This is a genomic window from Mesorhizobium sp. M8A.F.Ca.ET.161.01.1.1 (genome assembly GCF_004792105.1).
In the GTDB taxonomy this organism is placed as follows: domain Bacteria; phylum Pseudomonadota; class Alphaproteobacteria; order Rhizobiales; family Rhizobiaceae; genus Mesorhizobium.
Genome location: NZ_SRTD01000007.1, coordinates 166132 through 346055 on the forward strand (window position 1 = coordinate 166132; position 179924 = coordinate 346055).

A 179924-nucleotide genomic window follows, 5' to 3' on the forward strand; every position below is an offset into this window, starting at 1 on the left:
CCACATATTCGTGCGTGATGCAGTCGGGGAGCCAGGCGATGCCGAGTCCAGCCGCCGCGGCAGCGGCAAGCGCCGTAGCGTTGTCGGCCTTGAACCTGCCCTGCGGCTGAGCCGTGACAATCTTGTCGCCATCCACGAACTGCCAGGCTTCCGTTCCTTGCATGAGGGCCTGATGGTCGACGAGTTGCTCTACCTTCTCAGGTGAACCGTGCGCCTTGATGTAATCCGGGCTTGCGACAAGCTTTCCATAGATCGGCCCGACGCGCTTCGCGATCAGGTTGGAGTCCTGAAGGTAGCCAACCCGGATCGCGCAATCGAAACCTTCGGCGATCAGATCGACGAAGCGGTCGCTGTAGGAGCTATGGATGTGGAGTTGCGGGTGGTGTTGCGCCATTTCCGCAAGCACCGGAGCGAAGTGGGTCGGGCCGAAAGAAAGCGGCATGGCAACCCTCAGGCGGCCGCGCAGTTCTCCGGTTGGGAGGATCGTTTCCCTGGCCGTGTCGATCTCGGCGCTGGCGCGTGCCGCATGATCCCTGAACGTGATCCCCGCTTCCGTAAGCGCCGCACCCCGGGTCGTTCGTGCAAGAAGCTGAACGCCAAGTTCCGCTTCAACCCGAAAGAGCCGCCGACTGACGATTGACTTGGAAACGCCGAGCCGGCGCGCGGCGGCCGATACGCCGCCTGCATCGGCCACTACGACGAATGTCTGCAGATCTTCAATGTCCATTCCGGCGTTCCTCATTTCGCAACACAGTATGCCTGACCATGGCACTACCGCATCACCAAGAGGAACAGCAAATTGCGTCCAGGCAACGCCGCCCGCTGGCGCATGTCTCCCGTGAACCCAGTGCCGTCCATGGCGGCAGAGAAAGGAAGTCTTGATGACCCCTCGCAACGGCCTTGATTCGCTTCTTCGTCCTGAAGACTCGGTCCTCGTTCTGATCGATCACCAACCTTATCAGCTCGCAAACCTGAACAGCCACGATCCGCACATGGTGGTCAACAACACGACCGCGCTGGCGAAGCTGGCAAAAGCCTTCAATGTTCCGGCCATTCTCACCAGCGTGATCGCGGCGCGCGGTGGACTTCTCTTTAAGCAGATCACCGACGTATTTCCGGACCAGGAAGTCGTCGATCGCACCTGGGTGAACACCTGGCAGGACGAGAATGTGGTGAACGTCGTCAAGGCGACCGGCCGCAAGCAGCTGATCATCGCCGGCCTGTGGACCGAGGTCTGCGTCGCAATGCCCGTGATCCAGGCCGCCGGTGAAGGCTGGGACGTGACCGTGATCACCGACGCGTCGGGCGGCATTTCGAAGGAGTCTCACGAAGTTGCCATCCAGCGGATGATCGCGGCCGGCGCGAACGTGATGACCGTGATGGCGCTCGCTGGCGAATGGCAACGCGATTGGGCGCGCACCGAGCATGTCGAGGATCTGACCGAGATACTCATCCAGCACTTCGGCGGCAGCGGCATCGCGTATCTTTGGGAGCAGCAGCTCCTCAATACGCCTGTGCCGAGCGCCAAGGGCTAAGCTGAATAGGGATGACGAGCATCCGGGGCGATGCGTCGCAAGGGAATTGAATACGTATCGGGTCTCGTCATCCCACGCCGCCTCGCCAGCCTCACCGCACTGGCTTTCGGCGGCGGCGCCGGGCACTGATCGCCTTGACTGGTGATCTTGTCGCGGCGGATATGCGCTCGACGCCGGCACCTCGTCCAGCTGGCCCATGGGCCAGTGCTTGCGAGGCGCGGACGGATGCTGGCCGGCATCATTTTCGTGGCCTTTGAGGCGCCGATGATCTGATCTGCCCTGAACCGCGGAAAGCCCACGCGATCCAGGGATCATCCCTCGGCGGATGCCTCAAAGCCTAGCAGCCTGGCATCGCATCGCCCGCCAACAGTGACGTTCCGACGTCTGCGTCGAGCGCGAAGCGCTCGCAGTGCTCACCGTCGGACTCATCGATGAAGCTCTCGACATGGTCGAAGCCGAGCTTCGCCAGGATCCGCAGCGACGCGACATTGCGCGTCGCCGCCTCGGCCGTCACCCGTTCGAGCGCCAGGGTTTCGAAGGCGTAGCGAAGCACTTCGCGCGCGGCCTCGCTGCCCAGCCCCTGCCCCCAATGCGCGCGCCCGAGCACAAATCCCAATGCGGCCGCCTTGGCGTCGGTTGCGAAGGACAGGGTGATCGTCCCGATCGCATCCGACACACCCGCCTGGTCCACGGACCATTTGATCGCCTTGCCGTCGGTGAACCGCTGACGCGAAAGCGCGAGCCATCGCGCGCCCGCGCTCATGTCGTCGGGAACGGGATCGCCGGCAAGGGAGGCGGATTCGACATCGGTGGCACGCGCGAACCATGCCGGGATATCCCGATCGCCCGGCGCCCGAAGCACGAGCCTTGGTGTCGTGAGCCTGGGAACTGCTTTCATGGAGGCATTTTCGACCCGAGGCGGCGCCAATGCAATGGCGCTGGCAGGGCTCGGCTATAGCCAGGCAACGCCGGCCCAATCGCCTCTTCATCAATGCTTCACCATAGCGGCAACGGTGACGGAACCTTCCTGATCGCGGCGGACTTCTGGAGGCATTCTGAGCTCGATTGAAGAGGTCCCCGCATGAGAGTCACCGCAGCAGGCATCGACCGCATCAAGATCGGCAATGCGGACGCGAGCGGCCAAGGCGCGCATTTCGTCGTCTGGCTTTATCTTCAGGTCGACGAAGGGGGGACACAGACCGGTCAGGAACTGGTGGTGTCGGTGCCGTACGATGCGCGGATGACGTTCGACGACCTCGCGACTCAGGCTTTCGAGAAGGCACACGCCATGCTTCGAGCCTGCTGCGAGGTGGATGAGGCGATGTGGTGGAAGCAGTTCAACCGCAGCCTGGCGCCGCTGCCCGAATGGACGCCCGGCGCCCAGTAGTTGGCGAACCCGAACCAGGAATGGATGCTGCCTGGCGTGCGGGCGGCAGTCTCGCACCAGATCCGTCTCAGGTCGAACACCGACATTGTTCGCGGCCGCACGCCACCCGAGCCAGACCCGCGCCGATTTCATCCTTGACGCGTAACCCAGCCCCTCACCCTCGCCGTTCTCGGCCTGCGCCAGCACGCTGAGCAGCTGGCTCGTATTGTCGATCGAGAACTGCATGCGTTCGCTCGCCCAGACCGTTTCGGAATAGGAGATCGGCGTGCCTTTCATGTCGACATCGACTTTTTTCGTCAGCATCACCGGCTCGGTCTCCGGTTGCGCGAGCCGTCGCGCCTCCTCCTTGGTCGGCAGCCGCACGATGATGTCGGTGCGCAGCCTTATGTAGTCGGTGACGCCATATTCGGCGAGGATGACGCTGACGCTGTGGCCCTTGCTTCTCAAGGCCGCGGCAACGTCCGTCTCGTACCGTCACATCTTGCGGATATCTCCGGTGGCAGCACGACGGGCCGGCCTGTTTGTCCTACACAACCCTGTCACCAAGCCAAGTTATCCGGTCATCAGAAATGAAACATTCAAATGCACGCCTTGAAACCACCTGGCCGGAGGGCGATCCGGAAATGCGGAATGTTGTTTTCGGAGACGACCATGCTTGAACGGGCAGACAAGGCCGCACCCCACCGCGGGGACGAACCGATGGAGCGGCGGAACATGTGGCTGAGTGAATTCCAGATTGTCCTGCGCGACCGTGTCATTGCCAATGGCGCCGTCAGGGTCGAAGGCGGCCGGATCGCCGAGATCCGCGACCAACCTGTCGAGAACGCCGACTTCACCGGCGGCGGCCGCCTGCTGCTGCCTGGTTTCATCGACATGCATGGCGACATGGTGGAGCGCGAAGTGGAGCCGCGCAGCGGTGTCCACGTGCCGATGGAAATCGGCATCGCCGAACTCGACAAGCGGCTGGCCTCCTGCGGCGTGACCACAGCCTATGCCGCGCTTTCCTTCATCGGCAACAGCGCCACCGCGGCTTTGCTGCGCTCGGAAGAACACACATCTTCCATCATCCAGACCATCACCGGGCTGAAGGACGACCTTCTGGTCGACCACCGCATCCACGCCCGTTTCGAGGTGACGTTCACCGCGGCTGTCGGCGTGCTGGAACGACTGATGGATGCCGGCAAGCTGCATCTGGTCTCACTGATGGATCACACGCCCGGACAGGGACAGTACCGCGACGTCGAACTGTATATCGCCCGCCTGGCCAAGGAGCGCGGCATGTCCATTGCCGACGTCTCCGAGGTCGTCGGCAAGCGCATGGCCGATCGCAACGGGCATGGCGGTGTGCTCGGCACGCTGCAAAGCCTGTCGGCGTTTGCCCGCGCCCGCGGCATCGTGCTCGCCTCGCACGATGACGACACACTGGAAAAGGTTGAGTTCGTCCACGGCCTGGGAACCGTGCTCAGCGAATTTCCGGTGACCCTGGAGGCGGCGCGGGAAGCCCGCCGGCTGGGCATGTATACGGCCATGGGCGCGCCCAACGCGTTGCGCGGAGAATCCTATTCGGGCAATCTTTCCGCCCGCCAGGCCTATCAGGCCGGGCTGCTCGACATGCTGGCCAGCGACTATCACCCGGCCTCGATCCTGCCCGCCGTGCTCGGCCTGGCGCAGTTGCGCGAGGATGGCCTGGCAGCGGCTGCGGCGCTGACCAGCGCCAACCCGGCCAAGGCATTGGGCCTGGCCGACCGTGGCGCCATCGAGCCTGGACTCCTGGCCGATCTCGTCGTCGCCGATGTCAGCCCCGTGGCCCGCGTGCGGGCCACCTTCCGTGCCGGCCGCATGATTTATGGCGACGGCACGCTGGCGCCGGCGCGCAAGGCGGAACGCTTTCAGGAGGTGGCGACCCACCCGTATCTGCAGGCCTAGAGCAATCGCCAAGAAAGGTGCGGGCTGCTTATCGTTCCCTGAGACGGTGAACCATCCTAAAGATCGAGCGCCACCATCATCCCGCGCACCTCCGCCATTTCCAGCAGCAGATCCTGCAGCCTATCGATGGTCAGCGCCGCGCCGGCTGCCGCCGGCAGTTCCGCGATACTCTCCTTCATCGAAATGACGGCGACCCCGGTTTTCTCGGAAAGCAGCCGTGCAATGGCCGTGCGGACAAGCGCGTTCTGTTCAGGCATGATTCCCCTTTCATGCTGTGATGACGGCACCATTTTCTTTCATGTTATATGCCAGCCGCAACTTATGCGAGCGTTCATTCACGCTTGCAAGTCGTCTTGTCGATCATCCCGGCAGGATCGGCAGCCGCTCAGCAGCGAGAGCGACGGCATCCCGCTGTCATTGGGCTCCATGGCGGCGAGCAGGGCCAGCGGCACTTCGTGCCGGTAAAGACCGATGAAAGCCCTGCCTCCCACGGTTACCGGCAATTCGGTCGATCTGTCGAAAATGGAATACGTGCCTGTCGGCTCGTTCAGTATCTCGAAACGGCACAATGCAAACCTCATCCTCCCCCCGGGAGCCCTGTAACGCGCGCGCCCGTCAGAGGTTGCATAAAAAAATCGATTTTTTCGAGGACCGCGTGCCGCTGACCTGAAAGGCAGGAACAACAGGCTCGGCAAAGACCTCTGATTGGCTCTTGCCGAAGCCGGCGGCCTCGCTCATCCATGGCGTACGGACAACAGCCTGGGACCCGCGATGACCGACGCCAGCCTTCACCTCGTCGAAGCGACGATCGACCAACTGCGCCAGGCGCTCGACGAGGGCACTGTCACCAGCGTCGAACTGGTCGCGGCCTATGTCAGGCGCATCGCCCATTTCGACCGGCACGGCATCAGCCTCAACGCCGTGCCTGTGCTCAACCCTGATATGTTCGAGGAAGCCGCCGCTTCCGACCAGCGGCGCCGGCAAGGTAAGACGCTCGGGCCCCTCGACGGCATCCCCTACACCGCCAAGGACAGCTACAAGGTCAGGGGCCTGACGGTGGCCGCCGGCTCGCCCGCCTTCGAGCATCTCGTCGCCAATGAGGACGCTTTCACCATCGCCCGGCTGCGTGCCGGCGGCGCGGTGCTGATCGGCCTCACCAACATGCCGCCCATGGCCAATGGCGGCATGCAGCGCGGCGTCTATGGCCGCGCCGAAAGCCCGTACAACGCCGACTACCTGACCGCCGCCTTCGCGTCGGGCTCCTCCAATGGCTCGGGCACCGCGACGGCGGCGAGTTTCTGTGCCTTCGGGCTCGGCGAGGAAACATGGTCGTCCGGCCGCGCGCCGGCCACCAACAACGCGCTGGTCGCCTACACGCCCTCGCGCGGGGTGATTTCGGTGCGCGGCAACTGGCCCTTGGTGCCGACCATGGATGTCGTGGTGCCGCACACGCGCAGCGTGCCCGACATGCTGGAACTGCTTGATGTCATCGTCGCCGATGATCCGGAAACCAGAGGCGATTTCTGGCGCGCGCAGCCCTGGATCAAACTGCCGAAAAGTTCCGAGTTGCGCACACCGCGTTACACCGATCTGGCGCTGGAGGGGTCGCTCAAGGGCAAACGGCTCGGCGTGCCCGGAATGTATATCGGCCGCGACAGCGAGGCCGACCGGCCGATCGAAACCCGCGCCTCGGTGCTTGATCTATGGGAGCAGGCGGCAACGGATCTGCGCCGGCTCGGCGCTGAGATGGTCGAGGTCGATTTTCCCGTCGTCTCCAACTACGAGCGCGACCGTCCCGGCGCGCGAACCATGGTCGAGCGCGGACTGGTGCCGGCGGACTTCGCCGACCGCGAAATCTGGGACCTCTGCATCTGGGCCTGGGACGATTTCCTGCGCGCCAATGCCGACCCTGCCTTGCCCGATCTCGCCTCTGTCGACGGCCCGAAAATCTTTCCGCAGCCGCCAGGCACCTTGCCGGACCGCTATGAAGGCGGCTTCGACCTGGCGGACTATGTCGAGCGGGCGAAGTCCGGCGTCACGCCCTTCAAGGACATCCCGACCATGGCAGACGGGTTGACGGGACTTGAGGCGACGCGGCGCATCGATTTCGAGGACTGGCTGGACGCCAACCGCCTCGATGCCGTGGTGTTGCCGGCCGCCGCCGATGTCGGCCCGGCCGACGCCGACATCAACGAGGCGTCCGCCGCGCTCGCCTGGCGCAACGGCACCTGGGTCGCCAACGGCAATCTGGTCTGGCGCCATTTCGGCATCCCGACCGTCACCGTGCCGATGGGCACCATGGCCGACATCGGCATGCCGGTCGGCCTGACCTTCGCCGGCAAGGCTTACGACGACGAAAGGCTGCTGCGCATGGCCGGCGATTACGAACGCTCCACGCAGCGCCGCACGAGCCCGCCGCGCACGCCTGAACTGGCCGATGATGTGTTTTCACGCGGTTCCGCCCAAGCCGGGAATGGCGAAGCGCCCGCGCTCACGATCAAGCTTGCGGCCGAGACGCGGGCTTCGGGCGATCAGGACGAGATCGCCATCACGCTTGATCTGCCCGGCGACGCAGAGGCGCAGAACGCCAGCGTCAAGCTGCATGTCAACGGAGACGCCGTCGCGATGCAACAAAGCGGGACGCGCTTCATCGGGCGTGGGCTCGTTCCGGCCGCCGAGCACCAGCGCCTCCATAGCCCCTGGCGCGGCGCGTATGGCTCGATCGTGACGGCGGTGGTGCGGCTGGAGGATGGACGCACCGCAGGCGCCTATGCGGTTACGGGTGGGATTGGGTAGCGAAGTAGTGAAAAGCGCAACGTCTACCGTCGAGTTCTGTCACGCCCCCCTTTGTCCTGCCGGACAGAGGGGGGCGCCGTAGAGCGCCACCGTTGCCGCTACCCCCGCGCGGCCCACAGCAAGCCGCGCTCGACCATCAGCGCCATTTCCGGCACCGCGAACTCATCCGCGGTGTGACCAAGCGAACTGTAAAAGACCTTGCCCGCGCCATACCGGCGCTTCCAGACGACCGGCATGACGACGCCGCCAATGCCCGGGAAATGCGCGTCGGTGAATGTGGTTGTCGCCAGCACTTCGTTGCCCGGGTCGACATGCATGTAATATTGCTCCGACCTATAGGCGAAATCACTGACGCCTTTCGTGATCGGATCGTCCGGCCGGGTGATGACGACGCGATAGTCGATGATGTCGCCGGGATGCGCGACCCATTGGCCGCCGGTCATGAACTGATAGTCGGGCTCATTGCGAAAGCTGTCGCCCATCGTGCCGTGGAAGCCGCCGAGCCCGCTCCCTTGGCGAACGGCCTGCGTCAAGTTCTTCAGCTCGGCCTTTTCGATCGTCGACATGGTGATGACAGGCACGATGAGATCGAATGAGGCAAGGTCCGGGTCGGCGAACATCGCCGTGCCGTGGCCGATCGTCACCGTGAAACCGTTGCGCTCCAGCATGTCGCGCACGACATTGGCGCTGCGCTCAGGTGTGTGGCCTTCCCAGCCGCCCCAGGCAATCAACGCCTTCTTCGCCATACCGTGAACCTCCGTGAACCGCCCGCCATGGCGGATGGTTACACGGCGCGGCGCTCAGCGCCACCCCAGTCCAGGCGCGACGTGCTTCAGGATCGCCTCGAGGACATGGGCGTTGTAGTCGACGCCGAGTTGGTTGGGCACGGTGAGCAGCAGCGTGTCGGCCTGGGCGATCGCCTCGTCCTGCGCCAATTCCTTGATCAGCACATCCGGCTCGGCGGCATAGCTGCGGCCGAAGATCGCCCGCGTATTCTCCTCGATGAAGCCGATCTGGTCGCGGCTCTCATTGCCGCGGCCGAAATAGGCGCGGTCGCGGTCGTCGACCAGCGCGAAGATGCTGCGGCTGACCGAGACGCGCGGTTCGCGCTTGTGCCCGGCCGTCTTCCAGGCCTCGCGATAGACGCGGATCTGCTCGGCCTGCTGGACATGGAACGGCTTGCCGCTCTCGTCGAATTTCAGCGTCGAGCTCTGCAAATTCATGCCGAGCTTGGCCGCCCATTCCGAGGTGGCGTTGGTGGCCGCGCCCCACCAGATGCGCTCGCGCAGGCCTTCCGAATGCGGCTCGAGCCGGAGCAGGCCGGGCGGGTTGGGGAACATCGGCCGTGGATTGGGCTGGCCAAAGCCTTCGCCGCGCAGCGTGTCGAGGAAGACCTCGGCGTGATGCCGCGCCATGTCGGCGTCGGTCTGGCCTTCCTGCGGCTGGTAGCCGAAATAGCGCCAGCCATCGATGACCTGTTCGGGCGAGCCGCGGCTGATGCCGAGCTGCAGACGTCCGCCGGCGATGATGTCGGCCGCACCCGCGTCCTCGGCCATGTAGAGCGGGTTCTCGTAGCGCATGTCGATCACCGCCGTGCCGATCTCGATACGGCTGGTCTTGGCGCCGACGGCGGCCAGCAGCGGGAATGGCGAGGCGAGCTGGCGGGCGAAGTGATGCACGCGGAAATAGGCGCCGTCCGCGCCAAGCTGCTCGGCGGCGACGGCGAGATCGATGGATTGCAGCAGCGCGTCCGATGCCGAACGCACCTGCGATTGCGACGAGGGCGTCCAATGCCCGAATGACAGGAAACCGATTTTTTTCATGGCCCTGAAGTATATGCCGACGGCACATGCTTCAATGGCGAAAGAGCGGGGTTACACACCGTCGCCCTCTCGATACCAAACGTTCGCGATAACCAAGGTGCCAAAGGGCCGACCGCTGTGGAGGATGGGATGCTCAGGGGAATCCGCATCGTCGAGATCGAGGCGCTGGGACCGGCGCCCTTCGCCGGCATGCTGCTCGCCGATCTCGGCGCCGATGTCATCGTCGCCCACCGCAAGCACGCGTCCATGCCGGGTGCGCCGGAGCGCTCGCTGCTCGATCGCGGCAAGCGCTCCATCGCGCTCGACCTCGAGGACGCCGGGGACGTGGCCGTGCTGATGCGCCTCATCGCCACCGCCGACGGGCTGATCGAGGGGTTCCGGCCCGGCGTGATGGAGCGCCTTGGGCTCGGCCCGGATGCCTGCCTCACGGTCAACCCGCGCCTGGTCTACGGCCGCATGACCGGCTGGGGCCAGGACGGACCGCTGGCCGCCACCGCCGGGCACGACATGAACTATATCGGCCTGTCGGGCGCGCTCTGGTACGCCTCCTTGCCTGGAGAACCGCCCATGGCGCCGCCGACGCTTGTCGGCGACATAGGCGGCGGCGCGCTCTATCTGGTGGTCGGCATGCTGGCCGGCATCATCAACGCGCGTGCCGGCGGCCACGGCACCGTGGTCGACGCCGCGATCGTCGACGGCTCCGCTCATATGATGAACCTGCTGATGTCGCTTGGCCAGTCCGGCGCGCTCGCAACGGAGCGCGGTCAAAGCCTGCTCGATGGGCCGCATTGGTGCCGCGTCTACCGGACGTCGGAGGGTAGCTTCATCAGTGTCCAGTGCATCGAGCCGAAATTCTACGCGCTCTTCCTCGACCGGCTCGGCCTCGCCGCCGATCCAAACTTCGCCCGGCAGTTCGATCGCGAACGCTGGCCGGAGCTCGGCGACCGGCTGGCGGCGATCTTTGCCGCGAAACCCCGTGACGAATGGATCAGCCTGTTCGAAGGGTCCGACGCCTGCGTCGGGCCGGTGCTTGGCCCGCATGAATCCGCCCTGCATCCGCATATGGCCGCGCGCGGTACATGGCAGGCGGTGGACGGCGCGCTTCAAGCGGCTGCGGCACCGCGCTTTTCCAGCGCGCGGTGGACGCCGCCCAAATGCCCGGCGCGCGACGAACACGATGCCGAAATCCGTGCGGACCTGGCGGAGCCGTGATGGCGTCCGTGCTATGCCGGTATTCGCCGGTCGCACGGCCCCACCAGACGAAGATGATTGGCGGATAGGACGAGGTCCATGGCGGTTCGGTCGATCATAAAATTCCCCAATCCCCTCCTCCGTGCCGTGGCCGAGCCCGTAGAGCTGTTCGACGGCGACCTGCACGGTTTGGCCGGCGATCTCATCGACACCATGCACGCGGCGCCAGGGATAGGCATTACCGGCCCGCATGTCGGCATCTTGAAACGCCTGGTCGTGATCCAGCTTCCTTCCGCGGCAAAGCCGGGAATCTATGTAAATCCATCCGTTATCCAGGCCTCGACCGAGATGGTCCGTCATGAGGAAGGCAGCGTTTCCATGCCCGGCGTCACCGAGGACATCGAGCGGCACGCCCGCATACGCGTCCGCTATCAGGATCTGGATGGCAATGAGCGGTTCGAGGATGCCGAGGGTCTGCTGGCGGTTTGCCATCAGCACGAGATCGACCAGCTCGACGGGCTGTTCTGGACGCACAGGCTGACGCGCCTCAAGCGCGACCGGCTGATCAAGCGCTACGGCAAGTTGATGCGAGCGTCGTAGGCGCCAGGCCGTCTACTTCCCGCAGTGGTGATCGTTGATCTTGTTTATCGCAAACCCGTCCGGCCCTGTCCGCTGGTAGGAGCAGGCCCCCGCGGCCGTCGTGACCAACTGCTGGTCATAATAGCGCGGGCCGCCGAACAGGAAATCGATGAGATCGTCCTCGGCCGGAACATAGCGTTCCTGTTCGCCCTGTTGATTGTGGCGGTGCTTGGCCCCGGCGAATGCCGTGGAAGACATGCAGCAGCCCATTGCGAGGGCAAGAACACAAATCTCCAGCCGTTTGGTCGTCATCGCAAAACACCCTTCTGTTCGGTGTTCATCTTATATCCAAATCCTCAGATGACGAAAAGTTCCTGAACACGGGCCTTGCCAGCACCTGAATATCAGCACAGCTAGTCGGTCTGGATCCAGACCGACTTGGTCTCCAGATACTCATGCAGATGCTCGATGCCGCCCTCGCGGCCATAGCCGGACATCTTCATGCCGCCGAATGGCACGGCGGGGTCGATGGCATGGTACATGTTGACCCACACCGAGCCCGCCTTGATGCGGCGGGCGAGCTTGTGCGCGGTGCCGAGATGGCTGGTGAAGATGCCGGCGGCCAGCCCGTAGGGCGTCGCATTGGCGCGCACGACGGCCTCGTCCAGCGTGTCGAACGGCATCGCCGAAATGACCGGCCCGAAGATCTCTTCGCGCGCGATGGTCATGGTGTCCGACACCGCGCCGAAGACGGTCGGCGCGATGAAGTTGCCACCGTCATAGAGCGCGCCCGTCAGCCGCGCGCCGCCGGCGACCAGTTCGGCGCCCTCGTCGCTGCCGGCCTTGATGTAGCCCTCCACCTTGCCGGCCTGCCTGGCATTGATCAGCGGCCCGATTTCGGTTTCCGCCTCGATGCCGTGGCCGACGCGCAGGCTGCCGGCGAACTCGGCGAGCCGCCGCACGAACTCGTCATGGATCTCGCGCGCCACGAACAGGCGCGAGCCGGCAATGCAGATCTGGCCCGAATGCACGAACACCGCCATGGCCGCGATGGGAACAGCCTTGTCGATATCGGCGTCGCGGCAGACGATGATCGGTGACTTGCCGCCAAGCTCGAGCGAGACGCGCTTGAGATTGGTGACGCCCGCCCGCGCGATCGCCTGGCCGGTAAGCGTCGAGCCGGTGAAGACGATCTTGTTGACGTCGGGATGCTCGGCAAGCCGCGCGCCCGCTTCGGCGCCGGTTCCGGTGACGATGTTGACGACGCCGTCGGGCACGCCCGCTTCCTGCATCAGCCGCGCGATCAGCAGCGGCGTCAGCGATGCTTCCTCCGAGGGTTTCAGCACGATGGTGCAGCCCGTGGCGAGCGCCGGCGCGATCTTCCAGATCGAGGCCGCGGTGGGCGCATTCCAGGGGATGATCGCGCCGACGACGCCGACCGGTTCGCGCCGGGTGAAGGTGACGATCTCGCCCGGAATGGAATTGTCTATGGATTCGCCGTGCAGCGCGGTCGCCATGCCGGCATAGAAGCGCAGCATGCCGATGACGCGGCGCCGGTTGGCCAGCGTGCGCGTGATCGGCAGTCCCATGTCGAGCGTGTCGGAAACGCTGAGTTCTTCCCAATGCGTCTCGAACAGATCGGCGATCCTGAGCAACACGCATTGCCGCTCATAGGGCGAGAATGTCGACCATGGCCCTTCGAAGGCCGCGCGCGCTGCCGCCACCGCCGCGTCGACATCGGCGGCTGCGCCGAGCGGCACGGTCGCCAGCACTTCGCCGGTCGCCGGGTTGAGCGCCCGCATCACCTCGCCGGACCGCGCCGCAATCCACTGGCCGCCGATGAACATCGGCCGGAATTCGCCGTGGTAGAGCGTCGCGGCCTTCGCCCTCGGGTCGAAATTCACCGTCATCTCGTCCTCCTCACGAATTCCATGGCGACTATTACTCCCGGTGGGAGCGACCTCAAGCAAGGAAAGCTGAAAGGGCGTTCTCGACCGGGAGCACTCAGCGCATCGCCCGGGCCCGGCGGTCCTGACGAGGCCACGCGCATGTCCGGCAACATGGGCGCCTCAACAGTCATTCACCTCGGTCGTGGCCCATGAAAGCGGGCCGGCGACAACAGGCTGGGATCGGCGCCTTCGCCAAGAAATGGCTTGGGCAGGTCGCTTCCGGTCACCAGGGCCGCGGTCAGTTGACCGAGCGCGGGTCCGGTCTGGATGCCGTAGCCGCCTTGTCCTGCCAGCCAGAAGAAGCCCTCGACATGGGGGTCCCAACCGACCGCCGGCGTCTTGTCCGCAAAGAACGACCGCAGCCCCGCCCAACTGCGCGACACATGCGTTACCGGCAGCGCGGCGGCCTGTTGAACGCGATCGACTGCGATGGCGATATCGATCTCCTCGGGCTGTGCATCACACGGTTCGCTCGGCGTCTCGTCGGCTGGTGAGAGCAACAGCATTCCCGAGGATGGTTTGAAATAGAACATCTCGTCGGCATCGATCACGCCCGGCCAGTCCTTGGCGTTGATGCCGGGTGGCGTTTCGACAAGCATTGCGGTCCGTCGTTTCGGGACCAGGCCAAGCGGCGTGGCTCCTGCCATGGCGGCCACCTGGTCCGCCCATGCACCCGCCGCGTCGACCAGGACGGGCGCCTCGAAGACGCCGGCCGTGGTCGTCACGATCCATGTGCCACCAATCCGCTCGATCGCCTCGACCCGAGCATTGGTGACGACCTGCGCGCCCTGGCGGCGTGCGCCCCGCAGAAAGCCCTGGTGAAGGGTGTCGACATCGATGTCCATCGCCGAACGGTCCAGAAACGCGCTCGCCTCGTATTCAGGTCGCAGGATTGGAATGACCGATCGGGAAGCGTCGGGGTCGAGCCATTCGATGGCTGTTGCCGATTCCGCGACCCTCTCGGCAAACAGCGCCTCCAGCCTGGGCCTCTGCGCGGCCGTGCCGATCGACATTGTGCCACGAGGTGTCAGCAAGGGTACGTCGCAGAAGCCGGACGGCGGCTCGAGGAAGAACCGCCGACTGGCGCGCGTAAACGCGCGGATAGCGACGTTGCCGTAACCCTCGATGAAGAGAGCGGCGGACCGTCCCGTTGTGTGCATGCCGCAATGGGCTTCGGCTTCAAGCACGGTCACCTGTCGACCAGCCGCAAGAAAGAAAGCCGCCGAGGCGCCAGCCATGCCGCCGCCGATGATAAGAACGTCCTGCATGGCTTCCCTCTTGCAAGCGCCGGCAACCAAGCAGAATATTTCCGATCGGTCAAACCTCTTTCCTATGATAAAGGCGGCGCCGCTTGCGAGTCGACTTTGTCCAGTCCCAACCCTAGACTGCCGCCAATGTCGAAAAGGGTCCGCCATGAGCGATTCGAAGCCAAGCCTGGGAGAATGCCTCAAACTGCTGCGCCGGGAGCGGGGCTGGACGCTGACGCAGGTCGCCCAGATGTCGGGGCTCGCCATCTCCACCCTGTCGAAGGTCGAGAACAACCAGATGTCGCTGACCTATGACAAGCTGCTGCAGCTTGCCCAAGGGCTCAAGGTCGACATAACCGAGCTCTTCGGCGTGAGAAAGGCCAGCGCCTCCCCCATCGCGCACGGCGCGCGTGCCGTCAGCCGGCTTGAGGACGGGCGGATCGTCGAGACCCCCAACTATGTCTACCGCTTTCTATGCACGGAACTGTCGCGCAAGGAAATGATCCCCATGCTGGGGTCAATCACCCAGCAAAGCATCGAAACGTTCGGCGAGCTCATCCGTCATCCCGGCCAGGAATTCACTTATGTCCTCGAAGGCGAAGTCGAGCTGCACACCGACGTCTACGAGACGCTGAGGCTGAAAACAGGAGAGTCGGTCTACTTCGAAAGCACGATGGGACACGCCTATGTCAGCGTCGGCGACACGCCGGCCCGGATCCTGTGCGTGTGCACGTCGGCATCCGGCCAGTCGGAGCAGACCATCATCAACGGCGCCAAAAGCGTGCGTCCTCATGACGAGCGCGAGACTGCCGACACGGAAATGACACTTGGCTAATTAGAAAAATATCTTTCCTATCAGAAAAATCGGCTTGCCATCCGAAATGCGGGTGTTAGCGTGGGCGAAAGGCATCCCTCGGTCATCCCGTGAGAGATGCAAAACACAAGCTCGAGGGGAGCGCATCATGTTGTTACGTCGCCTGCCGACTTTTGCGGCATTTGCCGCTTTGACAGCCTTGACCTTTGCGGCGCCGAGCTGGGCCACCGACAAGGATGTCCTGGTCATCGCCAAGGCCGAGGACCCGCCCACGGCCGACCCCGGCGTCGAGGTCAGCAACAACGGCTATACGCTGATCTTTCCGGCCTACGAGCGTCTGGTGAAATATGACGGCGCCAAGACCGAGGTGATTCCGGAGCTTGCCGAGAGCTGGACCACTGCGCCCGACAACCTCAGCTGGACTTTCAAGCTGGCGTCGGGACACATGTTCGACGATGGTTCGCCGGTCGATGCCGCCGCGGTCAAATATTCATTCGACCGCGTAAAGAAGCTGGCGGCTGGCCCGGGCGACATGTTCCCGACCATCAAGGATGTCGTCATTGTCGACCCGAGCACCGTGAAATTCGAATTGTCGGCGCCGTTTGCGCCGTTCCTGTCGGCGCTCGCCACTTCGGCCGGATCGATCGTCAATCCCAAGGCGCAGGAGCACGCGGTCAACGGCGACGACGCGAAGGCCTGGCTCGCCGAGCACAGCGCCGGCAGCGGCGCTTTCAAAATCTCGGGCTGGGAGCGCAACCAGCAGATCACGCTCGATCCCAATCCCCACTATGCCGGCAAGGCGCCGGCTTTCAAGCAGGTCATCTTCAAGATCGTACGCGAGATGTCATCGCGCCGCCTGCAACTGGAGAACGGAGACGCAGACCTGATCGACCAGGTTCCGGTCGACCAGGCCGAGGCCATGAAATCAAGCGCGGGGGTGGTCATCGAGAGCAATCCCAGCCTCTATGTCGTCTATCTCTATTTGAACAACAAGAAAGCGCCCTTCGACAATCCGAAGGTCCGTCAGGCCATATCCTATGCGGCCGACTACAAGGGGCTGGTCGATGGCGTCATGCAGGGCCAGGCCGAACAGATGCGCGGGGCTGTCCCGGACGGCATGTGGGGCCATGACCCGCAGGGCATGCAGTACAGCTACGATCTGGAGAAGGCCAAGCAACTGCTTGCCGACGCCGGTGTTTCCAATCTGCACATCAGCTTCACCTATTCGCAGGCCGACTCCGCCTGGGAGCCGGTGGGGCTTGCGCTGCAGGCCTCGCTCGCCGAAATCGGCGTCACGATGGATATGAAGAATGTCGCCGACACGACCAAGCGCGAACTGGTCGCCAAGGGCGACTACGACATCGCGACGGGCGCGTGGACGCCCGATTTCGCCGATCCGTTCATGTTCATGAACATCTGGTTCGACCCGACCAAGATGGGAGCCCCCGGCAACCGAGCCTTCTATGAAAACACGAAAGTGACAGATTTGATCACCCAGGCGCTCGCGACCGTCGACCAGAAGAAGCGTGAGCAGCTCTATATCGACGCGCAGAAAATCACCAACGAGGATGCACCATACGTCCTTCTGTTCCAGAAGAACGACATCTTCGCCATGCGATCCTCGGTGAAGGGGTACGTCTACAATCCGATGCTGATCCAGGTCTACAACATCGCCGATATGTCTAAGTCCGAATAGAAATCGGCGCCGAAGGCATGTCGCTTATTTCAACAATCCTTCGGCGCCTCGTCTTGCTGGTCTTCGTGGTGGCTGGCGTCGCGGTCATCACCTTCACGATTTCGCATTTGATCCCCGGCGATCCGGCGCAGCTGATCGCCGGCGACAAGGCTTCGGCCGAGACGTTGGCGCATGTGCGCCAGGAGCTTGGTCTGGACAAGCCCGTCACCCAGCAGTTCGTCATATACGTCAAGCAGCTCCTGTCGGGCGATCTCGGCCAGTCCTTGCGGACACGGCGCCCGGTGGCCGGCGATATTGCCCTGTTCCTGCCCGCCACGCTCGAGCTCGGCATCGCCGCGCTGGTGACGGCGATCATGATTGGCGTGCCGCTCGGTGTGCTTTCGGCAATCTACAAGGACGGACCGGTCGACCAGGCGGCGCGTGTCGTGTCGGTTGCCGGCATTTCAATGCCGGTATTCTGGTTCGGGCTGGCGCTCATCCTCCTGTTCTACGTCAAGATACCGATCCTGCCGGGCAGCGGCCGCATCACGCTTGGCATCGCCGCGCCGCCGCGCATCACCGGCTTCTTCCTGGTCGACTCGCTGGTCGCCGGCGACCTGAAAGCCTTCCGGTCGTCGCTCTATCACCTCATCCTGCCGGCCTTTGTCCTCGCCTTCGCCAATCTCGGCATCATCACGCGCCAGATTCGGGCCTCGATGCTGGATGTCCTGCAGGAGGATTATGTGCGCACCGCGCGTGCGAATGGTTTGTCGCGATCGGCGGTCATCCTGCGGCACGCCTTGCCCAATGCCCTGATCCCGTCGGTGACGCTGCTTGGCCTCGCCTTCGGTGATCTGCTCTACGGCGCGGTGCTGACCGAAACGATCTTCGCCTGGCCAGGCATGGGGAGTTATGTGGTGTCATCGATCCAGACGCTGGATTTTCCCGCGATCATGGGCTTCACCATCGTCGCCTCGCTGGGGTACGTGCTGATCAATCTCGCGGTCGATCTGACCTATATGGTGCTCGACCCACAGATCAGGGAACTCGGCTGATGGCGGCGGATGGCATCGTCACATCGCCCCGGCCGGCTGCGCGGCTTCGCGCGGGACGGTTGTGGTATCGCGTGAAGGAAAGTCCTCTCACTCTGGTCGGCGCCGCGATCGCGCTGGCGGTGCTGTTTGTGATCATGGCCGCGCCCCTGCTGGCGCCCTACCCGCCCGACAAGATCTCACTTGCAGCACGGCTTGCCGCGCCCAGCCCGCAGCACCTCTTCGGCACCGATGAGGTCGGGCGCGACCTGTTTTCGCGGGTGCTCTTCGGCGCGCGCGCGTCCTGCGGCATCGCCTTTGCCATCGTCATCATCTCGACCTTTATCGGCTCGATCATCGGCTGCCTGTCCGGCGTTGTCGGCGGCATCGTCGACACCGCGATCATGCGGCTGATGGATGTCTTTCTGGCGCTGCCGGCACTCATCCTCGCCATGGCGCTGGCCGCGGCGTTGGGACCGAGCCTGTTCAACGCCATGCTGGCCGTCGCCGTGGTGCGGGTGCCCGCCTATGTGCGGCTGGCGCGTGGGCAGACGCTGTCGCTGCGCAACCGCACCTATGTGAAGGCATCGCGCAGCTTCGGGGCTTCGCCCGCCTATATGCTGCGCTGGCACATACTGCCTAACGCCCTGTCGCCCATCATCGTTCAGGCGACCCTGGATCTTGGTGGCACCATCCTGACGGCGGCGGCTTTGAGCTTCATCGGCCTCGGCGCCCAGCCGCCGACGTCTGAATGGGGCTCCATGGTGTCGAGCGGGCGCAACTATTTCCTCGACCAGTGGTGGTATGTCACCTTTCCCGGCCTGGCCATTCTGATCAGCGCCATGGGTTTCAACCTGCTGGGTGACGGATTGCGCGACATGCTCGATCCCAGGCTGGGTGGCCGATGACCGAACCGTCCGGCGATGTCCTGCTCGAAATCTCCGACCTTTCGCTCGAGTTCCGCACCTATCGCGGGCCGATCAAGGCGCTGAACGGGGTCAGCCTCAATGTCCGTGCCGGCGAGATCGTCGGCATCGTGGGAGAATCCGGGTGCGGCAAATCGGTGACCATGATGGCGGCGACGCGGCTTTTGCCCAAAGGCAGCGCGCACATTACCGGCGGCGGCATCCGTCTGTTCGGCAACGATCCGATGACGCTCAGCGAGCGTGAACTCCAGCACGTGCGCGGGCGGCTGGTGTCGACCATCTTCCAGGAACCGATGAACGCCCTCAACCCGACCCGACGGATCGGCGAGCAGATCGTCGAAGTCATCCGCCGTCACCAGCGTCTCGACAAAGCGGCCGCGACGAGCAAAGCCTCAGGGCTGCTGCGTGACATGCTGATCAGCGAGCCGGAGCGGATCATGCAGGCCTATCCGTTCGAGCTTTCCGGAGGCATGCGACAGCGCGTGCTGATCGCCATGGCCTTCTCCTGCGAACCCAAGCTCATTATCGCCGACGAGCCGACGACGGCACTCGACGTGACGGTGCAGGCGCTGATCCTGGGCCTCATCAAACACAAGGCGATGAGCACGGGAACGGCCGTTGTTTTCATATCGCATGACATGGCCGTGGTGTCGCAGCTTTGCGACCGGCTCTACGTGCTTTACGCGGGACGGGTCGCGGAAGCCGGAACGACCGCGTCGGTGCTGGCAGCGCCAGCCCATCCCTACACCCGCGCCTTGATACGCTGTCTGCCGGGGCTGGCGCCACCCAAGCAGCCGCTGGAGCAGATCCCCGGTACCTTGCCCGACCTGCTTGACCCGCCTGCCGGCTGCCTGTTTCGAGCGCGCTGCCGCGAGGCGAATGATCGTTGCGTCTCGGTACCGCCGCTGGCTGCCATGGAGCCGGCCCGCCGCGCCGCCTGCTGGCGCCGTATCGAGGAGACGCAAGCCGCGTGACCCAGCCTCCGCTCCTCTCCGTCGAAGACCTGGAAGTCCGCTACCGTGTCACCTCGGGCTGGTTCGGAGGCGCCGACGTCCATGCCGTCAACGGCGTGTCGTTCAGCGTGGCCGAAGGCGAGACGGTCGGCATTGTCGGGGAATCCGGCTGCGGAAAAACCACGCTTGGGCAGGCGATCCTCGGCCTGACCGACATTTCCGCCGGTGCCATCAAACTCAGGGGAACTGAACGGGACCGCGCACGGCGCACCCAATTGCAGATCATCTTCCAGGATCCCCAATCGTCGCTCGATCCGCGTCTTCCGGTCTGGCGCCTGATCACCGAACCTCTGCACATTCGCGGCGGCTACACCCGCAAACAACTGATCGGGCGCGCAACCGAACTGGCCGTCTCGGTCGGCTTGCGGCCGGAGCATGTCGATCGCTATCCGCATGAGTTCTCGGGGGGCCAGCGCCAGCGCATCGCGATTGCCAGGGCACTCGCCGTTGAACCGGCGCTGCTGGTCCTCGATGAGCCGACCTCGGCGTTGGACGTGTCGGTGCAGGCGCAGATCGTCAATCTGCTGCTGTCGCTGCAGGCGGAGCGCAAGCTATCCTACGTGCTCATCTCGCATGACGTGTCGCTGGTGCGCCACGTGGCCGATCGTGTCGCCGTCATGTATCTCGGCCAGATCGTCGAGGAAGGCCCGACGCTCGACGTGCTTGACGCTCCCAGACATCCCTATACCAAGACGCTCCTCGATGCCGTTCCGAGTTTCGATCGTCCACTGACCTCGATCGCACCGCGCGCCGGCGAATTGCCGAGCAACCGAACACTGCCGACCGGCTGCTTCTTCCGCGAGCGCTGCCCTTCCGCGACGACCGGCTGCGAACTGCCGCAGGTTTTGGCACCCGCCGACGGGTTGCGAACAGTCCGCTGTCATCTGGTCACGCGCGCAACCGATACGGCGGTGCCGCGCACGGCGCCGCGACCGGTATTTTCCTCCCCGAATGATGCGATTGCTTAGAGCAATTCCAGGAAAAGTGCGTAGCGGTTTTCCCGGGAGAAGCGCGTAGCGCTTCCCCTTGGGAATTGCGTAAAAACAAGAAGCTAGAGCGGGTCGGGCGATTCTTTCAAACGCTGAACCGCTCTAAGCCGCGTCGGCCGCGAATGGGTCTTCCACTTTCGGCCAATAGGGCGTCTTGAGCTTCGTGTAGGGGATCGCGGCGAAGTTGGGCTGGGTCGCACCGGGCGGCGCGCAGAACAGGATGCGCTTGGCGATCGGTGCGAAACCAGCCTGGAAATGGTAATTGGATTTGACGATGACGATGCGCCGCTCGCTTGGATCGAGACCGAGCGCGGTCATGCAGTCGGGATGGAAGACCTGCGTGCGTACCGTGTTGATGATCAGGTCGATGCCGCCGTCGGTGGTAACCCATGCCGCATCCCCGAGCGGCCACGGCATGGTGCCGAACAGCTGCGTCAGCTCGCGACCGAGGCCTTTTACCGTGACGCGCAGATCGACAGGCATGCCCGAGAACACGCCGCACTTGCCGCCGACCCGCAGGTTTATGGTACCGCCGACCCCGGCCTCGACGCAGAAGCGATAGGCGATCGGGTCCCAGTACATGGCGCTGGCCACGTTCCCGATGCCGCGCTCTATCAGCCGGCGCAGGATGTAGGTGGAGTCCCCCGGCGCGCCGCCGCCGGCATTGTCCGAAACATCCGCGATGACGATCGGCCCTTGCGGCTCGGCGAGCGCGATATCGAGCGCCTCGTCGATGCCGAGGAATTTCGGGATCAGGTCGTTGCGCAATGCGAAAAGCTGCTTGCCGAACCTTTCGGCTGTGCGCTCGGCAAGCGACTTGTCATCGTTGGTGACGACCAGCATGCGGGCTCCGACATCCTCGACGTCGCCATGCGGAAAACCATGTCCGAGCGAGACTGATAGTATGCCAGGTTCGGCCTCGGCGGCGATCATGCCATCGACGAAGCCGCGCATCGGCTGCTCCTGCACGCGGAAGGTGCTGATCATGCGGCAGTCGTAAAGCGCCATCACCGGCCTGACCTTGCCCTCCACCGTGTCGACGACAATGCGGTAGATCTCGCCGGCACGGTCCATGATATCGGTGTGCGGATATTCCTTGTAGGCCACGATAGCTGTGGCGTTGTCGACCATCTTCTGGGTTGTGTGGCAGTGCAGATCGAGCTCTGCCCCGATCGGGATGTCGGGCCCGACGACAGCCCTGACATGCGCGAGAAGGTCACCCTCGGTATCGTCATAGCCTTCCGCGACGAAAGCGCCATGCAGCGCCAGAAGCACGCAGTCGACCGGCATGGCGGCCTTGAGCTCGTCGAGGATCTCGTCGCGGAACTGCTCGTAGACATTGCGGATGGTTATGCCTCCGGGCTCGGCGCAGACGCACAGGCTTTCCACGATCTCGTGGCCGTCGGCCTCGCCGCGCTGACGCCACACGAACAGCTGGCAGGACGGCTCGTTCAATGCCTTCGAGGTGGCGTCGCCCCGCGCAATGCCCATTTCCTCGAAACTGTGGTAGCCGGTCGGGATGGGCGCGAACGTGTTGGTCTCGGTGTCCATGCCCGCTATGAAAATGCGCATTCTTTCGTCCTCAACCCAATTTTCGTTTAAGAAAAATCTTTTCTCATCATCAAACTATTATATGATTTCCGCAAGCACCTGGACCATGTAAAGAGCTGCGCCAGACCGCGTTCACGCGGCATCCGGCGGGTGGCACAGAATCGGAAATTCACATGCATCTTCACCCGCTCGACGATCTGGTGCTGGACGAAACCACCAAGGCCATTCCGCCAGGCGTTGCGGTCCGTCTTCATGATGTCGGTTCGATGGGCTGGAACCTCCTGCGCGGAGATGTGCCGCTGCCGGCAGCGGTCATCAGGGAGTCCGCGCTCGACCACAATTCGCGATGGATGCAACGTTTCCTCGCCAAGCGCAACGCGGTCATCGCGCCGCATGTCAAGACGACGATGTGCCCTCAGATCATGCAGAGGCAATTGCGCGACGGCGCCTGGGGCGTGACCGTCGCCACGCTGCACCAGATGAAGGTTTGCCGTCGGTTCGGCATCGATCGCATCGTGCTCGCCAACCAGCTTGTCGGACGGTTGGAACTGGACGCCCTGGTCGCCGAGTTGAACGCTTCGCCCGGCCTCGACTTCTACATGCTGATCGACAGCCTCGATGCCGTGCGGCTGGCGAGCGAGGCGGTCGACCGCTCCGGAACGGCCTCGCGGCCGATCCAGGTGCTGGTCGAGCGCGGCTATCCGGGCGGCCGCACCGGTTGCCGCGACAACGATGCGGCGCTCGAGGTGGCGCGTGCCGCGCATGCCGCGCCGCAACTGCGGCTCTGCGGCGTCGAGGCTTTCGAGGGATTGATCAAGCCGAAGGACGGTGGCCCGGCACAGGCAGTCGCGGATTTCGTCGACGAGATCGGCGCGCTCTACGAAGCATGCGCCGGCGAAAACCTGTTCGAGCGCGCGCCACCGATCGTGACGGCCGGCGGTTCGTCGTTCTACGACATCGTCCTCGATCGCCTCGCCGGCAGCGGCGCGCAGGTGATGACGCGCAGCGGCTGCTATGTCAGCCATGACAGCGGCATCTACCAGGCAGAGCAGAAGCGCATCCTCGCCGCGACCGGCGAGAACGAAGGTCTGGTCAACGCGCTGGAAGTCTGGACCCATGTCCAGTCCTGCCCTGAACCGGGGCTGGCCATCCTGACCGCCGGCAAACGAGACTTTGGAACCGACTCCGGATTGCCGGTGCCGCTGCTCATGTCGCGCGACGGCGGTTTGCCGGAAACGCTGACGGGCTGCGAGATTTTCGCCAGCAACGACCAGCACGCCTACATGCGCGTCCCGGAGACGGTTTCGGTCAAGGTCGGGGATCGCATCGGGCTCGGCGTATCGCATCCCTGCACAACCTTCGACAAATGGCAGATTCTGTTTCTGGTCAACGACGAGTATGACATCGTCGGCGCGCTGAAGACCTATTTCTGACCAACCCACCGACGCAGAACGGTCGCAGCGCGATTGCGATGGCTCTGTCGGGGGCAAGTATTTGTCGGCGGCGGCCCGCCATGGATCGGACGGGCCGCGCCTGTTTCGCTCAATGGTCAGACGACAAACCGTATCGCGCGCTGAATGTCGAAGAAATTGTCCGCCTCGAAACGAAGCGTGCGCGGGGCGGGATGCTCTATCCCCGGATACCAGCTTCCCCTGTAGGCTTCGATCGGGGTGGTGTATTCGACGATGAGCTCGAACCGGTCGGCCAGCTTCGGCAGGCATTTCGACAGATCGCGCGAAAGCGAGGCTTCCACCGTCTCGCGGATGGCCTTCACGGCGCCTTGAGGCGAGAGCGAAGACGTGGCCGGCCCGAACCCCTCGCTGGTGGCAACGGTTGATATCTCGGGCACCAGCGCCTTCGCCTCGCCGCACATGCCGGCATCGCCAGACAGAAAGACGGACGGCACGCCGTAACGGGCGGCGCAGTGCGCGTTCAGCGTATATTCGGATGCCACTTCCCCGTTGATCAGCATCCTGGAAACGGTGCCGGTCAGCGTGTGCGCCAGCGGGTTCGTGTCGGTGCCGGCCTTGTTGTGGTAGCCGGTATAGAGAGCGGCATCGAAGGTGTCATCGATGCCGAACATCATCGCATCCGGATGGCCGCTCCAGCCGCGCACGATGCGGACATAGGCTGGAAGCTTGGACAGGATCAGGTTGCGCGCCGTCGAATGGGCGTCCTTGACGACGATTTCGGTCGCGCCCGCCGCCTTGGCGCCTTCGCAGGCCGCGACCAGTTCGTCGGTCATATATTCCCGGAACTCGGCATAGTCGGGATTGCCCTTGCGCGCCTCGTCCCAATTGGTGATGCCGGCCGTGCCTTCGATGTCGGCGCTGATAAAGACTTTCATGTGCTTGCCTTTCGATTTCAGAGAAAGTCGCCGCGCACGCGGCTTGAATGGCGTCCGGGCCCGTGCGGTTGACGCGGCCCGCGCGGCGATGGCTGCCCGGGCGTCTTAGGCCGCCATTTCGGCCTGCCGGCGCTCCAGAAACATGGGGCCGACGCGGATGCCGCGGCGTCCATTGTCGTCGATGGCACCCAGCTCGAGAATCTCCTCCTCGTAGAGCAGCCCGTGCATGCGGAACCGGCCCGCATCCACCGGCTCGCAGCTATGGGTGCAGAAATACTCGATCAGGCATTTCAGCTGGCCATGGCTGTAGGTCAGATAGGTGATGTTGAAGTCCGGCCCGTATTCGCCCAGGTGCGGCGCGATCTCCGGCGGCACCTTCTCGACCGGCAGACTATCGACACGTGACCAGGTCGCCCCTTTCCAGTCTAGCTGGTTGGCCTTCGAGAAGGAGAGATTCATGTGCGCATAGTCGGCGCCGCGACCGTAGATGCGTCCGTCGATGACGAAGTCATTGCCCGAGACCGGGCGGATCTGCAGCGGCACGCCCTCCCCCATCAGGTAGAGCTTGCCGTCCTTGTTCTTCACCTCGACGACCTCGCCGCCCGCCTCGTGACGATAGAGGCCGGGCAGGCTTGCGAACTGGTCTTCGGTGATGGGCGGCGGGGCCTGGCCGCGAAGCGGCATGCGTCCCATGCCGCAATCTGCGAGGGCGATGCGCAAGCCATCGCCCGCCAGCCGGGAGGCTATCTGATTGGCGAAATCAAGCGTGGCGAAGATCAGGACGCCGAAGCCGGCCCTCGGCAGGAGCATCATCTGCGACGCATAGCCATAAACCGCGCCGCCATGGCCGACGGAGGTCCACCCGTCCATGTCGCCGACGCCGAAGCACAGCCCATACCCGTTGAGGTCCTTGTTGTGGCCTTCGGGGCGCTTGCCGATCGGGGTCCACATCTTGCGCAGCGATGCGGGGCTGACGATGGCATCGCCGTTGGGCGCGAAGCCGCCCCGCAGCAGGCACCGCGTATAGTTGGCCATATCGGAAGTGGTGGAGAATATGTTGCCTGCGGGCGATCCGCCCAGGTTGAACACCGGCGCGGGGCTATCCCCGTCCAACGTCCACATGTCGGCCGGCGCCAGCCTTTCACGGATGCCGGGGGCCATGCCTGACGACGTGTCGTTCATGCCCAGCGGCTTCAGAATATTCTCGGTGATGTAGTCGGCGTAGCTCTTTCGCGTCACCCGCTCGATCACCATGCCGACCACGGCGATGCCGGCATTGGAATAATGCATGATGCCGGCGCTGGGATCCTGCTTCAGCGTGGATGTGGCAAGCTCGGCGACGGTGTCGGCCAGCGGCGGCTTGAGTGAATCCAGATAGTGTCCGCTCTTGGGTTCGCGCACGATCCCGGCGGTGTGGCTCATGAGCTTGGCCAGGCTGATCTGCGAGCCGTGGGGTCCGCTTTCACGCCCGGCGAACGGATTGACCGGGTGAAAACCGGGCAGATACTCCGAGACATCGACATCAAGGTCGACCAGCCCCTTCTCCACGAGTTGCATGATGGCAACCGACGTGAAGGTCTTTGTGATCGAGCCGATGCGGAAACAGGTGTCGTCCTTCATGTCGAAATGGCGATCGTGCCGCTGTATGTGGCCGTGCGCCATGAGGCCGTCCCGGTCGATCAGGGCATAGGAGATCGACGGGATCGCCTTGTCCTCCACCTCGTGGCGGATAAGGTCTTCAAGAAGCTCGATGGCGTGGGGGGAAAGCGAAGACACGAGGATACTCCCTGATTTCAATTTGTATGGCGGGGATCGAGAATGTCGCGCAAAGCGTCGCCGACGAGGTTCCACGCCAGCACGAACAGGAAGATCGCGGCTCCCGGGAAGGCAAGCGTGTACCAGTACTGGAACGGGTTGCCGGGCTGGCCGACGATCCAGTTGCGCGCATAGGCGATGAACTGCCCCCAGTCGGCGTAGCCTTCCTCCGTGCCCACTCCGAGGAAGCTCAGGGCGGACGCGGTGAGCACCATCGAACCCGTGGCCATGGTAGCCAGAACCAGCACGGGGAAGAACGCGTTGGGCAGGATGTGGAACACGATCAGCCGGAAATCGCCGGCGCCGTAGCTTCTCGCCGCATTGACGAAATCCATCTCGCGGATCCGCAGGATTTCACTGCGCACCACACGCGCGTAACCCATCCATCCGAACGTCGTCAGCGCGACGGTTATCGGCCCGAGCCCCTTGCCGAGCAGGGCAGTCAGCACCATGGCGGCGATGAGGAAGGGAACCGCCATGAAGACGTCGACGATACGCATCAGCACTTCGTCCACGATGCCGCCGTAAAAGGCCGCGAGCGATCCGATGATCGTGCCGATCAGCACCGAGATGGCGACGACGCCGAGGCCGATCTTGAAGGCCGTGCGGGTGCCCCAGATCACGGCGTAGTAGATGTCGTACTGGCCTTCGGTGGTTCCGAAGATGGCCTCGGGCGACGGCGGTTGCGGCGTTGCCAGGAAGCCCGCTCTCGGCGTGTCGTAGACCGACATCTGGAATTCCTGCGGCGGTGCGAGCACAGGCGCGAAAATCGCGATCAGCACGAATGCCAGCAACAGCAGCACACCAACCAGCGAGATCGGGTTACGCTTCAGATAGCCAAGGGCTCTCATCGCCTCTTCACCCTCGGATCGAGCAGCGGATAGATCAGGTCGACGGCCAGGTTCAGCACCACGAGAACGACCGCGAAGTAGAGGCCGAAGCCCAGCACCGCCGGAAAATCCAGATTGGCGGCAGTCTTGGCCGCGAACTGGCCGAGGCCGGCATAGTCGAAGATGGTTTCGGTGATGACGACGCCACCCATCATGGCGGCCAGCTCCATTCCGGCGATCGTCGTGACCGGAAGCAACGCGTTGCGCCTGGCATGATGCAGTTCCACCACGCGCCGGGACATGCCCTTCGCGCGTGCCGTGCGGACATAGTCCTGGCGCAGCGTTTCCAGCATCGACGTGCGCATGACACGCGTCATGTTGGCAAGATTGACGTAGGTCAGGGTGATGACGGGGGCAGCGAGATGCCTGAGCGTATCCCAGAAAATGGCCAGATTGCCGTTGAGCAGCGCGTCGATCGTGTTCGCGCCGGTGTAGCGGGTGAAGCCGGGCGAGGTGACGGCGGCCTGGGCCCACTGGCTGAGGCGCCCGGGCGGGAACCAGTCAAGCGCGGAGTAGAAGATCAGCAGCATCAGCAGTCCGAAGACATAGACCGGGAATGACCAGCCCAGGATGGTGAAGATGCGGATCACATGGTCCGGCCAACGGTTGAGATGGATGCCGGCCCGCGAACCCAGGTAGATGGCGAGCAGAAAGCCAGGAATGAACGCCAGCAGGACCAGTTCCAGCGTCGCGGGCAGCAGGGAAGCCAGCGCGTGGGCAACAGGCTGGCGCGCGGTCTCGGACCAGCCCAGATTGCCCGTCAGGATGTTGCCGATCCAGCGTCCGTATTGAATGTAGAAGGGATCGTTCAGCCCATACTGCTCGATCATCCTGCGAATGCTGTCCTGGCCGCCCTTGAGGAAGTCCGGGGACGGCGCGTACGCCGCCAGGCGCTGGGTCGGCGACAGCGACATCTGCAGCGCGAAAAGCATCAGCGACAGGGCGAAGAGAACGACGGGCAACATCAGGAGCCGCCGCAAAGCGTAGTTCAGCACATCAGCATCCGCACCATGAGGAATAGCCGTTTCACCGGGCGACGATGGCACCCGGTGAAACCCGAAGCTCTTTAATCGGCCTTCTTGGTGACGGGATAGAAATCCCAGGCGCCGTAGAGGATCATGTTGTGCACGTAGCCGTCGATGTTGCTGCGGGTGACGATGTACCCGAAGTCCTCCCAGAGGAACTGCGTGGTGGCATAGTCGTAGGACATGTCCTGCAGCTTGGCATAGATCGGCTCGCGCACGGCGGGATCGCTCGAGGCCCAGGCCTGGTCGAGAAGCGGCTTGAACTTCTCCGCCATCAGGTCGCGGTAGCCTTGGCCGAGCATGCCGCCGACAAGACCGGTCGGGGACAGATAGTAGGTCGCGGCACCCAGCGGACCACCCGGGTCGGAATAGTCCGGTCCCCAGCCCATGTAGGTGAGCGGCGAGGCAGGCTTTTCACGGTTGTTGAGCTTGTCCGAGATCGAGGCCCAGGGCAGCGACTGGATTTTCATCTTGAACTTCGGATTGATCCGCTGCAGTCCCTGCTGGAGCGCGGAAAGTGCCGCCGTGCCTTGCGGCGTTCCTTCCTGCACATAGGCCGTGAAGGTGAATCCGGTATCCCACAGCTTGCCGCCGAAGGCCTTCTTGAAGTGCTCCGCGGCCTTTTTCGGATCGTAACTGTAGATCGGCGAGTCGGCGCGGTAGCCCATGATGCCGCGCACGGTCGGGCCGCGCGCCTGCACGGTCTTGCCGAGCAGGGCCTGCTTTATCAGCGCATCGTAATTTTGCGAGTAGTTGAAGCCCTGGCGGACATCGATGTCGGAGAAGAAGTCCGGCGGGATGCCGTTGCCGTCCAGCTTGCCGCTGCCGATGGCGGGGTTGTCGGCATCATCCAGCGGCCACGCGAAATAGAGGCCACGGCTGAACACCTTGGGCAGGCCGTCGATGACCTTGACACCATCCGTCTTGGCGAGCTCGTCCAGGAACTCGACGGGCGTCGTCACGAAGTCGGCATCGCCGGACAGCAACTGCAGGCGACGCGTGGTCCATTCCGGAACCGTGCGCATGACCACGCGCTCGAGCGAGGCCTTGCCCATGAAGTAATTGTCGAAACGCTTCAGCGTGATGCGGCGATCGGTGCGATCCCATTCGTCGAGCATGAACGGACCGGTCCCGTTCTCCTGGGCGAACAGCGGATCGTCGCCGAGTTCGGGACGGTAGTACTTCTTCCAGTTGTCCCCGTTGCCATCCCACCCGCCGACCGAGGCGACCCATTCCTTGTCGACGATCGAAGCACCGAACGGCAGCGCCAGAACGCCAAGCGTGGCGGGGAAGGATTTTGGCAGCTTCAGCGTGACATTGTCACCCTCGACGGTGATCTGCGACGCGAGTTCGTCATAGACCTTGCGTAGCGCTTCGGGGCTGGCATCCTTGATGTCCGATACCTTGCCTTCGGCTTCGACCCATTTGGCGACGTCGGTGTATTTGCTCGCCGTCACCACCTCGGTGATGGCGTTGGACATCCATGACTGGCCCATCAGGATGGCGCGCAGCAGCGAGTAACGCACGTCTTCGGCCGTGATCTCGCCATAGCCGGGCTCGATCTTGGCCTTCTGCTCGTCAGTCAGCCCGTCATAGTACTGCCAGGTGATCTTGCCGTCGTCGCCCTTGACGCCGACCTTGTGGGCGTGGACGCCCTTCCGGATCGGGAAGGTGTAGCTGACCGAACCGTCCGCGTTCTGCTTGATCAGGCCGTTTTCGAGGCTCGGCACTTGCGAGGACAATGAAGGCACGAATTCGGAAATCTGGGAGCCGTTGTAGTTCAACAGGCGGCTGTAGACGTTGAGCACGCCGTAGGAGCTCGGCGTGTTTGCAATGTAGGCCGGATCGAACGACTGAACATCGTCAGTCCAAAGAAACACAAACGTTCCGGGATTCTTGGTTTCTGCAACGGCGGACGACGCAAAAGCGCCTATGCCCATGCAGAAGGCTAATGCCAAGGCACGTTTCATTTTCATGAATATGTTCCCACAATTGACTCGAGGTCTTTTTATCGTTGCGTGCGAAAGCTAGGAGCAGGCTTGCGCCACTGTCCAATGCGTAGATAGGATCGGTTATGCGAATAATGCATGAGGTCGACTGTGGAGCTGGCGTGGTTTGAAGACTTCCTCGAGATCGCAGCGACGCGGAATTTCTCGACCGCCGCGGCGTCCCGAAATATCTCGCAGCCGGCCTTCAGCCGGCGCATCAAGGCGCTGGAGGCTTGGGTCGGCGCCGAACTTATCGACCGCAGCACATATCCGGTGCACCTCACCAGCGCGGGCGCCATTTTCGTTCCGCGCTGCCAGGAAATGCTTCGCGACATGTACCGCCTGCGCACGGACTGCCGCAACGCCGCCGGCGCCAGCTCACGGCTTCTCACTTTCGCCGCGCTTCATACGCTGGCTATCTATTTTTTTCCCAAGTGGATCAGCCATCCCGAAATGCCAAATGCGCCGGTCCGCAGCAGCATGCACACGGGCGACTTCCTGGAATGCGTTGAGCACCTGTCGTCCGGCAAATGCGACTTCGCCATCACCTACGATCACCCTGACGGTCCGCCGGTCCTCGAGGGCGGACCCTTCGAATCGCTTCAAATCGGCAGGGATCGCCTCGTTCTGGTGTCTGGTGTCGACCAGACGGGAGCGCCGCTCTTCGATGTCGATGTGCCGGAAGGCACCAGGATTCCCTACCTCGCCTATTCCTGGAGCGACGGCTATCTCGGCAAGCTGATCTCGCTCATCCAGTCGCGCTGGCGGCGTCCTCTCAATCTCAGCATCGTCTACCAGTCCTCGCTTGCCGAAGGCCTGAAGCAGATGGCGATCGCCGGGCAAGGCGTGGTCTGGCTGCCGCAGATCTGCGTTCACAAATCGATCGCCCAGGGCGAACTCATCCAGATTGGCGGACAACAGCTGTCCCTGGAGATCGAGATCAGGATTTTCCGCCGTGTGGGCTCGCGCAGCCGGGACGGCGAAGCGCTGTGGAAATATCTCTCGCGAACCGCCGAGCAGGCGCGCGGACGCACCCTGGTTGATCCGACACTGACCATGCGCTGAGCGGATCGAGGGTCCATTGGCGAGTTAATGCGAAATCCGACAGAGCGATGCATAGATTGCATAACTTCGGGTGGAGCGCCGGGAAGCCTGACAATCGCAGGGCCGATGCCGTCTGGCGAGGCATTCCGGGCCATTCCAAGGCATGGCTTCCAGGCGACCGGGTGATGGGCCCTATTGACAGCCCACATGCTCGCTGCGTTCGATACCGAGTGTCGCGACCATTGCGCCTGGAGTGCCTTTTTGACCGTCAAGTCCGCCGCCACAGCGAGCCTTCCCGACGATGTGATCCTCTCGGTCGAGGACCTTGAAGTCTGCTTCGGGGCAAGGGGGACAAAGGTGGTGCCGGCTGTTCAGGGCGTATCGTTCCAGATCAAGCGTGGCGAGACGGTGGCATTGGTGGGCGAGTCAGGTTCGGGCAAATCGGTCACCGCCATGACCGTAATGCGCCTGACCGAATATGATGGCGCCAGGATCACGGGCGGCCGCATCCTGATGAGGCTCAAGGACGGCGGCGTAGCCGACCTGACAAGGCTTTCCGAAAAGCGCATGGAGGGGCTCCGCGGCTTTGAGTTCTCGATCGTGTTCCAGGACCCGATGTCGAGCCTCAATCCGGTGTTCACCGTCGGCGACCAGATTGCGGAGGTGATCACGAGACACCAGGGCAAGTCGCCGCGCGAGGCGCGCGACATCGCGCTGAACGTGCTCAAGCTCGTGCGCGTGCCCGACGCCGCCCTCAGGCTCGACCAATATCCGCACCAGTTGTCCGGCGGCATGCGCCAGCGCGTCATGATCGCCATTGCACTGGCGTGCCGCCCCTCCTTGATGATCCTCGATGAGCCGACCACCGCGCTCGATGTCACCATCCAGGCGCAGATTTTGGATCTTGTCCGCGCACTGCAGCGCGAGATCGGCATGTCTGTTCTTTTCATCACCCATGACATGGGTGTGGTCGCGGAAATCGCCGATCGCGTCTGTGTCATGCTGAAGGGCGAGATCGTCGAATCGGGCTCGGTGAACCAGATTCTCGTGGATCCCCGACACCGCTATACGCGCGCGCTGATCTCGGCGGTGCCGAGGCTGGGCAGCATGGCCGACAAGGATGGGCCCGAGAAATTCCCGCTCGTCATATACAATGCCGAAGTCTCGCAGCCGGAGGTTTCGGCATGAGCGTCGCACCGCTCGCAACGGACAGAAAGCCGCTGGTCGAGGTCCGCGAGCTTGTTACGCGTTTCGACCTGCGGGGCGGTATCTTCGGCGGCATAGCCGGCCGGGTCCATGCGGTGGAGGGCGTTTCCTTCGATATTTTCCCGGGTGAGACCCTGGCGTTGGTGGGCGAATCGGGCTGCGGCAAGTCGACCGTGGCGCGCAGCATCATGCAGTTGGACAAGCCCTTGTCCGGCGCCATTCGTTATGACGGCAAGCAGATGATCGGCGCGGGGCGGGCAACCCTTGCGAGCTTCCGGCGCGAGGTGCAGATGGTCTTCCAGGACCCGTTCTCCTCGCTCAATCCGCGGATGACGATCGGGCAGGCCCTGACCGACCCGATGCGCGTCCACCGCATAGCGCGCGGCGGTGAGCTGCTGAATCGGGCGGCGGCCCTGCTGGCAAAAGTGCATCTGCCGCCGGAACATCTCGAACGCTACCCTCATGCCTTCTCGGGCGGTCAACGGCAGCGCATCTGCATCGCCAGGGCTTTGGCGCTCGATCCCCGCCTCCTCATCGCCGATGAGGCGGTCGCCTCGCTCGACGTCACGATCCAGGCTCAGGTCATCAACCTGTTGATGGACCTGCAGCGCGAGATGGGCATCGCCATCCTGTTCATCAGCCATGACATGGCCGTGGTCGAGCGCATCGCGCATCGCGTTGCCGTCATGTACCTGGGCGAGATCGTCGAGATCGGCGACCGCCGATCGGTCTTCGGCAATCCTCAACACCCTTATACGCGCAAGCTGCTTTCGGCGGTTCCCGTCGCCGATCCGGCGCGACGACCGGTTGGACGCGAACCGATGTCGGATGAGATTCCCAGCGCGGTACGCGGCGTTGATTTTGTTCCGGTCCGTTTACCCATGAATGCCGTTTCGCCGACCCATTTCGTGCGCGAGACGGCCTGATCGGACCGCTGTTGACGGTGCTTGGCGCAAAAAGCCGGCAGCCTTGGGGCCGGTATATGTATCCGGAATGTTGATTTTACTGAGGTTTTCGTGAGCCAAAATCGGAAATCTTTCCGTGCCCGTGTGGTTCCGAGACAGCCTAAAAGTGGCAGGCATAGGCGGACCGCGAAACTGGAATGATGCCCAGCCGATTGTTTCCAGAACATCCAAGCCGTTGATCCAGCTGCATTTTTTGTTTATGGCGCAACGCCAGCCGCCCACCTCGCGCCCAAGTTCGCATAGACGCGCGGATCACGGCCCGGTCATCGAGGGTAGCCAGCGCCGGGTCATCGAACTGCCAGCCCAAGAGAGAATTGGAGGCCAGGGCGATCCACAAGCAACTGGTCTTGCACACGCCCTCCCGCGGGCGCTGCGGTGTGAGCGACGGCATCCACTCGATTCTTGCTGAAATTCCAGCTAGCCTAGGCGACAAATGGCTCAGTTCAGGTCGATGAATCTCAATCAGACCGCCCGTCAAGAGATTGATGGGCAGCACCTTTGGTCCCAAGACCGAGAGCAATGGGGCGAAATGAGTTCTACAACAAAATGGGCCGTGCGACTTCCGGCGACCGATCAATTGGCTATATGGGCAGGATAATTCGCCTTCACCGCTCCGAAATCAATGGAGTTCGGAGACACCGGAACTTTTTGGAATCAAGAGGGATGATTTCTGCCGATCTTTTGGATACCACGTTCCCCTTCGATCCAGACACCAACAGGGCGTCTCGGCCCGCTCCCGCCGAGGCGATATTCGTCATCCAACAAGTTTCGGACTCAGGCAATCAGAAAGCCTGCCTGACAGGCACACCACGGAAGCAATACAGATCGAAAATGGCGGCCTCATTTTTCAGAACCAGGATGCTTTCGAAGCCGGCGCGCCGCTCACGGTCCTCAAGGCGAGAATTCTAAGAGACGTTCAACAATGACCCAGCACGCAGAAAACGCTCGAATTCTCATGTACAGCCACGACACGTTCGGGCTCGGCCACTTGCAGCGCTGCCGGACTATCGCGCATTCGCTGGTCGAGGATTTCCGCGGACTTCAGGTGCTTATCATTTCGGGTGCGACCATCGCTGGCGCCTTCGACTACCGGGCCCGTGTCGACTTCGTGAAGATCCCCAGCGTCATCAAGTTGCGCAACGGCGAATACACCTCGCTGGAAAAGGATATCGATCTGCATGAGACGCTCAGGATGCGCCAGTCGATCATCCGCCATACGGCCGAGACCTTCCGGCCGGATATCTTCATCGTCGACAAGGAACCGCTCGGCCTGCGCGGTGAGATTGAGGATACGCTGTCCTACCTCAAGACGCGGGGCACCACGCTGGTGCTTGGCCTGCGCGAGGTGATGGATGCGCCGCACCTGCTCGAGGCAGAGTGGGCGCGCAGGGATGTGATGCGCAAGATAGGCCTGTTCTACGACAAGGTCTGGGCCTATGGCCCGCCGGATTTCTACGATCCGTTGACCGGCTTGGATGTGCCGCCGGCTGTCAGGGCAAAGATGAGGTTCGTCGGCTTCCTGCAACGGAGCCTGCAGCGGAACGAGTTGCCTGGCCACCGGCCCGAGGGCGACTATATCCTCGTTACCACCGGTGGCGGCGGCGACGGTGCCGAATTGATCCACGACGTCATCGATGCCTATCATCAGGATCCGCAGTTGCAGCACAGGGCGCTGATCGTGCTCGGGCCTTACATGCCGGCGCGCAAGCGCAACAAGCTGCTCAGGAAGGGGTCCAAGATCCCCTACATCAAGATCATCGAGTTCGACAATCGCATGGAAGACCTGATTGCCGGCGCCAAGGCGGTAGTGGCGATGGGTGGTTACAACACCTATTGCGAGATACTGTCTTTCGATAAGCCGGCGCTGATCGTGCCGCGCATAGAGCCCCGCCAGGAACAGCTGATCCGCGCTCGGCGCGCAGCCGAACTCGGCCTCATCGAGATGCTTTTGCCGGAGGAAGCCAAGGACTCCCAGCGGTTTGCCGATGCACTGGTGGCGCTGCCGGACCGGTCCCGCCCCTCACAGAGTAATCCGCATCTGACGCTGGAAGGGCTGCCGCATATTTCCGAGATTGTCGCGGAACTGCTGGACCGGCGGGCCGGCCATCACCTTTCGGTTGTTGAAGGAACCATCTGACTTGCAACATCGCAAGATCGTCGTGGTTCTGAAGGGCTATCCACGGCTGTCGGAAACTTTTATCGCGCAGGAACTGCTCGGCCTCGAACGCGCGGGGTTCGACTTGATACTCGTCGCACTCAGGCGGCCCACCGACGCAAAACGCCACCCCGTGCATGACGAGATCAAAGCGCCCGTCCACTACCTGCCGGAATATCTGCACGACGAGCCGCTGCGCGTGCTTCGCTCGCTGTTTGCTTGTTTGCCGCGGCCGGGTTTCTGGCGCGCGCTCGGATCGCTGGCCGCCGATATCCCCCGCGACTTTACGCGCAATCGCGCACGCCGCTTCGGGCAAGCGCTCGTGCTGGCGGCAGAATGGCCGCAAGACGCGGGGTGGTTGCATGCCCATTTCGTGCACACGCCGGCATCGGTGACACGCTATGCCAGCCAGCTTCGTGGCCAGCCGTGGAGCTGCTCGGCCCATGCCAAGGATATCTGGACTTCGGCGGACTGGGATCTGGCCGGCAAGCTTTCCTCGGCGCGTTGGACAGTCACTTGCACGAAAACCGGCTTCGACCACCTGAAAAAACTCGCCAATGGCAACTCGTCCGTGCATTTGAGCTATCATGGGCTCGACCTTGACCGCTTCGGCAGTTTCAGTGCGGCGCGAAAGCAACATGACGGCTCGGCCCAGGGCGGACCGGTCATCATTCTGAGTGTCGGGCGCGCCGTCGCAAAGAAAGGTTACGACACCTTGCTGGGAGCCCTTGCCCTGTTGCCTGGCGATCTGGACTGGCGTTTCGAGCATATCGGCGGCGGCGAGGAACTGGAACGGCTCAAGGCGCTGGCGAAAAGGCTCGGACTGGATGGTCGCATCTCCTGGAAAGGTGCGCTGGCGCAGAAGGAGGTGCTTGAGCACTACCGCCGCGCCGACATCTTTGCCCTGGCCTGCAGGATCACCGCGGATGGCGACCGGGACGGTCTGCCTAATGTTCTGGTGGAGGCGGCCAGCCAGCGGCTTGCCTGCGTGTCCACCGATATTTCCGGCGTTCCGGAGCTCTTGTCGTCGGATGAAACCGGGCTGCTGGTTCCGACAGAAAACCCGATTGCCCTGGCACAGGCGCTGGAGCGCCTGATCCGTGATCCCGTGCTGCGCGCCCGCCTCGGCGACGCCGCGGAGGCGCGCGTGCGCGGCAATTTCGATCATATGGCGAGCATTGGACAGCTCAAGGAACTGTTCGAGCGCGAGTGGCGGGCCGCCGGTTGAAGCAGCTGCGTGCGTTCCTCTATGTCCAGCACCTGCTCGGTATCGGCCATCTCGCACGCACCAGCCGCGTCGCGGCGGCTCTGGTCGATGACGGGTTTGAGGTAACCGTCGTGACCGGCGGAGCGCCGGTCTCCGGGTTTCCGGGACCGGGGGTAAAGTCCGTAACCCTGCCACCTGCCACCTCCGGTGATGAGGGATTTTCCGGGCTTGTCGACTTGCAGGGCACCCCCATCGACGATGCTTTCAAGAAACGGCGTTCAGAAATGCTGCTGCGGGCATTCCGGGATTGCAGGCCTGATATCGTCATTGTCGAGGCGTTTCCGTTTGGACGCCGGCAGATGCGTTTCGAATTGTTACCGCTGATCGAGGCCATCGCCGCGACGTCGCCCAGACCGCTGCTGGCGACGTCCGTCCGTGATATCCTCCAGGAGCGCGTCAAGCCGGGCCGAAACGAGGAAACAGTCGATCTCATCAACAGGCATTTCGACCTGGTCATGGTCCACGGCGACCCGGCTTTCGCGACCATCGACAAGACATTTCCACTGGCCGGCGCGATCAGGGCTGAGGTCACCTACACAGGGCTCGTCGCGGCGCCGCCATCGCCCGCGGCCTCCGAGCGCTTCGACATTCTGGTGTCGGTTGGCGGCGGGGCTGCCGGAAAGAGCCTTGTTCACTCCACCATCGCAGCGGCGCGGAACGCCAAAAACGGTTGGAAATGGTGTTTGATCACCGGCCCAAACCTGCCGAAAGCCGAGTTTGACACGATCGCACGCGATGCCACGCCTGGCCTGTCCATCTTCCGGTTCCGAGAGGATTTCGCCAGCCTGCTGACCGGCGCCCGTCTGTCGGTCTCGCAGGCGGGTTACAACACGGTCTGCGATGTGCTGCGCGCGGGTTGTCGCTCGCTGCTTGTTCCATTTGCGGCCGGCGGGGAAACCGAACAGACGGTCCGCGCCCTGATGCTCGAAGAACTCGGTCTGGCAACGGTGTTGACCGAAAAGGACCTGACGCCTGAAGGTCTGGCGCAAGCGATTGAACAGGCGTTTGGGGCGCCGACGCCAGCCGCGCACCGTCTCGATCTGGAAGGCGCGCGTCGCTCGGCGCAGATTCTGCGTCAGCGGTATCGAACCTGGCCGCCGAAATCCTGACGCGGGCCGCGCCTGGGTTGGATTCGCGCAAAAGCGCGTCAAACAGTTCCAATCAGCATGAAGCGCGTATATTTTTTGGTCGGCAGTTCACCGGAGAACCGCACCTCCCGTAGCCCCGCCATTGCTTCGAAGGCTGCCAGTGAAGCCACGCAGTTGATATGCGTCGGCTCGCTGAAATAATCGTTGGATTGCAGCAGTACGTTCGTGCCTCGCGGAAGCAGGGCAAGCCAAGCACCCAGATCAGCTATGTGTTCGCAGCTCGTGTTGACCACCAGGTCGGGCCGCCCGGCCGCATAGTCGAGTGCGTACATATCCTCCGTCAGCGCCCGGAAGCGGTCGCCGGCTTCCCGGTTGAGGGTCCGGGCGACCGGCCCGACTTCAGGATCGATGTCGATGCTGTCGATCGCCGCAATGTCGAAACGGGCGTCGTTGAAAAGCATCGCCGGCAACACGCCGTACCATCCACCCAGAACCCATATGCGCCCGAACCGGCCGCCGCAGCTTTCGAACAGCCCGTCGAGCGCCCACATCTTGCAGGCGACCTGCTTGTGGTTGAAGGCGTTGGCGATATCGGCCTTCGGGTGCTTGGCGATGACGCGCGCCAGCCCTGCCACGAGAGGGCGATCGACATAGGCCGCAATTCCTCGGGTGAGGTCGAAGGCTTGCTCGTGCCAGTCCATGCCGGCATTGCGCGGTTGCGTGACATCCATCATATTCGCCTTGTATGTTGGGATTTCGGGCGACACAACGCAATCTTGCTGAGCGCAGCACTGCCTCCGTGCACTGCAGCTTCGAGCTTGTCATTGGCGACGAAGAAATTGCCGATACGCCATTCGCCAGCAGGTGCTTTTACATCCAGCACCCTTCCAACTGAAGGCTCCACGATCGCATATGGAACCCAGCCTAGCCCGCTACATCTGGAAGCACACCAGGAAGCAGCAGATCTGGATATTGTTGATCGTCTTGCTTTCGATGATCCCGTATTTCATGTCCTTCGACCTGCCGAAGCTGATCGTCAACGGCCCGATCCAGGGCAAGGGGTTCGAGCAACCGGGCGCGACCCTGCCCTTCATGAGGCTGCACTATAACCTGCCGTTCATTGGCGAGGTCCTGTTGTTCTCCGGTTTTCAGCTCGGCCGCAAGGCGACGCTGCTTGCCCTGAGCATTGTGTTCCTCTTGCTGGTCGTCATCAACGGCCTGTTCAAACTCTACATCAACACCTACAAGGGCCGCCTCGGCGAACGCATGTTGCGCCGTATCCGCTTCGATCTGGTCGATCGTGTGCTGCGTTTTCCGCCGATTTACTTCAAGCGGGTGAAATCCGCCGAGGTGGCGACCATGGTGAAGGACGAGGTGGAGCCGCTGGGCGGCTTCATCGGCGATGCCTTCCTGCAGCCGGTGCTGCTCGGCGGCCAGGCGCTGACGGCCATGCTGTTCATCATGGTCCAGAACGTCTGGCTCGGAGCGATAGCCATCGTGATCGTGGTGATCCAGATCGTGCTCATCCCGCGCATGCGACGGCGACTGCTCGTGCTCGGGCGCCAACGGCAGTTGACGGCACGCGCGCTTTCGGGCCGGGTTGGCGAAATCGTCGACGGCATCGGCGCTGTTCACGTCCACGATACGTCGAACTACGAGCGCGCCGACATAGCTGCCCGGCTCGGGCTCATCTTCAAGATCCGCTTCGATCTTTACCAATGGAAATTCATGGTAAAGTTCCTCAACAATTTTCTGGCGCAGCTCACGCCCTTCCTGTTCTACATGATCGGCGGCTATCTGGTCATCGCGGGCCGGCTGGACGTCGGCCAACTCGTGGCCGTGATCGGCGCCTACAAGGACCTGCCTGGACCGATGAAGGAACTGATCGACTGGGATCAGGATCGGCAGGATGTCCAGGTCAAATACCAGCAGGTCGTCGAACAGTTCACCGTCGAGGATATCATTGCGCCGACGATCGGAGCACTGACGATCGACAATCCCGGTCCGATGACAAACCCGTTGTCGGCGGTCGGTCTGTCAATGGCGGACGATGGCGGTGCAATGCTCCTCAACCGGATCTCCATGCAGGTCAAGCCGGCCGAGACGGTGGCGCTGGTCAGCACCCCGACAGGTGGAGCGGAGGCGCTGGCAGAAGCCTTCGCGCGGCTGAACTGGCCGGAAAGCGGAAAGGTCGCTTCGGGCGCCGATGACCTGCTTGAGCTCCCCGAAGCAGTGACCGGCCGGCGCATGTCCTACGCCTCGTCGGATGTTTTCCTGTTCCAGGCAAGTCTGCGCGATAACCTGCTCTACGGGTTGAAGCATGCACCGCTGACATCGGTGACTTATGACGGCGCCGCGGCGGACCAGCAGCGCTGGAACATCGACGAGGCGCGCCGGTCGGGCAATCCGGATCTCGATATCCACAGCGACTGGATCGACTATGCTTCCGCCGGTGCTACCGGCCCGCACGACCTCTTCGAAGCGGTGCGCCGGGTGCTCGACGCGGTTCTTCTGTCGCGCGACATTCTGGATCTTGGCTTGCGTTCTTCGGCCGACCTAACGCGTCACACGAAGCTTGCCGGGCGTATCGTCGAACTGCGTGCAGCGCTGCGAACCCGGCTCGAACAGGAAGGGCTGCGCGAACTGGTGGTTCCTTTCGAGCCGGGCGCTTACAACACGGAAGCGACGATCGGCCAGAACCTGCTGTTCGGCGCTGCCGCCGGCCCCGAACTGGCCGACAAGGCTCTGGCGGCCAATCCCTATTTTGCTTCCGTGCTGAAGCAAGCCGGCCTCGACCGCACGCTCTACGAAATGGGCATGGAGATCGCCGAACAGGCGATCGAGCTGTTTGCCGACCTGCCGCCCGATCACCAGTTCTTTCAGCAGCTCGCCTTCATGAGCGCCGAGGAGATCCCCGCCTACGAGACCTTGCTGCAGCGGCTCAAGAACCGGTCCTACGAGGCGGTTTCGGAGGCCGACCGCGCCATGATCATCACTTTGAGCTTTGCCTATATCGAGCCCCGGCACCGCTTCGGCCTGCTGACCGACGAGCTGATGAGCAAGATCGTCGCCGCACGCAACCAGTTCTATGAAAACCTGCCGCCCGAGCTGCAAAACGCGATCGAACGGTATGATCCTGCCAAATATATCGCCGCGGCCACCGTCATGGACAATGTCCTGTTCGGGCGTCTGGGCAACAACCATCCCGACGCGCCGGACCGCATACGCTCCATCGTCTATGAAATTCTTGACGAGCTGGGGCTTTATGCCGAGCTTCTGAATGTCGGCTTGGATTTCAACGTCGGTGCCGGCGGCAGGCGGCTGACCGGTGGACAGCGACAGAAGCTCGATGTTGCCCGCGCCCTGCTCAAGCGTCCCGATTTTCTCATCCTCAACCGGCCGCTGTCGGCGCTCGACCAGCGCATTCAGGAGAAGGTGCTGCGAAACGTGCTCGAGGAAGCCAGACGCGACGGCCATTCGCCGGCAATTGTGTGGGTCGTGACGAGTCCGGCAATGGCCACAGGGTTCGATCGCGTTATCGTCTTTGACTCGGGTCAATTGGTGGAAGACGGTACACACGAGACACTTTTGGCAGGAAACGGTATCTTCAAGGAACTTCTGTCATAGTCTGGCAGACGCGAATTTAGGAAGGTTTGCGACAATGCTGCTCAAGGATGAAGTCGGAATGCTGCAACGCGTTCCCTTGTTCTCTGGCATTGAGCCGGCAAAGCTCAAGCTGCTCGCGTTCACATCCGATCGCGTGAAATACAGCGCCGGCCAGATTCTTTTCCGGCAGGGCGACGAGGCGGACGCCGCCTATGTCATCCTTTCAGGCAGCGCGGACATTCTGGTCGATTCCGATAACGGGCCGATAAAAGTTGCCGAACTGCTGCCAAATTCGATCGTCGGCGAGATCGCCATATTGTGCAACAGCTCCCGCACTGCCGCCGTCAGAGCGGCAACTGATCTGGAGGCCTTGAGAATCCGCAAGGATCATTTCCTGAGGCTTATGAGGGAGTTCCCGGAAATGACGATCGAGATATTGCGGGTTCTTGCCGATCGGCTAAGCCATACGACCGCGGATCTGATCGACGCACGAACCGCCTAGAGCTACGATGGGCGAAAGTAGTATGGACGACGATTTTTTCCTGGTCAGATTTTGGGGCGTGCGCGGCAGCATTGCGGTATCCGGGCCAGAATTCGCTCGCTATGGCGGCAACACAGTCTGCATTGAGATGCGATGCGGCAAGCATACGCTTCTGTTCGACGCGGGCTCTGGCCTGCGGCCTGCCGGCAGGGCGTTTCAGGCGGCGGATATGACCGATTTCGACCTGCTTTTCACCCATTGCCACTACGATCACATCATCGGGCTGCCGGCTTTTGCGCCGATCTTTGACCCGAGCGTCAAGCTTACCATTTGGTCCGGGCATCTTGCCGGGCGCATGACGACCCGGCAGATGATCGATGAGTTCATACGGCCGCCGTGGTTTCCGGTGAAAATGGACGTCTGCAAGGCAAAGCTCGACTGCCGCGATTTCGTGTCCGGAGACGTGCTTCGGCCGCGCGAAGGGGTCGTGGTTCGGACCGGCAGCCTTGCCCATCCGGGCGGCTGCATAGGCTACCGGGTCGAGTGGGGCGGCCGCATCGTGGCGGTGATCACGGACACCGAGCACGAGCCGGGCAAACTCGATCAGTCGGTGCTCGGCCTCATCGACGATGCCGACCTCGTCATTTACGATTGCACCTACACCGAGAAGGAAATGGAACGCCGCCGCGGTAACGGCCACTCGACATGGCAACAGGGCGTCAAGCTCTGTGAGGCGGCCGGTGCGCGGGGGCTCGCGCTATTTCACCACGATCCGGCACGCACCGACGAGCAACTGGACGAGATGGAGAAACTGGCCAAGGACCGGTTTGCCGGCGCGTTTGCCGCGCGGGACGGCCAAACGCTCGAATTTCCAGTGCAGAAAAAGCGCTGAGCTATTTTCCTCCAGAGCCCTGTCCTGATGGATCGCGGCGTTCGATCAATGTGCTGATCGGAAGCCAGGCGCAGGATTCAGCCCGTGCGGTGACTGCGAATAGCCGTTCGAGGAAAAGCCATGCCGATTCATCATGGACGAGATGGTGCGTGAGCAGGCCGACCGGCTCGCCGCCGTCGAATGCCTGCTGCAATTGCGCGATAATGGCCTGAACCAATAGGCCATGGTCGCGGCAGCCGCGAGTGCCATGCCAGTCCATGATATCGACATTGCTGTTGATGACCGCCAGGGGAGCGGGCTTCGGCGGGCCGAAGACCGACAATGCCGCAAATCCTATAGATCCAAGGACGGATACCACGCCGGCGTCGATCCTGTTCCAGGGCGGGACCAGCATCGGAACGGCACGTGCGCCGTGCAGGCCGGTTACGCGCGACAGCCCGCGGGCCAGATCATCGAGCACCGCCTCGGGTGGGCGATGTGCGCCGAGCTCCTGCTTTTTCTGGTCCTCGGGCGCATGATTTCGGTGCGCCCAGCCATGGATGGCGACCGTGGCATGCGGCGCCTCGTCAAGCCGGACGACAAGTTTCCCATCAGTCAGGGCCGGGATGACGGCCAGCGTGACCGGAACCGCGAATTCACCGGTCAGGTCGAGCAGCCGATCAAGCGCCGGCGTCGGATCCACGGCGTCGTCGTCGCGCAGCCAGAACTCCGCCCTGCGGCCCGTCCGTCGCAGGCGCGCCAGCTCTTTCACCAAGGGCTGCCAGATCGGATCAGATGTCATGAGACCGGGATCTTCTCGAGAAGTTCGGCCAGCCGCGCCGCTGCAGTACCGAGGGAACGTTCTTCGAGGATGAAACGTCTGGCTTCTGCGGCCATGAGGGTTCTTTCGTCGTTACGGGCCAGAAGCCTTTCAATGGCGGAAGCGAACGCCGCCACATCGCCCGGCGGGGTGAGAAACCCGGTCTGGCCATCCCGCACGACCTCCGGCACGCCGGCGATGTTCTGGGCCACCACCGGAAGGCCGGCGGCCTGTGCTTCAAGATAGGCCACACCATAGGCCTCGCCGAACCCGGGCCAGACGTAAATTCCCCCTCTGTAAAGGGCATCCGGCACGGCTGCCGGCTCGATCGCGCCGAGCCATTCGATACGCTCTGCGGGCAAGCCGGCGAATTGCGCCTTGACCTCGTCACGGGCAGGCCCCTCCCCGACGACCGACATGGTCCAGGGCAAATGGCCGATCGAACCGAGCGCTTGCGCCAGCATGCGATAACTTTCGACTTTGTCACCCGGGCGCATCATGGCGACTGTAACCAGGCGCGTCGGGCAACCCCGTGCCGGCTTTTCCCGGAATGCCGATGTGTCGATGAAGGGCGACAGTATGCCTAGGGAGGCATCGGGAATGGCATCTGCCAGTCCCTGGCGATCCCTTTGCGTGAAGCAGATGTTCAGCGCTGCCTGTTCGATGGCTCGCACCACCAACGCTTGGCTATCGGCCCACAAACCAGCGTTGCGCCGCCTGGAATAGGAGGCTTCCGCTGTCACATAGGGGACAGCAAAGGCCGACGCCAGCTCGGGTCCGATCAGGTCGGGCGCCTTGTAGTAGGGATGATAGGAGAACCAGAGGTCGGGCTTGCCGTCACGGTGCCAAAGCTTTGTCAGCCGAGTGGCTTCCTCTCGGGCCTCGATCTTGAGCGCATCGAAACTTTTCGACTCCGGTTGGCGTAGATAGAAACGCAATTCGGATGCCAGTTGGACGCTATGCCCTCCATGCTCCAGCGCCTTGACCAGCATCCGCGCCATCTGGCGGTCGCCGGAGACAACGGGATGATTGGGTGACTTCAGCGGCGCATAGAAGGCAATTCGCATCGCGCGACCCTATCATCGCAAAGCCAGGGCAAGTCAATTTCGAAGCACGATCGACTTCACCTTCAAGCAGTGGAATGTGCTATCTGATGCTCATGGAAATAGCTGCCGCTTCCGACCCGTTTGTGGCTTCTTTGCCGGTCTTCGCAAAGTTCGAAAGCGTTGCCGATATCGATAACTATCGACCTCTCCCCGATGGCTGGGCGATCGCCACCGCCGACATCGTCGGCTCGACCAAGGCGATCGAGGCCGGGCGCTATAAAACCGTCAATATGGCCGGCGCCAGCGTCATTTCGGCGCTGCTCAATGCGCTGGGTCGGCAAGACCTTCCCTATGTCTTCGGCGGTGACGGCGCGCTCGTGGCGTTCCCCGGCTCGGCGCTGGAACTCGCCCGCAACGCGCTGGCTGCTGTCCAGAGATGGGTGGCGGACGAACTGGACCTGACCTTGCGTGCGGCAATCGTGCCGATAAAGGATATAAGGGCGCAAGGCCTCGACGTCCGCGTGGCGAGGTTTCAGGCCTCCGAAGCGGCCTTCTATGCCATGTTCGCCGGCGGCGGCGGCAGTTGGGCGGAAGCCGAGATGAAAGCGGGGCGCTACCGCATCGATCCTGCGCCGGCCGGCGCGCGGCCGGATCTGACCGGCCTCTCCTGTCGCTGGAACCCGATCGAAGCCCGGCATGGCGAAATCGTCTCGATCATAGCCGTACCAGGGCCGGCGCGCGACTTGCGCGGTTTTCAGTTTCTGGCTTCCGATATCATCGCCCTCGCCGGCAGGCAGGAACGCGATGGTCACCCGGTGCCGGTGGACGGGCCGGACTACAGTTTGCTGCCCGCCGGCCTCGATGTCGAGGCGCGTGCCGCGGCGCCGCCGGGGCGGCGGTGGTTGGCGAAGCTGTGGGTAATCTTCCTGATGACGCTTACGGCTGTCGCCGACAGGTTTGGCTGGACGATCGGCAAGTTCGATCCGAAGGTCTACAAACGCGACGTGGCCAGTAATTCGGATTTCCGCAAGTTCGACGACGGCTTGAAGATGACCATCGATGTTGACGCGGATGTGTTGCAACGGATCGAGAACCGGCTGAAACAGGCAGAAGAGGCGGGCATCTGCCGCTATGGCCTGCACCGCCAGCAGTCGGCCTTGATGACATGCCTCGTAATCTCGCCGCTACAGCCCGATCACGTTCATTTCATCGATGGCGCCTCCGGTGGCTATGCGATGGCTGCCGCAAGCCTGAAGGCGAAGGTGCCTGTCTGATGGCGGCTTGCCGAAATCGGTTCTCCGCAATATGCCTTTCTGACCGTCGACACACGCAATGTATTTGGCCGCCTCGGGCTGGGTCGAGATACGGTGGTAAAGGCCTGACGGCGTCTGAGCCGGGCAATTTTTGCCCGATGTCAGGATCGTGATTGCACTCCGCCGGCAGCCTCGCCACATATGTGCGCCAGCAGATAGATGCAGTTATGCCTGCTCCTTCCCTGCTTCGAGGTGTGGCGGATCAAAGGAGAAGGCTCGTCTTCGACGGGTTTCGAGGTAGCATGAGCACAGCGCAAACAGAAATTTCGACCATTCTCATGGACAAGGTTGCTGATTGGCTGACCCAATCGGCTTTGGCCGGCAACGACTTGGAAACATTGGTAAAGGGGTTTTGCGAGCGGCTGGCTGCTGCCGGCCTGCCGCTGAAGCGGGTGCATTTGAGCTTTTCGATGCTTCATCCGCTTTATGACGCGCTTGGTTTCACCTGGATTCGCGGCCAAGGCATGGAGGTGGAAGGCTTCCGCAAACAGGACGGCGTTCATTCTGACAGGTTCCTAACCAGCCCATACTACCATCTGCTCAGCAACAAGCTCGACCATCTGCGGCGTCGGCTCGACCCGGCGGTCCCGTCGGAATTTCCTGTTTTCGATGAACTCAGGCTCATGGGCGTGACCGATTACATGGCTTTCGTCCATCCCTTCAACGGCAATACCAGTCAGGGCATGATCGGGTCCTGGTCCACCGACAGTGCTTCAGGTTTCAGCGACAGCATGATTTCGGCGCTGCTGCGTATCCAAAACCATCTCGCCATCGCAACCAAAATGGCGGTGCTCACCAAGTTGGCCGACAACATGATGACCACTTATCTCGGCGGCGACGCCGGGAGACGCGTGCTGGACGGCCAGATCAAACGCGGCGAGGGCGACACGATCCGGGCCGCACTGGTCATGGCCGATATGCGCGGGTCGACAAAGCTTGCCGAAACTTCCGGCCGCGAAATCTACATCGATACGCTGAACCAGTTTTTCGATGCCATTGCAGCACCTTTCAATCGCAAAGGCGGGCAGATCATGAGTTTCATCGGTGATGGCTTCATTGCCGTCTACCCTTGCGAAAGGCATCGCTCGCAGTCCGAGATCGCCTGCCAGTCTGCTCTGGCGGCAGCGCACAAGGCCACTGCGCGCATGATGGATCTCAATCTGCGAAGGAAGGAAAAAGGCTTGTCCGACATAAAATTTGGCATCGGCCTGCATGTCGGCAACGTGATGTTCGGCAATGTCGGGCTTACCGACCGGCTCACATTCTCTGTCTTCGGCTCGGCTGTAAACGAGGTCCAGCGCCTCCAGACCCTGACCAAGAAATATCCGCACCGCGTTCTCGCCAGCAAGGACTTCGCCAGCTATTGCGGCGCCAACAGCTGGCTGACGCTCGGCAGCGAGGAACTGGCCGGGATCAAGCAGAAGCTGACGGTGCTTTCACCCGATCTGTCGGGCGCTCTCGCACTCGATGAAGACGGTGCGCTGGAGCCGATTTACGACCGGAGATCGGAGGCCGAGCAGGTCATGCTGCTTCATCGCGATGCCGCACGGCTGTCGGCGGGCGACCGGAGGAAGCTCCAGTAGCCAGCCCCAATCTGATCCGAACGCCTTGGTAAGCAGTCCGGTCGCTGGTTCCGCCGCTGGCGATCGTTCGAATCCAAGTTGCTCTAGGCTGGCAATGCGGTAGTCTTGCTTCCAGGGCCTGCCGCCTGGCAGGCCCCAGGGTGGGGCTGGTGTGAGAATGAATGCAGGCGTTGATCTGCTGCGGATCGAGGATGTTGGCATCTCTTTTGCCATTATCGGGGGACCGTTGCATGCCGTCAGACGTGCAAATCTCCGCGTCCTGCCCGGCAAGGTTACCGCGCTTGTGGGCGAGTCCGGTTCCGGAAAATCGGTTCTCAGCCAGGCAGTAATGGGCATTTTGCCGAACACAGCCCATGTTCGCGGCCGTATCCTGTTTTCCGATCCTGAAAAGCCCGGCACGACGCAGGATATCCTGCAGATGCCGCGTGACGGGCCCGAAATCCGGGCGTTGAGAGGCAGCCGCATCGGCAAGATCTTTCAGGAGCCTATGACATCGCTGTCGCCGCTGCACACGATCGGCAACCAGGTCAGCGAATCCCTGCAGATTCATACGCCCATGGCGCGGGCGGAGCGAAAGGCGCGGACTGAGGAAATGCTCAGCCTTGTCGGCTTTCCCAATCCCAAGCGCGCCTATGACATGTATCCGTTTGAACTTTCGGGAGGATTGCGTCAGCGCGCCATGATCGCCATGGCGCTGATCTGCCGGCCCGCTTTGTTGATCGCCGACGAGCCGACGACGGCGTTGGACGTCACCATCCAGGCACAAATCCTGCAATTGCTACGCGAGCTTCAGACCAAGCTGAACATGGCGATGCTGCTGATCACGCACGACCTCGGCGTGGTCGCCAATGTTGCCGACGAGGTGGTGGTCATTTACCATGGCGAGATCATGGAAGCGGGACCTGTCGAGGCAATATTCCGCCGGCCAAGTCACCCTTACCTGAAGGGCCTGATGGCAGCCGTTCCGCATTTCGACCTGAAGCCTGGCGAAAGGCTGAAGGCGCTGCGCGAGGTGCCGGTGAATGTCGAGAACCTGCTTGGCAAGCAGACGGCGCCGGCATCGAAGGGGCCGAGCGACATCCTGCTGTCGGTCAGGGACCTGACAAAGACCTTCACCATCCGCAAGTCTGGTTGGTTCGGCGGGGATCATCAAACCTCTGTTCGCGCCGTGGACGGCGTGAGCTTCGATATCAGGCGGGGTGAGTGCCTGGGTCTGGTCGGCGAAAGCGGCTCCGGCAAAACCACCGTCAGCAAGATCCTCATGCGGGCTGTCACGCCTAACGGCGGCTCGGTGATCTTCAATGGCCGCGATGGACCGATCGACGTCTTGGGAGGCGACAGAGACGCCCTGCGCCTGCTGCGCGCGAAAATCCAGATGATCTTTCAAGATCCGGTTTCGTCGCTTTCACCCCGCATGACGGTGGAAAACATCTTGAGCGAGCCGTTGGAAATCCATCAACGGGGCAATGCCGCGTCCCGACTAGCCACGGTCAAGAGCCTTATGCAGGCGATCGGGCTCGATCCGCGCTTCATCAAGCGTTATCCGCACAGTTTCTCCGGCGGGCAGCGTCAGCGTATCGGCATCGCGCGCGCGCTGGCGCTGGGGCCCGAACTCCTGATCTGCGACGAGCCGGTTTCGGCGCTCGATGTCTCTGTCCAGGCGCAGATCCTGAACCTCCTGAAGGACCTGCAGAAGGAACTGGGCCTGACTTACCTATTCATATCCCATAACCTGGCGGTGGTGGACTACATGGCAGACCGCATCGCGGTGATGTGCGGCGGGCGTATCGTCGAGCTTGCCCCGCGCGAAATTCTGCTTAGGAAACCGGTCCACCCCTACACGCGCTCACTGGTCGCCGCTGTACCTTTTCCCGATCTCGATAGGCCGATGGATTTCAAGACGCTGAAGCTCAGCGGCGCTTCCGACAGCAGCGCATGGGGACCGCAATTCCGCGACGAGGGCGACGAGGATGTGCTGTCGCCGCTCGATCTTGGCGGCGGCCACCTCGTGCTGGCCCGACGTTCGGCCGATGTCAGCGAGCTACGCCCTTGATCAGCCGGCGCACCGTCCTTGGACTCATGGCTTCGGCGTTTCTGCCGGGCACGGTACGCGCAGGCGATCTGGAGCCTGAATTTCTTCAGCCGCAGCTGAAGGCCAGGGCGCTGCCGGCACTGGCCGAACGCCTGCCCAAGAGCCCGCGCGTATTGAATCTCGCCGCCATGGGCCGGCAGCCCGGCCAATATGGCGGCACGCTGCGCACGATCATCGGCAGCCAGAAAGATATCCGGATGATGACCATCTATGGGTATGCTCGCCTGGTCGGCTATGACGAAAAGCTTAACATGCAACCCGACATCCTCGAAAGTTTCGATGTAGCGCATGATCGTGTCTTCACTTTCAAGATCCGGGAAGGACATAAATGGTCTGACGGCAGCCTCTTGACGTCGGAGGATTTTCGCTATTGCTGGGAAGATGTCTGGCTGAACGATGAGCTTTCGCAAGGCGGGCTTGCTCCGAGCCTGCTGGCAGATGGCAAGCCGCCACGCTTCGAGATCGTCGACCCGTTGACGGTCCGCTACAGTTGGGAGGCGCCAAATCCCGACTTCCTGCCCAAGCTCGCTGCCGCCTCGCCGCTGTCACTTGTTCTGCCGGCCGCCTATCTCAAGCAGTTCCACAAGAAATACCAAGATCCATTCCGGCTCGCCGGCCTAATGACGGAGAACCGGGCAAAGAAATGGACGCTCCTGCATATCCGCATGTCGCGGCAGTATCGCCCGGAGAACCCGGAGCTGCCGACGCTCGATCCCTGGCAGAACCGGACCAAGCCGCCGGCTGAACAGTTCATCTTCGAGCGAAACCCGTTCTTTCATAGAATAGACGAGAATGGCCGGCAGCTGCCCTATGTTGACCAGATTGTCATGAATGTCAGCTCGTCGGCGATCATTTCCGCCAAGACCGGTGCGGGTGAGAGCGACCTGCAAAGCATGGGAATTGACTTCTCCGACTACTCTTTTCTGAAGGATGCGGAGAAGCGTTACCCCGTGAAGATGCATCTCTGGAAACGCACACAGGGTTCGCGGCTGGCGCTCCTGCCCAACCTGAATTGTGCCGATCAGGTTTGGCGTAACCTTTTTCGTGACGTGCGCGTACGCCGCGCGCTTTCCCTCGCTGTGGACAGGCGCGAGATCAATTTGGCTGTATTCTATGGATTGGCGCAGGAAAGTGCCGATACGGTCCTGCCGGAGAGCCCGCTCTACCGGCCGGAATTCGCGAAGGCCTGGGTCGCCCATGATCCCGACCAGGCCAACGCCCTGCTCGACGAGGTCGGGCTTCAAACGCGCGACGATGACGGCCTGCGGGTACTTCCCGATGGGCGCCCGGCGCAGGTCATAGTGGAAACGGCCGGCGAAAGCACGCTGGAAACCGACGCGCTTGAGCTCATCACCGATCACTGGCGCCAGATCGGCATCGCCCTGTTCGTCCGGACTTCGCAGCGCGACATCTTCCGCAGCCGCGCGCTTGGCGGCGAGATCATGATGTCGATGTGGTCGGGCATAGACAATGGCGTGCCGACCCCCGACATGAATCCGTACCAGTTGGCCCCCACCATCGACGACCAGCTGCAATGGCCACTCTGGGGCGCTCACTACCTGTCCCATGGCAAGATGGGTGAGGCGCCCGATCTTCCTGAAGTGGTCGAGTTGGTGGCTTTGCTCAAGCGCTGGAACGCTTCGTCTGAGGCCGCGGAGCGCGCCGAGATCTGGAATTCAATGCTGTCGATCTACACCGATCAGGTGTTTTCGATCGGCACTGTGAACGGAACGCATCAGCCGGTTCTGGTGTCCTCACGGCTGCGCAATCTGCCTGACAAGGCGCTCTACGGCTATGACCCGACCGCCTATTTCGGTGTCTACATGCCCGATACCTTCTGGCTTGGAGAGTCCTGAGCGTGTTTCGATATATTGTCTGGCGCATCGCTGTGATGGTTCCAACGCTGCTGATCATATCGGCGCTGGTGTTCACGATCATCGAACTTCCCCCAGGCGACTATTTCGACAGCTATGTCTCCGAGCTTCGGGCTCAGGGCGAAGCGGTAGATTCCGATCGCATCAAAATGATGCGGAAGGAATATGGGTTCGACCAGCCGCCGGTCATTCGCTACTTCTACTGGGTTGGCGGGATGCTGCACGGCGATTTCGGCTATTCCTTCGAGTATGAGCTGCCGGTTCGCGACGTCGTCGGGGACCGAATGTGGCTGACCGTCCTGGTTTCCTTCGTCACGATCATCTTCACCTGGCTCATTGCCTTTCCCATCGGCATGTACTCCGCCACGCATCAATACAGTTGGGGCGACTACGGCCTTACTCTCTTCGGCCTTCTCGGCCTTGCCATTCCCAATTTCATGCTGGCGCTGATCCTGATGTATTTCGCCAATATCTGGTTCGGCACCTCCATCGGCCATCTCATGGACCCGCAATATCTCAGTGAGCCGATGAGCTGGGCCAAGGCGAAGTCGATCCTCGCCCATCTCTGGATCCCGGTCTTGATCATCGGCACCGGCGGCACGGCAAGCATGATCCGGCGGCTGCGCGCCAATCTGCTCGATGAGCTTCACAAGCAATATGTCGTGACCGCGCGCGCCAAAGGCCTTCATCCCTTCAAGGCGCTCGTCAAATATCCGCTGCGCATGGCGCTCAATTTCTTCATTTCCGACATCGGCTCCATCCTGCCGGCCATCATCTCCGGTGCCGAAATCACCGCGATCGTGCTGTCTTTGGAGACGACGGGGCCGATGCTGATCAGAGCGCTGCAAAGCCAGGACATGTATCTGGCAGGGTCTTTCCTGATGTTCCTCGCCTTCCTGACGGTGATCGGTGTCCTGATTTCCGACCTGGCGCTGGCGCTGCTTGATCCACGAATTCGTTTGCAGGGCGGCAGCACCAAATGAACAAGCAATCCCCCCTGCCCGCTCCGGGTGCCCCACTGCAGCACTACGTTTCCATCGCGCCCTTTGACCTGCAATCAGTCGAGGCGATGACGGCGGAGCAGTCGAAGGTCTTCCAGGCATCGCAGTTGCGCCTGATGTGGTGGAAATTCCGACGGCACCGGCTTGCCCTTGTATCCGGCATATTTCTGGCAGCGCTCTATTTCGGGATCCTGATCTGCGAGTTCTTGGCGCCCTACAATCTGCACACGCGCAACATGGACTACATCTATTCGCCGCCGCAGCGGGTACACCTGTTCCATGACGGCCAGCTTGTCGGGCCCTTCGTCTATGGTCGCCAGATGACGCTGGATATGGACACACTCAAGCGGAACTACATCGACAACCAGGATGATGTTCAACGGATTCGTTTCTTCTGCAAGGGCGACCGTTACCGGTTCTGGGGCCTGGTCGAAGGTGACAGGCATTTTGTCTGTCCTGCCGAAAACGGCCAGCTCTTTCTGGCCGGCACCGACAGGCTGGGACGCGATGTGCTCTCGCGTATCATCTATGGCGCACGCATTTCACTCACGATCGGCCTTGTCGGCATCAGTTTCAGCTTCCTGCTCGGCATTGTCATAGGTGGGCTGGCTGGCTATCACGGCGGCATCTTCGACCTGATCGTCCAACGGATAATCGAAGTTCTGCAATCGATCCCCAGCATTCCGCTATGGCTGGCTCTGGCGGCGATCATGCCGATAACCTGGAGTCCAATCCTGATCTATTTCGGCATCACCGTCATCCTCGGGCTGATCCACTGGACCGGACTGGCGCGGGCCGTGCGTTCAAAGCTTCTGGCCTTGCGCGAGGAGGATTACGTTCTGGCCGCGCAATTGATGGGCGCCAGCAGCAGCCGCATTATCCGTCGGCACCTCATCCCCGGTTTCATGTCGCATCTGATCGCAACGGCGACGATCTCCATACCCGGCATGATCCTGGGCGAGACGGCGCTGAGCTTCCTTGGGCTGGGCCTGAGGCCACCGACAACCAGCTGGGGCATCCTGCTAACCGAGGCGCGCAGCGTCAGCGTCATCGCGTTCTATCCATGGCTGCTTTTGCCGATGCTCCCCGTCATTCTCGTCATCCTGGCGTTCAACTTCCTCGGCGACGGCTTGCGGGACGCCGCAGACCCCTACAAGTGAGATCGCTATTCCGCCGCGCGCCGGGCCGCCGGCAGCCTGTTCGGTTGTTGCAGTGTCCATTGTTGACCTCTATATGCGACGAGACTCGATCGGGTTGATCGCGGGCATTATCGATCGCTTGAACTGGTTCAGGACGCACAAACGCATATGAGTCGCCTCGAGAGTTTCATCCGCAGGATGACCGCACAGCGCGACATTCTCGATCAGATCTGCGCCGAGGTAGCGAAGATTGAGGGTCCCGTGCTCGAGCTCGGCCTCGGCAATGGCCGGACATTCCACCATCTGCGCGAGCGCCTGCCCGGACGCCGGATCGTGGCGTTCGACCGCGCGCTGGCCGCCCACTCCAGCTCGATTCCCGAAGCTGAAAACCTCGTGCTCGGCGAAATACGCGAGACGGCGAGCAGGTTCATCGGCATCGACGCCGCTCTCGTTCATGCCGATATCGGCACGGGCTATGAAGATTTCGATGCAGTGACCTCTACCTGGCTTCCCGATCTGACCGCGCGCCTGCTTCGTGTCGGCGGCATGGCGGTCAGCGGCACGCCGCTCGATCACCCGCAATTGCAGCGCCTCGCGCCGCCGCCTTCAGTGCCCGCCGATCGCTATTTTATCTGCAGGCGCGTGTGAGGGTCCGGAACAACCATATCTTCAGGCCCGGGTCTTCAGGGGCCAGGTCTTCAGGGGTCAGGTCTTCAGGGGTCAGGTAGTCAGGGGATCGTATACACCGCTACCTCTCGCTCAATGCCGCGCAGCGAGACTTCGTGGGGCACGGGCTTGAGCGCGCTCCTGCGCAACAGATCGGCGGTGAGATTGTCGTCGACCACCGAACGGGTGGCGAAGATCGCCTGTGCGTTGGCCAGATTCTGGACCCGTGAAGCAATGTTGACCGTCTGGCCAAAATAGTCCTGCCGCTCGTTCATGGACACGGCGATGCAAGGGCCGGCATGGACGCCGATCTTGAGCAGCAGGTCCTCGCGCCCGCTCTTGTCGTTGAGCGCACGCATGGCTTCGCGCATCCTGAGGGCCGCGGCAATCGCACGATCAGGCGTCGCGAAGGTCGCCATCACCGCATCACCGATCGTCTTGACCACCGCGCCTGCCTCGGCCGCGACGATCTCGTGCAGAACCTGGAAATGCGCGCGCACGAGATCGAAGGCCGCAAGGTCGCCCACCCGTTCGTAAAGGGCGGTCGAACCGCGCAGGTCGGTGAACAGGAAGGTCAGGCTGGTGATTTTCAGGCGCTGGTTGATGTCGAGCGTATCCGTGCGATAGAGATCGCGGAACGTCTGGTTGGTGAGCAGGCGCTTGGCGGTGAGGAAGGGCCGGCGTTTACCCAGGAAATCGTGCAAGGCCTGGCCGGCGATGAAAACCGTCGGCAGCACGCGGGTGTCGGTCCTGTTTTCCAGGGAAATGCGCAACGGGCCGGGCTGCATCTCCAGCGTCTGGTTCTGCACATGGTCGCGGTCGAAGACCAAAGAGAGGCTTCGGCGCTCCTTTGTTGGTTCGCCCTTCACGTCGATGAACTGCGCTGAATGGGTGACCGGCTCGAAGACGATGACGAATTCGGACGGAAGCTGTATGGGCAGAAGCGCCTTTTCACCGGGCGCAAGCTCGATATCTTCCAGCGAAAACGCTTCCAACTTTTTCGCGAAATCCTCATCCGGCACATCAACACCCGAAGCCCAGTAGATCTGGCGGAAATATTCCACCAGCGGCAGTTCGTGTGGATTGTGGGCGGCAATCCTGCGTATGCGCGGACTGACGGTGAATGTCACCTCGACCATCTCGTCGAGGGTTGGCGAATAGCCCTCGGAGCACAGCGCGCAGGTGTATTCATCTTTCTGCAGGGTTTTCAGCGTGGCGTTGGTGTCGAGCACGCCGCCACAGCCTGGGCATAGAACATTCCAGGAAACATCGAAAATGCCCACCCGCGCCGCATGGAGAAATGCGCTTATGGTGCGCTCCTCGTCGAGGCCGTGCTTGCTGGCGAAGGCTGGCGCATTGATGCGGCAAAGTTCGCGGTCGTTGCCGTCCGCGACGGTTCGCTTGATCGCGTCGATTACCAGTGGATCGACATCGGTCGATTGCCGCAGAAGCGAGAACAGATCCTGAGCTTCATTCATCCTGCCGGCTCCAGAAAATGCGCCTCCCAGACGTGTTGATCGGACTGCCCTTGGTGCGAGTGCTGCATTTTACTTCGAAACGGACCATTCGGATAGACAAGCCTGATGATGGTTCAATTTCCATTCGGCGGATTTTCTCCGGCCGCAAGCGGCACTATGATGGTCGATAGGCGTTCATCTTTGGGGTTTTCTCCTGTGCCGACACCCGACAACCCGCCATTTCCCGCCGCCCTGCGCCTTTTCTCGGCGGGGGTCATCATCGTCCTGATCGTCGGCGCCGGCCTGTTTTTCGCGCCTGAGCTGGTCAAGCCGCGGTGGCCTTGGCCTGTCACGCCGTTCAGTGCCCGCTTCCTCGGCGGCTTCTACACCGCCGAAATGGCGGTGATGGCAGCGCTGCTGGTCTGGAATCGCTGGTCGCCCGGCAGGCTCGTCCTCGTCATGGCCTTCATCTTCACCGTCATCGTGTCGGCGGTTTCGTTGATCAATCTCGGCTATTTCAACTTCGAGCGAAAAGCGGCCTGGCTCTGGTTCCTGGTCTATCTTGCCTCGGCGGCGGTATCCGGGCTGTTCCTTTGGCGGACCAGGGCCTATCCCCCAGCAAAAGGCGTGACCCCTAACCCCGCATGGCGCGGCTACATGTTGGCGGAAGCCGCGATCCTTGGCCTCTATGGCATCGGCATGTTGCTATTCCCTCAAAGGGTCAGCAGCACCTGGCCATGGCCGGTCGATCCCTTCCACGCCCAGGTCTACAGCGCCATCTTCCTCGCCGGCGCTGGCGGCGCCTATCTCGTCTGGAAAAACGCGCCGCGCGAGGAACTGCTGGTGCTCGGCCTGGCGCAGTTTCTGGTCGGCCTGCTTGCCATCCTTGGCCTCGTCATCACCGACGCTGCGGTGCACCGGATCGACTGGAGTGCGACCAAGACATTGTGCTGGCTCGCGCTTTTCGGCTGGATCGGCATCAGCGGCGCCTTCAAACTCTACGCCGCCTCCCGGTATTTTGGCTCGCAATCGGCGTCATAGGCTGCAGAGATAGCTGGATTTTCAGGTGCCGCCCGGCGCATCGTGCCGGGCCGATTGGGTTCGAGCACTTCACCGTTTCAAGGAAACGGCGAATTGCTCTATCCTTGGTTCTGACGCAATTCCGGGCGGAAAACCGCTCACACTTTTCCTGGAATTGCTGTAGCCGGGAACGCCATGACCAGCACGACCTCGCCATCCGAGAAAATCCGGCCGCAGCTTCGAGCCGTGCGGCCAAGCGATGCGGAGGCGCTTTGCGCTATCTTCAACATGCCGGGTTTCCGCTGGGGCACGCTCAGGATGCCTTTCGAGATGGTGGAGCAGGTGGAGCGGCGCATCGCCAAGTCCGGCCAGGAAACCACCTGGATCGTTGCCGAGTTGGACGGCAAGATCGTCGGCCATGGCAACCTGGTTGTCCAGGGTTCGCCGCGCCGTTCACATATAGGCGAGATCAATATCGGCCTTGACGATGCCTTTGTCGGCAAGGGCATCGGCTCTGCCATACTTGGCGCGCTGCTTGACGTTGCCGACAATTGGCGTGCCCTGAAGCGGGTCGAATTGACCGTCTATGCCGACAACGAGCCGGCCATCCGCCTCTACACCAGCCACGGCTTCGAGGTCGAAGGCCGGCATGTGAAGGCCGGCTTTACCGACGGGCAGTATCACGACCTTCTGAGCATGGCCCGGCTGCGGTTCTGATGACCGCCGTCTTCGCCCCAGCCCCTACGCCTCCGGTGGAAATTCTGGCTGTGCTGTCGCTGCTCTGCCCGGAAGTCGTGCGTGACATCGAGCAGAACTGGAATGCATCGGTTTCCGATTACGCCCGCCATCTGTGGCGGCCGGTGGCAAGGCCTGCATCCGGCCCGGCGATCGCTGCCCGCTCGATCCTGCGCGAAGTCCTGCATCAGCGCCTCGGTGCGATCATGCAGCCTGAGGAGATCGGCAAGATTCTCGAAGAGTTCGAGCACAGACCGGTAATTCAGTCCGGCCTGCACTGCCTGCTTCTGATGGACCGGATCACCTTCGATGCCCTTCTGCTTGCCTGGCTCGGCGCGGTCGAAAACGGGCTGTCGGCCTTCTTCGGCTTCATGGGAACGACGATGACCATGGAGACAATTGGCCGGGAGGGGCCGGGCTGGCTCGATGTCGGCGACGACAAGGTCAACCTGTTTGGCATGGGGCGCCACAAACTGTGCCGCAAAAGCGTTTGCGCGGCCGGTCCCGTCACCCTCAACAGGCGCGCCCTCGAAGCGGTGTGCGACGAAACGGATGCCAGCCGCTGGCTGGGCACACTGCTCGCCAGCCACGACAAGGTGTTTGCAACCGCCGCCGATGCGCTGACAGAACTCAACGAGGATCTGGTCGCCGGTTGGGATCGTTCCGGCATGGCCCTGCCGGTTTTGATCGATGACCGGCTCGCCGCTGCTGCCATGGCGCGGCATCTAGACCATGACGGCGGCCTTCTTTCCAGGCTGCTCTTCGAGCCCGCAAGGCGCCGGCGTCTCGAGCATGCCTTGCAAGAGGCCGCATCGAGCCCATTTGGCAGATTCCTGCCCAATGCCACCGCCTATTTCTGGGGCATCCGCGAGGAGCGCGTGCGCAAGCTCGTCCTCGAGAACGGGCAGCTGATCGAGCCTGACAGGCCGCATGGTCTTTCCATCCCGTTCGAGCGGCCGCAACTGAAGCAGGCGCTGCTGGACGGTGTGCTGCTGCCGGACTTGTTCCTGACGTTCCTCGTCCTTGCCATATTGCCGCGCGTGCGGGTCGTGGGCGGCTTGAGACAGATTGGCTATGTAGCGCTTTTCCACTCGATCCTGCTGGCTGCGCTGGATGAAAACGCGCCGGACGAGCGCGATCTGGCCGCGGAGCTGCAGGTTCGGGAAAATGCCTGGGGCACCCGGGTCATCGATGAAAAGATCTCGGTCCGCGAGCAGCTTGCCGGCCTCCCGGAAGGGGCGCCCTTCGCGGACTTGCTCCGGCAATACCGTTCGCGGACATTTGCCGAGACCACCGACGACCTGAAACTGGTGCGCGAAAACGCGCGATGGTGCAAGATCGGCCGGGCCTCCGGCCTCTGATCGGGCCGCTACCCGGTCATTGCACCAAACCGGCCTTGCGGAGCCCGTCGACCATGAGTTCGAAATCGGCAGGGTTCCTGTAAGGCAAGACTTTGCGACGGTATTCCAGCGAAAAGTCGGGATTGACGCGAAGCATGTCCTGCCATGCCGCGCGGGCCTCCTCCAAACGGCCCAGATGGCCGTAGCTGGCGGCCAGGAGCGCGCGAGAGACGTCGGTCACAGCGTTGCGAGCCAGCCGTTGCAGCAGGAGGTCAACGGCCTCGTTGTATCGTCCCAGTTGAAACAACGCCAAAGCCTGGAAGTGCAGAAGCACATCCGCAAAGTACGGGTTCAAGGACTTTCCCCGGGCGAAACTCTCGAGGGCCTCCTCGGATTTGCCTGAATAGTACAGCGTTTCGCCGCGGCAGACGTGCGCTTCGGCGAAGTTCGGATTGAGGACCAGTGCGCGCTCGACCTCGTCGATGGCCTCATCGTGCCGTCGTGTGTACAGCTTGGCTATCGCCAGCGCCCAGTGCGCCCAGGGATCGTTGTCATCCAGCGTTACCGCCCGCGTTGCGGCCTCTTCGGCTTGCGCCATCGATTCCGGCGGCGACGCTCCCCACCTGTTCAGGTAATCGACGCCGTGCGTGAGGGCGAGGAAAGCGTGGGCAGAGGCAAAGTTCGGGTCCAGTTCGGTGGCACGTTGCAAGAGATCGCGGGCTGCGACGTTCGTCTCCTTCGTCAGCCGGTGCCACAGCTCCCGGCCGCGCAGGAAACAGTCATACGCCTCGGTGTTGCGCGGGTGCTCCGGCGCCAGCCGTTGCCGGGCATCGTCTGTCAGGTTGAGCGCCAGCGCACCGACGATCTGCTGCGTCACGTCGTCCTGCACGGCGAATATGTCGGTCAGGTCGCGATCGAACCGCTCCGCCCAAAGATGGCCGCCTGAAATTGCATCGATGAGCTGCGCGGTGATCCGCACCCTGTTGCCCGACTTGCGTACGCTGCCTTCGAGCACATGCCGCACGCCGAGTTTCGCGCCCACCTCCTGCACATGGACGTTCTGGCCCTTGAAGGTGAACGACGAATTGCGTGCGATGACGAAGAGTTGCGACAGTTTTGACAGCGCCGTGATGATGTCTTCGGAGATGCCGTCGGCGAAGTAGTCCTGTTCGGCGTCACCGCTCATGTTGGCGAACGGCAGCACGGCGATCGACAGCTTCGGCGGCACGGCCGCAGCCGGTCGGCTCGTCGCGGTTTCCGGGGTCGCGGCCGCCTTGGCCCCCGCGCCGACTTGCAGCGAATAGACCCGGACCGGCTCGGCGATGTTCTTGAGCTGTGTGCTGCCGAGATCGCTGACCGAAAGGTCGAGCCTCGCCTTGACCTGGCGATAGGCATCCTCGGACAGGCAGATAGCGCCGGGCGCCGCGACACCCTCCAGACGCGAGGCGATGTTGACGCCGTCGCCCATCAGGTCGCCGTCGCTTTCTTCGACCACATCCCCCAGATGGATGCCGATCCTGAACTCGATGCGGCGGTCCTGCGGCACGCCGGCATTGCGCTCAACCATGCCGTTCTGGATCTCAACGGCGCAGCGCACGGCATCCACCACACTGCGGAACTCAACCAGCGCCCCATCGCCGGTGCGCTTGATCACCCGCCCGTTGTGGACTGCGATGGTGGGATCGATCAGGTCGCTGCGCAGCGTCCGCAACCTCGCCAAGGTACGCTCTTCGTCCGCGCTCGCGAGCCGGCTGTATCCGACCACATCTGCAGCCAGGATTGCGGCCAGCTTGCGGTTCTCGCTCATGCGTCGGTCTCCTTATCTCCAAGATAGCAGGAAGACAGCGGGTAGAGGGAACTTTCGCAAACGACGGCCGCGCAACCGCCCGGCTCGGCAGCGCTCTGCCGCAGAAACCATCCGATCTCTCGATGGCTATTTGCGCTGCCGCTTGCCGGTTGAGAGCTATCGGTTCATCCTTGTGATTGCCCTGGCCGTGAAATGCGTGGCGAGATCATGCCGTCACGGCCCCTAGTGAGGTCTTGTTCCATGGACTGCTCAGGCTGCGGTTTCGAGATTGAGGGCGGTTACGCCTTCTGTCCGAAGTGTGGCCGGCGCCAGCCCGTGTCATGTGCCAGTTGCGGCTATGTCTGCGCACCTGATTTCGAGTTCTGTCCGAAATGCGGGGCAAGCGTCGGTGCGTCCGCAAAATCCGTCGAACGGCCTGCTCCGAAACCAAGCCGGACCTTTGTGCCACCTTCTCGAACTGCGGCGCCGAACATCGAAAGCGAAGAAGGGCCGCATTCTGTCTCTGACGCCGATCGCCGGACGGTCACGGTCCTGTTCGCCGACCTCTGCGGCTTCACGACACTCAGCGAGCAGCTCGACCCCGAGGTCATGCAAACGCTGCAGAACGAACTGTTCAAGGAATTGACGGCGGCCGTGCGAAACTTTGGTGGTTTCGTCGACAAATTCATCGGCGATGCACTGCTCGCCTTGTTCGGTGCGCCGGTCGCGCATGAGGACGATCCGGAACGTGCGCTTCGCGCCGCTCTCGACATGATCGCCCGGACGGCGCGGCTCGGCGAAAGCACCCCCTACTCCGGCTCGCCTCTCCTACTCCACATCGGCATAAACACTGGTCCGGTCGTTACTGGAGGATTGGGCATCGGCGCCGCCAAATCCTATTCGGTGACCGGCGACACGGTGAATACGGCGCAACGCCTGCAATCGCTGGCCGCACCCGGTGAGGTGCTGGTGGGCGAGCTCACGCACAGGCTGACCCGACATGCCTTCTCTTACGAGTCGATGGGTGATGTCGTGCTTCGCGGCAAGGCTGGCAGTGTTCTCGTCCATCGACTCGATGCACCGCTTGCGGCGCCGCGTGCGGCGCGTGGGCTCGAGGCGCTCGGCCTCAGTGCGCCGATAATAGGCCGTGATGCGGAACTCAACAGAATGCTGGCGAGCCTCGACCAGGCGTGCGGCGGCTCGGCCCAACTTGTCCGCCTCGTCGGAGAAGCCGGTATCGGGAAATCGCGGCTGGTGAGGGAGTTCGTCACCCGGGTCGGCGACGACGATCGTTTTCGCAACGTCGCCGTGCGACAGGCCACGTGCTCACCGCTGGGCGAACAATCATTTGGCGCCCTGGGCGCAGTGGTGCGCAGCGCTGCCGGGATGATGCAAAACGACAATGGGGACGAAATGCGGGGGAAGCTCGCAGCCTTGCTGACCGATCTCGGCCTGCAGGGCGACGAGGCGAAGCGGCTGATGCCTTTGCTCTATCATGTGCTCGGCCTTGGCGACCCCGATGCCACCTTGCAGCATGTCGAGCCCGAGCAGTTGCGGCGGCAAATTCTCTACGCGGTCCGCACAATCATCGAACGGCGGCTTGCGTTGTCGCCGCTGCTGATCGTCGTCGAAGACCTGCACTGGGCCGACGCCGTATCGCTCGAGGCACTGCGTTTCGTGATGGACAGGCTGGAGCGCACGCGGTTGATGCTGCTGGTCACGCATCGTCCGGCGCCGGACAACGATCAGCTCGACTCAAGCCGGGTCAGTCACACAGCGCTCAGGCTTTCGCCGCTCAGCAGCCATGACGGACGTAGCATGGTGGCAGCACTTTTCGGCGATAGCTGGGTAAACTCCGCGGGCGGGCTTCTCGACCAGATCCTTGAGCGCGCCGGCGGCAACCCGCTTTTTATCGAGGAGATCGTTCGCGGCCTTATCGATCGCGGTGTATTGATGCGCGAAGGCCAGCGATGGCGGACGGTGGCGGGCGAAGTCGCAACCGGCATTCCCGCCACCATCCAGGCAATGTTGCTTGCTCGTGTCGACCGGCTGCCCCAGGAGGTGCGCCGGTTGGCCCAGGAAGCCGCGGTAATCGGCCCGCGCTTCGATGCCATGCTTCTGAAAAGCGTGACGGCCGATCCCGGCCGGCTGGAGGCCGGCTGCGAACTGCTTTGCGATGCGGAGATCATCGAAGAAGTTGCCGGATCAGGCTCGGTCTCGTCGCAAAGCTACCGCTTTACGCAAACATTGCTGCAGGACGTGATCTACCAGAACCTGCTCCTGCAACGCCGGACCGACATCCACGGCCGTGTCGGTGTCGCCCTGGAGCAACTGTGCGGCGACAAGCCGGAACGGCTCGAGGATTTGGCCGTGCTCGGTCATCATTTCGCACAGTGCGCCGAGCGGGAGAAGGGCGCGCATTACCTTCAGGCGGCGGGAGATCGCGCTCGCATGATATACGCCAATGACGACGCCCTTCGTTTCTACGACCGAGCCCTGACCGCGTTGGGCGCGACCGGGCAAACACCGCTCAAACTGGCAATTGCAGAGCGCATTGCCGATTTGAGCGGCCCGGCAGGCCGCCGCGAGATCGCGCACCGCCACTACGAGGCGGTGTTGCAGGCGTACCGCGGGTCAGCAGACCGCGTCGCGTCGGCGCGCGTTTTGCGCAAGATCGGTCGGCTGCTCTGGGACGTCGGCAAGCGGGACAAAGCGGAATCCCGCTATGCTGAAGCGGCGGCGCTCCTTGATGGAGCGGATGCCCCGATCGAGCAGGCGCATCTCTGGCAGGAACGCGGCCGGCAGGCATTCCGGAGCGGAGATCACGCTCTCGCGGCAAGATGGGCGGACGCGGCGCTCGATTGCGTACGCAGTCTGACAACGGAACAGGTCTCCGATGACGCCACCCTCGTGACCGCCGAGGCACTTAACACCAAGGCCGTTGCGCTGGCCCGCCTCGGCCGAAACCGTGAAGCCGTGGGTCAGGTTGAGCGCAGCATTGAATTGGCCGAGGCCGCCGGTCTGCTCGGCGCGGCGTGTCGCGGCTACACCAATCTCGGCGTGCTTTACACGACCATCGATCCGGCAAAGGCGATGGAGGTCTGCCGGCGCGGTCTGGAGGTGGCGCGCCATATTGGCGATCAGGGTTTTCAGGCGCGCCTCCTCGCCAATCTGGCTGTCGCTTGTTGTACTTTCACGGATCGCTGTCCAACGGAGGGCGTGCCTGCTGCCGAGAAGGCCATCGAGATCGACCGGGCGCTCGACCAGCGCGAGCACCTGCCGGTGCCGTTGATCGTGCTTGGGCAGATCCACCAGTGCAACGGCCGTCCGGAACTGGCGGTCGGCTTGTTCCACGAAGCACTGGACGTCGCCCGCGAAACGGGCGAACCCCAATTGCTGTTTCCGTGCTATGATGGTCTCGCAACGCTTAATCTCGACCTCGACAATCTGGCCGAGGCCGAACGCTACTTTTCCCTGGCGCAGGGTATATGCGCCCAGCACGGGCTCGACCCGGAAGCGCTTGTGGTGCTGCCTTTTCTCGACTAGCCGGGGTTGGAGGTTGGAAATGTCCGCGCCTAGTGACTTGGTGCCGCTTCAACCGGGCGACCGCGCGCCGAACGTGGTACTCGATGCCATTACCCAGGAAGGCAAGATCGCGCTCGACGACTTCCGCGGACAAAGACCGGTTCTGGTCGGCCTGTTTCGAGGTCTGCATTGTGCGTTTTGCCGGCGCCATATCGCCGCCCAGGCGCGGCTTGATCCGGAACTGCGCGAAAAGGGCGTGGAGAGCCTGACGGTGGTCAACACGCCGATCGAACGGGCGCGTCTCTATTTCCGCTACCATCCGATGCCGAATCTGCTGGCGGCCTCCGACCCGAAACGCGCTTCACATCGTGCTTTTGGACTGCCCAATCTCGAATTCACCCAAGACGAGACGAACTGGCCGTACAGGGTCTCGATGGCAGCGGCAAAGGATATGCGGGTCGACGTGCCAGGCGAGTTGCCCGGTCCTATGGATCCTTTTTCCGCCAGCGAAATCCTCAACAACAAGGACCATTACGAAGTCACCGAAGCCGACGAGCAGATGATGGCAACCGGACACGGACAACTGATCGGTCAGTTCCTGCTGGACAGGCAGGGGATCGTCCGCTGGAGCTTCACGGAGGTTCCAGAGGGTGGGCGTTACATGTTTGGGGCGCCAAACCCGCAGGAGCTGATGTCAGCCGTGTCCCAAGTCGCCCAATAGACTGTCGGAATATGGGCTTGAGATGCGTGGGCTCCAGGGGTCGGCATTGCTAAGCGGCAATCAGGCCGGGAGCCGCCACATTCGCACGCGGCCTGCACCACGCAATTCCGTTTCCTCGAGTGGGTCGCAAGCAAAATTTGGCCCAAGCATTTGGCGAGTTGCATCCGAAATGCGGATTTCATCGGGCTCCGCGGACGTTTGAATACGCGAGGCGAGATTAACGGTCTCGCCCCACAGGTCATAGGCGAACCGCCTCTTGCCTATGACGCCCGCGACGATTGGGCCTGAGTGAATTCCGATTCTGAGTCTCAGCGGTTCTCCTGCGAAGCGTTCGCGCCTAACCGCCTTGCGCAGCTCGAGTGCATAGCGTGTGAGGGCCTTTGCATGGTCGGATCGCGCGGTGGGCAGGCCGGCGACCACCATCACACAATCGCCGATTGTCTTGATCTTTTCGCAGCCATATCGTTCCGAGAGCCGATCCGCGGCCTTGAAGAAGTAATTTAAAATAGCGAGCGTCGTCACGGCTCCGACGCTCCGCGCTCGTTCCGTAAAACCGACTATGTCGGCAAAAAGCACACTCACTTCCGCGTGGTTGTCAGCAATTTTTTTGTGCGCTTTCAACCGCTCCGCGATCGACGCCGGAAGAATGTTGAGGAGCAGGGCTTCGGCGCGCTGGTATTCACGCGCCAATCCCTCCTGGCTCTTCCTCAATGCCTCGTTCGTCGATTGTAATTTCTCGTTGAGTTGACGCTCCCTCTCTTGCAGGAGTGTCATTTCATAAGCCTTTTGTTGAAGCCGCTGCCTATTGTCGCGTTCGGCAGTGGCGTCAAGAAAGAGCAGCCACACGCAGGCATCGTCAGCAAAAAAATGAAGGTCGGCGACACACCCGCTGGGCAGTTCGATCATGGCAATGTGAAACGGAAGCTCCGGGCAAGGCAGCAATCCTTCCATGAATTCAAGCTGCTCGGCAACAGGCTCGCCGATGCGAAGCGATGAGAGCCCGTAATGCTCAACGTTGCCGCCCTTCGCAGCGACGCAAAGCTGAGTGTCGATTTTCAGATATGCGACAGAATGCCCGTTGTAGAAGAAATTGAAAATCCAGTTTCCAACCTCTTTTGGCAATCCATGCATGATCTATTTGGTGACCATTAAAGCAAGTTGACGAAATGCATCATCAACATGTTCACCCGAAAGCGCACTTGTTAGATAGATTTGCCATCCACGTTGCCTCAGTTCGTCAATCTCGCTATCCGATATTGCCCACCGATCGGCCAGATCGGATTTGTTGAACAGCAATACAAACGGCATGGCGCCGAATTCGGCCTCGACCCGTTCGCGCAGCGTGAGCGCCACGGCAAGAGTGGCGGCGCGCGTACCATCGACGACAAGCACAAGCCCGGTTGCACCTCGCACATAGCTGACACGGAATGAGCCGATATCGTCTTCACCGGCTAAATCCCACAAAATCAGATCCACGGTTTTGTCCGGGAGCACGACATTCTTCTTGTCGATCTTCACGCCCACCGTGGTCAGGTAGGTTTCTGAAAAGATGCTCTGCACATACCTGCGCACCAGACTCGTCTTCCCGACAGAGAACCCGCCCAGCATGCAGATTTTCTTTTGCAACATCTTGGGCTCCACTAGTCCAGATTCACAGTAATCGAAACCCGGCGATTGGTGGAGCTCCCGGCCTGACTATTTTCAGGCACCAGCGGCTCAAAAGTGCCCGCGCCCCGAACCTGCAGCAGTTCCGGAGCGACGCCGCGCTTGTTGAGAAGCGCACGAACTGTCTCGGCGCGGGCGGCGCTGATCGATGCGTTGGCCGTCTCACGGCCCGTGGTGTCCGAATGGCCGGTCAACATGAACCGCGCTGTTACGCCTGACTTGCGGGCATTTTGGGCGAATTCCTTTATCTGATCCGCCAACCTGTCGAGAACCGGCAGCTGCTCCGGTCCCGGCACGACTTTGCCGGAAGAGAAGAAAATATCGGTCGTCTGGATGGCGTCTCTCAAAGAATTAAGTTCTGCAAGGTTCAGCTCACGCAGCTGCGAGACATCCAGAACCACTCCGTCCGCCGAAAGCTGTTCGGAGGCGGCTTGCGCCCGGCTGATCCAGCCGGCAGGAGCCTCACCCACGGCGACGATGCGACCCTGGATGATCGAAAGCTGAACCGATTTCGGCGGGGACAGCGACGCCGTCAGCCGCTTCACCACGAACTTCGGATCAAGGCTCTGATAGAATTGCCACTGTGAATGAACGCGGGCAGGATCAACCTGCGTTCCGGACAGCAGAGCTTGCGGGTCTGCGGCAAGCGGGTCTCTCAGGCCGGAAATGTAGAATTGTCCGCCGCTCGTCCGTTGTTGGGCGACGATGATTCCCGATTGGGCCTCAAGTCGCGCCACATAATACTGCCAATGCTCCGCCTCGCGCGCTTCGGGACTCACATCACGAACCTTGGAGATGTCGAATTCCGGTCCGCCTACCGAAAGCTGTCGGGCCGCTGCGCGCGCTCGATCTATCCAGGTGTCGGGAGCCTCACCCTCGGCAACGATGCGATTCTCGACGATCGAAAACCGAACCGATTTCGGCGGATAGAGCGACGCCGTCAGCCGCTTCAACACGAACTCCGGTTCAAGGCTCTGATAGAATTGCCACTGCGAATGAACCAGTGCGGGATCGACCTCGGTTCCCGACAACAGCGACTGCGGGTCGGCGCCAAGCGGGTCTCTCAGGCCGGAAATGTAGAATTGGCCGTCGCGTATCCTTTGTTCGGCAACGATGATGCCCGGCTGGGTGCCCAGTCGCGACACGTAGGCCTGCCAGTGCTCCGCCGCGCGTTCTTCGGGGTCACGGACCCTGGAAATATCGAATACCGGCCCGCCTGCTGAAAGCTGCCGGGCGGCGGCCTGCGCCCGGTCGATCCAGGCGCCGGGAGCCTCGCCCTCGGCAACGATGCGATTCTCGACGATCGAAAGCTGAACCGATTTCGGCGGATAGAGCGACGCCGTCAGCCGCTTCAACACGAACTCCGGCTCAAGGCTTTGATAGGATTGCCACTGCGAATGAACGCGGGCGGGATCGACCTGCGTTCCGGACAGCAGCGACTGTGGGTCGGCGGCAAGCGGGTCTCTCAGGCCGGAAACGTAGAATTGGCCGTCGCGTATATTTTGCTCGGCAACGATGATGCCCGGCTCGGCCGCCAAGCGCGACACATAGGCTTGCCAGCGCTCCGCCGCGCGTGCTTCGGGGCTCACATCACGAACCTTGGAGATGTCGAATTCCGGTCCGCCTGCCGAAAGCCGTCGAGCCGCTGCGCGCGCCTGGTCGATCCAGGTGCCAGTGGCCTCGCCCTCGGCAACGATGCGATCATTGACCACCGAAAGCCGCACCGACTCTGGCGGCACCAGCGACGCCGTCAGCCGCTTCAACACGAACTGAGGCTCGAGACTCTCATAGAACTGCCACTGCGCATGCACGCGCGCGGGATCGACCTCGGTTCCCGACAACAGCGCCTGCGGGTCGGCGGCAAGCGGATCGCGGAGGCCGGCAATATAGAATTGGCCACCGCTTATATTTTGCTCGGCAACGATGATGCCTGGCTCGGCCACCAAGCGCGACACATAGGCCTGCCAGCGCTGCCCGGTTTGCCAGGAAAGAAAGAACCAGGCACCCCCCAGAATCAAAATCAGCGCAACCAGAGCCACCACCAGCCACGGAAATCCCTGGTTTGTATCCTCCTGCTTCAGCTCAACGCAGGTCTGCAGCTGCGCCTCTACGCCGAACAGCTGCGAGGTGTCGCCGTCAAACTGCTCTAAAGCCTCCGAGCTTTGGTCATGGATGCGAAGCAATACGTCGCGAAATATTTCATGCAGTCCCTCCGGCGGATTTCCCCGGATCACCGCAACCAGCGTCGCGAGCGGTCCGACTTCCGACCAGAGACGAAGCTCGCCAAAGCGGATCGTGTCCAGGCCGCCCTGTTCTTTCTCGTTGAATGAATCCTTCACAAAATCTTGAATTGCGCTGAGCATCGAGGAAATGAGCTGAGGATCCTCGCTGGTTGCGTTATCGGCCGTAACATGCGCTATCAAGAGCCCGGAATTGCGGTTGATGAGAAAAACATGCTCTACGCGATAGACGAGAGAATGCTTCAGAACGACTTCCGAGAAGCTGGCACCGGTTCTCCAAGCTTCCACTCTCCACTTGAGACCATGCCAAGTGAATATATGTCGTAGAGTTTCATTTAGCGACTGAAAGGTCTGGTCGATCTTTTCTCCGATCGACTTGCGAATTGCCGGCAGAAACACCGGATACAATATATCCGTCAGAGTACGCGGGCTCTTCTGGATCGAGCGTTGCACGGCCCGCTCGACGGCCGGTGCGAGGGCCTCGCCGAGTTGCGCATGCGGCGCTTGGGCGGCCGCACTGGGGAGAACGCCGCCCACCGCCGTCGCAAGCTGCGCCGGTTCGTCCAGCAGATCCGTGACGCGTGAGAGCTCCGAAATCTCGCGGCCGACCAGCAACTGGCGCAGCGCTTCCATGCGAGGGTCGGCGGTTGGAACCGACTCGAATTGCGCCCGATAGTCCGGATCGACGTTCCGGGCTATTTCGACCAAAAGCTTAGCGAGAGCCTCGCGATCAATCCCTGTATCGTTCGAAGCTGCTTTTTTTGGAAGGCTGATTGGGTCGACGGTTGACGTCAAGTTCCGATCAACTCACTTTCCAGCCACGCTCCGAGTTGGTCTTGCTGCCGACGGGATCCTGATTGAGACATTTTGCGACCTCGACAAACAGGCCGGCCAAAAGATTGCGGTCGGTCTTGACGTTGCTGAGATCGGAAAACACCTTCTCTATCAGCATCTGAACGCTTTCGATCCTTTGCTTGATTTCCTCACGCAGCAAATGATCGTTTCGATTGATCCGGTCTGCAACATCGCGCTCGAGCTCGCTGACTTGATCCGACAATGCGCGCACCTGCTTTTCAAGTGCCTGATTTTGCTCGCGAAGATTCCGGTCGATCTCCTTGTCGCCCTCGGCTCGCGCATCTTTTTCGTTCCGCAATTGCGTCGCGAGCGAATCGACCTGCTTCTTCGCATTTGATTCGTACATTTCAAGATTGCGCTTGGCCTCGGATTCAACATCCTTGAAGCGCTGCAAGACCCGTTCTTCAAGCTTGGAAAAGCGGCGATCGTAGTCCTGCATCTGGTTGCCGAACAGCAGATCCCGTATCTTGTCGACACCTACAGCGTCGCCCGGGGCTCCGCTCTCGCGAGCTTGGCCCGCCATGAAGCTCAGTCCATTTCCCTCTGCATTACCGATCAGATTTGCGTCCGCTTTATTTGCTGAAGACGCGGTACTCGAAGATTCCTTAGCCATCACTATGCCCCAATTGCCAGTGGAAAACCCGGAAACGGGGATTATGTCAGACAAATACCCGGCCCACAAGCCGAAATCCTCTTTGGCTCGAGCCGATTCGCGCGCCTCTTGTTCGATCTCTGAACTAGCAACAGCTGCGCAATCTTCGATGATTTCGCTCTTGTATTTCTTTGATAGCTGAAGCAGTCGGCAAATCCAATTGATCATTCACTGAAACGTACTATCGAAAGCACGTCTAAAATCTATATATACTTTGAATGGAATAAATTATGATTTTTCATTAGATTAATTGCAATCCGCTGATCTAGATGTGCAGATACTTTCTGGCATCGGCCCGCATACTGTAACCGTCACCTTCCAACGCGGACCCAACGCTAGAAGGAAGGTCTTCTCTAGGACAGAGAATGGCTGTTCGAGAATCCAGGTTGAACGGCTGTTATTGCCGCAAGGCGGCCCGCGGCCATTACATTAGCGATGTCTACTTTTAATGAATCGACAGGACCTTGGAAATGACTGCCTTGCGGCGCCCGCCTCAGGACAACCCGTCTGCAAGCCAGGTCAGGCTTGATTTTCAGCGGAATGCCGCGGGGGCTAGATGACCCTCCCGGAGCGGTGAACGAATGTGCGAGCGGAAATGCGCCGGCGCACCGACCTCAGATCTAAGCCGTCGGGCATGAGCGCTTGCCATTCAAGCATGTCTTCAAGTCTTCCTGCTGCCTCTAATGCCCCCCGATCTTGACAGAGCAGTGCTGCCGTCCGATGCCGTATCTCCCGGCGAAAGAAAGCGAAACTCGATGATCCAGGACAAAGCTACCGTAAGCGTTGTGGTACCGACGTCCAGGCGCGGGTAAGATCGCGTGGCGCATAATCCATTGGTTTCAATCGTAATTCCTGCGCACAACACGGAGGCAACGCTGGCGCGCGCGCTCGATTGCCTTCTCGAGCAGGAGGTCGTGGACTGGGAGGCGATCATCGTCGACGACGCCTCCACGGACCGCACCCCCGCGATCATCGCCGGTTATGTGGAACGAGATGCCCGATTTCGGACGTTGAGTTCTTGCGCGCATAGCCCCGCCGGCGCGCGCAATGACGGGATTTCGACGGCGCGCGGCCAGTGGCTGATGTTCCTGGATGCCGACGACTGGGTGTATGCCAGCTTCCTTGCGAGGTTGCTGGCCGCACTGAAAACCGCTCCCGATGCAGTAGCCGCCTATTGCGGTTCACGGCGTGTGATGCCCGATGGTGCATTCACCCCCTCGAGCATCGCTCCCGAGGTCGCGATCCAGCCCTTCGAAACGTTCGCCCGCCGATGTGCCATCGCCACTCACGCGGTGCTGGTCGACCGGGAAACAATCGTCGAATTGGGCGGTTTCGATGCGTCGCTGCGTACCTGCGAAGACTGGGATCTATGGCAGCGCGTCGCACGCCTCGGCAAAAATTGGGTGATGGTCGACGAGCCGCTCGCTTTCTATCGGGCCAGCCCCAACGCGCTCAGCCGCAATTCGACGCAGATGCTGGCGGATGCGGGAATCGTGATCGCCCGCGGCTTTTCTCCTGATCCCAGGGTCAAACGCCCAGGATTGGCTCACGCCAATGGAGCGACCGAGGCGACCGGGCGAACCGCTTCGGAAGCACTCGCGTGGTTCGCGTTGTGGAACGCTGCATCGGATTGCGGCTGCGGCGGCAGTTCGATCGATCCGCAATCCCTGCGCGCGCTCCCGGCAGGACGTAAATGGGCGCGTGAGATCGCCAAGGTGGCCCTCGATGGCCTGATGGTGGGAAGCCTGTCGGCGCCAGCGCATTTGGCTGCCCGGTGGGACAGGTTTGGCGGCGCCCTCACCGCGTTGATCATCGAACTCGGCAAGGTCTGGGGCGATCCGGCCGCGGCTCGTCGCGTCCAGTATCATCTCGAGCAAATGCTTCTCGATGCCGACGATCTTGCCGCACCTCGCAGGCTGGCGCGGACACTCGGAATTCGCGTCGACGCTCGAAATCCAACCTCAACCGAGCTTCCGGAGGGAATCGATCAAATCTATGCCTACCTGATGATGGATGGCCATATCGAAGCTGTCGTTCAGTTCGGCGTGCTCGGGAACGTGACAAGGCGTCATTGGATTGAACTCATCCTGAATTTGGCACCGCAAAAGGACGACGGTGCCGACACGTCAGAGACGCTTGCAGCCGAGGCACTGTCGACCACGGCGGAACGCCGGCCTGATCCGGACAGTCACTTCGGCAAACTCGCGCGATTGGTCTCGGAAGCGCGGGAACTGGTTCTGTCGAGCGCCGAAGCCACGCAGCCCCTTCCGGCGCCGCGCCGTTCACCGGCCTCGGATGGCCACGACAAGGATCGTACGGCGTTCTGGAACAGCTATTTTGCGACAGAGGATCCCTGGAACTACACCTCGACCTACGAGCAGGAAAAATATGAGCGGCAGCTCGAAATTCTGCCTGCCGGCCCCATTGGACAGGCCCTTGAGCTGGCCTGCGCCGAGGGCCATTTCACGCGGCAGCTGGCGCCGCGAGTGGGTCATTTGACTGCAACTGATATCTCCGCGATAGCGGTCGAGCGGGCGCGCGCGCGATGCAGCGATCAACCGAATGTTGAATTCGGCGTACTGGATTTCATGGCGGACACTCTCCCGGGCGAGATGGATCTGATCTTCTGTTCGGAAGTGCTCTACTATCTCGATGATCTGGCCGAGTTGCAGCGCTTCACCAAAAAAGTCGCCGAGGCGCTGGCGCCTGGCGGCAGTTTCATCAGCGCACACGCATTCGTGCTTCGGGACAATCCCGAAAGGACGGGCTTCGACTGGAACACATTCGGTGGCCAAACGATCTCGGAGACGTTGGCGGCGACAGAAGGCCTCGTCCTCGAGCAATCGATCCAGACCGAACTCTATCGCATAGATCGCTTCCGCCGCCTGTCACCGGACCACATGGCGACGGAGCCGGTGATTGATCATGTGCCGGTCCGCGCATCCATCGGAATCGGGGTCGCGCGAAATATCGTCTGGGGCGGAGCGCGGGCCTTGCGCCGCGACGTCGCGCGTAGCGAGCGGCGGCAGCGTATCCCTGTCCTCATGTATCACGGCGTCGCCGATGAAGGTCCAGCCGCGCTCGCCCGTTTCCGGCTCACGCCCGCCGCATTCGCTGGCCAGATGGCATGGTTGCGGGCCAATGGCTTTCACGCGGTCATGTCCGAGCAACTGGAATGGTCCATCGCCAACCGTCAGCCTTTCGCTGGCCGCCCGGTGCTCATCACCTTCGATGACGGCTTCCAGAACTTTGCCGACCATGCCTGGCCGATCTTGCGCGCGCACGACCTGACCGCCGAAGTGTTCCTGGTGACGGACCTGGTGGGTGAAAGTGCAAAGTGGGACGCCGTCAGCGGTCCGCCGACGCGGCTTATGGATGCCGGAACGGTGCGACGTCTCGCCGCCGAAGGTGCATTCTTCGGAAGCCATCTGGCGACGCATCGCGCCATCGATGGTCTGTCGAGCTCTGACCTGGCGGCCGAGCTCCTGCGCTCTCGGATGTTCGTCGAACGGTGGACCGGCCGGCCAACCTCGGCGTTCGCGGCCCCCTTCTCTATCACCGACCGGCGGCTCGGCAGGCTGGCCAGGGAATGCGGCTATCGGATTGGCTTCGGCGGCAGACACGGGCCGGCGGACCTTGATGGCGATCCCATCGACCTGCCGCGCATCGAGATTCGTGGGGATCGCTCGCTCGACGACTTTGTTGCCACCGTCGAGGCCGTGCTCAATTGAACGGCGAACTTCGTCGGTGTCATTATTTCCGCTCACCATGCGCAAGAGCGACGAGACGCTTCGCACCAGTATCGCACATGCCGCCCTAAGGCCCGAGACAGACGAAGGATTTCCATCCATTCGCATCGGGGCAGGATTTTGGTAAGCTGTCGCATCGCAACCGGGTGGAGCTGTCGTTCCTGTGGTCGACGATCGTCTTCTCGAACGCAAGATGACCGAGATCGAGCAAGCGCGAGCTTGGAGCCCGCGCGTCATGTCAAAATTCGAAATGCTTATCAGGAGCGGCGACGACCGCGCGCTGTATCGGGTCAATCCTCTGGCCTTCGCCCGCGAAGCAGTGTTTCTCTGGGGGACTCGCCGAAGAGCTGGCGATAGTTCGCTGCGAAGCGGCCAAGATGGGTGAGCCCAACCTCCATCGCGATGCTTGTGACACTCGAGCCTCTTGCTCCCCGGGCGGTGAGCAGTCGCCTGGCTTCATTGAGACGGAGCGCCCTGATGAATTCCAGCGGGCTTAGAGCAAAGGTGGTGCGAAAGGCGTACTCCAATTGACGGCGGCTGACGCCGATTTCCTTACACAACCGGATGATGGGGATGTCTTCGCGGATATGGGCGCGAATGAAAGCCTCGGCCGCCCATGCCTGCCTGAGATGACGGCTGGAGGACCGATCCAATCCTGCGTTGCTAGGCGCGCCAGCGAAGGCGTCAGCCATGCCTCGCAAATATTCCATCAACGCGATCGGAGTATGCTCCGGCAGAGCTGCACCGCTTGCGGCTGCTTCGAAGCGATCTGCCATCGCCTCCATTTGGCTTCGAAACATTTTCGCATCGGTGGTGAGCTGAACGGCGTTTGGGTGGTCTGCAGCTCCAGCCAAGATCGTGCCAGCGAAAAGTGCCTGGATCTCTACCCAGATCGACATCGGGACAACGGCGCCTGTATAGCTAAGGCCGGGCTGGACCGTTGCTGTTACGCTCGTGCCGGCGGGGATTGTCACGATCATGTCGTCTTTGAGCGGACAGATCGTTGAGTCCCGGGCCTGCTCTATGGCCACTATCGCCACGGAACCTGGGGCAAAGCCGCCGCTGGCGCGGAAGGCGCAGTTGAATTCGGCCAGATCGAGCGCCCACTTGCCGTGGGACCGGATTTGCCGGAGTCGCGACGGCAGTTGCCCTGGCGAAAGCCTGTCGACCTTCACAGGCAGCCCAGAGGCGGCATCGCCGAGCCCGCCTGGGCCGAGCTGTACGTCCCTGTGCGAAGGCGATGAAGGCCAGGTGCTCAAAAATACGTCCTTTGCGCAAAGTGGATAGCAGGATGATTGTATTAGCTGTAACTTAAATGCAAATTGCGCGAGATCAATCGGCGCAAAGTATCGCCGACTCACGGCCAATGGGGACTGTGGACGAAATAGATCTCTGGGTCAGCCGGATGCGCCGAGAACATCGAGCGCCTTTGCCATGATTATCGTGTGGCGCCGAGACCGGAGGGGCGTATTGCACAGGGTGTTGATGTGTTAATCTGTCACGTTCCGCTGCATCGCGGCCGAATTGATCTAGCGCAAAGCGAGACTTCATCCAGTCTAAGATGCTGCATCGAATATGACTTGGTCGACGAAGCCGTCTCTTCGTCGCGATTGACGGTCTACGAGGAAGAGAAATGGGGGCTATCAAGAACAGGCTTTGTCGGTTATCGGGCCGTGCACGACAACTATAGCCACGATGGCTTCGTGAACAAACTCACTCAGCAGGGGCCGATGTTGGGGTTCACCTATCAATTCGCGGTCGCCCAATAGAGGATTGTTGTGAAGTGGCTGCTTCATGGCGGCCGGGAAGCAGAACGTGGTCCTGAAGCGTCGGCCTTCAGAGTGAGTGACGATGATATCTCAAAAGCATTTACCCCTAAGGGGAGAAGGGTGGGAGAGTATGAGTATCGATCGAGACTTCCCGGCTGAAGCCGGCACAACCAACAGAATAACGCGGCGCGATGCATTGATGGCCGGCACGGCGGCTGCCGTTTCGCGCTTTGCGGTTCCAGCCGGTCTATCAGGCGCGCTTGCCGGCCTTGCCGGTGTTCAGCCCGCGGCGGCTCAAGGGACACCTCCCAACATCGTCTACATCATCTCCGACGACCAGGGCTGGAGGGACGTTGGCTTCCACGGCTCGGACATCAAGACGCCAAACATCGACAAGCTGGCTGCCGAGGGCGCGCGGTTGGAACAGTTCTATGCCCAGCCGATGTGCACGCCCACCCGGGCGGCGCTGATGACGGGACGCTATCCGTTGCGCTATGGGCTGCAGATGGGTGTTATCCCGTCAGGCGGCGGCTACGGCCTAGCCACGGACGAGTACATCTTGCCTCAGATGCTCAAGGACGCCGGCTACAAGACGGCGATGGTGGGCAAGTGGCATCTGGGTCACGCGAAGGCCGAATACTGGCCGCGCCAGCGGGGATTCGATTCGTTCTACGGCGCCCTGGTTGGCGAAATCGATCACTTCAAGCACGCTTCCCATGGCGTGATGGACTGGTATCGCAATAACAAGCCGCTAAAGGAGCCCGGATACGATAACACCCTGTTCGGCACGGAAGCCGCCAAGGTGATCGAAAAGCATGACGGGAAGGCGCCGCTATTCTTGTACCTGGCATTCACCGCGCCGCATTCGCCTTATCAGGCACCCGAAGAACATATCAAAAGATATGCTCATGTTGCCGACGACCAGCGCCGGCTCTACTCCGCCATGGTTTCCGCCATGGACGACGAGATCGGTCGGGTCGTTGCCGAGCTCGAGAAGAAGAAAATGCGCGACAATACGATCATCCTCTTCCAGAGCGACAATGGCGGTGTGCGAGATGCAATGTTTGCGGGTGAATCGAAGGTCGGCAACAGCCTACCGGCCGACAATGGGCCGTACCGCAGCGGCAAGGGCACGCTTTACGAGGGCGGCACCCGCGTCTGCGGCCTGGTGAACTGGCCGGGCAAGGTGAAGGCTGGCGACGTGAACGGCCTGATACATGTCACTGATATCTATCCGACACTTGCCGGACTTGCCGGGGCAAAACCGACCAAGAACAAGCCGCTCGATGGCATGGATGTTTGGGAAACCATTAGCGAAGCCAAGCCCTCGCCCCGCACCGAGATGGTCTACAATGTCGACCCGACCGGCGGCGCAATCCGCCAAGGCGATACGAAGCTCGTATGGGCAGCCGGTGTGTTGGAGCGGGTCGAACTGTTCGATCTTGCAGCCGACAAATCCGAAAAGACCAATCTGGCCGACAAGAATCCTGACAAGGTCAAGGAATTGAAAGGAAAAATCGTGGATATCGCCAAGCAAATGGCGCCGCCGCTGTTGATAGGAGAGGCGATCAAGCTGACCTTCGGCGCACCGCCCATTTCGGCTGATCCAGCCACGGCGTTCAATGAGCTTGGAGACTAAACGCGCAGGATCGAAGTCCGTAGCTGCAAAAACCATGGACGATGTCGCCACGGCTGTGCCACCTGGAGGGGATCTGGAGTCCGTACGCTCCGTTCCCGGGCGCAGCCCGCCATTTCCAAATATGGTGTGGGTGCCAGGCGGCGAATTCCTGATGGGCTCGAACAGCCACTATCCCGAGGAGGCGCCCGCGCACCGCGTCATGGTCGCCGGCTTCTGGATGGATCGCACGACCGTCACGAATGACGAGTTCAGGCGCTTTGTCGAGGCCAGCGGTTACGTTACGCTGGCCGAGCGTCCGGCAAATGCTGCGGACTATCCTGCGGCGGGCGCCGAGTCATTGGCGCCGGCTTCAGCGTTGTTCGTCAGGCCCACGCGCGGCATCGATCGCAGCAATCACTACAACTGGTGGGCCTACGTGCGCGGAGCGAATTGGCGGCATCCGCGCGGCCCGGCCAGCACCCTCAAGGGCCTTGAAACCCATCCAGTCGTCCATATCGCACACGAGGATGCGCAAGCCTATGCGGACTGGGCGGGAAAGGCGCTGCCGACCGAGGCCGAATGGGAGTTTGCCGCGCGCGGCGGACTGAACGGCTCGGAGTTCGTATGGGGCGACGAACTAACCCCGGGTGGCCAGCATATGGCCAACACGTACCAGGGTGAATTTCCATACCGAAATAGCTGCGAGGACGGCTACGAATGGACCGCGCCTGTCGGTTCATTCCCGGCAAACGGCTATGGACTCCACGACATGGCCGGCAACGTTTGGCAGTGGACCACGGACTGGTATCAGGAGCACCGCCGGATCGAGAGCCCATGCTGCACGATGACCAATCCGCGCGGCGGTGACCGCGAGGCGAGCTATGATCCGCTGACGCCCGATATCACGATCCCACGCAAGGTCACCAAGGGCGGGTCTTTCTTGTGCGCTCCGAGCTATTGCCGGCGTTACCGACCGGCCGCTCGCATGGCGCAGCCCGTGGATACATCCACTTGCCACCTTGGGTTTCGCTGCATCGCTCGCCTGGAACGGTGACGTCTTGCACAGCAACATCGGTTTCTTCAAGGTAGGGGCAACGGCGGGCATAGATGTCGTTGCTTGCCGATTCTATCGGAAGGTCACAGCACGATGCCACTCATGATTCGACGATTGGGAGCCTGGTATCTGGCACGCGCGGCGCGACGTCTCGGAGATTTGACTGCGATGTTCGTCCTGATTGCCAGGCCGCTCGTCTTTGGCATCGCCCTCTTGCTGGCTGGTCAGGCAGAGGCGCAGACGCCGGCGACCGTGCCGCCTGAAAGGGTCAAGCAGCTGTTCGAGCTTCTCGACGATCCGTCCGTGAAGGCCTGGGTGGTCGAGCAGCGAAAACAGGACGCCGGGCCAACCGAAGCGCCTGCCAAGGCTGGAGCTTCGCCGGCCGACGCATCGTCCGATGCCGTGGCCGCACCAGGCCAGATGAATACGATGGCATCCTCGACGCTCGATCGGATCAAGCATCATATCGAAAGAATCGTACAAACTTTGCCCTTGCTGCCGGGCCAGTTCGCGCATGTTCGGGCAAAGACCATGGAGGATATGTCCGGCAAGAGGCCTGCAGGCGTATTTCTGCTGATTGCGCTGTTCATCGCAGCCGGCCTGGCGCTCACTTGGGCAACGTACAAGTTGACCCGCCCATTCCGCCTTTGGATTATCGCGCAACCGAAGAATACGCCCATGGGGCGAGCCAAGAAGATTGGTGGCCGCCTGCTTTATTCCAGCATGCTGATCGTCTCGTTCGCACTGGGCAGCGCCGGCGCATTCATGTTGTTCGACTGGCCGATGCTCATCCGCGAGATTGTACTGACATTCCTGATTGCGGCGGTCGTTACATGGGGTGTGCGCATGTACGTCATGGCCACGCTCGTCCCTTCCTTCATGAAGGTCGAGAGCGCCGTCGAGGTTCGTGCTTTGCCGGTCCCCAACGAAGCGGCTGACCATTGGTCCTATTGGCTACCCCGGATCGTCGGCGTCTTCGCCTTCTTCGGCGCCGCGTTCCACCTCTTGCCGGGTCTCGGCATCGATCCGGACGGAATGATGGTCCTGTCGCTGGGCGCCGATTTCGTCCTGCTGTTGCTCTTTCTGTTTGCCGTTTGGCGCCGGCCAAGGAAGCGAGACGGGGCGCCCCAAAGCGGTCACACGGGAGCGACATGGCTATTGACTGCTTATTTCGTCGTTCTGTTCCTGGAGCGCATTGCCGGCTTTAACATAATCTTCTGGTTTACCTTGGCCGCATTCTTCCTGCCTTTGGCAATCGTGCTGACGCAGCGCGGGGTTAATTTCGTGCTGCGGCCGGGTTCGGAAGAGGCCGGCCGGCCGACGATCCCGGCGGTGACGATCGCTGTCATCGATCGCGGTATCAGGATGATTTTCATCCTGGCGGCGGCTTACCTTCTCGCGCGTGTCTGGGGCCTGGACATGCAATCCATGCAGGGCAGCGATACGACGACGATGTTCATATTGCGCGGCTTGATCAATGTCGTGGTCATTGCGCTTGCAGCCGATTTCGGCTGGTCGATCATCAAGGCTTTGATCGAACGAAAGCTGGGCATCGAAGTACCGCACCCCGTGATCAGCGAGGAGGAGGGCCCGATCCTCGATCCGCAGCAGGCGCGACTGCACACGCTGTTGCCGATCCTCCAGAACATTCTGCTCGCATCGATCATCGTGATGGCGGTGCTGATGATGCTCTCCTCGCTGGGTATCCAGATCGGCCCGCTGATCGCCGGCGCTGGCGTTGTCGGCGTTGCGGTGGGTTTTGGGGCGCAGACCGTCGTCAAGGACATCATTTCGGGCGTGTTCTTTCTGCTCGATGATGCGTTTCGTGTCGGCGAATATATTTCCTCGGGCAATTACAAGGGTACCGTGGAAAGCTTTTCGCTGCGCTCGGTGAAGCTGCGCCACCATCGCGGTCCGCTGTTCACGATACCTTTCGGTGAACTCGGGGCAGTCCAGAACCAGAGCCGTGACTGGGTTATCGACAAATTCAACATCACCGTTGGCTATGACACCGATATCGACTTCGCTCGCAAGCTGATCAAGCGGATCGGCCTCGAACTGGCGGAAGATCCCGAGTTCAAAAACTGGGTGCTCGACCCGATCAAGATGCAAGGCGTGCAGGAGTTCGGTGAGTACGGCATCGTATTGAGAGTCAAGGCCATGACCAGACCGGGCGGCGCCTTCGGTATGAAACGCAAATTCTATGTGCGGCTGCGCCAGGTCTTCAAGGAGCAGGGCATCGAACTCCCATTCCCGACCGTTCACGTCGAGGGGCTACAGACACCACATGAGGCACAGAATGCGCCGTTGGAGATCACACCCGCGTTAAAAATGGCCGCCGCGCAATCGCACACTATTCGTCGCAGAAAAAAAGCTGGCGCAACGGAATAGGAAAGAGCGCCATCACCGGGCCGACTGGAACGGAAACCTATTAGGGTCGAGTTCGGAACACTGGGCAAATCCGTGGGCCACGCCGGCGCTCTGCGCATAACGCGGCTGTTGAGGCTGGATTCTCCAGCCCCCTTTTGCTAGCCAGACAGGATGAGCAACCGATTGCCGCCCGCATGGGCAAAGCACCTCAAGATCCAACCCTCGCCGAAGGCGGCATCGCCGAAGGCTGCGCCACTCAAAGCGCAGTCCAACGCAGGCGCCCACCGCAGCCACGCCGACGACCTGCTTTTACGGCAGGCGCTCGAGTTGCAGCAGGCCGAACGTCTGTCCGAAGCCGAGGAAGTGTGCCACAGGGTGCTGGCTCGCACGTCAAACCATCCGCTGGCCCTGTATATCCTGGGAACGCTCGGGCTCGGTTTCGATAACGAAAAGTCACTGCGGTATTTCGCTCGGGCGGTGGCAGAGGATCCGCGGAATCCCTACTACCATCTTAGCCTCGGCGAGACCTATTTGAAGGTCAGCGAATTTACGCCGGCAATCAGGCACATCCAGCACGCCCTCGACCTGAAGCCGGATCTGGTCGAAGCGCTTTGCGCCTTGGGCAATGCCCACAAAGCGTTTGACAAGGGGGAAATGGCGTTGCCGCTCTTTGAGAAGGCGCTCAAGATAAGTCCAGATCATCCTTTGGCCCGGTTGGGGCTGCCCGAGGCACTCGCGAGCCTCGGTCGTATGGGCGAAGCCCGAATTCATCTGAAGTCGGCCATAGAACAGCGCATTTCGGTGCCGGCTGCATACAATGCACTTGTGCACACGCACAAATACACGGAAGAGCCGCCGGAACTCGCGGCAATCCTGGCAGAGCTTCGAGACCCGGACCACGGGTCGAGGGGAATGGCAGCGCTTCATCACGCGGCCGGGAAGGTGCTCAATGACACGCGCCGCTACAAGGAGGCGATTGATCATTTCAAGAAGGGAAATCAAGCCGCCGGTCATAAATTCGATCTGGAAAGCTACCGTCGCTGGGTCGATGCCACGATCGAAACCTTCACGCCCGAGCTGGTGGCGTCGAGGGCCGTCTATGGCAATCCCTCAGAGGTGCCTGTATTCATCGTGGGCATGCCTCGCTCGGGCACGACGCTGACGGAGCAGATCTGTGCCAGCCATCCCGATGTTCATGGTGCGGGCGAGCTCAGCAAGCTTAGACGAATCGCCAGTGGTATCGGTATAGGAAACCGATTCGACGCGAACATCAGCGAGTCGCTAGCGACAATTACTGGCGATCTTGCTGGGGCTTTGGCCGAGGAGCACCTTGCTTATCTGCGTGAGCGGGCTCCAGATGCCCTTCGTATAGTCGACAAGATGCCTCACAATTTCGAATTGATCGGCTTGATCGGAATTCTCTTCCCCAACGCGCGCATCATTCATTGCCGCCGCGATGCCATTGACAATTGCGTCTCCTGTTTCGTTTTGCAATTCAATGAGGCTCACGGCTATAGCGCCGATCTTGAGACACTGGGGCTTTACTACAGGGAGTATGATCGCCTGATGCGGCATTGGGACAAGGTTTTCCCGGGTCGTATTTTCGAAAATCGCTACGAGACGTTGATCGAAAATCAGGAGGAGCAGTCGCGCCGGCTCATAGATTATCTCGGATTGCCGTGGGACGATGCCTGCCTGCGCTTTTTTGACAGGGATGGCTCGGTAAATACCTACAGCCGCTGGCAGGTTCGCCAGCCGATCTACAAGTCGTCCGTCAAGCGCTGGAAGAATTACGAAAGCGAGATTCAGCCGTTGATCGACGCCTTGGGCGATCTTGCCGAGGTTTGAACGCTAGTCTCCAGGGCCGATGTCCCCGGAACCATGTGGTCGGCTCGCGCCGTATCATCATATTTGTTCCTTTCGCTAAGACACCGCGTGCCGGCTCCGAGCCAAGTGGAGAGGCGAGGCGAACTGCGAGCGAGCCTGCCGCCACGCAGTCGTGGAGAACCGGCTTCAATTCGCCCTTGGGCCTAGCGAGACGAAGGGGAGCAAAGACCCGAGGATCCCTTGCCATACAGCACGTCGCCGCGAATAGGACTCACCGACGTGCTGTAAGCTTCTGATTTTATGCATGCCGTTATCCCGGAACCGAGGACACTTCCGGGCGACATGCATTAACTCCCACCGAAAGGTGCAACTGAGCAGAATCCTGCAGAAGTCGCGGCATGGACCCTGGGGTGTTCGGTGCGTGGCTTCGCTCGTTGCGCCGCCCCTGGATGGCGAAGCTGTGAGCCTCTTCAAATCGTGTAATCTTGGCTGACGACATGCCTGCGGCCTGTCGGAATCGGCTCCGCATGCGCGCTGATTCTTTGTAATCGTGCCGAAGACCGCACTGCGCGCATTCAGCACAGCCGGCAAAACAAAAACCCGGCGGTTGCCCGCCGGGTTTTCAATTTCACCGAAGTGAAATCTATCAGAACGAGCGCTGGAAGCGGAGCATACCGCCGACCGCATCCTTCTTCGCGAAGACGGACCTGTCGGTCCAGTTGACGCCTTCTTCGCCCCAGTGGGACCAATCGACTTCGGCCGTGACCGTAAAGCCGGGAACGATGTCGTAAGCGACGTTTGCCGCGACGCTATAGTTCTTTTCGTCGTCACCCGACGCCTGGAGGTTGAACGAGGTCTTCTCGTTGAACTTGTAGGTGCCGCCGCCCCATACTGCCCAGTTGCCGCCCCACTGCTTGTAGAAGCCGCGGCCACCAGCCGGGATAGCCCAGGTCGGATCGCTGAGATTGTCGTCGGTGCCGTAGCCGGCCATGATGAACAGCGACAGCGCATCGGAGACATTGACGTCCAAGCGGACCTTGCCAGCGACTTCTTCGTAGTTGCTGTCGTAAGCCACGACGCCGGAGATGGCGCCCCAACCCTGCGTCCACTTCAAGCCGCCGACGACGTGCGGAACGTAGCTGTCGATGGTGCCGACAACACCGGAGCCTTCTTCGAGCGAGACCACCGCCGAGAAGCCGTTGCCGGCATCGAAGTAGTACTGCACGACGTTGGTGTCGAAGTCACCGTAGGGGACCAGCGTATCGTTGATGACGCTGCCAGCGTAGCCGATGAACGTATTGAAGGCCGATTCGTCCTTACCGACGCGCAGGCCACCGAGCTGGATCCAGGCGAAGTTCAGCGAAACGCTGCCGTTGCCAGCAGGATTGCCGAGCGTAGTGCCATCGGTGCCATAGCGGCCGTAGCCGTTGTTGTTGCCGAAGTTGAAGCGGGTCTCGGTGTAGGTCTTCAAGGTGCCGAGCTCGGTTTCCTGGCCGGTCCAGGTCTTCAGCGTGAAGCGGGCATGTTTGTAATAGGTGCCCTGCTGTTCGCCGTCCTCGTGATCGTTCGACTTCGCGCCGTCGAACGAGCCGACGTCGCCCACGCCGATGTCGTAACGGACATAGCCGCCGATGCGCAGGCAGGTTTCGGTGCCGGGGATGTAGAAGTAGCCAGCGCCGTAGACGTCGCAGATCTTGACGTATTCAGCGGGTTCCGGCTCGGCGACGACGACGGCGTCGGCGGCGCGCGCACCGGAAACTGCGATCAGGGCCGCAGCGGAGCCGAGAAGCAGGCTCTTGATGTTCATTTTCTGACCTCCAGTCAAAAGTTAAAAAACGGGTCTGGGTATTCTTTGCTGAAGGACAGCGTTCCCTGCCCCATCCCCACTACCGAAAAAGATGCGCACCGCGCCGCTCCTTCGAATTCGACATTACCCATGAGCCGGCGGCGTTCAACAACGATCGTACCGGCGAAAGGGCTGTTCGGCTGCTATCCCCCAGCGTTGTTGCACAAATGACACGATTTGGCCTCACTCAGAAAGCTCTCGTTAACCATCGGGTCCGCGGCAACCGCTTATTCCCGGCCGAATCCGGCGATCGGCTGACGGAATCATGGCAAGGCCTTGCGTCAACTGCCAGGAAACTGCCGCGGATCCGCCGCATCCGGGGAAAAGCCGATGTTCGGCGCGTTCACATTTCCTTGCTGGTTGACATCGGATGCCTCCTCGACATCGCCTCAGTTTCCGGACCAGCAAATCCGGCCGCAGCCGCACCATTCCGATGACCGGGCGGAAGGAAGTCATCAAGCTGCCTCCGACCGGGCGCCAGCCGAAAGAACCGCCACCAGGCTTAGCCAGGCATGGTTCCGAGCCATGTGGAACGATGCCAAGGCGGAAGTCGGCCTCGGCGCCGATGATCAGGTCGTCCCCACATCCTGCGCCACCACCTGTGCTTCACATCTTGTCCAGGGCGGCATCGACATCAGGCGCGTGCGGATGTGCCTCGGCCGTCCGCCGTCTGAATGACGCCCCCCCGAGCGCTCGGCGGCTGCGCCTCTGGGAACTTCCACGTTCCGTCCAGAACCTCCGCGCGTGGCCGATAGAGCCGCCCACATAGTTCCAGTCAGCCATTGTCGACAGGGGCAGCCTTGCCATCACGTCCTCCCCTGACGAATAGTGGCACGATCAAGCCATCGGTGCCGCGCCGTGCCGCTCGCGCGCGGTCTTGCGGATGATTTCCGCGATTTCCGGGCTGCTGCTGCACAGCATCTGGAAATCCGCCGCGTGCAGCGACAGGAGTGAGACCGCCGTTGCGGCGCTGACGGTCGCCATGCGCGGTTCGCCGCTCATCAACGCCATCTCGCCGAAGAAGGCGCCAGGGCCAAGCTCCACCGGGTGTGGCGTCGCGACGCTGACACGCCCCTCCACAACGAAGAACATCCGATCCCCGGTCTCGCCCCTGCGGCAGATCACGGCACCCGCCGGCAAATTACGAGGTCTCAACGCGCGCACGATCTCGACCAGCGCGGCCGGGCCGAGCTTCTGAAACAACGGCACGCCGGCGACCAATTGCCAATTGCGGACGAAATCCTCGCGACGGATTTCTTGATAGAAGCCGGAGGCAAGAATGCCGGCCCAGAGCGCGAAGACGCCGATGCCACACATCATGACCGCCCCGGCAAGGACGCGGCCGGCGAAACTTTGCGGAATGGCGTCGCCATAACCGGTGGTGGACAGCGTGACCACCGCCCACCACATTGCCTGGGGGATGCTGCCGAACTTTTCCGGTTGGATGTCGCGCTCGATGACATAGGCGGCGAGCGCGACACCGAACAGAACGACGCCGAAGAGCGTGGTGACGCCGATCAGGTTGCGCGCTTCGTTGGCCAGCACCCTGCCCAGTACCGGGAAGAATGTCGAGTCGCGCAGCGGCTTCAGCAGCCAGACAGCACAGTAGAGGCTGCGGTCGGGGGTGCCGTCGAGCAGAAATGCAGCGAGCGGAACCAAAACCGCGAGCATATCGATGGCGATTGCCGGCGTCCTGTCCAGAAGGTCTCCCGCCCAGCGCTTGAGCAGCGTCTCGGCCATCTGCAGAAGATAGGCGCCCCAAATGACCGCAAGCACGGCAGTCAGAGCCAGCCTGCTTCGTCCCGACATGTTCGGCATCGTGAGCGCAGCCACCGCCAGCAGCCCAGGCGCGGCCAGCACCGCGTTGAGCGGCGCGTAAATTCTCAGGAAAGGCAGTACCGACATTCTATGCCCACGAGCGGATGCTATTCCTCCAGAATAGGATGCCTTCAAGGCAAGCGCAAAGGTGCTTACTTTCGTCTTTCGCGTACTCAAAGATACGGTCCATGAGATCCGATTCGCTTGCGGTCGTCCCGCCAGTCCAGAATGAGGCGCCCTACCTTGACTTTATGGTCCAATGACTCAGTACCCGCGCCTTGAATACAGCATGAATGCCGTTCGCAAGGCAGGCGAGCGGCTGGCAAAACCCATGCTTTTCGGACCAGACATCACTGCCGGCCAGTACGTGGACGCACTCGAAATCTTCTCAATCGCCAACAGCTGGCGCGCCTCGCACTTTCTGCCGATGCGGAGCGTTCAGTTCTCTGTCGGTCACCACATGAGAGCCCTGCGACTGAAGGGCGACATGGCATCGCGTCCGAAACGCATGGCATCGATTCGTCGGAAGCTTCGAGAGTCCACCACCAATTTGGACACCATGAACGACATCGGCGGTTGCCGAGTGGTCATGCCCGACATCAAAAGTGTCCGCTCGCTTCTCGCATCGATGCGAGACAACTTCCCCCATGAGATACACCCTCGGGAATTCAACTATATCGATGAGCCGAAGCCGGACGGCTATCGAAGTCACCACATTGTTTTCCAGTACCGACCCAGAGCTGCCGACACCGAGGCTCTCGAGGGACGACGCATCGAACTGCAAGTTCGGACCACACTTCAGCACTCATGGGCAACCGCGGTTGAGGCTGTCGGGCTATTCCGACGCCAGGATTTGAAGCACGGAAAGGGCGAACAAGATTGGCTACGCCTTTTCCAGCTTATGTCGGCGGAATTCGCGCACATTGAGCAGTGCCCCGTTCATATCGGTGCTCCGGATCACAATGACCGGGTGCGAGAATTGCGGGATATCGACAGACGTATAGGGGCGACGAGCATATTGGAAGACATAAAGAATATTACTCTCTCCTCGAAGAACTTCGCACAGTCGACTGGAAAATATAGATACTACTTTATTCAATACAGCAATGATCATAATGTGACCGTCGAGCCATTCCGAACTCTTATGTCCGGCGCGCGGAAATTGGAAGATATAGAGAAGAAAATCGAACTAAGGGACAGTGATGCAAAAGCGGCCTTGGTCGAGGTAGACAAGGTCGAAAAACTTGTTGAAATGTATCCTAACTACTTTGGGAACGTCTCCTTGTTTGTAAGCAATCTGAAATCCATCTGCACGGGAAAGGCGGCGTCGAATACAGTCTAGGTCAATCGTGCCCGCGTCGTGCGCGGGGTGGCCAGGAGCAGGCTCGTTTCGCTGCCCGTTATGCCGGGAATCAACCGGATACGCCGCAGCACCGCATCGAAATCCGTCAGGGATGCCGTCCCGAGCTCTACCACCAGATCCCAGCGACCATTGGTGGTATGGATGGTCGAGACTTCCGGGAAGCCGCCCAGTGCCCGGACCACGCGGTCGGCGGCATGGCCCTCGATCTCGATGAGCATGATGCCGCGGATGCGCTGATCGACCGCGTCGGCGCGCAACACCACCGTGTAGCCGATAATGTCGCCCGACCGTTCCAGCCGCTCCATGCGTGCCCGAACCGTGGCGCGCGAGACGCCAAGATCGACGGCGAGATCCGATACGCTGCGCCGGGCGTCATGCCGCAGCAAGGTCACGAGCCGTTCGTCCAGTGCATCCATGGGGTACCATTTTGCTCAGTTTCGCTGCCATTATGATAAACTACGCTTTTCGGATTGCCAATTTTACCTGTTCGTATCGCCGGCTCGGCATGGTTCCCTCGCGGCCATCAGAACTTGGAGCGCGGGAGAAACAATGCGTTGCAGAATCGTCGGGGCGCCCGTGCAGGACGGTGCCGGCCGAATGGGATGCGAAATGGGGCCGAGCGCGCTGAGGACCGCCGGGCTTGCTGAGATGCTGTCCGGCCTCGGCCATGCCGTGGAGGATATGGGCGCCGTCCAGCCAATTCCGGTAAGGCGCGTCGTGCATGGCAACCTGGCGCTGAAGGCCCTGCCCGAAATATCGGCCTGGACATCCGCCATTGCCGCCGCGGCCTACGCAGCAAGCGAGGACGCCATGCCGATCTTTCTCGGTGGCGACCATTCGATCTCCGCCGGGACCGTGTCGGGCCTCGCCCGCCGTGCCTCGGAGGCCGGTCGCCCCCTATTCGTCCTGTGGCTCGACGCGCATCCCGATTTTCATACGCTCGACACCACCGCCAGCGGCAATCTGCACGGTGTTCCTCTCGCCTACGCCAGCGGCCAGGCGGGTTTCAGCGGCTATTTTCCCGATCTGCCGGCGGCGGTCGATCCCAAGCGTATCTGCACCATGGGCCTGCGCAGCGTCGACCCGGCCGAGCGCAGCGCGCTCAACCAGGCGGGCGTGATCGTGCACGACATGCGCGCCATCGACGAGCATGGCATCGCGCCGCTGCTGCGCGCCTTCCTGGCGCGCGTGTCCGATGAAGACGGGCTGCTGCATGTCAGTCTCGACGTCGACTTCCTCGACCCCTCTATCGCGCCGGCGGTCGGCACCACGGTTCCCGGCGGCGCGACGTTTCGCGAGGCGCATCTGGTGATGGAGATGCTTTCCGACAGCGGGCTCGTCTCCAGCCTGGACCTGGTCGAGTTGAACCCCTTTCTGGACGATCGTGGCCGAACCGCGACACTGATGGTCGACCTGACGGCGAGCCTGATGGGCCGCCGCATCATGGACCGCCCGACTCGCAGCCATTCAGGGAGCTTTTGACCATGACCGCGGCAAAACTGAACATCGTCCCCTTCGTCAGCGTCGATCGCATGATGAAGCTGGTGATCGCAATCGGCGTCGAGCGCTTCCTGACCGAGCTCGCCAGCTACATCGAGGAAGACTTTCGTCGCTGGGATCTTTTCGACAAGACGCCTCGCATCGCCTCGCACAGCCATGACGGGGTCATCGAGCTGATGCCGACAAGCGATGGGCGCCTCTATGGCTTCAAATACGTCAACGGCCATCCCAAGAACATGCGCCAGGGCCTGCAGACGGTCACCGCCTTCGGCGTGCTCGCCGATGTCGGCAGCGGCTACCCGATGCTGCTCACCGAAATGACCATCCTGACCGCGCTGCGCACCGCCGCGACATCGGCCGTTGCGGCCAAGTATCTGGCGCCGAGCGGTGCTCGCACCATGGCCATTATCGGCAATGGCGCACAGTCGGAGTTCCAGGCGATCGCCTTCAAGGCGCTGACCGGCGTCGATCGGCTCAGGCTCTACGACATCGACAGATCCGCGTCGCTGAAATGCGCGAAGAACCTGGCTGGCATGGGATTCGACATCACGATCTGCGAAACAGGGCAGGAAGCGGTTGAAGGCGCCGGGATCATCACGACCGTTACCGCCGACAAGCAGAACGCCACCATTCTCACCGACAACATGGTCGGCGCCGGCGTCCACATCAACGCCGTCGGTGGCGACTGCCCGGGCAAGACCGAACTGCACAGGGACATCTTGCTGCGTTCCGACATTTTCGTCGAGTTTCCGCCGCAGACACGCATCGAGGGCGAAATCCAGCAGCTGGATCCCGACCACCCGGTGACCGAGCTCTGGCAAGTGATCGCCGCCAAGACCCAAGGCCGCCGCGAAGCCAAGCAGATCACGCTGTTCGATTCAGTCGGCTTCGCCATCGAGGATTTTTCGGCCCTGCGCTATGTGCGCGACCAACTGCAAGCGACCGGCCTCTATGAGGAGCTCGACCTGCTCGCCGATCCCGACGAGCCACGCGACCTCTTCGGAATGCTGCTGAGGGCGGCCGTGCAAACGGCAGCGTGAGGACCTCGACCAAAACGAGCCCGTGGTTTTCTGGATGCCTGCTTTCGGGCGGACGTAAAGCCGACGTCGACGACCGAATGAGGCGCAAAGCTGCCGCGTCCTGGCAAATCTAGCATTCCCAATGCGGGGAACAACATAACGCTTTTGGTCACCCATCTCGCGTGGCCGAGAGGTTGGCCACAAGCCGGGCCACCGAGGTAACTTCGGCAAACACGCCAGTCCCGCCGGCGTGGAAATGCCCATACGGTCTCCTTCGACCAATATGAATCATAAGCCGTCCATCAAGGAATCCTGAATCCATTGAAACGCGACTGGTTTTAGCCCGGTGGCGCGGCAGCCACAGGCTGGACATTTCAGCCCACATGGAAAATGATCATGTTGCCGTGCACAATACTGCAGTGCTCTGATCTCGACGAAAGCCTGAGCGTAGAAGCGGATCAACCGACCCCCCGGGTCTAGCGAGCGAGGACGCAGATGGACACCCCAGGGAACGGGCAATTGCATCGCGACGCGGGCGGGCGACCCCGTCGATCGGCCGGCTGGCTTGCCCGCGCCGCCCTGTCGGCGGCATTCCTGCTCGGCATGGCTTTCAGCGGTACTGCGTTTGCGCAGGAGCAGCAGCTACCCCTGGTGACGGCGGCCAAGCCGGTGGTCCGTGAAATCGTCGAAGACGACGAGTTCGTCGGGCGCTTCGAAGCCGTCGACCAGGTCGCCATCCGTTCGCGCGTCAGCGGCTATCTGGACAAGGTCAGCTTCCAGGACGGCGCACTGGTCAACAAGGGCGACCTGCTCTTCACCATCGACCAGCGTCCGTACCAGGCGGCCTATGATGCCGCCAAATCGCAAGTGGACGTCGCCAAGTCACTGCTCGAATTCTCCAAGATGCAGCTCGATCGCGCCGACGAACTTGCCAAGACCGGCAATATCTCAACCGCGACGGTCGACGACCGCCGGCGGGAATACCTTTCGGCGCAGGCGCAGATGCAGGGCGCGACGGCGGCGCTGACGACGGCCAGCCTGAACATGGAATTCACCGAGATCAAGGCGCCCTTGTCCGGCCGCATCGACCGCCGGCTGGTGTCGGTCGGCAACCTCGTGCAGCCGGATTCCACCTTGCTGACCACCATCGTTACGCGCGATCCGATCGACTTCTATTTCGACGTCGATGAGCGCCTGTATTTCAGCTACGCCCGCGACGCGAAGGCGCGTGGCGGCACCATGCAGGAAGGCGCCGGCGGGCTCGATGTGGAGGTTCGTGTCGCCGACCGCGCGGAGGCGGTATTCAAAGGCAAGCTCGATTTTGCCGAGAACCGGATCGACAATGCGACCGGCACTATGCGGGTGCGTGCGACGTTTCCCAACGCCGACGGCATTCTCCAGCCAGGCATGTTCGGGCGCATCAATGTGCCGGGGTCGCTGCCGCATGGCGGCGTGCTGGTGCCCGACGAGGCGATCAGCGCCGATCAGGATCGCCGCATCGTGCTCCTGGTGGATGAGGCCGGGATGGTGTCTGCGAAACCTGTGCGCACCGGCCCGCTTCTCGACGGCTACCGGGTGATCCGCTCGGGCCTGACCGGCGGCGAGACGATCATCGTCAACGGGCTGATGCACGCCAGGCCCGGCACCAAGGTGAAGGTCGAGATGGTGACGTTGCCGCCCAAGGCCGAGACCGCCGGGTTGCAGCAATGAGGTTCGCACATTTCTTCGTCGACCGCCCAATCTTCGCGTCGGTCGTTTCGATCGTCCTGCTGATCCTCGGCGGAATTGCCTATACCCAGCTGCCGGTCGCGCAGTATCCCGAGATCGCGCCGCCGACCATCGTCGTACGCGCGCAGTATCCGGGCGCCGACGCCGAGACGGTCGCTGCGACCGTGGCAACGCCGATCGAGCAGGAGATCAACGGCGTCGAGGGTATGCTCTACATGTCGTCCTATTCGTCGGGCGACGGGGCGATGGCGCTGACCATCACCTTCAAGCTGGGCACCGATCTCGACAAGGCGCAGGTGCTGGTGCAGAATCGCGTGTCGGTCGCCGAGCCGCGTCTGCCCGAAGAAGTCCGCCGCCTCGGCATCACCACCACCAAGAGTTCGCCCGACCTGATGATGGTCGTGCACATGCTGTCGCCCGACAATACCTACGACCAGCTCTACGTCTCGAACTACGCCCGCTCGCGGGTGCGCGACATACTGCTCAGACTGGATGGCGTCGGCGACCTCATCATCTTCGGCGAACGCGAATATTCGCTGCGCATCTGGCTCGATCCGGAAAAACTGTCCGCCCTGGGGATGACCTCGGGCGATGTAGTGCAGGCGCTGCGCGACCAGAACGTCCAGGTGTCGGGCGGCTCGATCGGCGCGCCGCCGACCAACACCGGCACGGCGTTCCAGTACACGGTCACCACGCAAGGCCGCTTCAACGATGCACGCGATTTCCGGTACGTGATCGTCAAATCGACCGACGACGGCCGCCTGATCTCGCTGCAGGACGTGGCGCGCATCGAGCTCGGCGCCAAGGACTACGTCACCAACTCCTATCTCAACGGCAAACCGGCGGTGGCGCTCGCCATCTTCCAGCGGCCGGGCACCAATGCGCTCGCCGCGGCCGCGGAGATCCAGGACAAGATGAAGGAGCTTTCCCGCGACTTCCCGAAGGGGTTGAGCTACGACATCGTCTACAATCCGACCGAGTTCGTCGCCGAGTCGATCCAGGAGGTCTACAAGACGATCCTCGAGGCGATGCTGCTGGTCATCATCGTCATCATCGTCTTCCTGCAATCGTGGCGCATGGCGATCGTGCCGATCGTGGCGATCCCCGTGTCGCTGATCGGCACGCTGGCGGTGCTTTACGCCGCCGGCTTCTCGCTCAACATGCTGACGCTGTTCGGCCTCGTTCTGGCGATCGGCATCGTCGTCGACGATGCGATCGTCGTGGTCGAGAACGTCGAGCGCAACATCGCCGGTGGGCTGGCGCCCAATCCGGCGTCGCACCTGACCATGAACGAAGTCGGAACGGCCATCATCGCGATCTCGCTGGTGCTGATAGCCGTGTTCGTACCGACAGCCTTCATCCCCGGCATTTCCGGGCAGTTCTACCTGCAGTTTGCGATCACCATCGCGGTGTCGACGGCGATCTCGGCATTCAATTCGCTGACGCTTTCGCCGGCGCTGGCCGCACTGCTGTTCAAGCCGCACCACACCGCAGCGGCGCCGCCGCGCTTTTTCCTGGCGCGGTTCGGACGGGCGCTCGCCGACGGCTTCAACCGCGGCTTCGACAGGGTCGCCCATTGGTATTCGAGCATCATCCGCGTGCTGGTCGGATCGTGGATAGCGATCGCCGCCATGCTGGCTGTTTTCGCGGCTCTCATCTACGCCACGGTCTACATGGTGCAGACGGTGCCGCGCGGTTTCATTCCGTCGCTCGACCAGGGCTATGCGATCGTCGTCGTCCAGTTGCCGGATGGCTCCTCGCTGTCGAGGACCGATGCGGTCATCCAGCAGGCGTCGCAGATCATCCAGAAAACGCCGGGCGTCGACTACGCCGTCGCCTTCGCCGGCTTCTCCGGCGCGACCTTCACCAACGCCAGCAACGCGGGCGTGATCTTCGCCAGGTTCAAGCCATTTGACGAGCGATTGAAAGCCGGCCAGTCGGCGACCCAGGTCATCGGCAATCTGTTCGGCAGCCTGCAAAGCATCAAGGAAGCCTTCATCATCGCACTGCCGCCGCCGCCGATCCGCGGTGTCGGCAATGCCGGCGGCTTCAAGCTGCAGATCCAGGAGCGCAACAGCGCCGACATGCGGCAGATCCTGGCGCTTGCCTACGAAATCGCCGGCAAGGCCAACAAGACGCCGGGGCTGACGGGCGTGTTCACCACCTTCTCGGCGTCGAGCCCGCAATTCTTCCTGGCGATCGATCGCGACAAGGCGCGCATCCTGAACGTGCCGATCCCCAACATCTTCGAGACGCTGTCGATCAATCTGGGGACCGCCTACGTCAACGACTTCAATGCTTTCGGGCGCGTCTACCAGGTGCGGGCGCAGGCCGACCAGGCGTTCCGCCTCGATCGCGCCGACATCTTGAAACTGAAGGTGCGCTCGGCGACTGGCGCGCTGGTTCCGCTCGGCACGTTGATCGAGATCCGCGACGTCACCGGCCCGGCGCTGGTCCAGCGCTACAACATGTACGTCTCGGTGCCGCTGCAGGGCAACGCCGCGCCCGGCGTTTCCACGGGCGACGCGCTGGCATCGATGGAAAAGATCACCGCCGCGACGCTGCCGGCCGGTACCTCCTATGAATGGACCGAGCTCGCCTACCAGGAGCGCAACACCGGCAATGCCGCTGTCTATATCTTCGGACTGTCGGTGCTGTTCGTGTTCCTGGCGCTGGCGGCGCAATATGAAAGCTGGGTGCTGCCGTTCGCCATTGTGCTGGTGGTGCCGCTCGGCGTGCTCGCGGCGTTGCTCGGCGTGTCCTTCCGAGGGCTGGACAACAACATCCTCGTGCAGATCGGCCTCATCGTGCTGATCGGGCTTGCCGCCAAGAACGCGATCCTGATCGTCGAATTCGCGCGGCAGGCGCAGGAACGCGGCCTGTCGGCCGCCGAGGCTGCCGTCGAAGCCTGCCGGCTCAGGTTGCGGCCGATCCTGATGACCGCCTTCGCGTTCATCCTCGGCGTCGTGCCGCTGATGATCGCAACAGGCCCGGGCGCGGAAATGCGCCAGTCGCTCGGCACCGCCGTGTTCTCCGGCATGCTCGGCGTCACCTTCGTCGGCCTGTTCCTGACGCCGGTGTTCTACGTCACGCTCAGGTCGCTGTTTTCACGGCGCAAGCCCCGCGCCGAGGCAGAGCCTTCGGGCCCGGCAGAGGTGCCATCGGAGACGGCCGCCGAGTAGGGTTAGGAATTCGCCGCGTCGGGCGCGGCTTATCCCGCCAGGAAATCGGCGCGATGCGCTGCACACGACCCCACCAAACGGTCAAAAATCAGCCACTTACGCGGTCGTTTTGGTGGGCCCGGCGGGTCATCGTTTTCTACAGGAAGTCAATACGTTAGCGGCTGGTTCGCCAATCCATTTCCTTCGTATTCTCTCGTATGGTCTGGCGAACCTCTCAAACCGCCCGCTGTTGGCAGGACAGCTGGCAGCTGTTCCGGGGACCAGGAATGAGCCGCTCATTGTGCCGCAGCCCCACATTCCTTGACATCGGGTATTTATCCGAAATTATGTAGGAAAGAAGGATCGCAAGCATGACGGGAATCGCGCTGTCGGGCGTATCAAAGCACTTTGGCGCTGTCGAAGTGATCCGCGACGTGAGCCTGGACATTGAGCCAGGAGAGCTGGTCGTGTTTCTCGGTCCGTCCGGTTCCGGCAAGACGACGCTGCTCCGGATGATCGCCGGCCTCGAAAGCATTGACCAGGGGACGCTGACGATCGACGGGGTGCGCTCGGAGAACCTTGCGCCTGGCAGGCGCAACGTTGCCATGGTCTTCCAGAACTATGCGCTTTACCCACATATGACCGTCGCGGAGAACATGGCCTTTGGGCTGAGGAACATTCGGGTCGCGCCGGATGTCATACGCCAGCGGATCGCCGAGGCTGCGCGTATCCTGGAGATCGAAGCGCTGCTTCACCGGCGGCCGTCGCAACTCTCCGGCGGGCAGCGCCAGCGCGTGGCCATCGGGCGTGCGATCGTCAAGGAGCCCAAGGCATTCCTGTTCGACGAGCCACTCTCCAATCTGGACGCAGCGCTTCGGGCTCGTACACGCGTCGAGCTTGCCGAACTGCATCAGCGTTTGAAATCGACGATGATCTACGTCACCCACGACCAGGTGGAAGCGATGACGCTCGCCGACCGCATTGTGATCCTCAACGATTGCCGGATAGAGCAGATGGGAAGACCCGTCGATGTCTATGCACGTCCGGCGTCGCGCTTCGTCGCGACCTTCGTCGGGTCGCCGGCGATGAACATCCTGCCTGTCACGGTTTCGGGCTCGGGCGACAGGCTCAATGCGCGCTTAACCGATGGATCGCTCGTCGAACTTCCCGGCGCGCCAATCGACATGGATTGGCGCGAACTCGGAGTGCGGCCGGAATCGCTGACTGTCGTCGCCGAGGGCAATGAAGCATTCGCCACGGCGACCGTTGTCGAGCGCCTTGGCGAGCGAACGCTCGTCTATGCGCGGCTCGCGGATGGGACGCAGGTGACGGCACAGGATCGCGGGCTTTCGAGCGTCAAACCGGGCGACGCCGTTCGGCTGAAGTTCGACACCACGGCCCTGCATCTCTTCGCCGCGGACGGATCGGCCTGGCACGCACGCGCCGACGGAGCCTGAACCCGCCGAGCGGGTCGTGCCCTCCGGCATTGCGGTGCACCTGCCGGGGCTCTAGCCCTTGATACCTGCCGAGAGCGTTATAGCCTCGGTCACCCGGCGCTGGAAGAAGAGGTAGGCCAGTGCCACCGGCAGGCCGGCCAGTACGGCTGCCGACAGCTGGCGCGCGTAGTAGACACCGAAGGCGTCGTTGACCTGCGTAATGCCGACCGTGATGGTCATCATCTCGGTGCGGGTCACCGAGAGGAACGGCCACAAGAACGCGTTCCACGTCCAGATGAAGCAGACGATCGACAGCGCGGTGGTTACCCCCCAGTTCATAGGCATGTAGATCTTGAAGAGGATCCCGAATTCGGACGCATTGTCCATGACCGCGGCCTCGCGGAAGTCCTTCGGGACCTGATCGAAAAACTGCTTGTACACGATGATGATGACGGGGTGGATAAGCTGCGGCAACATGATTCCGGCCCAGCTGTTGAGCAGGCCGAGGTTGGCGACCAGCACGAAGTGATTGATGATCAGCGCCGAAGTCGGCACCATAAAGGAGGCAAGGATCAGCCACCAAAGCGCGATCCGCCCCGGGAACCGCAACTGCGAGATTGCGTAGCCGCACAGCATCGAGATGAAGATGGTGATGACCGTTACGCCGACCGCGACCGCCACTGAATTGACGTACCAGGCGCCTATCTGCGTGGTGGCCAGGGCGCTGACGTAGTTCTCCAGCGTCGGCGTCTCGGGCCAGAGTTCGATGTAGGGCCGCACGACCTCGTCGTCCGGTTTGAGCGATGAGATCACACCCCAGTAGAGCGGGAACGCCCATAGGATGGCCCAGACGAGCGTCAGTGCGGTGATGATCCCGCCCCAGAAGTTCCAGCGTTGAGCAGCCACGGCGTTCATCGGCGCCGCCTTTCGGCGAACCGGAGCAGTTGGAATTGCAGGACCGAGACGACCACCACAAGCACGAAGAGGGTCACGGCGACGGCTGCCGCCCTGCCTCCCTGGTTCTGCTGGAAGGCCTTCTGGAAGACGTAGTAGACGAGCACCATATTGTCGTTCGGCCGGCCGCCGATCGAGAACAGATAGACTTGGTCGAAGATCTTAAGCTGCAGGATGAGCTGGATGGTGAACACCAGCGAGGTGATCGGCCACAGCAGCGGCCATGTGATGCGCCGGAACGTGGTCCATCGCGTCGAGTTGTCGAGCGCCGCGGCTTCGTAGATTTCCACTGGTATGGACCGCAGTCCGGCGAGGAAGAGGAGGATCGAGAAGCCTGCGGTCCACCAGATCGTCACCCCGGCCACAGCCGGCAAGAACCAGACGCGCGACTTGAAGACCGGCACGCGCGGGATTCCGAGCCAGTCCAGCACATGCATCGCGATCCCGAACTGGAAATTCAGCGTCCAGTCCCAGATCAGATAGACGACGGACACCGGCAGGATGTAGGGCAGGAAGAACAGCGCCAGCACGATCGACTGGAAGCGGCCCTTGAGCCGCGACACGCCTAGCGCGATCAACAGGGCGATGAGTGTCCCTGGGACGACCGTCATCAGCACGAAATAAGCGGTGTTCCAGAGCGCGCGCCGGAACATCGGGTCGTTGTCGAGCCGCAGGTAGTTGTCGAGACCAACCCATCGACCAGCGCCGATCAGCGGCGCATCGGTGAAGGAGATGCGGAACATCTGGACCGTCGGATAGACGAACGCCAGCAGATAGATCGCCAGGAAGGGAGCGACCAGCACCAGCGCGACAAGACGTTCAGTGCGGGAGTTGCGAAGCATGGCTCTTCCTCGAACACGGCTGGGGCCGCCCTGGGCGGGGCGGCCCCAGCCTTGAGCCTTACATGCTGTTCAACTCTTCCTTGATGGATTTCACCGCCTCGCCGGGGTCCATCTCTCCATTGAGGGTCGGCACAAAATAATTTGACATGATGTCGAAGATCGGCCCGGCGACACCAGCCTTGGGCGACTTCGGATCGAAGATCATGTTGGCCGTCAGCGTCGAGTAGGTCGCATTGGGCTCCATTGCCTTGTATTCACCGGTTTCGGTGACTGGCTTGTAGGCCGGGATGTGCCCTGCCGTGGCCCAGAACAGCGAGTGCTTGTCCATCCAGGAGATCACCTCGAGAACGGCAGCACGCTTTTCCGGGCTGATTTCCTTGCCCTTGTTCTTCGGGATTGCGAATGAATGGCTGTCCGCATAGGTGCATGGCTTGTCGAAGATCACCGGGATCTCGACGGCGCCCCAGTCGAACAGCTTGCCTTGCTTGGCGAGGTCGGTCATCGTGGGAACTTCCCAGACGCCGTTGATCATCATCGCGGCCTTGCCCGAGGTGAACAGGGCGACGGTCGCGGGATAGTCCGTATAGGTCGACTGCAGCCCGGCCTTCGTCCACCCTTGCAGGACCGCTAACGCTTTCGCCAGCTTTTGAGGATTGTCGCCGGCGAGGAACTCGTTGCCCGTCAGAAGCTCGCCGCCTTGCTGGCACACCAGCGAATAAATGGTGCGGTACATGAAGTTGCCGTCGGCGGTGACGCTGCCCAGCGGGAACTCGACGCCGGCATCCTTCAACTTCTGCAGTGTCGCGGTGAATTCCTCCTTGTTTCTCATACCCACGGGACGGCCGTCGTCGCCGAGCACGCCTGCCTTCTTCAGGAGGACGCGATTGTAGTACAGGACGATCGGATGGGTATCGAGCGGCACCGCGTATTGCTTGCCGTCGACCGTCACGGCGCCCATCGTCGTCTGGGCGAAGTCCGAGGCCGAGAGGCCCATCTTGCTCATATCGTCGGCGGTGATTTCTTCGAGAATGTCCTGGCTCACCGCCAAGGGGATGCGGCTGGCATGATAGGTCATGACGTCAGGCGCCTCACCGACCGCGGCCGAGGTCTGCACCTTCGCGTAGAAGGGCGTGCCCCACTCCAGCGTCGTGGCGTCGATCTTGATCTTGCCAGCGTGGGCGGCGTTGAAGTCGGAGATCATCTGCTTCATGCGCACGCCGTCACCGCCGCCGAGGAAATCCCACCATGCGACGGTTTCTTCGGCCTGGGCCGCGACGGCCCAAAATCCTCCGGCCGCAACCACCGCTAGGGCCATCATCTTGCGAAAGTTCATCTCAGCTTCCTCCCGAGTACGGCGGTTAGATCCGCCTTGAACGTTTCAATGCTACACCAAACCACTTCGCCTGCAACGGATTTTACGGTATATATCTGATACTCGGATATTAACTCAAAGTGTCACGCGCACCATCGAGTAGGAGTGCGGCGGCAAGTTCAGCGTCATTCCCTTGCCGCTGAGCGCTGCCCCATTGCCTTTGACCGGTGATACGTTGTCCGGCGCGTCCTTCGTGTTGCAGGCCTCGAGATCGTCATGACGGATGATCGTATGCTCGATGGACTTGGCGGCGAACCGCTCTAGGGCGACGTCGGCCTCTATCGTCTCGGACCCATGCCGGTTGATTGCGAAGAAGGTCAGCGTGCCGGCGTTCGAATTATGCACGCCCGCAATGTCGAGCCATGGCACCTTGTCGGCAGCGGCCGCGTCATAGGTAGGCACCTCGACCGCGAGCTGCAGCGCGGTGCCGCGGCCGTGCTTGGAGGCCAGCATAAAAGGCCAGTAGATCGTCTGCCGCCAGGCGCTGCCGCCGGGATCGGTCATGATCGGCGCGATAACGTTCACCAGCTGCGCAATGCAGGCGATGCGAACAATATCCGACCGTCGAATGAAGGTGTTGATGATGCAGCCGACCTGCAGCACGTCCTCGAAATTGTAGATGTCTTCCAGAAGCCTGGGCGCTTCCGGCCAGTCCCAGTCGCGCATACGCTCGGCGTCCCGCTTGCGCTGATGGTACCAGACGTTCCACTCGTCGAAGGAGATCTTCACCTCCCGCTTCGAGCGGGTCTTGGCCTTCACGTAGTCGATGATGCCGGAGACCGTGCCAATGTAGCGGTCGAGTTTCGCAGGAAGAGCGAGATATTCGGCCGTATTCTTCTCGTAGTTTTCGAAATACATGTGGAGAGAGATGTAGTCGACCTGCTCGTAGGTCGCTTCCAACACGGTTGCTTCCCACTGCGGATAGGTCGGCATATTGGAATGCGACGAGCCGCAGACGACCAGTTCCACCGTTGGGTCGAGGCCGCGCAACGCCTTGGCCGTCTCGTTGGCCAGATGGCCGTATTCTTCCGCCGACTTGTGGCCGACCTGCCAGGGACCGTCCATTTCATTGCCGAGACACCAGAGGCGGCAGTTCCAGGGCTGCGCGCGTCCGTTCTTGGCCCTGAGGTCGGACCAGTAGCTGCCGCTCGGGTGGTTGACGTATTCAACGAACGCCCGCGCCTCGTCGAGGCCGCGGGAACCGAGATTGACCGCAAGCATCATCTCGGTGCCGGCCTTTTCGGCCCAGTCGGCGAATTCGTGGATTCCAACCAGGTTCGGCTCCGTGGTGCGCCAGGCAAGATCCAGCCGCCGCGGGCGGTTCTCCTTTGGGCCTATGCCGTCTTCCCAATTGTAGGCGGACACGAAGTTGCCGCCCGGGTAACGGCAGATCGGCGTGTCGAGCGCACGCACCAACTCGATCACGTCCTTGCGCATCCCCTCTGCGTCCGCTTGCGGATGTCCGGGCTCGTAGATGCCCGTGTAGACCGCCCGACCAAGATGCTCGAGGAACGAGCCGTAAAGACGTTTGTCGATATCCGCGACGGCATAGGCCGCGTTCGCCGTGACTCTGGCCTTCATGATCCCTCCCACTGCGGATTATCAATCCGACTTTCCGGTCTATATCCGGGTCGCGGGTCAGTTAAGGGCGGAGTTCGTTCGCCCGTCAAGGGCCTAATACGCTCTCAAGCCTTCAGCAGGCGCAGAACGATGTCGTTGCTGTAATTGCCGAAGCCGCTACCGAAGATGTTTATGCCGCCGGGGTGACGCGCATCTTCCTTCACGCCGATTCGTATCCGGATCGAGCGGTGCCGCTCAAGCTCCAGATCAGCCAGCGAGCATTTGGAAACCTTGTTGTTGTTGCGATAGGTGCCGTTGTTCGTGACGCGCCAGTGTGTGAGGTCGCCATATTGCGATCCGGCCAGCTTCCACCAGCCGGGCGTATGCTTGCCGCGCTTGTCGCCATAGTCGGCTGGGGCCGTCCAGGTATCTATCTCGTGTCCGTTGATCGCTACCGTGATGTCCGATGGCCAATCCTTCGATGTGCCCGGGACCTCAGACGAAAGCTCCATCGCTAGTTCCAATCCGCCGACTTTGGCATTGGCAAGCGTCGCATTGTTGGGAAACTGGTATTCGACGAAGCCGCGCGTGAACCACAGCAGCCCTGCCCGCATACGGTCAGGATCGAGGAAGGTGTCGGGCACATCGAGAAGTCCGATGACGCCGTCTTTTGAACACAGGCCGCAGGGAGCGGAAACTTCGCATCTCGTATAGAGTCCAAGCGGCATCGCCACTTCTATGACGCCGAGATCCTGCGCCGGCGGGCGGTCCTTAAAGACGACAACCAACTCGGAGAAGGTCGAATAGCAAACCTTCTGGCTTCCCTTGCGCGCCTTCTGTGATTTCGTCTCGATCAAACCGACATCGACAAGAACCTGGATGTTTGCGGAAATCGTTGATTGCGGAAGACCCAGTTCTTCGGCCACTTGATTGACGTTTTTCGGCCCCTTGCGGTGCAGCAGATCGAGAATCCGGACCCGGACCTCGCTCGCGAGGCTCTTCAACAAGTCAAGCCGCTCAAGCGGATCGACAACCATGATTTCATTCGACATATGGCCCCGCAGTCGTCACACGGGGTTATGTATCAGCAGATCAGATACAAATAAAGACGGTGGCGTTATGAATTGAACCTCCTGGCCGTCAGCATGCCCATGCACTTGGCAAAAGCGTCGCGGAACTTCTCATGCGCCGTTTGAAGGGTGAAATGCGCGCCCCAGAACGGCCCGTCTTGCCGACAGAGATCATTGAGCGCGGATCCGTCGGTCTGATCAGGATGAGCGCTAGGTCCTCATGCTCAGCGGATCAAGACTTTCCCAGACCCATGTTTGAGCGGGGTTGGATGAAGCGCGCACAGCGCGCACTCGATATGTCAATCCCTTGACGCCCTTAGCCCTCAGCAGCCCACCGTAAGGCAACAAAATCAAAGTGATGCGCGGAGGCTCGCCGCCTCCCACTTGGCCAACACGAGGAAGAAAATGGCCATAAAGCATTGATAAATAACGACGATGGTGGGCCCGGAGGGGCGTCGTTTTCCACGGAAAATCAATATGTTAGAGGATGGTTCGCCAACCCATTCCCTTCGTATTCTCTCGTATGGTCTGGCGAACCCAAGGTCGAGCAGCAGGACTAGTTTTAATGCAAGCGGTAAGTCTGTCTTGTCTCACAAAGTGTCGATGGACGCATGTTGACCAGGGATTTTGCGGACGTCATAGACGACTGAGGGGTCACAAGCCCACACTCGACCTTCTCATGGCGCTTGGTTAAATGCATCAGCGATTGAGCACAATGCAGATAGATAGATATCTGTTTCATTGCCGAGGTTTTCTGTGAGCGAGCAATATCGATTCCCCTGGCGGGAGCGCATGACGATCCTCGGCGATGTGGAGGCGGCATCCTTCCTTCCGTGGATTGAGCGTCATGCCGCCAAGCTCGGGCTCGCGCAGGCCATATGGGTTGCCGGTCCCGATCGCATCGAACTCGACATTGCCGGTCCGGCCGAACTCATCGACATGATGGAGATGGGATGCTCGCTTGGACCAATCGATGTCTGGGTCGAGGCCATCCATCGGGCGCCGATCGAGAGCGAATCGGGCTAGTTTCCGGCCTGCGGCTTCTGCCTGCCAAGGTGCCATGCACCTTTTTTGGGCATTATTGCCCGTGAGGAAATGTTGTGCAAACGTGACCCGCCTATTAGCATATGCTTGACCGCGAAGCTGCGCTCAGGAAGATGCTGGTGTTGTTTGAAAGTTGATGTATGCCGCCTTATCCGACCGGCTCATGGATACCTGTTGCCCTCTCCGCGGACTTGCCGGCGGGAACCGTAATGCCCGCGCAGTCCCCGGCTGGGCCGGTTGCGCTTTGGCGAAGCCGTTCGGGCCGAGCATCGGCGTTTGCGGACAGATGCCCCCATCGCGGCATGCGCCTTTCCCACGGCTTTGTACGCGGTGAGACCCTGTCCTGCATCTATCACGGCTGGGGCTATGCTCAGGAGGGAAATTGCCTGCGCATTCCCGCTCATCCGGCGCTGACTCCGCCGGACACGATTCGCGTTGCAACGCAGCATGTCGAGGATGGCGACGGTGTCATCTGGATTTCCGCCGGCGAAGCCGCTGCCCCTCCGCCGCGGCTCGACGGCGTTGCCCCGCTGCGTTCCATGATGGTGGAAGCGAACGTCGCGGCGCTGGAGGCGGCCGCGGGCGCGAAGGCCGCGGGAGGCCTGCTCGACCATAGCAACCATGGCCTGACGCTTCGGCTGCTGCTTGCGCCCGATGGGGAAGCCCGGACGCTTATGCATGTTCTGGTGGGCGAGGACGCCAATCCGACCGAACGGATCGCCGCGTCGAGGGCCGCCGAAACGCTGCGGCGGGCGGCCGAGAGAATTCGGAGCGGTGGGGCCGTCCAATGACCCGCAACGCGATGATCGACGAATGGTATCCCGTCGGCCTTGCGAGCCAGCTCGACGCGCATGGGCGCGGCACGGCCCTGATGGGCGAGCCCATCGAGGTGAGACGCGGCGAAGACGGAACCGCCAAGGTCACAGGCCGCAACGGACGTGTCCTCCCAACCTGCATCCGCTATGGCCATGTCTGGTCATCGCTCGGCGATCCGAAAAAGCCGCTGTTTGCGATCCCCGAGGCCGATCAGCCTGGCCGCCGGCTCGTCGATGTCGGCGTGGTTCGCGTGCGCTGTTCGCCATTGCGCGCGGTGGAGAACTTCCTGGACATTGCGCATTTTCCATTCGTCCACACCGACATATTGGGCTCCGAACCGCACACGGAGGTCCAGAACTACAAGGTCGAAATCCGCGAGGACGAAGACGAGGTTTGGGCTACCCAGGTGAAGTTCTACCAGCCGCAGGCCGCGAAGTCGGCGGAGGGCGGCATAACGACGGAGTACATGTATCGCGTGCCCGCGCCGACATGCTCGATCCTCTACAAGACCTGCCCGCCGCGTCCCGGCGAATGGGACGTCATTACGCTTTTCGTGCAGCCACTTGCCGAAGACCTGTGTGACGTGTGGCCCTGGATGGCGCTGTTCGACGACGAGACGCCGATGACGGACCTGATCCATTTCCAGCAGACGATCTTCGTGCAGGACCGGTCGATCCTCGAAAACCAGATCCCGAGGTTGCTGCCGCTCGACCCCGGCATGGAGATTCCCACGCGAGCCGACCTGACTTCGGTTGCCTACCGGCGCTGGCTGAAGCGCCATGGTTACACCTACGGCGCGCAACTGGTGGCGCAATGAAGCTCTACGACTACGTGCTGTCGCCGAGCTGTTACAAGGTGCGCCTGATGGCGGCGCTGGCTGGGGTGAAGCTCAGCATTCGGCCCGTCGACTTCCATCCCGGTGCCGAGCATCGCGGTCCGGAACTCATGGCGCTCAACCCGGCGGGTTCGATCCCGATCCTTGAGGACGGCGACCTCGTCCTGACCGAATCCTCGGCCATGCTTGTCTACCTCGCTACAAAGGCGGCACCGCAATGGCTGGGCAACGATACGGCCGTGCAAGCGGCGCGTGTCCAACAATGGCTTTCGTTCTCGCATCGACTGACAGCAAGCCTGGGGGCGGCGCGCCTGCACGAGATGCTGCTGCGCCCGGGCAACATCGATGCCCTTAAGGGACAGGGGACGGCAGCCCTGCGGGAATTGGAAGCTGGTCTCGTAGAACAGAGTATCCGCGGCCAGCGCTTCCTCGCATCGGACCGGCCGACGGTCGCGGACATCGCCTGTTTCCCCTATGTGGCGCTGGCGCCGGACGGCGGGGTCTCGCTCAATCCTTATCCCGCGATCCGTCTATGGTCGCGGGCCATCCGCGGTCTCGACGGCTTCATCGAGATGCCTGGCATCCACCGGCTGCATGAGCTCAAACCCGAGCCCGTCCCAGAAGTAGGCGAGGCCTGAAATGGCGGGTTATCTGTTGAAGAACTGTGCCGCGGTCATCGTGGACGATGGCGACGGTCCGCGCGTCCGCCGCAACGTCGATGTGTTGACCGACGGCCCGGCTGTACGGGCCATCGGCGAAGCCCTGGATAAGGGTGAGTTGCCTGTGGGGACCGTCACGCAGGACGCCGCCGGTTGGTTCGTCTATCCCGGCCTCGTCAACACCCATCACCACTTCTTTCAGTGCTTCGTGCGCAACCGCGCCGATCTGGACTGGACGAAGCTGTCGGTCATCGAATGGCTCGACCGCATCTATCCCATGTTCTCACGGCTGACCGAGGAGTGCTTCTATCACTCATCGGTCACGGCAATGGCGGAATTGATAAAGCACGGCTGCACGACGGCATTCGATCATCAATACTGCTTTCCGCGGCATGCCGGCAAAAGGCTGATCGACCGACAGTTCGAGGCGGCCGAACTGCTCGGCATGCGCTTCCATGCCGGACGTGGCGGCAACACGCTGCCGAAATCGGAAGGCTCGACCATCCCCGACGCCATGCTGGAAACGACGGACGAGTTCATCGCCGACTGCGCCCGGCTAATCGACACCTACCATGATGACGGTAAGTTCAGCATGCGTCAGGTCGTGGTCGCGCCCTGCCAGCCGGTCAACTGCTATCGCGAGACATTCGTGGAATCGGTAGCGCTGGCGCGCGACCGCAAGGTGCGCATGCACACCCATGTCGGCGAAGGCGAAAGTCCGGTCATGCAAGCCCGCCACGGCCTGCGCACGGTGGATTATTGCGCGGAGATCGGTTTCTCCGGGACGGATGCCTTCTATGCCCATTGCTGGGAACTGACCCACGACGAACTGCGCAAGATGGCCGCCACCGGCACCGGCGTGGCGCACTGCCCGGAGCCGGTCTATCTCGTCGGCGCCGAAATCACCGACATACCGGCGATGTCGGCCCTCGGGCTGAGTGTAGGACTGGGTTGCGACGGCGCCGCCTCGAATGACAATTCCAACCTGATGCACTGCATCCATTCAGCCTACATGCTGCAATGCCTTGCGGCGTCGACACGCGACCACCCGGTTCCGCCGCCGGTCGATTTCCTCGGCTATGCGACGACAGGTGGCGCGGCGCTGCTCGGGCGCGGCGACATCGGCAGGCTGTCGCCCGGCATGGCCGCCGACCTGTTCGCCATCGACACGCGGCGCATGGACTATGTCGGCACGCGGCATGATCCGCTGAGCCTGCTGGCCAAGGTGGGCATCGGCACGCCGACCGACATGACGATGATCAACGGCTGCATCGTCTGGGCCAAGGGAGAATTCCCCGGGCTCGACGAGGCAAGGCTGTTCGCGCAAGCCGAGGCGGCGCTCGCCACCGTGGAATTCTAGCAACCAAAACCAAAAGCAAGGGGAACCGACATGCTGACAAATCTTACCCGCAGAACCTTGATGAAGGGCGCCGCCGCTACCGGGCTCGTCGCCGCGGTGGGCAGCCGCGTGCTCGCCGCCGACGGACCGCTGGGCATCGTGCTGGTGGTCCCCTCGCCGGTCGGCGACGTCGGCTGGGGCCGTGCGCTGGCCGACGGGCTCGAGCCGGTCAAGGCCGCCTATGGCGACAAGGTGAAGGTCACCATCCTCGAAAACATTCAGGAAGGCCCCGACGCCGACCGCATCATGAACAAGGCGGTCGCGGACGGGAACAAGGTCCTCATCGCCGGCTCCTTCGGCTATCAGAACGGCGCCCTGCAGATCGCGCGCCGCAATCCCGATGTCACCGTGCTGCACGCGTCCGGTTTCGAGGTGGCGCCAAACTTCTCACCCTTCGCGGCACAATATTCCCAGGGCACCTATCTGATGGGCATGGCGGCGGCCTCGCTTTCGAAGACGGGCAAGCTCGGCTCGGTGTCGGCCTTCGCCATCCCCGAGCTGATAACCTCCATCAACGCGTTCACGCTGGGTGCGCAGGCTGTGAAGCCCGATGTCGAGGTTTCCGTCGTATGGGTGAATTCCTGGTTCGACCCGGCCAAGGAGCAGGAAGCCGCCAAGGCGCTGCTGGCGCAGAAATGCGACGTCATCTTCTCCAACGCGCAGGACACGCCTTCCGTCGTCGCGGCTTGCGAAGAGGCAGGCATCCCCGCCTTCAACCTCAACTCGTCAATGAAGAAATACGCGCCCAAGACCTATCTCGGCTGCGTGGCGACCGATTGGTCGCCCTTCTTCAAAGCCTCGGTCGACGCCCACTTTGCTGGTACCTTCAAGGGCGCCAGCGCCTTCCTGGGGGTCGGCGACAAGGTCGTCGAGGTCGTCGACTGGAACCCGGGCATCCCGGCAGACATCATGACCAAGATCAAGGAAGTCGAAGCCAAGATCGCCGACGGCAGCTTCTCGCCCTTTGCCGGTCCGATCGCCAAGGCCGACGGCAGCGAAGGCGTCCCCGCCGGCAAGACTATGGCCGTAGCCGAGATCGTCGCCATGGACTGGCACGTCAAGGGCGTCACCACGCCGCTGCCCAAGTAACCATGACCGCCCCGCTCCTGTCGCTGCGCGGCATCTCCAAGAGCTACGGCCAGATCCATGCCAATCGCGACATCGATCTGGACGTGGCTCCGCGCTCTATCCACGCGATCCTCGGAGAGAACGGTGCGGGCAAATCGACGCTGATGAAGCTCATATACGGCGTCGAGCAGCCGGACGCCGGAACAGCGACCTGGAAAGGAGACCCCCTGGCGCTCGCGTCCCCGGCGGATGCGCGGCGCAAGGGGATCGGCATGGTCTTCCAGCATTTCTCGTTGTTCGAGACGCTGACGGTGGTGGAGAACGTCCGGCTGGTCGTGCCCGGGAGGAAATCGGACCTTGCGCAAGGCATCTGCAAGCTCGGCCGCGACTTCGGCCTGGAAGTCGATCCGCTCGCCCATGTGCACGCGCTCTCGGTTGGAGAGCGGCAGCGGGTGGAAATCATCCGCTGCCTGATGACCGAACCGCAGCTCCTGATCCTCGACGAACCGACCTCCGTCCTGCCGCCGCAATCGGTGGAGAAGCTTTTCGAGACATTGCGGCGGCTGCGCGACGGCGGCGTGTCCATCCTTTTCATCTCGCACAAGCTGGAGGAAATCCGTGCGGTCTGCGACCGCGCGACCATCCTGCGCGGCGGTCGCATCACCGGCAATGTGGATCCCCGCGACCACGACGCGCACGACCTCGCCCGCATGATGATCGGCCGCGACATGCCGCAGCCCATGCCGGCAGTCGCACATTCCGGCGGGGAAAAGCGCCTTGAAATCGTCGGCCTCGACCATCGACCCGACGATCCCTTCGCCGCGGCGCTTTCCGATGTCAGCCTGACGGTCCGGGCGGGCGAGATCCTCGGCATCGCCGGCATCTCGGGTAACGGGCAGAGCGAACTCGCCGCGCTGATCTCGGGCGAGACGATGCTGCCGCGCGAACAGTCACAGCGTATCTTCATCATGGGAAAGGATGTCGGCGCGCTCGATGCGGCTGCCCGCCGGCGGCTGGGCTTCGCCTTCGTTCCGGAGGAACGGCTGGGCCGTGGCGCGGTGCCCGAAATGTCGCTCGTCCTCAACAGCCTGCTGACCGCACATCCCTCCGGCCTCTTGAAACGCGGCCTCGTCGACACGGCCCGTGCGAAGGCCTTCACAGAAGACTGCGTGCGGCAGTACGACGTGCGTACACCGGGTCCCGAGGCCGAGGCGGGGGCGCTTTCGGGAGGCAATCTCCAGAAATTCATCGTGGGCCGCGAGATTATGCTGTCCCCTAAATTGCTGTTTGTGGCGCAGCCCACCTGGGGAGTGGACGTCGGCGCGGCATCCGCCATCCGCCAGCGCCTTGTCGCCCTGCGCAACGAAGGCATGGCCATTCTGGTCATCTCAGAGGAACTGGAGGAACTGTTCGAGCTTTGCGATGCGATCCAGGTGATCCATCAGGGTCGGCTGAGCGCGCCGCTAGTGACGCGCGACACCAAGCCCGAGGAGATCGGCCGTTACATGATCGGCGCGCATTCGACGGCCGAAAAGATCCCCGCATGAGCGCTTCGTTCCGACCCTCCCTTCCCGTGCTGATTCGACGTGAACACGCCTCGCCAGCAATCAAGCTGGCCGCACCGGCCGCGGCACTCGGCGCGGCGACGCTGCTCAATCTCGGGCTCTACCTCCTGATGGGCCGCGATCCGGTCGCCGTTTTCCAAGCGATGCTTCTTGAGCCCTTCCTGTCCTGGGCCTCGTTTTCGGAAGTCCTGCTCAAGATGGGGCCGCTGTTGCTGATTGCGCAGGGGCTTGCCATCGGCTTTCGCGCAAAGATCTTCAACATCGGCGCCGAGGGCCAGTTCATCCTCGGAGCGATCTTCGCGTCGGCCATTCCCATTTGGCTCCCGCAGGCAACAGGCCAGTGGATCTGGCCCGCCATGCTCGTCCTCGGCGCGCTGGGCGGCGCGCTTTGGGCCTCGCTCACGGCGTTCTGGCGCGTGCGGCTCAACGCAAACGAGATTCTCGTGTCGCTCATGCTGGCGCTCGTTGCGGCGCAACTTCTCAACTATCTGCTTCTTGGCCCCTGGAAGGACCCGGCCGGCTTCAACTTCCCGCAGTCGGTGATGTTCCAGTACGACGCGATGGTACCGATCCTGATCCCCGGCACCCGCGTCAACGTCTCGCTGCTTATCGCCTTCGCGTTCTCCCTCGCGGCCTGGGTCTTCATGCAAAGGAGTTTCGCTGGCTACAAGCTGCAGGTCGGCGGCCTTGCGCCGCGCGCGGCCGGATACGCCGGCTTCAACGAAGGACGCGCGATCTGGCTTTCGCTCCTCATCGGTGGCTTAGCGGCTGGCCTCGCCGGGGCTGCCGAGGTGGCCGGGCCGCTCGGCCAGTTGCAGCGCTCCATCTCGACCGGCTACGGCTACGCCGCCATCATCGTGGCCTATCTCGGTGGCCTTCACCCGATAGGCATCGTTTTTTCCGCGCTGCTCATGGCGGCCCTCTATATCGGCGGCGACAACGCCATGGTCTCGGCAAATCTGCCGATCGCCGCTGTCCGGGTCTTCCAGGGTAGCCTGCTGCTCGCCTATCTCGTCGCCATGGCCTTCGTCCGCTACCGGCTCGAATGGCGCCATGCCGCTCACGGAAGCACTCCATGAATGCCCTCGAGTTCATCGTCGCCGGAATGCTGGCGGCGGCCACGCCGTTCCTTTTGGCCGCGCTGGGCGAAATGGTGGCCGAGCGGGCCGGCGTCCTCAATCTCGGCGTGGAGGGAATGATGGCCATGGGAGCGGTCGTCGCCTTCATCATCGTCTATCACGGCGGCGGTCACCTCCTGGGTTTCCTCGCCGCGGGCCTCGCCAGCGCGGCTCTTTCCCTTGTCTTTGCCATCATCGCGCTGGGGTTCCGCGCCAACCAGGTCGCGGTGGGACTCGCTATAGGCATACTCGGCCAGGGCCTCTCGGCATTGTTCGGCAAGAGCTATGAGAGCCTTACGGTCAAGGGCCTACCGAAGCTTTCATTGCCCTGGCTTTCAGATATCCCGGTCATCGGCGGCCTGTTCGCTCAGGACGTCATCGTGTGGCTCTCGCTGGCCGCGACCGTCGCCATCTGGGCGATATTCGCCTACACCAAGACCGGCCTTGTCGTGCGCGCCGTCGGCGAGAATCCCAAGGCGGCCCATGCGCTGGGCTATCCGGTGATTGCCGTGCGCTTCGCCGCTGTCGCTTTCGGCGGCGCGTTTGCGGGTTTCGCCGGTGCCTACGCGGCCGTGGTTTACACGCCGCTCTGGGCCGACGGCATGATCGCCGGGCGCGGCTGGATCGCGATCGCGCTCGTGGTCTTCGGCACTTGGCTCACCAGCCGTATCTTCCTCGGCGCCTGCCTCTTCGGCGCCGTCTCCCTCGCAAGCCTCGCGGCCCAGGCGACCGGGCTCGACATTTCCTCGCAACTTCTGTCGAGCCTGCCTTATCTCGTGACAATCGTCGTGCTGGGCGTCATTTCCTCGAACCGGCGCCTGCTCAAGCTCAACGGCGTGGCTTCGCTGGGAGAGCCTTTCGAACACTGAGCAATTCCAATGCCGCTTGTGAGCAGGCCTCAGGGGCCAACATACTCGAAAGTGGATGAGCCTCAGAAGCTCAGGTCATTTGCCTGATAAGGTGGCGGCGAATGGCGTTGCTGCTCTTGGGCCACTTGGCTGCTCACCGACGGCAAAAACTGCGCTTGCCACGCTGACGATTGCGACATGGTCCTTTGCGGCCGCCCCCGCAGCGGCACTGTCGCCACGCAGGATCGCGGTGACTATGGCGTCATGCTCCTGCCAGGATTTGGCAAGGCGTCCGGCCAACCTGAACTGGGCACGCCGGAAAGGGGCAAGACGGCTGCGCGTCGTCGCTGTCAGCTCATAGATGTGCGTGCTGTGAGCGCCGCGATAGAGCCGGCTGTGAAACTCGGTGTTGAAATATTCATAGTCTTCCTCGGCGCCCAGCCGCACCAGCCGTGCCGAGGCCTCGTGCTCGGCCTCGAGCGCGCGGCGCTCGCTGACGGTCATGCGCTCGGCGCAGAAGCGCGCACATATGCCTTCAAGTTCAGCCATGCTTTCGAACATCGAGGTGAGATATTCCTGGGTGACGACGGCGACGATGGCGCCTCTGTTCGGTCGCCTTTCAACCAGACCCATGGCGCTTAGCTGTCCGAGCGCCTCGCGCACAGGGGTGCGCGACACCTCGAAGCGGGCGGCAAGCGAGGTTTCGTCGAGCTTTTCACCAGGGCGCAGTACGCCGGTGACGATGCGGTCGCCGATGGCCCTCACCATCTGATCAACGGTCGTTCCCAATCGGACCAAGCTGCGCTTTCCCGACACGCCTCCTCCAAGCCTCCGTTTTCATTTCCAGACCATGAACCGGCCGAACGAAAGTCCGCTTCCGAGTCGTACCCTGTATGCCTATGTTTTAATCTTCCTGTCAAATTGTCTGATTTCAAGGCAAAAAGTGCATGCAATTGCCTTTCGATTGTGCAATGCCAAAAGATATTATTACTGATTTTATTGGGTAAATTTTAATTTCTGGATTGGCATAGCAATTGCATGCACTTTCTTGAGAAGGCGTTAACCGACCCGGAAAAGGTCCTACAGGGGAGCATAAGAAATGACCGACCGATTCTTGCTTAGCCGCCGCCAGCTGCTCAAGACCTCCGCCGCCGGAGCGGCACTCGGGCTTGCGTTCGCGGCCTTTCCCGTCAGCAGGGCCTTTGCCGCCAGCGCCACCGTCGGCTTCATCTATGTCGGGCCGAAGGATGACTATGGTTACAACCAGGCGCATGCCGAAGGTGCGGCGACGCTGAAGGCCATCGAGGGCATTACCGTCGTGGAGGAGGAGAACGTACCGGAGACGGTCGACGTCCAGAAAACGATGGAATCGATGATCAATCTCGACGGCGCCTCGCTGATCTTCCCGACCTCTTTCGGCTACTTCGACCCCCACATGCTGGCCATGTGCGCGAAATTCCCCAACGCGCAGTTCCGCCATTGCGGCGGCATGTGGGACAAGGCGAAGCACCCGATGAATGCCGGCTCCTATTTCGGCTATATCGGCATGGGCCAGTATCTCAACGGCGTTGTCGCCGGCCACACCTCAAAGACCAAGAAGCTCGGCTTCGTCGCGGCCAAGCCCATTCCGCAGGTGCTGCTCAACATCAACTCCTTCCTGCTCGGCGCGCGCTCGGTCGATCCGACCATCACTTGCCAGGTCATCTTCACCGGCGAGTGGTCTCTGGCGGTTAAGGAAGCAGAAGCCACCAATGCGCTGGTCGACCAAGGCGCCGACGTCATCACTTGCCATGTCGACAGCCCGAAAGTGGTGGTCGAAACCGCCGCCGGGCGCGGCGCTTTCGTCTGCGGCTACCATGCCAACCAGAGCCCGCTGGCGCCCGAAAAGTATCTCACCGGCGCCGAGTGGAACTGGGCCAAGGTCTACAAGATGTTCGTCGACGATCTCGTCGCCGGCACGCCGCTGCCCAACTTCACGCGTGGCGGCCTTGCCGACGGCTTCGTCAAGATGAGCCCGCTAGGGCCCGCCGTCGGCGAAGCAGGCCGCAAGCAGTTCGACGCCACCCTGGCTGAAATGATGAAGGGCGGCTTCGCCGTCATCAAGGGACCGCTGAAGAGCAACAAGGGCGCCGTCGTCGCCACTGCGGGGCAGGCTTTCCCGGAGACAGCGATCGAGCTCGAAAGCATGGACTATCTGGTCGAGGGCGTCGTCGGCTCGACCGCCTGATCTGGGGGTGGGACGATGGTGGACACGGTGACAGGGGCCGGCATGCCGGCACTCTTCGGCGCCAGGGGATATCCTCCGGTGCTGGAATGGATCGCGCGGCGGGCGGAAGCCTTCGTCATTCCGCTCGCAGCACTTGTCGTCGGCATGGCGCTGTTCAGCCTGTTCATCGCACTGGTCGGCAAGTCGCCGATCCTGCTCTACGAGACCATGTGGCGGGGCGGCTTCGGCTCCTGGTTCTCGATCCAGAACTCGCTGTCGCGGGCCGCACCGCTGCTTCTGGCGGCGCTCTGCGTGGCACTCCCGGCGCGGCTTGGCCTCGTCGTCATCGGCGGTGAGGGCGCCATCGTGCTGGGCGGCGTTGGTGCTGCTGCCATCGGCGTGGCGCTCAGCGGCTCGCCATCGTCAATCGTCATTCTTGCCATGGGCGTGGCGGGCATGGCCGCCGGCGGCATCTGGATCGGTGCCGTCGGCGCGCTGCGCCACTACCGGGCCGTCAACGAAACCATCTCCAGCCTGCTGATGGCCTACATCGCCATCGCGCTGATGAACCAGTTGGTGGAAGGGCCGCTGCGCGACCCGGCCTCGCTCAACAAACCTTCCACCCAGCCGCTGGCGGACATCTACCGCATCGGCAACATTCCGGGCATGGACGTGCATTGGGGGCTGGTCGTTGGCGTGGTCGCCTGCGTTCTCTCCTGGGTGCTCATCGAAAAGACCCGCTGGGGTTTTGCCGCGCGCATCGCCGGCGGTAATGTGCGCGCGGCGCAGGTGCAGGGGCTGGCCGTCGGACCGCTCATCGTCGGCTTCACGGCACTGGCGGGCGGCTTCGCCGGGCTTGCCGGCATGCTGGAGGTCGCCGCCGTGCAAGGCAGCGCCAATGCCTCGCTCGCCGCCGGCTATGGTTACACCGGCATCCTCGTCGCCTTCCTCGCCCGCCACAACCCGCTGGCCATCATTCCGGTCGCCATCCTGCTTGGCGGCATCGACGCCTCGGGCGGGTTGATCCAGCGCCGCATGGACCTGCCCGACGCCACGGTGCTGGTGCTGCAAGGCATGATCTTCATCGTCATCCTGTTCAGCGAAACCTTTTACGGCCGCTTCAAGGCCTTCAATCCCGACCTCTGGAAAAGGGCCTCCTGATGGACGCGACCGAGATCGGCCTCTGGGGCGTGCCGCTGGCCATTCTGGGCGGCGCCATCCGCGTGTCGACGCCCTTCATCTTCGTCTCGCTGGGCGAGGCGATCACCGAGCGTTCCGGCCGCATCAATCTGGGGCTGGAAGGCACGCTCGTCTTCGGCGCCATGACCGCCTATGCGGTCGCGGTGATGACCAACTCGCCGTGGCTCGGCCTGCTTGCCGCAGCTTTCGCCGGCCTGTTCTTCGGCCTGTTCCATGGCTGGATCTGCAAATTTCGTGGGGTCAACGACATTGCCATCGGCATCGCGCTGATGCTGTTCGGCTCGGGCCTCGCCTTCTTCTTCGGCAAGCCGTTCATCAAGCCGAAGGCGCCCAACCTGCCGGCCATTCCGTTCGGCGGTTGGTCCGATATCCCGCAGGTGCAGGCGGCGCTCGACGTCAACGTGCTGTTCCTGATCGGCGCGGTGCTTTCCGTCATACTGTGGTGGGCGTTCCGCAACACGCGCGCCGGCCTCATAGTGCGTGTCGTCGGTGACAGTTCCGATGCAGCACGCGCCATGGGCCTCAACCCCGACACGGTGCGGCTGCTCGCCACCGGCGTCGGCGGCGCGCTGGCCGGCATCGGCGGCGCCTACCTATCGCTCTACTATCCCGGCAGTTGGACCGAGCGCATCTCGTCAGGCCAGGGTCTGATGGCGGTGGCGCTGGTCATCTTCGCGCGCTGGAACCCGCTCGGCTGCTTTGCCGCGGCCCTTTTGTTCGGCGGAGCCGGCGCGCTCGGCCCGGCGCTGCAATCGGTCGGCGTCACGCAAGGCTACTACCTGTTTTACGCCGCTCCCTACATCCTCACCCTCATCATCATGATCGTCACCTCCTCGCCGACACGAACGCTTGCCGGCGCGCCAGGCGAATTGTCGATCACCAAATGAGACTTGGCACCAAATGACTGGAGTTTTGCCTATGAACGCCAGAGCCGAGATTGCCCAGCACACCATCGATGCCGAGCCCTATCCCTGGCCCTACAATGGTGACCTGCGGCCCGACAACACGGCGCTGATCATCATCGACATGCAAACCGATTTCTGCGGGCCAGGCGGCTATGTCGACCATATGGGTTACGATTTATCGCTGGTGCGCGCACCGATCGAGCCGATCAAGTCGGTGCTGTCAGCCATGCGGGCGAAGGGCTACACCATCATCCACACGCGGGAAGGCCATCGGCCTGATCTCGTCGACCTGCCGGCCAACAAGCGCTGGCGCTCGCGCCGCATCAATGCCGGTATCGGCGATGCCGGCCCGTGCGGGCGCATCCTGGTGCGCGGCGAGCCGGGCTGGGACATCATCCCCGACCTCTACCCGATCGAGGGGGAGCCGATCATCGACAAGCCTGGCAAAGGCTCGTTCTGCGCCACCGACCTGGAGCTGATCCTCAACCAGCGCCGCATCGAGAACATCGTACTGACCGGCATCACCACGGATGTCTGCGTGCACACCACAATGCGCGAGGCCAATGACCGCGGTTATGAATGCATGATGCTGGAGGATTGCTGCGGGGCGACCGACCACGGCAACCATCTGGCGGCGATCAAGATGATCAAGATGCAAGGCGGCGTCTTCGGCACGGTGTCGAATTCGACGGCGCTCGTGGCTCAGTTGCCATGAGGAGGCCGCGATGAGCGACAGCGTCCGAAAAGCCGTCGGCGTCGAAACCATCGGCATGACCATGCGCTTCGGCGGCTTCACCGCGCTGGACGCCGTGTCGGTGAAAGTGCCGGCAGGTTCCTTTCACGCGCTGCTTGGCGAGAATGGCGCCGGCAAGTCGACGCTGGTCAAATGCATGATGGGTTTTTATCACCCGACATCAGGCGACATGCTGGTCGACGGCCGCGAGGTGGCAATCGCCAGTCCGCGCGACGCTTCGGCGCTTGGGCTCGGCATGGTCTACCAGCATTTCACCCTAGTGCCGTCGCTGACAGGGGCGGAAAACCTCGTCATCTCGCGCGAGAAGGTTCCTGGCATCATCGACTGGCGCAAGGAGCGCGGCGACCTTGCCGTGTTCATGGAGCGCATGCCGTTCAAGCTGCCGCTCGACGTCAAGGTGGCGGAGCTTGCTGCTGGCGAAAAGCAGAAGCTCGAAATCATCAAGCAGCTTTATCTTGGCCGCTCCTTCCTGGTGCTGGACGAGCCAACCTCGGTGCTGACGCCCGGCGAGGCGCAAGAGGTGCTGGGGCTTGTGCGCGACATGACGAAAGCCGGCGACCTCACCGTGCTGATGATCTCGCACAAATTCCATGAGGTGACCGCCTTCGCCGACGATGTCAGCGTGCTGCGCAAGGGCAAGCTGACGGGAACCGGCCGCGTCGCCGACCTGGACCATAAGGCGATGGCCGCGATGATGATCGGCGACCAGCCGATCGCCGCCCTTGACAGCCGTGCGGCGCCAAAACCCGATGCCGAGATCGTGCTCAAGGTCAAATCGCTGAAGGCGCCGGATCGAACCGGGCTGAAGTCGATCCGCATCGAGGATCTCGGTGTGCGATCGGGCGAGATCGTCGGCATCGCCGGCATTTCCGGCAACGGCCAGAAGGAGTTTCTGGAAGTGCTGGCCGGTCAGCGCCCGCGCGAGGCCGGCGAGGTGCTTGTGCGCGGCGCCACCTACGCAGCGACGCGGGCCGAGGCGCGCGCGCTCAATGTCCGGCTCATTCCCGAGGAGCCGCTGAAGAATGCTTGCGCGCCGAAAATGACCGTGGCCGAGAACATCTCCTTTCGCACCTTCGACATGGACGGCGATGGCAGACCGGTGAGTTGGATCAATGCCAGTGCGATCCGTGCTTTCAGCGCCAGGCTAGTCGAACAGTTCAAGGTCAAGACCGCATCGCTGTCGTCGCCCATCGCCTCGCTGTCAGGCGGCAATGTGCAGCGCGCGGTGCTGGCGCGCGAACTGACCGGCGGGGTCGATCTGCTCATCGTCTCCAACCCATGCTTCGGCCTCGACTTCTCGGCGGTGGCCGAGATCCGCGCCCGTATCATGAAGGCGCGCAATGCCGGGGCCGCCGTGCTGCTGATGTCGGAGGACCTCGACGAACTGCTGGAACTGTCGGACCGCATCTTCGTCATGTCGGACGGCGCGCTGGTCTACGAAACGCCGATCGCGCAGGCGAGCGTGCAGACCATCGGCGAACATATGGCGGGACATCATTGATGGCTGAAATCGATGCGCAGCCGTTTGCATTTGCATTCAAGTCCGACACGATGGCGCTGGTGGTCATCGACATGCAGCGCGATTTCGCCGAGCCGGGCGGCTTCGGCGCCAGCCTCGGCAACGATGTCAGCCGGGTCACCGCGATCGTGCCGACGGTGAAGAGACTGATCGAGGGGTTCCGCGCCGCCGGCCTGCCGGTGATCCACACCATGGAGTGCCACCGGGCTGACCTCTCCGACCTGCCGCCTGCCAAGCGCGACCGCGGCAATCCGTCGATCCGCATCGGCGATGTCGGGCCGATGGGCCGCGTGCTGATCGTTGGCGAGCCGGGAACGGCGATCCTCGACGAGCTGGCGCCGCTGCCCGGCGAGGTCGTCATCGAGAAGCCGGGCAAAGGCGCCTTCTACGCGACCAGTTTTGATGAGGAACTGAAGCGGCTCGGCGCGCGGCAACTGGTTTTCGCTGGCGTCACCACCGAAGTCTGCGTCCAGACGACGATGCGCGAGGCCAATGATCGCGGCTATGAGTGCCTGCTCGCCGAAGATGCGACGGAAAGCTATTTTCCCGAGTTCAAGGCGGCGGCCATCGCCATGATCCGGGCGCAAGGCGCCATTGTCGGCTGGACGGCGACGACCGACCAGGTGCTGCAAGGACTTGCCGATGGCTAATCTGAGTTTTGCCGGCCTCGTCGGTGGCGGCTGGCGCGAGCTGGCATTCGAGCCTTTTCGCGAAGGCATCACGGTGCACTGGCTGCTCAAGGGCGGACCGGTCGAGCCGTCGGTGGCGATCCTCGACTACCGGCCCGGCGCCGGCGTACCGCGCCACCGCCATGTCGGGCTTGAAACCATCGTCGTGCTCGAGGGTACGCAGAGCGACGAGAATGGCGACTATCCCACGGGAAGCGTCATCCTGAACCCGGTCGGGACCGAGCATTCGGTGTGGACCAAGGACGGCTGCGTCGTGCTGATCCAATGGGACCTGCCGGTGATCATTCTAGGGGAGGCCACATGAGCGAGATCCACTTCGACATTGGCAGCCTGCACGCCGCCTATGCGGCCGGCGTCAGCGTCGCTGACATGGTCGATACAGTTCACGCCCGCATCGAGGCGGCTGACGATCCCGGCATCTTCATTCATCTCGCCGCCAAGGCAGAGATGCTGGCGCAGGCGAAACAGCTCGGGCCGTTCGATCCGGTGGCCAAGCCTCTGTGGGGCGTGCCGTTCGCGGTCAAGGACAACATCGATGTCGCCGGCATGCCGACAACCGCCGCCTGCGCCGAATATGCCTACATACCAGACAAGGACGCAACCGTGGTGGCGCGGCTGAAGGCTGTCGGGGCGCTGGTGGTCGGCAAGACCAATCTCGACCAGTTCGCCACCGGTCTGGTCGGTGTGCGCACGCCCTATCCGATCCCGAGGAACGCTGTCGATGCCAGCCTGGTGCCCGGCGGCTCCTCTTCGGGATCCGCCGTTGCGACGGCGCGCGGCATCGTCTCCTTCGCGCTAGGCACCGACACGGCCGGGTCCGGCCGCATCCCCGCCGGTCTCAACAACATCGTCGGGCTGAAGCCGACGGTCGGCGCGCTTTCGGCCGCCGGCGTTGTGCCAGCCTGCCGTACGCTCGACTGCATCTCGGTATTCGCGCTCACCGTAGACGATGCCTACGCAGTGTACGGCGTGGCGGCGGCCAAGGACCCGGCCGATGCCTATTCGCGCGCCATCAAGGTGCCGGCGCTTTCCGCTCGCCCACCCGTGCTGACGGTCGGCGTGCCGCAGAAGGCGGATTTGAAATTCTTCGGCGACGCATCGATGCAGACGGGCTTTGAGGCGGCGCTTGGCTTGCTGGAAAAGCTTGGTTGCCGGCTGGTCGAAATTCCGTTCGCCGATTTCTACGCCACCGCAAATCTTCTCTATGAAGGAGCCTGGGTTGCCGAACGCTACGCGGCGATCCGCGACTTCATGGACGCCAACGAAGCCGCAATGCATCCGGTAACGCGCAAGATCATTGGCGGCGCGCGCGGCCTGTCAGCGGCCGATGCCTTCAACGGCCTCTATGCGCTTCAGGCCTACAAGGCCAAGCTCGCCCCGATCATCGCCTCTGTCGACCTGTTCTGTGTGCCGACGGCACCAACGCATTACGCTCTCCAGGCGGTGCTTGCCGATCCGATCACCACCAACAGTCGGCTCGGTACCTATACAAATTTCGTCAATCTGCTCGATATGTGCGGCATCGCCGTGCCGACCGGCAAGCGCGACGATGGGCTGCCGATGAGCGTGACCCTGCTGGGTATGGTGGGCAAGGATTGGCTCACGGCGTCGCTCGCGCGCGACGTTCATGCCATGAGCGCTCTTCCGCTCGGCGCGACCGGCTGGGCGCAGCCGGGGAGTGCCTTGCCTGGCAACGTTGCACAGGACCAGACGATTGATCTGGTGGTGGTCGGCGCGCATCTGTCGGGGATGCCGCTCAACGGTCAGCTAAGGGACCTAGGCGCCCAATTCTCGAGAGTAACGAAAACCACACCTGCCTACCGGCTCTACGCGCTTGCCGGCCAATCCGTGCCCAAGCCGGGCCTTGTCCGGGTCTCCAGGGATGGAATGCGAATAGACGTCGAGGTCTGGCGGCTGGGTCCGGAGGCGTTCGGACGATTCGTCGCCGCCATCCCCCCACCGCTGGGCGTAGGAACGATCGAACTCGAGGATGGCAGCGCAGCCAAGGGGTTTTTGGTGGAAACCGCCGGCCTGACTGACGCCGCCGATATCTCCGCCTATGGCGGGTGGCGCAGTTTTGTAAGACGCGACCAAGAAAGGGCCAACATTCTCGCGACCTAGAAACGCAGTCTCCGACGATGTCTGCTTCAGGAAACGGCGAAGGTGAACTTAATGACCAAGCGATTCCGAGATCGCAAGGAAAATCGCCGGGGGTAGTTCTGGTCAGGAAGAGGGGTTCGAGTCCACGTTGTGGCCGCCTCTGAAATATCTATCAAAATCAACTACTTGAGTGAGACTTTTGGTGGGCCCGGAGGGACTCGAACCCCCAACCAAGCGGTTATGAGCCGCCGGCTCTAACCATTGAGCTACAGGCCCCACGCGGGCTGGATTAATGTTTTTCGCATCGCCGCACAAGCCTTTACCGGCGGGCTTTCGCAGATCGCCCAAATCAACCCATAATCGCGCTCTACGCGACCCTTGCGACCTGATCGCAGACCAAGGAGATTTTCATGACGAGACATCTTTTGCCACTCGCGCTCGCCGTTGCAATCGCTTTTCCGGCGATGGCTGGAGCCACCGATCTGCCGACGCCGCCCCGCATCATCGTGTCCGGCGAGGGCGAAGCAACCGTAGCCCCCGATCTGGCGATCCTGACGCTCAGCGTCATGCGCGAAGCCAAGACGGCGCGCGCCGCGCTCGACGCCAACAATGACGCCATGGCCGCCGTGATCGCCGCGATGAAGGCCGCAGGCATCAAGGATCGCGACCTGCAGACCGCGGGCATCCAGATCAACCCCCGCTACAACTACACCAACAAGCCCGACGGCAGCCAGGAGGCCGAACTCGTCGCCTATCAGGTGACCAATACGCTTTCTGTGCGCGTGCGCGACGTCGACAAGACAGGCGAAATCCTCGACAAGGCGGTGTCGCTCGGCGTCAACCAGGGCGGCGGCATCGCCTTCACCAATGACAATCCGGCGGCCACCGTCACCGAGGCGCGCAAGAAGGCTGTCGCCGACGCCACGGCCAAGGCCAGGACGCTGGCCGAGGCGGCCGGCGTCAGCCTCGGCCGGGTGCTCGAGATCACGGATCAGAACATCAGGCCGGCGCCGATGCCGATCAACGCCAAGGCCTTCGACGCCGCGGCCGGGGCAGCGCCGGTGCAGGCCGGCGAGAACGCCTACAATGTCCAGGTCACCGTTACCTTCGAACTGAAGTAACCGGTTGAGTGGATGGCCGCCCTGCCGGCCATCGTCCGCCCCTTGGCCCGCATGAAAAACCCCGCGGGATCGCTCCCGCGGGGTTTTTTCGAGCCGCATCCGCCCAATGGGACAGGGGCTCCGCTAGTCCAGACCGACCTTCATGGAAGGTCGTGTCTCCAGGCTGGTCTTCGCAGAAGATCAGCCTCCAGGCCTAAGCCTCAGCGATAGATGACCGGGCAACCGCGCTCGTTGGCGAACACGATGACGACACGGTCGCCGTCCTGACGGCCCATCACCTTGACCACGCGACGGTTGGCATCGACGATGCGGGCTCGGTAGAGGCCCATGCGCTCGGCCTTGTCGAGGGCGCGATCCGGCGAGCAGCCGCGGCGCCAGCCGTCGCGGCGCCAGTCGTCGCGGCGATGCCGATAGCCGTCGTCGCCGGCATAGACGCCGAAGCGCGGATCCTGGTTGTTGCCGAAGCCGAGATAGAGGCTGTCGGCATGGGCGGGAATGGCCGTCAGCGCGCCGAGGCCGACCAGAGCCGAAAGCGCTGCCGTCTTGATGGTGGTGTACATGGTTCTCTCTCCTTGTTGCGGGCTTGCGCCCGTCCTCGTGAAACCGATGGCGGGAGAATGCACTGGCCTGCCTGAACTGTTTACGAACTGCCCGTTCATCTGCGGTTCATCTGGCGCCGGCGGGGCAAAGCCCCGGTCATTTGCAAATCCCCCGCCGGCCAAATCCCTTGCCGGCATTCAAACAATATCCGCGCCAAACGCCTCCCTCGTCCTTGTTCCCGACAGGCAAACTCCTGCCGATGTCCGCGCGTCAGGGCTCGTCGTCGAGCATATAGTCAAAATAGTCTTCCGCCTCGGCAAGGTCGGTCTCGCTGGCCTTGACCCGGCCGCGCATCGAGATGCCGGCCTCGTGTACGGTCTCGGCACTGCCCGATACCAACCGGTGCCACCAGTAGAGGTCGCGGCCCTCGGCCACCAGCCGGTAGGCGCAGGTGCTGGGCAGCCAGCTGATGGTGCGCACATTCCGCGGCGTCAGCCCGACGCAATCGGGAACGCGCGCCAGTCGGTTGGCATAGTCGGCACAGCGGCAGCTTTCGGCGTCGAACAGCCGGCAGCCGACGCTGGTCCAGTAGATTTCGCCGGTGTCTTCGTCCTCGAGCTTCGACAGGCAGCACTTGCCGCAGCCGTCGCAGAGCGATTCCCACTCCGTGGGGCTCATCTCTTCCAGCGTCTTGGTTTTCCAGAACGGCGTTTCCATTTCCGGCATGTGGCCCCAGCCGCCGCCGAGGTCAAGCGCTGCAAGAGCGGGAAATGGCGCGGTAACTCGTTCGAATGACACGAATTTGCCTTCAAAAGGCCGGCCAATAGCCCCGTACGGCCCCTAACGATGCGCCGCTGGAACCAATTTCGTTAAAAGCGGTTTCGGCAAGGATGGGACCCCACAAGGAGAATTTCGATGAAACGCCAACCACGGATTCTGGCAGGCACAGCCCTTGGCCTGTTGATGGCATCCGCGCCGTTAGGCGCGTCCCCGCTCCAGGGGACAGCCGCGTTCGGCCCCATGCAGCGCGGCGCGACGCCGCTGATGATCCTGGCGCAGGACACGCCCACCGATCAGGGGCAGAGCGACCAGGAACAGCTGCGCAAGAAGAAGCGCGAGCAGCAGCAGCAGACGGAGTCCGCTCCCGCCGCCGAGAAGCCCGCCCCCGCGGCCGAAGAACAGCAGCCGCGCAAGAAGAAGCGCGACCAGCAGCAGCAGGCTGAGCAGGCACCGGCCGGCGAGGCAGCGCCGGCGACGGACGAGCAGCAGCCGCGCAGGAAGAAGCGCGACCAGCAGCAGCAGGCCGAGCAGGCGCCCGCCGGCGAGGCAGCGCCCGCCACCGACGAGCAGCAGCCGCGCAGGAAGAAGCGCGACCAGCAGCAGCAGGCCGAGCAGGCGCCCGCCGGCGAGGCAGCGCCGGCCACCGACGAGCAGCAGCCGCGCAGGAAGAAGCGCGACCAGCAGCAGCAGACCCAACAGGCGCCCGCCGGCGAGGCAGCGCCCGCCACCGACGAGCAGCAGCCGCGCAAGAAGAAGCGCGACCAGCAGCAGCAGACCGAACAGGCGCCCGCCGGCGAGGCAGCGCCCGCCAACGACAACCAGCCGGTCAAGCCCGGCAGGAAACACAAGCAGGATCAGCAGAAAGAGGCGCCGGCCGCCGTGCCGGAGACCGCCCCGACGCCCAAGGAAGCTCCTGCCGGCGAAGCGACGCCGAAGGTTGAACCGGCCCCCGCCGGCGAGCAGCCTGCCGCCCAGGGCGAGCAGTCGCAGGACAAGACGAAGAAACACGGCAGGAAACCGGCTGGCGAACCGCCGGCGACCGGTGAGCAGCCTGCGACCGGCGAACAGCCGCTGACCGGCAAACAGCCCGCCACCGGCGAACAGCCGGCGACGGGAGAGCAGCCCGCCACCGGCGGGAAGGCCGCGCCTGTCCAGGGCGAAAACCCCGTTCAGGGGGAAGCACCCGCCGACAAGAACGCCGCCCCCATCCTCGACAGCCAGAAGGATGCCAAGCGCAAGGGTCGCGGCGAGAATGGCCAGGGCGGCCGCAAGCCCGCCAACCAGAATGGCGAAGAGCAGAATGGTGGGCAGCAAAATGGCGGGCAGAATGCCCAGCAGGGCGGTGACCAGGGCCGCAAGCCGGTAGTGGCGCCGGTGGATCAGGGTCCGCCCCCAACGGACGATAGGACCGCCCAGGAGGCGATCAGGCCCGAAAAGATCGTGCCTGTGACTCAGGAGCAGGGCAAGCGCCTCGAGCGCGCGCCTGACGAGGACATTCGTGATCGCCGCCGGCCCAAGGGCGTCGACGTGCTCAAGGAGATCGGTGACCGGGTCATCATCCAGTTCAACGATCAGACGTTCGTCCAGAGCAATGATCGCCCGCGCCTGACCCGCGGCGCCAAGGACGTCTACTACGAGGACCTGCCGCAGGGCCGCACGCGCGAGACGGTCGAGCGCGACAATGGCTTCCGGATCGTCACCATCCGCAACCGCTACGGCGACATTCTGCAGCGGTCGCGCATCGCGCCCGACGGTCGCGAATATGTGCTGAGCTATGTCGACGAGCGCAGCTACCAGGACGAAAACGACTGGCGCGATCCCGGCGATGACCTGCCGCCGATCCGGCTGACCATCCCGCGCCGGGATTACATTCTCGATTCCGAGGATGTCGAAAGCGACGACGACTACTATACCTTCCTCGAACAGCCGCCGGTGGAGAAGGTGCAGCGCCTCTATTCGATCAACGAGGTCAAGCGTTCGGCCCGCGTGCGTGACATTGCTCGGCGCATTGACCTCGACACGCTGAACTTCGAATTCGGCTCTTCTTCGATCTCCGACACCGAGGTGCAGAAACTGGAGGGCGTCGCCAACGCCATGGAGAAACTGCTGAAGAAGAACCCAGCCGAGACCTTCCTGATCGAGGGCCATACCGACGCCGTCGGAACGCCGGAGGCGAACCTTGCACTGTCGGATCGCCGTGCCGAAGCGGTTGCGGAAGCGCTGACCAATGCCTTCGGCATCCCGCCCGAGAATCTGACGACACAGGGTTATGGCGAGGAGTATCTGAAGGTCGACACCTCGGCGCCCAACCGCGAGAACAGGCGCGTCGCCATCCGTCGCATCACCTCGCTGGTGGCGCCGGTGGCGAGCAACAATTGACCTGCGTTTCCAGCGCCTTGCGGTGATTTCTGGAATCAGGTCGGCAATAGCAGCTCATCCCGGTCACCGGGATGGGCTGGAACTGGCAGCAGCGCTGCCGGGTCAACAAGAATTGTACAGCCCTTGGAGCCGGCTCATTGAATCACCGGGCTTCGCACCCCAGATTCTGCACTGGGCGTTCCCTGCCCCGTCCCGACTCCAGCGGGACGCATCGAGCCCCGCCGGCCCTCTCCGGCGGGGTTTTTTGCATCAAGCCCATCGATGGTCTGGTGGCCGAATACGCTGCCAACGCCGGCTGAGGGGCCTGAGCAAGGCAGGCGTGAATGAGAAACCGCGCTCCAATGCTTGTCAACTTTCCGACGAATTGATACCATCTATTGGTATCGGAGATTGATGATGCCCAAGAACACGTCCATCACATTGGGTGATCAGTACGACGCCTTTATCCAGCGACAGATCGCGAGCGGCCGCTTCGGCTCAGCCAGCGAAGCCGTTCGCGCAGGCCTGCGTCTTTTGGAAGAACAGGAACTGAAGCTTGAGCAGCTTCGGGCTGCTATTGATGAGGGGGACAAGTCTGGCGATCCCGAGCCATTCGACATCGAGGCTTTTCTCAAGTCCAAGAAACACCGGTGAAGCGGACCGTCCGGTTTTCGCCGAAGGCGAAAGCAGACCTGGACGCCATATGGGACCATTCCTTAGGTGAATGGGGCGCGGAGCGAGCGGAGGCGTATATCCGCACCATCCACTCCGTGGTCAAACTTATAGATCAATTCCCAACGATCGCGAGAAGCGCCTCGAATATCCGTCCGGATTTGTTGAAGTATGCCGTCGGGTCACACGTGGTGTTTCTGCGAATGGGCCAGGGATCCATCAACGTCGTACGCATTTTGCATCAGCGCATGGACTATCCCAGGCATTTCTAGAAGGCTGTCCTGATCTTCGTATCGGAATTCGCAAACACCTCGTCCGGCACAAAGAAATCTCCCGCCAGCGGTCCGGTAGCCCCGGGCGCATAGACCGAGAAATCGTTGACGCCCTCGGCGCGCAGTACCTCCTCGTCGATGTAGAAATTGCCTGTTGCCTCGCGCGACGGCCGCATGAAGATCGCATGCGCGGCGTCGGCCATGATATCGGGCGAGCGGCTCATCGCCGCCACGGTCGCCCCGCCCAGGAGATTGCGCACCGCCGCCGTGTCGATGGTCGAGATCGGCCACAGCGAATTGACCGCGATGCCATCCCTGGCGAATTCCGCGCTCATGCCCAACGTGCACATCGACATGCCGAACTTGGCCATGGTGTAGGCGACGTGGTTCTTGAACCATTTCGCCTTCATGTCGAGCGGCGGCGCCAGATTCAGGATGTGAGGGTTTTTAGCCAACTTCAGGTGCGGAATGCACATTTTGGACACGAGGAAGGTGCCGCGCGCGTTGATCTGATGCATCAGATCATAGCGCTTCATGTCGGTTTCCAGCGTGCCTGTGAGCTGGATGGCACTGGCATTGTTGACGCAGATATCGATGCCGCCGAATTTCTCGACGGTTTTGGCGACCGCCTCGGCGACCTGCGCCTCCTCGCGGATGTCGCACAGCACCGGCAGCGCCTTGCCGCCCGCCTGCTCGATCTCTTCAGCGGCGGTGTAGATGGTGCCCGGCAGCTTCGGATGCGGCTCGGCGGTCTTGGCCGCGATGGTCACATTGGCGCCGTCGCGCGCGGCGCGCAGCGCGATCGCCAGCCCGATGCCGCGCGACCCGCCGGAGATAAACAGCGTCTTTCCCTCGATCGACATTTTCTTCGCCTCCCTGCAACTTTTCGTCGGCGCGATCCTTGCCCGCGGCGAAGCCGGATACAAGAGGCTGGAGGGGGGACTGATGATGACGCTACGGAGGGTCCGTCTAGCATGGTGGAGCCGCTCCTCATTGCCCTGCCGGGCATTTCTCCCCGTATAGTGACGGCGACAAAGATGCCGTGGTCGCCGCCTTCGCCAATCATTGACGTTGCAAAGAATAGCGCCGAGGTGGCTGCCAATTCCCTTCTCCCCGTCACTATACGGGGAGAAGGTGCCGGCAGGCGGATGAGGGGCAGCGCTGACCTTGGTGATGATTACCGCTAAACCAGCACCAGCCCCTGACGCATCGCAATGGCGATGGCATCCGTACGATTGGCGGCGCCGAGCTTGATCAGGATCGCGGCGACATGGAACTTCGCCGTGTGCACGGAAATGTTGAGCCGCCGCGCGATCACCTTGTTGGGCGCCCCTTCGGCAAGCAGCGCCAGCACTTCCGCCTCGCGTGGCGACAGCGCTGGCCGGGCGGCGTGCTCGTCCAAAACTTCATCCTCGAACGGCTCGCCTGCGTGGAAATCCTCGCGATGTCCGGGCGCGCGGCCATTGCCCGATATGCTGTAGCCAGCGGCGGCCAACCGCGCCGCCGCGGCGATCAGCAGGTCGTCCGCGCCGGCGGGCATGACGGCAAACACTTCGCCGGCAGGCCGCTCTGCGCTGGCACGCGCCGAGAGCAGCACCCGTGGCACCGAGGCCGGCACGGCATCACCGCTCCTGTCGTCGACGACCGCAACGTCGGCCCTGCCGCCGCCAACGACCATCGGCAACAGGTCGTCGCTGGCAGCAAGCGATGCCGCCAGGCGCTCGGCGCGCCCGGCATCGGCAAGCGCAATCAGCACCACCAGCCGCCGCGAAGCCGCACTGTCGGTCCCGATCCGGTCGCTGGCGAGTGTTTCCATCGATCCTCTCAGCTCAGCGGCTTTTCGCCGATAGTCAGCACGACGTCGCGCTGCTCGCCGCCGCGCACGACACCCAACGTCACCGAAGCGCCCGCGCTGTCGGGCCCGAGCCGGCGGATAAGGTCGCGCGGACCATGCACGGCCTCGCCGTTCCACGCCACGATGATGTCACCGAGCGAGAGGCCGGCGGCCTTGGCCGGGCCATTGTCGTCGAGGCTCATCACCATTGCGCCATGCGCGTCGCGGTCGCGAACCGGATGCAGGCCGGCGCCGAGATAGCCGCGCGCGACATGGCCCTTTTCGCGCAAGGTGGCGACGGCCCGTTTGATCGTCTCGTACGGCATGACCAGCGCGCGCCCGCGCGGCCCGAACAGCAGCATGCCGATCAGCGCGCCCTTGGCGTCGAGCACCGGGCCGCCCTCGAAGCGGCCGCCGGCGCCGACGGCCAGATCGATGCGCCGGTCGATGGCGCCGCCGCGCATCGAGCGCCAGGCCGGACCAACCTCGCCGACCGAGCCGGACACAGCCAGTGCCGAACCCTGGCTGTTGCCGATGGCAATGGCGATATTGCCCGGCCGAACGGCATCGGCCTTGGCAAGGGCAGGCGCGTTGGCCGCACCCGTGGGCTTCATCAGGGCGACGCCCGTCGAAGGATCGCGACCGACCAGCTCGGCCTTCACTGTCTCGCCCGAAGCCAGCGTCAGTTCGATCTCCTCGCCGGCCTCGACGGCTTCCTCGGCGGTGACGAAATAACCATCCCTCCAATGGAAGGCACTGGCCGTGCGGTGATGATGGGTGGTGAAGCTCGCCGTTGCGGGGGCGGCCTTGGCGGCCAGATCGGCGATGGCGTCTGAAAACGCGCTCAGATTGAAGTCGCTCATAAGGGTCTCCTGGGTTTCTTGCATGTCCCAGATATCGCTCGACGGCGCGCCTGCAGGTACTCGCCTGACGGCTAGTTACGGGTTCGACTGGCCATCTGGTCAGGTCGCGGCGGTTCGGGCCGCTCCGCACATATAGTCACGAAAAAGCCTGAAAACACGGAACCCAACCGATGGCCCTCGCCGCCCCCAAAATCCAATCCGATGACACCTTGCTCGACGCCTATTCCGAAACAGTAGCCGACGCCGTCGACCGCATCGGCCCGGCGGTCTGCCGCATCGAGCGCATCGGCGGCCCGGGCGGCCATGGCTCGGGCTTCGTCATCGCGCCGGACGGCTTGGTCGTCACCAATTTCCATGTCGTCGGCGATGCAAAGACGGTGCGCGTTTCGATGCCGGACGGCGCCTCCAGCGAGGGCCGCGTGCTCGGCCGCGATCCCGATACCGACATCGCCCTGGTGCGCGCCGACGGCAGCTTCGCCGATGTGGCGCCGCTCGGCGATTCCAAGCGGCTGCGGCGCGGCCAGATCGCGATTGCCATCGGCAATCCGCTCGGCTTCGAGTGGACGGTCACCTCTGGCGTCGTCTCGGCGCTCGGCCGCTCGATGCGCGCTTCGACCGGCAGGCTGATCGACGACGTCATCCAGACCGATGCGGCGCTCAACCCCGGCAATTCCGGTGGGCCGCTGGTGTCGTCGGCGGGCGAAGTGATCGGCGTCAACACCGCCATGATCCACGGCGCGCAAGGCATCGCCTTCGCCGTCGCTTCCAACACCGCAAGATTCGTCATCTCCGAGATCATCCGCTTCGGCCGGGTGCGCCGCGCCTTCATCGGCATCTCCGCCGACACCGTGAATTTGCCGCGCCGCGCAGCACTCTTGTCGCAGGTGTCGACCAGCACGGCCGTACGGCTGCGCAGCGTCGAGAAGGACGGCCCGGCGGCCAAGGCGGGTCTCAAGGAAGGCGACATCATCGCCGCCATTGACGGGCGCCCGGTCACCGGCGTCGACGACCTCGTGCGCATGCTCGACGCCGAGCGCATCGGCCGCGAGACCCAGTGCACCGTGGTGCGCCGCACCGGCGTCAGCCAGGTGGCGGTGACACCGGTGGCAAGGGCGAGCTGAGGCGGCCGCTCAAGCCCCCGCCGCGCCTTCCGCATACTGCGCCAGGAACTCCTCGCTGGGCGGGATCGGCTTGATGACGTCGATCAGCACGCCGTTGGGGTCTTTGGTGATGAAGTGGCGCTGGCCGAAAGGCTCGTCGCGCAGCGTGCGCAGGATCGGCAGGCCGGCAGCAAGGATCCGCTCATAGACCGCATCGGGATCCCTGACCTCGAAATTGATCAGCAGGCCCGAGGTCCGCCCTCGCCCCTCCTCCGGGATCGTCTCGTGGTTGCCCTGGACGATGCCGAGGTTCACTCTGCTGTTGTCCACCGATCGCAGGTGCACGTACCAGTCGCTCGTAAACAGGGCCCGGAAGTCGAAATGCTCGACATAGAAGGCCGCCGTGCCGGCGACATCGCCGGTCATCAGCACCGGATAGTAGCTCGTCGTCTTCATCTTTCCTTCTCCCGTCAATTAACATACAGTCTGCATGTAAATTCGATTAACATACAGGCTGCATGTATGCAACAGGGATCCGGACGCCGCTCGAACCGCGACCGCACCGAGGCGACACGCGCCGACCTGATCGCGGCGGCGCGCAAACTGTTTACGGAGAAGTCCTATGCCGAGACCGGCACGCCGGAGATCGTCGCCGCCGCCGGCGTGACGCGCGGCGCGCTCTACCACCACTTTGCCGACAAGCAGGCGCTATTCGCCGCCGTGGTCGAACAGGAGGCCGCGGCGGTGGCGAAAGAGATCGACCGCGCCTCCCCGCCTTCGCTCAGCCCCCGCGATGCGCTGATTGCCGGGTCAGAAGCCTATCTCACCGCCATGCGCGCGCCCGGCCGCACGCGGCTCTTGCTGCTCGACGGCCCGGCCGTACTCGGCCGTGCCGCCATGGATGCCATCGATAACCGCCACGGCAACCGCTCGCTGCGCGAAGGCCTTGTCGCGGCCATGCGCGCACGATCGATGACAAAGCTGCCGGCGGAGGCGCTGACAGCCCTGCTCGGCTCGGCTTTCGATCGGGCGGCGCTCGCCATCGAGGCGGGCGCATCAGCCGAGGACTACCGCGCCGTCCTTATGGCGCTGATCGACGGACTGTCGCGCGCCTGAAGTTGGTTCCTGGTCAGCTCGGTGTTCGCGAGTAAAGCCCCCTCTCAGACCGGCAACCCGAGCTGCTTTCGCAGGCTCTTGTCGAATGCGGTCGCGGGGACGAAACGGCGCAGGAGACTGACCTGGCGCGCCATCTTTCCCGCCGTATAGCGCCTCTTCGGAGCGGGATCGGTGGCCGCTTTCAAGACCGTCCCCGCCACCGCTTCGGGCGCATCGCCGTTTTCCATCGATTTCCGCACGGCTAGGGTCATGCCGGCGCGCGCGGAGTCATAGATATCAAGCACCTGATCGGGAGCAGCGAGATTCTCCTCGAACGAGGTGCGTGTATAGGCGGGCTCGACCAATGCAACGCGAATGCCGAACGGGCGCAGTTCGTGGTCGAGTGATTCGGAATAGCCCTCGATGGCATGTTTGGTCGACGCATAAAGCGCGAAATAGGGAGCCGGGATGAACCCTTGTACCGAACTCAAATTGACGATCCTGCCCTTTCCCTGGCGCCGCATTGCCGGCAGCACCGCATTGGTCACGCGCAACACGCCGAAGACGTTCACGTCGAACAGTGCCTGGGCCTGCGCAGTCGAGGACTCCTCCGCGCCGCCAAACAGACCCATCCCGGCATTGTTGACAAGCAGGTCGATGCGTCCGGCCTTGGCCAGAACGTCATCGACCAGTTTCGCCACGGACGCGTCATCGGTCACGTCGCAGGTCAGCATGGTGACGCCGTCGGTCCTCTCGCCCGCCTCGCGACGGCTGGTTCCGAACACGCGAAAGCCCGCCTCGAGCAGGGCCTTGGCCGTTGCGTGCCCGATGCCGGAGGACGCCCCGGTGACCAGGGCGACGCCGAGATTGGTTTTGTTCATGGAAATTCTTTCTTAGGCCAGGGTTGCGTTTCGAAAATGTGGCCCGCTGGTCGTCCAGGGCCGGCGGCTTATCAGCGGCCGCTCCGGCGCTCGTACCGGCTGGCTAGTCCGTCCAGCGCCGGAACAACGCACTGGCGTTAACCCCGCCAAAGCCGAAGCCATTGGAGATCGCGTAGTCCATCTCCATTGGCCGGGCGTGGTTTGCGACGAAGTCGATCCCGTCGCCGGCCGGATCGGGGGCGCTCAGATTGAGCGTCGGCGGTGCGACCTGGTCCCAGAGCGCCAGCACCGTGAAGATGGCCCCCAGCCCGCCGGCGGCTCCGAGCAGATGTCCGGTCGCCGACTTCGTTGCGCTGACCGCTATGCCGAAGTCCGTGCCGAAGACCCTTTTGATCGCCGCGATCTCTCCCGCATCGCCGACCGGCGTGGAGGTCGCGTGCGCGTTGAGATGGCGGACTTCCCGTGCCGAAATGCCGGCTTGGGCGATCGCGATCTCCATGGCTCGGCGCGCACCGTCGCCATCCTCGGGTCCGGACGTGATGTGATAAGCATCCGCCGTCGTGCCGTAGCCGACGAGCTCGGCCAGCGGCTTGGCGCCGCGCGCAAGCGCATGGCTCAAGGACTCGACGACCAGGATTCCGGCTCCTTCGCCCATGACGAAGCCGTCTCGCAGCATGTCGAACGGACGGGACGCCTGATCGGGACGGTGATTGAAGGAGGTCGAAAGGGAGCGTGCCGCGGCAAAGCCGCCGAGGCTGACCGCATTCATGCAGGCTTCCGTTCCGCCGCAGACCGCGATGTCGGCCTCATTGGCGCGGATGAGACGCGCCGCATCGCCGATCGCCTGGATGCCGGCCGCGCAGGCCGTCACCGGAGCGCCGAGCGGACCCTTGAACCCGTGTCGGATCGAAATTTGTCCCGCTGCCATGTTCACCAGGAAAGATGGCACGGTGAACGGCGAGAGACGCCGAACACCGCGCTGGTCGACGGTTCGCACGGCTTCGGTTATCGCGGGAAATCCTCCGACACCCGAAGCGATGATCGTCGCGGTGGGGGCCCTGTCATCGTCCGAGACCGGCTTCCACCCCGCCTGGGCCAGCGCCTCTTCCGCCGCCGCCAGTGCAAAGACAATGAAGCGGTCCGCCCTGCGCTGTTCCTTCGGAGCCAGGACGGTGTCTGGATCGAAGCCGGCTTCGGGGTCTTCCTGCAACGAGGGAACCGTTCCGCCGACCTTCGCCGGCAGGTCTCCCACCATTTCGGCCGGCAGGCTCCTTATGCCCGAGCGGCCAGCCAGGAGCCGGGACCAGGACGTCGCCACGCTGGCCCCAAGAGGGCTGACTGCTCCCATGCCTGTAATAACGATCCGACGCATCTCTACTCCAGCTGTCATTCTGCTTGATCCGTTCGCGTGATGGCGCAGCGCGGGCGCCCGGTCGCGATAACCGCCTCTATTCCTGCGCGGCCGCAATTCGCCTGACTTCGCCGGCGGCGGCATCGAGAAAACCCTGCGACATCTCTTCATCCTTGAGGATACGGGAGATCGTCACGGCACCTACCATCAGAGACAGCATCGCCATGGCCTTGCGATGGGTTTTTGGACCTTTTGCCGCCGGCATCAATTCGTCGAGAACCTCGAGGTGGGCTGCAATGCCATCCTGGAATGGCGCCCTGACCTCCTCGCCTTGGCGCGCCGCGTCCGAACCAAGCGCCACGATCGGACAACCGTCGCTCTTCTCTTCGCGATGCCCTGTTGAAAGGTAGAGCCCGATAAGGGCTTCAAGGGGGTCGGGGCTTCCGGCAGCAACAGCCGACCATCTGCGGGTCGCGTGTTCCATCGCTCGCCGCGATGCCTGCGCTGCCAGATCCTCCTTGGAGTCGAACTGCTTGTAAAAGGCGCCTTGGGTCAGCCCGGCACCCTTCATCAGATCCTTCAGCCCGATACCGTCAAAGCCGTGCTCTCGAAAAAGCCGGCTCGCCGCGTTGATCACCGCGTCGCGATTTGCTTCCGCCTGTGTGCGACTGACTCGCATCTCGACTCCCAATTTAGATTTCGTTCGACATCTATAACAAGGATAGAGTTTGAACGCAATCTAATTTGAATCCCTCCCTCCTCGGCAGAGGATGGAATGGCGAGGCAACCGGAACGCTCGTATCTCGTTATGTCAGGGCTCAACTCATCCCTCGAGGCTTACATTGGGACCGACAGATGAAAAAGACCTATGAAAAACCGACGCTACGCAGACGTGGGAGATTGACGGCCCGCACGGCGCAGATCGTGGTTTCCGGGGTGACGGTGATCCGGTGATGTCCGCGGCGGGACATGGAAGTTCGGCTGCGAGTTGCCAGGTCAGATACCGTAACCAGAAGCGCCATGGGTCTCCGGCTCGTCCTCGGGCACCTCGCCGGGCTCGAATTCGTTGAAGCAGCCGAGCCCGCGCTTGAAGCGGTCGATCAGCCACGCGGCCGCCGGCTTCGGGCTGCGGTCGTTGCGGTGCATGGCAAACAAGGGCGAGCTCGTTTCCTTGTAGGGTTCGAGATCAAGTTCCACCAGGCGGCCACTGGCCAGATCGTCGGCGATCAGCCAGCGCGGCAGCCCGCCCCAACCCAGCCCCTCGCGCATCAATATGTGCTTGGTGCGCATGTCGGTCAGTCGCCAGGTGCGATAGGCGAAGACGCCGTAATCGCGTCCCTTGGTGCGCTCGGACTGGTCAATGACGACGAGCTGCGTGTGCTCGCGCACATCCTCGAGCGTCACCGGCTTCGGCAGCAGCGCCAGTGGATGGTTGGGTGCGGCCGCCGGCACCAGGGACATGAAGCCGATGCGCACGAGGTGCACGTCGACATCGCCCAGCAAGCCGCCAATGCCGAGATCCGCCTGGCCGCTGACGACGAGATCGGGAATGAGGCCGAGCGTGCCGATATGCAGGCGCAGCGTCACGGTCGGGAACTGCTTCTCGAACGCCTTCAGCACCCGCACCAGCACGGGTGAAGGCAATGCCACGTCGACCGCCAGCGCCACCTCGGCCTCCAGCCCATGATGGTGGCCGTCGGCGCGTGAGCGGATGCGCTGCAGCACGCTCACCATGCGCCGCGCGTCTTCCAGCATGGCCCGGCCGATCTCGGTCAGTTGCGGCTCGCGCGTGCCCTCGCGCTCGAACAGCTTCAGCTCAAGCTGCGCCTCGAGATTGGCGATGCCGTAGCTGATGACGGATTGCGCCCGGTTGAGCTTGCGGCCCGCGGCCGAGAAACTGCCGGTGTCGGCAACGGCGACAAGGATCTGGAGCTGGTCGAGGGTCGGGTTCGGCTGCATTTATCCTATCCATTCGATAGATGGATCATATAGAAAATATACCAGTTTATCTGATGGATCGATAGCCCCATATGGAGCGGGACAATTCATTCCACTGGAGAGACCCGCTATGTCCATTCTTCTTGTTACCTCGAGCCCGCGCGGCGCTGCCTCGCACTCGACCCGCATCGCCACCGAATTCGCCCAGAAGCTTCTGGCCGCCGACCCGTCGAACACGCTGGTCGTGCGCGATCTCGTCGCCAACCCGCTGCCGCATATCGATACCGATTATGCGACCGGCATCTACACCCCGGTTGAAGCGCGCACCCCGCGCCAGGCCGAAGTGGTGGGCGTTTCCGACGTCGTGCTCGACGAGTTGTTCGCCGCCGACACGGTGATCCTCGCCACCGGCTTCATCAACTTCAACATCTCCTCGACGCTGAAGTCCTGGGTCGACCACATCGCCCGCTCCGGCCGGAGCTTTGCCTATGGCGAGAACGGCCCCAAGGGCCTCGTCACCGGCAAGAAGGTCTATATCGTGCTGGCTTCGGGCGGCATCTATTCCGAGGGCGCGGCCGTGCAGTTCGATCACGCCATTCCCTATCTGCGCGGCGTGCTCGGCTTCCTCGGCATGACCGATGTCGATGTCATCCGCATCGAAGGCGTCGGCATGGGGCCCGACGCGGTCACCGCGGCGCTCGCCAAGGCGACCGCCAAGGTCGATGCCGTGGTGGCCAGCCAGCAGGCCGCTGCCGCCGCGTAAGGCTCGCGATCATCTGAACTCGAAAGGCAGGCGTTCGCGCCTGCCTTTTTCGTTTTAGCCAATGAAAAGCCTGAGCAGGCCCGCCGAAGCGACGCCGATCAGCACGGTCGGCAGCATCGAAAGCCGCGTCGCGGCGATGAAGGTGATGGCCAGCGCCAGAAGGTCGGCGGGATTGCGCGACACGAAGGCCGGCGCGATGACCGAGATCAGCACGCAACCGGGTGCCGCCTCCATCACCGCGGTCGCCCGCGCGCTCAGCACACGGTTGCGCAGGACGACATAGCCGCCGATCCGTGTGAGATAGGTGACGCCGGCCATCAGCACGATGGTGAAAAGGGTTGTCATGTCGATCATGCATCACCTGCCATCAACCAGGCAGCAAGCAGCCCCGACACCGCACCCGCCGCGACATACCAGGCGCCGGGAATGAAGAGATAGACAAGGGCCGCGACGACTAGGCTGACCAGCCAGGGCCGCGCCGCCGCCACGCTCTTCCACATGCCGCGCATCAGCACCAGGAAGACGGCCGGAAACGCCATGTCGAAACCATAGGTCCCGACATCGCCCAGCATCGGGCCGAGCAAGGCGCCGAGCGAGGTGAAAGCCACCCAGGTGAGATACATCGCCAGCGCGGCGCCCATATAGTAGCGCGGGCTGAAGGCCGGGCCGATGCCCGCGGCGGCGCGCTGCTTGGCGTCGGCCAGGCCCAGCGCCCAGCTTTCGTCGCACATGAGGAACAGCGCCGGGAAAACCTTGCGCCGCGGCAGTTCGCGCAGGAATGGCGCCAGCGCCGCTCCCATCAGCAAATGACGGCTGTTGACCAGGAAGGTGATGGCGACGATGAGGAGGATATGCGGCGGCGACGTCCACAGCTGGATCGCCGCGAATTCCGAGCCGCCGGCGAAGTTCAACCCGGTCATCATCGATAACTCGACCGTGCTCAGCCCCTTCTGCGTGGCCTGGGCGCCAAGCACCAGCGCGTAGGGAATGGTGCCGACCAGCACCGGCGCGCAGGACGTCACACCACGACGGAACTCGGATTGCGAACCATTGCCGGCCGCTTCGACTGCCTGTGAAATGCTCATGGTCTGCCACAGGCCAGCCTCACAGCCGCCCTGCCCTGCGTTTGAAATTTCTTGGGTGTCAGGAGCAAAACATACCCACACTTCTCGGCAATTTGGTTGCGAAGATTGTTGTCTTTGAGCCAATTTTGGCATTCACTGTCACATATTGCCAGGAAAATGGAATTCAACACCATGAAGCTCGACGACATCGACAAGCGCATCCTGCGGGCGCTGCAGCGCGACGGCCGCATGGCCAACAATGATCTGGCAAATGAGGTCGGCCTGTCGCCCTCGCCTTGCCTGCGGCGCGTCAAGCTGCTGGAGGAAGCCGGCATCATCGACCGCTATGTCGCCGTGATCAATCCGGCCAGCATCGGCAAGGGCCTCACCTTCTTCACCCGCATCTGGCTGAAGGCGCAGGACGAGGACACGATCGAACATTTCGCCACCGAGGTGGCCAAGCTGCCGCAAGTGATGGAATGCTATCTCATGCTGGGCGACTGCGACGCCATGGTGCGCGTGGTGGCAGCCGGCATCGACGACTACCGCCGCTTCCAGTCGGAACATCTCAGCCGCATCAAGGGCGTGCAGAACGTCAAGACCGACGTGCCGAGCCAGACGATCAAATACACGTCGGAACTGCCGATCTAGGACAGGCCAGGAATGCAGCAGCTTGCAACTCGAAAGCACGATCGAAAATGGAGGTCAAATTCAGGGAGCCAGTATTTCGGGGCACCGCCGCAATCCGGGCATCCAGACTGGATAAAAAATGCAACCGGATTGTAGGATGAACGCCGATGCCGGCGTCCTACGGACGCAAGGGCACGGCGAAGCTGGACCGTGCCGCCTCAAGACTGCGTTCCGGCATGGGAGAAAACCATGAACCTTTCCTACCGTTGGGTCATCGTCGCGGCTGGCGCGCTGATGTCCTGCGTCGCCATCGGCACCATGTTCTCGCTGGCGATCTTCCTCGAACCCATGGCGCTCGATACCAACTGGTCGCGCGCGGGCATTTCGAGCGCCATGACGCTCAACTTCCTGGTGATGGGCCTCGGCGGATTCGCCTGGGGCGCCCTGTCTGACCGCTTCGGCGCCCGAATCGTCGTGACGATCGGTGCCGTGCTGCTCGGGCTGGCGCTGGTGCTGGCAAGCCGCGCCGGTTCGCTTCTCACCTTCCAGATCACCTATGGCGTGCTCGTCGGGCTTGCGGCCAGCGCCTTCTTCGCGCCCATGATCGCGCTGACCTCAGGCTGGTTCGACACCAATCGCGGGCTGGCGGTATCGCTGGTCTCGGCCGGCATGGGCGTGGCGCCGATGACGATCTCGCCCTTGGCCCGCTGGCTGATTTCGGCCTATGAATGGCGCACCGCCATGTTCGACATCGGCCTCCTGGCCTGGGTGCTCCTATTGCCCGCCGTCCTTCTGGTGCGCCAGCCGCCGAAGCCCGCCGCCTCCGATGCGGCCGCGGCGCCAGTCGCCGAAGGCGCCGGCCTGACGGTCGGGCAGGCGCTGCGCTCGCCGCAATTCATCGTGCTGGGGCTGACCTTCTTCGCCTGCTGCGCGGCCCATTCCGGCCCGATCTTTCACATGGTCAGTTACGCCATGCTGTGCGGCGTCGCCCCGATGGCCGCTGTCTCGATCTACAGTGTCGAGGGTCTGGCTGGGCTCGGCGGCAGGCTGCTCTACGGCGTGCTTGCCGACAGGCTCGGCGTCAAGCCGGTGCTGATCGCCGGGCTGGCGATCCAGGCGATCGTCATTGCCGCCTATCTCTCGATCAGCCAGCTCGACCAGTTCTATATGCTGGCCGTCATCTTCGGCGCCACCTATGGCGGCGTCATGCCGCTCTACGCGGTGCTGGCGCGTGAATATTTCGGCCAGCGCATCCTCGGCACCGTGTTCGGCGCCGCCACCATGCTCTCCAGCCTCGGCATGGCGCTGGGGCCGCTTGCCGGCGGCATGATCTTCGACGCTTATGCCAGCTACCATTGGCTGTTCATCGGCTCGGCTGTCATCGGACTGGGCGCCGCGGGCATAGCCATCGCCTTCCCGCCGCTGCCACGCAGGACGTTCCAGACGGCATAATGCATGCCGCCCGGAAGTGTCCTCGGTTCCGGCATAACGACATGCATAAAATCACCTACAGCAGGTCGGGCGAATCCTATTCGCCGCGACATGCTGTAGGCACGACCGGACGGCAATCGCGGCCAGAAACACGCGGGCTTGACGGGCCAATGGCCGGTCAAGCCACCGCCTGCTTCGGCGTCACGCCGACTTGAGGACCGTGAACGGCCGTTTTTGAACGGCCCGTTTGGCCTGGAAAATCGCGGCCGGAGCCGGGCGGCCGACATGAAAGCCCTGGACCTTGTCTATGCCGAACTGGCGCATGAGGAGCATCTGCTCCTCGGTCTCCACCCCTTCGACCAGGATTTTGTGGCCGCGATTTCTGACCAGCGCGATGATGTCCTGCAGCATCGCCATGCCCTTGGGGGTGCCGCAGTCGTGGAGAAACGAGCGGTCGATCTTGACCGTATCGAAATCGATGAGACGAAGCCACGAAAGGCCGGCGAAGCCCGTCCCGAAATCATCGAGCCAAATCCTGATCCCGAGCAGCTTCAGGTCGCTGATGCAGCGCAGGATGTCGGAGTGCATCTCCATCTCCAGCCCTTCGGTGATCTCGAAGGCCAGCCTGTTGCCGGTCACGCCGGTCTCGCCCAGAATGGTCGCGACCGATGTCGCGAAGCCGGGCGTCTTGAGCTGGATCGGCGAGACGTTGACGCTGACGACGCGCACGTGATCCTGCGCCAGGAGCTCGGCGCACACCGTCCTTATTGCCCAACGCCCGAGCTCGAGGATGGCGCCGGTTCGCTCCGCGACGGGAATGAACAGGCTCGGCGGAACCAGGGTGCCGTCCAGCATCTTGAGGCGCATCAGCGCCTCCACGGCCTCGACCCTGCCCGACGCGACGTCCTGGATGGGCTGATAGACGAGCGAAACGAGATCCTGGCCGATCGCGATCTTCAGCAAAGCCGCCAGGTTCTCGCTCTCGTCGCTGCTCTGGGGATCGGTCGGATCGAACAGCCGGACACAGTTTCGGCCGCTGGCTTTTGCCAGATAGAGCGCTCGATCGGCCTCGTGGATGATCTTTTCCAGCTTGGCGGCGGTCTGCTTCCTGGTGAATGCGGCGCCCACGCTCGCCGTCACGATCGCGATGCCGTCCCGCCGCAACTCGTGCGCGATCGCCAGGTTCTCGACCGTGCGGCAAATGGCTTCCGCGAGATCCGCGACCTGGTCTTTCCTGCCCATGCGGGCCAGGACGATGAATTCCTCACCGCCATAGCGGCCGATGGAGCCGTCATATTGCTTGATCAGCTCGCTGAGCGCATTGGCGACCTGGATCAGGCAACGATCGCCTTCCTGATGGCCATAGCAGTCGTTGAACTTCTTGAAGAAGTCGACGTCGATGAGGATCGCCGCAAAACCATGGCCAAGCTTTTGCCAGTCATTCCAGTAGTCGCGCAGTTTCTCGTCGATCGCGCGCCGGTTCTCCAGACCTGTAAGCGGATCCGTCCGCGACAGCCTGAGCAGGGCCTTGCCGCGCTCGGTGGCCTCATTGTGCTGGATCTTGGCTTCCAGCGCGTTCAGGAAGACGTTGTAGCGCTCTTCGTTCAGCTTCCAGTTCACATAGGACGTGAACGTGAAGCACGAAACGTAGAAAGTGCCAAATACCATCTTGTATGTCAGCGACGCCGGTAGAAAGTAGTTCACCACATACAAGATGCACAAAATTATGGTCGACGTTATGATCGACACTTTGAACCGGAACGTGAAGAAAAGATTGGCACTCATCATGAAAATGGTGCCGAAGACCATGTAATAGGCGACGCTTTCCTTGTTCGCGCCCATGGAGGCAGGGCCAAGCCAGCCGAGATAACCGAAGATGATGGCCCCGGCGCAGGTCACGTCAAGCCAGTCCGTGGCGACTCCCCGGCGAAGCTGTGCTTCCAGAACCAACAGTGCGGTCAGTCCGACAGCGAAGCGGGCCGTGATCGTAAGGGCCGCGACATCCGGTATCAGCAGCAGATCCGATACCGAAAACAAGACATAGATGACGACGGCGATCCAAAGGCCCGGCCTGGCCTCCTTTCTTCGCTTCGCCTGGGCTTCCGTCCGGTAAAGGATGCGAAGTTCAGCCGCCCCCAGTTCCTGGCGCGGGTCGTGCGGTTCCGAATCCACCGCATCTGCCACTCTGGACGACGCGCGTTCGTTCACGACGAATCCCGGCTGAAGGGCATCTCGCGTTCCGAATTCTTTTGCAGCTTCTGCCCCCAACGCAGACCGACTCCTTGGGCACGACACGTCTTGCCGCGCGATCAAATGCAATGATGCAGGACAAGTTTCCGTTAACTCGAACCCGGAATCCCCTCCTTAAAAACCTCAAAGAATTGACATGGTTAGCGGGAAATTAATCATACCGATAAAATGCCCGCGAGCCGACATTGGCAAATCGAGTATTCTAAGCAATAAGTTAACTGACTGTTAACTATGGAGCCTTGGTGTGCAAACTGTCTTTGACGGCCAGAGTCTGATTACCGCGGAGGCGATCGCCGGCGGTCTCCGTCGCGGAAAGCCCGAGCATCACGGCGAAGCGTTCGAAACCGCTCGCGCGGAGCTGGCGCTCATCCTCCAGACGACACAGCAACAGGTCGAGCAGCAAAAATCTCCCGCCGAGATCGTTCGCCGCCTGCTGTCGCTCCTCAACGCGCTGCGTGCCAAGGTCCATCCCGACGTGTGGCAAGCCTTGATACCGCTGGTGCAGAACCACCCGCTCCAGAAGTACTTTCTCGAGGATCCGCTGACGCATTGGTCCTTCACCAAGCCCAGGGGGTATTCCGGCGACGCGCAGTTGCTCGACTACATCTATTGTGACCCGCACGTGGCCGAGAGCGTGGCAAGCGCCTCGGAGATCGGCAAGGCGCTTTACAGCCATACCCAGAACGTTCCGTCATGCGTCGCGGCACGGGAACGCCGCGATCTGCTGACCCGCTATGTCGATGAAACCGCGGCCAAGAATGGACCCGAAACCGAAGTCCTGGCGATCGCGGCCGGCCATCTGCGCGAAGCGAACCGTTCGACCGCATTGGCCGAGGGCCGCCTCAAGCGCTGGGTCGCGCTCGACCAGGATCCCCAGAGCGTCGGACTGATCGCGCGCGACTTCCAGGGCACCGCGGTCGAGGCCATCGACGGCTCGGTACGCACCGTGCTCACCAGGAGCCAAAAGCTCGGCAAGTTCGATCTCATCTATGCGTCGGGCCTTTACGACTACCTCCAGCACAATGTCGCCGTGAAACTCACCAAGACATGCCTGCAGATGCTGAAGCCGAACGGGACATTCCTGTTTGCGAACTACGCCGAGGGCACTCCTGACGCCGGCTACCGGGAAACGTTCATGGACTGGGTGCTGCTGCTGCGGTCGGAGGTCGACATGTGGAACATCATCAATGCCAGCGTCGACCGCAACACCGTCGAGGCGCAGGTGTACTTCGGCGAGAACCGCAACGTGCTCTACGGCGTCATCCAAAAGCGCGGATAATACCAGCCTGAACGCACACCGGCTGATATAAGGACCTCGAGCGCTTCAGACGGAGTGCTCGAGGGTTCTTCTTTTGTTTGTGGGGGTTTCCATCATGGCAACTCGCCTGGGCTTGCGGGCAGTCTTTCGCTTGATTGTCGCAGGTTTCCTTGCGTCGCTGACCTTGGTTGGCACCTCGTCGGGCGCCGCAAAGCAGAAAGCGCCCGAAGAATGGCCTATGAATTTCATTTTGGTTCGGAACGGCGATTGCAATGTAAGCTGCATTCAATGGATATCCGCAGAAGGTATCATTAAACCTGATACAGATAGACAATTTGAGAAGTTTCTGCGGAGTCTGAAGGGCCAGAGACTTCCGATCGTGTTTCAGTCCGGCGGCGGGAACGTGGATGCGGCGCTTGCGATCGGGCACATGATCCGGGACGCCAACCTCGAAACCGCGATAGGCAGGACGCAGTTGAATGGCTGCCCGATGCTGGTTCCGCGCTGTCCGGAAAAGATCGTTAAGGACGGCTGGTCGGAAGGGGAAGTTCATTCTGGCGGGGCGTACTGTTTCTCGGCTTGCCCATGGGCCTTGGCCGGAGGCCGGGTTCGCGCCGCGGCTGCCACTGCCCGTATCGCCGTCCATCAGATAACGAACGGCCGGAACAAACCCCGAATGCACAACGGCAGAAGAAATCTCGATGAAATTTCGACGGTGGCTGATCCGGCGCTGAAGCAGATGATGTCAGATTATTTCGACGAAATGGGCCTCAACAGCGCCGATGTGTTCGCCATGATGGGGCTGGCAACACCGCAGGGCCTATATAACGTCTGGGACGCTGAAGCGCTCAAATCAGGCATCGTAACGAAGGTCTATTCGTACTCGGAAGAGCCGGGCTATGTCATTGGTGGATCTGAGGCCAAGGCCACTCCCCCGGCGACGGCCGCACCGACGCCGACGGTTGCTCCCGCGCCGGCGGTCACTCAATCCCGGACGAACTGATGCATCTGCTTCGGTAAGGCATGGCGCGTCTTGTGCCCTAGCCGAAAATTCGCTCGCCCTGTTCGTCGACCAGCTGGATGCCCTTCTTGATCGAGATGTCGACGGCGTCGTCCAGCCCGGCAAAGCGATCGGCGCGGATGAATTTGTGCTCCTTCACCACGCCATCGACCTCCTTGGAGACGACGCCGCAGGTCTGGTACTGGCCCTCGGTCTTGTAGGGCGTGGCGCTGATCGTGAACCCCTTGTGTTCGACCTGCTTGGCGGGCGCGGCACTTGCAGGCTCGGCCGCTTCGCCGCCACCGCCGCCGAAAAGACGTTTCAGAAAAGACATCGCTCAAATCTCCTTGTCGCCTGCGACCGCCGTCGGTATGCGATTCACGACGTTGTTTTCCCAGCATGCGCGAATGTGCCGCCTCGTTCCAGCCCCCTGATGAAGACAGAGACGAGGAGCGCGATCTGCTGGTCGATCTCGTCCGCCTGCCGGCGCACGGACCTGGCCGCATAACCGCTGGTGACGATGCCGTGCACGCTTGACCAGAGGGTTCGCGCGGCGATCCGGCGCGTGTCCTCGTCGAGATCGAAGCCGCCATCGGCAAGGACACTGGCGATGATCTCGAACAACTGGTCGAGCCGCGCCTCATAGACATCGGGCTCGGTCAGCACCGGACGCCGCCTGTTGAAGGCAAGCAGCGCCGGCCAGCTGCCGGGATGAGCCTCGACGAAGCGCACATAGGCGCCGGCCAGTGCCATCAGCCGTTGGCGCACGTCGGTGATGCCGCGCCTGCCAAGGTCGGCCATCGCCGCCGCCCCCGCGACACCCAGCCGGTCGAGCAGCCGCATGTTGACGGCGCGGTGCACACCGTCGAGATCGGAAAACAGATTGTAGACCGAGCCGACCGAGATGCCCGCCTGTTCGGCGATGGTCCTGGCCTTCAGATTGTCCATGCCGCCTTCGTTGAGCAGCGTCTCGGCAATGGCCAGCACCCGCTCGCCCGCCTCTTCCTTGTCCAGTGCCATGCTTTTCCTTCTGAATGAGCGCGCCTTGCGGATGGCCTGCTGTTCGCGACCCCGATGCCGCTTCGTTTACCATATGCCGCGCATCGTGAACAGCGTTCAAAAAAGCTCTTGAACAGTGTTCATTTCCTGTTACGTTGGCATCGTGAACATTGTTCACAGAAACTTCGAAGGGAGAAGAACCATGCTTAGCCTGATCAGAACATTGCTCGACGGCGCGAGCGCACGGGCCGAGGACGGCCTGAAGGATCGCTTCGCCACCGACCTTCTGGCACAGCGCATTCGCGATGCCGAGACGGGACTTGCCGCCGCCAAGCAGACGCTTGCCTCACTGATCGTGCGCCAACGTGCCGAGCAGGCCGGCCTCGACCATCTCGACCGCCGCCACGCCGACTTGGAGACACGCACGATCAGCGCACTGGCTGCCGGCAACAACGGGCTGGCCAAAAGCGGTGCCGCGGCCATCGCCGAACTGGAAAATGAACGCGAGGTCCGCCGTGCCACGGTTCATAGCCTTGGCGAAAAGACCTTGCGGATGCGCGTTTCGGTGGAGCGGGCGCACCGCCGCATCATCGACCTCAACCAAGGCATGATCTCGGCCCGGGCCATCGATGCCGAGCGCAAGGCGCAGTCGCGCCTCGTCAGGTCGATCGGCCATTCGGCGAGCCTCAACGACGCCGAGGAGCTTTTAGCCCGCATCCAAGGGAGCCAGCGATCCGTTCGAGGAGGCCGGCATTCTCGACGAGATCGACGGCGAGCTGCGTCATGACGCGATCCGCGACCGCCTTGCCGACGCCGGGCACGGCCCGGCGGTGAAAGTGCGCGCCAAGGACGTGCTGGAACGCCTGAAGACCATCAACTGAAGGCCTTGGACCTGACCACATCAAACCCGACTTCGATCCAATCAATCAAAGGAAACACGACAATGAACAGCAACCAGACCTACATCATGTTCAACACCGTCTCGGTCGGCGCCGCCTACTTCATGCTTGGCCTGTCGCTGTGGCTGGCGCCCGTCGACCTGTCGACCAAGGGCTACTGGGGCATGGGCATCCTGCTGCTCACCGGCAGCCTGGTGAACCTGGTCAAGTATCGCACCGACGAGCGTATCTCCGCCGAGACCACCGCCAAGATCGAAAAGGCGCGCAACGAAAAGCTGATCAGCGAATATGTCGGCAAGGAATGATGCCGGCATGGCCCCACGACAAAAGCCCGGGTCTCCCCGGGCTTTTTTGCGGTCTAACTGGCAAGATCCGGTCTTGCTGGCTCAGCGGTGTGTAAGCGCTTCCAGCGCTTCGGCGGCGGCTTCGAGAATGGCGATCGCCTCGGCCTGCTTTTCGGCAGGGGCATCGACGATGTCGCCGAGCGCCGCGCGCAGCCGGTGGCGGATGGCGCGGAATTCGTCACGCGTTTCCGAGCGTTCGCCACGACCGCCACGGCCGCCGCGACGGTCCTCGCCATCATCGTTCCAGCCGAACCAGTCGCGCGCCTTGGCCATCTTGCGGCCGAAGCGTTCGAGGTGTTCGAGCACGCCGTCGATCATCTCGCGGTTGTCGGCCAGATGCGCCTGCCCGGCCTCGGTGATCGAAAACACCTTCTTGTTGCCTTCGATCGACGAGACGGCATAACCGGCCTCTTCCAGGAAGGTCAGCGTCGGGTAGACCACGCCAGGGCTCGGACTGTAGATGCCGCTGGTGCGCTCCTCCAGCGCCTTGATGATGTCGTAGCCATGGCGCGGCGCTTCGGCCAGCAGCGACAGCGTGATCAGCTTGAGGTCGCCATCGGCGAGCATCCGCCCGGCGCGAAAGAAGTCGCCCGGGCCACCGCGCCCGCCGCCCCTGCCCCCGAACGGACCGAAGCCGCCGCCGCCTCTGCCACCGAACTTGCCGGCCATGTGCATGAACATGCGCTCGCCGAAATTACGATGGTCTGAGTGATTGTGCCCGAAATTGTGCTTGTGCATTTGATTGCTCCTTGAGTTCTATCTTACGATATATCTTAATTAGGCACACCAAACTGCTGAGTCAAGATATATCTTACGATGTATCTGGCCATGAGCCAAGCGACATCCATGGCGTCGACGCGTCAGGCCCGGCTGGGTTGGATAGTGTGGAGGGAGGCTACCAGCGGGCCTTGCGCCGATTCCAGGCGTAGAGCAGATCGGCGAAGCGATCATAGGCAAGGCGGGTCAGCGGCAGCACGAGCCGATTGCCGAACAGGCTCGCCAGCCAGCCCTCGCCCGGCGTTGCCAGCCAGACCGCGATCGCGACGTCGGCGCCAACGAGCAATCCACCCTCGGCATCGGTCGCATGCAGCCGGCGGCGGATGTCCTCCAGCGAGGCGCCATGCGACGACAGCGCATCGGGCTCCAGGTTGATATCACGGAACTCGATCCGCCCGGCCTTGACCGCCTCGATCAACCGCCGCTTCTGCCGGCTGATGCCGGCATCGCAGACCGGGCAGCGCGTGTTGTACCAGACGGTCAGCGCTGGCCCTGGCATCGGTCAGCCGTGATCGTGCCGATGGTGCAGGTCGGGATAGTGCGGATGCTTGTGACGCAGCGGCGCATGCCGGTGCCAGTGCGAATGCGGCTCGCTGACCGGCCCGTCATGATGATGCTGGTGATGCTCGTCATGCACATGGCTGTGCTCGTGTTCGAGCGCTTCGTGGTCGTGCTCGTGATCATGACGCTCGGACAGATGCAGCCACAGGCCAACCCCCATCAGGAGGCCCGCAATGCCGAGCTTGAGCGTGACGGCATCGCCCAGCATCAGGATCGCCAGCAACGCGCCGATGAAGGGAGCGAGCGAATAGTAGGCTCCCGTGCGTGCCGTGCCGAGATGCCGCAGCGCGAGGATGAACATGACGAGGCTGACGCCGATGCCGAAGAAACCGACCGCGGCCGTGGCCATCACCGTGGTCGCGGCCGGAAACGCCGCGCCGGAGGCGAGCGCCAGCCCGACATTGGCGGCGCCCGCCACCAACCCCTTCAGCATGGCGATGGCCACCGGATCGGCCGCTGATATCTTGCGGGTGAAATTGTTGTCCAGGCCCCATGCCAGGCAGGCCCCCGCGACAAGCAATGCGCCAAGATTGAAGGCAATGCCTTGCCCCGCCCAGGACAGCAGCAGCGCGCCCGCCAGGATGGCGAAGGCGCCGAAAAGCAGGCGCCGGTCGACATTCTCGCGATAGACGAGCCAGGCAATGGCCATCGTCGCCAGCCCCTCCAGATTGAGCAGCAGGGCGGAACTGGACGCCGTGTTGAGGGTGAGGCCGAACATCAGGAGCACCGGTCCGACGATGCCGCCCATGCCGATCGCCAGCGCCAGCCACGGAATATCCCCGGCGGCCAGGCGCGCTTCGCCGGCGCCGGCTTGCCTGCCGCGCAAGAGCCGGTAGAGCGCCAGGCCAATGCCGGCGCCGAGATACAGCAGACCCGCCAGCATGAACGGGCTGACGCTGCCGAGCAGCAATTTGGACAGCGGCGGCGTCGCGCCGAACAAGGCGGCCGAGCCAAGGGCAAGCGGCACGCCTGGCCACAGATGCGAATGGGACTGTGCTTCGGACATGGCTCACCCTATCACGGCGGCGCGCCATGTCATCGACGGACCGCACGACACGGCTTGCGCCGCTGTCCAACCGATGCGTCAGTTCCGATGCATCGCCGCCTTCGGCCCGACGCATTTGTTGTCGCGAAACAGCGCCCACTCCTCGCACAGGCGACCATTGGGCAAGCGGCAAAACCCGTATTCGTTGCCGGCCTTGTCCTTCCTGACCACGAAGCGGCCGCCGATCGCACCGCAATGGACCGATGCCGGATTGGCCATGGCGACCGTTTTTTGCGCGGCGCCGGCATCGACGAGCATCATGGATATCAAGGCAAGGCCGATGGCCGGTGTCGAAAGAATGTTCATCGCGATCTCTCCTGGCCGCGTCTACCATGGCGAGGCGCCCTGTCCCGAGGCAGATGTCGAATTTGTCGGAACGCCGGATCAGGTGCCGTTGAGGCGGCACCTGATCCGGCCGTCGGAAACCTCATTATCCAAGTGAGGTGATGATCTCGCGATAGGCGAATTCGGGGAAGGCCTTCATCGTCCGCGTCCTGATGTTGCCGGCTGCCGCCAGCATCAGCGAGAAACGCGCCAGGATCGCGTCGTCGGGCGCCTCGACCACCGCCACCATGTCGTACTCGCCCATGGTCAGGTAGAACGCCTTGAACGATCCACCCATCTCACCCAATTGCTTCCTGGCGGCGTCGAGCCGCTTCGGTGACTCGCGCAAATTTTTGGCGCCCTGCTCGGTCCAGTTCATCAGCACGATGTAGCTTGTCATGGCACACCTCCCTCCGGGGCCACGGAGCACGGCAACGAGGCCGTTGGTCTGTCGACACGGTCTCGACCGGGGCGGGCTTCCGGGGTTGTCGCCCGAAAAATGCATCCGACGTCGGATTATCCTCCCGCTGCCGACGTCCTGCAAGCACTACCGCGCCGGCCCCATTGCAGTGAGCGCGGCCAGTTGAAGCCCTGTTTGAAAACCCGCTTGATTGCGGCAATCTCCGTCGTGGCGTCAGCCCGGCAAAACGTCCGAGGCCCGTCCAGCCGCCGGAGAGCTTCATGCGCGAGACAACAGACCTGCCACCGGTACAGATCGACATTCCCGCCGCGTGGACTGGTGAGGACATGGCCAGGCACACCGAGACATGGCTCGTCGAACTGGAGCCGCAGGACGTAGCCGAGTTGGAAGCCGCCGCAACCAGCTTCCTTGCCGGCTCGCATGATATCGGCGGTCTGACCCAGGCTGATTTCCCTTTGCCCCGGCTTGACTGCCATCTTGCCGCGGTTCGCGAAAAACTGATTGCCGGTATTGGCTTCGAGGTGCTGCGCGGTCTCCCGGTCGAAAGATATTCCGCCGAGATGGCGGCAACGATCTTCTGCGGGGTTGGCGCCCATCTGGGTAGCGCGCGGTCCCAGAATGCCCAGGGCCATATCCTCGGCCATGTCCGCGACATCGGCGCCGACGCCAGGGACACCAGGACGCGCATCTACCAGACGGCGGAGCGCCAGACATTTCACACCGATTCCGCCGATGTCGTCGGCCTGCTTTGCCTGCAAGACGCCATGCAAGGCGGCGAGTCCCTGCTGGTCAGCACGGTGACGATCTACAACGAGATGCGAAAAAGACGGCCTGATCTCGTCCGCATGCTGTTTGATCCGATCGCCACCGACCGGCGCGGCGAAATACCGGAAGGGCAAAAGCCCTATTTCGAAATCCCGGTGCTCAACTGGCATGCCGGACTGCTGACCGGCATCTATCAGCGCCAGTACATCGACAGCGCGCAACGCTTTCCCGATGCCATGCGCCTCACCGCCGCCCATGTCGAAGCGCTGGATCTCTTCGACAGCCTCGCCAATGATCCCCTGCTAAACCTGTCGATGCGGCTTCGGCCCGGCGACATGCACTTCGTCTACAATCATTCGCTGCTTCACGACCGCACGGGCTTTCGCGATTGGCCGGATCCGGCCAAGCGGCGTCATATGCTGCGCCTGTGGCTGTCGGTCCCCGGCGACCGTCCGCTGCCGGACTGCTTCAGGCAGCGTTATGGCTCCATCGAGATCGGCGACCGGGGCGGCATTATCATCAAGGGCGCGCGGCTGAACGTGCCGTTGCTTTGACGCCTGAAACGAAAAAGGGCGCCAACCGGCGCCCTTAACTCTTCGCGACAAAAATGAACTCAGCTGTCCAGGAAGCTGCGCAGCTTGCGGCTGCGGCTCGGATGCTTGAGCTTGCGCAGCGCCTTGGCTTCGATCTGGCGGATACGCTCGCGGGTGACCGAGAACTGCTGGCCGACTTCTTCCAGCGTGTGGTCGGTGTTCATGCCGATGCCGAAGCGCATTCTGAGCACGCGCTCCTCGCGCGGCGTCAGCGAGGCCAGAACGCGCGTGGTGGTCTCGCGCAGATTGGCCTGGATCGCCGCGTCGATCGGCAGGATCGCCATCTTGTCCTCGATGAAGTCGCCCAGATGCGAATCCTCCTCGTCGCCGACAGGCGTTTCGAGCGAGATCGGCTCCTTGGCGATCTTCAAGACCTTGCGCACTTTTTCGAGCGGCATGGCGAGCTTTTCGGCCAGTTCTTCCGGCGTCGGCTCGCGGCCGATCTCGTGCAGCATCTGGCGCGAGGTGCGCACGATCTTGTTGATCGTCTCGATCATGTGCACCGGGATGCGGATGGTGCGTGCCTGGTCGGCGATCGAACGCGTGATCGCCTGCCGGATCCACCATGTCGCGTAGGTCGAGAACTTGTAGCCGCGGCGGTATTCGAACTTATCGACCGCCTTCATCAGGCCGATATTGCCTTCCTGGATCAGGTCGAGGAACTGCAGGCCGCGATTGGTGTATTTCTTGGCGATGGAGATGACGAGGCGCAGATTGGCCTCGACCATTTCCTTCTTGGCGATCGCGGCTTCGCGCTCGCCCTTCTGCACCTGGTTGACGATCTTGCGGAATTCCAGGATCGAGATCGCCGTTTCGGTGGCCAGGTGCTGGATCTCGGCGCGCAGGTCCTTGATCGCATCCTTCTCGTTCTTGGTGAATTCCTTCCAGCCGCGCGAGGTCAGATTGGCGATCGAACGCGTCCAGTTCGGATCGAGCTCGGAGCCCTGATATTCCTTCAGGAACTCCTCGCGGCGCACGCCATAACTTTCGGCGAGGCGCAAAAGCTTGCCCTCGTTCTGCACCAGGCGCTTGTTGATGTCGTAGAGCTGCTCGACCAGCGCCTCGATGCGCGCGGTGTTGAGCGACAGCGACTTCACCGCCTTGATCAGCTGGTCCTTCAGTTCCTTCAGCCGGCGGTCCTGGCTGGGCGACAAAGTACCGGCGGCGGCCAGACGGTTCTCGACCTGCTGGTCCTGCAGCTTGCGCAGCTTCTTGTAGGTGTCGGCGATGACGTCGAGCGTCTCCATCACCTGCGGGCGCAGTTCCGCTTCCATCGCCGCCAGGGACAGGCTCGCCTCGTCCTCGTCTTCCTCGTCGTCGTCGCCGATGCCGCGCGTGTCGGCGCCGACATTGGTGACGTCGTCTTCATCGTCGCGTCCGCGGCGCGGCTTTTCCTCGGCCTTGGGCGCTTCCTCGATGCGTTCGACAACGGGGGCCTGCTTGGCTTCGGGGCCGGCATAGGTGGCTTCGAGATCGATGATCTCGCGCAGCAGGATCTTGGATTCGTTGAGCTCGTCGCGCCAGATGATGATGGCCTGGAAGGTCAGCGGGCTTTCGCACAACCCCGCGATCATGGTCTCGCGGCCGGCCTCGATGCGCTTGGCGATGGCGATTTCGCCTTCGCGCGACAGGAGCTCGACCGAACCCATTTCGCGCAGATACATGCGCACCGGATCGTCGGTGCGGTCGGTCGGCTCTTTCTTGGTCGTGGTGGCGGCGACGGCGGTGCCGGTCTGCTCGGCCAGCTCGTTGGCGTCTTCCTCGGCATCGGCGGCCGTGTCGCCCGCCTCGGCCTCTTCGCCCTGCTCGTCATCCTCGACGACGTTGATGCCCATGTCGGACAGCATCGCCATCGTGTCCTCGATTTGCTCGGAGGTCACTTCCTCGGAAGGCAGCACCGAATTCAGCTCGTCCATGGTGACATAGCCGCGCTTCTTGGCGGCCTTGATCATCTTCTTGACAGCATCATCGGAAAGGTCGAGCAAGGGCCCATCGGTGGCGCCTTCGCGTTCGGTCTCGACCTCTTCCTTTTCCTTTGTCGCCATAGTCTTTATCTTCTCCTAGCGGCTGGCCATCGGGGCCGCGTAAGCTGTCGGACCAGTCAAATCGGATACGCCCGTTTTTCTAAACGCGCTTTACCCGGCCCATGAGCTGCATCCACTCTTTTGTTTGGTGCATGCCGTTGCCCCAAAACCGGGTTCCACTCTTGGGCGGCATACATTAAGTCCAGATTAACCCTAATATCTGTGGCAGGCGGGCCGCCTGTCCAGTGATCAAGTACCTTGCATCGCTTGTTTCCCGTCGATGCGGGTGCGGGTTAACGTTTCGAATCGTCCTGATTCCGCCATTCTGTCCGAAGGTCAAGCGCCTCTGGCATGATTCGCATGAAAAAAGCGAATCAATTACCCGACTTAGCGCGCCTCGCCCCCAAGGGAAGCGTGGCCGCGCCTTCATTCCCGCACTCAGCTGCACTTAGGCTCGCCCAGCTCTGCCCGACGAAACGCCGAATCCTTCGATCAGCGCTTCCGTCGCTTGTACATCCTGAAATTGCGCCTGAATTTCGATCAGATGGCGGAAGTTTTCGTCCGAAGGATCCGCTTCGAGGGCCGCTTCCGCCTGTTTCAGCTCCTTATGTAAGGTGCGCGCGCTGCGCTGCAAGTGCAACGCCTGGTTCAGAGCGTCGCGGGCATCCTCGAGGGCCGCCGTCTCCAGCGCCGGCCATTGCCGCGCCCGCTTGATCAGGCCGACGGCGCGCTCCCAGATCTCGGCGCAGCCGGCGCGTTCGATCGTCGCCACCACGGCGTGGCGGTCATTGGCCATGTCATGCGCCATCGCGTCGAGAATGGCGGCGTGCAGCCGCGTCAGGTCGGAATTGGCGAGGTCGAGGAACTCGACATGGGCGAAATTCTCGTCGATCAGTGCCGGGTGGTTGACCAGTGCCACGATGATCGTCGCCTCGCGCACCGACATCCCCTCGCCGCGCCTGACCAGCGCCGACTGGCCGAGGCTTTCGGTGATCGGCATGCGGCCGCCACCGGCCTTGGCGAATTGGCCGCCGGGCGCGGGCTTGCCCTGGCCGCGTTGACCGGGCCGGCCGCCATCCTGACGACCTTGCCGCGCATTGCGCTGGGAGCCGAAGAAGCTCAGCACCCGCTCGCGCATCTCCTGCTGGTAGTGGTAGCGCAGGCTTTCGTCGCGGATGCGGCTGGTCAGTTCGCGCAGCGTCTTCTCGAGTTCGGCACGCCGCTCCGGCGTGTCGAAGACGCCGCCCGCCGTCTCGCGCATCCACAACAGGTCGACCAGAGGCCGCGCATCGGCCAGCACGGCGCGGAAGGCGTCAGGCCCCTCGGCCTTGACCAGATCGTCGGGGTCCTTGCCTTCCGGCAGCAGCGCGAAGCGCGCCGAGCGTCCCGCCTGCACTGACGGCAGCGCCATGTCGGCTGCCCGCCATGCCGCCTTCAGCCCGGCCTTGTCGCCGTCGAAGCACAGCATCGGCTCCGGCGCCATGCGCCACAACAATTCGAGCTGGTTTTCCGTGAGCGCGGTGCCGAGCGGCGCCACGACATTCTCGAACCCCGCCTGCGCCAGCGCGATCACGTCCATATAGCCTTCGACGGCGATAACAGTGCCGCCTTTCGCCAAGGCCTTGCGGGCGCGGGCGAAATTGTAGAGCACATTGCCCTTGTGGAAGAGCTCGGTGTCGGGCGAGTTCATGTATTTGGCGAGCGCATCGGGGGCCAGGGCGCGGCCGCCAAAGGCGATGATCTTGCCGCGCGAATCCGGGATCGGGAACATGATGCGGTCGCGGAACCAGTCATAGGAGACCGGAATGTCGTCGCCATGGCGCACCAGCCCGCAGGCCTCGATATCGGCTTTCGGCACACCCTTGGCCGCCAGATGCTCCTTCAGCGCATTGCGGCTGTCGGGCGCGAAGCCGAGCCGGAACGACTGCTGTGTCGCCGGCGTCAGCCCACGATCCCTGAGATAGGCGCGGGCCTTGGCGCCCTCCGGCCCTTGCAGGCGCTCCTGGAAGAAGGCGGTCGCCATCTCCATGACATCGGTCAGGCTGGCGCGTTCCTTCTCGCGTTGTTCCTCCCGTTCGTCGCGGACCGGCATCGGCACGCCGGCCATGTCGGCGATCTTCTCGACCGCCTCGGGAAAACTCAGTCCTTCGAGTTCGGTCAGGAACTTGAAATGGTCACCCGAGACCGAGCAGCCGAAACAGTGATAGCGCCCCTTCTTGTCCTCGCAGTGGAAGGACGGGCTCTTCTCGCCATGGAACGGACAGCACGCCCAATAGTCGCCGCGCGATGCGTTGGTCTTCTTGCGATCCCACGCCACGCGCTGGCCGATAAGCTGTGAAATCGGCACACGGTCGCGTATCTCGTCGAGGAAGGCGGGCGGAAAGCGCATCGGGGAACTCGTTTCGCCACCATATAATCATGCCCGCGATTTCAGACGACCCCCAATAGAGGCCATACCCGGTTTCCACAGGGCAAAAAGAAGGGCGGCCATTGCAGGCTGCCCTTCCCTGTCAGTCAGGTTTGCGCCGACTTACTGCGCGGCAAGCGCGCCGAAGATGACGCCGGAGAGGATGCCGACCAGCACATAGTCATTGCCGACGCGGATCCATTCCTGGCCGCGGCCGGGACGATGCAGGCCATAGCGGCCATAGTCGCGGATCGGCTGGTGCCGCCTCCAGCCGGAATATTTCTGGCCATTGCGCCAGTTGTTCCGCTTCACGACCACCTTCTTCTGGACGAACCGCTTCTGGATGACGCGCTTCTTGGCGTCCCGGTGGGTAGGCTTCTGCCAGTCGACCTTGGTGTAGTTCGACTGCGGCGCCACTGGCGCGTTCATCGGCGCTGCCTGGCCGGCAAGCGAGGTGGCGGCCAGCATCGAGAAAGCGAGGGCGGAAAGAACAATGCGTTTCATCAGAAGTCTCCTTGGTTGTCGATGCCAGGAGGGATAACGGCCAGGGGATGAACCGAAACTGAACGCCAGCATTACAATTGTGTAATGAATTCCTCTGCTTACAAAAAAGATTTGAACATCATCACAAAGATCGGCCCCAAAACATCGCAGATCCGGCCGATCCCCGCTCAAGCCGGTGCAACCGTTTGCTGACCCGTCCATTTTCCGACACCGGCTGTCGCCTCGCGGCGGCCCCTTGAAATCGACAAATTTTTATTATTCGGCTAAAATATTCCGGCTATATTCCAAGGCTGTCATGACCATGATTCGTACCCTCGCCTTCTCCCCCCGTCGCCATGCCGGCCGCAGCGAGCGCCATGCACGCATGCAGGCGCCGCGATGAGCGGTTCCGTCGTCCTCCTGCATCTGGCCGGCGCCGTCGCGCTGATGCTGTTTGCCACCCGCATGGTCAAGACCGGCGTCGAGCGCGCCTATGGCGACGTGCTGCGTCATCGCCTGCGCGCCACCATGCGCAACCCGATCATGGCGGTGCTGGCCGGCACCGGCCTCGCGATCGCGCTGCAAAGCTCGACCGCGGTCACGCTGCTGGTCGGCTCCTTCGCCGGTTCCGGCATCGTCTCGGGCGCCGCCGGCCAGTTGGCGGTACGGGGCGCCGAGATCGGCTCTGCTCTGGTGGTCAAGCTGCTGACCTTCGACCTCACGCTCTTGGTACCGCTCTGCCTGATATCAGGCACGGTGATGTTCATGGCCACCGAGCGGCGCGACTGGCGACAGACCGGCCGCATCCTGGTCGGCATCGGCCTCTTGATCCTGTCCCTGGAAATGATCGGCCAGGCGTCCGAGCCGCTGCGCAACAGCCAGTTGCTGCCGGTCATCCTCAATTATTTCTCCAGCGATTCCATCACCGCCTACCTGTTGGCGGCAATGATCACCTGGCTGTTCCAGTCGAGCATCGCGGCGGTGCTGTTGATGGCGACGCTGGCCGGCCGCGGCCTGATCAGCCCTGAACTCGGCCTCGTCCTTATCCTCGGGGTCAATCTCGGTTCGTCGCTGATCGCGCCGATGCTGACACGCTCGGCCAGCCCCGAAGTCCGTGTCGTGCCGGTCGGCAACCTCCTGATGCGCGGGCTTGGCTCGCTGGTCATGCTGATCCTGTTCATGATCTTCCGGCCGCATGTCGCCTTCCTCGGCTCGACGGCGGCCGATCAGATCGTCAACGCCCATATCCTGTTCAATGTGATCATCCTGCTCGCCGGCCTGCCGCTGGCCGGTTTGGTCTACCGAGCCTCCGAAAGGATCGTGGCCCTCGGCGCCAAGCCGGCGCCGGCCGCCACGCTCGAGGTTGTCGAACTGTCGGCGCTCAACGAAAGCGCGCTCGATGTGCCGAGCCAGGCTCTGGCCAACGCCACACGCGAGGTGGTGCGGGTCTGCGAGACGGTCGAGATCATGCTCAAGCGCATCATCGAACTCTATGAGGACGCCGACTCGGACAAGATCAAGGCGCTGGCGGCCCTCGACGACCGTGTCGACCGCAGGCACGCGGCCATAAAGCTCTACCTCGCAAAGGTGACCAGGAACCCGATGACCGAAGACGAGGCGCTGCGCTGCCAGGAGCTGATCGGCGCCTGTGTCAAGCTCGAGCAGGTCGGCGACATCATCGTGCGGAACATGCTTGTGCATGTGAAGAAGAAATTCGAGCGCGGCCTGGAATTCACCGACGAAGGCTGGAGCGAGTTGTGCGCCTTCCATGGCTCGGTGCTGGCCAATGCCCGTCTTGCCTTCAACGTGCTGGTGTCGCGAGACCCCGAGACCGCTCGCCAGCTCGTGCTGGAGAAGGACCGGCTGCGTGACCGCGAGAAGGAAACCAGCGCCAGCCATTTCCTGCGCCTGCGCGAAGGCACCGCCAGAAGCGTCGAAACCAGCTCGATCCACCTCGATACCATCCGCGACCTGAAGCAGATCAACTCGCTGCTGGCGTCGATGGCCTATCCCGTGCTGGAAGAGCGCGGCCTGCTTTTTGGATCCAGACTGAAGGCGAGCTGACAAAGTTGCCAATCTCCCCCTCGTGGGGGAGTTTGGCGCTTCATCGCCGCACCCCGCTCAAGAAAACCTAAACCGGCGACAAAAATTTCTGGATTGCCCGCCACGGCCATCCATGGTTTGAGCCTTCCATTTCGAGGGTTTGTTTTTCATGTCGCTGCCGCTCATCGCCCTGTTCATCGCCGCTTTCGCTTTCGGCACCACCGAATTCGTCATCGCCGGCGTGCTGCCGCAGGTGGCGCAAGGGCTTGGCGTTTCAGTTCCTTCCGCCGGCTACCTCGTCTCCGGCTATGCCTGCGGCATCGCCATCGGCGGTCCGCTGCTGGCGCTCGCCACCAAGAGCCTGTCGCGCAAGGCCTTGCTGCTCGGCCTCGCTGTCGCCTTCACGCTCGGCCAGGTGGCCTGTGCGCTGGCGCCCGACTTCACCTCCATGCTGTTGTTGCGCATTGCCGTGGCCGTCGCGCATGGCGCCTATTTCGGCGTTGCCATGGTGGTTGCCGTCGGCCTGGTGCGCGAGGATCAGCGCGGCATGGCGGTGGCCGTCATCCTGTCGGGCCTCACCGTCTCCAACGTCATCGGTGTGCCGGCGGGCACCGCCATCGGCAACATCTGGGGCTGGCGCGCGACATTCTGGGTGATGGGCGCACTGGGCGTGGCGGCAACTCTTGCCATGGCGGCTTTGTTGCCGCGCGCTACCGGATATCAGGCCAAGTCGGCGAGCCTTGCCAGCGAGGTCCGGGTGCTGGCGCGCCAGCAGGTCTGGACCTCGCTGATCCTGATGCTGATGCTGATGCTCGGCCAGTTCTGCCTGTTCACCTACATCACCCCAACGCTGCTGGAGGTCACAGGGCTCGACGAAAACCTGGTGCCCTGGGTGCTGCTGCTCAACGGCGTCGGCGCCACGCTTGGCGTCTTCCTCGGCGGCAAACTGTCCGACTGGAAACTGATGCCGTCGCTGATCTCCATGCTCGCCCTGCAGGCGGTGACGCTGGCCATCATCTATCTCGTCAGCCCCTACCCCCTGCCGATGGTTGTCGCGATCATCGTCTGGGGCGGTCTCAACTTCGCCATCGGCACCCCCATCCAGACCCGCATCCTGGCCTGGACGGCGGATGCCTCCGGTCTCGCCGCTTCGCTCATCCCGTCCGGCTTCAATATCGGCATCGCTTTGGCCGCGTCGCTCGGAGCAGCCATGCTCAATGCCGGCTACGGCTATCGCAGCCTGCCGGTTGTTGGCGCCTTCGCGATGGCGGTTGCCGTCATCGTGGCTGTCATTTCCCACCTCTGGGAACGGCGCAGCGACATCAGCCCGCCGGTACCGGTGGCCGCCGAATAACATGGCAAGGACTGTCGCTGATTTCGGCCTGACCTGCGGCACCTTGCCGACGGGCACGCACAATGCGATCACCGATGTGCCTGGCGTGCGCGTCGGTCACTGCACGCTGCGCGACGGCGACATCAACACCGGCGTGACCGCGGTCCTGCCGCATGGCGGAAATCTGTTCCGCAAAAAGGTGACGGCGGCAAGCCATGTCATCAACGGCTTCGGCAAGACCATCGGGCTGATGCAGGTGCAGGAACTCGGCACCATCGAGACGCCTGTTCTCCTGACCAACACGCTCTCGGTCGGCATCTGCGCCACGGCGCTGATCCGTGACGCCATCCGCCAGAACCCCGATATCGGCCGCACCACCGGAACCGTCAATCCGGTGGTCGGTGAGTGCAATGACGGCCCGCTGAACGACATCCAAGCCCTGGCGATATCGGAGGAGCATGCCCTTGCCGCGCTCGCCGATGCGCGTGAGGGCGCCGTCGAACAGGGCAATGTCGGCGCCGGAACGGGAATGAGCTGCTTCGGCTTCAAGGGCGGCATCGGCTCGGCCTCCAGGAAGATCGCGCTTGGCGGCGGACATCATCTTGGCGTTCTGGTCCTGTCGAATTTCGGCAGGCCCGGCGACCTCGTCCTGCCCGACGGGCGCCGGCCCGATCCCAGGCGGCACGCCGAGCCCGAACGCGGCTCGATCATGATCGTTCTGGCGACGGATGTGCCGCTCGAACACCGCCAGCTCGAGCGCGTGGCGCACCGCACCGGGGCCGGCATCGCCAGGCTTGGCTCCTTCTGGGGCAATGGCAGCGGGGACATCGCCATCGCCTTCAGCACCGGCAGCCTGATCGACCATGATGAAAACCGCGATCTGGTGCCGCTGCTCGCGCTCAACGAAGCGCGCATCGACATTCTTTTCAGGGCGGCGGCGGAAGCGACGCAGGAGGCGGTGCTGAACTCCATGCTTTCCGCCGACGCTTTCACCGGCCGGGCCGGCACGCACCGCGCATCGCTCGCCGACTGGTTCGGCGATCAGGTTGAAAGGCGATAGGCTTACAAATCGATCCGGAACCGCAGGCTCTCTACCCCGCCATAGGCGGCGTCCTCGAAGAAGCGCTCGACGAGTCTGCCGCCATTGGCCAGGATCACCTTGTGCGAGGCCGGATTGCCCGGCTTGGCAGTGAGCTCGACATAGGGCAGGCGGACCGCCCTCGCCTCGTCCAGCATCAGCCTCACCGCCTCGGTGGCGTAGCCGCGCTTTCGCTTCCACGGCACCACGGCATAACCGATATGGCCAAGCACGTGCGGCGGCAGTTCCGCCGTGCCCTTCTGCCAGCGAAAGCCGATCGAGCCCGACGCCTCGCCGTCCCAGATCCAGCGGCGGAAACCCGGCAGGCGTGGCACTTGTGTGCCGTCTGGCAAGGCGATGGGCGGCCCCTTGGCCTCGGGATCGTCGAGGCTGGCGAGGAATGCCATGGGGTCCTCGTCGATCGCCGCAAGCTCCGCGCGTGTTGCCTCCATGAGCCGCACATTGTCCGGCGACCAGCCGCGTTCGAGCGCCGCCTTGTAGGACGGCAGATGTTCGAGCGCGGGTTTGACGATCTCGATCATGGTCGATGCTTCCTGAAAAACGAAGCAGGCATACCCTTGGACAGCAGAGCGCTCAAGCCGCCTGAAAGCGGATCTCGGCGGATCGAAAATCGGGGGGACGTTTTTCAGGCTTCCACAGCCGCCTTGGGCCGGCATGGCTGGTTGCGCGTCTCCCTCGGCTTTTCGCGCATACTTGCCGGCGCGCTAAACAAGATGTGTTTCGCCTGATGGCGCGCGGCGTTTTATGATTGTGCTTGGGTGATTCATCGTGGGGAATCACGAACGGCTTCGACAGGAGAATGGGTCCGGTGCGGTTGAGATCTGTCCCGTTGGGTGTCGTTACGCTCCTCGGCCTCCTCGTCGTCGTCATTGCCCTGACGGCATCGGCCCGATCCTTTGCCGCGCCATCGGCCGTTCCCGCCTGGCTGCAGGCCCACGTCGGCAACGCCGACGGCCAGATTTCACAAGTGGTGCTGGAGCGGGCGCGCTCGCTTTACCTGCAGAAGGTGGCGCAGGGCGCCGTCCGGAACCCCTGCTATTTCGCCATGGACGCCACCCGTCCCGGCGATCTCGGCAATGGCGTGCTGGGACGCCGCTACTATGTCGTGTGCGAAGCCAGCCAGTCGTTTCGCGCGATTTCGGCGGGCCATGGCGGCGGCCGGAACCTGAAAGGCACCGTGAACTTTTCGAACGGCAGGCGCTGCGCCAAGAACTTCGGCAACGCCATGGATTCGGAACTGACCGCCGGCGGCGCCTACATGACCCGCGAAGCGAAAACCTCGTTCAAGGGCTTTTATCGCACCGGCGCGAAACAGGACGTGGCTTTCCAGCGCACTTTCATCCAGTTCGACGGCGAAGGCGAGGCCGCCAACGCCAGGCAGCGCGTGATCGGCGGCCACGCGGCGCAGGTGCTGCGCACCATGTGCATGCGCAAGACCCCGAACAGCGCCTATGCCGACCACGACGGCATGGTGCCGTTCGGCAAGCTGGTGGACTATGCCGGCGGCCGCAGCAATGGCTGCACCAGTTGGTCCCCGGCCGATGCCAGGCAACTCATCTCGATGGTGAAGGACAATCCGACGACGCTCTACATCTACCCGGAATCGCGCGACATCGCCGCCATTGCGAGCGGCCATTCCGCTTCAGGCACCTACTGGAACGCATCCTGCCTGAAGGAGATCGGTACGCCGAAATTCTGGCCGCGAAAAACCCTCGAGCCTGTCATCGCCCAATATAAGCAGGATCATCCCGCGCCACCTGCGCAGCCACTGCCGATCTGCAAGGAGCCGTGAGACGGTACCCACGGCGCCCTGCACCGGCTTAGTGCAGGAAATCGAGCACGGCCTTCATGAACTCAGCGGGGTATTCCACGTTCGACAAGTGGACCGCGGGCAGCACGACGAGCTTCGCGCCGGGCACCGCGGCCGCGATCAGCTCGCTATGGCTCGCCGCCGTCACCGTGTCGTGCTCGCCGGCGATCACCAGCGTCGGCCGGGAGATCAGCGCGATGGTGCGGCGAAGATCGGCATCACGAACCGCCGCGAACAGGCCGGCCAGGCCTTGCCGGTCGATCGCAAGCAGCATAGCGCGGAATTCCTCGATGACGGGTTCGTTGGCCGCCACCATGTCCGCCGGGAACCAGTTGTTGAGAAACACTTCGGCCGTTTCCGACATGTCCGGCGCCTGCCGCACGACGGCAATCCGCTCGTCGAAATAACTTGCTGGCGAAAGGTGAGACGAGGTGTTGCTCAGGATCAGCCGGTCGATCCGCTCGGGCGCATGAACGCCGAGCCACTGCCCGACGAAACCGCCCAGCGACAGGCCGAGAAAATGCACGCGCCCGAGGCCGAGCGCATCGATGAGTTCGATCACGTCGCGGCCAAGCCGGTCGAGGGAATAGGCGCCGACTGGCGCGCTCGACCCGCCATGACCACGAAAGTCGTAGCGCAGAACGCGGAAATGCCTGGACAGTTCGCCGACCTGCCCATCCCACATATGCAGCGTGGTGGCGATGGAGTTGGACAGCACCAGCACCGGCTTTCCGGCGTCGCCGTCGAAGCGATAGGCGATGCGCGTGCCGTCGCCGACAGTCACGAAATTCAGCTCACTCATGATGAAAATCCTTTTGGAACGGTGAATGAGGCAAAGCGTAGCCGTGGCCGGATTTTGGTGATATTACAAAGATACGACAATCTCTGTAATCAAAGCTGACATGGCCGAATTCACCTTGCACGATCTTCAGTGCTTCGACGCCGTGATCCGCACCGGCGGCTTTCAGCCGGCCGCCGCCATGCTGCACCGCTCGCACCCGGCGGTGTTCGCCGCTGTCGCCAAGCTCGAACGGCAGCTCGATCTGGTTCTTCTTGACCGCAGCGGCTATCGCGTTCGTGCGACGGAAGCGGGGCTGTCGTTCCAGCGGCGCGCGCAGCAGCTGCTGCGCGAACTGGACGGCCTGCGCGTCCATGCCGCCCAGCTTTCGATGGGCGAGGAAAGCGAAATCCATGTCGTGATCGGCGACCTCTGCCCGCGCCCGCGGGTGCTGGGCATGCTCGGACGGTTCTTCGCCCAATGCCCCGGCACCCGGCTGCATCTCCATTTCGAAGCCGTCGGCGGCCCGTCGGAGCGTCTTTTCGACGACAAAGTCGATCTGATCCTGCACTGGATCGACAAGGGCGACGCACGGATCGAATGGATCGACCTCAGCAAGGTGCCCTTCATTCCCGTGGTGGCGCCGGGCTTCCTGCCCGAGCGCATCGAACGACCGATCACACTGGAGAAGATGCAGGCATTCACCCAATGCGTGATGCGCGACACTGCCCTGCATTCACCACGACAGGACTACTTCGTGGTCGAAGGCGCGCCGCAATGTCTGGTCCCCGATCAAGCCATGAAGAAGGAAATCATCCTCCAAGGCCTCGGCTGGGGCCACCTGCCGCATTTCCTGATCGCGGAAGAGCTGCGCGACGGGCAGCTCCTGTCCATTGCCGGCAGTCATCTCCCGGGCCGCACCGACGACTTGGTCGTGGCGCGCCGCCGCGACCGGCCGCACGGGCCGGTCGCCAACCGTCTGTGGAACCATATCCAGCAGGAAGCGCCGGCTTTGCGCCGTGCGTTGGAGCCTGGGAAATCAACCCAATAGCAAGCTACGGCTTTGCCGTGAGTGGCCGTGTTGGACGCCTGCCGACGCGCGGGTAAAAGCCCTACTGCAGCAGCCCCTTGACGATGCCGCTTGCCTTGCCGAAATCCATCTGGCCGGCATATTTCTGCTTGAGCGCGGCGATCACCTTGCCCATGTCCTTCTGGCTGGCCGCACCGGTGGCGGCAATCGCCTCGCGCGCCGCCGCCGTGACCGCCGCATCGTCAAGCTGCGTCGGCAGGAAGCCGCGGATGATCTCCATCTCGCCGCGCTCCTGAGCCGCCAGTTCCGGCCGCTTGCCGTCCTCGAAGGCCTTGGCCGATTCCTCGCGCTGCTTCACCATCTTGGCCAGGATCTGCAGGATTTCCTCGTCGCTGGCTGGGTCCTTGCCGGCACCGCGATTGGCGATGTCGCGATCGTGGATGGCGGCCTGGATCAGCCGCAATGTCGGCAGCCGGTGCTTGTCCTGCGCCTTCATCGCGGTCTTCAGGGATTCGGCGATTTTCGCGCGCATTGATCTCTCTCCTTCGGTCGGCGCGGACAATAGCGCCGGGGACAGGCCAACGCAAACCCTCATATGCCAGGGCAAGCCTATGATATTCCTCAATGAAATAAATCGCGGCGGCGTTTCGCATGATCATTGACCGCCCTGCCCCCTTCCCCTATGTACTGGGCCTTGCATGAACTGAAGCTTGACTGCGTGGAGGCTGCGAAATCGCTGCTTCGCGCCGTTTGCCGCGCGAATGCCCGCCAGGGTCGTTGCAGCGCGGCCTGATAGGAGTGCCGCCATGGCCGAGATGACGCCCGCGCTGACCCCACCCTGGGCCACTGAAAAGCCGACCGCCCTTCTGGTGCTTGCAGACGGCACCGTCATCGAGGGTCGCGGCCTCGGCGCCACCGGCTCGGCGGTGGCCGAAGTCTGCTTCAACACGGCACTCACCGGCTACCAGGAAATCCTCACCGACCCTTCCTATGCCGGCCAGATCGTCACCTTCACCTTCCCGCATATCGGCAACATCGGCACCAATGGCGAGGACATCGAAGACCTCAATCCGGCCGCCCGCGCCGGCGCCGTCGGCGCCGTGTTCAAGGCCGATGTCACCAACCCGTCCAATTACCGCGCCGCCGGCGATCTCGATCAATGGCTGAAGAAGCGCGGCATCGTCGCGCTCTCGGGCATCGACACCCGCGCGCTCACCGCGCTGATCCGCGAAAAAGGCATGCCCAACGCCGTCATCGCGCACGCGCCCGACGGCGTCTTCGACCTCGCCGACCTGAAGCGGCGCGCCGCCGCATGGTCGGGCCTGATCGGGCTCGATCTCGCCAAGGAGGTCACGTCGGGCCAGTCCTCGGTCTGGCGCGAGACGCCCTGGGTCTGGAACGAAGGCTTTGGCGAGCAGGACGAGCCTTCGTTGCACGTCGTGGCCATCGACTACGGCGTCAAGCGCAACATATTGCGCCTGCTCGCCGGCCTCGGCGCCAAGGTGACGGTGGTTCCGGCCAGCACCGGTTCGGAGGAAATCCTCGCCATGCAGCCCGACGGCATCTTCCTCTCCAATGGCCCCGGCGATCCGGAAGCCACGGGCGACTATGCCGTGCCGGTCATCCAGGACCTGCTCAAGACCGACATCCCCGTGTTCGGCATCTGCCTCGGCCATCAGATGCTGGCGCTGGCGCTGGGCGGTAAGACCGCCAAGATGCATCAGGGCCATCACGGCGCCAACCACCCGGTCAAGGATCACACAACCGGCAAGGTCGAGATCGTCTCGATGAACCATGGCTTTGCCGTCGATGCCGACTCGCTGCCCGCGGGTGTCGAGGAAACCCATGTCTCGCTGTTCGACGGCTCGAATTGCGGCATCGCGCTCACCGGCCGTCCGGTATTTTCCGTCCAGCACCACCCCGAGGCTTCGCCCGGCCCGCAGGATTCGCACTATCTGTTCCGCCGCTTCGTCAACCTGATCCGCCAGAAGCGCGGTGAGGAATTGCTGGCCGAGCGGGCCTGATCCCGCAAAATCGGCGGCTGCGATAATATCGCTTAACAAAGAGCGATATTTATGCGATATTTGTACTCGTGAAGACGATCATTCTTTCGGCACCGGCGGCTCGCGATCTCGACAACCTGCCGGCTGATGTCCGCGAGCAGGTTTCCGAGGGTTTGATCGCTTACGCGGCCAGCGGCCGTGGAGATGTAAAGCGCCTTTCCGGCAGGGACGGCTATAGGCTCCGGATTGGCCGCTACCGCGTCATATTCGATGAAGATCGCACCACGATCCTTGCGATCTATATCGGCAAGCGTGAAACGACGACCTACAGCAGGCCATGGGACAGGACATCATGAACGCCCCTCAAATCATAAGGACCTCGACCGGCGAAGAACTGGTCGTTATCCCGAAGGCGGATTACGAGGCATTGCTGCATGCGGCCGAAGAAGCCCAGGAAGACGCTGCGGATGTGGCTATCTACGATGAGCGGAAGTCTGAGTTCAAAGCTGAAAAGGCCCTGCCCGCCGAGGTGACCATGGATATTTTGCGAGGTTCCAGCCGCCTCAAGGCGCTGCGCAACTGGCGCAAGCTGACGCAAGCCGACCTGGCGCGGACCATTGGGGTCAGTCAGGGCTTCCTGTCGGACATTGAATCCAATCGCCGCAAACCCTCCGCGCAAACCAGCACGATGCTGGCAAAGGCGTTGGATGTCCCCGGCGAATGGATTGAAGCCTGATCCCCAACCTCACGCCACCGGCCGGCCTTCGCTGGCTTCCAGGATAGTGAACCATTGCTGGCGGTCGAGCACGATATTCAGTGCTTTGGCCATGGAAGCCAGACGTTCCGGCTTCATCGAACCGAGCACCGGCGTCCGGGCGCACGCCACCATCCAGCAGGCGCCACGCGCCAAAGACCAGGCGCGACAGCGACAGCCCGTCACTGGTCAGCGCGATGCGGCCGTCATGGCTCATGCCTGTGCTCCGTCTTCAGCCACATCGGCGGCGGCGTTTCCGATTGTCGCCGGTCTCGTCACCTTGGTGACGAAGACGATGACCGCCAGCACCAGGAAGCACGCGCCGACCAGATAGGGCGCGCCGCCGAAGGTGACGGGCGCGCTGGGTCCGGTGAACCAGGAAAAGATCGCGGTATAGAGCAGCGGCGTGATGATCGAGGTGATCGAGAAGATCGAGGTCATCGCGCCCTGCAGCTCGCCTTGTGCCGAAGGCGGCACCTTGGCGGCGGCGAGGCTTCTCAGCGGCGGATCGGCCAGCGCCTCCAGGCAACCGACGACGATCACCGCATAGACCATCCAGCCTTGCGAGGCGAAGGCATAGCCGAAGGCGCTGGCCGCGGTGAAGGTCAGGCCGATGACCGCCGTTCTCCACTCGCCGAGCCTGGGGATGACGCGCGGGAGCACCGTGCCCATGACGATCGCCCCGCACAGGCCGAAGGCGCCGAGCGAGAAGCCGATCTGCTGCTCGCTCCAGCCATAGCGGTAGTTGGAGACGAACGACCACACCGCCGGATACATCATATGGCCGAGCGTCATCAGGAAGAAGACCAGCCCGATCCAGCCTATGCCCTGGTACTGGCGCATCTGGAGGAGCGTACCGACCGGATTGGCGCGTTTCCACTCGAAGCGGCGGCGGTGCTTTTCATCGAGCGTCTCAGGCAGGAAGAACATCGCGATCAGGAAGTTCACGAAAGCGAGCCCGGCGGCACAGAAGAACGGTACGCGCGGTCCGAACGTGCCGAGCAGGCCGCCCAGCACCGGCCCGATGACGAAGCCGACGCCGAAGGCAATGCCGAGCAGGCCGAAATTCTTCGCCCGGTTCTCGTCGTTCGAAATGTCGGCGATGAAGGCCGACGTCGTCGAATAGCTGGCGCCCGAAATGCCGGCCAGCACACGTCCGATGAACAGCATCGGATAGGACCAGGCGATGGCGCAGATCAGATTGTCGATGGAGAAGGTCAGCACCGAGGCGAGCAGGATCGGCCGCCGTCCGAACCGGTCGCTCAGGCCGCCCATGATGGGCGCGAAGAAGAACTGCATGGCCGCATAGACGAAGAACAGCCAACCGCCCTCGATCGCCGCTTCGCTGATGCCGACGCCGGTCAACTCCCTGAGAAAGGCCGGCAGCACAGGCATGATCATGCCGAAGCCGATAATGTCGAGCAGCAGCGTCGTGAAGACGAGCGCGAGGCCCCGCCTGGCGGTTTTGGGGTCGATCATGATGGGTCAAGCTCCTCTGGCCGCCCTGGGGCGGCGGGCGGACGCACCTTATAGGCGAGCAAGCGAAAAGGAACAATGAGGGAACAGGCAGGAAGCTTTGATCCTGACACTCCCTGACGGCGTCGCGCCGTCAGGTCTTTTTCCGAAAACGACTGCTTAGAGCGGCCCGCTCATCGTATTGCAGTCCGACAGCTTGCCGCTCTTGTAGCCGCGCGCCAGCCAGGTCTGCCGCTGCTGCGAGGTGCCGTGGTTGAAGCTTTCCGGCACGACATAGCCCTGCATCTTCTTCTGCAGCGTGTCGTCGCCGATCTGCTTGGCCGCGTTCAGCGCGCTTTCGAAGTCGCCCTGCTCCAATATGCCCTTCTGCCCGGTGTAGTGCGCCCACACGCCGGCGAAGCAGTCGGCCTGCAGTTCGATGCGCACCGACAGCTGGTTGGCATCGACTTCGCTCATGCCTTGGCGCATCTGGTCGAACTTGCCCATGATGCCGGTGAGGTTCTGTACGTGGTGGCCGACCTCATGCGCGATGACGTAAGCACGGGCGAACTCGCCGGAAGCGCCGAACTGCTGGTCGAGCTGCTGGAAGAAGGTCATGTCGAGATAGACCTTGTGATCTCCAGGACAATAGAACGGTCCGGCCGCGGCGGAAGCAAAACCGCAGGCGGAGCGGACCTGGCCGGAAAACAGCACCAGCTTGGGGTCCTCATAGGTCAGGCCTTGCGACTTGAAGATGCCCGTCCAGGTGTCCTCGGTCTCGGCGAGCACGGTCGCCACGAACTGCTTCATCTCGTCATTGGCCGGGCTACCCGCGCTGCTATCCTGACCACCGCCGCTGTTGTCCGTGATCTGGCCACCGCCGCCCGGCAGCAGGCCGCCGTCGCCACCGCCCAGGATCGCCGAGGGATCGAAGCCGAAATACCAGCCGGCGATGACGACAAGGATGACGAGGATGATACTGCCGCCGCCACCCGTCCGGCCGCCGATGGGCAATTGGAACTGACCGCCGCCGCCACCGATCCCGCCGCCGCCACTGTCGCTGCGGTCGTCCTCGATATTGTCACTCTGACGACGGCCTCTCCAGAGCATGGCAACTCCTCGCTGCAAACTTTCCCGTTGTTCCGGCAGGCCGGCTCAATCCAACAAACAATTATCGTAATGGTTGCGCCAAGTCACAGCATTTTTCGTGAGGGCGGCAGCGCTGGGTGGCCGTTTCACCGCACTGGCCGGGAGCGCGCAAGGCCTGTAGCATCGCCGGGATCGGAGGGGTTCGAGGCTTGAGGACGATCGCAGGTTTCCTGTCGCTGCTGGTGCTGTGCCTTGGGCTTGCAAATGCCGGCGCGGTGACGCTCGATTCCAGCGTCGCGGTCACCGATCCCGCCACCCTGCAAGCGCTGGAGCGTGGCGGCCTGTCGATCAGCCGCCTGCTCGGCCCCGCCCTCGGCCTCACCCGCGACGTCGACAATCGCGGCCTGTTTTCGGTGCCGGCGCTGGCCACGGTGCGCGACACGGTCAAGCGCGAGATATCAGACGAGCCCAAGACCAGCCCCGACCCCTATGTCGCGGCCATGGCGAAATCGAACGACACCAGCCAGAAATTCAATCCCAGATACATCGATGACGACGGCTCGACGCTCGACCTCACCGGCGTCGTCAACCGCATGGACCGAGGCTACCTCGGCCACACCGAATGCGGCGAGATCCGGCTGATCTACCGCTTCCACTATTCGGTCCAGGAAAAACCGGCGAACGGCAAGCCCGGCCAGCGCATTTCATCGCGCCTGCCGCTGACCATGAGCCTGGTCTTCAACGCCAAGCCTGGGAAGGCGCAGGCCCGCGCTTCTAAGGACCTTCCCAGCGCCACCGACGCGTCCTGCGCGGACGTCGCCCGGCGCTGGCTGGCCGCCGGTCGAAAGGACTTGCCACCCGAGCAATTGGCCGCCTGGCTGCGCTCCGACGAAGGCCCGCTGTCCGGCGCCATGCTGAATTCCTCGCAGATCATGCGGCTCGAGCTCAACATGCAGGTGCTCAGGCTGTCGGCGTCGACGCGGCGCGATTTCGGCGGCCATGCCGAGTACCTGTTGAAGATCTTCAAATGGGATCCGGCCATTTCAAGCTTCTATGAAGCCAGGATGGAAAACGAGATCGACCGGGCGACGGTGCTGGCCGACAGGCCAGCCTTCGCCAAATGGCTGCTCACCGACCGCAACATCTACGATCTCGACCATGGCCGGCTGGTCGTCGACGAGAAATTCCTGGCCAAGAGCGCCGTCTCGGTGGCACCCGGCGGCTTGAGCCGCTCGCAGAACAACATCGTCCATGGGCTGGTCGATGACGCCGACATCGACAAGGCGCTGAAGGACTATGTCGCCAGGGGCAACACGCTTGCCACCATCAAGTCGGTCGCCGGCTTCAACCTGCGCCTCAACGAGATGTCCTGCACCGGCTGCCACCAGACGCATGGCATTGCCGGCTTCCACTATACCGGCGCCGACCCGGCCAGCGAGCCGCGCCGCAATGCCGTCTTCGTGCCGGGCTCGGCCGTCTTCTTCGCCGACCTGCCGCGCCGCCGCGCCATCGTCGAGGAATTCGCCGCCGGCGGCCATCCCGATTTCACCAGGGGTTTCGCCGCCCGTCCGGACCGGAAATACGCTGACGCGCTGAAAGGCACCGATCTCTACAATGGCTGGGGCTCGATCTGCTATCGCGGCGAGGATGAAAGCTTCAAGGACTGGGCCTGCGGCACCGGCCTGCGCTGCGCCGGGGTCCACGAAAGCGCCATCCATCCTGGTTTCGGCACCTGCGTCAGCGAGAAAGGCACCGCGGTCGGCGACCCCGTGGAATTCGGCGAAATCAGGATGTCGACCTGGGGCAGCGACCGGTATTGCCGCCTGTCGCCGGCAACCGCCAAGGATTGCGCCATCGATCCGGCACGCGACAGGAAGCCGGCGGTCAAGCTCGCCGGCTATGGCGCCGCGCGCCAGCGCTACGACAATCCCGAACAGAAGACCGGCGGCTTTCCCGGCGGCATGCTGCGCAAGGCGAGCTGCGACAAGCTCCCCGACGAGGCAAATTGCGGTCGCCTCGCCAAGACCGGCTTCAATGATTGCATCGCGTCCGGCAAGGACCATAAATTCTGCACGAAGGAATTCACCAAGACCGCCGGCCTGCGCGCCTGCGACAAGGCGCATCCCTGCCGCGAGGACTATATCTGCACCGCCGGATATGACGATCTGCCCGAGGCCAAGCCTGGCGAAGGCACCTGCATCCCGCCCTATTTCATCTTCCAGTTCCGCGTCGACGGCCACCCGCGCAGCTGGAAGCAGGATGTTAGCGAGTGAGCTGTCCGCTGACTGCGCAACAGCCCGAAGTAAAACTTTCATTAACCATAAGCGGACTAAAAGCGTAAGCGATTCAAAGGGATCCTTCCGCCATGGCTTTTGTGTCCGGGCGCCGTCTGGCGCAGCTGTTTGGCATTGTCGCCTTGGGCGCGTTGGCCACCGGTTGCACGACGGCGAAACCTGCGACCGACGCCAAGGATGGCAAGCTCGCCTATGCGACAGAGCCGAAGGAGACCGGCGCCGGCGGCTTCTTCTCCTCGCATTCCTTCAGCGGTCTTGCCGGCCGCAGCGTCACCGTCAACAGCATCGCCGACCTCAGGCTGCGCAACCACGAGGTGGTGCTGACCTTCGATGACGGCCCGATGCCCGGCCGCACCGAAAACGTCCTGAAAGTGCTCGACAATGCCGACGTCAAGGCGACCTTCATGATGGTCGGCCAGATGGCCCGCTCCTACCCCGCCCTGGTGCGCGAGGTCGCCGCGCACGGCCACACGATCGGCACCCACACCCAGAACCATGCCAACCTGACGCATATGAGTGCCACGGGAGCGCAAGCGCAGATCGACGGCGGCATCAAGAGCGTGTCTGCCGCACTGGTGCCGTCGTTGCACGGCGTCGCGCCCTTCTTCCGCTTCCCCTATCTCGCCTCGACGGCGACGTTGCGCCGCCAGCTCGCGGCGCGCGGCATCGTCGTCATCGACGCCGATATCGATTCCAAGGATTATTTCCCGTCGACGCCGGACCAGCTGCGCAAGCGCACCATGGCGGGTATCGAACAGCGCGGTTCCGGCATCATCCTGATGCACGACATCCATCCGCGCACCGCGCAAATGCTGCCGCACCTGCTGGCCGACCTCAGAGCCAAGGGCTACAAGGTGGTGCGGCTGGTGCCCGGCCACCGCGGCCGCGAACCGCTGGTATCATCGCTGACGACAGGCACCGTGACGACGGTCCAGCAGATGGCCTACGCGGAGACCCGATAGGAGCACGGGAATTACGCCAAAACAAAGGGTTGATCGGTCCCCTAGCCGGATTCCATGCTCCGCCAGAACTGAAGGACCGTAGCGGCGATCGCTTCTGGCGCGTCTTCCGGGACGAGATGCTTCGCATCAGGGACTGTCTGAAACGTCGCGCCGGGAATGCGCCGCGCCAGTTCCCGGCCGTCCTTTACCGGGATCCAATCGTCATTGTCGCCCCAGAGGATGGTGACCGGGCATCGAACCTCGCGATATCGCCACTCCACCTCCTCGCTGTACTTGTCATCCATCTGCGCGACTTGCCTCCAGAATGCCTTCTGGCCTTCGTCGCCAAGCCATGGACGCAGATAGGCCTGCATCTCGTCTTCGCGTAACGGATTGTACGTCGCGCCATTGATGTAGGCGCGTAGGATCGCTTCGTGAACATACGCGGGCAGCTCGGCAAAAACCTTCTCGTTCTGTTTGGCTGCCTGGACCAGCTGCGAACCTTGCGGGCTGATGGCCACTGGATCGATCAACACCAGCGAGCGGAACTCCAAACCATTGAGCAGATGACCGCGCAGAGCGGTCGATCCGCCGAAATCATGCGCGACCACGTCGGGCCGTTCCACCTTCCAGTGGGCGTAGAGCGCCGCGAACAATTCGTTCTGAATGCCGCGAGACACATCGCGGACAGGCTTGTCCGACCAGCCATAGCCAAGCATGTCGAAATAGTGGACGCGCCGCTGCTTGGCGAGCCATGGCGCGATGCGGCGCCACTCCACCGAGGAGAATGGCGTACCATGGAGAACGACAGCGGGAGGTCCTTCCCCCATAACACCCCAGGCGATTGAATGTCCTTGAAAGACAAAGCGTTCGGGCGGGCGCCACTCGATCGTCATCAGCATCGATCCAGAATTGCTGCCGGCCTACTCTTTCTGCTTGGCGCCGGCGCTCTTGCCGTCCGAGCTTTTCGAGCGTTCCTCGAAACGGTCGGCGCCTTTCTTCAGCGGATGACCCATTTCAGCCTCGGTCTTGCGCTCATCCATGGCCGCCGCCTGCTTCAGTCCTGTGGCTGCCTGCTTGCCTTTCGCGGTCGGTGCCTGCTCGACGCCCATTGCTTCCTCCCTGGCGCGCAACAAGCGCGCGATGAGATGCAACGCGCATAAGCGGCGGCGGTTCCAGCGGCTAATGCTGTCCGGCAACCCGGCAATGACACGCCTCAGCGCGCCGTCATCGCCTTGCGGAACGCGTCCAGCGTCTCGGCGCTGACATGATGCTCGATGCCCTCGGCGTCGATGCGCGCCGTCTCGGCACTGACGCCGAGCGAGCGCAGGAAGGCTTCCACCGTCTGGTGGCGGATGCGGCTTTCCTGTGCGACCTTGCGGCCGGCTTCGGTGAGGAACACGCCGCGATAGGGTTTTCGCGACACCAGCCCGTCGGCGCACAGCCGCGTCAGCATCTTGGCCACCGTCGGCTGGGCGACGCCGAGCCGCGCGGCGATGTCGACCTGACGCGCCTCGTTGCCATCCTCGATCAGGTCGGCGATCAGCTCGACATAATCTTCGACCAGCGCGCTGCGGCGCGCTTCGCGCGTCTGCCGGAACCCTTCCGAATGGACATCGGCATCGAGCAGCGGCTCACGCGGGACCGGTCTGTTCTTCAGCGCCAATGCGCGCTCCTCCTCGGAAGTTTAGCCGTCGCTGCTTTTATAGCACAGGCTCTGATTCTTCAGGCCGTTTATTTGCATTCCGCGAGAGGTGCAACCAGCGTCTCCGGCTGCCCGCCCGTCACAACAAGCACCGACAATGAAATATAGCCTATTGCATAATGTTGAGCCATGGCATAGCTTATGGGCATTCTCCGGAACCTGCGGAAAGCCTTTTCATGTCAGAAGCAGACGTCACAGCCCCCCGGTCCGCATGGCGGTTCGCCAAACGGGAGGAGGACGATCAGCCCAGTCTGCGCGAGGTCAATTCCAGCGTCGCGGTGCCGAGTTCGGGCGTCTGGTTCCGCCGGCTGTTCGCCTTCATGGGCCCCGGCTACATGGTCTCGGTCGGCTATATGGACCCGGGCAACTGGGCGACCGACCTCGCCGGCGGCGCCCAGTTCGGCTACACATTGCTGTTCATCATCATGCTGTCCAACCTGATGGCGATCCTGCTGCAGGCGCTGGCGGCGCGGCTTGGCATCGCCACCGGCCGCGACCTCGCCCAGGCCTGCCGCGCTTACTACCCGCGCCCGGTCAACTTCGTGCTGTGGATCGCCTGCGAGCTCGCCATCATCGCCTGTGACCTCGCCGAGGTGATCGGCACCGCGATCGCGCTGCAGCTTTTGTTCGGCATCCCGCTGATCGGCGGCGCCATACTCACCGCGCTCGACGCTTTCCTCGTGCTGCTTTTGATGAACAAGGGGTTCCGCTATCTCGAAGCCTTCGTCGTGGCGCTACTGATCATCATTTTCAGCTGCTTTGCGATCCAGATCTTCGTTGCCGCCCCGCCGGCCGGCACGATCCTGCATTCGATGTTCGTGCCGTCTTCCGACATCGTCACCAACCCGGCGATGCTCTACATCGCCATCGGCATCATCGGCGCCACGGTAATGCCGCATAATCTCTATCTGCACTCCTCGATCGTGCAGACCCGCGCCTATGAACGCACCGACGCGGGCAAGCGCGATGCCATCAAATGGGCGACGGCGGACTCCAGCATCGCCTTGATGCTGGCGCTGTTCGTCAACGCCGCCATCCTGATCGTCGCGGCGGTCGCCTTCCACGATACCGGCCACCAGGATGTCGCCGAGATCGACCAGGCCTTCAAGCTTCTGTCGCCACTGCTTGGCCTGGGCATCGCCTCGATCCTGTTTGCCGTGGCACTGCTCGCCTCGGGCCTCAACTCGACGGTGACGGCAACGCTCGCCGGCCAGATCATCATGGAAGGTTTTCTGCGTCTGCGTATTCCCAACTGGGCACGACGGCTGCTGACGCGCGGCCTCGCCATCATTCCGGTGGTGGCCGTTACCGCGCTCTATGGCGAGAAGGGCACCAGCCAGCTGCTGGTGTTCAGCCAGGTGGTGTTGTCCATGCAACTGCCCTTCGCGGTCATCCCATTGGTGCAGTTCGTCTCCGACAAGAAGAAGATGGGCAACCTCGCCATCCCGCGCGGCGTGGCGGCGTTGGCCTGGGTTGTCGCGGCCGTCATCCTGGTGCTCAATTTCAAGCTGCTCTACGACACCATGTCCGGGGTTGGTTGAAGCTCCGTCTAATCCCGAGACAAACCGCCAGATCGCTCTATCTTTCCCGATGCCATGAGCAACATCGAAGACATCAGGAGATTCTACGCGCGGCTGATGGCGGCCAACGCCGCTTCATCGGATCCGCGCCTGGAAGAGGTGTTCGCCAGCGTGCCGCGCGAGGCCTTTCTCGGTCCGGGGCCATGGACGGTCATTGCCGGCAACGCCAAGATCACGACGCCGAGCGCCGACCCGGCCCATATCTACCAGAATGTGCTGGTGACGCTCGACGCCGAAAAGGGCATCAACAATGGCGAGCCGTTCCTGCACGCCATGTGGATCGGAAAGCTGGCGCCAAGACCCGGCGAGGCCGTCACGCATATCGGCGCCGGCAGCGGTTACTACACGGCTTTGCTGGCCACGCTGGTTTCGCCAGGCGGCACCGTCGCCGCTTTCGAACTCGACGACCAGATGGCCGAACTGGCGCGCAGGAATCTCGAAGCCTATGGCAATGCGACGGTTGTCCATGGCGATGCCGTGACCTCGCCCCTGCCGCCATCCGACATCATCTATGTCAATGCTGGCGTCGTGGCCCCTCTCGCCGGATGGCTGAGGGCGCTGCGCCCCGGTGGCCGCATGATCTTCCCGTGGCGTCCGGCCGAGAGCATTCCGTTCGCGGTGATGGTGACTCACAGAGAAAAAGGCTTTGCCTGCCATCCGTTCATGCGCTCGTGGTTCATCCCTTGCGTCGGCGCCTCGGCGATCCCTCCTGCGGCGAAGATCCCGACACGCGACGAGGCCACGCGCAGCCGTTCTGTCTGGCTGATTGAGGACAGGCAGCCAGACAGCACCGCCACCGCAATCCTCGGCGAAGTCTGGTTCTCCTCCGACCCCGTTCACGCCGGCGACAACGGCTAGAAATTTGTCGTCGCGTGTCGAAAAGGAAGCCTGCCGTTCGTCGTAAGGTTGAATCCGGCCGTGACGGTGCGGATCGCAAAAAGGAGAAGACGGATGAGAAAAATCATCGCCGCGACCTTCGTCAGTCTCGATGGCGTCATGCAGGCGCCGGGCGGCCCGGAAGAAGATCCGGTCGGCGGCTTCAAATTCGGCGGCTGGACGTTCCACTACTTTGACGAGGTGGCGGGCGCGGCAATGGAGGACCTGTTCTCCAAACCGTTCGCCCTGCTGCTCGGCCGCAGAACCTACGACATCTTCGCCGCGTACTGGCCTTATCAGAAAGATCCGATCGCGGATGCCTTCAACCCCGCGACCAAATATGTGGCGACGCATCGGCCGGATACCCTGGCCTGGCAGAACACGCACGCGCTCGGGCCTGATATCATCGCGGCTTTGCGCCGCCTCCGCCAAGAAGATGGACCTGACCTGCTCATCCAGGGATCGGGCAATCTGATCCAGACCTTGCTCGCCAACGGGCTGATCGACGAGATCCGGCTGATGACCTTCCCGCTGTTGCTGGGCAAGGGCAAGCGGCTGTTCGGCGATGCCGCGATGCCGGCCGCCTTCAAGCTGGTCAAATCGCAGGCATCCACCACCGGCGTCATCATGGCGACCTACGAGCGCGCGGGCGAAATCGAGGTCGGCTCGTTTGTTACGGGCGAACCATCCGACGCCGAACTCGAGCGGCGTAGGAACTGGAAGTGAGTGGTTCTTTCTCCCCGTCACTGTACAGGGAGAAAGGGCGCACCATCAAGCCGCCTGCACCCGCCGCCCCAGCCCATCACGGATATGCCGCGCGAACTCCCGCGCAGCCGTACCCACGCCATGCCCCGGCAGATGCAGGTTGATGGCAAAATTCGGCAGCGGCGGCAGGCCGGCGTCGAACGGCAATATGTCGAGATCCGCCGGCACGGTGGAAGCCAGCCATGTGGTGACGGCCAGGTCCGAGCGCACCGTCGCCGTGGTCGCGTCGATATTGCCGTTCTCGAACACGCTGCGCCATTCCAGCCCATGCGCGTTGAGTGCAGACAGCACCACCGGCCGGAAGGCGCAGGTGTCGGCAACGATCGAGACCGGCAATGGCCGCTTGGCGCGGGCCGCCCCGCCCCTCGCCCCGACCCAGACGAGCCGGTCGACGGCCAGGCATTCGCCCGAGGTCGGGCCGACCCGCTCCTCGATCACCGCGAGGTCGATGGTTCCCGCCGCCAGTGCCGCCGCCAGTTCCGGCGAGGAGGCGCAGAGCAGCGATATCTCGACCTGCGGATAGGCTTCAGCGTAGGCTTTCAGGACGGGCGCCAGCAAGGTGCCGACAAGGTCGTAGGGCACGCCGAGCCGCACCTGGCCGGCGACAGCGCTCCCCGCCATCTCGGACCAGATCTCGTCATTGAGGCTGAGCAGGCGCCTGGCCTTGTCGAACAGCCGCTCGCCGGAATGGGTCAGGCGCAGACCGCGCCGGTCGCGCTCGAACAGGCTGCAGCCGAGCGTCTCCTCCAGGCGCTTGACCTGCTGGCTGACCGCGCCCTGGGTCAGGTGCAGCGCGTTCGCCGCCGCCGTCATGCTGGCCTTGTCGGCGACGGTGACGAAGGTTCGCACGAGGCTGGTGTCGAGATTGCGGATCATGTTGCATTATAGACGCTAATGCGGACCATCGCAAACATTGCATTTACTGATGCAAGCCCGCGTCTACCATGGATCTCCCGACGAGGATGCCCCATGCTCCAGCCTATTCTGCCGCTGATACTGTTTGCCTTCGTAGCCACCGCCACGCCGGGCATCGCCACCACCCTGTCGACCGCTTCAGGCGCGCGGTTCGGCTTCCGCCGCTCCGTTCCGCTGCTGGTCGGAAGTGCGACCGGCCTCGCAACGGTGACGGGCGCGGCCGGCGCTGGACTGGCCGGCCTGCTGCTGGCCATGCCGTCGCTACAGGTGGCGATGAAAATCATCGGCTCGCTCTATCTTGTCTGGCTGGCGATCAAGATCGGCCGTGCCGGCCCACCCAATCTCGATGTGGCGATGGCCAGGCCCAACAGTTTCCTGGGCGGCGCCGGCATCCAGTGGATGAACCCGAAGGGCTGGGCGATGGGGCTGGGCGCAGCGGCCTCCTTCGCCGCGCTTGCCGACGGGCCAGGACAACTGGCGCTGCTGCTCGGCTCGACCTTCGGCCTTGCCGCGGCCATCTCGCTGTCTGCCTGGTGCGCGGCCGGCATGGTGCTGGCACGGCTGTTGAAGACCGAATGGCAATGGCGCGCGCTCAACATCGTGCTGGCGCTGGTGCTGGCCGCCTCGATCATTCCGATGTGGCAGACGCATTAGAAGCGTCGGCCTTCCAGGAGTTGGGTTTCTTGCCCCGCCATAGCGCTACGGGACGCGCGCATTTCCGGGCGGCTGGTAGCGGCGATCGCGTGGCATGACGGCTTAGCGCGTGAATTGTCTTGTGCCGCGCTGGTCGACCCCCACTCCGTCTCGGCTTCGCCGAGCCACCTCTCCCCCGATCGACGGGGGAGAGGAAAAGCGCCAGGCTTTTTGCCGTCAATGCTCGCCCAGTAGCGCTCCCTTCCTTTCCCTCCGGAGGGGGGAAAGGTGGCGCGGCGAAGCCGCGACGGATTGGGGGAACCACGTGGCAATCAAGCCACGGGGGCCCGATCGGCCACGCTAGAGCGTTTCATGTTTTGACGGAAGCGTATCCGGCGTTTTCGAAGTAGTTCTTGCATTCGGCTGCCTCGATGGTTTCGACGAGGTGGCCGATGTGGCGCCAAGTTTCCTCGACGGTGCGTTTCTG

The 179924-nt window shown here is 62.7% G+C and carries 158 protein-coding genes, 1 tRNA gene and 2 pseudogenes (1 of these 161 running past the window's edge); 92 read left to right on the plus strand and 69 right to left on the minus strand.

All coding sequences use genetic code 11. The features are described from left to right. A protein-coding gene (locus EN804_RS19035; RefSeq protein WP_127277014.1) for a LysR family transcriptional regulator crosses the window boundary here: on the minus strand, nt 1-727 show its 5' portion. The gene continues 167 nt to the left of window position 1, outside the view; the window shows 727 of its 894 coding nt (coding positions 1-727); its start codon is at nt 725-727; its stop codon lies off the left edge, out of view. 154 nt (nt 728-881) lie between these two features. Here EN804_RS19035 and EN804_RS19040 point away from each other — a divergent pair, with 154 nt between their 5' ends. Further along, a complete protein-coding gene (locus EN804_RS19040) occupies nt 882-1535 on the plus strand; it encodes a hydrolase (RefSeq protein WP_135916412.1) in 654 nt (217 codons plus the stop codon). Between the two features lie 337 nt (nt 1536-1872). On the opposite strand, the gene EN804_RS19045 is transcribed toward EN804_RS19040, so the two are convergent. Both EN804_RS19045 and EN804_RS19050 read right to left on the minus strand, forming a co-directional pair. Beyond that, nucleotides 1873-2397 carry a GNAT family N-acetyltransferase gene (locus EN804_RS19045; RefSeq protein WP_246693451.1) on the minus strand — a complete coding sequence of 175 codons (525 nt, stop codon included), beginning with the start codon at nt 2395-2397 and terminating at the stop codon, nt 1873-1875. A gap of 126 nt (nt 2398-2523) precedes the next feature. Further along, nucleotides 2524-3369 (minus strand): UTRA domain-containing protein, encoded by an 846-nt coding sequence (locus EN804_RS19050; RefSeq protein ID WP_135920758.1) that lies wholly within the window; start codon nt 3367-3369, stop codon nt 2524-2526. A gap of 267 nt (nt 3370-3636) precedes the next feature. Between EN804_RS19050 and EN804_RS19055 the strand changes: the two genes are divergently transcribed. Further along, nucleotides 3637-4848 (plus strand): alpha-D-ribose 1-methylphosphonate 5-triphosphate diphosphatase, encoded by a 1212-nt coding sequence (locus EN804_RS19055; protein WP_135920959.1) that lies wholly within the window; start codon nt 3637-3639, stop codon nt 4846-4848. A 56-nt stretch (nt 4849-4904) separates the two neighbouring features. Here EN804_RS19055 and EN804_RS19060 read toward each other — a convergent pair whose 3' ends face one another. Both EN804_RS19060 and EN804_RS19065 read right to left on the minus strand, forming a co-directional pair. Further along, nucleotides 4905-5105, minus strand: coding sequence for a hypothetical protein (locus EN804_RS19060; RefSeq protein WP_135920760.1), 201 nt, complete (start codon nt 5103-5105; stop codon nt 4905-4907). Nucleotides 5106-5183: 78 nt separating this feature from the next. Continuing rightward, nucleotides 5184-5417: a hypothetical protein gene (locus EN804_RS19065; protein ID WP_135920762.1), complete on the minus strand. Its 234-nt coding sequence runs from the start codon at nt 5415-5417 to the stop codon at nt 5184-5186. Nucleotides 5418-5619: 202 nt separating this feature from the next. Between EN804_RS19065 and EN804_RS19070 the strand changes: the two genes are divergently transcribed. Further along, entirely contained in the window at nt 5620-7644 is a 2025-nt protein-coding gene (locus tag EN804_RS19070) for an amidase (RefSeq protein WP_135920765.1), read from the plus strand. Between the two features lie 98 nt (nt 7645-7742). Here EN804_RS19070 and EN804_RS19075 read toward each other — a convergent pair whose 3' ends face one another. Together EN804_RS19075 and EN804_RS19080 are read right to left on the minus strand one after the other, a co-directional pair. Beyond that, nucleotides 7743-8390, minus strand: a complete 648-nt coding sequence (locus EN804_RS19075) for a ThuA domain-containing protein (RefSeq protein ID WP_135920767.1) — start codon at nt 8388-8390, stop codon at nt 7743-7745. Between the two features lie 54 nt (nt 8391-8444). After that, the gene (locus EN804_RS19080; RefSeq protein WP_135920769.1) at nt 8445-9467 is read right to left on the minus strand and encodes an LLM class flavin-dependent oxidoreductase; all 1023 of its coding nucleotides are present in this window, start codon (nt 9465-9467) and stop codon (nt 8445-8447) included. A 129-nt stretch (nt 9468-9596) separates the two neighbouring features. On the opposite strand from EN804_RS19080, the gene EN804_RS19085 reads away from it, so the two are divergent. Next, nucleotides 9597-10679 (plus strand): CaiB/BaiF CoA-transferase family protein, encoded by a 1083-nt coding sequence (locus EN804_RS19085; RefSeq protein WP_135920771.1) that lies wholly within the window; start codon nt 9597-9599, stop codon nt 10677-10679. 78 nt (nt 10680-10757) lie between these two features. Beyond that, a complete protein-coding gene (locus EN804_RS19090) occupies nt 10758-11258 on the plus strand; it encodes a peptide deformylase (RefSeq protein WP_127277245.1) in 501 nt (166 codons plus the stop codon). 12 nt (nt 11259-11270) lie between these two features. Here EN804_RS19090 and EN804_RS19095 read toward each other — a convergent pair whose 3' ends face one another. From EN804_RS19095 to EN804_RS19105, 3 genes are all read right to left on the minus strand, one after another. Further along, the gene (locus EN804_RS19095; protein WP_135920773.1) at nt 11271-11549 is read right to left on the minus strand and encodes a hypothetical protein; all 279 of its coding nucleotides are present in this window, start codon (nt 11547-11549) and stop codon (nt 11271-11273) included. A 101-nt stretch (nt 11550-11650) separates the two neighbouring features. After that, nucleotides 11651-13147 (minus strand): aldehyde dehydrogenase family protein, encoded by a 1497-nt coding sequence (locus EN804_RS19100; protein ID WP_135920775.1) that lies wholly within the window; start codon nt 13145-13147, stop codon nt 11651-11653. A 170-nt stretch (nt 13148-13317) separates the two neighbouring features. Beyond that, the gene (locus EN804_RS19105) at nt 13318-14454 is read right to left on the minus strand and encodes an FAD-binding oxidoreductase (RefSeq protein WP_135920778.1); all 1137 of its coding nucleotides are present in this window, start codon (nt 14452-14454) and stop codon (nt 13318-13320) included. Between the two features lie 145 nt (nt 14455-14599). Between EN804_RS19105 and EN804_RS19110 the strand changes: the two genes are divergently transcribed. The 6 genes from EN804_RS19110 (at nt 14600) to EN804_RS19135 (ending at nt 20860) form a co-directional block, all read left to right on the plus strand. Next, nucleotides 14600-15268 carry an XRE family transcriptional regulator gene (locus tag EN804_RS19110; protein WP_135882454.1) on the plus strand — a complete coding sequence of 223 codons (669 nt, stop codon included), beginning with the start codon at nt 14600-14602 and terminating at the stop codon, nt 15266-15268. Between the two features lie 127 nt (nt 15269-15395). Beyond that, nucleotides 15396-16943, plus strand: a complete 1548-nt coding sequence (locus EN804_RS19115; RefSeq protein ID WP_135920780.1) for an ABC transporter substrate-binding protein — start codon at nt 15396-15398, stop codon at nt 16941-16943. 17 nt (nt 16944-16960) lie between these two features. Beyond that, a complete protein-coding gene (locus EN804_RS19120) occupies nt 16961-17977 on the plus strand; it encodes an ABC transporter permease (protein ID WP_135882450.1) in 1017 nt (338 codons plus the stop codon). Next, the gene (gene ddpC / locus EN804_RS19125; protein ID WP_127277259.1) at nt 17977-18861 is read left to right on the plus strand and encodes a D,D-dipeptide ABC transporter permease; all 885 of its coding nucleotides are present in this window, start codon (nt 17977-17979) and stop codon (nt 18859-18861) included. The genes EN804_RS19120 and ddpC overlap by 1 nt, the downstream gene beginning before the upstream one ends. Beyond that, nucleotides 18858-19853 (plus strand): ABC transporter ATP-binding protein, encoded by a 996-nt coding sequence (locus EN804_RS19130; protein WP_135920782.1) that lies wholly within the window; start codon nt 18858-18860, stop codon nt 19851-19853. Before ddpC ends, EN804_RS19130 begins: the two co-directional genes overlap by 4 nt. After that, on the plus strand, nt 19850-20860 hold the full coding sequence (locus EN804_RS19135; protein WP_135920784.1) for an ABC transporter ATP-binding protein: 1011 nt from the start codon (nt 19850-19852) through the stop codon (nt 20858-20860). The genes EN804_RS19130 and EN804_RS19135 overlap by 4 nt, the downstream gene beginning before the upstream one ends. Before the next feature lie 123 nt (nt 20861-20983). Here EN804_RS19135 and EN804_RS19140 read toward each other — a convergent pair whose 3' ends face one another. Then, entirely contained in the window at nt 20984-22453 is a 1470-nt protein-coding gene (locus EN804_RS19140; RefSeq protein ID WP_135920786.1) for a M81 family metallopeptidase, read from the minus strand. A 152-nt stretch (nt 22454-22605) separates the two neighbouring features. On the opposite strand from EN804_RS19140, the gene EN804_RS19145 reads away from it, so the two are divergent. Further along, complete coding sequence (locus EN804_RS19145) at nt 22606-23865, plus strand: amino acid deaminase (RefSeq protein WP_135920788.1); 1260 nt, start codon at nt 22606-22608, stop codon at nt 23863-23865. Between the two features lie 116 nt (nt 23866-23981). Here EN804_RS19145 and EN804_RS19150 read toward each other — a convergent pair whose 3' ends face one another. From EN804_RS19150 to EN804_RS19170, 5 genes are all read right to left on the minus strand, one after another. Then, entirely contained in the window at nt 23982-24779 is a 798-nt protein-coding gene (locus EN804_RS19150; protein ID WP_135867331.1) for a M55 family metallopeptidase, read from the minus strand. A gap of 105 nt (nt 24780-24884) precedes the next feature. Further along, the gene (locus tag EN804_RS19155) at nt 24885-26555 is read right to left on the minus strand and encodes a serine hydrolase domain-containing protein (RefSeq protein WP_135920790.1); all 1671 of its coding nucleotides are present in this window, start codon (nt 26553-26555) and stop codon (nt 24885-24887) included. Between the two features lie 17 nt (nt 26556-26572). After that, nucleotides 26573-27445: an ABC transporter permease gene (locus EN804_RS19160; protein ID WP_056570727.1), complete on the minus strand. Its 873-nt coding sequence runs from the start codon at nt 27443-27445 to the stop codon at nt 26573-26575. Next, nucleotides 27442-28479, minus strand: a complete 1038-nt coding sequence (locus EN804_RS19165) for an ABC transporter permease (RefSeq protein WP_246693452.1) — start codon at nt 28477-28479, stop codon at nt 27442-27444. The genes EN804_RS19160 and EN804_RS19165 overlap by 4 nt, the downstream gene beginning before the upstream one ends. Nucleotides 28480-28550: 71 nt before the next feature. After that, nucleotides 28551-30389, minus strand: coding sequence for an ABC transporter substrate-binding protein (locus tag EN804_RS19170; RefSeq protein WP_246693453.1), 1839 nt, complete (start codon nt 30387-30389; stop codon nt 28551-28553). A 207-nt stretch (nt 30390-30596) separates the two neighbouring features. Here EN804_RS19170 and EN804_RS19175 point away from each other — a divergent pair, with 207 nt between their 5' ends. The 6 genes from EN804_RS19175 to EN804_RS19200 all read left to right on the plus strand — a co-directional run bounded on the left by EN804_RS19175 (nt 30597) and on the right by EN804_RS19200 (nt 38243). Then, the gene (locus tag EN804_RS19175) at nt 30597-31562 is read left to right on the plus strand and encodes a LysR substrate-binding domain-containing protein (RefSeq protein WP_245464375.1); all 966 of its coding nucleotides are present in this window, start codon (nt 30597-30599) and stop codon (nt 31560-31562) included. A 240-nt stretch (nt 31563-31802) separates the two neighbouring features. Continuing rightward, nucleotides 31803-32729: an ABC transporter ATP-binding protein gene (locus EN804_RS19180; protein WP_245464376.1), complete on the plus strand. Its 927-nt coding sequence runs from the start codon at nt 31803-31805 to the stop codon at nt 32727-32729. Continuing rightward, entirely contained in the window at nt 32726-33673 is a 948-nt protein-coding gene (locus tag EN804_RS19185) for an ATP-binding cassette domain-containing protein (protein WP_135920793.1), read from the plus strand. Before EN804_RS19180 ends, EN804_RS19185 begins: the two co-directional genes overlap by 4 nt. 961 nt (nt 33674-34634) lie before the next feature. Beyond that, the gene (locus tag EN804_RS19190) at nt 34635-35849 is read left to right on the plus strand and encodes a glycosyltransferase family protein (protein ID WP_127870132.1); all 1215 of its coding nucleotides are present in this window, start codon (nt 34635-34637) and stop codon (nt 35847-35849) included. A 1-nt stretch (nt 35850) separates the two neighbouring features. Further along, nucleotides 35851-37095, plus strand: a complete 1245-nt coding sequence (locus tag EN804_RS19195) for a glycosyltransferase family 4 protein (protein WP_135920795.1) — start codon at nt 35851-35853, stop codon at nt 37093-37095. Then, entirely contained in the window at nt 37092-38243 is a 1152-nt protein-coding gene (locus EN804_RS19200; RefSeq protein WP_135920804.1) for a glycosyltransferase family protein, read from the plus strand. The genes EN804_RS19195 and EN804_RS19200 overlap by 4 nt, the downstream gene beginning before the upstream one ends. Nucleotides 38244-38281: 38 nt before the next feature. Here EN804_RS19200 and EN804_RS19205 read toward each other — a convergent pair whose 3' ends face one another. Beyond that, nucleotides 38282-38953 carry a class I SAM-dependent methyltransferase gene (locus EN804_RS19205; RefSeq protein WP_135920806.1) on the minus strand — a complete coding sequence of 224 codons (672 nt, stop codon included), beginning with the start codon at nt 38951-38953 and terminating at the stop codon, nt 38282-38284. Nucleotides 38954-39134: 181 nt separating this feature from the next. On the opposite strand from EN804_RS19205, the gene EN804_RS19210 reads away from it, so the two are divergent. From EN804_RS19210 to EN804_RS19220, 3 genes are read left to right on the plus strand one after another with little or no spacing between them, the layout of a single operon-like run. Continuing rightward, complete coding sequence (locus EN804_RS19210) at nt 39135-41849, plus strand: ABC transporter ATP-binding protein (RefSeq protein WP_135920808.1); 2715 nt, start codon at nt 39135-39137, stop codon at nt 41847-41849. Nucleotides 41850-41883: 34 nt separating this feature from the next. Further along, complete coding sequence (locus EN804_RS19215; protein ID WP_127275928.1) at nt 41884-42330, plus strand: cyclic nucleotide-binding domain-containing protein; 447 nt, start codon at nt 41884-41886, stop codon at nt 42328-42330. 22 nt (nt 42331-42352) lie between these two features. Then, entirely contained in the window at nt 42353-43201 is an 849-nt protein-coding gene (locus EN804_RS19220) for an MBL fold metallo-hydrolase (protein WP_127870126.1), read from the plus strand. A gap of 1 nt (nt 43202) precedes the next feature. Here the strand turns inward: EN804_RS19220 and EN804_RS19225 are convergent, their stop codons facing one another. Together EN804_RS19225 and EN804_RS19230 are read right to left on the minus strand one after the other, a co-directional pair. Further along, nucleotides 43203-43982: a polysaccharide deacetylase family protein gene (locus tag EN804_RS19225; protein WP_127870125.1), complete on the minus strand. Its 780-nt coding sequence runs from the start codon at nt 43980-43982 to the stop codon at nt 43203-43205. After that, complete coding sequence (locus EN804_RS19230; RefSeq protein ID WP_135920810.1) at nt 43979-45067, minus strand: glycosyltransferase family 4 protein; 1089 nt, start codon at nt 45065-45067, stop codon at nt 43979-43981. Before EN804_RS19230 ends, EN804_RS19225 begins: the two co-directional genes overlap by 4 nt. A gap of 74 nt (nt 45068-45141) precedes the next feature. On the opposite strand from EN804_RS19230, the gene EN804_RS19235 reads away from it, so the two are divergent. The 7 genes from EN804_RS19235 (at nt 45142) to EN804_RS19265 (ending at nt 54696) form a co-directional block, all read left to right on the plus strand. Next, a complete protein-coding gene (locus tag EN804_RS19235; protein WP_127275924.1) occupies nt 45142-46320 on the plus strand; it encodes a DUF3095 domain-containing protein in 1179 nt (392 codons plus the stop codon). A 281-nt stretch (nt 46321-46601) separates the two neighbouring features. Beyond that, nucleotides 46602-47942: an adenylate/guanylate cyclase domain-containing protein gene (locus EN804_RS19240; protein ID WP_127275931.1), complete on the plus strand. Its 1341-nt coding sequence runs from the start codon at nt 46602-46604 to the stop codon at nt 47940-47942. Between the two features lie 157 nt (nt 47943-48099). Next, on the plus strand, nt 48100-49995 hold the full coding sequence (locus EN804_RS19245) for an ABC transporter ATP-binding protein (protein WP_127870122.1): 1896 nt from the start codon (nt 48100-48102) through the stop codon (nt 49993-49995). Continuing rightward, nucleotides 49992-51890, plus strand: a complete 1899-nt coding sequence (locus EN804_RS19250) for an ABC transporter substrate-binding protein (RefSeq protein ID WP_135920812.1) — start codon at nt 49992-49994, stop codon at nt 51888-51890. The genes EN804_RS19245 and EN804_RS19250 overlap by 4 nt, the downstream gene beginning before the upstream one ends. Before the next feature lie 2 nt (nt 51891-51892). After that, the gene (locus EN804_RS19255; protein ID WP_127870121.1) at nt 51893-52891 is read left to right on the plus strand and encodes an ABC transporter permease; all 999 of its coding nucleotides are present in this window, start codon (nt 51893-51895) and stop codon (nt 52889-52891) included. Further along, a complete protein-coding gene (locus tag EN804_RS19260; RefSeq protein ID WP_127870120.1) occupies nt 52888-54069 on the plus strand; it encodes an ABC transporter permease in 1182 nt (393 codons plus the stop codon). Before EN804_RS19255 ends, EN804_RS19260 begins: the two co-directional genes overlap by 4 nt. 147 nt (nt 54070-54216) lie before the next feature. Then, a complete protein-coding gene (locus EN804_RS19265) occupies nt 54217-54696 on the plus strand; it encodes a class I SAM-dependent methyltransferase (RefSeq protein ID WP_135920814.1) in 480 nt (159 codons plus the stop codon). 80 nt (nt 54697-54776) lie between these two features. Here EN804_RS19265 and EN804_RS19270 read toward each other — a convergent pair whose 3' ends face one another. Next, complete coding sequence (locus tag EN804_RS19270) at nt 54777-56192, minus strand: adenylate/guanylate cyclase domain-containing protein (protein WP_135920816.1); 1416 nt, start codon at nt 56190-56192, stop codon at nt 54777-54779. 195 nt (nt 56193-56387) lie between these two features. Between EN804_RS19270 and EN804_RS19275 the strand changes: the two genes are divergently transcribed. The 3 genes from EN804_RS19275 (at nt 56388) to EN804_RS19285 (ending at nt 59287) form a co-directional block, all read left to right on the plus strand. Continuing rightward, a complete protein-coding gene (locus EN804_RS19275; RefSeq protein WP_135920818.1) occupies nt 56388-57212 on the plus strand; it encodes a hypothetical protein in 825 nt (274 codons plus the stop codon). 174 nt (nt 57213-57386) lie between these two features. Next, nucleotides 57387-57908 (plus strand): GNAT family N-acetyltransferase, encoded by a 522-nt coding sequence (locus EN804_RS19280; RefSeq protein WP_135920820.1) that lies wholly within the window; start codon nt 57387-57389, stop codon nt 57906-57908. Beyond that, nucleotides 57908-59287 (plus strand): hypothetical protein, encoded by a 1380-nt coding sequence (locus tag EN804_RS19285; RefSeq protein WP_135920822.1) that lies wholly within the window; start codon nt 57908-57910, stop codon nt 59285-59287. Before EN804_RS19280 ends, EN804_RS19285 begins: the two co-directional genes overlap by 1 nt. A 16-nt stretch (nt 59288-59303) precedes the next feature. Here the strand turns inward: EN804_RS19285 and EN804_RS19290 are convergent, their stop codons facing one another. Then, nucleotides 59304-61073 (minus strand): adenylate/guanylate cyclase domain-containing protein, encoded by a 1770-nt coding sequence (locus EN804_RS19290; RefSeq protein ID WP_135920825.1) that lies wholly within the window; start codon nt 61071-61073, stop codon nt 59304-59306. 240 nt (nt 61074-61313) lie between these two features. On the opposite strand from EN804_RS19290, the gene EN804_RS19295 reads away from it, so the two are divergent. Both EN804_RS19295 and EN804_RS19300 read left to right on the plus strand, forming a co-directional pair. Continuing rightward, the gene (locus EN804_RS19295) at nt 61314-64598 is read left to right on the plus strand and encodes an adenylate/guanylate cyclase domain-containing protein (RefSeq protein WP_135920827.1); all 3285 of its coding nucleotides are present in this window, start codon (nt 61314-61316) and stop codon (nt 64596-64598) included. Nucleotides 64599-64617: 19 nt separating this feature from the next. After that, the gene (locus EN804_RS19300) at nt 64618-65298 is read left to right on the plus strand and encodes a peroxiredoxin-like family protein (RefSeq protein WP_127280547.1); all 681 of its coding nucleotides are present in this window, start codon (nt 64618-64620) and stop codon (nt 65296-65298) included. Nucleotides 65299-65358: 60 nt separating this feature from the next. Here EN804_RS19300 and EN804_RS19305 read toward each other — a convergent pair whose 3' ends face one another. Genes EN804_RS19305 through EN804_RS19320 form a run of 4 tightly spaced genes read right to left on the minus strand, consistent with a single transcriptional unit; the run spans nt 65359 to nt 70878 of the window. Then, nucleotides 65359-66429, minus strand: a complete 1071-nt coding sequence (locus EN804_RS19305; protein WP_135920829.1) for an adenylate/guanylate cyclase domain-containing protein — start codon at nt 66427-66429, stop codon at nt 65359-65361. Between the two features lie 3 nt (nt 66430-66432). Then, on the minus strand, nt 66433-66927 hold the full coding sequence (locus EN804_RS19310) for a Rab family GTPase (RefSeq protein ID WP_127279821.1): 495 nt from the start codon (nt 66925-66927) through the stop codon (nt 66433-66435). 11 nt (nt 66928-66938) lie between these two features. Beyond that, nucleotides 66939-69998 carry an OmpA family protein gene (locus tag EN804_RS19315; protein ID WP_127870111.1) on the minus strand — a complete coding sequence of 1020 codons (3060 nt, stop codon included), beginning with the start codon at nt 69996-69998 and terminating at the stop codon, nt 66939-66941. A 7-nt stretch (nt 69999-70005) separates the two neighbouring features. Beyond that, nucleotides 70006-70878, minus strand: coding sequence for a hypothetical protein (locus EN804_RS19320; protein WP_245464459.1), 873 nt, complete (start codon nt 70876-70878; stop codon nt 70006-70008). A gap of 650 nt (nt 70879-71528) precedes the next feature. On the opposite strand from EN804_RS19320, the gene EN804_RS19325 reads away from it, so the two are divergent. After that, entirely contained in the window at nt 71529-74441 is a 2913-nt protein-coding gene (locus tag EN804_RS19325; RefSeq protein ID WP_135920831.1) for a trifunctional glycosyltransferase/class I SAM-dependent methyltransferase/polysaccharide deacetylase, read from the plus strand. Nucleotides 74442-74749: 308 nt separating this feature from the next. Here EN804_RS19325 and EN804_RS38835 read toward each other — a convergent pair whose 3' ends face one another. Next, complete coding sequence (locus tag EN804_RS38835) at nt 74750-75439, minus strand: AraC family transcriptional regulator (protein ID WP_348642050.1); 690 nt, start codon at nt 75437-75439, stop codon at nt 74750-74752. A 600-nt stretch (nt 75440-76039) separates the two neighbouring features. On the opposite strand from EN804_RS38835, the gene EN804_RS19340 reads away from it, so the two are divergent. The 5 genes from EN804_RS19340 to EN804_RS19360 all read left to right on the plus strand — a co-directional run bounded on the left by EN804_RS19340 (nt 76040) and on the right by EN804_RS19360 (nt 83118). Next, nucleotides 76040-76228 carry a hypothetical protein gene (locus EN804_RS19340; protein WP_135867312.1) on the plus strand — a complete coding sequence of 63 codons (189 nt, stop codon included), beginning with the start codon at nt 76040-76042 and terminating at the stop codon, nt 76226-76228. A gap of 199 nt (nt 76229-76427) precedes the next feature. Continuing rightward, nucleotides 76428-77867 (plus strand): arylsulfatase, encoded by a 1440-nt coding sequence (locus tag EN804_RS19345; RefSeq protein ID WP_246693454.1) that lies wholly within the window; start codon nt 76428-76430, stop codon nt 77865-77867. A gap of 121 nt (nt 77868-77988) precedes the next feature. Next, nucleotides 77989-78900 carry a formylglycine-generating enzyme family protein gene (locus EN804_RS19350; protein WP_135920966.1) on the plus strand — a complete coding sequence of 304 codons (912 nt, stop codon included), beginning with the start codon at nt 77989-77991 and terminating at the stop codon, nt 78898-78900. A gap of 168 nt (nt 78901-79068) precedes the next feature. Further along, nucleotides 79069-81291 (plus strand): mechanosensitive ion channel family protein, encoded by a 2223-nt coding sequence (locus tag EN804_RS19355; protein ID WP_135920838.1) that lies wholly within the window; start codon nt 79069-79071, stop codon nt 81289-81291. 150 nt (nt 81292-81441) lie between these two features. Then, on the plus strand, nt 81442-83118 hold the full coding sequence (locus EN804_RS19360; protein ID WP_135882400.1) for a tetratricopeptide repeat-containing sulfotransferase family protein: 1677 nt from the start codon (nt 81442-81444) through the stop codon (nt 83116-83118). 625 nt (nt 83119-83743) lie between these two features. Here EN804_RS19360 and EN804_RS19365 read toward each other — a convergent pair. Next, nucleotides 83744-84904 carry a porin gene (locus EN804_RS19365; RefSeq protein WP_135882398.1) on the minus strand — a complete coding sequence of 387 codons (1161 nt, stop codon included), beginning with the start codon at nt 84902-84904 and terminating at the stop codon, nt 83744-83746. Between the two features lie 377 nt (nt 84905-85281). On the opposite strand from EN804_RS19365, the pseudogene EN804_RS38050 reads away from it, so the two are divergent. After that, a pseudogene (locus EN804_RS38050) lies at nt 85282-85603 on the plus strand (site-specific integrase); the annotation flags it as partial. A gap of 177 nt (nt 85604-85780) precedes the next feature. On the opposite strand, the gene EN804_RS19375 reads toward EN804_RS38050, so the two are convergent. Continuing rightward, complete coding sequence (locus EN804_RS19375) at nt 85781-86848, minus strand: cyclic nucleotide-gated potassium channel (protein WP_127870105.1); 1068 nt, start codon at nt 86846-86848, stop codon at nt 85781-85783. A gap of 202 nt (nt 86849-87050) precedes the next feature. On the opposite strand from EN804_RS19375, the gene EN804_RS19380 reads away from it, so the two are divergent. Beyond that, nucleotides 87051-88103 (plus strand): RelA/SpoT domain-containing protein, encoded by a 1053-nt coding sequence (locus EN804_RS19380; protein WP_189524538.1) that lies wholly within the window; start codon nt 87051-87053, stop codon nt 88101-88103. Here the strand turns inward: EN804_RS19380 and EN804_RS19385 are convergent. Then, nucleotides 88100-88540, minus strand: a complete 441-nt coding sequence (locus EN804_RS19385) for an Lrp/AsnC family transcriptional regulator (RefSeq protein ID WP_095771477.1) — start codon at nt 88538-88540, stop codon at nt 88100-88102. The two genes, EN804_RS19380 and EN804_RS19385, sit on opposite strands and share 4 nt — an antisense overlap. 133 nt (nt 88541-88673) lie before the next feature. Here EN804_RS19385 and rocF point away from each other — a divergent pair, with 133 nt between their 5' ends. The 5 genes from rocF to EN804_RS19410 all read left to right on the plus strand — a co-directional run bounded on the left by rocF (nt 88674) and on the right by EN804_RS19410 (nt 96989). Continuing rightward, nucleotides 88674-89606, plus strand: coding sequence for an arginase (gene rocF, locus EN804_RS19390; RefSeq protein WP_135867308.1), 933 nt, complete (start codon nt 88674-88676; stop codon nt 89604-89606). A 2-nt stretch (nt 89607-89608) separates the two neighbouring features. Then, nucleotides 89609-90664 carry an ornithine cyclodeaminase gene (locus tag EN804_RS19395; protein WP_135920842.1) on the plus strand — a complete coding sequence of 352 codons (1056 nt, stop codon included), beginning with the start codon at nt 89609-89611 and terminating at the stop codon, nt 90662-90664. 582 nt (nt 90665-91246) lie between these two features. Beyond that, entirely contained in the window at nt 91247-92353 is a 1107-nt protein-coding gene (locus EN804_RS19400; protein WP_246689222.1) for an efflux RND transporter periplasmic adaptor subunit, read from the plus strand. Then, nucleotides 92350-95553, plus strand: a complete 3204-nt coding sequence (locus EN804_RS19405) for a multidrug efflux RND transporter permease subunit (RefSeq protein ID WP_135916375.1) — start codon at nt 92350-92352, stop codon at nt 95551-95553. The genes EN804_RS19400 and EN804_RS19405 overlap by 4 nt, the downstream gene beginning before the upstream one ends. 350 nt (nt 95554-95903) lie before the next feature. Next, nucleotides 95904-96989 (plus strand): ABC transporter ATP-binding protein, encoded by a 1086-nt coding sequence (locus EN804_RS19410; RefSeq protein WP_135882383.1) that lies wholly within the window; start codon nt 95904-95906, stop codon nt 96987-96989. 51 nt (nt 96990-97040) lie between these two features. On the opposite strand, the gene EN804_RS19415 is transcribed toward EN804_RS19410, so the two are convergent. The 5 genes from EN804_RS19415 to EN804_RS19435 all read right to left on the minus strand — a co-directional run bounded on the left by EN804_RS19415 (nt 97041) and on the right by EN804_RS19435 (nt 102748). Beyond that, nucleotides 97041-97883 (minus strand): carbohydrate ABC transporter permease, encoded by an 843-nt coding sequence (locus tag EN804_RS19415; RefSeq protein ID WP_135920847.1) that lies wholly within the window; start codon nt 97881-97883, stop codon nt 97041-97043. After that, a complete protein-coding gene (locus EN804_RS19420) occupies nt 97880-98764 on the minus strand; it encodes a sugar ABC transporter permease (RefSeq protein WP_135920849.1) in 885 nt (294 codons plus the stop codon). Before EN804_RS19420 ends, EN804_RS19415 begins: the two co-directional genes overlap by 4 nt. Before the next feature lie 58 nt (nt 98765-98822). After that, complete coding sequence (locus EN804_RS19425; RefSeq protein WP_135867304.1) at nt 98823-100097, minus strand: extracellular solute-binding protein; 1275 nt, start codon at nt 100095-100097, stop codon at nt 98823-98825. A 114-nt stretch (nt 100098-100211) separates the two neighbouring features. After that, on the minus strand, nt 100212-101717 hold the full coding sequence (locus tag EN804_RS19430; RefSeq protein WP_135920851.1) for an alpha-N-arabinofuranosidase: 1506 nt from the start codon (nt 101715-101717) through the stop codon (nt 100212-100214). A gap of 104 nt (nt 101718-101821) precedes the next feature. Next, complete coding sequence (locus tag EN804_RS19435; protein ID WP_127276601.1) at nt 101822-102748, minus strand: transcriptional regulator; 927 nt, start codon at nt 102746-102748, stop codon at nt 101822-101824. An 810-nt stretch (nt 102749-103558) separates the two neighbouring features. On the opposite strand from EN804_RS19435, the gene EN804_RS19445 reads away from it, so the two are divergent. The 9 genes from EN804_RS19445 to EN804_RS19485 all read left to right on the plus strand — a co-directional run bounded on the left by EN804_RS19445 (nt 103559) and on the right by EN804_RS19485 (nt 112139). Continuing rightward, the gene (locus tag EN804_RS19445) at nt 103559-103792 is read left to right on the plus strand and encodes an acylphosphatase (protein ID WP_135920853.1); all 234 of its coding nucleotides are present in this window, start codon (nt 103559-103561) and stop codon (nt 103790-103792) included. 158 nt (nt 103793-103950) lie between these two features. Continuing rightward, nucleotides 103951-104601 (plus strand): Rieske (2Fe-2S) protein, encoded by a 651-nt coding sequence (locus EN804_RS19450; RefSeq protein ID WP_135882369.1) that lies wholly within the window; start codon nt 103951-103953, stop codon nt 104599-104601. Further along, nucleotides 104598-105443, plus strand: coding sequence for an aromatic ring-hydroxylating dioxygenase subunit alpha (locus EN804_RS19455; protein WP_135920855.1), 846 nt, complete (start codon nt 104598-104600; stop codon nt 105441-105443). The genes EN804_RS19450 and EN804_RS19455 overlap by 4 nt, the downstream gene beginning before the upstream one ends. Further along, on the plus strand, nt 105440-106099 hold the full coding sequence (locus EN804_RS19460) for a glutathione S-transferase family protein (protein ID WP_135920857.1): 660 nt from the start codon (nt 105440-105442) through the stop codon (nt 106097-106099). The genes EN804_RS19455 and EN804_RS19460 overlap by 4 nt, the downstream gene beginning before the upstream one ends. A 1-nt stretch (nt 106100) precedes the next feature. Then, on the plus strand, nt 106101-107480 hold the full coding sequence (locus EN804_RS19465; protein WP_135920859.1) for an amidohydrolase: 1380 nt from the start codon (nt 106101-106103) through the stop codon (nt 107478-107480). Between the two features lie 33 nt (nt 107481-107513). Next, nucleotides 107514-108608, plus strand: coding sequence for a BMP family ABC transporter substrate-binding protein (locus EN804_RS19470; protein ID WP_189343778.1), 1095 nt, complete (start codon nt 107514-107516; stop codon nt 108606-108608). A gap of 2 nt (nt 108609-108610) precedes the next feature. Beyond that, nucleotides 108611-110134, plus strand: coding sequence for an ABC transporter ATP-binding protein (locus EN804_RS19475; protein ID WP_135920861.1), 1524 nt, complete (start codon nt 108611-108613; stop codon nt 110132-110134). Then, a complete protein-coding gene (locus tag EN804_RS19480) occupies nt 110131-111231 on the plus strand; it encodes an ABC transporter permease (RefSeq protein WP_127870088.1) in 1101 nt (366 codons plus the stop codon). The genes EN804_RS19475 and EN804_RS19480 overlap by 4 nt, the downstream gene beginning before the upstream one ends. Further along, nucleotides 111228-112139, plus strand: coding sequence for an ABC transporter permease (locus EN804_RS19485; RefSeq protein WP_135920863.1), 912 nt, complete (start codon nt 111228-111230; stop codon nt 112137-112139). The genes EN804_RS19480 and EN804_RS19485 overlap by 4 nt, the downstream gene beginning before the upstream one ends. A gap of 75 nt (nt 112140-112214) precedes the next feature. Here EN804_RS19485 and EN804_RS19490 read toward each other — a convergent pair whose 3' ends face one another. Next, entirely contained in the window at nt 112215-112886 is a 672-nt protein-coding gene (locus EN804_RS19490; RefSeq protein ID WP_127278478.1) for a GntR family transcriptional regulator, read from the minus strand. 331 nt (nt 112887-113217) lie between these two features. Here EN804_RS19490 and EN804_RS19495 point away from each other — a divergent pair, with 331 nt between their 5' ends. Genes EN804_RS19495 through atzF form a run of 8 tightly spaced genes read left to right on the plus strand, consistent with a single transcriptional unit; the run spans nt 113218 to nt 121512 of the window. Beyond that, nucleotides 113218-114345 carry a BMP family ABC transporter substrate-binding protein gene (locus EN804_RS19495; RefSeq protein ID WP_135920865.1) on the plus strand — a complete coding sequence of 376 codons (1128 nt, stop codon included), beginning with the start codon at nt 113218-113220 and terminating at the stop codon, nt 114343-114345. 15 nt (nt 114346-114360) lie between these two features. Then, entirely contained in the window at nt 114361-115485 is a 1125-nt protein-coding gene (locus EN804_RS19500) for an ABC transporter permease (protein WP_135882352.1), read from the plus strand. After that, a complete protein-coding gene (locus EN804_RS19505; protein WP_127278475.1) occupies nt 115485-116411 on the plus strand; it encodes an ABC transporter permease in 927 nt (308 codons plus the stop codon). Before EN804_RS19500 ends, EN804_RS19505 begins: the two co-directional genes overlap by 1 nt. A 31-nt stretch (nt 116412-116442) precedes the next feature. Continuing rightward, nucleotides 116443-117144 (plus strand): isochorismatase family cysteine hydrolase, encoded by a 702-nt coding sequence (locus tag EN804_RS19510; RefSeq protein ID WP_135920867.1) that lies wholly within the window; start codon nt 116443-116445, stop codon nt 117142-117144. A 10-nt stretch (nt 117145-117154) separates the two neighbouring features. Continuing rightward, complete coding sequence (locus EN804_RS19515) at nt 117155-118684, plus strand: ABC transporter ATP-binding protein (protein WP_135920869.1); 1530 nt, start codon at nt 117155-117157, stop codon at nt 118682-118684. Further along, nucleotides 118684-119352, plus strand: coding sequence for a cysteine hydrolase (locus EN804_RS19520; protein WP_127870082.1), 669 nt, complete (start codon nt 118684-118686; stop codon nt 119350-119352). The genes EN804_RS19515 and EN804_RS19520 overlap by 1 nt, the downstream gene beginning before the upstream one ends. Next, the gene (locus EN804_RS19525) at nt 119345-119695 is read left to right on the plus strand and encodes a cupin domain-containing protein (RefSeq protein WP_127870081.1); all 351 of its coding nucleotides are present in this window, start codon (nt 119345-119347) and stop codon (nt 119693-119695) included. The genes EN804_RS19520 and EN804_RS19525 overlap by 8 nt, the downstream gene beginning before the upstream one ends. Then, complete coding sequence (gene atzF, locus EN804_RS19530; RefSeq protein WP_135920872.1) at nt 119692-121512, plus strand: allophanate hydrolase; 1821 nt, start codon at nt 119692-119694, stop codon at nt 121510-121512. Before EN804_RS19525 ends, atzF begins: the two co-directional genes overlap by 4 nt. Nucleotides 121513-121691: 179 nt before the next feature. Here atzF and EN804_RS19535 read toward each other — a convergent pair. Further along, nucleotides 121692-121767: transfer RNA gene (locus tag EN804_RS19535), tRNA-Ile, on the minus strand. 134 nt (nt 121768-121901) lie between these two features. On the opposite strand from EN804_RS19535, the gene EN804_RS19540 reads away from it, so the two are divergent. Further along, a complete protein-coding gene (locus EN804_RS19540) occupies nt 121902-122612 on the plus strand; it encodes an SIMPL domain-containing protein (protein ID WP_135920874.1) in 711 nt (236 codons plus the stop codon). Nucleotides 122613-122812: 200 nt separating this feature from the next. Here the strand turns inward: EN804_RS19540 and EN804_RS19545 are convergent, their stop codons facing one another. Together EN804_RS19545 and EN804_RS19550 are read right to left on the minus strand one after the other, a co-directional pair. Further along, on the minus strand, nt 122813-123172 hold the full coding sequence (locus EN804_RS19545; RefSeq protein WP_127276908.1) for a hypothetical protein: 360 nt from the start codon (nt 123170-123172) through the stop codon (nt 122813-122815). Nucleotides 123173-123422: 250 nt separating this feature from the next. Next, nucleotides 123423-123869, minus strand: a complete 447-nt coding sequence (locus EN804_RS19550) for a YcgN family cysteine cluster protein (protein ID WP_135916532.1) — start codon at nt 123867-123869, stop codon at nt 123423-123425. A gap of 198 nt (nt 123870-124067) precedes the next feature. Here EN804_RS19550 and EN804_RS19555 point away from each other — a divergent pair, with 198 nt between their 5' ends. From EN804_RS19555 to EN804_RS19565, 3 genes are all read left to right on the plus strand, one after another. Beyond that, complete coding sequence (locus EN804_RS19555; protein WP_135920876.1) at nt 124068-126311, plus strand: OmpA family protein; 2244 nt, start codon at nt 124068-124070, stop codon at nt 126309-126311. Between the two features lie 393 nt (nt 126312-126704). After that, nucleotides 126705-126944, plus strand: a complete 240-nt coding sequence (locus EN804_RS19560; protein WP_245511728.1) for a type II toxin-antitoxin system ParD family antitoxin — start codon at nt 126705-126707, stop codon at nt 126942-126944. Then, nucleotides 126941-127234: a type II toxin-antitoxin system RelE/ParE family toxin gene (locus EN804_RS19565; RefSeq protein ID WP_127276902.1), complete on the plus strand. Its 294-nt coding sequence runs from the start codon at nt 126941-126943 to the stop codon at nt 127232-127234. The genes EN804_RS19560 and EN804_RS19565 overlap by 4 nt, the downstream gene beginning before the upstream one ends. On the opposite strand, the gene EN804_RS19570 is transcribed toward EN804_RS19565, so the two are convergent. From EN804_RS19570 to EN804_RS19585, 3 genes are all read right to left on the minus strand, one after another. Next, nucleotides 127231-128097, minus strand: a complete 867-nt coding sequence (locus EN804_RS19570; protein WP_135920878.1) for an NAD(P)-dependent oxidoreductase — start codon at nt 128095-128097, stop codon at nt 127231-127233. The two genes, EN804_RS19565 and EN804_RS19570, sit on opposite strands and share 4 nt — an antisense overlap. A gap of 320 nt (nt 128098-128417) precedes the next feature. After that, nucleotides 128418-129050, minus strand: coding sequence for a helix-turn-helix transcriptional regulator (locus EN804_RS19580; RefSeq protein ID WP_135867290.1), 633 nt, complete (start codon nt 129048-129050; stop codon nt 128418-128420). An 8-nt stretch (nt 129051-129058) separates the two neighbouring features. Further along, nucleotides 129059-129931, minus strand: coding sequence for a S1C family serine protease (locus tag EN804_RS19585; protein ID WP_135920880.1), 873 nt, complete (start codon nt 129929-129931; stop codon nt 129059-129061). A 170-nt stretch (nt 129932-130101) separates the two neighbouring features. On the opposite strand from EN804_RS19585, the gene EN804_RS19590 reads away from it, so the two are divergent. Next, entirely contained in the window at nt 130102-131052 is a 951-nt protein-coding gene (locus EN804_RS19590; RefSeq protein WP_135920882.1) for a trypsin-like peptidase domain-containing protein, read from the plus strand. Nucleotides 131053-131061: 9 nt separating this feature from the next. Here EN804_RS19590 and EN804_RS19595 read toward each other — a convergent pair whose 3' ends face one another. Beyond that, nucleotides 131062-131487 carry a VOC family protein gene (locus EN804_RS19595; RefSeq protein ID WP_135867287.1) on the minus strand — a complete coding sequence of 142 codons (426 nt, stop codon included), beginning with the start codon at nt 131485-131487 and terminating at the stop codon, nt 131062-131064. A 66-nt stretch (nt 131488-131553) separates the two neighbouring features. On the opposite strand from EN804_RS19595, the gene EN804_RS19600 reads away from it, so the two are divergent. Next, complete coding sequence (locus EN804_RS19600) at nt 131554-132147, plus strand: TetR/AcrR family transcriptional regulator (protein ID WP_135920884.1); 594 nt, start codon at nt 131554-131556, stop codon at nt 132145-132147. A 44-nt stretch (nt 132148-132191) separates the two neighbouring features. Here EN804_RS19600 and EN804_RS19605 read toward each other — a convergent pair whose 3' ends face one another. From EN804_RS19605 to EN804_RS19615, 3 genes are all read right to left on the minus strand, one after another. Next, on the minus strand, nt 132192-133007 hold the full coding sequence (locus EN804_RS19605) for an oxidoreductase (protein WP_135920887.1): 816 nt from the start codon (nt 133005-133007) through the stop codon (nt 132192-132194). Between the two features lie 103 nt (nt 133008-133110). Beyond that, nucleotides 133111-134379 carry a beta-ketoacyl-ACP synthase II gene (gene fabF, locus EN804_RS19610; protein ID WP_135920889.1) on the minus strand — a complete coding sequence of 423 codons (1269 nt, stop codon included), beginning with the start codon at nt 134377-134379 and terminating at the stop codon, nt 133111-133113. 76 nt (nt 134380-134455) lie between these two features. Further along, nucleotides 134456-135037 carry a TetR/AcrR family transcriptional regulator gene (locus EN804_RS19615; protein WP_127870067.1) on the minus strand — a complete coding sequence of 194 codons (582 nt, stop codon included), beginning with the start codon at nt 135035-135037 and terminating at the stop codon, nt 134456-134458. A gap of 176 nt (nt 135038-135213) precedes the next feature. On the opposite strand from EN804_RS19615, the gene EN804_RS37275 reads away from it, so the two are divergent. After that, a complete protein-coding gene (locus tag EN804_RS37275) occupies nt 135214-135312 on the plus strand; it encodes a putative RiPP precursor (protein WP_189343773.1) in 99 nt (32 codons plus the stop codon). 42 nt (nt 135313-135354) lie between these two features. On the opposite strand, the gene EN804_RS19620 is transcribed toward EN804_RS37275, so the two are convergent. After that, entirely contained in the window at nt 135355-136317 is a 963-nt protein-coding gene (locus tag EN804_RS19620) for a LysR family transcriptional regulator (protein WP_135920891.1), read from the minus strand. 109 nt (nt 136318-136426) lie between these two features. Here EN804_RS19620 and EN804_RS19625 point away from each other — a divergent pair, with 109 nt between their 5' ends. Further along, the gene (locus EN804_RS19625) at nt 136427-137059 is read left to right on the plus strand and encodes an FMN-dependent NADH-azoreductase (RefSeq protein ID WP_135867284.1); all 633 of its coding nucleotides are present in this window, start codon (nt 136427-136429) and stop codon (nt 137057-137059) included. A 54-nt stretch (nt 137060-137113) separates the two neighbouring features. On the opposite strand, the gene EN804_RS19630 is transcribed toward EN804_RS19625, so the two are convergent. Together EN804_RS19630 and EN804_RS19635 are read right to left on the minus strand one after the other, a co-directional pair. After that, on the minus strand, nt 137114-137413 hold the full coding sequence (locus tag EN804_RS19630; RefSeq protein ID WP_135882326.1) for an AzlD family protein: 300 nt from the start codon (nt 137411-137413) through the stop codon (nt 137114-137116). Next, entirely contained in the window at nt 137410-138144 is a 735-nt protein-coding gene (locus tag EN804_RS19635) for an AzlC family ABC transporter permease (protein WP_127870064.1), read from the minus strand. The genes EN804_RS19630 and EN804_RS19635 overlap by 4 nt, the downstream gene beginning before the upstream one ends. Nucleotides 138145-138315: 171 nt before the next feature. On the opposite strand from EN804_RS19635, the gene EN804_RS19640 reads away from it, so the two are divergent. Both EN804_RS19640 and EN804_RS19645 read left to right on the plus strand, forming a co-directional pair. Then, nucleotides 138316-138774: an Lrp/AsnC family transcriptional regulator gene (locus EN804_RS19640; RefSeq protein WP_015316228.1), complete on the plus strand. Its 459-nt coding sequence runs from the start codon at nt 138316-138318 to the stop codon at nt 138772-138774. A gap of 228 nt (nt 138775-139002) precedes the next feature. Next, a complete protein-coding gene (locus EN804_RS19645) occupies nt 139003-140205 on the plus strand; it encodes an MFS transporter (protein WP_135920893.1) in 1203 nt (400 codons plus the stop codon). Between the two features lie 180 nt (nt 140206-140385). On the opposite strand, the gene EN804_RS19650 is transcribed toward EN804_RS19645, so the two are convergent. Beyond that, nucleotides 140386-142392: an EAL domain-containing protein gene (locus tag EN804_RS19650; protein WP_135916354.1), complete on the minus strand. Its 2007-nt coding sequence runs from the start codon at nt 142390-142392 to the stop codon at nt 140386-140388. A 286-nt stretch (nt 142393-142678) separates the two neighbouring features. Between EN804_RS19650 and EN804_RS19655 the strand changes: the two genes are divergently transcribed. Both EN804_RS19655 and EN804_RS19660 read left to right on the plus strand, forming a co-directional pair. After that, nucleotides 142679-143713: a class I SAM-dependent methyltransferase gene (locus tag EN804_RS19655; protein ID WP_127278825.1), complete on the plus strand. Its 1035-nt coding sequence runs from the start codon at nt 142679-142681 to the stop codon at nt 143711-143713. Between the two features lie 94 nt (nt 143714-143807). Further along, on the plus strand, nt 143808-144695 hold the full coding sequence (locus EN804_RS19660) for a hypothetical protein (RefSeq protein ID WP_135920895.1): 888 nt from the start codon (nt 143808-143810) through the stop codon (nt 144693-144695). A 37-nt stretch (nt 144696-144732) separates the two neighbouring features. On the opposite strand, the gene EN804_RS19665 is transcribed toward EN804_RS19660, so the two are convergent. Together EN804_RS19665 and EN804_RS19670 are read right to left on the minus strand one after the other, a co-directional pair. Beyond that, nucleotides 144733-145026 carry an HlyU family transcriptional regulator gene (locus EN804_RS19665; RefSeq protein WP_127278827.1) on the minus strand — a complete coding sequence of 98 codons (294 nt, stop codon included), beginning with the start codon at nt 145024-145026 and terminating at the stop codon, nt 144733-144735. Between the two features lie 44 nt (nt 145027-145070). Beyond that, nucleotides 145071-145712, minus strand: coding sequence for a TetR/AcrR family transcriptional regulator (locus tag EN804_RS19670; protein WP_135920897.1), 642 nt, complete (start codon nt 145710-145712; stop codon nt 145071-145073). Between the two features lie 181 nt (nt 145713-145893). On the opposite strand from EN804_RS19670, the gene EN804_RS19675 reads away from it, so the two are divergent. Further along, entirely contained in the window at nt 145894-146478 is a 585-nt protein-coding gene (locus EN804_RS19675) for a PspA/IM30 family protein (protein ID WP_246693455.1), read from the plus strand. Nucleotides 146479-146634: 156 nt separating this feature from the next. Then, nucleotides 146635-146895, plus strand: a complete 261-nt coding sequence (locus EN804_RS19680) for a YiaA/YiaB family inner membrane protein (protein ID WP_127280449.1) — start codon at nt 146635-146637, stop codon at nt 146893-146895. Nucleotides 146896-146976: 81 nt separating this feature from the next. Here EN804_RS19680 and EN804_RS19685 read toward each other — a convergent pair whose 3' ends face one another. From EN804_RS19685 to EN804_RS19705, 5 genes are all read right to left on the minus strand, one after another. Next, the gene (locus EN804_RS19685) at nt 146977-147672 is read right to left on the minus strand and encodes a PadR family transcriptional regulator (protein WP_135920899.1); all 696 of its coding nucleotides are present in this window, start codon (nt 147670-147672) and stop codon (nt 146977-146979) included. A 157-nt stretch (nt 147673-147829) separates the two neighbouring features. Further along, entirely contained in the window at nt 147830-148210 is a 381-nt protein-coding gene (locus EN804_RS19690; protein WP_135920901.1) for a DCC1-like thiol-disulfide oxidoreductase family protein, read from the minus strand. A 3-nt stretch (nt 148211-148213) separates the two neighbouring features. Continuing rightward, entirely contained in the window at nt 148214-149278 is a 1065-nt protein-coding gene (locus tag EN804_RS19695; RefSeq protein WP_135916348.1) for a DMT family transporter, read from the minus strand. 78 nt (nt 149279-149356) lie between these two features. Then, nucleotides 149357-149623: a DUF333 domain-containing protein gene (locus EN804_RS19700; RefSeq protein WP_135920903.1), complete on the minus strand. Its 267-nt coding sequence runs from the start codon at nt 149621-149623 to the stop codon at nt 149357-149359. A 124-nt stretch (nt 149624-149747) separates the two neighbouring features. Beyond that, nucleotides 149748-150041 carry a GYD domain-containing protein gene (locus tag EN804_RS19705; RefSeq protein ID WP_127280454.1) on the minus strand — a complete coding sequence of 98 codons (294 nt, stop codon included), beginning with the start codon at nt 150039-150041 and terminating at the stop codon, nt 149748-149750. Between the two features lie 281 nt (nt 150042-150322). On the opposite strand from EN804_RS19705, the gene EN804_RS19710 reads away from it, so the two are divergent. Beyond that, nucleotides 150323-151381, plus strand: coding sequence for a TauD/TfdA family dioxygenase (locus tag EN804_RS19710; protein ID WP_135920905.1), 1059 nt, complete (start codon nt 150323-150325; stop codon nt 151379-151381). A gap of 59 nt (nt 151382-151440) precedes the next feature. On the opposite strand, the gene rpoD is transcribed toward EN804_RS19710, so the two are convergent. The 3 genes from rpoD to EN804_RS19725 all read right to left on the minus strand — a co-directional run bounded on the left by rpoD (nt 151441) and on the right by EN804_RS19725 (nt 156355). Beyond that, complete coding sequence (rpoD, locus tag EN804_RS19715) at nt 151441-153465, minus strand: RNA polymerase sigma factor RpoD (protein ID WP_127278332.1); 2025 nt, start codon at nt 153463-153465, stop codon at nt 151441-151443. A 427-nt stretch (nt 153466-153892) separates the two neighbouring features. After that, the gene (gene dnaG, locus EN804_RS19720; RefSeq protein ID WP_127870053.1) at nt 153893-155833 is read right to left on the minus strand and encodes a DNA primase; all 1941 of its coding nucleotides are present in this window, start codon (nt 155831-155833) and stop codon (nt 153893-153895) included. Nucleotides 155834-155974: 141 nt separating this feature from the next. Then, entirely contained in the window at nt 155975-156355 is a 381-nt protein-coding gene (locus tag EN804_RS19725) for an RcnB family protein (RefSeq protein ID WP_135916345.1), read from the minus strand. Between the two features lie 378 nt (nt 156356-156733). Between EN804_RS19725 and EN804_RS19730 the strand changes: the two genes are divergently transcribed. The 3 genes from EN804_RS19730 (at nt 156734) to EN804_RS19740 (ending at nt 160770) form a co-directional block, all read left to right on the plus strand. Continuing rightward, nucleotides 156734-158398, plus strand: a complete 1665-nt coding sequence (locus tag EN804_RS19730; protein WP_127278337.1) for a Na/Pi cotransporter family protein — start codon at nt 156734-156736, stop codon at nt 158396-158398. Between the two features lie 148 nt (nt 158399-158546). Continuing rightward, complete coding sequence (locus EN804_RS19735) at nt 158547-159731, plus strand: MFS transporter (protein WP_135920907.1); 1185 nt, start codon at nt 158547-158549, stop codon at nt 159729-159731. Nucleotide 159732: 1 nt separating this feature from the next. Beyond that, entirely contained in the window at nt 159733-160770 is a 1038-nt protein-coding gene (locus tag EN804_RS19740) for a P1 family peptidase (RefSeq protein WP_135920909.1), read from the plus strand. Nucleotides 160771-160772: 2 nt separating this feature from the next. Here the strand turns inward: EN804_RS19740 and EN804_RS19745 are convergent, their stop codons facing one another. Further along, nucleotides 160773-161330 carry a GNAT family N-acetyltransferase gene (locus EN804_RS19745; RefSeq protein WP_127870048.1) on the minus strand — a complete coding sequence of 186 codons (558 nt, stop codon included), beginning with the start codon at nt 161328-161330 and terminating at the stop codon, nt 160773-160775. Between the two features lie 287 nt (nt 161331-161617). Between EN804_RS19745 and EN804_RS19750 the strand changes: the two genes are divergently transcribed. Then, entirely contained in the window at nt 161618-162601 is a 984-nt protein-coding gene (locus EN804_RS19750) for a hypothetical protein (protein ID WP_127279696.1), read from the plus strand. A gap of 28 nt (nt 162602-162629) precedes the next feature. Here the strand turns inward: EN804_RS19750 and EN804_RS19755 are convergent, their stop codons facing one another. Then, nucleotides 162630-163421, minus strand: coding sequence for an alpha/beta fold hydrolase (locus EN804_RS19755; RefSeq protein WP_127279695.1), 792 nt, complete (start codon nt 163419-163421; stop codon nt 162630-162632). A 100-nt stretch (nt 163422-163521) separates the two neighbouring features. On the opposite strand from EN804_RS19755, the gene EN804_RS19760 reads away from it, so the two are divergent. After that, on the plus strand, nt 163522-164448 hold the full coding sequence (locus EN804_RS19760; protein WP_135920911.1) for a LysR family transcriptional regulator: 927 nt from the start codon (nt 163522-163524) through the stop codon (nt 164446-164448). A 61-nt stretch (nt 164449-164509) separates the two neighbouring features. Here the strand turns inward: EN804_RS19760 and EN804_RS19765 are convergent, their stop codons facing one another. Further along, nucleotides 164510-164959 carry a GatB/YqeY domain-containing protein gene (locus EN804_RS19765; protein WP_127279693.1) on the minus strand — a complete coding sequence of 150 codons (450 nt, stop codon included), beginning with the start codon at nt 164957-164959 and terminating at the stop codon, nt 164510-164512. 274 nt (nt 164960-165233) lie between these two features. Between EN804_RS19765 and carA the strand changes: the two genes are divergently transcribed. The 3 genes from carA to EN804_RS19780 all read left to right on the plus strand — a co-directional run bounded on the left by carA (nt 165234) and on the right by EN804_RS19780 (nt 167166). After that, nucleotides 165234-166451, plus strand: coding sequence for a glutamine-hydrolyzing carbamoyl-phosphate synthase small subunit (carA, locus tag EN804_RS19770; RefSeq protein WP_127870044.1), 1218 nt, complete (start codon nt 165234-165236; stop codon nt 166449-166451). A gap of 68 nt (nt 166452-166519) precedes the next feature. Further along, nucleotides 166520-166786, plus strand: coding sequence for a type II toxin-antitoxin system RelE/ParE family toxin (locus EN804_RS19775; protein ID WP_135920913.1), 267 nt, complete (start codon nt 166520-166522; stop codon nt 166784-166786). Beyond that, nucleotides 166783-167166, plus strand: a complete 384-nt coding sequence (locus EN804_RS19780) for a helix-turn-helix transcriptional regulator (protein WP_127279690.1) — start codon at nt 166783-166785, stop codon at nt 167164-167166. The genes EN804_RS19775 and EN804_RS19780 overlap by 4 nt, the downstream gene beginning before the upstream one ends. Before the next feature lie 231 nt (nt 167167-167397). On the opposite strand, the gene EN804_RS19790 is transcribed toward EN804_RS19780, so the two are convergent. Together EN804_RS19790 and EN804_RS19795 are read right to left on the minus strand one after the other, a co-directional pair. Then, on the minus strand, nt 167398-168663 hold the full coding sequence (locus EN804_RS19790) for a TCR/Tet family MFS transporter (RefSeq protein WP_135920915.1): 1266 nt from the start codon (nt 168661-168663) through the stop codon (nt 167398-167400). Nucleotides 168664-168819: 156 nt separating this feature from the next. Further along, entirely contained in the window at nt 168820-169749 is a 930-nt protein-coding gene (locus EN804_RS19795; protein ID WP_135920918.1) for a neutral zinc metallopeptidase, read from the minus strand. Between the two features lie 188 nt (nt 169750-169937). Between EN804_RS19795 and EN804_RS19800 the strand changes: the two genes are divergently transcribed. Beyond that, entirely contained in the window at nt 169938-172001 is a 2064-nt protein-coding gene (locus tag EN804_RS19800) for a hypothetical protein (RefSeq protein WP_135920920.1), read from the plus strand. A gap of 92 nt (nt 172002-172093) precedes the next feature. Next, nucleotides 172094-172984, plus strand: coding sequence for a polysaccharide deacetylase family protein (locus tag EN804_RS19805; protein WP_135920922.1), 891 nt, complete (start codon nt 172094-172096; stop codon nt 172982-172984). Nucleotides 172985-173025: 41 nt separating this feature from the next. Here the strand turns inward: EN804_RS19805 and EN804_RS19810 are convergent, their stop codons facing one another. From EN804_RS19810 to mntR, 3 genes are all read right to left on the minus strand, one after another. Then, entirely contained in the window at nt 173026-173859 is an 834-nt protein-coding gene (locus EN804_RS19810; protein ID WP_135920924.1) for an alpha/beta hydrolase, read from the minus strand. 27 nt (nt 173860-173886) lie between these two features. Further along, nucleotides 173887-174075, minus strand: a complete 189-nt coding sequence (locus EN804_RS19815) for a hypothetical protein (RefSeq protein WP_135920925.1) — start codon at nt 174073-174075, stop codon at nt 173887-173889. Between the two features lie 104 nt (nt 174076-174179). Beyond that, complete coding sequence (gene mntR, locus EN804_RS19820; protein ID WP_127279594.1) at nt 174180-174629, minus strand: manganese-binding transcriptional regulator MntR; 450 nt, start codon at nt 174627-174629, stop codon at nt 174180-174182. Between the two features lie 215 nt (nt 174630-174844). Between mntR and EN804_RS19825 the strand changes: the two genes are divergently transcribed. The 3 genes from EN804_RS19825 to EN804_RS19835 all read left to right on the plus strand — a co-directional run bounded on the left by EN804_RS19825 (nt 174845) and on the right by EN804_RS19835 (nt 177850). Beyond that, nucleotides 174845-176209 (plus strand): Nramp family divalent metal transporter, encoded by a 1365-nt coding sequence (locus EN804_RS19825; RefSeq protein WP_135920928.1) that lies wholly within the window; start codon nt 174845-174847, stop codon nt 176207-176209. 54 nt (nt 176210-176263) lie between these two features. Beyond that, nucleotides 176264-177106, plus strand: a complete 843-nt coding sequence (locus EN804_RS19830) for a protein-L-isoaspartate O-methyltransferase (protein WP_189524539.1) — start codon at nt 176264-176266, stop codon at nt 177104-177106. A 93-nt stretch (nt 177107-177199) separates the two neighbouring features. Further along, a complete protein-coding gene (locus EN804_RS19835) occupies nt 177200-177850 on the plus strand; it encodes a dihydrofolate reductase family protein (RefSeq protein WP_135920933.1) in 651 nt (216 codons plus the stop codon). Between the two features lie 45 nt (nt 177851-177895). Here the strand turns inward: EN804_RS19835 and EN804_RS19840 are convergent, their stop codons facing one another. Then, nucleotides 177896-178765, minus strand: coding sequence for a LysR family transcriptional regulator (locus EN804_RS19840; RefSeq protein WP_135920935.1), 870 nt, complete (start codon nt 178763-178765; stop codon nt 177896-177898). A 93-nt stretch (nt 178766-178858) separates the two neighbouring features. Between EN804_RS19840 and EN804_RS19845 the strand changes: the two genes are divergently transcribed. Then, nucleotides 178859-179458 (plus strand): LysE family translocator, encoded by a 600-nt coding sequence (locus EN804_RS19845; protein ID WP_135920937.1) that lies wholly within the window; start codon nt 178859-178861, stop codon nt 179456-179458. Nucleotides 179459-179807: 349 nt separating this feature from the next. On the opposite strand, the pseudogene EN804_RS19850 reads toward EN804_RS19845, so the two are convergent. Then, nucleotides 179808-179924, minus strand: a pseudogene (locus EN804_RS19850) (IS630 family transposase); the annotation flags it as partial.

What these genes read in the sequence shown, in the direction of transcription:
- EN804_RS19645 (WP_135920893.1), top strand. Translation starts at nt 139,003, where the DNA reads ATGAACCTTTCCTACCGTTGGGTCATCGTCGCGGCTGGCGCGCTGATG.
- EN804_RS19355 (WP_135920838.1), top strand. Translation starts at nt 79,069, where the DNA reads ATGTTCGTCCTGATTGCCAGGCCGCTCGTCTTTGGCATCGCCCTCTTG.
- EN804_RS19435 (WP_127276601.1), bottom strand. Translation starts at nt 102,748, where the DNA reads ATGTCGAATGAAATCATGGTTGTCGATCCGCTTGAGCGGCTTGACTTG.
- EN804_RS19605 (WP_135920887.1), bottom strand. Translation starts at nt 133,007, where the DNA reads ATGAACAAAACCAATCTCGGCGTCGCCCTGGTCACCGGGGCGTCCTCC.
- EN804_RS19515 (WP_135920869.1), top strand. Translation starts at nt 117,155, where the DNA reads ATGAGCGACAGCGTCCGAAAAGCCGTCGGCGTCGAAACCATCGGCATG.
- EN804_RS19040 (WP_135916412.1), top strand. Translation starts at nt 882, where the DNA reads ATGACCCCTCGCAACGGCCTTGATTCGCTTCTTCGTCCTGAAGACTCG.
- EN804_RS19120 (WP_135882450.1), top strand. Translation starts at nt 16,961, where the DNA reads ATGTCGCTTATTTCAACAATCCTTCGGCGCCTCGTCTTGCTGGTCTTC.
- EN804_RS19290 (WP_135920825.1), bottom strand. Translation starts at nt 61,073, where the DNA reads ATGAGCGAGAACCGCAAGCTGGCCGCAATCCTGGCTGCAGATGTGGTC.
- EN804_RS19080 (WP_135920769.1), bottom strand. Translation starts at nt 9,467, where the DNA reads ATGAAAAAAATCGGTTTCCTGTCATTCGGGCATTGGACGCCCTCGTCG.
- EN804_RS37275 (WP_189343773.1), top strand. Translation starts at nt 135,214, where the DNA reads ATGAAAAAGACCTATGAAAAACCGACGCTACGCAGACGTGGGAGATTG.
- EN804_RS19360 (WP_135882400.1), top strand. Translation starts at nt 81,442, where the DNA reads ATGAGCAACCGATTGCCGCCCGCATGGGCAAAGCACCTCAAGATCCAA.
- EN804_RS19735 (WP_135920907.1), top strand. Translation starts at nt 158,547, where the DNA reads ATGTCGCTGCCGCTCATCGCCCTGTTCATCGCCGCTTTCGCTTTCGGC.
- EN804_RS19425 (WP_135867304.1), bottom strand. Translation starts at nt 100,097, where the DNA reads ATGAACTTTCGCAAGATGATGGCCCTAGCGGTGGTTGCGGCCGGAGGA.
- EN804_RS19265 (WP_135920814.1), top strand. Translation starts at nt 54,217, where the DNA reads ATGAGTCGCCTCGAGAGTTTCATCCGCAGGATGACCGCACAGCGCGAC.
- carA (WP_127870044.1), top strand. Translation starts at nt 165,234, where the DNA reads ATGGCCGAGATGACGCCCGCGCTGACCCCACCCTGGGCCACTGAAAAG.
- EN804_RS19235 (WP_127275924.1), top strand. Translation starts at nt 45,142, where the DNA reads ATGTGCTATCTGATGCTCATGGAAATAGCTGCCGCTTCCGACCCGTTT.
- EN804_RS19145 (WP_135920788.1), top strand. Translation starts at nt 22,606, where the DNA reads ATGCATCTTCACCCGCTCGACGATCTGGTGCTGGACGAAACCACCAAG.
- EN804_RS19730 (WP_127278337.1), top strand. Translation starts at nt 156,734, where the DNA reads ATGAGCGGTTCCGTCGTCCTCCTGCATCTGGCCGGCGCCGTCGCGCTG.
- EN804_RS19085 (WP_135920771.1), top strand. Translation starts at nt 9,597, where the DNA reads ATGCTCAGGGGAATCCGCATCGTCGAGATCGAGGCGCTGGGACCGGCG.
- EN804_RS19690 (WP_135920901.1), bottom strand. Translation starts at nt 148,210, where the DNA reads ATGCCAGGGCCAGCGCTGACCGTCTGGTACAACACGCGCTGCCCGGTC.
- EN804_RS19245 (WP_127870122.1), top strand. Translation starts at nt 48,100, where the DNA reads ATGAATGCAGGCGTTGATCTGCTGCGGATCGAGGATGTTGGCATCTCT.
- EN804_RS19300 (WP_127280547.1), top strand. Translation starts at nt 64,618, where the DNA reads ATGTCCGCGCCTAGTGACTTGGTGCCGCTTCAACCGGGCGACCGCGCG.
- EN804_RS19600 (WP_135920884.1), top strand. Translation starts at nt 131,554, where the DNA reads ATGCAACAGGGATCCGGACGCCGCTCGAACCGCGACCGCACCGAGGCG.
- EN804_RS19805 (WP_135920922.1), top strand. Translation starts at nt 172,094, where the DNA reads ATGGCTTTTGTGTCCGGGCGCCGTCTGGCGCAGCTGTTTGGCATTGTC.
- EN804_RS19160 (WP_056570727.1), bottom strand. Translation starts at nt 27,445, where the DNA reads ATGAGAGCCCTTGGCTATCTGAAGCGTAACCCGATCTCGCTGGTTGGT.
- EN804_RS19725 (WP_135916345.1), bottom strand. Translation starts at nt 156,355, where the DNA reads ATGAAACGCATTGTTCTTTCCGCCCTCGCTTTCTCGATGCTGGCCGCC.
- EN804_RS19490 (WP_127278478.1), bottom strand. Translation starts at nt 112,886, where the DNA reads ATGGTGAGGGCCATCGGCGACCGCATCGTCACCGGCGTACTGCGCCCT.
- EN804_RS19450 (WP_135882369.1), top strand. Translation starts at nt 103,951, where the DNA reads ATGCCGCCTTATCCGACCGGCTCATGGATACCTGTTGCCCTCTCCGCG.
- EN804_RS19220 (WP_127870126.1), top strand. Translation starts at nt 42,353, where the DNA reads ATGGACGACGATTTTTTCCTGGTCAGATTTTGGGGCGTGCGCGGCAGC.
- EN804_RS19520 (WP_127870082.1), top strand. Translation starts at nt 118,684, where the DNA reads ATGGCTGAAATCGATGCGCAGCCGTTTGCATTTGCATTCAAGTCCGAC.
- ddpC (WP_127277259.1), top strand. Translation starts at nt 17,977, where the DNA reads ATGGCGGCGGATGGCATCGTCACATCGCCCCGGCCGGCTGCGCGGCTT.
- EN804_RS19555 (WP_135920876.1), top strand. Translation starts at nt 124,068, where the DNA reads ATGAAACGCCAACCACGGATTCTGGCAGGCACAGCCCTTGGCCTGTTG.
- EN804_RS19810 (WP_135920924.1), bottom strand. Translation starts at nt 173,859, where the DNA reads ATGACGATCGAGTGGCGCCCGCCCGAACGCTTTGTCTTTCAAGGACAT.
- EN804_RS19740 (WP_135920909.1), top strand. Translation starts at nt 159,733, where the DNA reads ATGGCAAGGACTGTCGCTGATTTCGGCCTGACCTGCGGCACCTTGCCG.
- EN804_RS19140 (WP_135920786.1), bottom strand. Translation starts at nt 22,453, where the DNA reads ATGCGCATTTTCATAGCGGGCATGGACACCGAGACCAACACGTTCGCG.
- dnaG (WP_127870053.1), bottom strand. Translation starts at nt 155,833, where the DNA reads ATGCGCTTTCCGCCCGCCTTCCTCGACGAGATACGCGACCGTGTGCCG.
- EN804_RS19745 (WP_127870048.1), bottom strand. Translation starts at nt 161,330, where the DNA reads ATGATCGAGATCGTCAAACCCGCGCTCGAACATCTGCCGTCCTACAAG.
- EN804_RS19060 (WP_135920760.1), bottom strand. Translation starts at nt 5,105, where the DNA reads ATGCCTGAACAGAACGCGCTTGTCCGCACGGCCATTGCACGGCTGCTT.
- EN804_RS19665 (WP_127278827.1), bottom strand. Translation starts at nt 145,026, where the DNA reads ATGTCTTTTCTGAAACGTCTTTTCGGCGGCGGTGGCGGCGAAGCGGCC.
- EN804_RS19780 (WP_127279690.1), top strand. Translation starts at nt 166,783, where the DNA reads ATGAACGCCCCTCAAATCATAAGGACCTCGACCGGCGAAGAACTGGTC.
- EN804_RS19485 (WP_135920863.1), top strand. Translation starts at nt 111,228, where the DNA reads ATGAATGCCCTCGAGTTCATCGTCGCCGGAATGCTGGCGGCGGCCACG.
- EN804_RS19595 (WP_135867287.1), bottom strand. Translation starts at nt 131,487, where the DNA reads ATGAAGACGACGAGCTACTATCCGGTGCTGATGACCGGCGATGTCGCC.
- EN804_RS19790 (WP_135920915.1), bottom strand. Translation starts at nt 168,663, where the DNA reads ATGATCGACCCCAAAACCGCCAGGCGGGGCCTCGCGCTCGTCTTCACG.
- EN804_RS19130 (WP_135920782.1), top strand. Translation starts at nt 18,858, where the DNA reads ATGACCGAACCGTCCGGCGATGTCCTGCTCGAAATCTCCGACCTTTCG.
- EN804_RS19455 (WP_135920855.1), top strand. Translation starts at nt 104,598, where the DNA reads ATGACCCGCAACGCGATGATCGACGAATGGTATCCCGTCGGCCTTGCG.
- EN804_RS19295 (WP_135920827.1), top strand. Translation starts at nt 61,314, where the DNA reads ATGGACTGCTCAGGCTGCGGTTTCGAGATTGAGGGCGGTTACGCCTTC.
- EN804_RS19175 (WP_245464375.1), top strand. Translation starts at nt 30,597, where the DNA reads ATGAGGTCGACTGTGGAGCTGGCGTGGTTTGAAGACTTCCTCGAGATC.
- EN804_RS19190 (WP_127870132.1), top strand. Translation starts at nt 34,635, where the DNA reads ATGACCCAGCACGCAGAAAACGCTCGAATTCTCATGTACAGCCACGAC.
- EN804_RS19680 (WP_127280449.1), top strand. Translation starts at nt 146,635, where the DNA reads ATGAACAGCAACCAGACCTACATCATGTTCAACACCGTCTCGGTCGGC.
- EN804_RS19230 (WP_135920810.1), bottom strand. Translation starts at nt 45,067, where the DNA reads ATGCGAATTGCCTTCTATGCGCCGCTGAAGTCACCCAATCATCCCGTT.
- EN804_RS19225 (WP_127870125.1), bottom strand. Translation starts at nt 43,982, where the DNA reads ATGACATCTGATCCGATCTGGCAGCCCTTGGTGAAAGAGCTGGCGCGC.
- rocF (WP_135867308.1), top strand. Translation starts at nt 88,674, where the DNA reads ATGCGTTGCAGAATCGTCGGGGCGCCCGTGCAGGACGGTGCCGGCCGA.
- EN804_RS19460 (WP_135920857.1), top strand. Translation starts at nt 105,440, where the DNA reads ATGAAGCTCTACGACTACGTGCTGTCGCCGAGCTGTTACAAGGTGCGC.
- EN804_RS19115 (WP_135920780.1), top strand. Translation starts at nt 15,396, where the DNA reads ATGTTGTTACGTCGCCTGCCGACTTTTGCGGCATTTGCCGCTTTGACA.
- EN804_RS19540 (WP_135920874.1), top strand. Translation starts at nt 121,902, where the DNA reads ATGACGAGACATCTTTTGCCACTCGCGCTCGCCGTTGCAATCGCTTTT.
- EN804_RS19395 (WP_135920842.1), top strand. Translation starts at nt 89,609, where the DNA reads ATGACCGCGGCAAAACTGAACATCGTCCCCTTCGTCAGCGTCGATCGC.
- EN804_RS19550 (WP_135916532.1), bottom strand. Translation starts at nt 123,869, where the DNA reads ATGGAAACGCCGTTCTGGAAAACCAAGACGCTGGAAGAGATGAGCCCC.
- EN804_RS19635 (WP_127870064.1), bottom strand. Translation starts at nt 138,144, where the DNA reads ATGAGCATTTCACAGGCAGTCGAAGCGGCCGGCAATGGTTCGCAATCC.
- EN804_RS19525 (WP_127870081.1), top strand. Translation starts at nt 119,345, where the DNA reads ATGGCTAATCTGAGTTTTGCCGGCCTCGTCGGTGGCGGCTGGCGCGAG.
- EN804_RS19625 (WP_135867284.1), top strand. Translation starts at nt 136,427, where the DNA reads ATGTCCATTCTTCTTGTTACCTCGAGCCCGCGCGGCGCTGCCTCGCAC.
- EN804_RS19320 (WP_245464459.1), bottom strand. Translation starts at nt 70,878, where the DNA reads ATGATCAATTGGATTTGCCGACTGCTTCAGCTATCAAAGAAATACAAG.
- EN804_RS19240 (WP_127275931.1), top strand. Translation starts at nt 46,602, where the DNA reads ATGAGCACAGCGCAAACAGAAATTTCGACCATTCTCATGGACAAGGTT.
- EN804_RS19310 (WP_127279821.1), bottom strand. Translation starts at nt 66,927, where the DNA reads ATGTTGCAAAAGAAAATCTGCATGCTGGGCGGGTTCTCTGTCGGGAAG.
- EN804_RS38835 (WP_348642050.1), bottom strand. Translation starts at nt 75,439, where the DNA reads ATGATCGTGACAATCCCCGCCGGCACGAGCGTAACAGCAACGGTCCAG.
- EN804_RS19380 (WP_189524538.1), top strand. Translation starts at nt 87,051, where the DNA reads ATGAATGCCGTTCGCAAGGCAGGCGAGCGGCTGGCAAAACCCATGCTT.
- fabF (WP_135920889.1), bottom strand. Translation starts at nt 134,379, where the DNA reads ATGCGTCGGATCGTTATTACAGGCATGGGAGCAGTCAGCCCTCTTGGG.
- EN804_RS19070 (WP_135920765.1), top strand. Translation starts at nt 5,620, where the DNA reads ATGACCGACGCCAGCCTTCACCTCGTCGAAGCGACGATCGACCAACTG.
- EN804_RS19280 (WP_135920820.1), top strand. Translation starts at nt 57,387, where the DNA reads ATGACCAGCACGACCTCGCCATCCGAGAAAATCCGGCCGCAGCTTCGA.
- EN804_RS19510 (WP_135920867.1), top strand. Translation starts at nt 116,443, where the DNA reads ATGAACGCCAGAGCCGAGATTGCCCAGCACACCATCGATGCCGAGCCC.
- EN804_RS19215 (WP_127275928.1), top strand. Translation starts at nt 41,884, where the DNA reads ATGCTGCTCAAGGATGAAGTCGGAATGCTGCAACGCGTTCCCTTGTTC.
- EN804_RS19660 (WP_135920895.1), top strand. Translation starts at nt 143,808, where the DNA reads ATGGCAACTCGCCTGGGCTTGCGGGCAGTCTTTCGCTTGATTGTCGCA.
- EN804_RS19420 (WP_135920849.1), bottom strand. Translation starts at nt 98,764, where the DNA reads ATGCTTCGCAACTCCCGCACTGAACGTCTTGTCGCGCTGGTGCTGGTC.
- EN804_RS19090 (WP_127277245.1), top strand. Translation starts at nt 10,758, where the DNA reads ATGGCGGTTCGGTCGATCATAAAATTCCCCAATCCCCTCCTCCGTGCC.
- EN804_RS19640 (WP_015316228.1), top strand. Translation starts at nt 138,316, where the DNA reads ATGAAGCTCGACGACATCGACAAGCGCATCCTGCGGGCGCTGCAGCGC.
- EN804_RS19400 (WP_246689222.1), top strand. Translation starts at nt 91,247, where the DNA reads ATGGCTTTCAGCGGTACTGCGTTTGCGCAGGAGCAGCAGCTACCCCTG.
- EN804_RS19590 (WP_135920882.1), top strand. Translation starts at nt 130,102, where the DNA reads ATGGCCCTCGCCGCCCCCAAAATCCAATCCGATGACACCTTGCTCGAC.
- EN804_RS19385 (WP_095771477.1), bottom strand. Translation starts at nt 88,540, where the DNA reads ATGGATGCACTGGACGAACGGCTCGTGACCTTGCTGCGGCATGACGCC.
- EN804_RS19260 (WP_127870120.1), top strand. Translation starts at nt 52,888, where the DNA reads ATGAACAAGCAATCCCCCCTGCCCGCTCCGGGTGCCCCACTGCAGCAC.
- EN804_RS19695 (WP_135916348.1), bottom strand. Translation starts at nt 149,278, where the DNA reads ATGTCCGAAGCACAGTCCCATTCGCATCTGTGGCCAGGCGTGCCGCTT.
- EN804_RS19305 (WP_135920829.1), bottom strand. Translation starts at nt 66,429, where the DNA reads ATGCATGGATTGCCAAAAGAGGTTGGAAACTGGATTTTCAATTTCTTC.
- EN804_RS19675 (WP_246693455.1), top strand. Translation starts at nt 145,894, where the DNA reads ATGCTTAGCCTGATCAGAACATTGCTCGACGGCGCGAGCGCACGGGCC.
- EN804_RS19585 (WP_135920880.1), bottom strand. Translation starts at nt 129,931, where the DNA reads ATGAGCGACTTCAATCTGAGCGCGTTTTCAGACGCCATCGCCGATCTG.
- EN804_RS19615 (WP_127870067.1), bottom strand. Translation starts at nt 135,037, where the DNA reads ATGCGAGTCAGTCGCACACAGGCGGAAGCAAATCGCGACGCGGTGATC.
- EN804_RS19150 (WP_135867331.1), bottom strand. Translation starts at nt 24,779, where the DNA reads ATGAAAGTCTTTATCAGCGCCGACATCGAAGGCACGGCCGGCATCACC.
- EN804_RS19445 (WP_135920853.1), top strand. Translation starts at nt 103,559, where the DNA reads ATGACGATCCTCGGCGATGTGGAGGCGGCATCCTTCCTTCCGTGGATT.
- EN804_RS19480 (WP_127870088.1), top strand. Translation starts at nt 110,131, where the DNA reads ATGAGCGCTTCGTTCCGACCCTCCCTTCCCGTGCTGATTCGACGTGAA.
- EN804_RS19500 (WP_135882352.1), top strand. Translation starts at nt 114,361, where the DNA reads ATGGTGGACACGGTGACAGGGGCCGGCATGCCGGCACTCTTCGGCGCC.
- EN804_RS19075 (WP_135920767.1), bottom strand. Translation starts at nt 8,390, where the DNA reads ATGGCGAAGAAGGCGTTGATTGCCTGGGGCGGCTGGGAAGGCCACACA.
- EN804_RS19700 (WP_135920903.1), bottom strand. Translation starts at nt 149,623, where the DNA reads ATGAACATTCTTTCGACACCGGCCATCGGCCTTGCCTTGATATCCATG.
- EN804_RS19365 (WP_135882398.1), bottom strand. Translation starts at nt 84,904, where the DNA reads ATGAACATCAAGAGCCTGCTTCTCGGCTCCGCTGCGGCCCTGATCGCA.
- EN804_RS19095 (WP_135920773.1), bottom strand. Translation starts at nt 11,549, where the DNA reads ATGACGACCAAACGGCTGGAGATTTGTGTTCTTGCCCTCGCAATGGGC.
- EN804_RS19185 (WP_135920793.1), top strand. Translation starts at nt 32,726, where the DNA reads ATGAGCGTCGCACCGCTCGCAACGGACAGAAAGCCGCTGGTCGAGGTC.
- EN804_RS19495 (WP_135920865.1), top strand. Translation starts at nt 113,218, where the DNA reads ATGACCGACCGATTCTTGCTTAGCCGCCGCCAGCTGCTCAAGACCTCC.
- EN804_RS19270 (WP_135920816.1), bottom strand. Translation starts at nt 56,192, where the DNA reads ATGAATGAAGCTCAGGATCTGTTCTCGCTTCTGCGGCAATCGACCGAT.
- EN804_RS19710 (WP_135920905.1), top strand. Translation starts at nt 150,323, where the DNA reads ATGCGCGAGACAACAGACCTGCCACCGGTACAGATCGACATTCCCGCC.
- EN804_RS19110 (WP_135882454.1), top strand. Translation starts at nt 14,600, where the DNA reads ATGAGCGATTCGAAGCCAAGCCTGGGAGAATGCCTCAAACTGCTGCGC.
- EN804_RS19105 (WP_135920778.1), bottom strand. Translation starts at nt 14,454, where the DNA reads ATGCAGGACGTTCTTATCATCGGCGGCGGCATGGCTGGCGCCTCGGCG.
- rpoD (WP_127278332.1), bottom strand. Translation starts at nt 153,465, where the DNA reads ATGGCGACAAAGGAAAAGGAAGAGGTCGAGACCGAACGCGAAGGCGCC.
- EN804_RS19465 (WP_135920859.1), top strand. Translation starts at nt 106,101, where the DNA reads ATGGCGGGTTATCTGTTGAAGAACTGTGCCGCGGTCATCGTGGACGAT.
- EN804_RS19475 (WP_135920861.1), top strand. Translation starts at nt 108,611, where the DNA reads ATGACCGCCCCGCTCCTGTCGCTGCGCGGCATCTCCAAGAGCTACGGC.
- EN804_RS19835 (WP_135920933.1), top strand. Translation starts at nt 177,200, where the DNA reads ATGAGAAAAATCATCGCCGCGACCTTCGTCAGTCTCGATGGCGTCATG.
- EN804_RS19345 (WP_246693454.1), top strand. Translation starts at nt 76,428, where the DNA reads ATGGCCGGCACGGCGGCTGCCGTTTCGCGCTTTGCGGTTCCAGCCGGT.
- EN804_RS19815 (WP_135920925.1), bottom strand. Translation starts at nt 174,075, where the DNA reads ATGGGCGTCGAGCAGGCACCGACCGCGAAAGGCAAGCAGGCAGCCACA.
- EN804_RS19755 (WP_127279695.1), bottom strand. Translation starts at nt 163,421, where the DNA reads ATGAGTGAGCTGAATTTCGTGACTGTCGGCGACGGCACGCGCATCGCC.
- EN804_RS19350 (WP_135920966.1), top strand. Translation starts at nt 77,989, where the DNA reads ATGGTGTGGGTGCCAGGCGGCGAATTCCTGATGGGCTCGAACAGCCAC.
- EN804_RS19765 (WP_127279693.1), bottom strand. Translation starts at nt 164,959, where the DNA reads ATGCGCGCGAAAATCGCCGAATCCCTGAAGACCGCGATGAAGGCGCAG.
- EN804_RS19205 (WP_135920806.1), bottom strand. Translation starts at nt 38,953, where the DNA reads ATGGATGTCACGCAACCGCGCAATGCCGGCATGGACTGGCACGAGCAA.
- EN804_RS19430 (WP_135920851.1), bottom strand. Translation starts at nt 101,717, where the DNA reads ATGAAGGCCAGAGTCACGGCGAACGCGGCCTATGCCGTCGCGGATATC.
- EN804_RS19630 (WP_135882326.1), bottom strand. Translation starts at nt 137,413, where the DNA reads ATGATCGACATGACAACCCTTTTCACCATCGTGCTGATGGCCGGCGTC.
- EN804_RS19415 (WP_135920847.1), bottom strand. Translation starts at nt 97,883, where the DNA reads ATGAACGCCGTGGCTGCTCAACGCTGGAACTTCTGGGGCGGGATCATC.
- EN804_RS19570 (WP_135920878.1), bottom strand. Translation starts at nt 128,097, where the DNA reads ATGTCGATCGAGGGAAAGACGCTGTTTATCTCCGGCGGGTCGCGCGGC.
- EN804_RS19830 (WP_189524539.1), top strand. Translation starts at nt 176,264, where the DNA reads ATGAGCAACATCGAAGACATCAGGAGATTCTACGCGCGGCTGATGGCG.
- EN804_RS19685 (WP_135920899.1), bottom strand. Translation starts at nt 147,672, where the DNA reads ATGCACAAGCACAATTTCGGGCACAATCACTCAGACCATCGTAATTTC.
- EN804_RS19210 (WP_135920808.1), top strand. Translation starts at nt 39,135, where the DNA reads ATGGAACCCAGCCTAGCCCGCTACATCTGGAAGCACACCAGGAAGCAG.
- EN804_RS19705 (WP_127280454.1), bottom strand. Translation starts at nt 150,041, where the DNA reads ATGACAAGCTACATCGTGCTGATGAACTGGACCGAGCAGGGCGCCAAA.
- EN804_RS19100 (WP_135920775.1), bottom strand. Translation starts at nt 13,147, where the DNA reads ATGACGGTGAATTTCGACCCGAGGGCGAAGGCCGCGACGCTCTACCAC.
- EN804_RS19545 (WP_127276908.1), bottom strand. Translation starts at nt 123,172, where the DNA reads ATGTACACCACCATCAAGACGGCAGCGCTTTCGGCTCTGGTCGGCCTC.
- EN804_RS19620 (WP_135920891.1), bottom strand. Translation starts at nt 136,317, where the DNA reads ATGCAGCCGAACCCGACCCTCGACCAGCTCCAGATCCTTGTCGCCGTT.
- EN804_RS19580 (WP_135867290.1), bottom strand. Translation starts at nt 129,050, where the DNA reads ATGGAAACACTCGCCAGCGACCGGATCGGGACCGACAGTGCGGCTTCG.
- EN804_RS19560 (WP_245511728.1), top strand. Translation starts at nt 126,705, where the DNA reads ATGATGCCCAAGAACACGTCCATCACATTGGGTGATCAGTACGACGCC.
- EN804_RS19670 (WP_135920897.1), bottom strand. Translation starts at nt 145,712, where the DNA reads ATGGCACTGGACAAGGAAGAGGCGGGCGAGCGGGTGCTGGCCATTGCC.
- EN804_RS19375 (WP_127870105.1), bottom strand. Translation starts at nt 86,848, where the DNA reads ATGTCGGTACTGCCTTTCCTGAGAATTTACGCGCCGCTCAACGCGGTG.
- EN804_RS19760 (WP_135920911.1), top strand. Translation starts at nt 163,522, where the DNA reads ATGGCCGAATTCACCTTGCACGATCTTCAGTGCTTCGACGCCGTGATC.
- EN804_RS19410 (WP_135882383.1), top strand. Translation starts at nt 95,904, where the DNA reads ATGACGGGAATCGCGCTGTCGGGCGTATCAAAGCACTTTGGCGCTGTC.
- atzF (WP_135920872.1), top strand. Translation starts at nt 119,692, where the DNA reads ATGAGCGAGATCCACTTCGACATTGGCAGCCTGCACGCCGCCTATGCG.
- EN804_RS19845 (WP_135920937.1), top strand. Translation starts at nt 178,859, where the DNA reads ATGCTCCAGCCTATTCTGCCGCTGATACTGTTTGCCTTCGTAGCCACC.
- EN804_RS19405 (WP_135916375.1), top strand. Translation starts at nt 92,350, where the DNA reads ATGAGGTTCGCACATTTCTTCGTCGACCGCCCAATCTTCGCGTCGGTC.
- EN804_RS19795 (WP_135920918.1), bottom strand. Translation starts at nt 169,749, where the DNA reads ATGCTCTGGAGAGGCCGTCGTCAGAGTGACAATATCGAGGACGACCGC.
- EN804_RS19505 (WP_127278475.1), top strand. Translation starts at nt 115,485, where the DNA reads ATGGACGCGACCGAGATCGGCCTCTGGGGCGTGCCGCTGGCCATTCTG.
- EN804_RS19055 (WP_135920959.1), top strand. Translation starts at nt 3,637, where the DNA reads ATGTGGCTGAGTGAATTCCAGATTGTCCTGCGCGACCGTGTCATTGCC.
- EN804_RS19285 (WP_135920822.1), top strand. Translation starts at nt 57,908, where the DNA reads ATGACCGCCGTCTTCGCCCCAGCCCCTACGCCTCCGGTGGAAATTCTG.
- EN804_RS19840 (WP_135920935.1), bottom strand. Translation starts at nt 178,765, where the DNA reads ATGATCCGCAATCTCGACACCAGCCTCGTGCGAACCTTCGTCACCGTC.
- EN804_RS19825 (WP_135920928.1), top strand. Translation starts at nt 174,845, where the DNA reads ATGTCAGAAGCAGACGTCACAGCCCCCCGGTCCGCATGGCGGTTCGCC.